Raw genomic sequence first — 230,686 nt, 5'->3', positions numbered from 1 at the left:
GTTTTGCTATCGCCCTCTGGATAAATTTATGAGCAGCCCTATCGAACGCTATCAGCGTGACTTACAGAGAGAAGACTTTCGCCATGATCCGGCTCAGGCGATGGCGGTGGATCACCTCCAGGATTTGTATGAGCGCCTGACCACTGACGGGGCGGGGGCGTCCAGTCCAGGTTTTATCTCGCGCTTGTTGGGTCGAAAAGAGGCCCCTAAAAAGCCGGAGCGAGGTTTGTACTTCTGGGGGGGCGTTGGGCGCGGCAAAACCTACCTGATGGACAATTTTTACGAATCCCTCCCCTTTAGCAATAAAATGCGTGTGCACTTTCACCGGTTTATGCGCCGGGTGCATCAAGAGTTGAAAACTCTGCCGGGTGAGAAGAACCCTCTGGATATCGTGGCTACTCGTCTGGCGAAAGAAGCCAGGGTGATTTGCTTTGATGAATTTTTTGTTTCCGATATCACCGATGCGATGATTCTCGGGAATTTGATGCAGGGTTTGTTTTCCCGAGGTGTGACTCTGGTGGCCACTTCCAACATCGTTCCGGATGGCTTATATAAAGATGGTCTGCAGCGAGCTCGCTTTTTGCCCGCAATAGCAATGCTCAATGAGCATACGCTGGTTGTCAATGTGGATGGTGGCGTGGATTATCGTCTGCGCGCACTTGAGCAGGCGGAGTTGTTCCATCACCCGCTGGATGAGGAGGCTGATATCAGCCTGCAGCGAAGTTTTGAGGGGCTGGCGCCAGATTTGGAGGAGGCGCGCGCCAATGTGCCGCTGGAAATTGAAGGGCGCGAGATCATGGCCCGGTTCGAGTCTGAAGATGTGGTCTGGTTTGATTTTATGGCGCTTTGTGATGGCCCTCGTTCACAGAATGACTACATTGAATTGGCCCGTGAGTATCACGCGGTCTTGTTGTCCGATGTGCCTCAGTTGGGTCGTGATACCGACGATCAGGCCAGGCGCTTCATTAGTCTGGTTGACGAGTTCTATGACCGAAGTGTAAAGCTGATTATCTCCTGTGAGGTGCCCCTGGAGCAGATTTACGCGGGAGGGCGCTTGAGCTTTGAGTTTGACCGCACTGTCAGTCGACTGCTTGAAATGCAAAGTCACGATTACCTGGCCTTAGCCCATAAGCCCTAGGCTCAGCTTGCCTACTGCTGATGGCCTCGAATTCCTTGTAGAAGGCCTTTGGTGTTGCTGGACTCTGCCTAGCTGCCGAGTCCTCTAAAAGGTGCTTGCTTTTTGTGCAGGGCCGCTATAGAATCCGCGCTCCATTTTTGTGGCTAACTGGTTTGCCCTTTGCAAACAGGCGCCGCAAACCCTAATCCTAAAAGGCAGATACAACATGAAGACTTACAATGCCAAGCCCGAAACCGTCCAGCGTGACTGGTACGTGATCGATGCTGAAGGTAAGACCCTGGGCCGTATGGCCGTGGCGATTGCCGACCGCCTGCGCGGTAAAAACAAGCCTGAGTACACTCCACACGTTGACACCGGTGACTACATCGTTGTGATTAACGCTGAGAAAGTACATGTTACCGGCAACAAGGCTAAAAATAAGATCTACCACAGCCACACCGGCTACCCTGGTGGTCTGAAATCAATCAGCTTCGAAAAGCTGATTGAGAAAGCTCCTGAGCGCACTATCCAGAGCGCTGTTAAGGGCATGCTGCCAAAAGGTCCTTTGGGCCGAGCTATGTTCAGCAAGCTGAAAGTGTACGCTGGTACCGAGCATCCCCATGCTGCACAGCAACCAAAAGAACTGGACGTATAAGGAATAAAGACAATGGCAGCTACTCAATACTACGGCACTGGCCGTCGCAAAACTTCCACTGCTCGTGTTTTTATTGCCCAGGGCACTGGTAAAATCTCCATCAATGGTCGCTCTATTGATGACTACTTCGGTCGTGAAGTGGCTCGCATGATCGTGCGTCAGCCTCTAGAAGCAACCGACAACGTTGAAGCTTTTGATGTTACTGTTACCGTTAAAGGTGGTGGTAGCTTCGGTCAGGCGGGTGCTATCCGTCACGGTCTGACTCGCGCGTTGATGTCTTATGACGAAGGCCTGCGCCCAACTCTGCGTGAAGCCGGTTACGTTACTCGCGATTCTCGTGAAGTTGAGCGTAAGAAGGTTGGTCTGCGCAAAGCACGTAAGAAGCCACAGTTCTCCAAGCGTTAATCGCTGGCCGAATTGGCTTTCGAAATACCCAGGCTGTTATGGTCTGGGTATTTTTTTGCCTGAATTTTTTCGAATTGCATCTATGCTTAGGATGCGGTGGCGGCTGCCGAGTGATGATTGCGTTGCTGCTGCGGGATAAATGACATCCCTGTGGGGCGGGGCATGATATAAGTCATCAGATTCTGCAAAACTGGCCTAAAGCCTTGAAAAACAGGCGGTTATCCTTGTCAGTTTCCCGCAATTTCTATACCATGTGTCAATTTTTAGAACCACACCATAATCAAAGAATCAACCGTAAACCTTTGTAATTCAATCAGTTACTGCCTGCAGTACTGGAATGGGAGAAGATCGTCATGAGCAATGGCGGAGTGAACGAAGGGCGTCGCCGCTTCTTAACCGCTGCTACCTGCGTTGTAGGTGGTGCCGGGGCAGTGGGTGTTGCTGTTCCTTTTGTTGGGTCCTGGAATCCGAGTGCTAGAGCGAAAGCTGCTGGTGCGCCGGTTAAATATAATCTGAGCAAGCTTGAACCCGGCCAAATGGTCACCGTAGAGTGGCGTGGTAAGCCGGTTTATGTCGTGCGTCGCACACAGGAAGTCCTCGACGACCTGCCGACTCTCGACGGCCTGTTGCGCGATCCAAATTCGACTGAGTCGGTGCAGCCGCCTTATGCCGATAACGACGTTCGCTCCATCAAGCCCGAGTTTCTGGTATTGCTGGGTTTGTGTACTCATTTGGGTTGCGCTCCAATGTATCGTCCTGAAGTCGGTGCGGCCGACTTGGGTGGTGCTGATTGGAAAGGCGGCTTCTTCTGCCCTTGTCACGGTTCCAAGTTCGACTTGGCTGGCCGTGTCTACAAAGGCGTGCCTGCTCCCATCAACCTGGAAATCCCGCCTTACCGCTTTGACAGCGATGCGGTGATTACTATCGGTTTGGATCAGGAGGCCTAATTGATGAACATGCTCGTAAATTTGTGGAACTGGGTCGACGCTCGCTTACCTGTGCAGCGTGCCTGGGATACCCACATGGGCAAATACTATGCCCCGAAAAACTTTAACTTCTGGTATTTCTTCGGTGTTTTGTCACTGTTGGTTCTGGTTAACCAGTTGTTGACCGGTATCTGGCTGGTGATGTTCTTTGAGCCAAGTGCCGATGGTGCCTTTGCTTCCGTAGAGTACATCATGCGTGATGTCGATTATGGCTGGCTGATTCGCTATATGCATTCCACCGGGGCCTCGGCCTTCTTTGTGGTGGTTTATCTGCATATGTTCCGCGGTTTGCTGTACGGCTCGTACAAGGCTCCCCGCGAATTGGTGTGGATCTTCGGTATGGCGATTTACCTGATCCTGATGGCCGAAGCGTTTATGGGTTACGTACTGCCTTGGGGGCAGATGTCCTACTGGGGTGCTCAGGTGATTGTATCCCTGGCCGGTGCGATTCCGGTTGTTGGTGAAGACCTGGTGCAGTGGGTTCGTGGTGACTATCTGATCTCCGGTGCAACGTTGACGCGTTTCTTCTCTTTGCACGTGATTGCGTTGCCAATCGTTCTGTTACTGCTGGTGGTTCTGCACTTGCTGGCTCTGCATGAAGTGGGCTCTAACAACCCTGATGGTGTTGAAATCAAGAAGAACAAAGATGAGAACGGAGTTCCTAAAGACGGCGTACCTTTCCATCCTTTCTACACAGTTCATGATCTGATCGGTATTTCAGTATTCCTGTTCGTGTTCTGTTTCGTCATCTTCTTCATGCCTGAGATGGGTGGTTTCTTCTTGGAGTATGCAAACTTCGAAGAAGCGAACAATCTGAAGACGCCGCCGCATATTGCTCCGGTCTGGTACTTCACGCCGTTCTACGCCATCTTGCGTGCGGTCACCTTCGATATTGGGCCCTTGAGTTCCAAGTTCCTGGGTTTGGTTGCCATGGGTGCTGCGATTGCGATTTTGTTTGTTCTGCCTTGGCTGGATAAATCACCCGTGAAGTCCATGCGTTACAAAGGCTTCATGCCTCGTGTATCTCTGTTGGTGTTTGCGGCGATGTTTGTGATCCTGGGTTACCTGGGTGTTAAATCTCCGACGGATGCCCGTACCGCCTTGGCGCAGTTGGCAACGATTTACTACTTTGCCTACTTTATCCAGATGCCAATGTTTACCAATCCAACCAAGAAGCAAACGGGTTTAATCAACATTGGAATCAGTGTTGGTCTGGCGCTTGCCCTGCTGAATGTCTCCTGGTCGGGTCTTGAGAAAACGGGTCTGTTTATCGGTCTGTTTGGTACGGCGGTAGCTGCCTTGGTTGGTTTGACGCCTTGGTTGACGGCGAAGGACGGTGTTAAGCCTGAGCCTGAGCGTGTGCAGATGAAAGGTTTGCCTGCGGTCTTGGTTTGGGGTGGTTTCCTGCTATTCGTTGTGCTGACAGTTGTGCCTATTAAAGCGGTGGGTGCAGGTGGCGAGAAATCCTGTGGTGCCATTGACTGTTATGAGATGACTCCGGATTTGAATAACAAGGAATCATTACAGGCGGGCGCCAAGTGGTTTGTGAACTACTGCATGGGTTGTCACGAAGCGCGCTTTTCTCGCTACGGCCGTGTTGCCGAAGATTTGGGTATCGATCCAGAGTTGATGAGCCAGCAGATGATCTTTGATGGTTCTGCGGTGGGTTCTTTGATGACCAACTCTATGGACCCGGCGAAATCCAAAAAGTGGTTTGGTGCGGCGCCTCCAGATTTGACCTTGGTCGCTCGTGCTCGCAACCCACAGTGGTTGTACACCTACATGCTGACTTTCTACAAAGATGACAGTCGCCCTACCGGTGTCAACAACCGCACTTTTGATAAAGTAGCGATGCCACATGTCATGTTGGAAATGCAGGGTTTGCAAGAATGTGCCCCGGGTCCAATTTACGATCACGGCAAAGTGAAGCGCGACCCCATTACTGGTGACCCGGTAATGGAAGATCCTTGTGGCACCCTGAAAGTGGGTGCGGTCAAAGGCAGCATGAGTCCGGAAGAATATGAGCAGGCGGTATACGACCTGGTCAACTTCTTGGAATATGTTGCTGAGCCGGCGGCACTGGATCGTGAGCGCATTGGTGTGTATGTATTGCTGTTTATCTTGGTGTTGTTCGTATTTGTGTACTTGCTGAACCGCGAGTACTGGCGCGATATTCACTAGAATCCAATAAGGATTTTACAGCTACCGGGCGGCTCTTTTAGGAGGGCCGCCCGTTCGTTTTTTTTACAGTTTGAAGATAGAGGTGGAATAATGGCAGTTGGCGTAGGCGCAAAACGCTCCTCCATGACATATTTTTCGGATGCTAGAGATCACTATAGCCACCGAGTCCGTATTGTTTTGGCCGAAAAAGGTGTGTCGGTCGATATCATTGATGTTGATCCGGACAATAAGCCTGAAGAGTTGGCGGACTTGAACCCGTACAACGATTTGCCGACCCTGGTGGATCGTGACCTGTCTCTGTACGAATCCAAAGTGATGATGGAATATCTTGACGAGCGCTTCCCTCATCCTCCTCTGTTGCCGGTTTACCCGGTAGCTCGCGCTCAGAGTCGTTTGTGGATGCATCGCATCGAAAAAGACTGGAGCCCGATGGTTGATACCATTTTGTCGGGTAAGAGCAAAGAAGCGGTAGCGAAAGCGCGCAAGGACCTGAAAGATAGCTTATTGGCCATTGCCCCAATTTTCTCAGAAATGCCTTTCTTTATGAGCGAGGAGTTCACTTTGGTGGATTGCTGCTTGGCTCCGATTTTGTGGCGCCTGGATCTGATGGAAATTAAAATGCCCGTAAGTAAACAGACTCAGCCATTGCACGACTATATGGGGCGTTTGTTTGAGCGTGAAGCTTTCCAGGAAAGCTTGTCTGAACTTGAGCGTGAAATGCGCGCCTAAGGCCCAGTCTATGAGCATGAGCAGCAGTCGCCCGTACATGGTGCGTGCCTTATACGAGTGGATCGTCGACAACGAGTGCACTCCTCATGTGCTGGTCAGTGCTTACACTGAAGGTACGGAAGTGCCTCAGCAGTACGTGAACGAAGATGGCCTGGTGGTGTTGAATATCTCCCCGACGGCGGTCAGTGGGTTGGCCATGGATAACGAGGCCCTGAGTTTTGGGGCGCGGTTTGGTGGCGTGCCTACTGATATCTATGTGCCCTACAGTGCGGTTTTGCGTATTTACGCTCGTGAAAATGGCCAAGGTTTGGTGTTTGAGCCGGAGGTGGACCCGAGTCCTGAGCCACCCAAGCCCAGCAAGCCCGAGAGTGTGCCCAAGCGCCCAAGCCTGAAAGTGGTCAAGTAATAAAAAAGCCGAACGGAATGTTCGGCTTTTTTATGTCTGTCGGAGCGGTCATGCTTCGCTACGGCGGGTTTATTCGCAGTGTTGCTCGACGGCTTGCTGGGCGGTTCGGCGCTGTTTCTCTTTTTCCTCATTGCTGAGTGTTTTCAGTTCGCCGTTCTCGTCTTGCAATCTTACCCGGTTGCTGCGCTCCAAAATATCCAGATTGCGTCGTGCGGATTGGCAGATGCGCGGGTTTTTGGTTGGCGCGGCAGGTTCGCTCTGTTGAGCGGCTGCCTCTTGCTTGTTGGTCTCTTGGCTGTCTTCTTCATCAGCCTTTGGGGCAGCAGAAGTGGCTGGGGTTCCTCGGCCTGCGTAGGTGGTGACAACCTGAGCTTTTTGACCTCGTGGTGGTCTTTCGCTGTAGTGGGTTACGCCGTCTTTATCGACCCATTTGTAAAACTTTTTGGCGGCCAGAGCGTCGTTGCTGATCAGGCCCGTGGCCAGGCAGCACAGCGCGATGCAGCTTGTCGATATGAGTGTGGCTTTAAATGGCATGGTGATGTCCCCTTCCTTCTGTGCGGCTATTATAAAAGCCAAAGCTATCTCTTGGCTAAATATACCGCTGAACATCGTTATTCTATGACAAGCGGCCCGATGCTTCCTATGAAATCACCCGAATTTTTGAGAATTTCTCTGCAAAGTGCGCTTAGACCATGGAAGATCTTGACATTAGCCTAGACTTGTACAGAATTAAGCTTACGCAAGATGGGTGTAGATCCTAGCTGTAACCTCAGCAAATGAAGCTCCAGTACCCCGGAGTAAAGAGTGTCTACCCGAGCAAGCCAACCGTTTGCAAAACCATCCTCACCGCGGGGGTGTATCAACCGATGCATCCTCCCTGGATCCGGCCACTAACCTGTGACGGACATAAAAGGGCGATTGACAAATTTTTAGTCTGGCTACTTTGTGTAGAACCGGGCTTGTTGTGTTTTGATAATTTTTAAGGAGAATTCAAGTGGAAATGCTATCCGGCGGAGATATGCTGGTACGCTCCTTACAAGATCAGGGTGTTGAATACGTATTCGGCTATCCTGGTGGTTCAGCCCTACATATATATGATGCGATTTTCCGCAATAAAGCGGTGAAACATATTCTGGTGCGCCACGAGCAGGCAGCAACGCACGCTGCTGACGGTTATGCTCGTGTGACCGGGCGTGCTGGTGTGGTCTTGGTGACCTCTGGTCCGGGGGCGACCAACGCGATTACTGGAATCGCCACCGCTTACATGGATTCCATTCCCATGGTGGTGATTTCGGGTCAGGTTCCCAGTGATAAAATCGGTGAAGATGCCTTCCAGGAAACCGATATGGTCGGGGTCTCTCGTCCGATTGTGAAGCACAGTTTTCTGGTGAAGAATGCCGCTGATATTCCCGATATCGTAAAAAAAGCATTTTACATTGCCGAAACCGGACGCCCAGGGCCTGTGGTGATTGATATTCCCAAGGACGTTACCAGTCCGGCAGAAACCTTTCCGTATGAGTATCCCAAGAAGGTCAAGATTCGTTCTTACTTCCCGGCGGAGAAGGGCCACAGTGGTCAGATCAAAAAAGCCGTTCAGTTATTGTTGGAAGCTCGCCGCCCGGTTATTTATTCCGGGGGTGGTGTGGTCTTGGGTGAGGCATCCAAGCAGTTAACGGAGTTGGCTCACAAGCTGAATTACCCGGTCACCAATACCTTGATGGGGTTGGGGGGATTTCCGGGAACGGACAAGCAATGCCTGGGGATGTTGGGCATGCATGGTACGTTTGAGGCGAACACGGCGATGCATCATGCGGATGTGATTTTGGCGGTGGGAGCACGGTTTGATGACCGTGTTACGAATACCCCATCCAAGTTCTGTCCTGGTGCCAAGATCATTCATATCGATATTGATCCGGCGTCGATTTCCAAAACCATTCCGGCAGACATTCCCATTGTGGGATCGGTGCAAAGTGTTTTGAATGAAATGCTGGAGTTACTCGCGCAAACTAAAGAGGCGCCGGATGAGAAGGCGTTAGCCGACTGGTGGCAGCAGATCGAGGATTGGCGTAATCGCCATGGCTTGTATACCAAGAATCGTTTTGAGCAGAGCGGTCAGATTAAGCCCCAGGAAGTGATTCAGGCCTTGCATGAAGTGACCGGTGGTGACGCCATCATTACGTCCGATGTAGGTCAACACCAAATGTTTACAGCGCAGTACTACCACTTTAATCGTCCGCGTCAGTGGGTGAATTCCGGTGGTTTGGGCACTATGGGTTTCGGTTTGCCAGCCGCTATGGGTGCGCAGTTTGCAGAACGCGATCAACAAGTCGTCTGCGTGACCGGCGAAGGCTCGATACAGATGTGTATTCAGGAGTTGTCGACCTGCACTCAGTATCATTTGCCGATCAAAATTATCTGCCTGAATAACCAGGCCTTAGGCATGGTTCGCCAATGGCAGGATCTGCACTATGATGGTCGCTATTCCGAAAGCCTGTATGAAGAGTCGTTGCCTGATTTTAAAAAGCTCATGGAAGCTTATGGTCATGTAGGCATCACCGTAACCGAACGCAGTGAGCTGAAAGAAAAACTCGAAGAATGTTTTGCGATGAAAGACCGAGTGGTCTTCATGGACATTTATGTGGATCAATCCGAACACGTATACCCGATGCAAGTTGCTCCAAATGGTGCCATGCGGGATATGTGGTTAAGCAAGACGGAGCGAACGTAAAATGTCAGAGAAGCAATCCAAACGAATCATTTCCCTGTTGATGGAGAATGCTCCGGGTGCCTTGTCTCGTGTTGTGGGTTTGTTTTCCCAGCGTGGCTACAATATTGAAACGCTCAATGTGGCGCCAACTGACGATGCCAGTTTGTCGCGTTTGACCCTGACAACAATTGGCAGTGAGCATAATATTGAGCAGATCACCAAAAACCTGAACAAACTGATAGATGTTGTGAAGCTGGTGGACCTGACTGAGGGTTCTCACATCGAACGCGAGCTTATGTTGGTTAAGGTGAAAGCGACGGGTGCTTTGCGCGAAGAAGTGAAGCGCTGTGTTGATATCTTTCGTGGACAGATCGTTGACGTGACCAGTACGGTCTACACCATCCAGATTGTGGGCGCATCGGATAAGCTGGATGCCTTTGTGCAAGCGGTGAGTGATGCGCAGATTCTCGAGGTGGTGCGCTCCGGTGTGTCTGGAATCGCCCGCGGAGAAAAAGTCCTCAGCCTCTAATCGTTACTGCAAACCCAAGCCCCATTTCCTATGGGGCTTTTTTCATCCCTTTCCACTTATCGCTCTCGATTTTTACGCCACAAATTTTTTCTCTGCGTCCTTGTCTATTATTCATAATAACGCGGGATAAAGTGATACAAAAAATTCGCTCAACTTCCGTTGCTTGTTTTGGTTTTCATCTGTGGGCGGTTTTTTCTGGTTCTTTTAGATGAATCATGATGGTGCGTTCGTGGTTCTTTTGTTGGTTTTTGCGACATAGTTTTACTTTTTTATACGGCCGTTTAAAACGCTTTCTTGTAAAAATGCCTGTTTCTTATTCCGAAAAATGATCTTAAAAAATAATTTATATTTCGCGCTAGTCGAGTTTAAAAACTTTGTCAGCGCTTGCTATTAAAGCGTTTCATGGAAAATTGGAGGCGGAGTCATCGCGCTCTTTTAACTCAAAATTAACCTTCGATTTTCAAGATATTTTTTTGATTCTCGCCAAGAGTTAGTAAATTAGTGCTGCTTGAAGTATTACAACCTCTGCAAGATAATGCTTTCGCTTGAAGTAATTCGGAATGATGGTTTGTCTTGTTTATTTTCGGATAAGCCCTGTTTCTAATGTTGGCATTTATATTAATAAAAATAATTCATCGTCATATTGTTGAATGTTGTGTCTGCAGCGCAAAGCTGTTTCTAAACGTTCAATCTTCTGATGGATGCATCTAGATAATAGGAAATGGAAAAGGATATGAATTTACTGCAACTGAAAAAATTAAAACGTTCAGCAGCATTTATTGCTGCGGTTGCTCTTCTCTTCTCAGTCTCAACTCTCAGTCATGCCGGTCGGACCTATGCAAAAACGGAAAACCCCATTGTTCTTGTGCATGGGTTTGTTGGTTTTGATAGAGTGCTTGGTGTGGATTATTGGTACGGCGTGGCCAACAATCTGTCACGTAACGGCGCAACGGTGTACACCGCCAACTTATCATCGGTGAATGGCAGTGATGTGCGCGGCGAACAGCTGATCAGTTTTCTAGAGGAGCTCAAAGCCAGTTACGGCCACAGCAAGTTCAACTTAATTGGCCATTCACAGGGTGGTTTTGATGTGCGCTACGCCGCCTCGGTTAAACCTGAGTTGGTCGCTTCGGTTACCGCTATCGGTTCTCCTGCAACGGGTTCTGGTACTGCGGAATTTCTGCTGAATACCTTCGGTGATGATCCTCTGGCGTCGACCCTTATCTATAACAGCTTAAACCTGTTTGGTTCGCTGATCGAAACGTTGAGCGGTGATACAGACCCTCAAAATGCTGTTGCGGCTGGCCATGTTCTCTCCTATACGGGTGCGGCCGAATTTGCGGTGTTGCATCCACAGGCTATGCCTACAAGCCCTTGCGGCTCTCGCGACCATGTCGTTAACGGTATTCCTTACTACTCGTGGTCTGGTACCAAACCTTTCACCAACTTCCTTGATGCGACCGACTATGCGTTGTCGATCACTGCAAAATTGGATAATGAGGAAAGTGATGGTCTGGCAGGACGTTGTGCAAGTCACGTAGGTTTGACGCTCAGAGACAACTACAAGTGGAACCATGTGGATCAAGTCAACAATCTATTCGGTTTGCGCGGTTGGGGCTCTGCCAACCCGCTTTCTGTTATTCGCGGCCATGCGAATCGTCTGAAGAATCAAGGTCTATAAATGGACCATCCTGTGCGGCAAGCGCTGCCGCACAGGGCGGATCGTTATTTCCCCTATCTTTTGTTTGTCTGTTTTTGCTCAGGAGTTAAGGCTGAGTACGTTCGAACTCACCTAGTTCTTTTTTTGTGGCGAAACCAGCAAAGCCTAGGCATGGTTTTCGAGCGTTAAACCTTTGGTCTGTTATGCTCGGGTTGGTTTTATTGAGTTGCGTAGTCAAGGAGCCTTGGGCTTGCCTCTAAACCAATAGGCCTGGAATGTCTGTGTGCAAAGTGCGGTGTTTTTAGGATGGTTTTATATGCTCCGTTGGCTTGTTGTTTGGTCATTGTTTTTCATGATTTTGTCCCGGTTGTGGGCCATGTGTTGCCAAAAGATAATGGCTTTGCCTGAGGTTGTTTGAACGGCCTTGTTGATCGAAGGATTGATGCGATTCGGTGAGTTCAAATATTGGCATTAACCATACTGTAGCAATTGTTAGTCTCACTGAGATCGTTTCATTAGATATGAATTTTCTTGTGGCGGCTGATGTTAGATCGATAAAGTGGAGAAAATATGAAATCACCATTGTTTACAATGATAAAAAGAGTAACGAAATTTTTCGCTGTCTTGACGATGGCAGTCTCGTTCTCAATGCCTGGGTATGCTGCGGGTAGTTATGCAAAAACCGATAACCCAATCGTGTTGGTGCATGGTCTGTTGGGCTTTGATGACATCCTGGGTGTGGATTACTGGTTTGGCATCGAGAATGATCTGTCGCGAAACGGCGCGGTAGTTTATGCCCCGAATCTATCTTCGGTGAATAGCAGCACCGTACGTGGAGAACAATTAATTAACTACCTGGACGAACTGAAAGCCAGTTATGGCCATCAAAAGTTCAATTTAATTGGGCATTCACAAGGGGGGTACGATGTTCGATACGCAGCTTCTGTCAGGCCCGATCTTGTTGCATCCGTAACGGCGATTGGTTCTCCCACCACTGGATCCGGATTGGCACAATTTCTTCTTGATTCGTTTGGCGATAACCGGCTTCTTTCCACTCTTATCTATGGCGGTGTAAATATTTTTGGCTCATTGATTGAAGCGGCTAGCGGCGATTCAGATTCTCAGGATTCTGTCGCTGCGGCCTATGGTTTTTCATACGCTGGTGCTGCGGAATTTATAGCTTTGCATCCGCAGGCTGTGCCGACGTCGCCTTGCGGTCAACGTGATCATGTCGTCAATGGTATTCCTTACTATTCATGGACGGGCACCAGTCCTTTCAATAACCCGATTGATCTCAGTGATTGGGCGTTGAGTGTGACAGCACTTTTCGATAATGAAGAAGGCGATGGTTTGTCAGGGCGTTGTGCCAGCCATGTTGGCTTGACCCTAAAGGATAACTACAAATGGAATCATCTGGATCAAATCAATCATCTTTTTGGCGTGAGACGTTGGTTTTCTGCTGACCCTGTTATGGTGATTCGAGTTCATGCGAATCGTTTGAAAAATATCAATTTGTAACAATAAATCTTCACGCAAGCTGGCCGCTTGCGTGAAGCGTATTTGAGGTGTTCAGTATGCGTAAATTGCTTTACTTTCTGGTCCCAATACTTTTCATCGCGGCAGGTCTTTGGTATCAGAATTTTCACCCAGGCTTTGGTCAAGATGAGGTGGTCTTGGGCGCTTCGGTGGAGGAAGCAGCCCTAAGAAAACAACAAGGTGAAGATCGCCTTTATGATTTGGAGAGGCCCAAGGTGAATCCCCAGCAAGATCATTCACCTCTTGTTCAAAGGGAGCTTGAAATCTATCTGGAAGATAATCCATTGCCAAAATCCATGATGGGCACGGAGATTAACGGCCGGCTGCGTTTCGATGAGCAAGCCAACTTGATTAACGAGTACGCCAATCGCAGCTTGTTCGATCAGCTTCTGAGTTTGCAGGGCGAGTGGTCATTGTCGAAAATCAAAACTTGGTTATTTGATTTTGCTTTGATAGCAGCTGAACACACGGGTACCCCTCAAGTTGGGGCTGAGCAGGTTATGCAGGCCTTCGAGCGATATCTGTCTTATTTAAAAGCCGCTGATGCTTTATACAGTGAGTCGGTGTCGTCGGCTCCAGAATTCAGCGGGGACAGTTTTTCCGAACTGTATCAGTTGAGACGTTCCATTTTGGGGGAAGAGGTTGCGGATGTGTATTTTGCTGGCGAAGAAGCCTATACCAAAGGGCAGTTGGAGTTGGCCGAAATTCGCAAAGATGACCGTCTGAGTGACAAAGAGCGCCTTAGAAAGCTGAATGAATGGAGCGCGTCTCAATCCACCTACACCGCTCAGGCTATGAGGGAGAAAGCTCGCCGAGACGATTTACGTAGCAAGGTGGAGCAGATGCGACAAAGTGGCGCCAGTTCAGAAGAGATATTCTCGGTGAGAGCACAGGAGTTTGGTGTGGAGGCGGCCGAGCGCTTGGCATCAATGGATGTTGCGCGAGAAAGCTGGCAGGGGACGGTCGACAGTTTTCGCGATGAGGTGACCCGAATTCGACAATCTGGGTCAACGGATGAGGCGAAAAACCAAATGATTGATGACTTATTGTCTAATTACGAAGCGGCTGAGCAGCGTCGCCTGAGAGCATTGGTGTTGTGATTGTTCGGCGATTGTCATGATTGATAGGTTCCGAAAAAGGCCCCATGGATAGCTGGGGCCTTTTTCGTTAAATCTTGGCTTGGCAATCTTTGGAAAAGTACGGCCCGATAAACAGGTGTTGTTTGAGTAGTTTGCCGTCCTTCAGTTCCAGGCTGAAGATATACCGATATTCGCTATGGTCAATGTCACCGTCGTACTGGCCACCCAGCGCGCGAATGATCTCTGGTAGGTGATTGTGCGCAACAACCAGAGTGTCGCCATCCAGCTTGGCAAGTTGTCGAGCAAAAGCCTGTTGTTGACTCGGGTCGAAGGGCAGAGCGTCCAGACCTTGCTTGTCTTTCACCGGTGCTGCGGTTTCTTGATTGCGCCGATAGTGACTTGCAAACAGCCGATCCAGAGAAATCCTCGAAAAGTATTGGGCATAGAATTGAGCACGGCATTGTCCTTCGCGGGTGAGCGCGGGATTTTTACCTTTTTGCTTCTCCGCGTGACGTACCAGGTAAATCGTATGATGTAGGCTTTCGACGTTGCGGCCATTTGCATAGGAAGGAGGGCCAAAAAAGATCAAGAGCGAAGCCAAAATGGTCAGTCGGTAAGTTCCCATCATAATGTCATTCCCTTTTGTCAGTCGGAGCAGTGTGCCGTTCAGGAGCTGCTCTGTCTATGCTCGTGCATGGCCGCTGGGGTTGTGGCGTGATTCAGGCGTCCACAGCATGAGAAATTGTCCCTCTGAATTCCTCGCTCGTTGCAGATGAAAGCAAGCCAAGCTCGGGGATTTGGCTATTAGGCCAGCTTAAATTACAGGTCGAGCTTGGGAATGCTGGGCAAGGGCTTCCTCCAGCGGCGGATTGGTGTACAATCCGCGCCTTATTTTCTCTTTAACCCTCACCATATAAGGGCTTGCCATGTTTGATAAAGACCAAACCATTGCCTCCTATGATCCCGAGCTGTGGGCTTCGATCCAAGCTGAAGAGACTCGTCAGGAAGAGCATGTTGAGTTAATTGCTTCTGAAAACTACACCAGCCCAATGGTGATGGCGGCCCAGGGTACCAAGCTGACTAATAAATACGCCGAGGGTTATCCTGGTAAGCGTTATTACGGTGGTTGCGAGTATGTCGACACTGCAGAAGCTTTGGCCATTGAGCGTGCGAAAGAGCTGTTTGGTGCCGACTATGCCAACGTTCAGCCACACTCGGGTTCACAGGCCAATGCGGCGGTGTATCAAGCTTTGTGTGCACCGGGTGACACTGTTCTGGGTATGAGCCTTGCGCACGGTGGTCACTTGACCCATGGCGCCAAGGTAAACTTCTCCGGCAAAACCTACAATGCGGTTCAGTATGGCCTGAACCCTGAAACCGGCGAAGTGGATTACGAAGAAGTTGAGCGCCTGGCCGTAGAGCACAAACCGAAGATGATCGTAGCCGGTTTCTCGGCTTACTCTCAGATTATGGATTGGCAGCGTTTCCGCGATATTGCGGATAAAGTGGGTGCTTACTTATTCGTAGACATGGCTCATGTAGCAGGTTTGGTTGCTGCCGGTGTTTACCCGAACCCTGTTCAGATCGCGGATGTAACCACCTCAACCACCCACAAGACTCTGCGTGGTCCTCGTGGTGGCATCATTCTGGCGCGTGCCAATGAAGAGATTGAGAAGAAGTTGAATTCTGCGGTATTCCCTGGTGGCCAGGGTGGCCCATTGATGCACGTGATTGCTGCAAAAGCGGTTAGCTTTAAAGAAGCCATGAGCGATGAGTACAAGGCGTATCAGCAGCAGGTGGTTAAGAATGCCAAGGCGATGGCTGAAACCTTTATTGAGCGCGGCATCAAGATTGTGTCTGGCGGCACTGAAAACCACCTGATGTTGGTTGATTTGATTGGCAAAGAATACACAGGTAAAGACGCCGATGAGGCGTTGGGTAATGCCAATATCACCGTAAATAAAAACTCCGTGCCGAATGACCCTCGCTCTCCGTTTATTACCTCGGGTTTGCGTGTCGGTACACCGGCGATTACCACTCGTGGTTTTGGTGAAAAAGAGACTGTTCAGCTGACTCACTGGATGTGCGATGTGTTGGAATCCCTTGAAAGCGGGAATTCTGAGCAGGTTATTGCTGAAGTTAAAGACAAGGTTCTGACCATTTGTAAGGACTTCCCCGTTTACGGATAAGTCTTGATATCAGAATTGAAACGCCCAGTCGGTGCTGCCGTCTGGGCGTTTTTGTCTGTGGCATAGGGCTTGGCGAAGGCGTGCGCGATACGACCATTGAGGTGGGGATATGAATAGTACACAGCTTATCTGGTTGATAGGCTTTATCACTTATTTGCCACTACACTTGGGCTTGCCGCTATTGGTCGAACTGATCCGTCAGGGCCGTGTGCCAGAGGCCTATAAGCGCTTTCTGTGGCAGGGTGCACTGCTGAGTTTGCTGGTGTTTTCGGTGGCTTATCTATTAAGCCAATTGGGGTTGTGGTGGGCCTTGTTGTGCATCGTTATCAGTATGCCCTTACCCTGGATCCAGCTGAGGAAGATGCGTAAAGGCTAGTGTGCTATTATGCCGCCCGCCGATATTGCCTATGCCAGATAAGGATTGCACATGCATTGCCCATTTTGCAGCGAAGAGGACACCAAAGTCATCGATTCACGCTTGGTCGCCGAGGGTGATCAGGTACGTCGTCGCCGTGAGTGCCAGAGTTGCCGTGAGCGTTTCACCACCTATGAGGTGGCTGAGTTGCTATTGCCAAGGATTATCAAGCAGGATGGCAGTCGTGAGCCCTTCAATGAAGAGAAGATGCGGGCCGGTCTCCTGCGGGCTTTGGAGAAGCGCCCGGTCAGTATGGAGCAAATTGAGTCGGCGGTGACCCAGATCAAGCACTATTTGCAGGCAACTGGAGAGCGCGAAGTGCCCGCCATGAGGGTGGGTGAGAAAGTCATGGAAGAGCTGCAGAAGCTCGATGAGGTGGCCTATATCCGCTTTGCATCGGTTTATCGCCGATTTCAGGATCTTAATGAGTTTCGCAAGGAAATTGAGCGACTGGAAAGCAGCCCCGAACACAAAGAGTAAAGGTGCGCTGTGCAATCGAATGAATCACAAAACTCGCCCGCTATGCTCGATGATGAGCATTGGATGGCGCGTGCCGTAGCGTTGGCCAGAAATGGTCGGTTCAGTACGATGCCAAACCCGCGTGTGGCTTGTGTGTTCGTGAAGGATGGGCAACTCTTGGCTGAGGGTTGGCATCGACGCCCGGGCCAGGGGCATGCCGAGGTTGAAGCAATCTCGGCCGCTGAGCAAGCGGGATTGAGCCTGGCAGGCGCTACGGCTTACGTGACCCTGGAGCCTTGCAGTCATCACGGTAAAACCGGGCCCTGTTGTGAAGCTTTAGCTGCCGTGGGTGTGCACCGTGTCGTATATGGCATGGAGGATCCGAATCCCCAGGTAAGCGCTCGCGGTTTGGAATATTTGAGGGCTCAGGGCATTGCCGTTGATGGTCCTGTGCTGGAAGATGAGTGCCGTGCCCTGAATCCGGGTTTTATCTCCCGCATGCTGCACGGTCGGCCGCTGGTTCGCCTGAAGTTGGCAATGAGCCTGGATGCCCGAACCGCTATGGCCAATGGCGAAAGTAAGTGGATCACCTCGGCTGCCGCTCGCAGTGATGTGCAGCGATTGCGTGCCAGCAGTTGCGCGGTTATCAGTGGCATAGAGTCTATCATTCAGGACAATCCGGCGATGAATGTGCGCCGAGATGATCTGGGTTTGTCCAGTGATCTCCTCGATTTGGCCACTGAAAAACAGCCGATGCGGGTGATTTTGGACTCCTCTTTGCGCATGGACCCGAAAGCTCAGTTGCTGAGCAAGCCCGGAAAAATTTTGATTTGTACCCTGGCCGACCCCGATGGGGATGAGGCGCAGGGATTGAGGGCTATTTGCCCGGATCTGGAGATCGTTCAGGCTAAAGAATGGCAAGGTCGAATTGATCTGCATTGGTTGGTCGGCGAACTGGGCAGGCGGGAATGCAATGAAGTGCTGGTAGAGACCGGGGCTTCTTTGGCTGGCAGCTTTTTACGTCGCGGCCTGTTGGATGAGCTCATTATTTATATGGCCCCCAAATTACTGGGCAGCAATGCAAGACCGATTTTTGAGCTTCCCTTGGATACCATGGCAGCTCATCTGCCGTTGATGATCGATAGCATTGAATCGATCGGTCAGGATTGGAAAATCACCGCGCGCCCCGATATAGAGTCTTGAATGACAACATTGGCGCATTAGGTCGACAATGAGATCGCATCGGCCATAGGCACTAGAGTAGTGGATTGATATGTTTACCGGCATTATTGAAGCAGTTGGCGAGATTGTCGCCGTAGAGCCCCGAGGTGGTGATATTCGCCTGCGGGTCAAGAGCCATGGTCTGGATCTGGGCGATGTGGCGCTGGGTGATTCCATAGCGACGAACGGTGTGTGCTTAACCGTCATCGAATTACCCGGAGATGGTTACTGGGCCGATGTATCGGTGGAGACCATGGATAACACGACTGTCGCCAGCTGGCAGGTGGGGCAGGCCGTTAACTTGGAAAAGGCCCTGACCCCGCAAACCCGATTGGGTGGCCATATCGTTAGTGGCCATGTGGACGGTGTGGGTGAAGTGGTTAGCCGGCATGCAGATGCCCGTTCGGAGCGTTTTCGTTTACGTGCGCCGGACGAACTCGCGAAATATATTGCCCACAAAGGCTCAATCACGATTGATGGCACCAGCCTGACCGTGAATGCTGTGCAAGGCGCAGAATTTGAATTGAACATCGTACCCCATACCTTGGAAAAAACTGTCATGGGGCAGTATCGCAGCGGCAGTAAAATCAATCTGGAAGTGGATGTGATTGCCCGTTACCTGGAACGTTTACTGCAGGGAGAGCAGGCCGCACAAGCCGATAGCAGCTCGGACCTGTCGATGGCATTTTTACAAGAGCATGGCTTCGCCGGTCGCAAATAACACCGGCCTCCCAAAGATAGAGAGCGAATTATGCAACTCAATACCGTAGAAGAACTGATTGACGATATTCGTCAGGGTAAGATGGTTATCCTGATGGATGATGAGGATCGCGAGAACGAAGGCGATTTGATCATTGCCGCTGAGCAGGTTCGTCCCGACGATATCAACTTTATGGCCACCCATGCACGCGGTTTGATTTGTTTGACGCTGACCGAAGAGCGTTGCCGCCAGTTGGATTTGCCCTTGATGGTAAGTGATAACCGCGCTGCGCATTCCACCAACTTCACGGTCTCTATTGAAGCGGCCGAGGGCGTCAGCACGGGTATTTCTGCCGCCGATCGCGCCCGAACAGTTCGCGCTGCGGTTGCCCGTGATGCCCAGCCCAAAGACATTGTCCAGCCGGGTCACATCTTCCCATTAAAAGCCGAAGCCGGTGGTGTATTGAGCCGCGCAGGTCACACAGAGGCGGGTTGTGATCTGGCCCGCTTGGCGGGTTTTGAGCCTGCCGCTGCGATTGTGGAAATCATGAACGACGATGGCACTATGGCTCGCCGGGCGGATTTGGAAAAATTTGCCCAAATCCATAATCTGAAAATCGGCACCATTGCCGATATGATTCAGTACCGCACCCTGAACGAAAAAACCGTTGAGTGTGTAAATGAGCGCAACGTCAGCACCGAGTTTGGTGAGTTCAGCCTGCGCACTTATCTCGATAAGCCCCGCCAGGAAAAGCATTTTGCTCTGGTCAAGGGCGATATTCAGAACGAAGATTCAGTATTGGTTCGTGTGCACAACAGCGACACCGCTCGTGATGTTTTGGGCATTTTGCGCGAGAGCGACAAGACCTATAAACCTTGGAGCTTCCAGCGCGCTCTGCAAAAAGTGAGTGAAGAGGGCAGTGGTGTCGTGATTCTGTTGTGTCACAACGAAACCACCGATGATATTGAAGAAAGTATCGATTGGATGATTTCCGGTAAGCAGCAGCGCCCAAGTCAGGATATGGTCTACAAAAGCGTAGGCACCGGCTCACAGATTCTGCAGGACCTGGGGGTGCATAAAATGCGTCTGATGAGCGCACCCTTTAAATTCAGTGCATTGTCTGGCTTCCAATTGGAAGTTGATGAGTATTTAAACTGCGAATAGCAGACACGAATTCAGTAAAGCGAATGAGGCTCAGCGGAGCCTTGAATTAGCGACGAAGGAATTATTTATGAGTATTAAAACCGTTGAAGGTCAATTTACCAATTGCCAGGGTAAGTACGCGTTGATCGTAAGCCGCTGGAACAGTTTTGTTGTGGAAAGCCTGAAAGAAGGCGCTCTGGACACATTGCGACGCCACGGCATTAGCGAAGATCAGATCACTATTGTGTATGCACCGGGTGCGTTTGAATTTCCGTTGGTTGCCCAACGCCTGGCGGCAAAAGGTGAGTTTGATGCGATCATTGCGCTGGGTGCTGTGATTCGTGGTGGCACACCACACTTTGATTATGTGGCTGGCGAATGCACCAAAGGCTTGGCTCAGGTTGGCCTGGCCAGCGACACGGTAGTGACCTTTGGTGTTCTGACGGTCGATTCCATCGAGCAAGCCATTGAGCGCTCAGGCACCAAGGCGGGTAACAAAGGCGAAGAAGCCGCCAGCACCGCTTTGGAAATGGTTTCTCTACTGAACAATTTGTAATGTGAACAAGCGCGGCTGCCAGCTGGTCGCGCGCTCTTTAGTGTAAATAGGTAATACGATGTCTGTAACTCCAGCAACTCGCCGCAAGGCGAGGCATTATGCAATGCAAGCTCTGTATCAATGGCAAATGGCCGGTGCGAGCTTAAATATCATTGAAGCGGAATTTCATTCTGATAACGACATGACTCATGTTGATGTCGAATATTTTCGTGAAATTTTACACGGTGTCCCCAAGCAATATAGCGAATTGCGTGAAGGTTTTGAGCCATTCCTGCAAGATCGCAGCTTGGAAGAATTGGACCCCATTACCAATGCACTATTGATGATGGCCAGTTTTGAATTAAAACATCGCATTGATGTGCCCTATAAAGTGGTCATCAATGAGGCGGTGTCATTGGCCAAAAAATTCGGCGCTACAGACAGCCATAAGTTTATCAACGCTGTGCTCGATAAAATGGCTGAGCAAGAACGTGCCATCGAAGTTAAGGCGGCGAGCAAACGCAAATAGTTATGAACGAGTTTGATCTGATTAAGCGCTACTTTCAGAGCGGTGGTTTGACACCGCCGGTAGCTGATGGGGTCGAACTTGGTATTGGGGATGACTGTGCTTTATTGTATCCCTCGGTTGATCGTCTACTGGCGGTCTCCATGGATACACTGGTGGCGGATGTGCATTTCCCTGCCCAGGGTGACCCGGCTTTAATTGGCGAACGTGCGCTGCGAGTTAATCTGAGTGACCTTGCAGCATGCGGGGCTCGGCCACGCTGGTTTACTTTGGCGCTGACTTTGCCTGAGATGGACAAAGGTTGGCTGGCGAGTTTTTCACAAGGGCTTTTGCGCGTTGCCCGTCAATACGATATTCATCTGGTCGGCGGTGATACCACCAAGGGTCCGTTGAGCATCAGTGTTCAGGTGCACGGCGAAGTTGAACCCAAGTTGGCGTTGCGCCGAGATCGAGCGTCTGCTGGGGAGCTGATTTATGTCAGCGGCACATTAGGTGATGCGGCCGCTGCGGTTAAGCGCTTTCATGGTGAGGTTCAAACCGACGAAGAATCCGCGAACTATTTTCTGGAGCGTTATTATCGTCCGCAACCCCGAGTTCAGGAAGCACAGGCGCTCGCGCCGTTGTTGACCGCTGCCATTGATATCTCCGATGGTTTAATCGCTGATCTGGGGCATATTTGTGAACGCAGTAGCGTGGGCGCGACGGTCAATTTGGATCGTTTGCCGCTATCAGCTCCGTTGATTCGTAGTTTTGATGAAAAAGACGCCGTGCAGTTGGCTGCTGGCGGCGGTGATGATTATGAGTTGTGCATGTTCGTTCCCCAAACGGCGCAGAAACAATTTGAAGATACGGCGGCAAGCTTAGGCATGCCCGTCAGTTTGGTAGGTAGCAGCAGCGCTCGACATCAGGGGGTGAAGGCACTGTTTCGCGGGGAACCCACTGAACTGGACTCAACAGGTTATCAGCATTTCTAATGACAACGGCACAACTCACATTAACTGATCTGATAAAAGATCCCCGCTTGTTACTCGCGTTTGGTTTCGGCTCAGGGTTGTCGCCAAAAGCGCCTGGAACGTTCGGCACTCTTGCCGCCGTCCCTTTTGTGTTTTTCCTGCAGGCGTGCCCATTGTATGTGTACGCCCTGGTATTGCTGATTGGTTTCGTCGTGGGTGTTTATCTGTGTGAGCACGCGTCCAAAGTAATGGGCGTGCACGATCACGGCGGTATTGTCTGGGATGAATTTATTGGGCTCTGGCTGACCATGTTGGCCGTCCCACAAGGCTGGCCTTGGTTACTGGCTGGCTTTGTGTTGTTTCGTTTATTTGATATTGCCAAACCCTGGCCCATCGGATGGCTGGATAAAAAAGTCAGTGGTGGTTTTGGCATTATGATCGATGATGTATTGGCCGGCGTATACGCCTGGCTAATACTGCAGTTGGCGGCCTTTTACCTGGCCTAGCTGCAGATGGGTGAATGCACCCAAAGAGATGAGGACTTGTTGTGACTATCCGCTATATTGAATCTTCAAAATTGCCTACCCCTTGGGGTATTTTCAGTATGCATGGCTTTGAAGATACGGCAAATGATAAAGAACATGTTGTGCTGAGCATGGGGAATCTGGAAGGCGAAGAACCAGTTCTTGCGCGCATTCATTCAGAGTGTTTAACCGGTGATGCCCTGTTCAGTTTACGTTGTGATTGTGGTGCCCAGTTGCAGGCCGCCATGCATCGTATTGCGCAAGAAGGACGCGGCGTTATTTTCTATCTACGTCAGGAAGGTCGTGGCATCGGTTTGCTCAATAAAATTAAAGCTTACAATTTGCAAGATAAAGGGGCCGATACCGTCGAAGCGAACGAGGCCTTGGGTTTTGGCGCTGACATGCGTGATTACTCCATTCTGCGAGAAATGTTGGAGCACTTGAATATTCACGCGCTCAAATTAATGACCAATAACCCTCGTAAGGTGAAAGCGTTAAACGACTTAGGGGTGAATGTGGTCGAGCGTTTGGCCCACGAAACAGGGCGTAATCCTCACAATGCAAAATACCTGGAAACCAAGAAGGGTAAGCTTGGGCATTTGTTGGAAGGTGAAGGCGATAGCGAAACGTAACGGCAATAACACAGACAGCCGAGATTCAGGCTGGCCTCCCCAGCCGCTGGCTTAAGAAATCCACCAAGGCTCTGATTTTGGGGATGTGATAGCGTTGTCGTTGATATAAGAGATAAATGGCAAAATTTTCATTTGAGCTGTTAGTTAATGGCGGTTCTATATTGAGTTTCGTCAGTTTTCCCGAACGCAATTCTCGCTCAATAGTCCAATAGGGCAGCATCAATATTCCTTTGCCTTCTGTGGCTTTCTTAATTAACCATTCTCCCGAATTACTGATGGTGTCGGCGGGAGCGGAAACTTCCTGCCATTGTCCATCTGATTGCGTCAGCCAAGGGATGGGACCTTCCAAATTTCGATAGTACAAGCCTCGGTGAGTTTTTAGATCTTGCGGGTGTCGGGGGTGTCCATGTTTTTGTAGGTATTGAGGCGAAGCAACGGGAATGAAATGATTGTTCATTAATTTGACCGCGACAACTCGCTCGTTTGGGGCATAACCTCCACGAATGGCAATGTCGACATCATCCTTACCGAGCATGACCAAGTTATCGCTAAGGTGAACATCCAAGGTGACCATGGGATGCTGATCTTTAAACTCGTCCAGCAATGGCAATAATATTGCTTCGCCAAATCCGACTAAACTGCTTATTTTGAGTGTTCCCATTACTTGGTTTTGGTAGTTTTTAACAGTTTCATCACTCAGCGTGAGTTGTTTAACGATTTCACTGACCTGTTGATAGTACTCAGCTCCGATTTCCGTCAACTTTACCGTCCGGGTTGTGCGAATTAGCAGGTCTGCACCGAGATGTTTTTCTAGATCGGCTATACGTCGTGACAAGGAAGATGGCGGAACGGAAAAGTGTGTTGAAGCCAGGGTGAAACTGCCGGTTTCGGCTACTTTGATGAAATATCTCAAGGCTTTAAGTTGGTCCATGATGCTCCTCGGTGTCCTATTGTTGCCAAAAAGACAAAAAACATTCTCATTATAGTATCTATTTCTACACTTTTTAATATGAATAATACCTTCCACTAATTTGGAATTTGGCGTTGTAGATTCAAATATCGAGGTTTTCTATGCAACATGCTCAACAGAGAGAGGGCAATACTCCCCCCTCGCTATCGTCTCCGTTCTCCCTACCTAATGGCCGAGTGCTCAAAAACCGGATGTTCAAATCGGCAATGAGTGAGCAATTGGGTGATCGTCAGCATAATCCCACTGAGGGGGTTGCTACCCTTTATGCCCGCTGGGCGAAAGGAGGTGTCGGGTTGTCGATGACGGGAAATGTCATGATTGACCGAACGGCGTTGGGTGAACCTAATAATATTGTTTTAGATGATCAGTCAGACCTTGCCATGTTTGAACAATGGGCCTTGTCGGGAAAAGCCGAGGGTTCTCAGCTGTGGATGCAGCTGAATCATCCGGGTAAGCAAATCCCCAGTTTTCTGTGCGAGGTGCCCGTTGCCCCATCCGCGATGAGTCTCGGTGAGGGACTAGAAAAAGGTTTCAATAAGCCTCGAGCCTTGAGTGAAAAAGAAATTTTAGACCTTATTCGCAAGTTTGCTCGCAGTGCCGAATTGGCGAAGCGGGCGGGGTTTGATGGTGTTCAAATTCACGCGGCACATGGATACCTTGTCAATCAATTTTTATCCTCACGACATAACCAACGTGGTGATCAATGGGGGGGAACTTTAGAAAACCGCATGCGCTTTGTTCTGTCTGTTTATCAGGCAATCCGTGAGAAAGTGGGCAAAGATTTCCCAATCGGGATAAAGCTTAATTCGGCTGATTTTATGAAAGGTGGTTTCAGTGAAGAGGAATCAATGGAGGTCGTAAAGGCTCTGGCTGGAGCAGGAATCGATTTGATTGAGGTTTCTGGAGGGACTTACGAAAGTCCGTCGATGGTGGGCCACAATGTCAAGGAATCAACCTTGAAGCGAGAGGCTTATTTTCTAGACTATATCGAGAAAGTGAGAGAAATGGTTGAAACCCCGTTAGTGTTGACTGGCGGATTTCGTTCGGCAGCAGCAATGAGCAGCGCTTTAGCATCTAAAGCGACCGATTTTGTCGGTTTGGCTCGGACTATGGCCGTTGATCCTGATTTTCCTAACAAGCTAATGAGTAATGAACATTATAAACAGGAATTACGACCATTGACGACGGGCCATTCAGGCTTGGATAGAATTGCGATGCTGGATATTGTCTGGTATGAATTTCAGCTGGCGAGAATGGCGCGAGGGTTGATGCCGAAGCCGAATCTGAGTGAATGGGGGGTCTTTTTCAGGACGTTGGTTTCTGCCGGGATAAGCAGCTTTAGGAAACGCCGAGCTTGATGATGGAGCTTAAAACACTCGCTTGAGAAGGGGGAGACGAAGAAAAAGAATCCATCGTCTCCCTTACTCGTATATCAACTATTTTTTTGGAATTGGAAAGCCGCGCAGGCGCATCAGCGCTTCGATATTTGCGTCGCGTCCTCGAAATTTCACATAAGCCTCTGAAGGTGGTACGGCATCACGTACACTAAACAGATGGTCAACCAGCTTTTTAGCCATCGCCTTATCGTAAAATCCACCCGGTGCGTTCGCAAATGCCTCGGCAGCATCCGCTGTCAGTACTTCTGCCCACAGATAACCATAGTAGCTGGCGGCATAGCCTTCGCTGCTAAAGATGTGACTGAAGTGCGGCGTGCGATGACGCATAACAATGGCGCTGGGCATTTTCATCTTGGCGAGCGTGTCACGCTCGAACGCATCTGGATCGATGTTTTCGGGATCGGTACTGTGCAATTTCATGTCAATTAATGCGGATGCTAAATACTCAGTCGTGGCGAAACCTTCATTAAATGATGCGGCTTTTTTGATTTTAGCAATCAACTCAGCTGGCATGGGTTTGCCCGTTTTATAGTGGCGCAGATATTTGTCGATTACCTCATCGGTGCTCAACCAATGCTCGAGCAACTGTGATTGAAATTCAGTGTAGTCACGGACGCCGCGATTCTGCGATGGATAGGCAACATTGGAAGACAGCGCGTGCAGGGCGTGCCCAAATTCATGGAAGTAGGTTTCGGCGTCGTCCCAGGAAATCAGGACAGGTTGGCCTGGTTCGCCTTTCACAAAATTGGAATTGTTCGAAGACAGAACATTGGTTTTCCCCTGGAAGTCTGTATGACTGCGATAGCTTACCGCCCAGGCGCCGGAGCGCTTGCCCTTACGAGCGAAAGGATCGAGATACCATAAGCCGATATGCTTGCCCGTCGCTTTATCGGTCACTTCCCAGACCTTCACGTCGGGATGAAAAACTGGAACAGAACCTTCGACAACAGGCGTGAATTTGAAATTAAATAAACGGTCGGCCACATAAAACATGGCTTCACGCAATTTGCCTAGCTGCAGATACTGCTTCACTTCATCGGAATTCAAATCGTATTTGGCTTTACGAACTTTCTCGGCGTAATAGCGATAATCCCAAGGCTCGATTTTACTCACGCCATCGGCTTTAGCGATTTCCAACATGTCGGCAATTTCTTCGTCGACTCGAGCGATAGCCGCAGGCCAAACGGCTTCCATCAACTTCATGGCGTTTTTCGGCTTACCCGCCATACGTGATTCCAGCTGCCAGCTGGCATAATCCTTATAGCCTAACAGGCCAACACGTTCGTGACGCAGTTTTAGAATTTCAGCAATGATCTTATTGTTGTCATGCTCCCCGCCGTTATCGCCTCGGCTGTAGTAGTTTGTCCACACCTGCTTGCGCAGCTCGCGATTATCTGCGTAAGTCAAGAAGGGTGACATGGAAGATCGAGTATTGCTCACGGCATACTGGCCATCTTTTCCTTTGGCGTTTGCTGAAGCGGCCGCTGCGCTCAGGTAGGACTCTGGCAAGCCCGCGCTTTGCGCTTTGCTGAAAAAGGTGACATAGGATTCTTCATCCGCCAGCACGTTGTTGGAAAACTGGTTTTGCAGTTGAGACAGGCGCTGATTGATTTCGGAATAGCGCTTGGCTTTCTCGCCAGTCAGTTCGGCGCCACTGCGCTTAAAGCCAAGATACGTCTTTTCGAGTAGACGTTGCTGATCTGGGCGAAGCGTCTTCATTTCGTCGCTTTCATAAACGGCCTTGATGCGTGCAAAGAGCTTTTTGTTTTGTGTGATCTTGCTGTAGAAGGCTGAGATCTTAGGGCTCATTTCCGAACGAATCTCGCGAAACTCTGGGCTCGACAGGTTGGAGCTCCAAATCGTCCAGTAGGTAAATACTCGATCCAGATCTTTTCCTGCGGCCTCATAAGCTTCTAATGTATTGGCAAAGTTTGGCGGCTCAGGGTTATTGGCGATAGCCTCCACCTCGGCCATATTTTTTGCCATACCTGCTTCCAAGGCGGGTTTAAGTTCTGAAAGCTTTACCTTGTCGAAGGCAGGAACGCCCTGGTAAGGGCCTTTCCAGGGGGCAAATACGTGATTGTTTTCAATGCTGGAAACGGCTTTAGGTTCCTTGGCAAGGCCGCCTGACGCGAAGCCAATCGCCAGGCTGGGAATGATCAAAGGTAGAATTTTTAGAGGTTTCATCATTGCTCTCGTGTTATTGGTTTAAAGATGCAAAGGCTACGCGTCGCACGCATAGTAAATAAACGAAACTGCAGACTGATCGCTCAATGGGTAAATATTGCCCGTCGTTCTGTCAGATCTCCCACATTGCACGACCAGACCGATTGGTCTATATTTGTAGACCAATCGGTCTAGATGCCTAAATGTATAAATGAGGAGAGTGCACAATGGGAACTTATCCCTATTCAGAACCCGAAACTGAAGGTTTGTTGAGAGAGTTTGCGATGGCTAAAGGCTTCAATGCCTGGCTGAATTTTGAATTGCTGGCGGCTGGCCAGGGGCAGATTGAGATTCGTCAGGAGGTGAATGATGACCTGTTGCAACATCATGGCTTTGTGCACGGTGGCGTGGTGGGGGCCTTGGCAGATACGGCGTGTTCCTGGGCGGCAGCTACCTTGGCGGGTGATGTGGTGACATCGTCTTATACTCTGCAACTTCTGGCACCGGCGATACCACCTTATTTACGGGTGAGAGCATGCGTTATCAAGAAAACACGGAGCACCGCTTCTGTGGAAGCTAAGGTATACTGTCTTGGGGAAAACGAGGCTGAGCGTTTGGTTGCTAACGCCCTGGCATCAATTGCTATTTTATCCTCCTGACGTTTGCAAACCGCTTTTTCATTAGATCGTTTATGAGCACACCTTCCAAGACAGTGACCCTCGACAGTCGCCAGACCTTGATCGTTACGGCAACGAACTTGTTTCAGAAACAGGGCTATTATGCGACTGGGCTGAACGAAATCTTGAGTTTGGCGGGCTTGCCCAAAGGCTCGCTTTACCATCATTTTCGTGGTGGCAAAGTCGATCTGGCGATTGCCTGTGTTGAGTCTCTGGCAGGGCAAATTGTGTTGCATTTGCAGAGAGCAACGTTGAGCCAGCAGAGTTATTCAGAGCTGATCTCTCAGCTGGTACGTCAGGCCGATACTTGGCTGCAATCGAATAACTGGAGTTGCGGTTCGCTGTTTGCGACGCTAAGCCATGAGGCGAAGCCTGAGGACCTGGCATTAAAGGCGTCGCTGAAGGACTCTTACCGATGCATTCAGGAAGCGCTGGCGCAGCTGTTGCAAGAACAGGGTTTGAGTGAATCTAAGGCTGCCGATGTGGCTCTCAGCACCGTATTTAGCCTGGAAGGGGCGCTAAGTCTTTCGGCTGCTTTGGGGAGTGCTGGCCCGCTAAAAGAGGCAGAAACCCTCTTGCTCCTGCGTGTGAGTGAATCAATGCAATGAGGGTATTGCTGTGGATGCTTGCCTCCTTGTTGTCATTCTGTCTGCTGGCGATTGGCGTACGGGAACTCAGTGGTGAGGTCGGTATTTTTCAAACGCTGTTTTTCCGGAGTCTTATCGGTGCCAGTGTGTTGTTTGCCATCATTTTTTATCGTGGGCAGCTTGAGCAGTTAAAAACCGAACGTATTACCATGCACGGTGTGCGCAGTGTCTTTCATTTTGGGGCGCAGTATGGGTGGTTTGTTGGCATTGCCTTGTTGCCACTTGCTGAAGTTTTTGCCCTGGAATTTACAGCACCTTTCTGGACAGCGATTCTGGCGGCTGTCTTTCTCAAAGAGCGATTGAGCGTCCAGCGCATTCTCGCCATACTGGCGGGCCTGATGGGCGTCTTCATTATCGTGCAGCCAGGCACCGACATTTTTAATCCCGCTTCCTTGGTTGTTCTTGCTGCCGCGATAGGATTTGCGGTGGCGTTTATCAGTACCAAAGCTTTGACTTCTACTGACACGCCATTGACGATTTTGTTTTATATGTGTCTGCTGCAAATGCCAATGGGACTGTTATTGGCATGGCCGGAGTGGACGGCTATCAATAGTCAGCAGTTGTTGATTATTGTCTTGATCAGTTTGGCGGCGTTGAGTGCCCACTATGGTTTAAACCAAGCGCTGAAGCTGGCAGATGTTACTCTGGTGGTGACTCTGGACTTTCTACGGCTCCCGTTGATTGGTGTGGTGGGGGTGATGTTCTATCAGGAGCCGTTCACGTTTGCTTTGATCGCAGGTGGCCTGTGTATGTTGCTGGGTAATATTGCGAACGTGTATCGCACGGGTAAATAAATGATATTTGCTCGTGAAAAATTATGCCCTTAACTGGAAATCTTGTTTTACAACTTAAGGTCGTTGTCGTTTTTGAAAGTTTGCCGGAGACTCTCCTGTCCAGCGAATAAAGGCGCGCCGAAAATTGGAGATATCGTTAAACCCGACCAGACCCGCAACCGTTTCGATCGAAAAGTTTGAGTTGCGTAAATAATCCTCGGCCAGTTGACGTTTTACTTCATCAGAAATTTTCTGAAATGAGTTGCCCTCATCCTGCAGTCGACGCCTGAAGGTTCGTGGGCTCATGTGGAACTTCTCTGCCATGGCTTCCAGTTTTGGGAATCCGCTGTTTTCAGAGACCAGCACGCGCCGCACGCTGCTGCTTAAGTCTGCCTTGTCGTCAAGTCGAGCGAGTAACTTGTCGCACTGTTGTTGATAAATTTTGAGCATCGACGGGTTGGCAAACTCGGGTTTTTCCTGCAGTAAGCCTTTTTCCAGTTTTATTGCATTGCGATGATGATCAAAATGGATTGGGCAATCGAAGGTGCGGTGATACTCCGCGCTGTGTGCGGGTTCAGGGTAGGCAAAATACAACTCCATCGGCAGTTGATCTCGGTGCAGGAGCTGCCTGACGGCCGTCACGATACCAGCCGTAAATATTTCTTCATCAAAATTGGGGTTCATCAGGTCTTGCCCCAGATTTTTGTGTTCGATCAGTATGTGTCTGTCTTTTTTTTCCAGAGTTAACATGGCTGAATTCATCAGCAGACGATAGTACTTCATCAATAGATCGAGAGCTGAAAACAGATCGTTGCAACTCATCAGCGCGTAACCTAAAACACCGTGAGAGGTCAGGGTCAGGCGTTGGCCGAAGTGCAAGCCCAAAGCGGGGTCATTACTGACCTTGGCAGCGGTTTCCAGCAGCTGGCGCAACTGTTGATCACTGATGCTGGCGTCGGGTTGGTCGAGGTGTTGATTGCTCAGGCCTACCGTCGCCAGTATGGCGTCGGTAGGGTGGCCGTAATCTCTGAGCATTTCGCTCAAGATTGCGACATAACTGGCAGGAAAGCGCGGGTTTGCCATATGGCCTTGATCCTTATTGATTTTTGTTGGCCTCTTATGACCAAAAATATGGCATAAGATCACCTTGAGAAGCAAGCACTTCGGTACGAGACTATAAAAAGAAGATAATAATTGAGTACAAGGAGCCTGTGATGGCGGTCGAATTTGTTGATGAAACCCCGAAAGAAGTGAAATTTTACGAAGCCGCTCAAGAGTTGGCGGGCGCCAGTGATGATATCGATTTAACGCCTGAGGCGGTGGATGATATCGCGGAGATTTTTCAAACGCCGCTTACGGGTGCTTACAACTGGGATTACCGAATCCAGGAAAATCGTATTCGACAGCTTTATGAGTTGGGTAAAAAGCTCAACTGGAATGCTGAAACTGACATCGACTGGAATAAGCCTTTGGGCACGATGGACGATGAGATCCGAGCCATTCAAAACGGCTTTGCGGGCTGGGGGCCTTTTGAGGCGTTGAGCGAAAAGCAGAAGCTGGAATTCTACGACCACAGTGATTCCTGGACGCTGTCTCAATTTCTTCACGGCGAGCAGGGTGCGCTATTGGTTGCTTCGCAATTGGTGTCTTGCGCGCCTACCTATGCGGCCAAACTCTATGCCGGTTCCCAAACCTTTGATGAGGCTCGTCATGTCGAGGTGTTCAATAAGTATATTCAGAAAAAGTTCGGGATGATGTATCCCGTGAATACCTCTCTGAAGAGTATTTTGGATAAAATTCTGACTGACCCTCGTTGGGATCTGAAATTTATCGGTATGCAGATTGTGATTGAAGGTCTGGCTTTGTCGGCTTTCAATACGATGCATGAGTTGGCTGCCGAAGACGGATTATTGAAAGAGATTCTCGGTTATGTGATTCGCGATGAAGCTCGTCACGTGGCGTTTGGTATTCACTATCTCGAAGAGTTTGTGAAGTCGCTCAGTGATGAGGAGCGGGAAGAACGTGCTGAATTTGCGTATCAGGCATGTGTGGTGAGTCGTGAGCGCCTGGTGCCGACGGATGTGTTTGAATACTACGGTTGGGATGTTGAGGAAGCTCGTCAGATCTTCCTGGAATCTTCCGGTACCGCAAAATTCCGTAACCACCTGTTTTCACGTGTGATCCCCAATCTGCGCCGTATCGGTTTGCTGACGGACAAGGTTCGTCCCAAGTTTGAGGCCCTAGGGGTTCTTGAATATGAAAACCTGGTGGACGACGGTGAAATCGATTGGGCTGAAATGAGTAAGCCTCTGAAAGCAGGCTAGGGTTTTACGCCGTTCCATGAGAGGCGCCGGGCGACCCCGGCGCTGACTCCTCGCACTTGCGGATAGCTCTAGTGTGTTATCTCTTAGAGCACAATACCGCGCCTGTATTGATCCATACAATGCGATCCTTTCAGCTGGGGTTGATATTGCCTGTTGAAAGCCTTCCATATCGCAGAAATTCAAGATTTCAACAAATGGCCAGACTATACTGAGCCTTTACTGGCATGAGGAAGAGTGATGGCTTTGAAAATTACGGCGCAGGTTCAAGTGGAAAAATGGGATGAGCATGAATATATGGAATCCTCGAAAATCCATAAGCAGAGCCAGGCGGACATTCATCAGCGTTATACTGGCGATCTCGAAGGCCGCAGCGAGTTGCGGTATTTGATGTGTTATCCCGATGAAACCCGAGCAAAATTTGTGGGTTTTGAACACCTCAGTGGTCAATGGCAAGGAAAGGATGTTGATCTGGTGCTGGAACATCATGGTGAGTTTAATGGCGGTGTGGCGAGCAGCCGCTTTGATGTGCTATCGAGCCGTGGAGCCTTTGAAGGCTATCGTGGCAGTGGTCATTTTGCTGCAGGTAAAGGTGGCAGTTTCAGTTTTGAGTTAGTGCTTGAGACGATCTAGAGAAAGATAGCTGGAGCCTGGACTGATCCGGGCTCCAGCATGCCCTTACTTTTTCAGCATAGGTTTTAAATAACGCCCGGTGTGAGACGCTTTTATTTTGCTGACTTCTTCCGGTGTGCCCGTGGCAATGATTTGCCCGCCACCGCTGCCACCTTCCGGGCCAAGGTCTACAATCCAATCTGCGGTTTTAATGACGTCAAGGTTGTGTTCAATGACCACAACGGTATTGCCGTGATCGCGCAAGCGATGTAAAACGGCGAGCAGTTGCTGGATGTCGTGAAAGTGCAAGCCAGTTGTGGGTTCGTCTAGGATGTACAGCGTTTTGCCAGTGTCGCGTTTGGACAATTCTCGTGAGAGTTTGACGCGTTGGGCTTCACCCCCTGATAAGGTTGTTGCCGCTTGCCCGAGGCAAATGTACGTCAGGCCGACATCCATCAGGGTTTGTAATTTTTTGGCCACAGCTGGGATAGCATCAAAGAATTCACGAGCGTCTTCAACGGTCATCTCCAAGACTTCGTGAATGTTTTTGCCTTTGTATTTCACTTCCAGAGTTTCACGGTTGTAGCGCTTGCCTTTGCAGCTGTCGCAGGGCACATAGACATCGGGCAGAAAATGCATTTCCACTTTGACAACCCCATCACCCTGACAGGCTTCACAGCGTCCGCCCTTAACGTTAAAACTGAAGCGTCCAGGCTTATAACCACGAGAGCGAGCTTCTTGTGTACCGGCAAATAGCTCACGGATCGGGGTGAAAATACCGGTATATGTCGCAGGGTTGGATCTCGGTGTGCGTCCAATCGGACTTTGGTCGATGTCGACGCATTTATCAAACAGGTCGAGACCCTCAACACGATCATGTGACGCGGCCCTTAACGTGGTTGCGCCATTGAGTTCGGTGGCCGCCAGTGGGTACAAGGTGGCATTGATCAGGGTTGATTTCCCTGAGCCTGAAACACCGGTCACACAAGTCATTAAGCCGAATGGAATTTCCAGGTCGACATCGCGCAGGTTATTGCTGTTCGCGCCGTACAGTTTTAACCATTTATCGTCTTGGGTGGGTGTACGTTCTTCTGGAATGGCGATGCATTTTTTGCCTGACAGATATTGTCCGGTTAACGAACTCTTGCTGCGCATGATTTTTTTTACATCGCCTTGCGCAATAACTTCACCGCCGTGTACCCCGGCGCCGGGACCGATATCGATGACGTGATCAGCCTGGCGGATGGCGTCTTCATCGTGTTCGACAACAATCACTGTATTCCCGATATCGCGAAGGTGAGTCAATGTGGCCAGCAGGCGGTCATTGTCTCTTTGGTGCAAGCCGATGGACGGCTCATCAAGAATATACATAACGCCTACCAGACCCGCACCGATCTGGCTGGCCAAGCGAATACGTTGAGCTTCACCGCCCGAGAGAGTTTCAGCGCTGCGGTTCAGGCTGAGGTAGTTCAAGCCCACATCCACCAGAAAGCGGAAGCGATCTTGCAGTTCTTTCAAAATCTTTTCAGCAATTTCGGCCTTGGCGCCTTTAAATTTCAGTTTGCTGAAATAATCAAATGCTTCACCGACGGGCAGGGTGGTCAGCTCGGGCAGGGTTTTGTTATCAACAAAGACATGACGAGCGTCCCGGCGCAGGCGAGTGCCGTCACATTCAGGGCAGTGCTGAGTAGAGAGGTATTTGGCTAATTCTTCACGCACTGAGTTGGACTCGGTATCGCGATAGCGTCGCTCCATATTGGGCAACACGCCTTCAAAACTGTGTCGACGTTGATGCAGATCGCCGCGATCGTTGACGTAGCTGAAGTCGATCTCGGTTCTGCCGGAGCCGTTAAGAATGACTTGGCGATCTTTCTTGCGCAGCTTTTTCCAGGGTGTATCGACATCGAAGCCATAATGTTCGGCCAGGGAATTGAGCATATGGAAGTAATACACATTGCGTTTATCCCAGCCGCGAATGGCTCCGGAAGATAAGGAAGCTTCTTCAAACTGGATGACCTTGTCTTCATCGAAATACTGTTTCACCCCCAGGCCGTCACAGCTTGGGCAGGCGCCGGCAGGATTGTTAAAAGAGAACAGTCTTGGTTCCAACTCCGTCAGAGAGTAGTCGCATACCGGGCAGGCGTGCTTGGCGGAAAACATGCGATCATCTTTCGCGCCGTCCATATAATTCAGCAATAGTAGGCCTTCGCTCAAATTGAGTGCTGTTTCGATGGATTCTGCAATACGTAACTGCAGATCATCACGCACTTTAAAGCGATCGACCACAACTTCGATGGTGTGCTTCTTTTTCTTGTCGAGCTTGGGGGCATCATCCAGGTCCACGACCAGGCCATCAATGCGAGCGCGCACATAGCCTTCTCGTCGTAATTGCTCGAAGGTGTGTAGGTGTTCGCCTTTGCGGTCTCTCACGATCGGTGCCAGCAGCATCAATTTTGTGCCTTCGGCGTGATCGAGCACCTGATCCACCATTTCGCTGATGGTCTGGGCTGCCAGAGGCTCTCCATGGATGGGGCAGCGAGGTTCGCCTACGCGAGCAAACAACAAGCGGAGATAGTCGTAAATCTCAGTGATGGTCCCCACGGTTGAGCGCGGATTGTGGGAGGTGGACTTTTGTTCGATGGAAATGGCGGGACTTAAGCCCTCGACATGATCGACATCGGGTTTTTCCATCATGGACAGGAATTGCCGGGCGTAGGTGGACAGGGATTCCACATAGCGGCGTTGGCCCTCGGCGTAGAGGGTGTCGAAAGCCAGTGAGGATTTTCCTGAGCCCGACAGGCCAGTAATCACAATCAGCTTATCCCGAGGGATGTCCAGGTCGATATTTTTCAAGTTGTGGGTGCGAGCGCCCCTGACGTGTATGGTGTCCAATGCCTGTACCAATCTTAGTCTGAGAAAACAGCCGATTAGTATAATGCGAAAATGCTGGATAAATAAACAGGTATTTTAAAATGTGTAAGAAAGAATGGTTTTGCCGTAGAGGGGGCTCCGTCCGCCCTCAGTAGCAAATGGCTTAGGTCTCGGGTATGTGGACTCGAGCCCAGTTACAGGCCTCCAGGCGATTCTTTACGCCGATTTTTTTGTAGACGTTATAAAGGTGGCTTTTCACCGTATGCTCACTTACAAACAGCATATTGGCAATGTTGGCATTGGTTGCACCTTCGCGAATCAGTGTCAGGATCTGACGCTCACGTTTGGTTAATTTTTCTGCAATCGGATTGAAGACCGGTGGTCGACGGCTTTGCAGAAAGTGATGCAGAAGACGGCGCGGCAGCCAGTATTCGCCACTGAGAAGCTGGTTTAAACCCTGGAGCAACAATTCCTGGCTGCTGGTGGTGTGGAACAAGCCATGCACGCAGGGCCAGGCGAGCAAATCCTCGTGCTCGCTGTGGGGCGTAACGTTGAACAGGGCGATAATGGGAGCATCTTCGGAGTCCTGGCAGTCGTGCAGCCATTTGGCCAGGTCTTCCCGACGGTGGTGCTGGCAATCAACCAGTGCAAATGTGGTTTTGAGTTGAGAAAAAGTGGATAGCTCGACAATGGGGCACTCGATGTTGAGCTCGTGACTGATCAAGTGGGCCAATAGAGATGTTTGCAAGCTGCTTTGGTGCGAAACCAAGGCCACCGAGGGCTGGCTGGTTTCAACTGGGGTGTTAGCCTTTGGCTGCATAATGCATTCCTGTGCGGTATATACTTAAGTCATGGTTACATGTAGTTACGGTTCGCTTTTATAGGTTATGTTTGCCCCTCAAATCCCAGCTAGGGAGTTCTAGGGCTTATTTATGACCGTGCTGAGTCAGCTAAGTCTTTAGAATTGGAAATGAAGAGATAAAAAGAGCTTTATCTAATACCTCGCCTACTACTTCCTAGAGTGGAAAACTCTGATCTAAGTCACATTACTGAGGGCTAGCCTGTCAAGAATAAGTGGCCCTAATGATAGCTGCAATAAAAAGAACCCATGCTTTTTCAAAATTCAGTAATAAGTATGGTTCTGCTTTTGGGAATTCGCCAGAAGCTTAGTTTTCTTGCCTGTGGTTTTGACGTGAGAGCTTATAAATTTGCCCTATAAGCCCTTATTTTTAAGGTTTTTCTTTAATCTTGTATTCAGCAAACTTGTGCTAGCCCAGTTCTGGCGCGGCCTGGCGACATACGGGTTTAGTTGTCGTGTCGGGAATATATTTCGCTGGCACCTGCTGTTAAAATTGCCCATTTGCCCCGGAATTCTCAATTATGACTGCTGTGCCGGAAATGTCAGCGTTCGAACGCCGATCTGTACTCGTTCTCACGCTCCTATACATCTTTCGCATGCTTGGTTTGTTTATGGTGCTCCCGTTGCTGACGTTATACGGCGATCAGTATGAGGGATCCACACCGGTGTTGATGGGATTGGCGCTCGGGGTTTATGGGCTCAGTCAGGCGTTGCTGCAAATACCTTTCGGTTTGTGTTCCGATCGCTGGGGGCGCAAGCCGATGATTGCTTTGGGCTTGTTACTGTTTGCCTTGGGCAGTTTGTTGGCGGCTTTTAGCGAGAGTGTCTGGGGGTTGATTGCCGGACGGGCGTTGCAAGGAGCTGGGGCGATCGCAGGCGTGATTATGGCGCTGGTGGGGGATGTTACCGCTGAGCGTAATCGCAGCAAAGCGATGGCGTCCATTGGTGCGGCGATCGGCGTTGCTTTTGCCATTTCACTTGTGTTGGGGCCATTGCTTGCGTCTCTTGGTGGGCTTCCATTGTTGTTTGTGGTGACGGCGGTTCTCGCGCTGTTGGGGTTGTTGATGCTCCAGTTTGGCTTGCCTGAGCCTCCGAAGATGAAGGTTACGGAGCCGGTCTCTTTTGCTCATGTGTTGGCTAATGTAGCCTTGCTGCGTTTGAGTGCAGCGGTCTTTACTTTGCATTTCGCCTTAATGGCTATCTTTGTTGCAGTACCTGGAGTGCTATTGCAGACGTTGAGCCTTGAGGTCACTTTGCACTGGCAGGTTTATCTGCCGGTAATGCTGCTTGCTTTCGCGTTTATGGTGCCTGCCATTATTTGGGCCGAGCGTGCCAAGCGTCACCAATGGGTGTTGCGCGGAGCCGTGGGTGCGTTATTTCTGGCTGGCGTTTTGTTGTGGTCGGTGGGTACCGGTTGGGCGGGGGCGCTGGTGCTATTGGCGGGTTTACTGCTCTTTTTCATCGGCTTTAATGTGCTTGAAGCCAGCTTGCCCTCAATGCTCACCCGTTTGCTGTCTATGGCGCAGCGTGGTGCCGCGTCGGGCGTGTATTCTACCGGTCAGTTTGTCGGCACGTTTCTGGGTGGGTTGGCTGGTGGAGCCTTGTTGCAGCTTTACGGAGTTTCCGGGGTGTTTATATTGTTGCTGTTGCTGGTGGTGCTTATTGCCTTGGTGCTCTGGCGCTTACCGCCTCTGCCGGAATTCTCTACAGTGTTTGTCGATGTGCACGCGGATAGGCGGCTGGCTGCGGTGGCGCAGTTATCGGCTTTGCCGGGTGTGCTCGAAGTGGCCATTAGCGATGCGGGTGTTGCGAGTGTCCGGGTGGATGAAAAAGACTTCCAGCAAGAGCGACTTGCTGCCTTGCAATTGGATGCCGCTGTCGGGCTGTAAACAGGGCAGCAAACAGGGTAGAAAATAAGATAGAATAGCACTTTGGCCGTGTAAGACTCAGTTGATTGGCCAGTGACGTAAATTTAGGAGAAAAACATGGCCCGAGGCATTAATAAAGTCATCATTGTCGGCAACTGCGGTCAGGACCCGGAAACCAAATATCTGCCTTCTGGCAGTGCGGTGACCAATATCAGTGTTGCGACCAGTGATTCATGGACAGATAAGCAATCTGGGCAGAAGCAAGAGCGTACCGAATGGCACCGCATTGTGTTCTTTAATCGACTGGCGGAGATTGCTGGAGAGTACCTTCGCAAGGGGTCTCAAGTCTATGTTGAGGGTCGCCTGCAAACGCGTAAATGGCAGGATCAGTCTGGCCAGGATCGCTACACGACTGAAATCGTAGCCAATGAAATGCAGATGCTGGGTGGGCGCCAAGGAGGTATGGATCAGGGTTACGCGCCACAGGGTGGTGGTATGCCACAGCAGCAGCCGCAGCAAGCGTATCAGCAGCAGGGGGGCTATCAGCAACAGCAAGCACCGCAAGCTGCAGCTCCGCAACAACAGGCGCCAATGTCGCCTCCGCCGGCCCAGCAGCAACAGCCTGCTGCTCCTCAAGCCGCGCCTCAGCCGCAGGGCTTCGACAACAGTTTTGACGACGATATTCCATTCTGAGAATCGTTGTATATTGTGTTACTAAAGGCTCGCTGTGCGGGCCTTTTCTTTTCCCGTTCATATCAAGATCGAGCCCGGATAGTGTTCCGGCCTTCGGCTTGTTATGATCTGAGCAGAAGTAAAAGTTTGATTAGGTAATCGGATTTCGTGGCCCAGAAAATTATCCTCAGTTGTGATCAGTCCATTTTTGCCCAGCATCTTATTGAAGCCTTGGAGCAAGAACCTTTTTCCTTGAAATGTTTGCCCGCTGGATTGCTGTCGGCTGAGGATGCTGAGGCTGCCACTGAGCGCTTTCTTGCAGAGGAAGAGGTGGATCTACTAATCAATACGTTGGCTTACTCGGTGGGAGATGACCCAGAGCGGCGAGCATTGTTGGTCAGTGCCAGCGAAGTGTTGGCGGCTGCGGCAAAGTCCCTGGATATCCCCATTGTGCAGCTCTCCAGTCATGAAGTTTTCGGCGGGGAGAACCTGACGGTGTATCGCGAGGACGATCACCCATCGCCATTGACGGCCTTGGGGCAGGCGCTTTGGGATGCAGAGCGTAAAGTCCAATTGCAGTGTGAGCGCTATATTATTTATCGTCTCAGCTGGCTGATTTGTCAGCATGGCGACAGTGTATTTACGCGCCTTCTGGACCTGTTGCTCAGTAAAGGAACCGTAGCCGTCAGTTCGGAGCGTCGAGCGTCGCCAACATTTATCGATGACGCCTGTCGGGTGTTGGTGGCCATGATAAAACAAATCTTTTCCGGTGCTGAAAACTGGGGAATTTATCATTACGCCAGTTCAGATCCCTGCGATGAAAAAGAGTTTGCGGAGTACCTGGAGGACATTGTGCGGTCATTGGGGCATCAAACCGGACAGCTACAGGAGGATGATTCCGGAACGTTGTACCCCAGTGCGGTATTGGGATGTCTGGCGAGTCGGGATGATTTCGGTGTGCAGCAACGGTCCTGGCGTTTGCGCCTTGAATCCCGAGTTAAAGCCTATCTCGACAATCGTTAACCTGAAAGATCGGTGCAGCTGATAGCTGCTGTCTACTGATTTGGCGAATTGTGCCCTTGCTAAGGGCTCATGCTGCTGATTATCCTTACCCTTGAATACAACCTCGTTAAGAATAAGTCACAATAAATTCAAGGTGCATTATGCTCACGTTCTCCAACACCCTACAGCGTGTGGTTCAGCAGCGCGCGGAAAAAATCGCCACCATTGACGGTGATCGTCGCCACAATTGGAAAGAGTTTCAGCAGCGAGTCAGTCAGTTTGCCGGCGCACTGCAAACGCTCGGTGTTGGTCAGGGCTCTCGGGTGGCAATCTTGTCCTTAAACAGCGATCGTTATCTCGAAGCCATGTTTGCGATCCCATGGGCGGGGGGGGTGTATGTACCAATTAACACTCGGCTTGCTGCTCCTGAGGTCGAGTACTGGATGAGTAACAGTGACAGTGAAGTGCTGCTGATTGACCGCCAGTTTTTGCCCATGTTGGATCATCTCAATGCCAGTTTGCCTAATCTCAAACACGTTATTTTTATGGATAACGGTGAGGCGCCCGAGGGAATGCCACACTACGAGGGTTTATTGGCTGATGCGGGTGAAATAGATGCTTTTCCGGTGCAGCCCGACGACTTGGTTGCGCTTTATTATACTGGCGGAACTACCGGGCGTTCTAAAGGTGTGATGCTGAGTCATCACAATATGTTGTTCAATGCGATGCAGGGAATGGTCCTGCAATCATACGGCAGTGAAGAGATTTATTTGCACGCAGCCCCAATGTTCCACGCAGCGGATGCCTACAACGCGATTTGTTTTTGTTTGTTGGGTGGCACCCATGTGTTTACTCCTGGTTTTGATCCCAAGCGGGTATTGGAATTGATCGGTCAGGAAAGTGTGACACGTATTCTTCTTGTGCCCACGATGGTGGGAATGGTGATGAGTTATCCGGAGTTGGATGGCTATGACCTCTCTTCGTTGAAATCTATTTTCTATGGTGCCTCTCCAATGCCCGAGGCGGTGTTGAAAGCGGCGATGGGTAAATACCCGGATATTGAATTTATGCAGGCCTACGGCCAAACCGAAGCGGCGCCTGTGCTGACGGTGTTAATGCCGGAAGATCATGTGTTGGAAGGCCCACGCTCGCGCTTGTTGAAGTCGGCAGGTAAAGCGGCGCCTGGTGTAACACTTGCGATTTTGGATGACGATGATCAGGAATTACCTCGCGGTGAAATAGGTCAAGTCTGCGCGAAAGGCGATAATGTCATGATCGGTTATTTGGGTATGGAAGAGACCACGGCAGAAACGCTGAAGAACGGCTGGCTGCACACCGGTGACGGTGCTTACATGGATAAGGAGGGATACATTTTCATCGTTGACCGCGTGAAGGATATGATCATCAGTGGCGGCGAAAATGTTTACTCGGTTGAGGTTGAGCATGCGCTCTATCAACATCCTGCGGTTGAGTCCTGCGCGGTTATTGGTATTCCGAGTGAACAGTGGGGTGAGCAGGTGCACGCGGTTATTCAAAGCAAGGTTGGTATGCATGTCAGTGAGGCTGACATTATTGAGCACTGTAAAACACGGATCGCTGGTTTTAAATGTCCACGCAGCGTCAGTTTGCAAGCCGACCCATTGCCTTTGAGTGGTGCAGGAAAGATTCTAAAAACGGAATTGCGTAAACCGTATTGGGACGGCAAAGCCAAAGCTGTGAATTAATTTTGCGGTGCAAAGCCAAAAACAAAAAAAGGCCCAAAGGGCCTTTTTTTGTTTTTGGGAAATCAGCGAAACCTTAGGCTTCGTATTTTTCCATTACCAAACAGGCGTTGGTGCCGCCGAAGCCAAAGCTGTTCGACAGAGTGCGCTTGATCTCAACGTTTTCACGAACATCGGTGACAACCGGCATGCCGTCGGCTGCATCATCAAGCGTCTCAACGTTGGCTGAGGCCGCGATGAAATTATCTTTCATCATAATCAGGGAGTAGATGGCTTCCTGAACACCTGCGGCGCCCAGGGAGTGGCCTGATAAAGATTTCGTAGAGGCCAGTGGCGGAATGTTATCGCCAAAGACTTCGCGAATCGCTTTCAGTTCGGCGACGTCGCCAACGGGTGTGCTGGTACCGTGTGTGTTGATGTAATTGATATCGCCATCAACAGTGGACATGGCCAATTGCATACAGCGAACTGCCCCTTCTCCTGAGGGGGCGACCATGTCATGGCCATCAGAGGTTGCGCCATAGCCAACCACTTCAGCATAAATTTTTGCGCCGCGTGCTTTTGCGTGCTCAAGCTCTTCCAGAACCAGACAGCCGCCGCCGCCAGCGATCACAAAACCGTCGCGGTTTGCGTCGTAGGTGCGTGAAGCTTGCTCGGGGTTGTCGTTATATTTGGTGGAAAGCGCGCCCATGGCATCAAACAAGGCGGTCAGAGTCCAGTGCTCTTCTTCGCCGCCGCCAGCAAAAACGATGTCTTGCTTGCCCAGCTGAATTTGTTCCATCGCAACGCCAATACAGTGTGCGCTGGTGGAGCAGGCGGACGAAATAGAATAGTTCACGCCTTTGATTTTAAATGGCGTGGCCAAGCATGCCGATGTTGTGCTTCCCATTGTCTGGGTAACACGATAAGGGCCAACCCGCTTCAAGCCGCGTTCGCGTAAAATGTCGGCAGCTTCCACCAGATTTTCAGAGGAGGCGCCGCCGGAACCCATGATCAGACCGGTACGAATATTGGAAACCTGCTCTTCGCTCAAGCCAGCATCGTCAATGGCTTGCTGCATGGAGATGTACGAGTAGCCCGCCGCGTTGCCCATAAAGCGCAAAGTTTTGCGATCGATATGTTCTTTCAGGTCGATATCAACCTGGCCGGCAATGTGGCTGCGAAAGCCCATTTCTTCATAGACAGGTTGACGGCTGATACCAGAGCGCCCGTTGCGCAAGGATTCGCTTACCGCTGCGATATTGTTCCCAAGACAAGAGACAATACCCATGCCGGTGACTACCACACGTTTCATTGTTGTTTCCTCATCGGGCCATTAGCCATTGTGGCCGCTTATTATTGCACAAATAAAACGGGGGTGCCTCAGTCGGCACCCCCGTATAATGTTGATATCGGTCGCTTTAGAAAGAGTCGGTATTCTGGAAAAGGCCGACTTTCAGATCTTTGGCAAAGTAAATTTCTTTGCCGTCTACGGAGACCTTGCCATCCGCCAGCCCCATCACCAGCTTCCGCTCAATGACGCGCTTAAGGTCAATCTCATAAGTCACTTTTTTGGCCGTGGGTAAAATCTGGCCGGTGAACTTAACTTCACCAGAGCCCAAGGCTCGACCTTTACCGGTGTTACCTTTCCAAGCCAGGAAGAAGCCAACCAGCTGCCACATGGCATCCAGACCCAAGCAGCCAGGCATTACCGGGTCGCCAGGGAAGTGGCAGTCAAAAAACCAGAGTTCCGGAGTGATGTCGAGTTCAGCAACGATTTTGCCTTTGCCATACTCACCGCCATCAAGATTAATGTCGGTAATGCGATCCAGCATTAGCATATTGGGCACTGGGAGTTGGGCATTACCCGGGCCAAACAGGTTTCCGTGGCCGCACTCGAGCAGCTCATCGCGGTTGTAAGCGTTTTTAGGCTGGAATTCCATAATGTACTCTGGTTGATTAATCTTTGTGCAGCCTTGAGTGGCGGCAGTCTAGCCTGGAGGGAGTACCAGCCGGGCTAGGGAGCGCACATTCTACCGTCTAGATAAGCGATGTCTAGGGCTCAGGGGGACAGGCTATGTCACACTTAAGACGTATGGCTGTGGTATATTGGCCGCTTTTGCTTTAAGCAAGTATTACTAACCTGGAAAAGAAGGGGTTTCGGGTGAGCACACTAACGTGTTTTAAGGCCTACGATATTCGCGGGCGTGTTCCAGACCAGTTGAATGAGGCTATCGCCTATCGCATAGGATGTGCATTTGTAGAGTTTCTCGGCGCAAAGTCGGTGGTGGTGGGTCATGATGTTCGTTTGAGCAGTGAATCACTGACCAATGCCCTGATTGAGGGCATTACTGATATGGGAGCGGATGTGCTCCATATTGGTCGCTGTGGAACCGAAGAGGTTTATTTCGCCGCTTTTGATCAGCCGGTTGATGGTGGTATTTGTGTAACCGCCAGCCACAATCCCATGGACTACAACGGCATGAAGTTTGTCCGTGAAGGCGCCAAGCCAATCAGTGGTGATACCGGGCTCAAGCTGATTCAGGCTTTGGCCGAAGCTGATGATTTCAGCAAGGCTGAAAGCAAAGGGCAGGTCAGTCATGTGGATTCCCGCCCTCGTTATGTTGAGCATCTGCTGTCCTACGTCAATGTTGAGCATTTGTCGCCACTTAAAATTGTAGTGAACGCTGGCAATGGCGGTGCAGGTGAGGTCATTGATGCCCTTGAGTCCCATCTGCCCTTCGAGTTCATCAAAGTTCATCATGAGGCTGATGGTCATTTTCCTAATGGGATCCCCAATCCATTGTTGGTTGAGAATCGAGCACCAACCGCCGAGGCAGTGATTCGCCACGGCGCCGACTTGGGCATTGCTTGGGATGGGGATTTCGATCGCTGCTTTTTCTTTGATGCGAAAGGACAGTTTATCGAAGGTTATTATGTTGTGGGTTTATTGGCGGATGCGTTCCTGGCGAAACATGCCGGCGCCAAAGTGGTCCATGACCCGCGTTTGATCTGGAACACTCAGGCTATTTGTGACGCGGCGGGTGGTCAGGCCATTCAGAGTAAAACCGGCCATGCTTTCATCAAAGAGAGGATGCGTCTGGAAGATGCGGTCTATGGTGGTGAGATGAGCGCCCACCACTATTTTAAAGATTTCGCCTATTGCGACAGTGGCATGATCCCCTGGTTGTTGGTAAGCGAATTAATGAGCCGTAAGCAAGAAAGCCTGGAATCGATGGTGATTGAGCGCACCAAGGCGTTCCCTTGCAGTGGCGAAATTAACCGTACTGTAGGTGATACCGATGCATTGTTGGCGGCTATTGCTGAGCGTTACTCGGCAGAAGCGTGTGCGCTCGACGAGACCGATGGCTTGTCATTTGATATGGGGGCTTGGCGATTCAACGTGCGCCGATCCAACACCGAGCCGGTCGTGCGCTTGAATGTTGAAACGAAAGCGGATGTGCCGCTGATGGAGCAAAAGCGAGACGAACTGCTGGCATTGATTAATACCTTCTAGCGGTTGCTCGTGCCTCGCTGGCAGACATAAAAAAACCGGCAATGGAGCCGGTTTTTTTATGTCTCAACGGATGTTGCCGTGAGACGATTATTCAGTGGTTGCGGCCGACCGCAAAATCCGCGAGTTGTGCCATCGCGGTCTTGAACGTGGAATCTTCGAGATTGAAAAGCGCCGCCTTGGCTTGCTCGGCGTGATCAATGGCGGCGGCTTTGGTGTCTTCCAGTGCGCCGGTGCGGCGTACGATATCGACGACAGCATTCAATTGATCCACCGCGCCTTCGCGAATGGCATTGGCAATCAGTTCCCGATCGCCGGTTTCACCTTTGGCCATAGCGCGAATCAGGGGCAGGGTTGGTTTGCCTTCAGCGAGATCGTCACCAACATTCTTGCCCAGAGCTTCGGCATCACCTTCGTAATCCAGGGCATCGTCGATGAGTTGGAAGGCCAGTCCCAGGTGGTAGCCGTATTGACGCAAGCTGTCGCGAGTGCCTTCAGGGGCTTGGCATAACACGGCGGCTGTTTCACAAGCGGCTTCAAACAGCGCGCCTGTCTTTTTGTGAATCACCGAATAGTAATTGGCTTCATCGACTTCTGGGTTCTTGGCATTAACAAGCTGCTGCACTTCGCCCTCGGAGATCGTGTTGGTGGTATCAGACATAATGGCCATGATGTCCATACTTCCAATCGCTACCAGCATTTGAAAGGCGCGGGAATAGAGAAAGTCACCGACCAGTACGCTAGGGGCATTGCCCCACTGGGCGTTGGCGGTTGGGCGTCCACGGCGCAATTCGCTGACATCCACGACATCGTCGTGCAACAGTGTGGCGGTATGGATAAATTCGATGATCGTGGCCAGCTCGATATGTTGTTTCTGCTGGTAGCCCAGAGCATTGGCGCACAGCAGAACCAATAGCGGGCGCAGGCGTTTGCCTCCGGCATCGACAATATAGTGCCCAATGTTTTCAACCAGTCCCACATCAGAGTGAAGTTGTTCGATGATTAACTGGTTAACGGCGGTAAAGTCGTCTTTTACCGCTTGGTGGAAGGGCAGCATAGCTCGGGCCTTAGGGTTGATACGTCAAAGGCGCGATCCTAGCAGTCAGTCAGGGCAAGCTCAATAGTTGGGGTGGCGTAAGTCCTTGGCTTGCCTGCTTTTTAATCGCTTTTGGGTGCATTAGGCTTGTTGTGGGTACTCAAATACAGTAGAATGCCCGCCCTTTATACGACGCAAGCCCTGTGGAGCATCGGAGTTAACCGATGTTTTTGAAAGCAAAAGTTGTTAAATATTAATGACTTAGCTGCTTCGTGTCGTCCAAGTGCGACCGGTGATCCCGGGAGCAAACCATGGAGCATACAATGTACGCTGTAATTAAAAGCGGTGGTAAACAGCACCGTGTAGTGGAAGGCGAAACCCTGAAGCTGGAAAAAATTGAAGTAGCCACTGGCGAAACGATCGACTTCGACGAAGTATTGATGGTTGCCAATGGTGACGACATCAAGATTGGTGAGCCTCTGGTAGCAGGCGCCAAGGTAACTGCAGAAGTAGTTAGCCACGGCCGCGGCGAAAAGGTAACAATCATCAAGTTCCGTCGTCGTAAGCATCACATGAAGCGCCAAGGTCACCGTCAGTGGTACACCGAGGTAAAAATCACCGGTATTAAAGGCTAAGCTAATACCATTCGATCAATTCGCTTTACTTTGGGCCTCGTGAGCAACTGGGCATATAAATCTAAAGTAAGGCCTAACAGAGGAAGATTATCATGGCTCACAAAAAAGCTGGTGGTAGTACTCGTAACGGTCGCGATTCGGAAAGTAAACGCCTTGGTGTTAAGCGTTTCGGTGGCCAACAAGTTTTAGCTGGTAACATTCTGGTTCGTCAGCGTGGTACCAAGTTCCACGCTGGTGAGAACGTAGGTATGGGTAAAGACCACACCTTGTTCGCCAAGGCTAGCGGCGAAGTTAAGTTTGAAGTTAAAGGTCCTAAAAACCGCAAATTCATCAGCATCGTTGCTGCTTAATTGCGTGACCTGTCGCTAAGCGACACTTCAGCTTTCGCGAAAGCTTAAAAAGCCTCATTCATTTATGAATGGGGCTTTTTTATGTTTTACCTATGGTTTATACCGAATCCCTTGATTTGATATAAATCTTGCTTTGTGAGGTGGTTGTGCGAAGCCGTCCGCTGTACAGGGTGTGCATTGGTCCTGGGTCAATGTCTTACACGCAAGTACAGCACGTTCTTTCATGTGATGTGCATTTATACCGTATTGGCCTAGCATGAAATTACCTCGATTTATGATTTGAAGATAGAGCTTCGGCTTTTTCTAATTTTCCCTTCTCGGGTTACACTGTTTTTATACCAATCGAAGCCTTTGGGCGTGGAGTGATTGTGAAGTTTGTTGATGAAGCGCCAATCTTTGTTGCAGCCGGTAATGGCGGGAATGGCTGCTTGAGTTTCTGGCGAGAAAAGTTTGTTGCCAAAGGCGGCCCCGATGGTGGCGATGGTGGCGATGGCGGCAGTGTGTATCTGGAAGCGGATGATAATCTTAATACCCTGGTGGATTACCGCTACCAGCCCAAGTACCGTGCGGAACACGGTCAGTCAGGGCGTGGTGGGAATTGTACCGGGGCCAAAGGTGCCGACATGGTCTTGAAGGTGCCTGTGGGCACGACGGCCATCGATATCGATACCGAGGAAGTGTTGGGTGACTTGAGCAAAGCCGGCGACCGCCTGCTGGTGGCCAAGGGCGGCTGGCATGGTTTGGGGAATACCCGTTTTAAGTCCAGTGTAAACCGGGCGCCACGTCAAACCTCTCCCGGCAAGCCCGGTGAGCAGCGCAATTTGAAATTGGAGCTTAAAGTTCTGGCGGATGTTGGCTTATTGGGTTTGCCAAACGCCGGCAAGTCGACGCTGATTCGAGCGGTCTCTTCGGCGAAACCCAAGGTGGCCAACTACCCTTTCACAACGTTGGTGCCCAACCTTGGTGTGGTAAAGGTGCATGAGCATCGCAGCTTTGTCGTTGCCGATATTCCTGGTTTGATTGAGGGGGCCAGTGAGGGGGCGGGTCTTGGTATTCGTTTCCTGAAGCACTTAACCCGTTGTCGAGTACTGCTGCATCTGGTGGATATGTGCCCCTATGATGGCACGACCCCAGCAGAGAATGCCCTGGCGATAGTGAATGAGCTGGAGCAGTTCAGCCCGACCTTGGCCGAGCGTGAGCGCTGGCTGGTATTAAACAAGTTGGATATGTTGTCCGAGGAAGACGCTGAAGCCGCTTGCCAGGAAGTGATAGAGAAGCTCAATTGGCAGGGGCCGGTTTTCAAAGTGGCGGCGATCAACAAAACCGGAACCCATGACATGTGTCATGAGATTCTGGAGTATCTGGAATCCGTCTGGGATGCAGAGAAGGTTAACCCTGAGCTGGTTGAGCGAGAAATTGACATTCAACAGCAAATGCAGGATGAGGCGCGTGAGCGCATTGAGTCTCTGCGTGAGCGACATCGCGCTGAACGTAAAGCAGCGAAAGAACAGAGTGACGACGATTGGGATGATGATGACTATGATGTGGATGTGGAATATGTCCCCTAGATAGTCCTTCTTTCCTGCGACGCACACCATAGCAAATACCAAACATAGCAAAAAAATGAGTCGCAAGAGTTTAAGTACAAGCCGCCGCTGGGTGGTCAAAATTGGCAGTGCCCTGCTAACCAATGATGGTCAGGGTCTGGACGAGCAGGCGATTGATGCCTGGGTGGCGCAGTTAGCTGCCCTGCGTCAGTCGGGTCTCGACATCATTCTGGTTTCATCCGGCGCAGTTGCGGCGGGCATGACCCAGCTGGGCTGGAGTCGGCGCCCGAGTTCGCTTCATGAACTGCAGGCTGCCGCTGCTGTCGGGCAGGCGGGGTTGGTGCAAACCTATCAGCAGAAATTCCAGCGTTTTCAATTGCAAACCGCACAGGTCTTGCTGGATCACGATGACTTTTCAAGTCGTCAGCGCTACCTCAATGCCCGTTCCACATTGAATACCCTGCTCGAGTTGGGTGTCATCCCCATTGTTAATGAAAATGACACGGTGGTAACCGATGAAATCCGTTTTGGGGACAACGACACCCTTGCGGCTCTGGTGGCCAATTTGATGGACGCCGAGCAGTTGGTCATTCTGACCGACCAGGAGGGCATGTTTGATTCTGACCCTCGTGGCAATCCTGATGCGAAACTGATCAGTGAAGCCAGTGCTCGTGATGGCAGTCTGGAAGACAAGGCGGGCGGTGGTGGCAAGCTCGGGCGCGGAGGTATGCGCACCAAGGTTCGTGCTGCACGCGTAGCGGCGCGCTCCGGGGCGCATACAGTGATTGCCGGTGGGCGTATTGATGATGTATTGAGTCGCCTGAGAAAAGGTGAAAACCTCGGTACATTATTGCTGGCGGACCGCCAGCCGGAGGCTGCCCGGAAGCAGTGGCTGGCGGGGCATTTGCAGGCCAAAGGCAAGCTTATGCTCGACGCTGGGGCGAGTCGGGTTCTGCGTGGTGAGGGCAAAAGCTTATTGCCTGTCGGGGTGACTCAGGTGGTAGGTGAATTTACCCGTGGTGAGTTGGTGTTGTGCTGCGATGAGCGAGGCACCGAGATTGCCCGTGGTCTGGTGAATTACAACAGTGATGAGGCGCGTCGCATCATTGGTTTGTCGAGTGAGAAGATTGCGTCGGCACTGGGCTATGGTGGTGATGACGAGTTGATTCATCGCGATAATCTGGTATTGAGTGAATCCTTGTAGCCCGGTTGTCTGGAGAAAGAGATGGGTATTTTTAAAGATCACATTGAGGCAATGGCTGCTTACGCGCCGCCATTAGAGGGGCGGAATCCCGATGATTTTACCCTGTTGGACTTCAATGAACGCACCATTCCCGTAAGTCAGGCCATCAAACAGGCGCTGGTCGATTATGTGCAGGGTAATCGTTTGCAGCAGTACCCTCATTATGGTGATATTTGCGATCGTCTTGGGCGCTATTGTGGTGTCCAGGCTGGGCAGGTGATGGTGACGAATGGTTCTGATCAGGGCATTGATTTGATGATTCGGGCCTGTTGCCGAGAAGGGGATGAAATTATTATCCCGGCGCCCAGCTTTGCCATGTATGAACAAGTCGCCAAGGTAGAGAATTTAAAGATTGTCCAACCACTTTACACGCTTGAAGGCGGCTATCCGTTGGCGGAGGTCAGGGCGGCGATCACATCAAAAACCCGAATGATTGTGATCTCGAACCCTAACAATCCTTGCGGCACGCTGTTGAGTTCGGACGATATCATTGACTTGGCAAGCAGTGTGCCGGACGTCGCCATTTTGATCGACGAATGTTACTACGAGTACAGCCAGTGTACCGTTGCCTCTGCGCTTGATCGCTGCCCTAATATCGTGATTACCCGGACCTTTTCCAAAACCTGGGGTATTCCGTCTTTACGCTTTGGTTATGTTCTGGCGGCACAGGAAAACATTCAGGCCCTGCTCAATGTGCGGGGGCCTTACGATATCAATCAGTTGGCGGTGGTGGCGGCGACAGCTGCACTGGAACACCCTGAGTATACCGAGCGCTATGTTGCCGAGGTGATGGAGGCGGCGAAGCCCCGGCTGGAAGCGTTTCTCAAGGCGCGTGATGTCGTCTTCTGGCCGTCGGCGGCAAATTACCTTTGGGTCTTTCCTGATCATCCCGAAGCGGTCAACGAATGCTTGCAGCGTGCTGCAATTTTGGTACGGCCTAAACCCGATACTGAAGGGCGATTGGGGTTGCGCATCACCATTGGTACGCTTGAACAAACTGAACAGCTGATCGCTATTTTGGAACAGTGTTTATAAGTTGTTGATCCATCGGGGACGCAAACAATCCAGCTGCTCGAGCGGCTGGATTTCCTTGGCCTTCATCCGTCCCTCGCCTTCCTCGGCCGCGATGCCTTATCCTGGCTAACTTGCCGTCGCGTAGGTGCATTCGCCTGTCGCTCAGAATCTTCTATACTCACTGGAGTTTTAACCGGAATTTCACTCGTTTTAACGTGAGCTGCAACCTTTTATTTCCCAGTCTCGTCTAATGCTACAACCGGGCTCCTAAGAAGGACGCCATTACAAAAAATTTAGCCGGTCATGCTAATGATAAAGGAAGGCACAATAATGAAACGCCTGTTTAAGTTCCTCGCTCCTGTTGCTGTTCTCGCTGGTGGCGTCGCCGTCTGGGCTGTGTTGGATGCAACCAAACCTGAACCTGAAAAGAAAGAAGAAGTGAGCCAGGCGCCATCGCTTTTTGTCGAACCTGTACAGCGCCAGGAAGTTACCCTGAAAATTCGTACCCAGGCCGAAGTTAAAGCGAACACCGAGGTTAATGTGATCAGCCAGGTGAGCGGTATGGTCGAGTGGGTTTCTCCGGAATATATTGAAGGTGGTCAATTCAAAGCCGGTGAGACCATTCTGCGAATAGATGACGCGGATTATCGTTTGTCGTTGAAGCGTGCGGAAGCGCGTGTGGCTGAGGCGAAAACGCGTGTAGAGCAGGTAGAAGCCGATGCCGAAGTGGCGCGCCGTCAGTTACGCGGTGTGAAAAACCCCTCCGCTCTGGCACTCAAAAAGCCACAGCTTGCGGAAGCTAAGGCCAACCTGAAGGCCGCCGAGGCAGACCTTGCTCAGGCTCAGTTAAACTTGAAACGTACCAAAATTTCTCTGCCTTTTGATGGGCGCCTGAAATCCATCTCTGCAAACATCGGTCAGTACATTGCTTTGGGCAGTAATGTTGGGCGCGCATTCGCGACGGACAAAGTGAAGCTGCGTTTGCCGTTGACAGATCGCCAGTTGGCCTCGTTGAACTTGCCCATCGGTTTTGTGGCCACTGAAGAGCGTACGCCACTGGTTAAATTGAAGGCCAACTTTGCCGGTCAGCAGCAAGAGTGGGATGCGCAGTTGACACGTGTCGATGCCGCTTTTGATCAGAGTACTCGTTTGGTGTACGCCGTAGCGGAAGTGAAAAATCCTTACGAATTAAGTACGCCTTTGGCGGTTGGTTTGTATGTGAGTGCGGAAGTGTACGGCGATACTATTGATCAGGCTTTGGTGGTTCCGCGTGCTGCATTGCGAGCCAACGATCGCATCTTTGTGGTGAATGACGAAAAACGTTTGGATGTTCGCGAAGTGAATGTGATTGATAAGACGCCAGAACGAGTGTTGATTGAAGGTGCCGTTCAGGAAGGTGAAATGGTGATTGTGTCGCCATTGCGTAATCCAACTCAGGGCATGGCGATCAATATTCTTGAACGTGATGAACAAAGTAAAGTGCAAACCGCTACTGTAGCGGAGGACAGCGCGAATGGATAAGTTAATTGCCTGGTTTGCCAAAAACCCGGTAGCCGCCAATCTGTTAATGGTTGGTTTGTTGGCCGCTGGTTTTTTGGGCTACGCCAATGTTGAGCGGGAAGTATTCCCAATTTTTGAAGCCAACCGAGTTGAAGTGAATGTGCCCTGGCCGGGCGCGGCGCCTCAAGAGGTGGAAGAACAGGTTGTCATTCGTATCGAGGAGGCTTTGAAGGATCTCGATAATGTCGACCGCGTTAATTCGTTCGCCTCCGAAGGTTTTGGGCAGGTGCGCGTTGATGCACTGGGCCAGGTGGATATGGCCGAGTTTGTGAATGACGTCAAGCTGCGTGTTGATAGTATCAATTCCATGCCTCGTGATATTGAACCGCCGCAAGTTCGACAAGCTATTTATCGCGATGAAATGATGCGCTTGGCGGTTCATGGTGATGTAGGTGAAAAACGCTTGACCGATATGGCGGAAGAGATCCGCGATGAAGTTGCGGCCCTGCCCAATATTTCTATTGTGGAATTGTTTGGCGCCCGTTCAGAAGAAGTGTCCATTGAGTTGTCTGAAAACGCGATGCGTCGTTATGGCCTGAACTTTGATGAAGTTGCTCGAGTGATTCGCGCAAACTCCATTAACCTATCTTCCGGTAGCGTGCGCACCAGCACTGGTGACGTGCAACTGCGCGCTCGCAATATGGCGAACAATCAGCAGGACTTTGATGAGATTATTCTGCGTCAGAGTGAAGATGGTGGGCTGGTTCGTCTTGGTGATGTTGCCAAAGTGATTGATGGCTACGAAGAAAATGAAATTCTGGCCACTCTGAACGGAGAGCCTGCGGTATTGGTTCAAGTGATGACTATGGATTCCATGGACATCGTGGCGGCCAGTAAATCCATGCACGAATGGTTGGAAGAGCGTCAGGGCAATATGCCCGAAGGCATCAGTCTGACACTGTGGTGGGACTCTGCGGACATTTATAAGAACCGTATGGACACCATTACCTGGGCGGCTTTTTCCGGTCTGATCCTGGTGTTTTTGGTGCTGATTCTGACGCTGCGCCCCCAGGTCGCTATGTGGGTAACGGTCGGTATTGGTGTGGCCTTCATCGGAACCATGGGCTTTCTGCCGGTTTACGATGTATCGCTGAATGTGTTGTCCACTTTCGCGTTTCTTTTGGTTCTCGGTATCGTGGTTGATGATGCCATCGTGGTGGGGGAGAGCATTCACCATCATGGCAGTGATCATGGTGGAGGGATGGAATCAGCAATTGAAGGCACCAAGGCGGTATCCAAGCCGGTGATCTTTGCGGTGTTAACCACCATTGTGGCTTTTATGCCCTGGATGTTCCTGAGTGGCGATGATGTGCAAATCACTCGTATGTTGTCCATCGTGATTACGGCGGCCTTGGTGATTTCTCTGGTGGAAGCGTTCTTAATTTTGCCGGCGCACTTGCGTAAATTGCACCCACGTCAAAACCTGCACGGTTTGGCGCGCACTCAGCAGAAGATTGCCCACACCTTGGTGACGTTTGCAAATACCACTTACCGTGGTTGGATCGAGAAAGCGATTAAGTATCGTGGCCTGACCATTGCGACATTTGTCTCCCTGTTTATTATCAGTGTAGGCGTGTTTGCCACAGGTTGGGTGAAGTTCTCATTCAATCCTGAAATTGAAAGTGACCAGGTCATTATTAATGTGCAAATGCCTTCCGGGTCTCCGTACAGCCGAGCACTTGAAGTGCTTGATCAGCTGCAAAAAGCGGAAAAACAGCTGGAAGCTGAGGTGAACAGCAGTGCCGAAGGTGGTAAGGCTGAGCTGATTGAAAACTGGTATACGCGTTCGCGCCGTGACAGTGTGATTGCCATTGTGAAGTTGGCACCACCGGAAGTGCGCCAGTTGTCCGCAAAGGATACGGCAAAACGTTTGAGTGAGTTGGTGGGTGAAATTCCAGATGCCGAAAGTGTGTCGGTTGAGTATACCTTTAACAACGGTGGCCAACGTATTAACTACTCACTGCAGCACAAAGATCTGGAAACCTTGCGTGAAGCGGTTGCTGAATTGGAGATGCAGTTGCAGTCCTACGATGCCATCTTCTTTGTTCGCAACAATATGCAAGGCAGTGCCGATGAGTTGCGCTTGAGTCTGTTACCGGGTGCCGAGAAACTGGGAGTGGATTTGGCTGCTGTCTCCCGCCAGGTTCGTCAGGCTTATTATGGCGAAGAAGTTCAGCGTTTACCGCGAGCTAACGGTGATGTGCGTGTGATGTTGCGCTACCCACGTTCTGCTCGCCACAGCTTGGACAGCCTGGATGATTTCCGCATTCGTACGGCCGATGGCCGAGAGTTGCCCTTGTTCTCAATTGCCGAGGTGGAATATGCGCCGGGTATCAAGCGTATCAATCGCCGCGATGGTCGTCGCAGTGCTTACATCGACGCTGAATTGAGTGGTGATGTGCGCAAGGACATCATGGACGATATGGAAGAAAACTTCTTGAAAGACTGGAAGGCTCGTTACCCAGGCTTGCTGGTGAATAAAGCGGGTCAGGCGGAAGGTGAAGCCCAGTTTATGAAGGAAATTACGTCCCTCTACACCATGGCCCTTTTCGGCATGTACGCGCTGCTGGCGATTGCCTTTAAGTCTTACTTCAAGCCAATCATTATTATGACGGCGATTCCGTTTGGCTTTATGGGGGCCGTTTACGGTCACTTGATTTTCGATACGTCAATGGCGCTGTTCTCTTACTTCGGTATCGGTGCGGCGGCGGGCGTAGTGGTGAACGACAATCTGGTATTGATGGATTACATTGGTAAATTGCGTGCGAAAGGCATGTCGGTTCGCGAGGCGGTCATCGAGGGTGGTGTTAATCGTTTCCGTCCGATTCTACTGACATCCATCACAACCTTTATTGGTTTGATGCCTATGTTGGCTGAGCGTTCCACCCAGGCACAGTTCCTTCATCCTGCGGTGATCGCCTTGGCCTTTGGTGTTCTGTTTGCGCTGTTTGTTTCGCTCTTGCTTGTCCCAGCTCTTTATTCGCTGGGTGCCAGCATTAAATCGGGTGTCTTGTCCTGGTTTGGTATTCACTACAGCATCCATGGTGAACAGGATAAGCAGATTGAAAAGAGTGACGACGCTCTTTCAAAAGCCTAATCAACTGAAACCCTGGCATTAGCCAGGTGCGACGATGCCTCGCTGGAGTGTTCTCCCGCGGGGCTTTTTTTATGTTCAGTTTCGGAAAATGATGCTTGGTCTCGAGCAATGCTGCTCGTATGATGTGGGCCTTATTGATGAGGCCGTTTGAGCATTGGCGTTCGGTCAGATGCGCATTGAGGAGTTGGTTATTTTTCACATCGCTTTGCATTTTATCGTGCCCTTCGCGGTTGCTGTGTGCTTCTTTCCCAAGCACTGGCGTAAAGCTTATCTGCTCATGATGTTAACCATGTTGGTGGATATTGATCATCTGTTGGCAACACCCATTTATGACCCGAATCGCTGCAGTATTGGCTTTCATCCATTGCATCGCTTGCCCTTGATCCTGGGCTATGTGGCTCTGTGTTTGTTCAGCAAAACCCGTTGGGTGGGGCTGGGCTTGGTAATTCATATGGCACTGGACAGTATCGACTGCCAGATGAATATCGGGCAGTGGACGAACTGAATAGGCTAGGCTTTATAAGCTGGAAAACTGTTGAGAAAGCAACTCGGGGTTGCGCAGGATGGGATCATTCTGCAGCAGGCGCTCCCAGCTGGGTATCAGGCTCAAGCTGCGCTTCCCCTGACCGAGCTTGGGAATCCAAAGTCCATCGCGGTTGAAGCGATAAATAGCTTGCAGGTCGTTTCTCTGGGCAATGGGCTTTAAGTCGTCACTCAGGCTGTCCAGAAGCACTTCCTGACCGTTATCGAAGCGCACCGAGACTACCATGTGGCTGCTCTTGATGTGGCGAGAAAAGACATAGTGCAGCCGTAGCTGATCTTCTCTGTATCCCAGTGCGAGCAGTGTGGAAAATTTGGCGATGCTAAGGTCTTCACAGTCGCCTCGTTGAGTGCGGATGGTGTCAAAGCTGCTGGACCAATGGTCGTCAGATTGCCATTGTTGGCGATCACTGCGCCAGGAGAAGCGGTTGAAATATTGATTGAGGGCACTGAGTTGCTCAATGGGATCGAGCTGTGGATTGCGCAGTCTTTCAACCATATTGGCCCAGTGGTTTAGGGCGCTAATCCCCTTGATTGTCTGGGGCTCGCTTCCGGTGTTCGGGTTTGCTGTATTCTCGGCTTGGGCGTTGCTCAGTTGGCTGGTGAGCAAGAATAGGCTGCAGATCGTGATGCGTAAGCCGGTCGTTCGCGAAAAAAACTGTCTCATTCGGGTCTCGTCAATGCAGTTGGAGGCGTCAGGTTTCGTGAACTATGTCATGCAAGTGCAGCGTGGTCGCTACCGATTGCGGAAAATGAGCCTACTTAACTACGGATATCGTTATTATTTTCATCCTTAGTATTGAGCGATAGAGACAAGTGGTCGTTGGAACTCCCACGAGAGCGTGAGATGGGTACACCGGGCCGCTTTTTCCTTTCTCCAGACGCAAAAAAGCCGACAAAAGCCGGCTTTTTGACTGTCTTAGCAAAGCTGCAATTAAGCGGCCATCGCCTTAACTTGCGCGTTCAGACGGCTCTTATGACGAGCGGCTTTATTCTTGTGAATAATGCCTTTGTCTGCAATGCGGTCAATGACAGGTACTGCCGCTGCGTAAGCAGCTTTTGCGGCTTCAACATCGCCAGAGTCGACTGCGGCAATAACTTTTTTAATGTAAGTACGCACCATGGAGCGAAGGCTGGCGTTGTGCTGGCGGGCCTTTTCGTTCTGGCGGGCACGTTTTTTAGCTTGAGGTGAATTAGCCACCGTAATGCTCCTATAACGTTTTGGTCTAAATTAAGGACGCGGTATTATGCCGTTTTCGATTTCTAAGTCAAGACTTTTGCGCGATCCAAGCGGTGAATTTCCCCCTGTTTTGGCGATCTTAGCGCAAATCGTCGTTAGGGGGTGTGGCGATATCCCTGCGTAGGCCTTTGGGCAGCACCATGGTAAAGCGAACACCTCCCAGATCGGCACGATTTTTCGCATGAACCTTGGCCTGATGAAACTCGGCAATGAGTTGGACGATACGCAGGCCCAGCCCCAGATGAGGGCGCTCACGATCGGTTTTCTCTCGTACCGAGACCAGCGACTCAAACAGCTGCTCGCTGAGCAGATCGGGCAGCAGCGGGCCATCGTTCTCGACTTCGAGGCGATAGGCCGATGGGCTCTCGCTCAGTGACAAGGTGATGCGCCCACCCTGGGGGCAGAAATCAACGGCATTCTCAATCAATTTATCCAGAGCTTGGGCCAGCAGTTCTGGGGCCCCTTGGTAAGGGATGTTGCGGTTCTCGTCCAGCTCAAGCTCAATGCGGCAGTGTTCAGCAAAGGTGTCACGATAAGCCAGAGCCAGATCACGCAGCAATTGGTCCAGGTGAAAAGGCTCTTTTTCGGCGCTTTGAATAGCCGCTTCGACCTGGCTGGCTGCCCCCATGGCATTGAGTATGGCTGAAAGGCGTTCGCTGCCCTGTAAGGCTCGGCTGTTGTAACTGCTTTGCTCTTCATTGAGGTCGCATTGCTGAAGGTTGTCCAGGGAGGTTTTGACCACCGCCAGAGGGGTACGCAATTCATGGGAGAGCTTGCTGGACAGGCTGCTGAGGTAATCACTGTAAGCCCGCAATCGGCGCAGCAGAGTATGGTGATGCCGGCTCAGGTCGCCAAGTTCGTCTTTGGCCTCACTGGGGGGCTGCAAATAATGTTCGGGTTTGGGGCGGCCGTATTCATCCAGCGCTTGTTCCGCCGCCTGGCTGAGTTTGGTGATTCGCCAGCCCAGCCAACTGGCATAAGCCAATAGGGCGGCCCCGAGGACAAAACTGCCCAGGCTGGAATAGAGTAAGAGGTTGAGCAGAGCCGAGTTCATCAGGCTTGCTTGGGTATCGTTGCTTTGTTCAGCGATTACTGCGCCTTGAATCGCACCGCTGGGGCCTATAACCGGGGCGCTGGCTCGTACTTTGAGTTGTCCGTCCCCCTGATACCAACGATGGTCTGCTTGACCTGTGAGTGCGCTTTGCAGCTCATTGCCGAAATACCAACCACTGCGCTGCCAGTCCTGCAGGCGCTCGAGCTGCTGGCTTTGCAGCAGTCGCTGATAGATCCAGGCCTTGATCGGGTGCAGTCGCTTGGGGGCATCCAGGTAGTGGTTCAACATTGTCGGCGCCTGATCAGCTAACAGCTCGCCCTGGCGGCCGCTGACGCTGAGGCGAATACCATCCTGGCGAAATGGTTTAAGCGCATTGTCGAGGCTTTCCTGTTGATAAACGAGCCTTGGAGCTTGCTGCTCACTGTCCCATAAACCCAGTTGCTCGCCTTGATCCGAGACAACGGTCAGATTAAAGCGATCGTCCAACAGGTCCAGTGGCAGTTGGAGTTCCACTTGATACCCTTTGCTGGTTTCACGCCACCAGCCCTGAAGGCGGTGCTCAACCAGAATGTGTTCACCGCTACGGTAGCGGGCAATGATTTTACCGGGGGAGCTGGTGCTGAGTGCATAGGTTTGGGAGGCGCTCTGAAGCAGCAAGTGGTCGCCATTGGCGAGACCGTGTTTTCCCGGGTGGTAATAGCTTAACTCGCTCTTTGTGACCTCAACAAAAACAAACAGTCGGTCGTGGGGGCTGCGCAGGCGTTTTCGATTGGCAAAGGTTTCCGCCTCGGCGCGTTGAATCATCAGGCGCCAACGAGCATGGTAGTCGTCTTGTCCGGCTTGATAGAAAGGTCCATGGCGCCAGGCGGGCCAATCTCCGTCATAACCATCCAGGACCAGTTGCCCTTGTTGCAGGGGCGCAAAAAAGCCCGACTGACGATTGCTTGCCTTTGGCTCCGGCCAGACCGACAAGTGTTCTTCGTTGCTCAAGGCGGTGGCGACGGCTCTGGCCTGAGCGAGCAGAGCTCGGCTCTGCCCGTCACGCAGCAGTTGGTCCATTTCCTGCAGATGCTGGTAGCCCGCCCAGGGGATCATCAACGTGAGCAAGCTGAGGAGCAACAACTGCCGACTGAGTTTCATTCAGCGGCTTCCTGCCAGCGGTAGCCCATGCCATAGGCGGTTGCAATGCAGCGAAACTCGGGATCAATCTGCTGGAATTTCTTACGGATACGTTTGATGTGGGAGGTGATGGTGTTGTCGTCCAATACGACGTTGGCCGCGTCCATCAACTGCTGGCGATTTTTAACGTGGCCAGGGTGTTTGGCGAGTGCGTGTACGATCCACAACTCGGTGACCGTCAGATCCAGGAGGTGATTTTGCCAGCGGGCATGCATGCGATCGAGATTGATATCCAAAGGGCCGCGCTGCAGACAATTTTCTTCAGCTTCCTGTTCAGGCCCTTGCAGGGCTTCCATGCGGCGAAACAGTGCCACAATGCGTGCGAGCATATGGGCCTGACTGATGTCTTTGGTGAGGTAGTCATCGGCTCCGAGACGCAGGCCGCTGATCATGTCCAGCTCACTGTCACGGGCAGTGAGGAAAATAATAGGCAGTTGGGGCGCCTGGGCGCGCAGTTGCCGGCAAAGATCAAAGCCGCCTTCGATTTCCTCGCCCAGCCCCACGTCAATGATCGCCAGATCGGGTAGAGCTTCATTAAAAGCCTGCAGCGCACTGGGGCGATCGATATAGTGACTGACTTGGAACCCCTGACGTTGTAGAGCTTCCTGATAGTTGGCCGCGATAGCAACTTCATCTTCAACAATGACGATATGCCTTGGCATGTTGTGTCCTTCCCTTGTTTGAGGGGCATAGTGTATCGCTATGTCGTGGAAAATAAATCCCCGCCATAATTGATCATAATTCGACTCCAACTTGCCATGGTTGTGGCATCGAGCTGCCACAGCTGCTTGATTTAATACCCTGAAACAATTTACAGGGTAGAAATATGATGGCTTTAGATTCTTCACCGGCGTTACATTTATGTCGTCAGCGCTTTCGCCGCGGGCGGATTCCAAAACATTTATTGCTTGAGTCGCCGGTAAAGAGTCGACGTTGGCGTCAATATATTCTGGGCGTTCTGTTACTGCCTTTGCTTGTTCTGTTTATCGCCTTTGCGGATTCAGTGCGGGCAGAAGATGATTATCAGTGGCAAACGCGTCACCAGGAAAAGGGCGGGGATTTGTTCTTTCTCGATGATTCAGGTCGTCGTGCGCCGGCTTTGCATATGTCGAGTGATTTCAATGTTGAGATCAATGGCATGGTGGCTGAGATTACCTTGCAGCAACGTTTTAAGAATCAGGGCAAACAATGGCTTGAAGCCGTGTATGTGTTTCCCATGGACGAGCAGGCGGCGATCGGTGCCATGCAAATGCGCGTGGGAGACCGCTTGATCAAGGGAAAAATCAAAGAAAAGAAGGCTGCGCGTAAACAGTATCAATTGGCACGTAAGCGTGGCCAGAAAGCGGCTCTCAGTGAGCAGCAGCGAGCCAACCTCTTTACCCAGCGTGTGGCGAATATTGCTCCGGGGGAAGAAATTGAAGTCGAACTCAAGGTTGTGCAAAGTGTAAACCTCCGTGATTTCCCTGAACAAGGTGGCCTGCAGTTCAGTTTGCGTATTCCCTCAACCCTGACTCCGCGCTATATGCCGGGACAGGTGTTGCGTAATCCAAGTACCCCATCGGAATTGAAGCTCGATCATCATGGTTGGGCACAAGCGACCACTCAGGTTCCGGACGCAAGCGACATCAGTCCGCCGATGGTGGCTTCGAATGAGATTGTGAATCCAATGAGTTTGCACATCAGTCTTGATGCGGGTTTGCCTTTGGCACGGGTTGAAAGTCCGAGCCACAAACTCTCGGTTCGAAAATTGGATAAACGTCATCAAATCGGCCTGGCCAATGGTGTAGCAGCGATGGATCGCGATGTCATTTTGCAGTGGTCCCCGAATCCCTCATCTCAGCCGCGTGCGGCGTTGTTCCGCCAGAGTAAGGAGCAGAATGATTACGCCATGGTCATGTTGTTGCCCCCTCAGACTCTGGCATCAGCAATTCCTAGAGAAGTTATTTTTATTATCGATACTTCCGGTTCAATGGACGGCGAGTCGATCATCCAGGCGAAGGCGGCACTGAGCACCGCGATACAACAGATGGGTGATGGTAACCGTTTTAATATTATTGAGTTCAACTCTAATTACCGCATGTTTTCAAGCAATCCTCTGTTTATGAATCAGCGAAACCGTCAACAGGCTCTGGATTTTGTTGCCAGTTTGCACTCAGGCGGTGGTACGGAAATGTTGCCGGCGTTGCGAGAAGCATTGCAGGGCAAGCCTGTGGAAGGTTTTTTGAAACAGGTTGTTTTTATTACCGATGGCAGTGTAGGTAATGAAGCGGAATTGTTTCGGGAAATTCACAAGCTGTTGGGGGATAGCCGCTTGTTTACAGTGGGCATTGGTTCCGCCCCGAACGGTTTTTTTATGCGCAAAGCCGCGGAGTTTGGTCGCGGCAGCCATCGCTATATTTCTCGCCTGGATCAGGTAGAGGATGAGATGGGCCATTTGTTTTCACAATTGGCTGCGCCAGTGTTACGTGATGTTCGTATTCAGTGGCCGGAACATCTTAAGGTCAATGCATTGCCTGAAAATATTTCCGATTTGTACATGGGTGAAGCCGTGTTGATTCAGGCCAAATTGACCGAGAAAAATGCCAGCCAGGTAATGGATGGCAATGTCATCATCAGAGGCCAGCTAGCCGCTCAAGCGTGGCAGCAAACTATTTCACTGGCAGCACTGGCTGATCGTCAACACCGGGGTTTGTCGAATTTATGGGGGCGAAAAAAGATTGCCCAATTGGAAGATGAAAAAACTTTGGGGCGAGATCCGAGTGCAGTCAAAGCCGAGGTTCTGAAAATTGCTTTGGCCGAACAGTTACTTTCCCCCTATACCAGTTTCATCGCAGTGGAAGAGAAAATTTCCCGCCCAATGACGGCGGTGTCTGATCGTGTGGCGGTGCCCAATCAACTGCCCAAGGGCAGTGCCAAACCAGCCGTGGCCAAGGTGCAGCAAAAAACGGCCATGGCTTACCCGAAAACGGCGCTTGGTTGGGAGCTTAAGTTGTATCAGTCTCTGTTGATGTTGTTGCTGTGCGCGCTTGTTTATGTCGCATTCCATTTCGGGTCTCAAGGTATGTCATTTGCGCGAGCGGAGACTAAATGATGCCAAAGCGTTCGGGTTTGCATCGTTTTGTTCGGCCGCGTTATTTGTTTGGGCTACTGTTGTTCGCAGCTTGCCTGCCAGGCTTACAAGGCCTCTGGATGTTGTCAAAAGCGCAGCTGGCGCAATATCTGTTGCAACAGGCCTGGGTGGAGAGCATCGAAAAGGGGGGGAATGTGCGCCCCTGGCCTTGGGCCGACAGTTGGCCCGTTGCGCGCCTGCGTTGGTCAGATGCCAATATTGATATGCTGGTATTGTTTGGTGCCCAGGGCTCTAGCTTGGCTTTTGCTCCTGGTTTGGCGGAAGCGGCCAACGGCGCAAAAATGATTTCCGCTCACCGCGATACGCATTTTCGCTTCCTGTCGAAACTGCACGTAGGTGATACGATCGAGCTGCAGGAACGTGATGGTGTGTGGCAATCCTGGCAGGTTGAATTTGCCGAAATTCACGATATAAACAAAGACCGCCTATGGTTGGGAGAAGGGGAGTTACTGCTCGTGAGTTGCTATCCTTTTGAACAAATCGAAGCGGGCGGGCCGCTTCGATTCGTGTTGCGTTTGAGACGTGTAGAGGTTCAGACCGCGACCTCGCTTACCGCCAATCGCCCATCGCCAGTAATGGGCTTGGGTCACGTCCTTCGCTTAGCCATATAACAATTGCCTGCTCTTCAGCATGGAAGGCGTTGACATCCGGTAAGCTGATTACCGCTTTACCTTGTGCGTTTAAGTCGGCCTTGGCAACATCGAGTACCACAAAGTCATGTTGCAAGGTTTTTCGGCGGTTTTCGCCCGCTTTGATTTTGTGCTTGAGCCCAAAACCTAAAATAGCCAAGTTCACGGTGTATGTTTTTTTTCCACTTGAGTGTTCAGGCTGGAAGGTGAGCTGAGCATGCTCGTCGGAAATATCGGCCGTCAGTTTACCAATTGCTTTGTCGTCGCTTTGGGGAACCGAGCGGCGATAAAACCAACCGTTCCATTGTTCGCCGTTGGTCATAAAACCCGGAGTGGCAACGGTTTTGCTGTGTCCCAGATGCTTATAAATGCGCTGGCGGTGGCTGAATTGACGTTGTGCAAAAGGATCTTCCCAGCCAAGGTAGTCCCAATAGTCAACATGGAAATTAATCGGGATCAGGCGGCTCCACAAATCCGGTGATTGCTTCAGCTTTGTAAACCAACGTTCGGCTGGCGGACAACTGCTGCAACCTTGTGAAGTGTAGAGTTCCAACAGCATGGGGTTTGTCGCTTGCGATTCCAGCGTTTTAGATTGCGCGCTTGAAGGAAGGATAAGGCTCACTAAAATCAGCAAGCTGTTTAAGATCATCATCGGGCGGTAAGGACTCATGAGAACACCATAAAGTCTCGAGGGTATGGAATTGTCTGACTTGCAGTGTGATTCCAATTGCCGCGCCAAGCCTCACAAATCTATAACAGACCGATATTATTACTGTGCTTGTATCCAGGCATGCAGACAAATGAGAGTTTAAGGGCGTCGTAACCCCAATTTGTCGAGCTCAAAACACACTGAGTCAACTCTGTCGTGGCCAAAAAAGGGCTCGCCATTAATGTTGAAGGTGGGCACTCCCCAGTGGCCGCAAACTTCCAGATTGGTTTGGTTCAGTTCCACTTCTTTTTCATAGCTTTCCGGGTCTGCTGCAATGGCCGCGTCCATACTGGCTAAATCGAGTCCGGCGCGGTCAGCCGCCTGGGTTAAATGATCACCTTGATCCCAATGTTCGGTACCACCAAAGATCAGGCGCGATACTTCCGCAGCGTACTCCAGTCCGTGGCCGCGACGATTGGCTTCCACTCCCAAGTGCACCAGACGGTAGATATAAGGTTGTTCTTCGCTAGCCTGGAAGGTGTCCATATCGGTAACGATTGGATCCGGTTTGGGCCAGGCATGAGGCAGTCCCATCATCTCTGCACGACGCGGCCAATCTTTGAGAATATAGATGCCGCGTTTTAAATTGTCGGGGTCAAAAAAATCCCGCTGCCGCACGGCCAGTGGTAATACCGGACGAAGCTGAATGTCGACATCGTAATGGGCTTTTATTTCTAAAGCACCGGGCGTTACAAGATAAGAATAGGGGCTTCGAAAAGAAAAAAATAAATCGATGACCAAGCTCATGGGCACGCCTCTTTATTGTATGAATAGCCATGAAGTGTTCGATCAACGCTATAGCAGGGAAAGGCGTATTGCAAGTATGGAGGCACCATGACGAGGGTTCACGGAAAAAGCCGCGACCCAAAGGCCGCGGAAAAGTGTACAGCGAGTACAAAGGAAAACCAAAACCTCGGATGGTGCTGAGGTTAATAGAAGCAAAAAGTTACCGGCTGGCGGTTTGTTCTGAGTCGTCTTCGGTTTTGAACAGCTCAATGCTGACGCGACGTTCCTGGGCGTATTGTTTCGGGTTCTGACTTTGGGCGTATTTAGAGCCATGACTGAAGGCTTCGATGCGTGAACCGTCTACCCCCAACTGTTCAAGGGTCAGACGAACATTTTTGGCGCGGTACAATGACAGAACATTGTTGTATTCATCCGTGCCCCTCGGATCGGCATAACCGTCCAGGCGAACACGCAGTTGCGGATTGGATTGCAAAAATTCAGCGAGTCGAGTCAATCGGCGGTGTCCATTGTCACTCAGCTCATCGGATCCGGTCTGAAACAACAGCTGAAATTCAAGGTTGTGCCAGGCCAGTTGTTCAAGCTGTTCCATCTGCACCTGACTGTTGGCCAGTTGTTGGCGCAAGTCATAAAGCTCGGCTTGGGCTTGGCTCAGTGACATAGCCGTCTCCTCCGCTGTATCTGCTTTTTCAATGGTTTCACCGATAAAGGCACCGCTGATGGCGCCAATCATCATCCCGACCGGGCCGCCTGCCGCCGCACCTGCCAGGGTGGCGCCAACAAAGCTCATGCCTTGCTTGGCTTCGGTCGATACTTCCGCCTGGCTGATGGGACTGGCCAGAGCGGCACCGATGGCGATGCCTGTTGTTATTTTTTTCAATGAGTGTGAAGTATTCATCTTGTCTCCTTAACCGCTCCTGTCTGGGCTGTTGTTTTCTGCGTTGGGGTTATTAAAGCGAAGTAATCTGGCTGGCAGAGGGCGAGAAAGAGGCAGTTTGAGATCAAAAATGACCAAATATGGCAGGGTGGGCTGTATCTTCCCGTTCCAGGTGTAACCTATGTGTCACGTGTTCGGGGAAACGAAGGGGTAAGCTGTTGTTTTGACAAGAATAATACAGGGCCAGCCCAATGATAGAAGCCTCCCGTTTTCCAGCGGTAACGTCTGCCTTCAAACGCGTCTCCCCCCTTTGCCTGGCGATTGGGCTATGCAGCAGCCTGCCCGCGCTGGCTGACGATAAGCAGTTGTATTGGGGGGACACCCATTTGCACAGCAGTTACTCATTTGATGCCTATTTGTTTCGCAATCGTACGGCGGACCCAGACACCTCCTATCGCTATGCCAAAGGTTATCCGGTCATTCATCCACTGCATCGCGGTCGAGTCCAGATTGAAACACCTCTGGATTTCCTGGTGGTTTCCGATCACGCGGAAATGATGGGCGTTGTGCGAGGCCTGGATCGAGGCGACAAAATTCTGGCCGATATTCCACTTGCACAAAAATACATGACCTGGATGAAGGAAGGGCGCGCCAGAGAGGTATTTGCGGAATTGGTCGCTGGCGCAAACAGCGGCGAACGGTCAGCCGAAATGCAAGCATTAAGCTCACCAAAGGTGCGTAAAACCATGTGGAGCGAGATTGTCGATGCGACAGAGCGCCACAATGAGCCCGGCAAGTTTACGACGTTGGTGGGCTGGGAATGGTCCTCCATGAACCAAGGTGCCAATCTGCATCGTATTGTGTTGACCTCGGCAGGGGCAGATAAAGCCAAGCAGTTTATTCCATACAGCTCCTTGGAGAGCTGGAAGGCCGAAGATCTTTGGAATTGGATGGCCGAGACATCGAAAGATTTGTCCATCGATATGATTTCCATTCCACACAACCCAAATATCTCGAAAGGTGAGATGTTTAATAATGTGGACTCCGATGGACGTCCCTTGAGTGCCGAGTATGCCCGCACGCGAATGCGCTTTGAGCCAATTATCGAAATGACTCAGATTAAAGGCGATTCAGAAACCCATCCTCTTTTGTCTCCTAATGATGAATTTGCCGATTTTGAAACCTATCGTTTCCTGATTGAAACTCGTCCCGGCGTTGAAACAACCGCCCCGGTGAATACGGGTTCATATATGCGTTCGGCCTTGCAAAGAGGTTTGCAGCTCGAGAACGAACTGGGTGTTAATCCCTATAAGTTTGGTGTCATTGGTTCGACAGATGCCCATTCCGGTTTGGCTTCTGCAGAAGAAAACAATTTTCACGGAAAGATGGCCTTGGATGGCACGCCCAATGGTAAAAATGCCATGCGTGTCGGTAAAAAAGGCGCAACAGGGTGGGATATGAGCGCCCAGGGACTGGCCGCTGTATGGGCGCCGGAAAACACTCGCGACGCTATCATGGCCGCTTTTCAGCGACGCGAGGTGTACGCCACCACCGGACCGCGAATCAGGTTGCAGTTATTTGCCGGTTGGGATTTCCGTTCCAAAGACGCACACAGTAAAACGTTTTCCGACGTCGGTCAGCGCAAAGGCGTTCCCATGGGCGGTGACCTTGCGCAAGCTCCTAAAAATAAAGCACCTGGCTTTATTGTGCGTGCGGTGAAAGACCCCAAGAGTGCGAATTTGGATCGCGTGCAAATGGTGAAGTCCTATCTGGATGCCAAGGGCAATCCACAAGAGAAAATTTACAACATCGCCGTATCGGATGGTCGCTCATTGACGAACACAGAAGCCCTGCCATCGACGGTTGATGCGGAACGTGCGAGCTACACTCATTCCGTGGGGGCGAAGGAGTTCAGCAGCTTTTGGCAAGACCCTGATTTTAATCCTATGCATCGCGCTGTGTATTACGTCAGGGTACTTGAAATAGCGACTCCTCGTCACACCACGTTTGACAAAGTGGCTTTAGGGCAGGCAGCTGAGCCGAACCGGACGAGCATCCAGGAACGCGCATACAGTTCCCCGGTTTGGTATACCCCATAAGAGATAACAGGTAGTGAGCATGTTGAGTAAAAAGTGCTTTATCAATAAACATCATAAAACGAAAGCGTTGGCGGTGGCATTCCTTGCCGGGTTTAGCACACTTGGCGTAGCCGAGGGTGAAACTCAATTACTCTGGGGGGATACACACTTACATACCTCTTTTTCTCCGGATGCTTATTTTCTTGGAAATCGCAGTGTTGATCCCCATGGTGCTTATCGCTATGCGCAGGGACTTCCGATTGTGAATGCCGCAACCGGTGCCCGAGTGAGAATCGACCGCCCGCTGGATTTTTTATTAATTGCTGATCATGCCGAAATGATGGGGGTACCGTATCGTCTGTTTCGAGGTGACCCTGAATTGGCAGGCACCAAAACTGGACAGCGCTTTATCAAAATGGTGAAGGAAGGGCGTGGTGCGGATGTGTTTGCTGAGTTTCTTGGCGACATCAATGCCAAGCGAGCGACACCGGAATTTAATAGTGACCGTATCCGTCATTCTATTTGGCAAGAAACCACCCGCTTGGCTGATCAGTATTATCAACCGGGAAAATTCACCACTCTGGTGGGCTGGGAATGGACCTCTACGCCGGGCGGGCGCAATTTGCACCGAGTGGTGATGAGTCCTTTGTCTGGGAAACTGGCCAGCGGTTTTATTCCGTTCAGTGCGCTCGACGATGAAACGCCAGAGGGCCTGTGGGGGTGGTTGGATAAAACCAGTAAGCAATATCAAACCGATTTCATTTCCATTCCGCATAACTCAAATATCAGTGGCGGTTTAATGTTTGATACCGTTGATAGTGAAGGCCGGCCGCTCACCGCAGACTATGCTCGCAGTCGTATGCGTTGGGAACCTGTTGTCGAAGCGACTCAGATTAAAGGGGATTCAGAGACCCATCCATTGCTGTCGCCTTCCGATGAATTTGCGGATTTCGAGACCTACCGGCATTTGCTCAGTGCAACGGCAGAAGGCTTGGCGCCGGTTACGGCTGGAGATTATATTCGTTCAGCGCTATTGCGAGGTTTGAGCTTTGAACAGTCCCTGGGTGTTAACCCGTACAAATTTGCGTTGATCGGTTCCAGTGATGCCCATACCGGGCAGGGGGCTGCCGAGGAACATAATTTCGCGGGTAAAGTCAGCATTTACGGCAAGCCTGAAAGTTACGATCGTCCAGTAAGCAGCACCAATACCACCACGGTAAACGGTTGGGATTTCTCCGCGTCTGGTTTGGCTGCGGTTTGGGCTAAAGACAATACTCGTGAGGAGATCTTTGCGGCCTTCAAGCGCAAAGAAGTTTACGCCACAACCGGCACTCGCATTGCCTTACGCGTTTATGCCGGTTGGGATTTTGATCGCAGCGACCGCGATGCGAAAGAGATTGCGGCTGTGGGGTATCGCAAAGGGATCCCGATGGGGGGCGATCTAAGCGCAGCCCCAGAAGGGAAATCGCCAAGCTTCTTGATTCAGGCAGTACGTGATCCGGAGGGCGCCAAACTCGATCGAGTCCAGGTCGTCAAGGGGTATCTGGATGAGAGCGGAAAAGCCAGAGAGGATGTGTATAACGTGGCGGTTTCCTCAGAACGTCAACTGGATAAGCAAGGCAAGACAAGCAAAGTTGCCAATACGGTTGATATCGCCCAGGCCAGCTATCAAAACTCGGTGGGAGAGGATGAGTTCGTCTTGCTTTGGTCCGACCCGGACTTTAAAGCCGAGCAGCGAGCGTTTTATTATGTTCGAGTTTTGGAGATCCCGACACCGAGACACACCCTGATGGACGCGGTAGCAATGGGGAAAGATCACCCCCAGCGCCTGGCCAGCACTATCCAGGAAAGAGCGTACAGCTCACCTATTTGGTACACTCCCTGATTCTGTTTTTCCCATTTCCATCCCATGTCCAGTATTCGCTGGCATGGGTGATTGATAAAAGATCTGTTAGCTATGCGTTTATTCAAAGAGCCACTGTTGTATTTTCTATTGGCCGGTTTTGCCCTGTTTGTGCTGTATTACAGCATTAATCCCGAAGAGGACGACCAATCCATTGCGGTGGATGAAAATAGTATTCTTACTTTTATTCAGTATCGCAGTAAGGCTTTTTCCCCTGAGTTGGCGAAAAAGCGTTGGGACGCAATGAGCGCAATGGAACGTCAACAATTACTTCGAGACTATTATGAAGAAGAGCTGTTGTTCCGGGAGGCGGACAGTTTGGGTTTAATGGAAGACGATTACATTATTAAACGTCGTCTGGTGCAGAAGATGGACTTTATTCTCCAGTCCGCCCAGGCTGAGCCGGAAAAACCCGAGGAGGCTGCTTTGCAAGAATTTATGGCGGCCAACGCGGATGATTATGTTGTGCAACCATTTGCCAGTTTTACCCATGTTTTTCTGCCCGCATCGGAGAACAGCAAGGCCATCGCCGAAAAAACCTTGTCTGAATTGAACGAGCAGTCTGTGTCATTTTCTGATGCGGGACGTTATGGTGAACGCTTTCTTTATCATCGCAACTATGTCGAGCGTACTCGTGATTATGTGGCGGCCCATTTTGGTGAAGCGTTTGCGGAGGCATTGTTCCGCTGGCCAGAAGAAGAGTTGGATGGCCAGCGTTGGATTGGCCCGATAGCTTCCGAACATGGCCAACATTTGTTGTTGTTAAAAGAACGCAAGGCGGCTTATCAGCCTGAACTGGAAGAAGTGTTGGGGCGTGTTGAGCAGGATTATTTGCGATACCAGCAAGGGGTGCAAAAACAGGCGGCCGTAAAAGCCCTAAGTGAAAAATACCCGGCTAAGGGCGACGCGGCGCTTATTGATATATTGCAGGGGGAATAAGCCATGTTCCCTTTGTTTAATCGCATCAAACAGCTGCTGCTTCTGGTTCTGCTGGGCGTCAGCGCGGTATCTCAGGCTCATGAAAGCCGGCCGTTCTATATCGAAATTCGTGAAGTCGAGGCCGGTGAGTTCAGTTTGCTTGCTAGGGTGCCTTCCTCTGTGCCCGCCTTTAATCGGCCCCAAATTGAATTGCCTGATTTTTGCCGGTATCAACAGCCAGGGCAGGGCAGTGTTCGACGCTTTCGCTGCAGCCAAGGTATTGAGGGCGCTGAATTAAAGATTGTGTTCCCCCTGGCGAACCCGTCGATATCGACCTTGATTCGTTTGCAACGAGCCAATGGGCAGGTCCATAACGCGCGCTTAGGGCCCAAACAAAGTCAATGGGAAATTCCTGCTCTTGAAGAGCGTTGGGTGCTTGCCAAGGACTACACGATATTGGGCATTGAGCATATTCTGATTGGCCTGGACCATCTTCTGTTTCTTGCTTGCTTAGTGTTTATCGCCGCCAGCTGGCGGCGCATTCTGATCACGGTGACGGGATTTACCCTTGCTCATTCGATTACCCTGGCTGCGGCTGCCCTCGGGGTCATTCGTCTGCCCGTACCCGCTATTGAAGCCGTGATCGCCTTGAGTATTATTTTTCTGGCGCGCGAGCTGATATTGAATCGCCGGGACACCCTGACCTGGCGCCATCCGGTATTTGTGGCCAGTAGCTTTGGTTTATTGCATGGCTTTGGCTTTGCGGCAGTGTTGGCGGATATCGGTTTACCGCAAACCGAGTTGCCAGTTGCCCTGTTGTTTTTTAATATCGGCGTCGAACTCGGCCAGCTCTTCTTTGTCTGTATAGCGGCATTGCTGTTTGCGGTCCTACGACGACTGTTTAACGAGTTGGCCACATTGCACCAGCAAGGGCAGTTTTTTAGCGCTTGTGCGGTAGGTGTCTTAGCCAGTTTCTGGTTTTTTGAACGAATTGCGGGCTTCTAAGAAATTGGATTAGGAGTGGCGCTCCTAATCCAATAATGAAAATAGAGGTATTTGCAATGTTGTTGTGGCCAAAGGCAAAGTGTTTTCTGCTGGCCTGTTTGTCATTGCTGTCTCCCTTCACTTGGGCGCAAAACCTGCCCGCCAGCAGCCTGAAGAATGGTTCTTTACCGATGCAATATGATGCAGATGTGATCGTTGTGGGGGCTGGGTTTGCCGGACTTGCTGCAGCCAAACAGCTGCACGATCAGGGGCACTCGGTATTATTATTGGAAGCTCGAGAGCGCATAGGCGGTCGTGCCCACACCGTGTTTGATGGCGAGCAAGCCATTGAAATGGGGGCGAACTGGCTGCATGGCCAGGACAACAATCCGCTGGTCGCTCTGGCCAAAGAACAAGGCATCAATCTGAGTCCGGCAACTCAATGGCGCGAGACAATCGTTTACGATGAGTTTGGCGAAGAGATTGATGACGCCGGCGCCCTGCTCGGGCGCTGGAATCACGTCGTTGAGAATTACCTAGCGCAATATCTGAGGCGAGAGCCTAACGCCAGCATTCAAATGTTGATGGACGATGCTCAAAAATCTGGAGATTTGGGCTTTGTCAGCGATGAGCTGCACAGCAGTTTTATTAATTTTATGTTCGAACAGGACTGGTCAGCGGATGCCGCTGATTTATCGGTACAAGCTGCTGAGGATGGTGAAGACTATCTGGGCGGCGATCCGATTCCCCTCCAGGGTTTTCTGCCTTTGCAACAACATCTCAGCGAAAATATCCGCATTCGATTGGGGCACCAGGTGTCCGCCATACAGCAATCGAAAGAAGGCGTTGAGGTAATTGCACAGTATCAGGGGCAGCAGACGGCTCTGCGTTCAAAGCGGGCACTGATCACCGTTCCTGTGTCGGTATTGCAGGCAGGCAACATAGGTTTTACTCCACCGTTGTCAGCACGCAAACGTGAAGCCATTAATGTGATAGGCATGGGGCAACTCAATAAAGTATGGCTGAAGTTTCCAGAGGTGTTTTGGGATCAAAACCATGCCATTTTGAGAGTCGGGCCGGAAAAGGGGCGTTTCAGTCTGTGGGTGAATATCCATGCGGTTTCCGGGCAAGCTTATCTGTTGGCCTTGAGCACGGCTGGTAATCTCGAGGCAGGCAGTGATGCTGAAATTGTCGAGGAAGCCATGTTGGGGTTGCGTGCGATCTACGGTGATGAAATTCCAGAGCCCAGCAAACGTTATATCAGCCGCTGGCAGAACGATCCATTTTCTTTGGGGGCCTACAGTTATTTGCGCCAGGGCGGGCGTCCCGAGCACCGCGATATTTTGGCGGAGCCCGAAGGCCTGGTTTATTTTGCCGGTGAAGCCAGTCAACGTGAGTTTCCCGCCACGGTGCATGGTGCATATTTATCAGGTTTACGTGAAGCCAGGAAAATACACGCCAGCTTGCCAGCGGTTGCTGAACGTCAAGAATCAGTTGAATTGAACAGGGATATAAGCTCTGACCGCGAAGGCAGTTTCCGTCAGTAAATACATAGAAATAAAAAGCGTACCCATCAATTGGGGGAAGATGGGTACAAAAAACAGCGTCGCGCTAAAGCATCAGTTTAGGAAACCGGAGAGCCGAAAAGGCCAAAGGGGAGATCGGTTCCCTTACCGCTAACGATCAAGCTTGCGCTGTTAGAGGTGTTACGTTGTCAGTGTTGTCTGAATCCACACTGGGTTCTTCAAGTAAAACAGAGGGCTTACCTTTACAGGCCTTGGCCAGAGCTTCACGGCGTTCAGCTAATAACAGGCCAATCGCTTCACTGGCATCTTCATCCAGGCCATCGATATGAGTCTCCAACAGCGAGGTGATGTTTGCTGCCAGTTCCAGCATCTTGTCGTGTTCTTCCGCATCTTTTTTGTTTTCAAACATTTTTCCGTCTCGGTCGCACTTCCAAACAGCTACCACAGCCATGAGCCAATCTCCTGTATGAATATACTGTTTAAATATACAGTATATTTGGCTGGGTGCAAGTGCTGATCTGAAAAACGTGAAAGGAGGGACTCAGTCGAGCGCTTTGGTGCGAACCAAAGGGTTCCCGTAAAAGCCCAGAGCCAATACGCTAGCGGCCAAGGCAAAATGCAAAATATCGGTACTGTTGATAATGCCTGGCCCTTCCATGCCGTTACTAAGGGCGTCGAGTTGCTGGAAATAGCGATTCAGCAGACCGTACAGCAGCAAAAAGATATTCACACTGGATTCCCCCAAGGCGAAGAGTGCGCGTGCTGTTGGGCGCTTAATAAGAACGCAGGGTAGAAGAAAACAGGCGCCCAGATAAAGGTAGTGCCAGGCTGGGCTGGCCCCCGGAATGCTGATTCGCATATCCAGACCAGCGGAGCTGTACAGAATTAAGAAAACCGGGCTGAGCCAGTAATAGAGGTTGATGAGAGCGGCTGAATTCATCTAAAGATTCTAGCACGGAGTCGCTTGCGTGCCGCCCCTGCTTTTGTCACGATGGATAAAAATAATGATGATAAATGAGCCTTGTATGTCTGACCGCAATTCCGAAACGCCGCAGAGCTCTGTTGCCGCCGCACGCATTTCCTTGCCTCGTTTAATTGAACTGGGCGGTGATAGCCTGAGTCGATTGCCGGATGTGTTAAACAGTTTGAATTGTCGACGTCCGTTTTTGGTGTGTGATGCCTTGATGGCTGAGATTGGTGTGCAGGCCCGCGTGCAAGGCGTTTGTGAAGACGCGGGAATTGCACTCCCGGAGCAGGCTGTGTTCCGCGATGTGATGCCTGAGCCGACGGAGGATTCATTGCAAGCGGCCATCTCGGCGATGGCGGCGAATGAATACGATGGTGTTATTGCTCTTGGAGGCGGCAGTGCCATCGACAGCGCCAAGGCGATGGCTTTCCTTGTTGCGAAAGGCGGTCGTATGAGCGATTACAAAGTCCCCGTCATTTGTGATCAACCGGGTCTGCCTTTGGTTGCTATTCCTACCACTGCCGGAACGGGTTCTGAGGCCACACAGTTTACGATCATTACTGATGCCCAAAGTGATGAAAAAATGCTGTGCAAAGGGTTGGCCTTCTTGCCCCAGGCGGCCATTGTCGATTACACCTTGAGTCTGACGGTTCCTCCGCGCGTCACTGCGGATACCGGTATTGATGCGCTTACTCACGCGATTGAAGCTTATGTATCTCGCCGGGCAAACGACTTTAGTGATCAGCAAGCTTTGGCGGCAATGACATTGATCGCCCCGAACTTACGCCAAGCGTTTCACCATGGCGACGACCAGTCTGCGCGGGAGCAAATGATGTTGGGTTCGCATCTTGCCGGTATCGCCTTTTCCAACGCTTCTGTAGCATTGGTGCATGGAATGAGTCGCCCCATTGGTGCGCACTTTCATGTCCCTCACGGTTTAAGCAATGCTATGTTGCTGCCGGCGGTGACTCGGTATTCGATTCCTGCGGCGATCGAACGTTATGCTGATTGCGCCCGAGCAATGCAGATTGTTTCTGCTGATGTTGATGATCAAAAAGCCTGTGAGGCGTTACTGGTTTATCTCGATGATTTGAATAAAGACTTGTGCGTTCCCAGCCCCGAGGATTTCGGTATCGATCGTGAGACGTTTATGCAAAAGCGTGCAATTATGGCTGAGCAGGCATGGGCTTCAGGTTCTCCAGGGAACAACCCACGTGTGCCAAGTCTTGAGGAAATGCAAAAGATATATACACAATTATGGCGTGAGGACTAAGCGATGCGATACAAAAAACCGGCCGCCATTGATGGCTGACGTTGTTTAGGCTTCGCGGTTAGGGTGCTCGTTTTGATAAACGCGCGGTGGTCTGGCGGGCATCCGCGTCAGCAATTCATAAGCAATGGTGTGAGCGTGTTCAGCGATACGATTAACGCACAGATTTTTCCCCCACATTTCAGCTCGGCTGCCTAATTGAACATTGGCTATGTCCGTCACATCAACGGTGATCATATCCATGGAAACGCGGCCTACCAGCGGGGCCTCCTGACCATCAATTAATACGGGGGTTCCATTCGAGGCATGACGCGGGTAGCCGTCACCGTAACCACAGGCAATGGTGGCGATAATACTGTCTCGTTCGGCTTGCCATTTACCGCCGTAGCCAACACGTTCGCCGGACTGTATCGGACGCAGAGAAATGACTTCGCTGATCAGGCTCATGACAGGTTTGAGTTTGGCGGCATTCTCATTGTCTTCGGTGAAGGGCGAGGCGCCGTAGAGCATAAACCCGGGGCGTAACCACTGTCGATGCGCAGAGGGGTGAGCCAGTATGGTGGCGGAGTTAGCCAGGCTTTGGTCCAGCCCTTGCGCCTGTTCGCACTCTGCAATCAGTTTGTCAAAGCAGCGGAGCTGTTCAGCATTGCTGGGGTTGTCGAGCTCATCTGCGCTGGCGAAATGACTGGCCATAATAATGTCGGGTTGCACATTGGGGCTGGCTTTTAGCACGGCCAGTGCCGCGTCAACCTGTTCAGGCAGCAGGCCCAAACGATGCATGCCGGTGTCTACTTTCAACCAACAATGCAGAGCTTGATCGATGTCGGCCTGGATAATCGCTTCGATTTGCTCCAGATTTTCCACCATCAGGAAAAAGTGTTCCTCGCTGGCTATCGCCACTTCATCGGCACTGAAAATACCTTCCAATAACAGGATCGGTTTTTGAATGCCGGCATGGCGAAGCTCGAGCGCTTCTTCAATACAGGCTACGCCTAAAGCGGGCGCCAAAGGTTCCAGAGCCTTCGCGGCTTCGACAGCACCATGACCGTACGCATTGGCTTTGACAACGGCGACCGCTTGGGCGCTCGGGGCCAGTTCACCAGCCAGACGATAATTGTGGCGCAGTGCTTCCAGATCAACTTGGGCGTAGCAAGGGCGGCTCATACTGAACTCTCCGCAGCGTTTACATCAACATCTTAGTAATCGAATTTATGGGCAGAGTAAAGCGCTTGTGCCGCTTCCCAGACCGGTCCGACGTCACCATTGCCAACCGCTCGGCCATCCACTTCAATAATGGCGGCAACTTCTTTGCTTGAGCTGCTGATCCAGACTTCATCGGCATTGGCCACTTCATCCATGGTCACAATGCGCTCTTCAACGGTGATATCGCTGTGTTTGTGCAAAATGTCCAGCAGCATCAGGCGAGTGATGCCGGGTAGAATTTGATTGTCTAAAGGTGGTGTTGCGATCACGCCATCTTTCACAATGTAAGCATTGCAGGCACTGGCTTCGGTGAGTTCACCGTTGGCGTTGTACAGTAGAGTTTCATTGTGACCACTGCTGAACCCGTGTTGAAAGTGCATCACGTTTCCGAGTAGCGCGGTTGATTTAATGTGGCAGCGCTGCCAGCGTAAATCTTCCGTGGTCGCTACTTTATAACCCGTGGCTTTGCTGCGATCGGCGACCGGTGGCGGTGCAATATCAAAGGCAAAACCAAAAATGGTGGGCTCAACATCTTCGGGGTAGGCGTGAAAGCGTTTCACATCGGCGCCGCGACTGACGTGCAGATAAATGCCCAGGTTGCCGGAGCCATTTTTCTCTATCAAACCTTCGCAGATATCGCGCCACTTTTCGTGCGTCAGATCGTGTTTGATATCAATAAAGCCCATGCCTTGATGCATGCGATCAATGTGTGGGCCAAAGCCAACCAGTTTGCCATCATAGGAAGGAATCACCTCATAGATGCCGTCGCCAAATAGAAAGCCACGATCCATGGGTGAAATACGGGCCTCTTCCAGGGGCAGAAATTCTCCATTCAAATAGGCTATGGTCATAGTGTCCTCGATAGATGTAAGCAAGCAGATGGAACCCGGCTGTCAGCAAAAGCGTACTGGCGTATATGCCGAGCAGGGGCTAGGGCTTATTGTAGTGCAGATTGTGGTCGGCGTCGGGTGGACGCAGGTACAGGCCGGGTGGGCTGGGGGCCGAGCTGAGTCGCTTGTGGCAACGGGCAGGGCATACTGCGAAGCAGTGCTTCCAATGAGCGGCATTTTAACAAAGATGAACAGAGGATTATTCTGAAAAAACCAAAATATCAGAGTTTTATTCTGCTTCGGTGGGGTTGAAGTGAATAATTTCCGTCGCTATTTGATTCAACAGAGGAGCCAAATGGCGTTCATCGTCTTTCCTCCAACAACTGATGAAGGGCAGAGGGGCGGGGCCTGGAGAGACATGAAGGCTGCACAGCCGTCCGTCATTCAACGCCTCTCTGGCCGCCGCCTCAGGCATGAGCGCGATGCCCAGTCCTTGTTCAGCCAGTGGCAGCAAATTGGTGATTGAACTGAAACTGTGAACCCGTGCCTGCTCGATGTGGGCATTTTCCAGGGCGTGTTGCAGTTGAATCCCGGGCAAACTGTTGCGCGGAAAGCTCAGCAAAGGGAATTCGACGAGGGTATGCAGATCAAGCTCCGTTCCCTTATCGCTTAGTTTTGTGCTGAGCTCGGGGCTGGCAACCCAGCACAGCGGGTATTCAATCAGAGGTTCACTGCACAATTCGTCGCTTTGCTTGGGGCCAACAATAAAGGCGAGATCGAGTTGATGGCGCATAAGCTGCTGGTGCAGATGGGTGCTGACATCAACGCTGATTTCAAATTCCATCAGTGGTAAATGGTGTTGCCAGCTTGTCAGTAATTCTGTCAGCCATAGATGCGCGAGCGTGTCGGATACGCCAATGCGGGCAATGCCTCGCTCGGGTAAGACGTCGTGGAGCTGTTTCTTAATGTCTTGCTGTAATGAGCACATGCGCTGTGCAAGTGGCAGTAATTGCTGCCCTCGAGTGGTCAGGCGAGTCCCACTGGCATCCCGTTCAAAGAGCTGTACGCCCAGTTCATTTTCCAGAGAATTAATGCGAGCCGAAATAGCCGGTTGGGAGCTGTGCAGGTGTTTTGCGGCCGCGTGAAAACTGCCCAATTGGGCGACTTTGACAAAGCTAATCAGGTTCTTAATTTGCATAATGAATCAATCGACTTGCGAGATCGCCCAGCTGTCACTTTTTGCTAAGAAAGCTGTCACTTTAACATAAAGATGTTTGAGTTTTTTCCCTCTACACTAAGGTCTGAATTAAAAGTGAGCTTATTGCTAAGTTCGTCATACAAAAACCAAGAGGACTGCAAGGTGGATATCAACTTTAGCGAAGCGGAATTGGCTTTTCGCGATGAAGTACGTGCCTTTCTAAAAGAAGCCTGGAACGGCGAACTGGCTGAGAAAGCCAAACAGCCAGGTAGCTACAAAGACGTGCAAGTGGGCTGGGAGCGCAAGCTTAACGAAAAAGGCTGGGCGGCACCGTTGTGGCCAGTTGAGCATGGTGGTGCGGGCTGGACTCCGACCCAAAGTTATATTTTTGAATCCGAGCGTGCTGCAGTCGGCGCGCCGGACGTGTCCCCTTTTGGCCTGAAAATGGTGGGGCCGGTCATTTACAGTTTTGGTAATGAGGAGCAAAAGCAGAAGTTTTTGCCTCGCATTTTGAATGCAGACGATTGGTGGTGTCAGGGCTATTCCGAACCGGGTGCGGGTTCCGATCTGGCGTCGCTGAAAACCAAAGCGGAACGAGACGGCGATGATTACATTATCAATGGCGCCAAAATCTGGACGACGCTTGCCCAGCACGCGAATTGGATGTTCTGTCTGGTTCGCACCAGCAACGAAGGTAAGCCCCAACAGGGAATCAGCTTCTTGTTGATCGATATGAATAGCCCGGGAATCACGGTTCGTCCCATCGTCACTATTGATGGTGAGCACCACTTGAATGAAGTCATTTTTGAAGATGTGCGTGTTCCTGTTGAAAACCTGATTGGTGAGGAAAACAAAGGCTGGACTTATGCCAAGAGCCTGTTGGCACATGAGCGTACCGCCATTGCTGGCGTGGCCGATTCGAAACGCAATTTGGCTGAGTTGAAGACATTGGCTGCGGCGGAAGTGAACGGTGGTCGAGCGATGATTGATGACCCGCTTTTCCGTCAGCGTATCTGCGATATTGAAATCGAATTAATGGCCTTGGAATTTACTGAGCTGCGAGTGCTGGCGTCGATGTCGAAAGGCAATGGCCCGGGTGTTGAATCCTCTCTATTGAAACTGAAGGGCACGGAAATTCAGCAATCCATTCAAGAGCTGAAACTGGATCTGGCCGGTTACTTCGGTACGGTTGTGCAGGATGCGGCAAGCGCTGAAGCGGTTGGTCACGCCTTTGGTGATGTGGCGCGCCGTGGCTTTATGATGAGTCGTGCCGCAACCATTTACGGTGGCTCTGATGAAGTTCAGAAAAACATTACCGCGAAATTTGTATTGGGCCTGTAAGGCAGCAACAGCATAGGATAAAGACCATGAATTTTGATTTTTCCGAAGAGCAGCAAATGCTCAAAGACAGTGTTGCTCGTTTTGTTCAGGACGAGTACGACTTTGAAGCGCGCAACAAAGTCGTTGCCAATGAGGCCGGTTTCAGCCAGGAAAATTGGCAGAAGTTTGCAGAACTGGGTTGGTTGTCCATCCCGTTCTCTGAAACCCTAGGCGGGTTTGGTGGTGGCGCTACCGATACCATGGTAGTGATGGAAGAACTGGGTAAGGGGTTGGTTGCCGAACCTTTTATTGCGTCAGTTTTAATGTTTGGTGGCCTATTGCAGAGTACTGCCCAAAGCGATGAGCGAGACGCTTTGATTGGCGGCATTATTGAGGGTTCCGTGCAAGGAGCGGTTGCCTACGCTGAGCCCCAGTCGCGTTTTGAAATGCAAGATGTTCGTTGTCGTGCTGAGCAGGATGGCGATGCTTATCGTTTGAGCGGTGAGAAGTCATTGGTGCTCAATGCCATGTCGGCTGACAAAATCATCGTCAGTGCTCGTGTAAGCGGTGAGCAGAGTGATGAGCAGGGTATCGCCCTGTTTTTAGTGGATGCCAACGCTGAGGGTTTGAGTAAGACGTCTTTGCGCACAATGGATGCACAAGTTGTCGCGAATATCGCATTAGAGAATGTGACGGCGATAGCCCTGTGTGGTGCTAATGAAGGCTTGGCTTTGTTAAAGCAAATGCGTCAGCAGGTCATTGTAGCTCTGGCGGCTGAAGCGTTGGGGATTATGGAAAAGCTGAACGCTACGACGTTGGAATACTGTAAAACCCGTAAACAGTTTGGTGTGGCGATCGGTTCTTTTCAGGCATTGCAGCACCGCATGGTAGACACCTTTATGGCGAGCGAACAGTGTAAGTCGCTGCTGTATCGTGCCGTGTGTTCGATTGAGCAGGGCGAAGATGTCGCGAATATTGAAAAGAACGTTCTAGCGCTGAAGGTGATGGTGGGCAAAGCCGGAAAACTGATTGGTGGTGAGGCCATTCAATTGCACGGCGGTATGGGCATGACCGATGAGTTGGATGTTGGTCACTACGTACGTCGTTTGCTAACCATCAATGCGGCGTTTGGTGATGCGGACTATCAGCAACAGCGTTTTGCTGAGCTGAGCTTGGCTTCTTAACACGCTCACAGTTTGCTTGTTGAAATTCCGCTTTCAGCAAACTCCAATAAAAAAGCCGCGATATATTGCGGCTTTTTTATGCCTGTCCTTTTTTGTTTCGAAACATGCGGTTCATTATCTTGGCCCCAAATGTCCGATGACGGGCTCCAGATGCCAATTAACGAACGCGCTAACGCTCTACACTTAGCCTCCATACGTTAAACATCACCAGACAGTCATTGGTGAAAAAATGGAGGCGCTATGAACATCTATCGAAGAAACCTCTTGCTGGGCGGCAGCGCGGGTCTGTTGCTTGCACCGGGGCTCGCCTCTTTTGTGCAGAAAGACAAGGGCATTGAATTACCTGAAGCGCGAAGTGGTGGCGACAGTTTATGGTATGAGCTGTCGGGTCAAAAACGCGTGCTACCGTCTCTTGGCAATAATATCAGCGCAGATGTCGGTATTGTTGGGGGTGGTTACACTGGTTTGGTGGCCGCGATATATCTGAAAAAGCGTCGTCCAGATTGGCGGGTTGTGCTTCTGGAGTCCCACCATCTGGGGGCTGGTGCCAGCTCGCGCAATTCCGGTGCTGTGTATGCGAAATTTACTGGCCTGAACGATCACGCGATCGCTGAGCGAGGCCTTCGCCGCTTCATGGCGTTTTTGGAAGAAGAATCCGTCGACTGCGATCTTCAGCCGGCTAACACCTTATTTCTCTACTCGTCAGAGTCTGCTGCTCGCGAAGCGCAACGGGAACTGAAAGATGACGAACGTTGGCTGGATCGCGAAGAGCTTCAGCAGAGCATTGCCAGTGATTTTTACTCGGGAGCAAAGGCGAGTGCCGGTTTCTATAAAATTCAACCCGTTCGTTTGATGCAGGCGTATTGCCGTATTGCGTTATCGCTGGGAGTGGAGATATATGAAAACTCTCCAGTACTGTCTATTGAGTCGGGCGAGTGGAATACGCTGACAAGTCGCAAAGCAAGTGTACAAGCGAAGCAGGTGTTACTGGCAACCAATGCCTATACGCCCCGTCTGGGGGTCGCGGACGACAAAATGTTTCCCGTGCATCAATACTCCTGTTCCACCGGAATGTTGAGTCGGGAGCAGATTGAAGCGTTAGGGTTGAATAATTGGGATCTGCGCTTTGAGCCCAATACGCTGCCAATCACCTTCGGTTTGAGCGCCAGTGGTCATTTCTTTTTACGGCTTGTTTTGGGGTATGCCAGTCATGATTCCAGTGAGTGGCAGGATCTTGAGTATGCACGTGCCTTGACCCGACGAGTCTTCGCAGAGCGCTATCCCCAGATTGGTGAGCTTGGTATTGCTCATGAATGGCATGGTGTTACGGCCCATACTTTGAATAGTCGGTCAATTGTTTCCAATGTGCTGTCAGATCGCATCTACTTATGTTGCGCTTACAATGGCTTGGGTATTATGCCCAGTCACTACTCTGCATATTTAAGTGCCTTGAAAATGACGGGTGAGGAAGTCGAGGACTGGCGGAACTTGTCCCGATTGAATCAACATGTTTCTTTCCTCGGTGACTACTATCGAAGCTTGATGCTTAAAAGCAGTTTCAATGTGTTGAATGCTTTCTGAATAACTTTTGCCAGGAGGTGGGATGAACTCACTCTATCGATACTCATTTGACTATATCTGTTTATTGCTCGCGGCCGCGCACTTGTGTCTTGTTCCCTGGAGCTTTGTTCAGGGGCACTATGTCATTCCCACTTTCATGATGATCTCTGCTTTGCTGTTTTACCATTTGGGAAGAGCGGGTTTGAACGGTATGCTCTGGGTGAAGAAACTCCTCAGTTGTGGCGTCTTAGTGTTGTGCTCACACCTTTTGTTTGCTTTGTTTCACGCAAAAATGCCCCGTGAACTGTTACAGCACTGGTTTTATCCTGTGTATTTATCTCTGTTGTTGATGTTGTCGTTTCTACTGTTTAAGTATATAAGGGTAAATAGAATCTCTTTGCTGACTTAAGTCTTTGGTGGTTCATGGATAAATATGCGCAGCCGATGAAAAAGCCAAATCTAGATCGTTTTATCGATGCTTTTTTTCAGCTCGGATTGGACCCAGAGCCTTGTCTGAAAAAATTGGGGCTAAACCTTTCTGAACTTTCAGACGCTGGACTTCGATACAGTGATTACCTTGAATTTCTGAATGCGTCTGCTGAATTCTATCAGCGACGTTTTCTTGCTGTCGAGCTTGCTGCATTAATGGATGACAGGGATTTCGGCGTCCTGAACTACATGCTTCGCAGTGCCAGTAATTTGGCAATGCTGCTTGAATTGCTGAAAAAGTATCTCGCCTTGATTTCTCCGGCAGCGGAGATTCATTTGCAGGAAGACAAAGAACAATTTGTTCTCATATATTCTCACCCAGGCATCCCTCCAGAGCTCAGTTATCAGGATTGTGAAGGTACCATTGCTCAGTTGATTACTTTGTTTCAGAGGGTCTTGGATGATGAAAATTGGTTGCCCAATAGAATTTGCTTTCAGCATCCAGCGTTGAACGACAGCGACGCTCGAATGTTTCCTGGGGGTGGAAACGTTCGTTTTGAGCAGAGTGTGAGCGGCATTTATTTTGATCAGTCTCTCATGATGCGGCCATTGGAGTCCGCTGACCCCAGATTACTGGAAATATTAGAGGCCAGTGCCTTGCAGGCATTGGCAGATTATTCCCACCATTCTCTATTGTCTGCACTCAGAACCATCATCACTGCGGCGGTGCCGAGACAAGAGCTGGATGTGAACAGTATCTCCCGTGAGTTGGGGATGAGTCGAAGAACCCTCAGTCGACGCTTGAAAGACCTGGGAACCAGTTTTACGGAGGTCAGGGAGTCCATTTTGATGGGGCTTGCTTGCAAGAGTCTTCGTCACAGCGGCACCCCTATTTCTCTGATTGCTCAGACGCTGGGCTATGCCGATGCCAGCGCTTTTAATCGCGCCTTTCGCAGAGTGCACCGTTGCTCGCCCAGAGTCTTTCGTGCTGAAAAGCGCTAGTGCCTGCGTATTCATATGATGAAACGCCTTGCAATCTCTACACTTGTAGATATTATATCTACAAGTGTAGAGATTGGTAGGTGAGAGGTTAAAGGAATTGCGTATGGAGTTCAGCGACTTTGAATTGGAAGTGATGCACTACTTTTGGGAATGTGAGCGTTTGAGCGCTCCTCAGGTTCATCAGGCGATTGATCAGAAAAGAGATATCAGTTATTCGGCGGTAAAAACCATTATTGATCGTTTGGAGAAAAAAGGCGCTGTGAACAGGGCGGGCCAGGAAGGTCGCACCATTTATTATTCGGCTGCCGTGGAGCGAGGGAGAGTGCGTTTGCCTATGATCAGGCAGTTTATTAACAAAGTGTTCTTGGGCAAGAGTCAAAGCCTGGCAGTACACCTGTTGGAAGAAGAGGAACTCAGTCTGGATGATATTCAATATCTTGAGAAAATTTTGAAGCAACGCAAAAAGGCGCTAAAAGATGACTAGTTATCTGGTGCTGTCCGGGTTGTATAGTGTGTTGTCGCTTCTGCTATTGCGCAGCGACAAGGTCTACCTGGGCTTTCAGCGAGTGTTATGCGCGTCCGCTATTGTGATGTGGTGCTTGCCCTGGCCTCTTTTCTCACGCTGGGTTTCCGCGTCCAGTGTTCAGCTGGTGCCCAGTCAGCCGCTTGAGACCTTGCCGGTATTTCTGGCTGCACAACCTATCCAGGTGCACAGCCCTACGGTTGATGAATATTTGGGGTCATTATTGGCCCTGCTCGTCGGTAGTGGCGTGTTGTTGTATCTGTTTCAACTCTATAAGTATCGACGACATTACCGAGCACTTCTCGTCCATGCCGAACACGATGCGTCACTTGAGAAGCAATATGGTGGTGTGTTTTTGCGTGTGAATAATCTGGCATCAGCGATGCTGTTGGGTTTCTGGAGGCCTGCGATATTATTGCCCGCTCGGGTCGATAACGAGCAAGCGTTTGAGTTTATGGTTCAGCATGAGCTGGCTCACAGAGAAAACAAAGATCACTGGCGTGTTGCTGTGCTGTCTTTTTTACAATGCCTGTTTTTCTGGAATCCCCTGGTAAGACAGTTGATCAGTAAGCAACGTAATTTAATTGAAGCTCAATGCGATGCCCAGGTAGCTGCTGCGAACCCGGTAGCGTATCGCGAAGCTTTGAGTCGGATGGCCTTGCAGGTAAATGGTTTTGATATGTCCTGTTCTATGGCTATGGGTAATCTGATTTGGAGACTGAAAAGGATGGAGAATGGAATGGTGCAGAAAAAGTTAACGATGTTGAACGTGGTTTTTTTGAGTTTGTTCATCACGATGCTGATGGTAACAGTGGTGAGTTTGTTGGGGAGTTCTCAGGCTTTTGCCTTGCAATCCGAACGGGCTGGAGCCGTTATTGAATTGAAGGCAGAAATGCGTTGGAAGTCAAAAGGGATGATGGATTCCAGCCTGTCTAATTCGAGCGTATGGTTGCACTATAATGAGGAATTTACATTCAGTTTCGACAATGGTTTTCAGCTGAATCTGATGCTAAGCAAAAAAGAAGAGGACACAATTTTAATCTCAACAACGTTGCTTAAGTTAGGTGATGGTCTGCAGGTGTTAACCGAGCCTCAATTATTGGTGCTTATGGGGGAGGAGGCCGTCATAGAAACAGGGGATGAGTCAGAAGGGTGGCATTATGCGGCTGTATTTAAAGTCAACGAGGAACCCCAGCCGAAGGGTATCTGATTCACCTCAGGTGATATTCGGGTGTAATAAAAGAGGTCGAGAGGTGCTCATAGAGCCCCTCTCGACCGCTTGACTACTGCTTGAAAGTAAAACCGTTCTTATTTTGCCGCCATCTCATTCAAATAGCACGCCAGTCGAACGCCGCCCTTCATTAGGCGATCTTTCAGGATTGGACGAGTTTTGTAAATATACTGCCACTTCAAGCTTTTACGGCCCGGGTACAGGTCGTCAATCAGAGCACGACTTTCCTTGGCCCAGACCATTGGGTCGGTTACGCACCAATCCTTTGCGTTCTGCTCGGTGATTTTGGGTTGCAGCCATGCTGTCCATTCAGTGAATGACAGCTTCTCGTGGTCGATCAGTTTGCTGTCCCAAACGCTGTGCAAGTTAGTGTCTTCACCAAAGAATTTCAGTTTGACATCGTTGCCACCACGATCTGTACCATTGCCAGCGTGGAACGGTTGGTGTAAATCAGTGATGATGTGGACTAGAAAGCGTAGCGCTTTTTGGCGTTCAGCCAAAGGCAAGCTTTTGTCTTTGACTTTGGCAGTGAAATCTTTAATGCCGGAAATGGCATCGCCGTGTTTACTGTGTTGGCGTTCATTCTCCGGAATGGTCACAAAATGCAACCACATGGATTGGCGTTGCCAGAATGTATCCGGGTTCGAGCGCATAAAGTCAGGCCAGGTTGATGCCTCAGCCAGGGTTTCAACACCCAGAACGGATTCCACCATCGCTTTGGCATCCTCGTTCAGATAATGTTCGGCGATTTGGCTGCTGATTCGGTGGCCTTGTTTACCCCAGGCGGCGGCATACTGCGCACTGAGACTTAACGCCAGGGCGCTGATTAAAACACTGATGCGACGCATATTGGTCTCCTTAAAAATGACTGACGGGATTATAGGCAAGCTATATGACAAAAGCACGTCGCCGGTTCTCAACAGAACCGGCGGGTGAGCTGGAGTGTGCCTGGGGCAGGTTTAAGCGAGTGAACTGCCGACTCAGGGTTTTTGATACGCGATGTTGCCGTCCACAACGGTAAACAGGACGTTGGCTTGGAGAATCTGCTCCTCGGGAACCATCATGATGTCGCGATCAAAAATGGTGAGGTCAGCGAGTTTGCCTACCTCGATGCTGCCTCGGAGATTTTCTTCAAAGGCGGCGTAGGCTGGCCACAGTGTAAACATCTTCAGGGCATTATCTCGACTCACCGCGAGTTCTGGGTGCCAGCCTTTGGTTTGGAAGCCACGGGTGTCTTTGCGGATGCTGGCGGCGTAAAACTCGATGCGTGGGTCGCCAATTTCAACCGGCGCATCTGAACCACCCGCGATGATCAAACCTTTGTCGAGAAGGCTTTGCCAGGGGTAGGCGTGTTGCAAACGCGTTTTCCCCAATCGATCAGGGGCGAAGTGCAAGTCGCCAATCGCGTGGGATGGCTGCATGGAGGGAATCACGCCCAGCTGCTTAAATCGGTCCTGGTCTTCTGGCGTGATATTTTGAGAGTGTTCGATACGCCAACGTGGATTGGCAAGGGCCCATTCTTCGCGGGGCACTTTACGGAACGCTTTCTCATACCAGTCGAGCACCAGGCGATTGGCGAGATCACCGATGGCATGAGTTTGAATTTGAATGCCACGGCGTAATGCTTTTTCGAGAATGGGCATGATGGTTTGCTCGTCGATCAGCAACAAGCCCTTGCCCTTGGCATCGTGGTAGGGTTCGATCAAAGCGGCACCTCGAGAGCCCAGGGCGCCATCGGAATACAATTTAATGCCACGAGCACTGATCCAATGTCTGTCATCCAGTTGAGCGCCTTTGTTCAAGAGTGTGTCAGCATTGTCGCCTTGACTCAGTGCGTAGTACACGCGATGTGCCAGTCGTCCTTCTTTTTGTAATTCCTGTAGGAGCTGTAGGTCGTTCCAGCTGCCCCCGGCGTTTTGGGTTTGTGTCCAGCCGAGTTGTACATTCCGAGCAAGTCCCCGGGCCAGGGCGTCTTTGTCATCGGCGCGGGTGTTTTCCGGAATCAGTTTCTCAACCAGTGCCATAGCGTTATCGACCAGCAAACCTGTCAACTCGCCATCGCTGTTTTTTTCGATGGCGCCACCATTAGGAGCCCGGCTGTTTTTATCAATACCCGCGAGCTTCAGGGCGACGCTGTTGGCCAGAGCTGAGTGGCCATCGGCACGCTTGAGATAAGCCGGTCGATCACTGACGATGGCATCAATATCTGCCAACGTGGGAAAACGCTTTTCCGGCCAGACTTTTTCTATCCAGCCACGGCCAACTACCCAAGGTGCATCTGGATTGGCTTTGGCGTGGTCCGCGACGGCCTGCATGGTTTCTGCCAGGCTATTGATGCCCTGTAGGTTCAGATTTTTCTCACGATAGCCAATGCCTTTGAGATGCACGTGAGCATCGTTAAAGCCTGGAAAGATAGCGCCTTGCTTTAGGCGAAAGTGGCGAGCGCCGTCGCATAATTTAATCGGTTCGAGACTGACAGCAGCGATTTTATTGTCTTTAATGGCCAGGTGGTTGGCCTTTGGAAAATGATCGTTTGCGGTGTAGATGTTCCCACTGAAGGCCAGGTCGGCCTCGACGCAATGTTTGGCCGCCAAGCCATGCGCGCTGAATAGGGAGAGGAATAAACTGCTGCCAATGATGAGTTCTGTGCGCACGTGCTTGATCCTTTGCTGGCCTTGAAAGCTCCAATGTAGCCAAGGCGCATAACAGGATCAAGTATTAGGCAGCCTGTTGCAGCTGCCTCGGGGCATCAGGGTAATTGTTTCAGGGTGTGGCCGCTGTTTTTCAGTTGTGCCAACAAGCCTTCTTTGCCAACCAGATGTAAGGCGCCAACCAGAACAAATTCTACATCAGCATCGTTATTGTATTGCGCGAGTTCTCGCATCCAATCATTGTTGCGATCGGTGAGCAGGCGTTTAAACACATTGGGGAATTCTGCTTTCCATTCGCGAATGGCAATGTCGGCGAGCTGCTTATTGTTGCCTGCACGCCAGGCGGCCTTCATGTTGCGAATCATGGTGGGTATCTGTTCCAAGTCGTCCAGAGTTTGGCGAATCATTTCGTCTTCCTGGCCTGTCCCCATATTGGCGATAAAGTCCATATGAGCATTCAGCTCTTCAAGGGAATCCAGGGTTTTCTGGTCCTTTTTGGCTTTCTTCATGAAGAACATATCGACCCCTTCTTCAGCCAAACCGTTCCGGCGCAGCTCGATTAAGGTCAGAGTCATCACGGTCATGCCGATTCGAAAGCGGGTGATTTCCGATGTCGGCACTCCGCGCGCTGCAAAAAAATTATCCAGTCGCTGATAAGTTTCCGGGCTTAGTTTTTGTCGCAGGTTCTCACCGCTGGGGTAAAGCAATTTGCGCAGCAATTGGGTCTGATTGGAGGCTGCCTTCATTTTTTCAATGTCGGTTTCAAATACTAATGTGCTGGCTTCCGCATAGGCCTTATCGAAGGCCTCGGGTAAGGGGTAATCAGAATTGGCCAGCAAGTGGATGGTGCCCCCCAAATAGAAGTGGTGGCCATTTTTGCTTATTTTCCAGACGGGACTGGTGGCTTGTGCGCTGATGCTGAGGCACAGGCAGCACAGGCCGATAACGAACTTGTTCATAAATTCCTGCAACTTACGGGTGAGGGCACAATCTTACACAGCTGTGGCGGGACTGTGAACTCATCCGCTTGGCGTTGCAATTGTGTGCCGTCAGTCAACAAAACCGCAATGCTGTCTCAAGGCGTAGAGCAGTTTGCTGCCTTCTGCAGCATCGAGACTGTCTTCCGTTAAGGTGTTTTCCCGTGTGACGCCATCAACACTGCCTCGCTCGCTCAGGTAGCGCAGGACATCGAGGTTGTCGAAATTGGCCAATAGGTCCTGGTTACGCAAATAACCGAGCAGGGCAACCAGGGCATGGCCGCCCCAGTTGGAAACATCCGCAACCACGAGCTCATCGCAGCTGGTGGCGGCAGGAACAATGTTGAGTTCGCTCAGGGCATTGTGCACTTTGCCCATCCCGATTTCATTGCCGCCATCACCAATCGCCAGAGTGGTGCATTGGCAAAGCTGCATGATTTCATCGAAGCAGGCACTGCGGGGGCTGATCGATTCACCGCGCATATTGTAGTAACCGCCGTCGGCGGCTTTGCCCGGGCGTTCAATGGAAATCACCAGGCCCGGTGAATACTGCTTGAGAATCGCTTCGGCTTCCTGGTGCTGCTGCTGTTCGCAATCTTCACCCACAGCCAGTTCGATGACCCGATAATCCGCCACGATGGCGCCGGAAAGTGGCGCGCCGCAGCAAATGTAAGGTGTGCCGCCACAGGCCTCAATGGCCCGGTAAAGGGAAATGGCACCCGGTGGTCCATCGGTTTCAAAGGTATCGACAACGGGAAAGCCCGTACCGATCAGTACGACGGCGCCCTTGAGTACGGCGGTGTGCATGGCTTTGGCTGCGCGCATGCAATAGCCGGCTTCCAGGTGAGGTTGCACTTGAGCCATGCCACGTAGATTGCGCGCCACCAGAAGGTTCTCGATGGTTCGGCTGAGGCCCAGTTCGCTATCGCTAAGGGTAATATTTTTGAGTGTCATGATGTTATAGCTTTTCCAGAGTCAGCTGGCTCATTTGGCGTTGAGTCAGCAGTAATTCCTGATGGGCTTCATTGATGTCCATTTCTTTGAAGTGAATACGGCCGCCGGCGGTCAGCTGCGTCAGCTTGGCCAGATCCGGCGCGAACACCGAACCCATTTTGGGGTAGCCACCGATGGTTTGGCGGTCATTCATCAGTACGATGGGTTGGCCATCGGCGGGCACCTGAATGGCGCCGAGGCAAATACCTTCGGAGAGGATGCCATCGATATCAGCATTGACCTTGGGGCCTTCCAGGCGATAACCCATTCGGTCACAGAGATCGCTGACGATGTATTCGCTACTGAAGAAAATAGCCTGCTTCACCTTGCTGAAATGGCTCTGCTGGTAACCCAAAATGACCCTCAAACTGATCTGGGAGGGGTATTCCGGCCGTTGTTCTTCGGGCAGTGCAAGGACTTCAAAATCGTCCTGGGCTGAGCAGGAAAGTTCGTCGGCTTTCTGCAGTGGGCCGCCACGGATACCACCAATACCTTCACGGCATACGGTGGAGCGGCTTCCGAATTGCGCGGGAATGTCGAAACCACCGGCAACCGCCAGATAAGCGCGGCTGCCGCTGTGGGAATCACTGGCGAAGCCAACGTTGATTTTGTCGCCGGCTTTGATGGCAATGGTTTGCCATTGAGGTTGGCTTTGGCCGTTCACTTTCAAGCCCAGCTTAGCGCCGCTCAAGGCGATGCAGGTATCGATAGATGATTCCAGAGTGAGCCCGCCAATGCTGATTTCAATGGCACAACTGTCGTCGGGGTTGTGGCATAAGCGGTTGGCCAATGTAAACGCAAACGGGTCCAGCGGACCGCCATTGGTGAGGCCAATTTGTTGCTGGCCAAAACGACCGGCATCTTGCAGCAAGCTGAGAATGCCGGGGGCAACTACGGTAAATCCTGGCATGACGGTTACACCTCAAACTCTGGGAGTTCGCCACCGAGGTCCAGGAACTCTTCCCGGCTGATTGGACGAAAACGAATGCGGTCTCCCACTGCAACGGGCATGTGGGGTTTCTGTTCTGGATCAAACATCGGACTTGGGCAAAGGCCAATCAGGTTCCAGCCACCTGGAGACACGGCCGGGTAGACCGCGGTTTGTCTGTCTGCGATGGCGACAGCGCCCTTGGGGACTTTTTTCCGAGGTGTGGCGAGACGTGGGGCGGCAATGCGCTTATCGACTTGTCCGAGGTAGGCGAAACCGGGGGCAAAACCGATGGCATAGACCCGGTACTCTTCTGCGCTGTGCATGGCAATGACCTCGTCTTCGCTGAGTCCTGCGTTTTGCGCCAACAGGCTGAGATCCGGTCCGGATTCACGACTGTAATAACTGGGCAGTTCGACCAGGCGGCTGTCGTCTTGTTGGCGGTTGTGTTCACCGCTCAGGCATTGGCGAACTCGCTGTCGCAGCCACAGGTGGTCACATTGTTGAGGATTGAAAATGATCAGCAGCGACGCGTAGGAGGGCACCAGGTCAATTAATTCCTGTCCGATATGATGTTGCAGGCCCTGGGCGAGTCTTTGTACCTCTGCGGAAATTTCGGCGCGGGTTTCTTCGCCCAGATACACGATCAGCGCGTCTGCACCGGCGATGTCAATGCGCGGCGTAAAGGTGTTGCTCATCAGCAGATTGCCTCACGAATTGAGGCAATGGCGGCAACGCCTTCGGCGTTGTCACCGTGCACGCAGAGTGTGTCAGCCTGGAGTTCCAAGGTGTGTCCGCTTACGGTGGTGATGGTGCCTTTTTTGGCCAGCTGAATCACCTGGGCAAGCATTTTCTCTTTGTCGTGAACGGCACCTGGCTTGCTGCGGGCCAACAGTTTGCCATCGTCGTCGTAGCAGCGATCGGCGAACGCTTCAAACAAGCAGTCGATACCGATGTGTTGAGCCTCGTCCTGATGGCTTTGCCATTGCGGGGTGGCCTGCAGCATCAGCTTCACTGGCCGGTGATGTTCGGCAATGGCTTCCATAATCGCAAGGCGGTTCTCAGTCTTGGCCATCATGTCGTTGTACATGGCGCCGTGGGGTTTGAGGTAGTCGACACTCAGGCCCTGGTTGGCTGCCATGCCTTCGAGGGCGCTGAGTTGATAGCTGATCATGGCTTTGAGCTCGGCTTTGCTGACGTTCATGCTGCGACGCCCAAAGCCGACCAGGTCCGGGTAGGCTGGATGGGCGCCGACGCTGACCCCATGGGTTTTTGCCAGCGCTAGGGTGTGTTGCATGATCAAGGGGTCACCGGCGTGAAATCCACAGGCAATATTGGCTTGATCGATGTGGGGCATGACGGCAGCATCCATGCCCATGGTCCAGTTGCCAAAGCTTTCGCCGAGGTCGCAATTCAATAACAGGCTCATGGTTCTTCTCTCAGGTTGAATTAGGTCTTACAGGATGGCCAGGCGGCTGTTGGGCAGATCGCTTACGACCATGCAGCCAGGGCTGTGGGTAATGCAAAAGGGCGGTTTGGCTTGCTCAAGGGCGACCTGGGGTGTTACGCCACACGCCCAGAAAACCGGCACTTCGTCTTCGGCAATATCGACCGCATCGCCGTAGTCCGGCTGCAGAATGTCGTGAATGCCGATCAGACTCGGGTCGCCAAAATGCACGGGGGCTCCATGCACGCTGGGAAAGCGACTGCAGATCTGAATGGCCCGGATGGCATCAGCGGCCTTGAAGGGGCGCATGCTGACGACCATATCACCGCGGAAACGTCCCGCGGGCTTGCAGGCGATGTTGCTGCGGTACATGGGCACGTTTTTGCCCTGGCTAATGTTACGCACATCCAGGCCGTCTGCCAGTAGGGCTTCTTCAAACGAAAATGAACACCCCAAGAGAAAGGTGACCAGATCATCGCGCCAGTATGCTTGGATATCGTGAACTTCTTCCTCGAATTGACCATCGCGGAAAATACGGTAGCTGGGTACGTCCTGACGGATATCGAAATCTTGAGCGACCTCCGGCATGTCAATCTGTCCGGGCTGGCTGCTCATGGCGACGATGGGGCAGGGCTTGGGGTTGAGCTGGCAGAACTGAAGGAACTCATTGGCCCAGTCGGCGGGCAGGATGGCGACATTGCACTGCACGAAACCGGGGCAAAAACCTGAGGTGTTGCCGGTATGTTCCCCGCTCCGAATGGCCTGCCGCAACTGCTGGGGGCTAAGGTGCTGGGAATTCTGTTTAAGGGTGCTCATCGCCGACTTCCTTCATTCTAAGGTCAAGACGGGAAATGGTACGAGTTGCCCGGTGAATGTCCAATGGATGCTCTTTGCCAAGGGTGATAAAAATAATTTATCACCCTTGGCTTGCCTGTCTTCCCCGGTGAGATCTGTGCGACAATGGCGGCTTTTGGCAGGGCTTATATCGCCGCAATGGCGAGCTGAGGTTTCTGCATTGGGGGAGTGCATCAATTGAGTGGGGCGGAGCAACAGCCTAAGGCAAGCGCGGGTTTATTAAAATCCAGCATGGTGGTGAGTACCTTCACCTTTTTGTCTCGTATATTAGGCTTGATTCGGGACGTAGTTCTGGCCCGCTTTCTCGGCGCGGACGCGAACGCTGATGCGTTTATTGTTGCCTTTAAAATTCCCAATTTCATGCGGCGACTATTTGCGGAAGGTGCCTTCGCGCAAGCCTTTGTTCCGGTCTTGTCAGAATATCGCGAGCAGGGTTCCCACGCTGCAGTGCGCCAACTACTGAACGCCGTGGCGGGCTGTTTGGGCTCCACGCTCATACTCTTGACGGTCTTGGTGGTGGCCGGAGCCCCCTTGGTGACCATGCTGTTCGCGCCAGGCTTTTATATGGAAGGTGGTGAGCGCTACGCGCTGGCCAGCGATATGATTCGCATCACCTTTCCGTATCTCTTGTTGATTTCCTTGACGGGTTTTGCCGGAGCAATTCTCAACAGTTATGACCGTTTTGCGGTGCCAGCTTTTACGCCGGTTTTATTGAATATCTGTTTGATTGCCGCCGCCATCTACTTAAGCCCTTATTTTGAGAGGCCGGTAATGGCACTGGCTTGGGGAGTATTGGCGGCGGGTGTTGTTCAATTGCTGTTCCAGTTGCCGTTCCTGTACCAATTGCGCCTGTTACCCTACCCGGCTCCCAATTGGAAGGACTCAGGTGTTCGCCGGATTCTGGCTTTAATGGCCCCGGCAATTTTCGGTGTGTCGGTGAGCCAGATTAATCTCTTGCTGGACACTGTGCTGGCCTCTCTGCTGCCCTTAGGCAGTGTCACCTGGCTGTATTTTTCTGATCGTTTGGCTGAGCTGCCTCTGGGGGTGTTTGGGATTGCAGTGGCGACGGTTATTCTGCCTAGTTTGTCGCGCCAGCATTCGGCGGATAAGCCAGAACAGTTCAGTGCCACCATGGATTGGGCCTTGCGCCTGGTGTTGTTGATTGCGGTGCCCGCTGCCTTGGCTTTGATTCTGCTGGCGGAACCCATTTTGACCACGCTGTTCCAGTATGGAAAATACTCAGCGGAAGACATCCTCATGGCCTCCTGGAGCTTGCGGGCCTATGCTTTTGGCCTGGTAGCGTTCATGTTGATTAAAATTCTGGCCCCCGGGTATTTCTCTCGGCAAGACACAAAAACCCCCGTTAAATACGGCATTATTGCCATGGTCTCGAATATGGCACTCAATATTGCCTTTGTTTGGCCGCTCTATACGTATATGAATTTGGGCCATGTGGGATTAGCTCTGGCCACCTCGTGTTCGGCGTTTATTAATGCCGGTCTGCTGCTCTCAGGTTTACGGCGTGACCGCGTGTATCGGGCTGAGCCGGGCTGGTGGGCATTTGCTCTGCGTATGCTGGTAGCGAATGTCGCGATGGCGGCCGTTTTGCTGTACCTCAATGCCCAGTGGCAAGACTGGTATCAGTGGGGTTGGTGGCAGCGGACCTACACGATGTTGGCCTTGGTGCTGGCAGGTTTGTGCAGCTATGCCTTGGTATTGGTACTGGCGGGAGTGCGTCCCAAGCATTTGAAACAAAAGAAATATTAGCGTGCTAAACCGATAGATGTACTATCTTACATATTATGGATAAAGAAACTTCCAGCAGCGATTATCAGTTTTCGAGTTATGAGAATGTCGAATGCCCAGCGGGGGAGGCTTGCCCCTGGCCTGCGGAAGTGCGCAAGCTGGAAGAGCAGTTGCTGACCGATCCACTTACTGGCATTGCCAATTACCGTCATTTCATCCGAGCGTTGGAACAGGAGATGGAGCGTACTCGTCGAAGCGGTGCGTCGACTTCTCTGATCATGTTGGATATCGATTTCTTTAAAAGCATCAATGACAATTACGGCCATGAGGCGGGCAATATGGCTCTTCAAGCCCTGGCGAACTGCATGCTGTCCAGCTTTCGAAAGCTCGATGTGGTCTGCCGCTATGGCGGTGAAGAGTTTGCCATTATTCTGCCGGCAACCGAGGCCTTGGTGGCGGTGCAGGTCGCTGAGCGTCTGCGTAAGAATATCGAATCCATGGCCGTTACCGTGTGCAATCAGCAGGGAGACACTTTGCAGATCAATATGACGGCAAGCTTGGGGATTGGTATTTATACGCGTCATAGCCAGGTTTCCCCCAAAGAGCTGATACAGGAAGCTGATGACTTTTTGTACAAAGCTAAAAACGAAGGCCGGAATCAGGTCTGTTACGGTATCCATAAAGTGGAGGCGGAAGCTGAAGTCTCCAGTGATGAAAAGGATGCCCTGAACAGCCTTTTCGGGGGCGACGACTAGTCGCTCCGGCCTCTCTTGATCACAAGTTTCCCTTTCCAAACGCTCTTCGGGGCTCTATCCTAGCGCGGTTTTTTAATAGCAAATAGCAAAGCGTTTGGAGTGACGATGACACAGATTAAAGTTGTGGGAGTGTTGGGCTCCGGTCAAATGGGCGGTGGAATTGCCCAAGTAGCGGCTGCCACGGGTTTGGATGTAAAACTCGCGGATGTCGATCTGGCAACAGCTGAAACAGGCAAGGCCGTCATTGAGAAGCGCCTGATGGGCCAGGTGGCTAAAGGTAAGCTGGTTGAAGCCGAGGCTCAAGCCATGCTGACAGGCATTGCCCCAGTGAATGGTTTGGCTGATCTGGCCGACTGTGATCTGGTCATCGAAGCGGCCAGTGAAAATCTGGATCTCAAATTAAAACTCTTCGCCGAGCTGGATAAGGTGTGTAAGCCCTCCACTATTCTGGCGTCCAACACCAGTTCTATCAGCATTACTTTGATGGCGGGTGCGATCTCACGTCCTGAAAAATTCATTGGTCTGCACTTTTTTAATCCTGTGCCAGTGATGAAGTTGGTAGAGGTCATCAAAGGTTTGGCTACCAGTGAAGAAACCTATCTTGCGGTTAAGTCTTTGGCCGAACAAATGGGCAAAGAAGTCGTGAGCTGCGAAGACAAAGCGGGTTTCGCTGTTAACCGTTTGTTGGTGCCTTTCCTGAACGAAGCTATTTTTGCTCTCGAAGAAGGGGTTGCGAGCCGTGATGACATTGATCGTGGTGCCCGCTTGGGCTTGAATCACCCGATGGGCCCGCTAACCCTGGCCGATTTTGTCGGCCTGGATACCTGTCTGGCCATCATGGAAGTGCTCCACAAAGAGTTGGGTGAAGACAAGTATCGCCCCGCGCCGCTGCTGCGTAAGTATGTTGCAGCCGGTTGGTTGGGCAAAAAGTCCGGCCGCGGTTTTTACGAGTATAACTAGAGGCGTTCGGTCTTGAATGCGTCAGTGAACTCGCAGGATATCATTGCCCAGGTGCAGGCCTGGGTGAAAGATGTCGTGGTGGCGGAGAATTTCTGTCCTTTTGCGGCACCGGCGCTCGACCGGGTGCATTATCAGATTCTGGCCGCTGATCTTGAGAAGCAGTTGCAGGATTTTGTGGAAAGTTGCTATCAGCTGCAGGCTGAACCGGGTATTGAGACCGCGCTATTGATTGCCCCTCAGGGCTTGAGTGATTTCGATGATTATCTCGAGCGGCTGGATTTGCTGCAGGCCTTGTTGGAAGCCCAGGGGTTTCTGGGGGAGTTTCAATTGGCCAGTTTTCACCCTGATTACTGTTTTGAAGGTGTTGCTGATGAAGCGGCTGAAAACTATACCAATCGCAGTCCCTGGCCTGTTTTTCATCTGTTGCGCGAGCGCAGTTTGAGTGAGGCGCTGGATCAGGTGAGTTCCCCTGAAAAGATCCCGGAGCGTAATCGCCGTCACGCCGAACGTTTGGGCCTGGAGGCTTTGCGCATGAGCTTGAAACGTTGTCAGGAGGCGAAGGCCTGATGTTGTATACCCTGTCCCAGTGGTGGCCTTTGTTGCCTGTTGCTGTTTTTGCCTGGTATTGGCTGTCGGCGGTGAAGGTGAAAGAATTGGCGTTTCAGGCGGCTGCGCGACGCTGCAATATGGAGGGCGTACAGCTCTTGGATGATAGCATCGCGCTGAAAGGCATTAAGTTCCAGCGCGGAAGCAATGGCAATATGGGGTTGCGTCGGGAATTTGCTTTTGAATTCACATCGACAGGTAATCACCGCTATCAGGGGTGGGTAATCATGCAAGGCTCTCGCAACCTGTCCGTAGAACTGCCTCCTCATCGCTTGCAGTAAGACGGTTTTTTCCAGCAATTCATGCTTCGCCGGTAGGCCCGTCCGGGGCTTTTCGGTATACTCGCCCTTTTGTGTTTTTAACGAGCTAATCTGGTAGAGCATGCAGCAGGGCGCGCAAGAGTTTATTCGTGGCATCGCCAATTTGCAGCCTCGTCACCGCGGTAGTGTGGTGACGATTGGCTCATTTGATGGGGTGCACCTCGGGCATAAGGCGATTGTTCGCCAAGTGCGCGATCAGGCCCAGCGTTTGCGACTGGCCTCCGTGGTTATGACCTTTGAGCCTCAGCCCCATGAATACTTTTCTGGAGAGAAGGCGCCTGCCCGTCTGATGCGAGTGCGCGACAAGGCTAAAGCCTTGTTTGAAGCCGGTATCGATCGGGTTTTCTGTGTGACTTTTAACCGGCGATTCAGCTCATTGTCGGCCGAAGATTTTGTCAAACAGGTTCTGGTGGACGGTTTGGGGGTGAAATACCTGGTCGTGGGGGATGACTTCCGATTCGGTTGCGATCGCAGTGGGGACTATCAGTTCTTGCTGGAGGCGGGTAAGCGTTACGGTTTTGAAGTCACCGACACCCAAACCTTGATGCTGGACGGTGAGCGTATCAGTAGCACCCGTATTCGGGCCGCTCTGGAAGTCAGTGACTTCCGTTTGGCGGAGCGTCTGCTCGGGCGACCATATAAAATTGAAGGTAAGGTGATTCGCGGGCAGCAGCTGGCTCGCCAATGGGATGTGCCAACAGCCAATGTCCAGTTGCATCGCTACCGTTCACCCCTCAATGGCGTGTTTGCAACAGAGGTGACGCTGGTGGATGGCCGACAGTTTAATGGTGTGGCCAATGTCGGTGTTCGCCCAACGATTGGTGGCGAAGCCACTCCGATCCTCGAAGTGCATTTGTTCGATTTCGAGGGGGATATCTACGAGCAGGAAATTGCCGTGGAGTTTAAACATAAACTGCGCGACGAGCAGAAGTTCGCTTCGCTCGACGAGCTTAAGCAACAGATCTATCGGGACAGAGATCAGGCCAAGGCCTGGTTTGATGCTCGGTGAAAATGCGCAAACCCTGCGCCCGTATTATTAAGTGACGACAAATGAGTGATTACAAAGCCACATTGAATTTGCCAAAAACTGGCTTTGCCATGAAGGCAAACCTGGCTCAACGTGAGCCGGGCATGTTGAAGAAATGGCAGGACGATAATCTGTATCAACAGATTCGCGAAGCTCGTAAAGGTGCTGAGCAATTTATCCTGCACGACGGTCCTCCGTATGCCAATGGTGATATTCACCTGGGGCATTCACTTAATAAAATTCTGAAAGATATCATTATCAAGTCAAAAACCTTGAGCGGCTTTGATGCGCCTTATGTTCCCGGTTGGGACTGCCATGGCTTGCCTATTGAAAATCAGGTTGAAAAGAAAAACGGCAAAGCTGGTGTGAAACTTGATTTCAAAACCTTCCGCCAGAAATGCCGCGATTATGCTGCGCGCCAAGTTGAAGGGCAGAAAAAAGAGTTTATTCGTCTGGGTGTGTTTGGTGAGTGGGAGAATCCCTACCTGACCATGAATTACCAGTTTGAAGCCGATATCATTCGGGCCCTGGGTAAGATCGCCGAGAACGGCCATTTGCATCGTGGCTTTAAGCCCGTGTACTGGAGTGTCGTGGGCGGTTCTGCTCTGGCAGAAGCTGAGGTGGAATATCAAAATAAAACCTCGTTTTCTATCGACGTTAAATACCCGGTAAAAGAGTCTGCGAAATTGGCTGACGCGATGCCGGAGTTGGCCGGCAGCGATAATGTCTTCGTGGTGATCTGGACAACCACACCATGGACCCTGCCTTCAAGTCAGGCGGTTTCCATGAATGCGGATCTGGACTACGTTGCAGTCAAAGCGGGCGAGCAAATTTTGATTCTGGCTGACGCGCTACACGAATCCGTCCTGGCTCGGGCCGGTCTGGAAAATTTTGAGATCCTGTCTCGCTGCAAGGGCCAGGCTCTGGAAAACCTGTCTTTGTTGCATCCATTTTATGATCGCGATATTCCCGTGATTCTGGGTGATCATGTGACTACCGACGCCGGTACGGGTTGCGTGCATACGGCTCCTGATCACGGTGTGGATGATTTCAATGTTGGAAAGCGCTACGGTTTGGGCACCTTGAATTACCTTGATGATGGTGGCCTTTATCGCGACAGCGTTGAGATTTTTGCGGGTCAACATGTGTATAAAGTTGATCCTGTGGTAGTAGAGCTCTTAAAAGAAAAAGATGCGCTGCTGTGCGAGGAAAAAATCGAGCACAGTTACCCCCACTGCTGGCGCACCAAGACGCCACTGATTTTCCGTGCGACCCCCCAATGGTTTATCAGCATGAGCCAGAAAGGCTTGCGCGATGATGTGAAAAAGGCCGTTGAGGATGTGGAGTGGATCCCGGGTTGGGGGCGCGCTCGCATTGATAGCATGTTGGACTCCAGTCCAGACTGGTGTATTTCTCGTCAGCGCACCTGGGGTGTGCCGATTGCGTTGTTTGTCGACAAAGAGAGTCAAGAGTTGCATCCGGATACGCCCCGCTTGATCGAAGAAGTGGCCAAGCGTGTCGAGCAGGACGGTATGGAAGCCTGGTTTGAATTAGACATCGCTGAGCTGCTGGGCGAGGACGCCGAACGCTACAAAAAAGTCACCGATACATTAGATGTCTGGTTTGATTCCGGTGTAACACATTACGCGGTGTTGAAGCGTCGTGACTATCTGAAGTATCCCGCAGATTTGTATTTGGAAGGTTCTGATCAACATCGTGGTTGGTTCCAGTCGTCACTGAAAACGGCTATGGCGATCAATGGTGAGGCGCCTTATAAGCAGGTGTTGACCCATGGTTTTACCGTTGATACCAATGGCCACAAAATGTCCAAATCTCTGGGCAATGTGATTCCGCCAAAAGAAATTATCGGTGAGCTGGGGGCGGATGTTTTGCGTCTGTGGGTCGCGGCGACTGATTTCAGTGGTGATATGACGGTTTCCAAGGAAATCTTCAAGCGCACGGCGGATTCCTATCGCCGCATCCGTAATACCGCTCGTTTCTTGCTCTCAAACCTGAATGGTTTTGATCCTGCTCAGGATCAGGTGGCAATAGACGATATGTTGGCTCTGGACCGCTGGGCTTTGGAGCGGACAGCTGAACTGCAAGAAGAACTTGTAGCCGCCTACGACGCATACAGCCTGCATTTGATTTATCAAAAGCTGCACAATTTCTGTGTAGTAGACTTGGGTGGTTTTTATCTGGATATCATCAAAGATCGCCAATACACCTGTAAAGAAGACAGCCGGGCCCGCCGTTCGGCTCAGACTGCCTTGTACCATATTATTGAAGCGATGGTGCGTTGGCTGGCTCCGATCACCAGCTTCACCGCTGATGAGTTATGGCAGCATATTCCGGGTGAGCGTCAGGGATCTGTGTTTGTTCAGCACTGGTATGAAATACCAACGGCGAAGGCCAGTGCCGATTTGGATAATGCCTTCTGGCAGCAAGTGGCTGCGGTGAAAACCGAAGTGAATAAAACACTGGAAGCCAAGCGTAGTGACGGTGTTGTGGGTGGTTCATTGCAGGCTGAAGTGACTTTGTATTGTGATGAAGCGTTGGAGGCCTCACTGAAACGTTTGGCCAATGAGTTGCGTTTTGTTTTGATTACCTCGGCGGCTGAGGTGAAGCCTTTGTCCGAGGCGCCCGCAGACGCTGTGGGCACTGAGCTGGCCGGGTTGAGCATTCTGGTGAACAAATCCGAGCATGAAAAGTGCGAGCGTTGTTGGCATTTCCGTGACGATGTTGGGCAGTTTACCGAGCACGAAACCATTTGTGGTCGCTGCGTCGAAAATGTTGCGGGCGAAGGTGAAGTGCGTGAGTTCGCCTGATTCTAAAGGTTTGTTGGCAGGGCCATGGTATTGGCGTAAGGCCTTGCTGTGGTATGCCCTGGCCGCAGTGATTATTGCTTCTGATCTGGTAAGCAAAGCTTGGGCTTTAGCCAGCTTTGAGTACGCTCAACCCGTTGAAGTGACGCCGTTTTTTGATTGGTTGCTGCTATATAACTACGGTGCAGCGTTCAGCTTTTTGAGCGATGAAAGTGGTTGGCAGCGCTGGTTTTTTTCCGGTATTGCATTCGTGGTGAGCGGAATGCTGGTCGTTTGGCTTGCCCGTATTTCTCCCAAGCAACGTTGGGAGCCTTTTGCGCTGGCTCTGATTTTGGGAGGAGCTTTGGGCAATCTCTACGATCGGCTCACTTTAGGGTATGTGGTGGACTTTATTTCCCTGCATTACCAACAGCATCGCTGGCCTTCCTTTAATATTGCCGACAGTGCCATTTGTGTTGGGGCTGTCATGCTGCTGATTGATCTGTGGCGCCACAAGGAAGAAAGCGACAAGGACTCGGCATCATAGTGCTAAGACTGGCACGCAACTTTTGTTACCAAATGTGATTAAGCTTCTATGACTGATATGACAGAGCTGGCCATTGGCCCAGGTACCCAAGTTACTTTGCACTTCGCCATTAAGATGGCAGATGGCTCGTTGGTGGATTCCACCTTTGATGGGGCCCCGGCGACCTTCAGTGTGGGCGATGGTAATTTGTTGCCGGGGTTCGAGCAGGTTTTGATGGGACTGTGTGCGGGTGATGAACAGGAATTTCCCATTTCTCCCGAGCAGGGTTTTGGTCAACGTAATCCCAATAATATTCAAGACATCCCACGTGACGCTTTTACTGACGATATGGAACTGGAAGAGGGGTTGATGGTGTCTTTTGCTGATGCTCAGCAGGCTGAGCTTCCCGGAGTGATTGCCGAAGTGGGTGAGCAAAGCGTCAAGGTAGATTTCAATCATCCATTGGCTGGACGAGAACTGGTCTTTGAGGTCAAAATCATTGCAGTAGCGGTTTGTGATGGGGTGCAAAAGCACTGATGATCCATATTAATCTTGCCAATCCCAGAGGGTTTTGTGCCGGTGTTGATCGCGCGATCGATATTGTGAATCGCGCCTTGGATATTCACGGTGCACCCATCTATGTGCGCCACGAGGTTGTCCACAACAAGTTTGTGGTCGATAGCCTGCGTGATCGGGGCGCGGTATTCGTTGATGAACTCCACGAAGTGCCAGATGACGTCATTGTGATCTTCAGTGCTCACGGGGTTTCCAAGGCGGTGCAGGAAGAAGCCAGGCACCGAGGCCTAAAGGTGTTTGATGCAACCTGTCCATTGGTCACCAAAGTCCATATCGAAGTGCTCAAGTACAGCCGGGAAGGCAGTGAGTGCATTCTGATTGGCCACAATGGTCACCCTGAAGTTGAAGGAACCATGGGGCAGTTCGATGACAGTTTTGGTGGCAAGATCTACTTGGTGGAAGACGAGGAAGATGTTGCTCAGCTGGAGGTCCGAGATCCGTCTCAACTGGCCTATGTGACCCAGACAACCCTGTCAATGGATGATACGGCAAAGGTGATTGATGCTCTGCGTCAGCGCTTTCCGGAGATTCGCGGGCCCAGAAAGAACGATATTTGTTACGCCACTCAGAATCGCCAGGATGCAATCAAGCAGTTGGCCTTGGAAAACGAGTTGGTGTTGGTGGTCGGCTCACCCAATAGTTCGAATTCCAATCGTTTGCGCGAGTTGGCCGAGCGCTGTGGCGCCAAAGCGTTTTTGATCGATACTGCAGAAGATATTGATGCGGGATGGTTGGCATCCATTTCATCTATTGGCATCAGTGCCGGCGCCTCTGCGCCAGAGGTGCTCGTACAGGATGTGATCAAGCGATTGCAAGGTTTGGGTGCCAGTGCACCAGCGGAGATGAACGGTCAGGAGGAGAATGTTAGCTTTTCCTTACCTAAAGAGCTGCGCTAGAACCCGCTCTTTCTAAGTTACTGAATTTCAGTGATTTCTTTCTTGGATGGCTGCTTTGCATTGACAGCCAACATCCGCTTATCATCGACCGCTGATCGGTGACGTAGCACTTTATCGCCACATTTCACCGCCGATCCTCCATAAGAATATTTGAACGGTCCATTCTGGTATACCTAAGATATGAAAAAGTTCCCTAAAAATGGCTTTACCTTAATCGAGTTGCTGATTGTGGTTTCTATTATCGCAATCATCATGGCTTACGCAGTGCCTGGTCTCACATCCATGAGTGAACGAGGTCAAATGAGAGCCAATCTCGATAAGTTTAAAACCTCTCTTCAAATGGCTCGCTCTGAGGCCGTGACTCGTCGCGCACCCGTGGTTATTTGTGGGAGCACTAACGGCACTTCATGTCGCGGAAGTGGCAAGCAGCAATTTGGTGATGGTTGGATCATGTTTCTCGACCGTGACAACAATACTGCGGCTGATTTGGGGTCTGGTAACTGTGCGGATAACGAAGATTGCCTGTTGAATTCGGAGCGATTCTCTTCAGGTCGTATGACCATTTCCTCGGTGAATAACGAAATTGGCTTTAACGCGGATGGGACGCCAATCAGAGCTGAAGGCTATGCTCTTCAGGTGTGTGCAGGTAATGCTAAAGACAACAATGATGAGTTCCGATCGGCAACGATTACGATTATGCCAACGGGCTCCTTTTCAGTACGCAAAGGAACAAACTCATGTTAAGGAAATCAGCCGTGATAGATCGTCAGTCTGGCGCAACTATGATTGAAGTCATGGTTGCTTTGTTTTTGTTGGCGGTTGGTTTGCTGGGTACATTGGCACTGCAGAATTCCGGCCAAAGAAGCAATCAAAGCGCAATGTTTTCCTCGGTTGCTATTGTGCTGGCCAGAGATATGGCCAACCGTATAGGTGCGAACAACAATCAGTTTACTACGGCAGATGATGGTCTTTATGACAATATCGATACTGAAAGTGTGAGCGGTTCCGCGACGGTATGTAACGTGGATTGTAATCAGGCCACCATAAAGACCATGGACGAAGGTCAGTGGGCCGAAGAGATTAAAAGTCGTTTGCCAGCGGGACGCGGCACTGTTGCAATAAATGCTGATGGCGTACATGAAGTCACGGTAATGTGGGATGACCAGTTGACAGGTGCTTCTGGAACAGCCTGTGGTGGTAACCCTGATGTGGATCTGACCTGCGTAAAGTTGGAGTTTAGACTGTGAATACACTTATGACATTTAAACACCAACAACGCGGTGTTGGCTTAATCGAATTGATGGTTTCGATTACCATCGGTTTGTTGATTATGGCGGGAGTTGTTCAACTGTATCTCACCTCGATAGAGACTCAGCGTAGCCAAGAAGGGCTATCCCGAATTCAGGAAAATATTCGTTTTGTTAGTAATCGCATTACAGACGAGGGCGCGTCTTCCGGCTTTCTTGGTTGTGTGCCACGTTTAGACGATGACAGCAGGGTCATTAATCTGCTGGCGAATAATACTGGCGTTGATGCCAATGGCGTTCCTGAGGTGAATAATTTTGGTTCGTCTATTAGTGGTCTGGATAATTCCGGGATCAATAATACCGACGAAGTATTTTTCCGTTTTGCAACCGCAAGATCCGTCCCGTTGATGAGTGAGTTTGCTGTGGGTACGGATACGTCCATGACCCTCGATAACAGCATTAACTTTCAGTTGGCGTACAATTCCATTAAGCAGTGGGATATTGCGGTACTCACAGATTGTAATTATGCCGCTGTTTTTCTGGTCACAAATGATCCCGGTTCAAACGGCGTGGTTCAGCTTGCACGCGGAACTCCCATCCCTACAGGTCGCCCTAACGCGGGTCAAACCAATCAGAATGTCGATACCACAATTAGCTTCCGCGGACTGAATGACGATATTTCAGACGGCCGTCCTCGTGCTCGTTTATACCTGGCAGGGCAGGGGGGGTACAGCTATGAGGTTGGTTTAAGTGAAGCCGCCACGCAGATTAATGACAATGGTGGGAGTGCTCAATGCGACATGAACAGCCCACAGTATTGCGGTTTATTCCGTAACGGCCAGGAAATTATGGATGGAGTTCTGGATTTTCAGGTTGAATATGGGTGGCGTGATAACAATCTGGTGAGTTTTGGTGATGCTTCTACCGTTGCCGCTGCTGATACTTGGAATCGGATTGATAGAATCAAGATGGACGTGACCTTGAGCGCTATTGAAGTTACTGGCACAAACGATAATTCTGCTTCAAAACGCATTAGTCGCGAGTTGTCCCAGGTCATTATGTTGAAGAATCCGGTGGTGGAGTTGTGATGAGCGTTTATACTCAACGACCGATGCTCTCTCCTCTCTCTCGACAGCGTGGGGTCACTTTGATTGTGGCTCTGGTTATTCTGTTGGTTATGTCTGTTGTGGCGATTGCCTCCATGTCGAGCAGCACTTTGCAGGCTCGTATGGCCTCGAATGAGAAGCAAATCCAAATGTCTCTGCACGCTGCTGAAGCTGGCTCAAGGGCGGCAGTTTTATATCTGAATCAAAACGCACACAGCCCATACACTAAATTTAAAAGCGTAACTGATGGTTTGTATTCGAATACAAAAAACAATCAGGAAGGCTTGTTGGAAGCTGTATCTGTTGATGCCAATTTTGCAGATTATCATGACCCAGGGGCTTGGACTGATGATAACAGTGTGGCAGTGGCCGCGACGGCGGATACCCTGCCGAGCACAGCGAAGGATCCACGATACATTATTGAATTTCTCGGTACTCAAGTGCTTGGGACTCAGCCGGTTTCCTTGAATGGTAATCAGGCAAAACCAACGCCGGTTTTTCACTACCGAATTGTTGCAATTGGATGGGCTCAAGATCCCCAGATTTATTCAATTGTTCAAACCACCTACAAAACAGCTGAATCTTTTTGAGCGTGAATCACTATGAACAGTAATACGAAAATGGAAAAGTTTTTACAAAAAGCTATGGTGATTTCATCGGGGATGTTTCTGGGCGCGAGTGTCGCCAGTGCCGCCCCCGGCCAGATCGCCTCTCAGCCTTTGTTTGTTGGTAAAACACCGCAATCGAACATTATGTTTCTGGTGGATGATTCCGGTAGTATGGGTTGGGAGTATCTGATTACCAATAATGCTGCCTATAATGCCAATACGAGCTTATATCGATGCACCGCTATTAATGCGATGTGGTACAACGCAAATTTGTATAGAGAAAAAGCGGCTGACCCTGCGAATGATACCCGTGAAAAACGCTTGGCATATACGCCCTGGCGTGGCGTCGATGTGAATGGAAATGAATATACGGATCGCACATTGACAACCGCCACGAGAGACCCTCATGGCGATCCTTATAACTACCGAAATGTTCGTGATTGGTACTTTTATGAGTGGGTAGATGAGCCTGAGGCTGATGGCAAAGGCAATGGTCGTTACGATCCAGGTGAGTGTAAAACAAATAAGCGGATATATGCCCGAGATTTGCCTGCTGAGCAGCAAATAGATTTTGCCAACTGGTATACCTATTATCGTAAACGTGACTTTGTAGCCAAGCGCGCGCTTTCACAGATTATTATTGAAAGTAATGCCCGGATGGGTTTGGCCACTTTGCACAATAATGATTACGTTGGCATTCCAGTTAAAAATATTGATGACTTGAGTACGCCGATAGATACCGATAATCGCACTAATAAAAATGATTTGATGCAAAGCTTGTTTGAGATTCGCCCTAGTGGCGGTACGCCATTACGTCGAAGTTTAGAGCGTGTTGGTAAGTACTTTCATCAAAACCAGTCAACACCTAGCAGTTTATTTGGTGGTGCGACGCCGTCTTCACCCATTTTACCTGCATCAGAAAACGGTGCTTGTCAGCAGAACTTTGCGGTAGTAATGAGTGATGGTTTCTGGAATGGTAGTCGCCCTAACGTAGGTAATGCGGATAGAGATAACAATACCAATTTTGATGGTGGTAACTACGCCGATGATTATTCAAATACGCTTGCTGACGTGGCCATGCACTATTACGAAGGCGATTTGGCTCCAGGTTTGCCCGATTTGGTTGGCCCCAAGCCAAGTACAGATCCATTGGCTCCGCAGCCAGATCCGTTGTTGAATCGCGCTCAACATTTGGTCAGTTACACCGTCGCATTTGGTGTTAACGGTACCCTTGAAGAGCCCCCGGTCAATGGTAATTGGCCACAGCCGGTGAGCAACCAGTCGACCACTATCGATGATATGCTGCACGCTGCTTACAACTCTCGCGGTGAGTTCCTGAGCGCCAAGAACCCACAGGAGCTGATTCAGCGTTTGTCAGATGCGATTAACTCCATTAAGAGTAAGGTGGGTTCATCGGCGGGTATCGCTTTAAACAGTTCCTCGATCAGTTCCGATTCGGCCGTATTTAAAGCAGTATTTGCACCTGAAAAATCCTGGTCAGGTGATTTGATTCGACAAAAGCTTGAAAGAAACAGCAATGGTGATTTTATTCTGACCGATGAATGGTCAGCGGCTGAGAAATTGAAGTCAGTATCACCTGATGCGAGACAAATTTTGACTTTTAACGGTACTAAAGGCGTACCTTTCCGCTTTCCTAGTGACTACGTGTCACCAAGTGCGGACACAGAATTGTCAGCGGGACAGATTGAAGATCTACTGTACGATGCACCTCATGCCTCGGCAGCAACTGCCACTCAAATCAATGAGAATAAAATCTACGGCGAGCGTCTGCTGAGTTATCTTCGAGGTGAACATACCTATGAACGAGGGGTTGCTAATAGCGCTACTATTCTTAGTAACTTTAATAAAGTCTTTCGTGATCGTGTAGGTGAGCGTTTAGGGGATATTGCGCACTCGACACCAGAATTTGTTGCTGGACCGAAAGAAAACTACCCCGACAAAATCGAAGGTGAAGAGAGCTCAAAATCCTACGTTGCTTTTGCTAAGTCTAAACAGAACCGTCGCAAAATGGTTTATGTGGGCGCGAACGATGGCATGTTGCACGGCTTTGATGCTGAAAACGGTGATGAGCGTTTCGCTTATGTGCCTTCTTTAATGTTTAATGAAAATGCGGCCTTTGGTTTGCATTACTTGTCTTCCGTGAATTATTCACACATTCCCTATGTTGATGGCGCGATAACGGTACGTGATGTTTATGTCAACGGTGGATGGAAATCCTATCTGGTTGGTGCACTTCGGGGTGGGGGTCGCGGTATTTACGTATTGGATGTGACCAATCCTGATAGCGTCAATGAGGGTAGTGCTGCTAGCAAAGTGGTGAAAGAGTTTACTCATGACGACTTGGGTTTTACATTCAGTGAGCCAGCAGTTGTACGGTTGAACGACGGTCGTTGGGCCGCTGTGATGGGCAATGGTTATAACAGCGGCCCAAACAGCGACGGACATGCAAAACTCTTTGTTGTCTACCTGGATGACCAAACTCCTTCCTACCGTATTCTTGAGACCAAGAATAGTGGTGATGCCGATCTGATCGCAGCAGGTAACTGCGAGGATGTTGATAGTGATTGTAATGGTATGTCGAGTCCTCTGGTTTTGGATCTGGACAGCGATTACATTGCTGACCGTGCTTATGCAGGAGATTTGCATGGCAATATGTGGGCGTTTGACCTGAGTAATTCCAATCCTAATGAGTGGAAGGTCGCTCATAAGAATGGCGGAAATAAACAACCGCTTTTCACTGCCTGTTATCAATCTCCTTGTAATTCGAATGGTAAGGTGGCGAATCGTCAGCCGATTACCAGCATGCCTGTCGTAAAATCACATCGTTTCAGATTGTCTCAGAGCCATGTGCCAAGCTTGTTGGTGTATTTCGGAACCGGCCAGTTTATTGCTAATGGTGATCAGGCTATCGATGCCCCTCAGTCTGCCTATGGCGTATGGGATTCTGGTGAGGGTGGTTTGACGCGCAGTAACTTGCAAGCTCAGTCCATCTCTTCTGGTGCTGACAGTCGTACTTTGAGCAATAATGCAGTGGATTATGACGATGCCTTGTCTGAAGCGGGATGGCTAATTGATTTGCCAGCTGACCGCGAGCGCATTATTAACTCCTTTGTGGTGGGTAGCTCGGTTGTTGTTTTCGGTAGTATTATCCCGGATGCCGCCACCTGTGAGGGCGACCCTAGCGGCTTCTTAATGGCAGTAGATGCATTCACTGGCGGAGAGCCTCCGTTTGAGGTCTTCACTAAGGCCAATATCGGTTCTGTGCCCTTAGCCGGTATCAGATTGGATAATATGCCTGGAGCGCTATCCCCGATTAGCGATACTAATGGTGATACTAAAGTGGCTTATGCTGATCAGGAGGGTAATGTGCAGTTTATTACCTTGAAAGGTTCCGGTAGCCCTGCCAGGGTTACCTCTTGGACTACATTGAAGTAAGGAGAGCGAGATGAAAGCAATTGCCATTTTGTGTACGCTTACCGTATTAGGTTTTGTGACACCTGCTTTTGCTCAGGACGAGGGGCCTCAACCCGTTCAGTTGGTTGGCCTATTGCGTGGTACAGTTGATTACGTCCATCATGATGATCAGCAGCTCGTTATCGATGATCGACGCTTTTCCATGCCATTGAATTTTAAGGTTAGTGATGCCAAAGGCAAAACCGTTAACCGCTTTGCTCTGAAAATCGGTCAGAGTGTAGAATACTTTGTGCGATATGATGAAAAGTCGAATATCTTCTATATTGAACGGCTGAAGCTGCTAAACTGAGATGGTATTTAACTGACAGCGCCTAATGGGAGGGGTTTATGGCAGCACCAAGTTACGCGACGCGCGGGTTTTCCTTGATAGAGTTGATGATAGTGGTTGCCGTTATTGGCATTATCGCAGCGGTCGCTGTTCCTTATTTTGGTGAAGCTGGGATGCGTGGTAAACGCGTAGAAGGTAGAGAAATACTGTTGAAGGCAGCATCAAAGCAAGAACAATTCTTTGCCCAGTACGTTTCTTATACCACGGTTGTTAAGGGTAATAGCAGCTGTTCGGGTGTTGCTTGTGGTTTGGGGATGGCCAGCGACTTAAGCGAAAATGAAAACTATAAACTCACTATTGCGGTCGGGCCTGCAGGTTGTGCGCCTGATACCGATACAATTTGCCGGACCTATACATTGACGGCGACCCCAAACGGTAAGTTTAAAGATGGGGATTGCAATGCGCTAACGTACTCTAATTCAGGGGTAAAAGGCGTAAAGGATGTGAGTGACCAAACCAAAATCAAGAAATGCTGGCGATAATTCCGCGTTAACTGTTGTCAAAGAAAAGGCCAAGTGATGCTCACTTGGCCTTTTTCTTTTTGCAGAACTTCTTTTTGTGTTCGTGCTTAAAGGCGATTCGGGGTCTTCCGGCCCGATTGATTTTGATTTGCCTGTGGTTAATCTTCGGGTCGATTGGCGGGCAGTACGCGAAGGTGCCGTTGTGGTAGTTTGTGCTGCCATCAGGGCGATATTGAATGTAATACTTGGGATTACGAAAAGCGCTCCATTGGATATATGCGCCACTTTGTAAACCGCTTCGCACATGGATAATTTCTTCGTCTTCTGAACGTTTCCCATTTTTGTTGGAATCAATAAATACCATCAATTGGTCATCCCAACGACGACTGCAGCTGATGCCGTCATAAGTCGGGCATAGGGTGGCGATATTTCTTGATTGCACGGCTGCGGCCCGTGTTGCCTGGAGCGCACCGAGCAATTGACGGGCGCTGGTTTCAGCGTTGCTCTTGTGGAAGAAGCTGCGCATATTGGGCAGAGCCAGTGCGCCAACGATTGCTATCAATATTATGATGATGAGGGTTTCAATAATGCTGAAACCCTCAACATTTATCATCTTTGTTGATCGAATTGCCATGGTGTGCCTCGGGATGTAATACGAGGCACACGCTAACCATTGGGTATGGTTTTGACTCTAGGGCATGCGGGGCTTTTTATCCTGTTATGTATAGGCCAAATGGCGCTTTGATTAGGCGTCTTCTAATCCCAGTTTCTTAAGCCTATAGCGAAAAGAGCGGAAGGTAATGCCCAGACTCTCGGCGGCAGCGGTTTTATTCCAGCGGCATTCTTCCAATGCGCTCAGGAGAAATTCCTTCTCAATTTCAATCAGGTAATCGTCAAGGCTTCGTCCTTCGAGCGCATGCTTTTGTTTGCTTGGCGTGGTTGGACTGCTAGGGGCCTCGCTGATAAACAGATCAGATTCATGAATCACATCGTCTTCGCAAAGTGTGAAGGCGCGTTCCAGGATGTTTTCCAGTTCCCGGACATTACCTGGGAAGTGATAGTTGTGCAGCCGCTGTTTGGCTTTTTCGCTTAAGGTGGCCGGGTCCAGTCCAATGTCATTGGCAATTCGGCTGAGAAAGTAATCACACAGAGCGGCAATGTCTTCTTTGCGTTCACGCAATGCCGGTACGGAAACCTCAATCACATTGATGCGGTAGAACAAGTCACTGCGAAAACGTTGTGAGGCGACTTCAGCTTGGAGATCTTTGTGGGTTGCACTGAGAACTCGCACATTAATGGATATTTCTGCTTGTGCGCCGACCGGGCGAATGGCTTTTTCCTGGATGGCACGCAACAGTTTGACTTGCATATCCAAAGGGAGGTCGGCAACTTCGTCCAAAAACAGAGTGCCTCCATCGGCCGCTTGAAACAAGCCAATTTTGTCCTGATGAGCGCCGGTAAACGCGCCTTTTTTATGCCCAAAAAACTCACTTTCCATCAGTTCTGCCGGGATAGCACCGCAGTTCACCGGAATAAAGGGCCCTTCAGCTCTCGGGCCTTGATAATGAATGGAGCGAGCGACTACTTCTTTACCACTCCCGGACTCTCCGGAGATGTATATGGGGGCTTGGGATTGAGCCAGTTTACGAATTTGTTTTTTCAGTTGTTTGGTGACACTCGATTCACCGACGAAACCCGGACCTTTATCTTTGGTTGACTTGGCGGCTTTGCTTTTTACTTCCAGTGCGCTGTGTACCAGTGCGCGTAATTGCTCCAAATTGACGGGTTTTGAAACGAAATCATAAGCACCCGCCTTCATCGCCGTAATAGCTGTGTCGGTGTTACCGTGAGCGGTAAAAACAGCAACAGGAAGAGCATAGTCGAGCTCCTGTACGGCTTTAACCAGTTCAATACCATCCCCATCGGGCAGTTTTAAATCGGTGAGGCAGAGATCGAATTCTTCTTCTTTCAGCAGGCGGCGGGCACTTTTACAATCGCCGGCTGCAATGGTGTCCAGCCCCATGCGCCCGAGTGTGATTTCTAATAGCTCACGGATATCGGGTTCATCATCAATTACTAAAACTCTACGAGCTTTGCTCATTGCAATAGTGCCTCTGGGTCAGGAAAGCGAAGTCGAAAACAATTATGTCCGGGGCGACTTTCTTTGATAAAAATAGAAACTTGATTGGCTTCGCACAGTTCTTTCACCAGGTACAGGCCCAGCCCAGAGCCTGCATGGTGTGTCGTGTAGAAAGGTTCAAAAATTTTCCCGAGCTCTTTTTCGGATATTCCCGGGCCACTGTCCACAATATCAATTATTGGACGCTGGGTGTCCTTCTCTCGATCGAGAATCAACTCGACTTTTGCGTCGCTACTGAATTCTTCACTGTATCGAACGCCATTATCCACCAGATTACTTAGGACCTGATCCATCTGGTGAGGGTCGCAGGCGCTGTTCAAATTGTTTGCCAGGGAGTGAGTGCGAATATACGCTCCGTTTTCACTGCTGTACCGTTTGCAGAATTCACTGCACCATTGGTTGAGCTCTACGGCTTCAGTTTTAGCGGCCCTACGGCGAGACATATGGAGGACACTTTCAATGATGCCATTCACTCTCATGCAGTGGTTGTCGATAATTTCGGTAAGGCGTTTGTCGTCCTCGTGGATTTCTGGTGATTCCTGTAGCAGCTGATTGGCGTGGCTAAGAGCCCCCAGAGGGTTTCTGATTTCATGGGCAATCGAGGCGGTCAATCGGCCCAAAGAGGCCAGCTTAAGTTGCTGGGCTTGATTGTGAATCTGCCGGTTATCATCGATAAAGATCAGAGTGTCTTCGCCCTGTTGAACAAAGCCGATACGAAGTTCTTGAGGGTTGTTATGAAACTGAATGATCTGTGCCGTATTTTGAGGTTTCTCTTGCCACTGTTTCAGATGTTCTTGCAGATCTGGTAATTGATCGAGAGAGAAGGGTAATTCCGTCAAATCGCTTTCACAGTTCAGCAACAGTTTGGCGGATTGATTGATGATTTCCACCTCATTATGTTTATTGACGACGACGATGCCGGTATACAGCCGCGCGACAATCCGGTGAGTCAGTTGTTCAAGGTAGCGTGCGTGAGCCGCTTGCTCCAAGGCGGCTCGTTCGCTCAATTGGAGGCGTAGGCTGACGTTCTGGAAAATTCCGGATACCAGAAACAGCAGCGCACCAATGGCGCCAGCGGAAAACACATTACGTTGATCAATCGGGGAGATAAGAAGCTCACTGGTGAGCAGGAAGATGCTTGCCAATGCCGCAAGGGCATAATGTATTTGCCCCTGGATAAACAGGCTTGCGGTAATTACCGTAATAAAAAATAGATACCCCAGGCCGCTGCTGGTGCCGCCGCTGCTGTAGGTCAACAAACTGATAAACAGCAAGTCGATCACAATGGTTGCAAACACCTGCTCGGTTCGTGCGGTTTGCGACCCCCACCAAACACGTATCAAGCTGAAGGCGCTTAGCAGGCAATAGGCAATTGCCGTATGAAAAAACAACCGTGGATCACTGGAGCCAAAAATGTCTCGGCTGATACCACCGGCAAACATGGCCAATAGCAAGGCGCTCAGGACAAAGCGATAGTAGCTGTACACCCTCAGTATTCGCAGGCTGGATTCCGGTAAGCGATTGGGGGCTTCGGCTGTGCTCATGGGTTCAGTTGTCCAGATCGTATACGGTCGGTATAGGCTGGCGTTTATGTTGAGTGCGCAGATAGATGTGGATCAACTTGGTTTCCACTTCAGGATCCTGATTTTTCCCTTCCAGAAAATCATCAATTTGTTCATAGGACAAGCCGAGTGCTTGCTCATCGGCTTTTTGAGGAACCAGGCATTCCAGGTCGGCCGTAGGTGTTTTGTGAACCAGCTGTTCGGGTGCGCCCAAGTAGGCAGCAACTTGTCGAACTTGTCGCTTGCTCAGGCCAAACAGCGGTGCCATATCGCAGGCGCCATCACCCCATTTTGTGTAAAAGCCAGTGATGTTTTCGGCAGAGTGGTCCGTTCCCAGAACCAAACCATTGTAGAGGCCGGCAATCTCGTATTGCACAAGCATTCGGCAGCGCGCTTTTACATTGCCTTTGACAAAGTCCTGTTGGGCATCGCTGCCTTGATCCAAGCCGGCTTCGGCAATCGCACCCAATGTTGAGGTGTGAGCGCCATCGGCTGCGGCTTTGATGTTCACGCTGAGCGAATGGCTGGCCTGAATAAAGCGTAGGGACAATTGGGCTTCATCTTCATCTTTTTGTGTGCCGTAAGGGAGGCGAACGGCAATAAATTGATAGCCTTCCTCTCCGTCCTGATTCAACTCCTCAATGGCTAACTGAGCCAGTCGGCCACAGGTGGTAGAATCAACACCACCGCTGATACCCAATACCAGCGTTTTGCTGTTGGCTTGCTGCAATATAGCTTTGATAAAAGCAACTCGGCGTGCCACTTCCCGTGCAGGATCGATCTCCGGGAGTACTTTCATTTCAGCAATAATGTCTGCAGCTTGCATAGTGTTATCTCGCTTAGTTGGGCGTTAGAATTAACAGGTGGACATTTTATGTCATTCATCGCGTCAGCGAAATATATCAACGGCTTTGGGTTTGTAGGGGACAGCATTTGAACGAGAAAGACAGCGGTTGGCTGCACCATATTCGGGCATGTCCGTCCCCGAACTTTAATCAGCGGCCAGAGCCTGAGGACGTGTCCCTGTTGGTTATTCATAACATCAGTTTGCCCCCTGGGCAGTTTGGTGCGAATCACATTGAAGATTTCTTTTGCAACCAACTCGACTGCAAGGCTCATGAATATTTCGAAACCATTGCCGATCTTGAAGTGTCTGCCCATTTTTTAATCGATCGCAACGGAGATGTCATTCAGTTTGTGGATATCTTTGAGCGTGCCTGGCATGCCGGGCAGTCGAGTTTTTCTGGGCGAGAGAATTGCAACGATTACAGTATTGGCATCGAACTCGAGGGGTGTGATGAGCAAGCCTTCACCGATGCGCAATACCAGGCTCTGGCGGATTTGAGCCGACAACTGGTCCGGCAGTGCCCCAGGATCGTCTGTACAGAAGATAAGAGCGCCTCCAAAGTACAGGGTTTTAATATATGTGGCCACAGTGACATTGCGCCAGGGCGAAAAACCGATCCCGGCCCATGCTTCGACTGGACACGTTACGAAAGTGAATTACAGCAGTTTTTTACGTCCCCTGATGACAAATCTGGTAACTAGCCTCGTCTAACCAGGGAGACTTTCAAAAGTGGGTGAGACTATGCAACTGACTGTTTTATTGATTGCCTTGATCTGTGTGCGATGGTTTGGGATACCTTCCTGGCTCCATATTGATCAATGGGCAAAGCCTTGGCTCGATGCTATTTCCGGTAATAGCCTCAAAAACCGTCCCTGGCTGTACTGGCTAATTGCGGCTCTGGTTCCGATGGCAGTGGCGGCGTATGCCTTGCAGTGGAGTGCGGGGCACAATCGATTGATCGAATTTGCGATTACGGCGTTTATCTTGCTCTACAGTGTTGGTCGAGACGATTTCAAAACACAGGTTCAGGCGTTTATTGCGGCGGTCAGAGGCTCAGATGAAGAAGCCTTGAAAGCAGCCGCGGTTGATTTACAGGCCAGCCCGGCCAATGAGCAACTGCCAGAGGAGCGGGCCGAGTTGTACCACCAGAGTTTGTTGAATGCGGCCTATCGAGCCATGGAACGGGTGTTTGTGGTGTTTTTCTGGTTTGCCATGCTAGGGCCTTTAGCGGCTCTGGCTTACCGGATTCTGCGTATTTTCTACAATGAGAACCAAGCCCAGCTATTAGCCCACGATGCTCAGATTCAAGCGGCTGAAGTAGAGGCTACGAAAGAAGGTGAGGCCGTGGGTACAGAATTGGCCGAGTCGAGTGCGGAAGAACCGAGTGTCGCCTCTGAAGACGGGCCTATCTCTGCGGGCCCTCTCGCTAAGTTGATATGGTTGCTGGAGTGGCCGGTGGTTCGGGTTCTGGGGTTGAGCTTCGCCATTACCGGAAACTTCATCAGCTGTATGCAACGCTGGCGTGACAGCTTGCTTTGTTTCAAAACGCCGTCGAAGAAGGTGTTAGGCAATGCCGTAGGTGGTGCTCTGGACATTGAGGTGGATTGTAAACTTGATTGCGATGCGATCTGTTGCGAGATGGAAGCTTTGCAATCCCTGTTTTTCCGCACGGGGCTATTCTGGCTCTGTGCACTGGCTGTGTACCTGATGTTGGCACTCTGAATGGAGTCGCCTTTGGGCCAAGTTGTCTCTACAGCTTGGCCCCAGCCTGTTATCATGGCGCTTTTTGAGTAGGATCTTTTCATGGCCCAGCAGTCGGCGAAAACCAGCAGTCGAGGTGAGCAAACTCGCCAGCAAATCCTGGATGCCGCCCTTAGGGTTCTTGCCCAGCAGGGTTATCGCGCCTTGACTCACAGAGCAATCGCCAAGGAAGCGGGTGTCAGTCTCTCCTTAACCACATACCACTTCAAAGACCTGGAAGCCCTTCTTCACGACGCTTTTGCTTACTATAAGCATTCGGTATTGAGTGAGTTTGAAGGGCGTTGGGAGGCCCTGTATGACGAATATTTACAACCGGGTTTGGACATGGCCCGTCGTGAGGATGACCGCACTGGCCTGGTAGACATGCTTGCCAAGTATATGGCCGAGCTGATTGAATCCGACATTAGCGAGCGCAGTGAAGGCGTAGCCGTGGAGATGACCTTCCATTTTGACCTTCATCTTCAAGAAGAGCAGCGCAACTTCGCCTATGAGTTGTGTAATCGTTTGTACCCAAGAATCCACGAGTTTTACCGTCAGATGGAAACAACGGATCCTGAAACCGATGCTCACTTGCTGTTGGATGTTGCTCATTTTTTGCGCTTTCGTCGCTTGGCTGTGCCGGAAATGCTGAGTCGTGAGGATGTCTATCTGCGCTTGCATCGTCTTTTATTCTCACAACTGGTTAGTGGGTAGTCGCTAACCCCTTAGCCTATGCTGTTTGTGGTCTCTATGGGCATTTGTCAGTCTTTTTAAAATAACTTACAGCAGGCCTTGACGGGGCAGGTGGCCAAGACCTATTATGGTTAGCCTTGCCGGTTTGACTGTACAAATATACAGCTCCTCGATTCGCATGGACGCCTAGCACTGAAACACTAGCTGCATTAGAGTCGAACCGGTAAGGGCCTTTTTCCTTCTATCGAATTTTCGTCTTTCCTTTTTTATTTTCCAGATGTGATTGCTGAATCGCAGTTGAACTCGTCTTGTTGCCAAAAATGAAGCCATTTGAGCAATCCGATAGTTTTTCATTGGGCTGCTAGGTATGATGCTGAGCAGTTAATTCAATTGCCCAGCAGAGGACTTTCATGCCGTCTTTTGACATCGTATCCGAAGTGGATAAGCACACTTTAACCAATGCCGTCGATCAATCGAATCGCGTGGTGAAAACCCGCTTCGACTTTAAAGGTGTTGATGCCGAATTCACTCGCAATGACTTTGTGATCACGATTCGCGCGGATGAAGAGTTTCAAGTGCAGCAGATGCTGGATATCCTGCAAAGTGATTTGCACAAAAACAAAATTGATATTCAGTGCCTGGAATGCAAAGACATCGTTTCTTCGGGGAAACAGAAAAAACAGGATGTCGTTGTTCGCACTGGGATTGATAGCGATCTCGCACGAAAGATCGTCAAAATGATTAAAGAGAAGAAACTCAAAGTCCAGGCTCAAGTACAAGGCGAGCAGGTCCGAGTGACCGGTAAGAAGCGCGATGACTTACAAGCCGTAATGGCGATGTTGCGTTCCGCTGAACTGGAAATGCCTTTGCAGTTTAATAACTTCCGCGATTAAGGCTTGTTGTAATTTCAATGTCGAAAATTGAGCAGTTCAGCTGGCGTGAGACGTTCGGCCTTATCTTGTCAAAAAAAGTAGCGGTAATCTTGTTGTTGGGGTTTTCAGCGGGCATACCTTACTTTTTGATCTTCAGCACATTGTCCCTGTGGCTTAAAGAAGCGGGAATCGAACGTTCCACTATCGCTTTCCTCAGCTGGGCAGCTTTGGGCTACTCGTTTAAGTTTATCTGGGCTCCTTTAGTTGATCAGATGCGATTACCTTATCTTGCCAACTGGTTAGGGCGCAGGAGGTCGTGGCTATTATTTAGCCAGATCTGGGTGATTATTTCCATTAGCTTTATGGCATTAAGTAACCCGGAATATAGCTTGTGGCTTACGGCAGGAGCGGCTATTTCATTAGGCTTTGCTGCAGCGACACAAGATATTGTCATTGATGCCTATCGTATTGAGTCTGCTGATAGCTACTTGCAATCCATACTTTCCAGTGCATATATTGCGGGATATCGAGGCGGTATGTTGTTAGGCGGTGCTGGCGCACTGTTGATCTCAGATTTTTTTGGTGGCGATGGTTATTCTTCTTTATCTTGGTCCATTGCTTATTTGGCTATGGCTTTCGCTATGTTGGCGGGGGTGATAACAACATTGTCTATAAGCGAACCCAACGCGGATGTCAGGCAGGAAGTTAATTCCAGTTCTGACAACTTGCGTTTGTTGCTTGGTTTTATCGTATGCGCGGTTTCTTTTGCCGCATCCTTTGTTTGGTTAGGCCCACAACTGAGCAGTTTTAAACCAGGATTATTTGAGTTTTTGAACAATAAGGCTTTGGCCGGGTTTCTTGTAGAGGCATCGAGGATGCTCCTCTCAGTAGCGTGTGTTTACTTCGTTGTTAGGTTGGTCGTGAAAGTGAACGTAGTCCCAGCGTACATTGTTCAACGGAGCTATGTGGACCCTATTACCGACTTTTTTGATCGATATGGAAAGGGCGCCATGATGATCTTGGGGCTTATCGCTCTTTATCGTCTGTCGGATATCGTCATGGGGGTTATCGCGAATGTCTTTTATGCAGATGTTGGGTATTCCAAACAGCAGATTGCTTCCCTTTCTAAGTTTTATGGTTTGTTCGCGACGTTAGCTGGTGGTTTTATTGGGGGAGCCTTATCTATCCGGTATGGTGTTTACAGGACGTTGTTGTTGGGGGCTGTTTTGTCCGCTTTAACGAACATTTTGTTTTCATATGTCGCTGCATCGGAGGTCAACTCAGCCTTACTGGCGGCAGCTATCACAGCGGACAACTTGTCTGGAGGGTTGGCCACTGCCGCTTTCATTGCCTATCTATCAAGTCTGACAAGCGTCTCGTTTACGGCAATGCAATATGCAATTTTTAGCTCTCTAATGACATTATTCCCCAAGCTGTTGGCAGGATACTCTGGAATGATGTCTCTTGCTCTAGGGTATGAGGTCTTCTTTTACGTGACAGCAGTGCTTGGGATACCGGCTGTTGTATTGGTGTTGATTCTACAAAGGTTAATTCCTATAACAGAGTGCAATAAAGAATAGCCTGGCCTTGACGTGCAAGCCCACCAAAAACGAGCGATTTTAAAATCAATAAGCTTTGTGGTTGAATATTTTCTAGAATATTCAACATAGTTTTGGCTTTACGGCTCCCAGCGGCAACCTTTAGCAACGCGTTCACCGATAAACTCGACGCCTTCGGCGAGTAAGAGTGAGTGTTGCTTGTCGTAGGCTGGGCCCGGTGCCAGAGAAATTTTCCCCTGACTATTAATAACCCGAAACCAGGGGATTTTGCTGCCCTTGGGTAAGCGACCCATCAGTTTACCCACATGGCGGCTATGATTGGGGTAGCCGGCCAACTTGGCGACTTGACCATAAGAGGCGACTTTCCCTTTGGGAATGGCGGCGATAATTTGATACACCGCTTGACTGAATTCTTCCATCGACATTGTTTAACCACCATTCAATAGATTGTTTCATGACTCGATTGATCAGTATTTTTTTGTTGTTCTTATTTTCCGCTCATCTGTCTGCGGCGCGACTGACGCTGATGAATGGCGATAGCTTACAGGGGGATTTGCTCGGAATCGAGGGGAATACCTTGCGCTGGCATTCTCCAATGCTGGGAGAGCTGTCGGTACCGCTGAGTAAGGTGGAAAGTTTTAACAGCGACACGCTAGTAAAAATTCAGGGGCGCGAAGATGCTTGCAGCATCACTTTGGTCAGTGAGGGCGAAATGCACTACAGCTGTTCACAAAGCCAGGGCAATACAATGGATTTGCTCGCTGTCGACCAAGTGGAGCCCTTTGAGCAATTTTATACTCAGGACCTGAGCATTAACGGCAGTTTGTCGGTGGCGGGTGTCTTATCTCGAGGCAACAAAGAAGAAGACGACTGGGATGTGTCGGCTAAGATCGGAGCGGAACATGGTGATTACCGCCATGAAGCTGATTTTAAGTACGACAACACCGATAAGCTCTTGCAGTCTCAGCAGACCGAAGACTACAAACTGGGTTATCAGCTGGACTGGTTTTTTAAAGAGCGCTGGTTCCTCTATACAGACATTAGCACTGAAATGTTGGAATCCAAGAACATCGACCAACGTCATGGCATGGGTCTTGGGGTTGGTTATCAGTGGTTTAAACGGCAGGACTTAAGCCTGGCGTTGGAAAGCGGCTTAAATTTGCAAAACGAAGAGCAGACCGGCTCTGCCAGTACCGAAGAGCGTCTGAACTGGCAATGGGCTCTGCAGCTCGATTATCGCCTGCCATTCTCGGCAACGCTGTTTCATAAGCATCAACTCAGTTATTCCATGCAGTTGGCCGAGGATTGGGAACTGGATACCGAGACCGGGCTCAAAGTGCCGCTGGGCTATGGGCTTTCTTCCGATGTTAAATTTCAGTATGACTTTGATAATCTGCCGGCCGAAGGCGCAAAGCGTAAAGATACTCGTCTAACGGTAGGAGTGGCCTATCAGTGGTAACTTGCTCGGAGGTTTTCCCGAGCTGCAGATGGGTTAAGATTGGCTAAGGGGCCTTGTTTTGAGAGGGAATGAGGCCATATCTACCCTAAGGCAACAGCCAGATTTAAACGAGTGAGGTTATCAACGTGCGCGGTCTTTTTTTATTGTTCATTGTCATGCCGGTTCTGGAGCTGTGGCTGCTGATTCAGGTAGGTGGGCAGATTGGCGCTCTGAATACCATTGCTCTGGTGTTCCTCACCGCGATAGTGGGCACCTGGCTACTGCGTCAGCAAGGCCTGCGTACTTTGTTCCAGGCCCGCTCGAAGATGGCCAGTGGGCAAATGCCAGCAAAAGAAATGGCTGAGGGTTTGTGTCTGGCGGTTGGTGGTGCTCTGTTACTTACCCCAGGTTTTATCACGGATGCCATTGGCTTTGCCTGCCTGATTCCGGGGCTGCGTAGCGCCATTATTGCCGGGGTGATCAAAAATATGCAGGTGCACACGGTGCACAGTCAGTCGTTCCATAGTCACTCTTTTCATCAGGGACCGGGCGCCCGGCCTGACCAATCCGGTGATGTCATTGATGGTGAATGGGAATCTGCCGAGTCTCGTTCCTCCCTTCATGGCGATGAGGTGAAGCCCAAATAAGGTTTCACGCGCCGAAGTTCACCCCTGAGCCATCCCCATTTCTTTTCAGCTCGCACTTGGGGCGGTTTTCAGTTCCTGTCCTGGGGGCTTTGATAGCAGCTCCCAGGACAATCTGCCCAGACTGGGCGCATCGGTAAAAAAATTCCCCTCCAATGCTTGAAAAGCCAATTTCGACCCCCATCATTGCCTAGAGTCGGGATAAACCCGAGAGAATTTCGCCCCACAGGCTTGAAACCCCTGTGTGCGGCACAATATAGGCATCTAGGCCGGCGCATCGCTGGTACGGATCAAGTTCAATAGGCCTTCCAAAGAAGGCAAACGTTTGGAGAAAGTTGATGAAAATTCGTCCCTTGCACGATCGTGTTGTGGTTCGTCGTCAGGAAGAAGAAGCTACTTCCGCTGGCGGTATTGTTCTGCCTGGCTCTGCTCAGGAAAAGCCAGCTCAGGGCGTTGTTGTTGCTGTAGGCAATGGTCGCGTAACTGACAGTGGTGAAGTTCGCCCATTGGCGGTTAAAGAAGGCGATATCGTCGTGTTCGGCAAGTACTCTGGCAGCAACACCGTACAGGTTGGTGGCGAAGAGTTGTTGATCCTGAGCGAAAGCGAAATTTACGGCGTATTGGAAGGCTAAGACCAGCTCTCGTATACCCCCTTAAGACACAAATTTGAAGGAAATTTGAATCATGGCTAAAGACGTATTGTTTGGTGATGACGCTCGCCAGAGAATGTTGGCTGGTGTAAACATCCTGGCTGACGCAGTAAAAACCACTTTGGGCCCTAAGGGTCGCAACGTTGTTCTGGATAAGTCCTTTGGTGCGCCAACCGTAACCAAAGACGGTGTATCCGTTGCAAAAGATATCGAACTGGCTGACAAGTTCGAAAACATGGGCGCTCAGATGGTGAAAGAAGTGGCTTCCAAAGCTTCTGACGCCGCTGGTGATGGTACGACCACTGCTACCGTTCTGGCTCAAGCCATTGTTAACGAAGGCCTGAAGAGCGTTGCGGCTGGCATGAACCCAATGGATCTGAAACGCGGTATCGATAAAGCCGTTTCTGCAGCGGTTGAGCACATTCAGTCTATCGCGCAGCCATGTGCAGACAGCAAGTCCATTGCCCAGGTCGGTACCATTTCTGCCAACTCCGATGAGTCCATCGGTGGCATCATCGCTGAAGCGATGGAAAAAGTCGGTAAAGAAGGCGTTATCACCGTTGAAGAGGGCAACTCCCTGGAAAACGAGCTGGACGTTGTGGAAGGTATGCAGTTTGACCGCGGTTACCTGTCTCCTTACTTCATCACCAATCAGGACAACATGGCGGTAGAACACGAAGCGCCATTCCTGTTGTTGGTTGACAAGAAAATTTCCAACATCCGCGAATTGCTGCCAACTCTAGAAGCCGTAGCTAAAGCGGGTAAGCCTCTGGTTATCATCGCTGAAGACGTAGAAGGCGAAGCACTGGCGACTTTGGTTGTAAACAACATGCGTGGCATCGTTAAAGTTGCAGCGTGTAAAGCACCTGGTTTCGGTGACCGTCGTAAAGCCATGTTGCAAGACATTGCTACTCTGACTGGCGCCACTGTGATCTCTGAAGAAGTCGGCCTGGATCTGGAAAGCACCACTCTGGAGCACCTGGGTACCGCCAAGCGCGTTACCATGAGCAAAGAAAACACCACCATTGTTGACGGTGCTGGTGAAGCAACTGAGATCGAAGCACGTGTTGCTCAGATCCGTGCTCAAATCGAAGAAACCTCTTCTGATTACGACCGTGAGAAGCTGCAAGAGCGCGTTGCCAAATTGGCAGGCGGTGTTGCTGTGATCAAGGTGGGTGCCGCGACTGAAGTTGAAATGAAAGAGAAGAAAGCTCGCGTAGAAGATGCTCTGCATGCGACTCGTGCTGCGGTTGAAGAAGGCGTTGTGCCTGGCGGTGGTACTGCACTGTTGCGTGCCGTAGCTGCGATTGCTGATCTGGAAGGCGCTAACGACGACCAGACGGCTGGTGTTGGTATCGCCCGTCGCGCAATGGAAGCACCATTGCGTCAAATCGTAGCCAATGCAGGTGACGAAGCTTCTGTGGTTGCCGACAAGGTGAAACAAGCCGACGGTAACCAGGGCTATAACGCCGGTACTGGTGAATACGGCGACATGCTGGAAATGGGTATCCTGGACCCAGCTAAAGTAACTCGTACTGCATTGCAGGCCGCAGGTTCTATCGCTGGTCTGATGATCACTACCGAAGCAATGGTTGCGGATCAGCCTGCCGAAGCTGGCGCCGGTGGCGGCATGCCAGATATGGGTGGCATGGGCGGAATGGGTGGCATGGGCGGCATGATGTAAGCCTCCACCATTCAAAGGCTCTGATTGATGGAGCCTGCCTGAAAAGGGTGCTTGTTCTGCAAGCGCCCTTTTTTGTGCCTGTATATAGCTGCGAGCAAGGCATGGATCGACTTTGCCAAGCTAATTGCAAATGGTAATCATTGCCATTGGTGTCGCTGAGGACTAAAATGCTTGGTTTTTACTTGGGGTCTTTATGTCTACGGTTTCTACCAAGCTACGCCGTTTCGGGTATGTGTTATTACCATTGTCCGTTCTGTTAAGTGGTTGTGCGGGTACTACTGTGACCCAGGGGCGCGTTGATTCAGCGGAGGAGAACATTCTTATGGAGGTCGTTGCCAGTCTGTATGACTACCAGCTGCAAAATGCGGCCGGTCAGCCGCTTGCGATGGAGCAATTGCTAAAAGACGTAAGTGATGCGGATGTGGTAATGGTGGGCGAGTGGCATGCTCACCCGGCGGTACATCTTTTCCAGGCCAAGTTAATGGCGGCCCTTGCCTCTGAAGAACGGCCACTGAGTTTGTCCATGGAGCATTTCTCCCGTGCGGACCAGGCTGAATTAAATCGCTATCTGGCTGGTGAAATTGGCGAGAGTACGCTCCTGAAAAATACCAAGGCCTGGGATAACTACAAAAGTGATTATCGCCCACTGGTCGAAATTGCTCGCCATCAAAAATTGCCGGTGATCGCGGCAAACGCGCCACGCAAATACGTGAAATGTGTCGGGCGTATTGGGCCAGACTATTTGAATTCCATCGAAGGTGAAGAGCGTGCTTTGGTTGCGGCCAAGGTGGATATCAGCGACTCACCTTATCGTCAAAAATTCCTGGGTAATATGAAAGGAATGAGTCTCCCGGAAGAGCGCATTGGCAAAATGTTTGGCGCTCAAATGACCTGGGATGCCACCATGGCGGAATCCATTGCTTTGCATGTTGAGCAACACCCTGAACGTCGAGTCTTTCATGTGGCTGGCCGATTTCATACCGAGGGTGGCCTCGGGACCGGTGCTGAATTGTTGAAGCTGAATCCCGATCTTAATATTGTTTATGTGACGGCGGTGACCGAAGGGGAAAAGCTGTCCGGTGATGATTATCGATTACTGGTTCAGGAACTGCCACCTATGTGGGTCAACAAGGAAGAACGTAATGCGGTCATGGCCGGCCATAAGCGCAGCAAGGTGGATTGTGGAGAAGACGAATCGTAGGGCTCTATCGGGAATGCATACAGCGCTCCGGTCCTCATTGAAAAAATTTTATTATTCTTATGACGGTCGAGCAAAGTGCCAGAGCATTTTGCCGACAATTCGATCTCTGTTGCAAAGGCCAATTTTTTCCTGGCTGATGCCTGCTGGATTGTAACTTCGTAATTGAAAGCCGGTGTTTTCAATGCCGGAGACTTGTTTGAAAATAGCGCCGAATGCCGGGTGTTGATAAACCAGAAGGTCTTCGTTCTGGAGGCGAAAAAAAACCGTAGATAATAGAAGGTAGTCCCCGCTTTGAAAGCGGGGAGCCATACTGTCGCCTGTGACTTTATATAAACGCAGCATAGGGTTTTAAGTCAGTTTCGGATAAATCACCTGCTCTGCCGGGGCGTAAGGGCAAGTGGCCGTGAACGTGTCGATGCCTTTTGTTGCCCAGAAGTTTTCGGCGAACTGATTAATCAGGTTGAGAAACTCAACTGCCATGGCGCGGTCAATGTGCTGACGTACCTTGGAACCTTGCAACATGATGTTGTGGGCGAGTTCATGAGTGTTCGGGAATTGTTCGAACTGTGGTGCCTTGAAATAATCCCCCCAAATAATACGGATCTCTTCCTTAGCCTTGTTGCAGTGGTTTTCCTTTTCAGCGACCAAGCGCCCAAATTTGGCTTGATCCGCCAGGCTCGGTTCGCCTTTATCGGCCAGCTCATTGATTTGGTCGATCATGCGGATAGCCGTTAATGCTGCAATTTGTGCGGTTGCTGGGTCGTAAATACCACAGGGAATATCACAGTGAGCGCTCGCACTCGGAATGTATTTGTCGAAAAAAGACAGTAGCTTGTGCATGGTTTTTCCTCCGATTGGTCCTTGAGCCTAGTCTTGTTTTTCAACTTTTTGTTTGCGCCATACGTAGATGCCTGTTGCGATGACCGCGGCGATCGCCAGGGCCGTCAGCAGGTGGATGGGGTCTGCAGCCCAGTGGCCGTGATCGTGACCGGGGTGCGCCATGGTGATTCCGCTTAGACTGCTGGTTGTCAGGCCAAGTGACCATTTTTTCATGTTGTGCTCCTTCTGGGTTTGCTGAATTGGATGTTTCGCTCAACTTTGGTGATGCTAATGCGAATGCAAATGATTTGCAATGTTGATTGTGAGCTTGTGCGCAAAAGAGCCATAGAAAAAATTTATTAGCTTTAAGCAAATAGAAAAGCAAAAGGTGCTAAAATCTCGTCCATAAAATTCGATGTCCGTGAGATCGAAAAAGACAACCGTGATACAAACAACCGATAGCCGCTAGATAAGGAAACGACTATGTCAATTGAATTACCTGCATTGCCTTATGCTCAGGATGCCCTGGCCCCCCACATCTCTGCTGAGACTCTTGAGTATCACTACGGCAAGCATCACCAAACCTATGTGGATAAGCTGAACGGCTTGATTCCTGGTTCTGAGTTTGAAGGCAAGTCTCTGGAAGACATCGTTAAGACTTCCGACGGTGGCGTGTTCAATAACGCTGCTCAAATCTGGAACCACAGCTTTTACTGGAACTGCCTGAGCCCGAACGGCGGTGGCGAAGCGACTGGCGCTGTTGCTGACAAAATCAACGAGGCCTTCGGTTCTTTTGATGCGTTTAAAGAAGCCTTCACAACTTCTGCGATCAACAACTTCGGTTCTTCCTGGACCTGGTTGGTACAAAATGCTGATGGCAGTGTTGCTATTGTTAACACCAGCAACGCCGCTACTCCTTTGACTGATGACGGTGTAACGCCATTGTTGACTGTTGATCTGTGGGAGCATGCCTACTACATCGATTACCGCAATGCGCGTCCTAAGTACATGGAAGCTTTCTGGGCTTTGGTGAACTGGGAGTTCGTAAACGCGAACATGGCCTAATGCCATTGACCGCCAACCGTTTCGGTTGGCGGTTTCTCTTCTGTTCTTTCTTTTGCCTTTTCCTTGTTGTTTTTCTTTCTCTGTTCCGCTTTGTTTTCCGTTGTTTCTAGTCCTTCACTTTGACCGGTAAAAACAGAGACACTTCCATTTCTCTGGATTCGTAATCCCGCAAATTGCTCATGTGCTCTATGACTTCAGCGCCATAATCGGGCTCAAGGTCTCTTTCGAACAGGTGGGTGTACAATGCGTCCCAGGCGGCGGAATAGGCTGTGCCCGAATCCAAAATGACCGTTGTGCTCAGATAGTGTGATGCGGGTAGGGTTTTGTTGGCGAGATGGGCCGCACATTCATAACCGACCAGAAAAGGTTGTGAGGCCGGAGAAACAGCTGCGTCCCAATGGTAAATGGAAACGCCCGTCGAAATATCTTTCGGGGTAATCTGAAACCAGACATCGAAGATGTTTTCCAGGTTGTGGCCCTGTTGCTTGCTGGTAAAGAAATGGCGTTCGGGGAAGCTCAGCAATTCAAAGGTCAGCTGTTTGCATAAATCTTTTTCAAGGCTGGTTTCGCTCTCGGTTGGCTGTCCTAGTTTGATCATGATTTGATCCCAGAGGTCAGCGTCTTCCAGTTTATTGCTGCGCCGAATTTGCGAAGCCGATAAGCCTAATTCCCGCTTTAACGCCTTGGCCAATGCCTGTGAAGAGGAAAAGCCTGTCTCCAGCGCGATATCCGTCACGGCCTTTTTTTCAAGGGACAAGCTGTATACGGCCTGCTTTAAACGCATCCTGCGTAGATAGTGCACCGGTGATTCGCCGAAGACGAGTTTAAACATGTAGTGAAAATGGCTGGGCGAAATGGCGCATTCATCTGCAATGTCATTCCAGTTCAGGTTTTCGCTGAACCGGTCCTGCATAATTTGTGTCGCTTTAATGAAGCGTTTTTTCCAGTGTGGGGCGAGGTCTCCGATAAGCTGAGCTTCCGGAATGAGCACAGTGGCGTCTTTTTTTGACATAGTCGAAATCTCTATGGCAGTGATATTCGCGGCGCGGTGAGCACATTCAATTGCTGCAGGTTCGCGGCCGTCAACGCAAAAGGCCGTGGACAGGTGCCCACAGCCAATAAGAGAGACCGTTGTTTAACGGTGATGAGGGCTAGAAGTGGAATCGCAAACCGACAGTGGCGGCATTGGATTCATAGCGGCGCTTGTCGCTGTCATCCTTGTTGTGAATCAGGGCCAGATCCAGCGACAGGTCCTTGCCTATGGCAATTGGACTGTTGAGCTTCCAGCTACTCACATCTCCAGCCTTAGTATAACGGACATTGAATTCCCAGCCATCGCTAATTGCCGTTTTCCAGGCCAGAGACCACAGTGCGTCGGTTTGCTTTCCTGAGCTTTTGAACGGAATCGAATTGTTGTTCAGGCGCAGCACTCCGTGATCTTCATAGTCATTGTGATTGATGCCGAGCTCAGCAACCAGGTGGTTGCTTTCATTGAGCTTGGCGATAAACCCAATTGAAGCATTGGCGTTGATTTCCTTATCGTTCAAACGCAATCGTGTATTGGTGGGACCGTCACTGTCATGAGTGCGGGCATGTGCCAACTCGGTACGAATATAACTGAAATCATTGAGGCGCTTGCTCAATTCTGTGCGTAAAACCTGGGTGTCGAGTTTGAAATCCCGGTTTGCGGTTTTGACTTTGGACCGGGCAACACCGGCGCCGATCTCCAGATAATCGTAGTTGGGTTCAGCAGCGTAAGTGAGCGGGGAATTCAGGCCCAATGCCAATGCGGCAAGACCCATAGTAAATGACATTTTCATTGCGTACTCCATGTCGGTTGAAACAATGGACACAGTGTAGGTTTGAGCCCATCCGCAAACGTATCCGCGATTACGGCCTCCCGACAGTAAAAGCTAACAAAGGTAAACTTTCATTAAGCACCGTATGAAGTTTGATCAGATTGCTCTGGCCATGGTCTAGAGAGAGTATCGCCAGTAATGTCCGCCGCTGGCGGGTATCGTGCAGGGGCGTACGATCGTGTAGAATGCTGGGGCTGTGAGCCGCCCAGCTGGCCGGGCCATCAGGGTCCTGATGACGCCGTTGTTGTGTGTTGTTAGCTGTGTGTTGTCGTTAAAAGAGGATAGGTCTATCTATGAGTGTTGAGCGTCGCGAACCGACCTTTGGAGATGTTGGCTCTACTGAGCCTGAAGCAAACACCGGACAGGCAGCGGCCCCGGAACCCAGAGCTTATGCTCATTCTCAATCCAGCCCACAGGCTGCCCCCCAAGCTCGCCAGGGCTCCTCTGTATCTTGGCTTGCAGTCTTTGCCTTTCTTTTGGCATTGGCGGCCGGCGGCGCGGCAGGCTATCTTTATTGGCAGGGCCAGCTGGAGAAACAGGCGTCTCAAGCGGCCATGTCGGCAGCAGAAGATCGTATCGCGGCTCTGGAGCAGAAACTGGATTTTTCTAACGAAGAATCGAATCAATCCGTAGAAGCAATTCGCGCCAAGATGAAGTGGGCGGATTCAGAAATTCGTAAGTTGTGGGGTGTGGCCTATGACCGCAACCGCAAAACCATTGACCAGCATAAGAAGCAGCTGGCCAGCATAGATAAAAAGTTGAAGAGGACCGCCAGCGATGCTGCCAAAGCGGCGAGCACCTCGGCGGCTCAGGCTGATAGTCTCAGTAAGCTGCAAACCTTGAGCAATACCCAGGAAACACGATTAGCTCAGGCGGAATCCACTTTGCAACAGCGTGCCAAGGATTTACAGAATGCCCTCAATGACCTGGAAGCTCAGGCATTGCAATTGGATCAATTGCGTAACGGTATTCTTGAGCGAGTCAAACAAAATGAAGACGCCATTGAGTCGATTACTGTGTACCGTAAAACGACCAATCGAGAGTTACTGAATATTAAAAAGCGCCTCGATAGCGTACAGGGTGGTACTAAGCCGGCGGCTTAGTCACAGCCTTTGCCGCATTGCTGACGCAATCTCAAAACGCAACGAATACCATAGCCGTAATTAGCCTTAATTGATTAGAGAGAACACCATGACTACCGTGATTCGTCCCCAGGACCTGATCGACAGTGTTGCCGATGCCCTACAGTTTATTTCTTATTACCACCCGGTAGATTTCATTCAGGCCGTTCACCGCGCCTATGAAAAAGAAGCCAATCCGGCCGCGAAAGACGCTATGGCCCAGATCCTGATCAACTCGCGTATGTGTGCCGAAGGGCATCGCCCGATTTGCCAGGACACCGGCATTGTCAGTGTTTTCCTGAAAGTGGGCATGAATGTGCAATGGGAAGGCGATATGAGCCTCGAAGACATGGTGAACGAAGGGGTTCGCCGTGCTTACAACCACCCAGACAATAAACTGCGCGCTTCTGTCTTGGCCGACCCTGATGGTGCCCGTAAAAATACAGGTGACAACACGCCGGCGATGATCACCTACAAAATTGTTCCGGGTGATAAAGTTGACGTACACGTTGTGGCCAAAGGTGGTGGCAGTGAAGCCAAGACCAAATTCGCCATGCTGAATCCTTCGGATTCCATTGTGGATTGGGTATTGAAGATGGTTCCGACCATGGGAGCGGGTTGGTGTCCACCGGGTATTTTGGGCATTGGTATTGGCGGTACCGCAGATAAAGCATTGGCTATGGCGAAAGAGTCTCTGTTGGACCCGATTGATATTCAGGACCTGCAAGAGAAAGGCGCAAGTAATCGTGCCGAAGAACTGCGCCTGGAGTTGTTTGAGAAGGTCAATAACCTGGGTATTGGTGCCCAGGGCCTGGGTGGTTTGACCACGGTTCTGGACATCAAAATCAAAGATTGTCCAACCCACGCGGCAAACAAACCCGTGGCGATTATTCCAAATTGTGCGGCCACCCGTTTGGCGAAATTTACGCTGGATGGCTCCGGTCCATCTTTGCAGACGCCGCCAAGCCTGGATGACTGGCCTGAAATTACTTGGGAAGTCGGTGATGCTCGTCGCGTGAATCTGGATGAGCTGACCAAAGACGACATTCAGGAGTGGAAAACAGGCGAGACCATTTTGCTGTCGGGCAAAATGTATACTGGTCGTGATGCTGCCCACAAGCGCATGGTTGATATGATTGCAAAAGGTGAACAACTGCCCGTCGATTTCACCAACAAATTTATTTACTACGTGGGCCCGGTTGATCCGGTTCGCGAAGAAGCTGTTGGCCCTGCTGGCCCGACGACGGCGACTCGTATGGACAAGTTCACTCGCACCATGTTGGAAGAAACCGGTTTGATCGGTATGGTCGGTAAAGCTGAGCGTGGCAGCACCGCGATTGAGGCCATTAAAGATAATAAAGCCGTTTATTTGATGGCGGTGGGTGGTTCTGCGTACTTGGTCTCCAAAGCGATTAAAGCCTCGAAAGTTGCGGGCTTTGAAGATCTGGGTATGGAAGCGATCTACGAGTTTGATATTAAAGATATGCCGGTTACGGTAGCCGTGGACAGCACCGGTGAATCCGCGCACCAGACAGGCCCGCAAATATGGCAGGCTAAAATCGAAGAAGGCATCATTGAAGTTAAATAAGTGATGTTGATTAAGCTGTACTAAATAAGACCTGAGGGTGGCCAAGTGCCACCCCTTCTTGTTTTTTCTCAATCGTAAGGCAGTCTCGTGACCCTGGATCCCGTTCTATTATACAAAGCCATGGCGGACGATACCCGCTTGCGTGCCTTGCATTTGATTGTGCAAGAGGATGAGCTTTGTGTGTGCGAACTGACCGAAGCACTGGATCTCAGTCAGCCCAAAGTTTCCCGCCACCTGGCCCAGTTACGCAAACTGGGGGTGCTGAGTGATCGTCGCTCAGGGCAATGGGTGTTTTATTCCATTAATCCCGATTTGCCGGAATGGGCTCGGCAACTATTGCAGTTATCCAGTGATGAAAACCGTAGCTGGACCCAAACTAATCTCAAGCGCTTGGAGGCCATGGACGACCGTCCAGCCCGCTGTTGCTAGGTCTTTTGACGTCTCTTCTTGGTCTGTTGCTTGGGCCGTTTGATACATTTTGCTAAGCGCATTGTCCATCTTAAGCATTCCTATCGTTGTTTCTGGGCCACATACTTTGGCTTTTTAATCCCAATGGAGACAAAGCCCATGGCAGATACCTTGAAATTTGAAGATCGTGTTGTTGTTGTCACCGGTGCAGGTGCCGGCCTTGGCCGCTCCCACGCATTGGAATTTGCCCGTCGTGGCGCCAAAGTTGTGGTGAATGATCTGGGTGGCAGCACTCATGGGGAAGGCAAAGGAAGTGAAGCTGCTGATAAAGTCGTTGCCGAAATTACCGCCATGGGTGGGCAGGCCGTTGCCAATTACGATTCTGTAGAAGATGGCGAAGCGATTATTCAGACCGCCATTGATAATTTTGATCGTGTGGATGTCGTGATCAACAACGCTGGTATTTTGCGTGACACGAGCTTCGCAAAGATGACGGATCAAGATTGGGATTTGATTTATCGTGTACACGTATTGGGCGCGTACAAAGTATCCAAAGCTGCCTGGCCTTACATGCAAGAGCAGGAGTACGGTCGTATTATCAATACATCGTCCGCCGCAGGTATCTATGGAAACTTTGGGCAGGCAAACTATTCAACGGCCAAACTGGGCCTGTTTGGTTTGACGCAAACCCTGGCAATAGAAGGCGCAAAAAAGAATATTAACGTTAATGCTATTGCACCGGTAGCCGGTTCCCGCATGACCGAAACCATTTTGCCTCCGGAAGTGGTTACAGCCTTGAAACCCGAGTTTATTACGCCATTAGTAGTGAAACTCTGCGCCGAGCAAAACAACGCGAGCGGAGGCTTGTATGAAGTGGGCGCTGGGTGGATTTCAAAGTTGCAGTGGGAGCGTACGCAAGGTGCAAAATTCAACCCCAGCGAAGGTTTCAGTGCGGAAGATGTTGAGGACCATTGGGATCAAATTTGCGATTTTACCGACGCAGAAAAACCCAAGACGGCAAACGATTCCTTTGTCCCTGTTTTCACGAATCTGGGCATCAACATTCCAGGCATGTAAGTGGGCAAATTAAAAGAGGAAACGAATATGAGCAATGCAATCGTTGCTGGCGTGGACATGGTGAAGTTTGCCAAACCCGGCCAACAGGAACCTTATCGAGTCATGGCATCGAAAGCGATTCAAGGTGCTTTGAAAGACGCTGGAATTGATGCTTCAGCAGTGCAACAGGCCTACGGCAGTTATATCTACGGTGACTCCACTTGTGCCCAGCACGCTTTATACGATGCGTTTATGACGGGCATTCCTGTCATTAACGTGAACAATAACTGTTCGTCGGGTTCGACAGCCTTGTTTCTGGCAAGGCAAGCCGTGGAAAGCGGTGCCGCTGAATGCGTGCTGGCTTTTGGTTTTGAAGAAATGCAACCTGGCGCTTTGAGCTCTCATTGGGATGATCGAGAGTCTCCGTTTGATAACTTTCTGGATGTCTTGGACAGGGCCGAATACCCGGCGGCGCCTTTGGCGTTGCGTTGCTTTGGTGCGGCAGGTCATTACTACATGGAAAAATACAATGCCAGCCGAGACATTTTTGCCAAGGTGTCCGTGAAGACTCGTAATCATGCATTGAATAACCCTTTGTCCCTGTTCAATACACCACTTACCGAAGAGCAAGTGTTAAACGACAAAGTGGTTTTTATGGACTACCTGACTCGCACCATGTGTTGCCCGCCTACGTGTGGTGCCGGAGCGGCCATCGTTTGTAGTGAAGCATTTGCTAAAAAGCATGGCATTGAAGCTGGCGTACGTATTGTTGCCCAAGCTATGGCTACCGATACGCCGCAATCCTGGGACAACCCTATCGACTTGATCGGTGCAGATATGACACGCCGCGCAGCAAAACAAGTATTTGAATCGGCCGCTGTTGATGTCAATGATGTGGATGTTGTTGAGCTGCACGATTGTTTCACCACCAACGAAGTCGTGACCTATGAAGGGTTGGGCTTGTGTGCTGAAGGTGAAGCCAGCAAGTTTATTGCCGATGGTGATAATACCTACGGCGGACAGTTTGTGGTAAATCCGTCAGGGGGCTTAATGTCGAAGGGGCATCCCATTGGTGCGACGGGCCTGGCTCAATGTTATGAATTAGTGAATCAGTTGCGAGGTCAGGCTGATCAGCGCCAGGTGGCGGGTGCTAGGTTGGGCCTGCAGCATAATCTGGGTTTAGGCGGTGCGGTGGTGGTTACCCTGTATCAGGCGGCCTGAGGTCTTGAGTGAATAGGATGACAGCATGATAGATAAACATTTTATTGGCTATGAATTCACGCCATTTACCACGACCATTGAACAGGGGCGGCTGAAGTTTTTTGCTAAGGCCATTGGTGAAACCAATCCGATTTATACCTGTGAAGAGGCGGCGAAAGCCGCGGGTCATAAATCGATCCTTGCACCTCCGACCTTTCCGTTTACGTTGTCTTTGGAAAGTGATGATCCGTTCCCCGTTGTCACAGCGCTCAAACTGGAGATCGGTCGAATTCTGCATGGCTCTCAACATTTCGAGTATTTCGCGCCCATTTATGCTGGCGATGAGATCACGGTTAGTTCGAAGATTGTTGATATCTTTGATAAAAAAGAAGGCGCCCTCGAATTTGTAACGTTGCAGTATTCATTCACTAATCAAGATGGTGATTTGGTGGCGACGTCGACGAATATCCTGGTATACCGTAACGGATAAGGAGAACAGCATGTCTGATGTTCAAGTTGGTACTGAAATTCCGGCGTTAGAGCTGGCGCCAATTTCTCGTTATACCCTGGCGCTGTTTGCAGGCGCCTCGGGTGATCACAATCCCATCCACATTGACAGTGATTTTGCCAAGGCGGCAGGTATGCCTGATGTTTTTGCTCATGGTATGTTGTCGATGGCCTACCTGGGACGAATGCTGACAAACTGGCAACCACAGGCTCGATTGAAGAGCTTTAATAATAAGTTTGCCGCCATCACTCATTTGCAGGATGTCATCACTTGCCGTGGTAAAGTTGTGGAATTACTCGAAAAAGACGGAAAGACCTTAGCGCGCTGTGAAATTCAAGCGGCCAAAGCCAATGGTGAACCAACCTTACTGGGCGAGGCGGTGGTTGAAGTCTAAGCATTTACCTGCTTTGTCAAAAAGCCCTTGACCACAGCGAAGGCTTGGTCAGGGGCTTTTTCTTTGTTATGTTTTACCGCTCTCGCCACCACGTAAAAGTAGCTATTCATTATGCTGACTATCGATATTCATTTCATTCGTGCGCCTCTGCGACAGGCAGCTGAACTGGGCATCGATACCGCAGAATTATTGAATGAACTGGATATTTCCGCCGATATTTTTGCTCAAGACTCGGCGGTTGTGCATGCCGAGCAGTATGTTCGTTTGGTACAGAAGCTGCGTGAGTTATCCGGGGATGAGTATTGGGGGTTAACTGGCCAACGTTGCAAATTAGGTTATTTTGCTTTGATGGCGCGTTACTTGCTGCAGTTTGACAGTTTAAAAGGCATGCTGAACGAGTGTTGTCGTTTTCAAAACACGACTCGAGTGGAGTGGCAATTCAGCCTGGTGCAGGAAGAAGGGCGTGTTGGCTTTTTGCTGAAACGAGCTCAGGGCTATGAAAAAGTCAGTGTCTTTCTGATGGAGTTCATTACGGTGTGTATTCACCGAATGATGTGTTGGCTCACGGATACTCGAATTCCCATTCTTGAAAACCACTTTGCGTACCCGGCACCGGAAAATCAGCGGGCTTATGAGTTGCTGTTTCCTGAGCGCCGAGTGTTCAATAGCGACGTCAATGGTTTTTACATCGATGCCCAGTACCTGTCGTTGCCTAGAGTAAGAGATTGGACGGAAACCCGGAGTTTCCTTCAAAACGCGCCCGCAGGCTTGATGGTCATTCCCGGAAGTGACAACAGTTACACCGCGCAAATCAAAGCAATTTTATTGCAAACCATTGGAAAGGAAGGGCCGGTTCCGGATTTTGAACGTGTGGCTGAGAAGCTTAATGTGTCTACGGCCACGCTACGACGCAAGCTGCGCAGTGAAAATACCAGCTATCAGCAATTAAAAGATACCATGCGACGGGACATCGCCATCGACAAGCTCGTTCGAGAAAGTACTGCGATCTCTGAAATCGGTTTGCAGTTAGGGTTTGTCGAATCTTCGTCTTTCACTCGTGCGTTTAAGCAATGGACCGGAGTCAGCCCTCAGGAATACCGTCGAGACAGTGAAGTCTAAATCGTCTTATTTTTCTTCACAGTGGGGTCTTTTAAGATCGATACAATGTCCGCAGCGTGATATGCCTCTCTCAACACAATTCCACGATCTATAACTGATATAAGGTGTTGTACCTCCCGCACAACGGGTACAGCACGGTTCACTCTTTCGGAAAGCCATTCCATTGCGGGCCTCAGTTCATTTTTGCGTATTGGCTGGCCGATATGACGGGCTATGTTGGTGGCCGATGTTTTAAGCGTCAATGTCCTCCCGAGTCTTAAGCCGCGGCCCATGAGTATGGCCCTGGAAAATCTTATCAAATAAAAATCTTTTATTCTCAATGCCTTAGGGGGTTTTGATGGGAGAAATCGAATTTCTCAATTTTGTACGGTTGACATAAATAGTACGAGTGACCTAGACTCGTCTAAAATAACAACATAAGTGAAGGTATCCCAATGGCTCGCGTAGACTTTATCCGTTCGTTGATCAGTTGGCCGCTGATGCTGGCCGCGCTTGTGGTGCAAGCGGAAATTCAACCAGAACCCCTGCCGGTGTATGAATCCCTGCCGAAGAAACTGCCGGACTCGGTATTGTTTGCTCACGATGCGAATTTTGACGCGTTAGTGGCAGGGCGAGTTGTCGTGTTGGATTTGGAAAAACCCACGCGTCGCTATCTGGGCGCGATGGATGCTGCTCAATTTGCCAGCTTTATTCAGTCTCGCAGCAAATCTGAGTTGTATGTTGCCGAAACACATTATTCCCGTACGACCCGTGGCGAACGAACCGATGTCATCAGTATTTACGATAGCGAAAGTCTGAAGCAAAGCGGCGAAATTGTTTTGCCGGGCGGCAAGCGTGGGCAGGTGGTGAGTCATCGCTACACCTTACGCTTGGTCGATAACGATCGCTTTATGTTGGTCTTCAATTTCACACCTGCGGCTTCTGTGACGGTGATCGACATGGACAGCCGGAAAATTGTCGAAGAGGTTCAGATTCCAGGTTGTGGATTGATTTATCCAACGGGCAAGCGAGGGTTTTCTTCCTTGTGCAGTAATGGCGCCATGTTCACCGCGCAATTGGGTGCTGATGGAAAGCTGGCCAGTCAGGATAAGTTACCGCCCTTGTTTAATGTGGATGAAGATCCTTTATTCGATAAGCCCGCTTTTCATAAGGAACGAGCGTATTTCCCGAGCTATAAAGGTCTTGTGCGAGTGGTAGACATGGGCTCCAAAGTGCCAAAGGATTTGGGCAGCTGGTCGCTGCTCACAAAAACTGAGCAGGAACAGAATTGGCGCCCAGGCGGATGGCAGATTGCCACAATGGATGATGCGGGAAGGCTCTATGTGTTGATGCACAAAGACGGGAAGGACGGCACACACAAATCCGGTGGGCCTGAGGTATGGGTTTATGATGTGAAAAACAAACAACGTGTACAGAAAATAGTCCTCAAAAATTGGGGCGTATCCATTGAAGTCACGCGTGGCGAGAAGCCTTTATTGGCGGTCACAAATGGTGACATGCAGATCGATGTCTATGAGGCCAATCAAGGTGCTTGGAAAACCATGGTGGGCGGTGCAGCGGCCATGCCTTTAAGCTTACACGCTCTGCGCAAATAGGGGGTTCCCATGAACCTGATGCTCAGCATTTGCATTTTACTGTTCAGCTATTTGTTTCTGACTGCGGGACTGGCGAAGTGGCGCCATGCCGCTTACACCGCTGAATCAATTACCGCGTATCAATTGACGCCTGAAAACTGGAGCGCGAGTCTCGCGAAGTGCCTGGCTGCGGTTGAAATTGTGCTGGCCCTTGCCCTGCTTATTCCAATGACAAGAAGTGCTGCCGTTTTGGTGGCGGCCGTATTGCTGTTGATGTATGCCTTTGCCATGGGAATCAATTTATTACGCGGTCGCAAACGCTTGGATTGTGGTTGCAACGGGCCTGATGCCAGACAAGACATTTCCTGGTGGTTGATTGCTCGTAATCTAGTGTTCGTGACGCTGCTGGTAGCAAGTCTGAAGTTGCCTTACATGGTCGAAGCGATGACAGGATTGCTGGCCTTACTGTGCAGTGCGGTCTTGATTTTATTCCAGCAGGGTGGCCGCCTGTTGTATCAAAACCAGATGCTTATGTCCCGTAAGCGCTGAAAGAAAAAGATAAGAAGAGATAATGTTATGACTGAATTACTCCTGATATCCAATGCCATTCTCTGGTTATGTGTGATTGCGCTGTTGATCGCTGTAGTAGCACTTGCTCGTCAAATTGGCGTGTTGTACGAGCGCGTTGCACCGGCGGGGGCCTTAATGATGAATCAAACCTTAAAGGTCGGCGACAAAGCGCCAGCCCTGGAAGTAGAAGAATTGACAAGTGGACGTGCTATCACCATAGGCGCTCAGCAGGATAAAGCCCGGTTGCTCTTTTTCCTGTCGCCGAGTTGTCCGGTATGTAAGACATTGCTGCCGGTTCTGAAATCCAGCGCCCAAGCGGAAGCTTCCTGGTTAAATGTCACTTTGGCCAGTGACGGTGAGGCGCAGGAACATATCGATTTTATTTCCGAGTACAAGCTGAACAAGTTTGATTATGTGCTTTCCGAGCGCTTGGGGAAAATGTATGGCGTCGCCAAGTTGCCCTATGCCGTATTGATCGATGATCAAGGTGATGTGAGTTCAATGGGGTTGATTAATTCGCGCGAACATTTGGAAAGCTTATTTGAATCCAAAGAGTTGGGCGTCGATTCCATTCAAAGTTACTTGCAGCAGGGCAGTAGCGACGATTTGGCAAAAGAAATTCGCGTATAACGCAGTGTGAAGGAGACGAATGATGAAGTGGTTAGATAAATTAACAGTAAACACCTCACGCCGCCTGGCTCAGAATTCTTCGCGTCGCAGTTTTCTGACTCGTTTTGGTACCGCCCTCGTTGGTGGTGCGGCTATCCCTCTGTTGCCTGTGGCGCGCGCAAGTGCGGCGTCTTCTGCGGAAGGTATGTATCCGGGAGTCGCGCGGCAAGCGTCGGGTGTGAAGGGCGACCCGGGTGATCCGAGTCAATGTGATTATTGGCGTTACTGTGCCATCGATGGCTTTTTGTGCAGTTGTTGCGGAGGCACACAAAATTCCTGTCCACCTGGTACTGAGATGTCACCTATCACTTGGATTGGTACCTGTTTAAATCCTGAAGATGGCAAGAATTACATTATTTCGTATAACGATTGTTGTGGCACCAGCAGTTGCGGCCGTTGCCTTTGTAATCGCAATGAGCGCGACACGCCGATTTACCGAGCGCAGACCAATAACGATACCAACTGGTGCTTGGGGGCGTCGAGCACAGTGTACACCTGTTCAACCGCAATTGTATTAGGCATTGCGACGGATTCCGCGGAGTAAGGTAGATGAGAAAGCATTTGATAACTGCCGGACTTCTGTTAGCCGGATTCTCATTATCGGCCCCTTTACTGGCCAATACTGATCAAGCTGAAAAACACTTTTCGCGTTGCGTCGCCTGTCATTTGGCTGATGGGCAGGGCATACCAGGTGCCTTCCCTCCATTGAAAAACCGCCTGGCAAAATTAAGCAACAGCGAGCTGGGCAGGCAATACGTTGTACAGGTCGTATACGGAGGGTTAATGGGCTTGATTTCCGTGGGCGGACAAAACTACTCGGGTGTAATGCCTGCTCAAGCGGGCGATTTAACCGCGAAGGATGTCAGCGACCTTCTTAATTATGCAGTTGACACCGTGGACAAAGAAGGAAAGCCCGAGGGTTGGGTGCCTTTCAGCGAGAAAGAGGTTGCTGACCTGAGCAAACATAAAGGCAATCCCATGAGCAATGGAAGCTTGCGTAAACGCTTACTGGAGAAACAACCAGAATTGAAGTGATACATTGATTGGCGACAGGTATTCAAAATGCTCGATACATTTAAAAAGATAAGTTTGCTCTTTGCTGTGCTTCCCGCATTGGCGTCGGCAGCAATGGAGCCTCGAATCAATTACATGATTAATTGTCAGGGGTGTCATCTTGCTGATGGTACGGGAAAAGCGGGCAGCGTGCCCAGTATGAAAGGCGAGTTACACAAATTTCTGGCGGTACCCGGTGGACGAGAATTTTTGGTTCAGGTTCCTGGCTCGGCAAATGCACCGTTGAATGACGCCGAGTTGGCTGAGTTACTGAACTGGATGTTAGAGAGTCTGTCGACGGACAAGCGTGAAGGTTCAACGAGCAAGAGTTTTTTGCCTTATACCGAGCTGGAAGTGAAAAAACTACGATCGAAGGTGCTGGTTGATGTTATGAAAACCCGCGAGGCTCTGGTTCGCCAGTTTGCCAAAACGCCTTGAGTGGGCGTTGCCTGCCTATGTCGCGGGAGATCAAAAGCAACACTCAGCGCTTGGGAATGTCGCCGTGCTCAACCAGCCAGCTGAAACTCTGGGTGGCCATTTTAATAATGTTATCGACTTCTTTTGTCCAGGGTTTGTTGTGACCAATAAACACAGTATGACCTTCGACGGAAGCGCTGATAAATAAAGCCAGTTTCTCGACTTGTTTGGGGCTTAGCGCCGGATTCATTTCGGTAATGATATCGCCCAGAGTGCTACGGTATTTGGCGTACATCTGATCCATATGCACGGTCATCTCTTCTTCGTGATTGGACAGTGACCAGAGCTCGGGGAAAAACTGCGTGGTTTCACGTTTGGTCAAGTCGGTGATGACGTGCTTGAGAAGATTCTGAAATTGCTCTTCAGGGCTGCCGTGGGTACGAATTTCATCGAACTCGTCGAGGTAAACCTGAATGGTTTTGTCCAGCATTGCTGAAACTAAAACGCTTTTGCTGGGAAAGTAATACTGCAAATTGCCGAGTTTAATGCCGGCAGCGTCTGCAACCTTGCGCATGGAAAAATTGTGATAGCCGGCATCAATGAGCAGTTCATGAGCGGCGTCGAGAATATCGTTAATTCGATTTTTGCCTTTGTTGTAAACGCCATTCTTGGCCTTGTTCGCGCTAGTCAAGATAACCTCTTTAATCGCTGTTGAGCATCGTCGGTGATTATATCAGAAGCCAGAATTAGTACACGTAACATATAAATAATTATAAGCGGATCGCTTTTTATTAAAAATTGTACGGTTGACCTATTTGTAAAAAATATAGTACGGTTGACCTACAAAAAAATAACGATGATAGAAGGTAAGTAAGATGAAGCACTCAGCATTGGCCGCGGCTATCGCCTTGAGCCTACCTATAGCCATGAACAGCTATTCTTCGGTCATAGAAGAAGTCGTGGTTACCGCCCAGAAACGTCAGCAAAGTTTGCAGGATGTTGGTATTGCGGTGACCGCATTCAGTGGTGACCAATTGCAGGAACTGGGTTATGACACCGCCCAGCAGATTACAGCGATGACACCCGGTGTAACCACCATTCAACCCAATGGTCCTTCCTCCTTCTTCACCAGTATCCGAGGTGTCGGTCAAAACGACTTCTCTGGTGATCACCAGGAATCACCCGTCGCAGTGTATGTGGATGAAGCTTATGTGAGCGCTGCTTCGGGGGCGGGATTCCAGCTTTTCGATATGGAGCGTGCGGAGGTGCTGCGTGGCCCACAGGGAACGTTGTTTGGTCGCAACGCAACCGGGGGTTTGGTGCACTACATTACGGCCAAGCCCAGCCAGGAAAATGAAGGGTATATTGATCTAACACTGGCCGATCATAACCAAGTAAAAGTGGAGGGTGCTGTCGGCGGAGGTTTGAGCGAGTCGGTATCCGGGCGTCTGTCCTTCCTGAGAAATAAGCATGATCCCTATATTGAGAATCGCATTGGTACCGATTTGAATGACGGTAACGATTGGGCCCTGCGCGCTCAATTGCTGTGGGAGTTTGAATCCGGCCAGTGGCTGTTGAGTGCGCGTGCGGGGGAACAGGATATTGATTCAGGTTTCTTTAAACACAGCTCTGCAAGAGTTGACCCTAACACCGGTCTGGGCTTGCCGTTCAATGGCCCTGACTTGCAGGGATTGGGTGATTCTTTGGTCCCGGCCTACCAAGAAAATAACAGCGATGTGCATTCCGGGGCTTACAATGTCATCGGGCACAACAAGGTAGAGACGCGCGGATTTACCAGCAATATTCAATGGGAATTTGAAAGTTTCGATTTTGTCAGCATCACCGATTTCCAAACTTTGGAGAAGGATTATCTGGAAGACTCGGATGCTTCTCCGAACGATTTCTTTTCCTTCTTTTTACAAAGTGATCTAGACCAATGGTCTCAGGAGTTTCGGTTCAGTGGCGACAGCGACAATATGCGTTGGGTTACTGGTGCTTATTATCTGGAAATCGAAGGTGATTTCGCCAACGGTGGTATTGCCGCAAACTTTTTCCGCGCCGCGTTTCCCGGCGCAGGTTTAGACGATGCGAGTCTCGACACCCTCGGCCTTTACAGCCCGTTTAAAACCGAAACCAAATCAACTGCTTTCTTCGGGCAAGTGGAATACGATTTGAGTGAAGCGTTCACTGTGCACGCAGGTCTGCGTTGGTCCAATGAAGACAAAACTACGGATTTCAAGCAATACGCGTCTTTGTTTGCGGCAACGGATTCCAGTCAAGTATCGGCCATCGATGGTCTGGGCTTGGGTGGTCCCTTGTTTACCTTTAGCCCTGAAGCGGTGACCAACGATCCCGGTGGGACTGGCTTTGGGGAGGCGCTGGTGCTTGGTGACACCAATGATGCCAGCATCGACGAAGACTTGATTACGGCGAAGTTGCAACTCGATTGGAAACCGGATGAAAACACGCTGGTTTACGCCAGTTATAACCGAGGCATCAAAGCCGGTGGCTTTAATGCTCCGCTCGACGCGACACTGTTTTATAACGGCAGTCGCCCTACCAGCCAGATGAAGTTCGATGAGGAAGTTTTAAATGCGTATGAGCTTGGTTTCAAATGGTCTTCCGACGATGGTAAATGGCGAGTTAATGGCGCGAGCTATTACTACGACTATCAAGACTATCAAGCCTTTGCGTTGGAAAGCTTAACCACCTATGTCTTTAACACTGATGCGGAAGTTAAGGGCGCAGAAATTGAAGTGTTTGCAGCACCTGCCGACGGTCTGGAAATCATCTTCGGTGCGGGCTATATCGACAACAATGTTGAAGATGCTTACACCTTACCAGATGGCACGCCGGTCGATCGTACGGCAGTACTGACGCCACAGTGGAATTTGAATGGTTTGTTGCGTTATCAGTGGGATCTCGGTGATGCCCGAGTGGTAGCACAGGTGGATGCGACTTATATGGACGATCATTACTTCCAGCTGAAGAACTCCCCTGTTGGCAAGGAAAGCGCCTACACCTTGAGCAATGCCCGCTTGAGTTATGCAAGTGCCGATGAGAGCTGGAGAGTCGAGTTATTCGTGAACAATCTGACGGATGAAGAGTACCGCACCATGGCATTTGATTTGGCGGGTGAGCCATCAGTGGGTGGTTTTGGCCTGGTGGAAAATTATTATGGTCTACCACGTTGGTGGGGTGTGTCCTTCAATTACAGTTGGTCTGAGTAGTGTGTGTTTCCCCGTCGTAAGGCGGGGTTTTTAAATGAGTATAAGAACGATGCAGAAAGATCAAAATGCCACAGCCACCCACTACAATTTTGCGCGTGAAGTGGTCGATAAGTTTGCGGCAGAGCAAGCGGATAAAACCGCCATTGTTTGGGTAGACGATAAGGGGCAGGAAGAAACGGTCAGCTTTTCAAAGCTCAGTGAGGAATCTCAACGCCTGGCGTCAGCGCTGCAAGCTCAGGGGGTAAAACGCGGTGATACCGTCATCATCCTTATGGGGCGTCAGTTGGAGTGGTGGTACACCATGACGGCTTGTTTACGCATGGGGCTGGTGGCATCGCCGGGGACCACTCAGTTGTCGGAAAAAGATATTGCTTATCGATTGGAGGCCACCGGTGCCAGTTGTCTGATCGCAGAATCCGGGCAGGCTGAAAAATTACAGGCCTTGAAAAGCGTCAGTCCTCAATTGAAGCACATCATCACTGTGGGTGAACATCAGAGCGAAGGTTTGCTTGATTACCATGACTTGATTCGTGATGCGCAGGCAGATTTCCCCGCCGAAAATACGGAGTCAGGTGAAGACGCCTTGTGTTATTTCACTTCGGGCACAACCGGCTACCCCAAAATGTGTATTCACAATCACATTTATGCCAAGGCGCATACAACAACCGGAAAATACTGGTTGGACCTCGGAGACAATGATCTTCATTGGAATCTGAGCGATACCGGTTGGGCCAAAGCCGCCTGGAGCAGTTACTTTGCACCTTGGTTGCGAGGCGCGGCAATTTTTGTACATCACGCTCAGGGGTTTAATCCAGAACAGAGCCTGGCGATGTTTTCGCGTTACAACATCACGACCTTTTGTGCGGCACCGACGGTGTATCGCATGTTTGTGCAATGTGATCTGAGCAATGTTGATTTTGGTAGCTTGCGTCATTGTGTGGGGGCTGGTGAACCGCTGAACGCGGAAGTGATCGATGTTTGGAAGCGCGCGACAGGCATTACTATTCGCGATGGCTATGGCCAAACAGAATCGGTGATTCTCTGTGGCAATACACCACAAATGTCTCCCAAACCTGGTTCCATGGGCAAACCCATTCCGGGTATTGATCTGGCTGTCATTGATGAAGAGGGGAATCGTTTGCCGTCTCATCAGGAAGGCTATATCGCCGTGAATGTCAGCCCAATGCCACCTTTGGGGTTGTTTAAAGAATACAAAGGACTGCCTGAAAAAACCGCCGCCTGTTTTCGTAATGGTTGGTACATCACGGGAGATCGGGCCACGGTAGACGACGACGGTTATTTCTGGTTCGTGTCTCGCGCCGATGATGTCATTTTATCATCAGGGTATCGCATTGGTCCGTTTGAAGTCGAAAGTGCGCTGTTGGAACACGCGGCGGTTATTGAATCGGCTGTGACTTCCAGTCCAGATCCAGAACGTGGTGAAGTGGTCAAGGCTTTTATTGTTCTGGCCGATGGTGTCGAGGCTGGGGATGACTTGAAGCAACAGCTGCAACAACATGTGAAGTCAGTAACGGCCCCTTACAAATATCCCCGCAAGATTGAGTTCGTCGAACAGCTTCCGAAAACGGTCAGTGGAAAGATACGCCGGGTTGAACTGCGAGAGAAGGAGTGGGCCAATGCCGGTTAATCCTCTAACGCAATCACAACTGAACGGCCCGGATACGGTGTCATTATTGGATGTGACGATTCCTGATGCCTTTGACCAGGCGGCAGAGCAATTTCCCGATTCTCTGGCTTTAGTCGTCAGGCACCAAAACATACGCTGGACTTATCGAGAGTATCAGCAGCAGGTCGAACGTTTGGCTGCTGGTTTATTGGCGCTGGGTATTCAGCCCGGAGATCGCGTCGGTATCTGGTCGCCGAATCGGGTGGAGTGGTGCCTTACTCAGTTTGCCACCGCCAAAATCGGCGCAATTATGGTATGCATCAATCCGGCGTATCGTTTGTTTGAACTGGAGTACGCCCTAAACAAAGTGGCTTGTAAGGTCATCATCTCTGCAGAATCGTTTAAAACGAGTCACTACCTGGACATGCTCAATGAGTTGATGCCAGAGTTGAAAGATCATTCTCCTTGTTGTGATGGAAGTCCCTTGCCCACTCAGGCTTTGACGTCCAGGAAACTGCCTGACTTAAAATGGGTGGTTCGGATGGGCGATGCTTCTTCGGCAGGGATGCTGAACTTTTCTGAGTTAATGAATCTGGCTGGCGATAATCATCAGGAGCACGTTCGTTCCGTACAATCCACACTGGATTGCCATGATGCGATCAATATTCAGTTCACCAGTGGGACCACCGGTAATCCTAAAGGGGCCACGCTGAGTCATCACAATATTTTAAATAATGGCAAAGTCGTGGGTGATGGTATGCAGCTGGACGAGCGTGATCGCCTTTGTATTCCCGTGCCTCTGTATCATTGTTTTGGCATGGTGATGGGAAACCTCGCCTGCATTAGTCACGGCAGTGCTGCGGTCTTTCCTGATGAAGCCTTTGATCCCTTGACGACATTGCAGGCTGTTGCAGAGGAATCCTGCACCGCTTTGCATGGTGTGCCGACCATGTTTATCGCCCAGTTGGATCACCCGGAATTCAATCGCTTTGACCTGAGCAGTTTGCGCACGGGCATTATGGCAGGAGCGCCTTGCCCGGCTGAAATCATGAAGCAGGTTATTGCCCGAATGCATATGGACAAAGTGTTGATCGCTTATGGTCAAACAGAGCTCAGTCCGGTGAATCATATGACGGCCGTTGATGATCCGTTGATAAAGCGGGTGGAAACCGTAGGGCGCCCTGGGCCGCGTCTGGAAGTGAAAATTTGTGATGAGCAAGGCGGCGTTGTTCCCATTGGTGAACGCGGGGAAATCTGTACTCGAGGCTATTCCGTCATGAAGGGATATTGGGGCGAGCCCGAACGTACAGCGGAAACCATCGATGCCGAAGGTTGGTTGCATTCTGGAGATCTCGGCGTAATGGATACCGAGGGCTTTGTGCAAGTGGTCGGGCGTTTGAAAGATATGATCATTCGTGGCGGTGAAAATGTTTACCCCCGAGAAGTTGAAGAGTTTCTGTTTACGCATCCGGCTATTCAGGATGTTCAGGTGTTTGGTATTCCTGATGAAAAATATGGCGAGCAGGTTTGTGCCTGGGTTCAGCTCAAAGCTGATCAAGACCTCAGTGCTGATGCATTACGCGGGTACTGCAAAGACAAAATTACTCATTTCAAAGTGCCCAAGTTTATCGAGTTTGTGGACGAATTTCCGATGACCGTCACCGGAAAGATTCAGAAATTTAAGATGCGGGAAATGATGGTAGAGCGAATCGCCTCATAGACAACAAGCGAGGAAAAATAATGACCCAGTATAAAATGCTGATCGATGGTGAATTACGCGAAGGGGTGGCTTCAATTGATGTCGTCAATCCCGCTGACGAAAGCGTGGTGGCGCAATGTCCGGTGGCGGATGAAGTCATGTTGAATCAGGCGGTTGAATCGGCCCATAAAGCTTATCTTTCCTGGCGCAAGTTGAGTTTTTCAGAACGTGGCAGTTATCTCAAAAAGTTGACCGCAGCGGTAGAAGAAAACGCTGAGAAATTTGCACGTATTCTGACTCTGGAACAAGGTAAGCCTCTCGCGCAGGCTCGCGACGAAGTGATGTTTTCGCAGATTTTCGCCAATCACTTTGCGGATTGCGAAATAGAAAGCAGGGTGCTCAGTGACGATGACAACGGTCGCATTGAAGTGTTGCGTGAACCCCTGGGGGTCGTTGCTGGCATCTGTCCCTGGAACTTTCCCCTGTTAATCAGTCTGTATAAAATCGCCCCAGCGGTGATGGCGGGCAACAGTATTATTATCAAGCCAGCGCCAACAACACCACTCAGCAGCTTGACGTTGGCGGAACTGATTGCGGACATTTTCCCGCCGGGTGTGGTGAATATTCTGTGTGATAATAATGACCTTGGCCCGGCAATCAGCAGCCATCCAGGCATCGCGAAAGTCTCCTTCACGGGGTCAACGCCAACCGGTAAGAAAATCATGGCCAGTGCGGCCGGCACGCTCAAACGTTTAACTCTGGAATTGGGCGGGAACGACGCGGCTATTGTTCTGGACGATGTTGACCCCAAACAAGTGGCGGAAGGTATTTTCGGTGCCGCTTTTTTGAATTCCGGTCAGGTGTGTATTGCATTGAAACGCCTCTATGTACACGACTCGATTTACGATGAATTGTGCGAAGAGATCGGAAAGCTTGCCAGTGCAGCGGTAGTCGGCAACGGTTTGGATGAAGGTGTTCAGTTCGGTCCAGTACAGAATCGCATGCAGTTCGATAAGGTCTGCTCGTACATCGACAATGCAAAAGCCAACGGTCGAATCATTGCCGGTGGCGACGTGCCTGATGCTCCAGGTTTTATTGTTCCTTTAACCGTTGTGCGAGACATCGAAGATGGCACCGCGGTGGTGGATGAAGAGCCGTTCGGTCCCATACTGCCCATTGTGCGGTATCAGGACTTGGATGACGTCATCGAGCGAGCCAACCATTCCGATTATGGTTTGGGCGGCTCGGTGTGGTCCAGTAATTTGGATCGGGCGCGTGACGTGGCGAGCCGAATCGACTCGGGTACCGTGTGGATTAATCAGCACTGCGCTTTCGGTCCGCATATTCCGTTTGCACCGGCTAAGGAATCCGGCTTGGGTGTGGAATGGGGTGAGGAAGGTTTCCATGAGTTCACCGCGATGAAGGTGGTGAACATCAGTAAAGCCTATTCCAATCCAGTTCACTAAACGGTCCGTAAAGATTGGGGAGCCGAGTGCATACTCGGTTTCCTATTTGGCAGCTCATTGCCTGATTTTTACAATATCCGCGGTGGTGTTTTTGGCCTGTTGGATAAAGCCTTTTAGGTAGTCAATTTCTTCGTCTTCTTTTCGATGCGCCAAATAAATATGTTTGTGAATGCCTTGCTTGCCGAGTTTGCAAGATTGCAAAGGCAGGGTGTTTTGATATTGCTCCAACAACCAGGCCGGTAAGGCCGTAACGCCCCGTCCTGCGGCAACCATCTGCAGCATGATGTCTGTGGTTTCGATGCTCTGGTGCTTCTTTACCGCCTGTTGGGCGGGCGCCAGAAACTGGCTGAAAATATCCAAACGATCTTTGTCTACTGGGTAGGTAATTAAGGTTTCATTACTCAATTGTTCTGCGCGAATCCAGTTTTGTTCAGCCAGTGGGTGTTCGTCGTTGACCACTAAGACCAGCTCATAATCAAAGACCGCCATATAGTCTAAAGCACGGTGTTGAATGGGGTCCGGCGTAATGAGCAGGTCGATGTCATGGTGCAGAATGGCGCCCAGGCCACCAAACTGAAAACGCTGCTTTACGTCGACATCGACATCGGGCCATTGTTGTAAAAAGGGCGATACGGTGCGCAGCAGCCATTGATAACAGGGGTGGCATTCCATTCCGATGCGCAGCTGTCCGCGTCGTCCCTCGGCAAATTCCATCAGCTCGTCTTCACAATGGCTGAGCTGGGGCAGTATGCGTTGGCTCAGTTTCAGCAATCGTTCTCCCGCCGGGCTCAGCCGTAAACCTCGACCTTCTTTCACCCAAAGGGCTGTGCCCAGCCGATTCTCCAGCTTCTTGATGGAATGGCTGAGAGCCGATTGGGTGAGGCATAAATGCTCGGCGGCACGGGTCAGGGTTTTGTGTTCCGAGATGGCATGGACGATCTCAAGATGCAGTCGTTCTATCATTTTTATGAGTAATATTCATTGGTTTGGTTAAATATATCAATATTATTCACGCTTTTCGACTCCTACAATACCCGCCTCTATTCATTACCCCGCTTAGGGGAAGACTATAGCCAGGAGTAAAACATGGCACGCATCCACAGTTTGGGTTTTCCACGTATCGGCGCTAAGCGCGAATTGAAATTTGCCCTCGAGGCCTATTGGGCCGGCCATTCGAGTGCTTCAGAATTAATGGAAAAAGCCCAACAGATGCGAAGCTGGATGTGGCAGCAGCAGCGAGATTTGGATCTGGTCACCATTGGTGATTTTTCTCTCTACGATCAAGTGCTGGATATGAGTTTTGCCTTGGGCAATATTCCCCCTCGGGTGGACGCTGACCCGTCGACTCTGGCGGTGGAAGGTGAGGCGTTTCTCAATGCTTATTTTAAAACGGCGCGCGGACGTTCGGTGTCGGATTGCGGGTGTACCCAAGCTGCTGAGATGACCAAGTGGTTCGACAGCAACTATCACTACATTGTCCCGGAAGTTGGTCAGGACACCCAGTTTGCAGCCAACCCGCAACATTGGCTATCGGCGCTGGAAGAATTTGAATCGCAAGGGTATGCCGCGAACAGGGCTAAGCCTGTGTTGATTGGTCCGGTCAGTTATTTGTATTTAGCCAAGAGCAAGCAGGATTTTTCGCCGCTGGATTTGCTGCCGGATGTTATCGAGGCCTATAAATCGTTACTGCATGCATTTGCTGAAAAAGGTATCGAGTGGGTTCAGATTGATGAGCCGGTATTGTCACTGGAACTCAATGCCGATTGGCGACACGCCTTAAACCTGAGTTATCACAAGCTGAATAACATGGGTGTGAAACTGCTCTTGGCGAATTACTTTTCATCCTTGGGTGATAATGTGCGCCTGGCTTGTGATTTGCCTGTACAGGGTTTGCATATTGATGCCGTCGCGGCGGAAAAAGAAGCAAAGATTGTGGCGGATTGGCTGCCTTCACATAAAGTTCTTTCGCTGGGCATTATCAATGGGCGCAATATCTGGCGTGCTGATCTCGACCGCTGTCTGGAAATCATCCAACCTCTGCATCAGCGTTTGGGTGATCGCTTGTGGTTGGCACCAAGTTGTTCACTGTTGCACGTCCCAGTAGACCTCGAGGTGGAAGAAGAGGCGATCGGTAAGGGCTGTGACATTCGTTCGGTGCTCGCTTTTGCCCGACAAAAGCTCGCGGAGTTGTCTGTGTTGTCGCGAGCGGTCAATGAGGGCGAAGAGTCTGTAGCACAAGAATTGCAAGCTTCTCGTGTCGCTCTTCAGGAATGGCAAGCGTTTAAAGATCGTCAGCATTCTGAAGTTCGACAGCGCTTGAACAATTTGCATTCGGATATGTATCGGCGCCAGTCGGTGTTTGCCGAGCGCCAGAAGCAGCAGCGCGCGCAACTTGATCTGCCCTTGCTTCCCACCACAACCATTGGTTCTTTTCCGCAAACCGCTGACATCCGTAAAGCGCGCAGAGAATTCAAACTTGGTAGTTTGAATGAACAACAGTATAAACAACTGATGCGTGATGAAATCGCCCAGTGTATTGAGCAGCAGGAAGCGCTCGGCCTCGATGTTTTGGTGCACGGTGAGGCCGAGCGTAATGACATGGTGGAATACTTCGGGGAGCAGCTGGATGGCTTTGCTTTTACGCGTTTTGCCTGGGTCCAGTCGTATGGATCACGCTGTGTAAAACCCCCGATCATTTACGGCGATGTGCAACGACCTGAAGCGATGACCGTAGAGTGGGCCGCATTTGCTCAATCGTGTAGCCAGAAACCGGTAAAAGGGATGTTAACCGGACCGGTAACGATTCTGAATTGGTCGTTTGTTCGTGATGATCAGCCGTTGAAAGAGACCTGCGCACAAATCGCGTTGGCCATACGTGATGAGGTGCTGGACTTGGAAGCGGCAGGCATCAAGGTGATTCAGATTGATGAAGCAGCCCTGCGCGAAGGTTTGCCATTGAAGCGCAGCGCCTGGTCAGGATATCTTAATTGGGCCGTGAATAACTTCAAGTTGGCGGCGAATGGTGTTGAAGATACTACGCAGATCCACACTCATATGTGTTATTCCGAGTTTAACGATATCATCGAACATATTGCGGCGATGGACGCTGATGTCATTACGATTGAAAATTCGCGCTCGGACAATGAACTGTTAGCGGCTTTTGAGCAGTTTGATTATCCAAATGATATTGGTCCGGGTGTTTACGATATCCACAGCCCGAATATTCCGAGCCCGCACAGTATTGAGACGTTATTGAAAGCGGCAAATAAAACGATCGATATACAACAATTGTGGGTCAATCCAGATTGCGGACTTAAAACCCGCAAGCAAGAAGAAGTGTGGCCAGCACTGAAAAATATGGTGGAAGCGACCAAGAAATTGAGAGAACAATTCGCCTGAAAATTTAACAGGCTGTGGCAATAGCCGGGGTCAGAGTGTCTACTCTGACCCCGTTTTCGTATTACAGAACGCTGGCAACCGATTTTGCGAAATAATCCAAATTGCTTTCGTTTAATCCGGACACACTAATACGTGAAGAGCTCACCATGTAAATGCCGTATTCGTTTTTCAGTCTGGCAACCTGCTCTGGGTTGATTCCAAGGAAGGAGAACATACCAAACTCTTTCTCGATGAAGCTGAAATCAACACCATTGCAAGCGGCGTTCAGTTTACTCACGGCCTGGCTACGTAAGCCATTGATACGATCGCGCATTTCCTTAACTTCTGCTTCCCACTGGGTAGTCAACTCATCGGACCCCAGGATGGTGGCAACCAAGGCAGCACCGTGGGCGGGAGGCATGGACCAAATGCCACGAGCCAGGTTGATGAGCTGGCTGCTGACCGCATCGGCGGCGTGGCGGTCTTTGGTAATCGCCATCAATAAACCAATGCGCTCGCGATAGAGGCCAAAGTTTTTCGAGCAGGAAATGGCTAGGAACATTTCGTCAACGGTGTCGGCCATTGTGCGCACGCCGATGGTGTCTTCAATCAATCCGGAGCCGAAACCTTGATAGGCCATATCCAAAAATGGCACCAGACCTTTGTTTTTGCACAGTTCGGCCATGGTCTGCCATTGCTCAGGACTCAGATCCGCTCCGCAGGGGTTATGGCAACAGGCGTGCAGCAAAACAACATCGCCCGCTTGCGCTTCCTGTTCCAGGGTCTGGCACATGTCGGCAAAACGCACTGCGCAATTTTCGCGATCGTAGTAAGGGTATTCGGCGATCGTCAAACCGGCCTCGCCAAACAGAGGAACGTGGTTGGCCCAAGTAGGATTACTCATCCAGATCTTGTTGCCGGGTTTCACTCGATTGATCAGCTCAGCGCCCAAGCGCAGAGACCCACAACCTCCGGGAGCCTGGATGGACGCAACGCGTTGCTCGGCCAGAACTTTGTGATCTTTGCCAAGAGCCAGTTCGCGCATCAAGCGATTAAAGTCGACGTTGCCTGGCCCACCAATATAGGATTTGGTGGCTTCATTGCGCCAGCGATATTCCTCAGCGGTTTTGACGCTGGCCAGTACCGGGGTCTCGCCGGTTGGTGTTTTGTATACGCCAACACCGAGATCGACTTTGTTGGGGTTATTGTCATTTTGGAACTCCATCATCAGGCTGAGGATGGGGTCCTGGGGGATAATGTTGAGCTGCTCAAACATGATAGTTTCCAAGTTAAATGAGGGGCCGTCGCCCCAAGTGTGCTATGGCTTTTTCCTTCGTTCCGCTGAGCGATTGAAAAGGCATTCATTGTAGTCAACCCTTACGGCAGGGCAAGGGATGACCGTAAACTATTTCGGACTAATCCAAGGCGACAGGCAATTCACTGGTCAATTTGTTCTGACGCATTGAAATCAGGGTATTGACCGAACGGATTCCGGGTGCGGTCAGTAATTGAGTCGAGACAAAGGTCTCATAACTTTCCATGTCTTTCGACACAATCTTCAACAGATAGTCGCATTGCCCGGTTACGGAATGACACTCGAGAATACCAGGCTCATTGGCAATCATGGTCAGGAAGTTCTGAATGGTTTCCGGATGATGGATGTTCAGGCTGACTTCGACGAACGCAATAATCTGCAGGCCGATTTTCTTGTGATTGACCTGGGCGCTATAGCCTCGGATATAGCCTTCGTCTTCCAGGCGTTTTACCCGCCGCCAGCAGGGGGCGGGGGACAGGGCAATGCGTTCGGCCAAATCCCGGTTGGAAAGGCGCCCCTCGGTCTGCAGCTCGTGCAGTATTTGCGCGTCGTATTTATCCATCATTGGCCTCGTGTTTTATTGTCGTTGTCATGGGCGGCCGCAGGGCATGATTTGCGCCACAGCTGAATCGTTTACATATCATATAGTTAATAATTCACGATAACAAAGCAATATGGTTTCCTAATTGTAGGCTCTTTTGGCAATTGGTTTCCATTGTGGGCTGGCTCCAGGCAATAAACGCAATCACATTTCGGGCGTCAAAAGCTACAGTATTCGCTACTGAAAAAGCGATTTGAGCACTGCTCTTCGCCACTGCCAACCGGCGGTGCAACCATAATGACTACGTGAAGTGACGATGACTGATACAGCCGATTCCACCCAGGCCATTCAAGCGTTTGATTGGCCCCATATTGCCCATATTGTTCTGGCGTCCCGAGCCATAGATACCATTGAAGAACAGGAGCTGGTGCCCCAGAAGCTGGTTTTTAATCAGTTTTCTGCGCGTGGCCACGACCTAGCACAGGTTTTATTGGGCAGCTTGCTCAATCACCAACACGATGGAGCAACGGGTTACTACCGCTCGCGTCCCTTTGTCTTGTCATTGGGGTTGGATTTTGTGGAAGCCGTGGCGGGACCCTTGGCCCGTTCCGGTGGTTACAGCGATGGTCGCGACATCGGTGTGGTGTGCAATTACCCCAATATGCGCAATGGTGAATCTACCGGGACAACCTTGTTCCCGATGTGTGGCGGTGTGGGCTCTCAGTTTTCACCCATCAGTGGTTGGGCGCAGTCCATTGTCTATCACCGAGACGAATTGAACGATACCCGCTACCGCGGCGCGATGGGGGTTTCCATGGGCGGCGATTCGTCTATGTCGACCAGTGGCTTCTGGGCCGCTCTGAATATTTCCACCACCAATAATCTGCCCCATTTGTTTTACATTGAAGACAACGGCTATGGCATCTCCGTGCCTCAGGAGGTTCAGACCCCCGGTGGTGATCAGGTGGCTAACCTGGCGGCGTATAAACAATTGCATATTGTTGATGGTGATGGCACTGACCCTCTGGAAGCGGCGTGCAAAATCAAAGAAGCGGTCGACTATGTGCGTTCAGGCAAGGGCTGTTGTTTGCTGAGATTGAAGGTGCCTCGTCTTTGTGGCCACACTTTTCAGGATACCCAAACCTATAAGCCGGCGGAAATGATCGAAGCAGAGCAGGCACAAGATCCTTTGCCCAAATTAAAACAGTTTATGCTCGACAATGGTTTGGTGAGCGAAACCCATTGGTCACAAATTGAAGAGCGTGCCGAAGCCAAAGTGCGTCATGCCATCGACGAAGCCATGCATCGACCTCAGCCTGACCCTTCAGCCATTACCCGTTTTGTGTACAGTGAAGAAGATGAGGCGGGTCAGCCGATTGTGCAAACTCGCGGTGGGCTGGCGACGCAAAATCATGCCTTTCCACAGGGCAACACAGAGCCTAAACCAGAAGGTCGTCGCTTGAATATGTTGGCGGCCATTCGCCAAACATTGGATGTTGAAATGCAGAGCAACCCCAAAGTGTTGGTTTTCGGTGAGGATGTGGGGCCGAAAGGTGGGGTGCACGGTGCCACTTTAGGTTTGCATCAAAAATACGGACAGCAACGCGTGTTTGACACCAGTCTTTCTGAAGAAGGCATTATCGGCCGCTCTGTGGGTATGGCATTAAGTGGATTGATGCCGGTTCCTGAAATTCAGTTTCGCAAATACGCAGAGCCGGCAGCTGAGCAGTTGACTGACACAGGCATTATGCGTTGGCGCACGGCCAACAAATTTGCAGCGCCTATGGTCGTTCGAGTGCCGGGCGGTTTTGCTCGCCGTGGCGACCCTTGGCACTCCATGTCGGATGAAGTGGAATGGGCGCATAAAGTGGGTTGGCAATTGGTGATGCCTTCCAATGCCGAAGATGCCGTAGGCCTATTGCGCTCGGCATTGCGCAGCAACAACCCTACCATTTTCTTTGAACACCGTGCCTTGATTGATAATAGCTGGGCGCGTCGCCCCTACCCGGGCGATGATTTTGTGGTGCCTTTTGGGAAGGCCAAAACTCTGCGCACAGGTTCGCGCCTGACCGTCGTCAGTTGGGGCGCCATGGTTGAGCGCTGTGAGTTGGCAGCTGAACAAATCAATCCCGAAAAAGACGCGATTGATGTGATTGATTTACGCAGTATTCAACCGTGGGATAAAGAAGCCGTCCTGGCCTCGGTCCGAAAAACCGCCCGCTGTTTGATTGTACATGAAGACAATAAGACCGCTGGCTTTGGTGCTGAAATTGCAGCGACATTAAGTGATGAATGTTTCTTTGACCTGGATGCGCCATTGCGCCGCTTGACGATGCCCGATATTCCGAGCCCTCACAATATTCATTTGTTGGAAGCGGCTGTACCCGGTGTGGACGATATTGTTCGTGAAATGACGGATTTATTGGAGCTGTGATCATGAGTGTACAAGAATTGAAATTGACCGCAGAGCAGCTTGAGGGAACCGAGGCTACCTTGAGCCAGTGGTTGTTTAATGTCGGTGATGCGGTTCAGGAAGGTGAGCCAGTGGTTGAATTGGAAACCGATAAAGTGGCCATTGAAGTTGTTGCTCCTTGTTCCGGGACTTTGCAAGCACAGAAATTTCAGTCAGGCGATAAAGTCGAGCCAGATTCCGTCATGGCTCTGATCAGCACTGAGGCCGGTGCCGCAGTGGCCGAGATTCCCCCGGCCAATGAATCAAAATCAGTTGAGCTGCCCCAGACGAGCACGTCTGAGGTGAGAGAGGCGAGTGACCAGTCCTGCCGCCACCTTATGGGACCTGCGGTTCGCAAGCTGGTGGCCGAGCACAATCTCGATATTGAACGGATGCAGGGCAGTGGCCGCGGTGGCCGTATTACCCGTGAAGATGTGCTGTCTTATATCGCTTCTGGGCAGGCGGAAAAAAGCGTCAGTTCTAGCACCGTTAGTACAGCCGTTGCCATGGGCGATATGAACAGTCGTATGGTGCCCCACAGCAACATGCGTAAAGCGATTGCTAAGCATATGGTGGAAAGCCTGCTGGAAAAAGCACCTCACGTCACCTCTGTGTTTGAAATGGATATGAGTAATATCATTGAACATCGAAAGTGGCACAAACAGGAATTTGCAGACAAGGGCGTCAAGCTGACGTTTACCGCTTACTTCCTGGCGGCCAGTGCCAAAGCGATGGCGGCTGTGCCAGATATGAATGCTCAGTTCCATGAAGATGCCTTGGAGATCTTCCAATCCATTAATATTGGTGTTGGAACCGCTCTGGGTGATAAAGGTTTAGTCGTACCCGTTGTAAAAAATGTGCAGGCACTGGACTTGTTTGGTATTGCTCAGGCCCTGGACGATCAAACGCAAAGAGCTCGCGATAACAAGCTGACGCCCTTCGACATGAAAGGTGGAACTTTTACCATTTCTAATCACGGTGTCAGTGGAAGCTTGATGGCCGCCCCGATCATCATTAATCAGCCGCAGGTGGCAATTTTGGGGATTGGCAAAATGGAGAAGCGTGTCGAAGTGGTGGATGTCGATGGTCGCGATGAAATGCGCATTCGCCCGAAATGCTATGTGTCTCTAAGCATTGATCATCGCGCGGTCGATGCCCATCAAACTAACGCTTGGTTGTCAGCGTTTGTCAGCGAGATTGAACATTGGGGTGGCGTAACCTTGTAAGGCTTAATAGGCATGGTTTCTTCAAAATGCTGAGTGAGAAACCATGCTTTTATGTCACGACAATTCATCCTGGTTGCTGTCAAAAAGCGCAAGCTTGCAGGCTGTTTTTGATTTGTCGCCAGATTCTCTTATCGCGAAGAGCAAATTCTTCACACTGGGCACGTTCGCGCTGCGCAATAAAACCCTCCTTGCAATTCGCGTGAATAAACCCCTGATAGTCCATGCCCAAATGAGAGAAGGTGTCCCGAAACATATTGATGAAGGTCTTTGAGGCCTCATTGTTGCAAGAGGTCGTGAGCACATAGGCTTTTTTATCTCTGAGTCTGCGGCCATCGTCCTTCAAATTCTCCAAAGACATATAATCACTGATGCGATCCAGGAACGCTTTCATTGCCGGTGGTACGGAGTACCAGTAAATCGGGGACGCAAAAATAATGTGTTCATAAGCCAATACTCGCTGCATAACGGGATGAAAGTCATCGTCTTGCTGGCGGTAGTGGTAATCGTATGGTTGGATGTCATGGTCTTCCAGGTAAACAAAATCCATGGGCCAGTAATCTTGCAGCAATTCCAAAAACTTGGCGGTGTTACCGTTGCGACGTGAGCTGGACAAAATAGCAATGGTTTTTTTAGAGCGGTCTATCAACTTACTTACGTGCATGATTATGCCTCCTGTGTGCGTGCTTCCCATGCGAATGTTTTCTGTATTTCGTTACGTCGGCGGAGACTATAAAACCTCAAGTTAGCTTGAGGTCAATACTTTTTTTTGCTATAAATCACAAAATCAGGGATGGATAGGATTTGAGCCTTTTCCAAGGCTTGTATTGATAATTTGTCCGATACGATAAGGTGATGAACATGGCAAAAGAACAGGAGGGGCTCTCTGTGGGCAATGTTGCCAAGCGAAGCGGGGTGGCGGTGTCCACCTTGCATTTCTATGAGAGTAAGAGTCTGATCAGCAGTTGGCGCAACGCTGGCAACCAGCGTCGCTATAATAAAGACGTGTTGAGAAGAGTCGCGGTGATCAAGTCTGCACAGCGTATCGGCATCAGTTTGCAGGGCATTCAGGAGGCGATGTCGACATTGCCTGACCAGCGAACCCCCAACAAACAGGATTGGGCGCGTTTGTCGCGGCATTGGCGCCAAGAGCTGGACGAGCGTATTCGACAATTAAATCAATTGCGAGATGAACTGGGTGAGTGCATTGGCTGTGGTTGTCTGAGTCTGAAAGCCTGTCCACTTAGGAATCCAGAAGATATCGTGGGACAGGATCACAGTGGCGCTGTTTTCCTGGAAGGTGAATAGGGTGGGGCATGGCCGATCTGTTTGATCAACTCAATGATGACAATCGACAACGGCAGATAATTGCTGAGGGAGCCGTTTGCTTGCCGGGTTTTGCGCTGAACGAGGCCCATGAGCTACTCGATGCATTGACCCCCATTGTAGAGCAAGCCCCCTATCGGTATTTGCAAACCCCGGGCGGGCACACGATGTCGGTGGCGATGACCAATTGCGGGCATTTGGGATGGGTGAGTGACCGCAAAGGTTATCGTTATCAGGCGCTTGATCCGCGCAGCGGCCAAGCTTGGCCCGCGATGCCGGAAGTGTTTTTAAATTTGGCGCAACGGGCGGCGAGTGAAGCAGGGTATCGCCGTTTTCAGCCCCAGGCCTGTTTGATCAATCAGTATCGGCCGGGAAGCAAAATGTCTTTGCATCAGGATAAAGATGAAAATAATCGTGCCGCACCGATTGTCTCCGTCTCACTGGGAATGAGTGCCACTTTCTTGTTCGGTGGTTTACGGCGAGAGGATTCTTGTCAGAAGCTCATTCTGCAGCATGGGGATGTCGTGGTTTGGGGCGGCGCCTCCCGTTTCTGTTTTCACGGTGTTCAAACCGTGAAAGATCGGGAGCATTCATTGCTTGGACGCCAGCGAATCAATATTACGTTTCGGCAGATTTATTGAATCAAGTGGTTTTACCGCGTGAATTCTTTCGCCAATAAAAAAGGGCAGCAAGCTGCCCTTTTTTGATGAAGTGGGTGCAGTGGATCAATGCACCGGACGGCGGTGATTAATACACCACATCCATTTCTTCAATCAGATTGTCGGCACCATCGACTTTTTCCATGACCCACAGCATGTAGCGAGAGTCTACAGAGATTGAACGGTTGAGATTGTCGTCGTAATCCCAGTCACCGATGATGCTTTCATAAACCCCGTCAAACAGCAGGCCAACCAGTTCTGCGCGGCCATTCAGCGTTGGAGAGCCGGAGTTACCACCGGTGATGTCCAGGGTGCCCAGGAAGTTTACTGGAACGGAGCCCAGCCATTTTTGCTTGTAGCGACCGTAATCTTTCTTGGCGATGGCATCGAGTTGCTTCTGTGGCGAATCAAACTCGTCGTCGCCTTTTACGTACTTAGCAGCCAGACCTTCCAGTGTGGTAAATGGCTTGGCGACCAAACCGTCCTGAGGACTGTAGCCCTTGACCTTACCAAAGGTTACGCGCAAAGAACTGTTGGCGTCGGCATAAATCGGCTTGTTCAAGCTTTCATTGTAGGCAATGATCGCAGCCATGTAGGCTGGACGAGCTTGTTGCAGTTCACCGATGCGGGCCTTCTCTTTCTTTTCTTCGGCCATTTCATGATCGTACAAGGCCACGGCTAACTTGATGAAAGGATCGTCACTGGACTCGAAGTCCGCAACGGATTTCTTCATCCAATCCAAGCGAGACTGTTTGTCACCCAAAGCCGTTTTTTCGTGCATGCCTTTCAAAATCAAGGCGACACTGTTTTCATTAAAACCGTCGCTCAGGCCAAAAGCTTTATCCATCGCGGGAATCCGTTGCTCTTGAGGGAGCGCTGCGTACTTTTCCAAGAAGTGCAGCAATACCGCGGCATCTACTTTGGCGTCGTAACGACGATCAATGCGCTCCATGCGCTGGGTAAAGCGGGTCATATCACGATCCTGGTAGCCAGGTTCGCGTTTGGCATCGGCTTTTTGCTTTTCATGGGCCAAGCGCAGTAAGCGCTGAGCCGCCGGGATCATGTTGGTACGTTTGATATAGGCGTACAGTAGATCGTGCTCCTGACCTTCCTGGCCTTCCTTAATCAGGCGTTGCAGTTCGGCAATGGCTGCGCCGTATTGATCCTTACGCGAGGCATCGGCGTCAATCCAGGCCTGGAGTTTACTTTCCAGCGATTGTTTGCGCTCCAGCATATCGCCTTTGTTGTAGCTCTTGATCATCGAACCATAGTTCTTGGCGTAGTTCGCCAGACCAGCGATGGTGCTTTCATATTTGATGCGGGCATCGCTGCCATCCGGAGCAACCGACTTGATCACGTCGATGTATTGCTCGCGGTAACCTTTTGCGGTCGGATAAGCCCAAGTGAAATTGTTCAGTACTTCCTCTGAGGTGCGATAGCGATTAGTACGACCTGGATAACCGGCGGCCATAATAAAGTCGCCATCTTTTACACCTTTTCCAGACACCTTCAGATGACTTTTAGGCTGGTACGGAACGTTGTCTTCACTGTAGTCGGCTGGCTTGCCATCTTTGCCAACGTAGGCGCGATAAAAGGCCCAGTCGCCAGTATGGCGCGGCCACATCCAGTTATCGGTGTCGCCGCCGAATTTACCAATACTGGCGGGTGGCGCGTAGACCAATCGTACGTCGCGCACCGCCAGCTGTTTGATCAGGTAATATTCGAGGCCACCGTGAAAGCTGTATATTTCGCAGCGATAACCTTCGTCTTTTTCACACTCGGCGACCATCGCTTTTTCTTTATCTTCGATTGCTTGGTAGCGTTCGCTGCCATCAAGCTCGGCGTCTAAATTGCCCAGAATCTTATCGCTTACATTATCCAGGGATTCGGTGATGTAGATGCGTGAGCCTGGTGCCGCTTTCAGCTCGGCGTCCTTGGTTTTGGCCAGGAAACCATTGGCGAGCAAATTGTTATCGGCGCTGGAGTTGTACTGGATACTGCCGTAGGCACAGTGGTGGTTGGTCACTGCCAAGCCTTCCGGAGACACAAAGGAGGCCGTACAACCACCCAGGCTGATAATGGCATTCATTGGGAAGCCGGTAAGAGTGGAAATTTGTTTAACTGGGATCTTCAACCCCATGCGTTTAAGTTCTTTTTTCAACTGAGGTAGCTGATGGGGCTGCCACATGCCTTCATTGGCGTAGCTTTGTGCACCAAAGCCCAGGCTGGCGACCGCCAGGGCAGAAGCCAAAGTCATTTTTTTCATTCTAATAGTCCTCAAATTAGTCGACGCAGAAAGTACCATAGCTGGCTACATTTCAAAACCGAATCGGTCAAGCATAGGTTTAGACGAGTAATATGAAAGGTAGAACCCTCCATTTTCATATTGACCTTTAGCTCGTCTTGTAGGCGGCCAATCTGCGCCAGCGCACTTGGGCAATGATGACAAGTGCAGGAAGGTTCATGCCGATGCCATAGAAGACAGCGATCATGGCAAGAGAGGGGCGATCCATCAGGGTAGCGGCGACCATCATGGCAATGCCAGCATTCTGGATTCCGGTTTCGATACCTAATGTACGTTGCTGCTGGTCGTTCAATCCGCATACGCGACCGAGGAGCATGCCGCAGTTATAGGCTAAAACACAGAGGCAGAGCAATAGAAAACTGGCGGTTTCGGCGACGTCTATCAGGGCTGTTCGATTGGTCCAGGCCATTAATGCAATCAGTACCACCATAATGACAGCGGTGATACGCTGAAGTTGTTTTTGCAGAGGCAGAAACAACGAAGTGAAGCGGTACTGCAATAACATACCCAAAGCGATAGGAAACAGAGAGACCAAGCAGAGCTGGGTGATCGTGGGCAACACCGGAATATGGAATGGCTCAGCAGCCATACCCAAAAAGCTGTAGTGCCAGAGCAGCACAATAGGCAGGAGAAAAGGCACCACCAGAGAGCTGACCAGCGTTAGGGCGATTGACAGTGCAACGTCGCCGTCGGCCAAAAAACTGATCGCGTTCGAGGATGCTCCACCGGGTGCCAGGCTGATCAGCAATAAACCTGCGGCCAGCTCAGTGGGCAGTTGAAAGACAAGAATGATCAACCAGGCTAATAGCGGTAAAATGATGAGCTGCAGTGTAATGCCCAGAGCGAGTGCTTTTGGCTGTCGCAGCAAATTGAGGAAATTGACCCTTTGCAGGGACAAGCCCATGGTGAGCATCATGCTTGCCAGCATAATAGGCAAGACGATTTTATTTACGGTAAGCGCGTCCAAGTACAGGCTCCTGCCACGATTATTCGAATGACTTTATCCGACTTCTATGCAACTACAATGTTGGCTGGCTGCCATACGAGCCAAAACCTTGTTGATATCCATTGCTCCAATACTGCTTGGCCAAGTGCTGGTCTTGCAGGAGATCTGCCAAAGCGGTCAGCGTGGACAAGGCCTCTTTAGCCCCGGCCTGGCGGCTCTGATTCTTGCCTGTGCTGTGTGCCTGCAAATCGCCGTTAACCTGGCGAACGATTACTATGATTTTCTCTCCGGGGTCGATGGCGCCAATCGATTAGGCCCCAAGCGCTTCTCTAAACAAAGCCCATTATCCCCCGAAATAATCCACCGGGCATACCTGATATTCCTCAGTTTGGGCATTTTAACCGGTTTGCTTTTGCTGTGGCATAGTCATGTGTACCTATCTTGGCTGGGCTTGTTGTGTGTTGTGGCTGTCATGGCCTACAGCGCAGGGCCTGCGCCCTTGTCCCACAATGCCCTGGGTGAGGTAACCGTGTTGCTGGTTTTTGGTCCAGTTGCGGTTCTGGGAGGCTTTTATGCGCAATTGGCCTATTTGAACGTTGTGCTGATCTGGCCGGCATTGGCGATGGGGTTATTGGCTGCGGCCGTGATGTTGGTGAACAATACTCGAGATATCGCCAGTGACCAGATTGCTGGCAAACACACATTGGCTGGGGTGCTTGGCGAGCGCGGCAGTAAATTTCTGTACAGTGCCCTATTGTTGCTGGCACTTCAGGCGGCGGTGTTGAGCCTGCATCAGCCGGCGCGTTTCAGTTATATTTTGTTCCCGCTAACGGCCTTGCTCGCCTGGCTCATCCATCGGCGCGAGGGCTCCGGTTTGAACCGACAGCTTGGACAGACAGCTCTGCTGATGATGCTCTACAGCGTGACACTCAGCCTGGATTTGCTGCTGGATTGACGTCCGGGTCAAACGTTAATTGCACGAGGAATGTCTCCCAGAACAGAGCAGAAGCTTGTCAAACGGCCTCTGCCCTTGAATCAACCGCTGCAAAAAACCATAATGTGGCCTGTTTTGCGCCAGGTACCCCGCTGGAAGTCCCAGCACAGCGGCCCTTTTCATTTCTGATATGGCCCCCAGCTGCGGTGGAGCTTTGCCGCTGGTGAACCCTGCCTGCACGATAGCAACCATTAACGATAGTAATAGCACTATGGATTTATTCGATTTCGAACCCGGCCGTGAAGGCTACTATGGGGAGTACGGCGGTTGTTTTCTGCCCGAAATTTTGACCACTACGATTGAAGAGCTGAAAGCGGCTTTTCAGGATATCAAGCACGACCCGAGCTTCTGGCAAGAATTCGAGCAGTTGATGCAAAGCTATTCCGGCCGTCCGACGCCGGTCAGCCACCTGGCCAATCTGTCGGCCAAGCTCGGTGGTGCCCAGATTTATGTGAAACGAGAAGATCTCAACCATACGGGTTCCCATAAAATCAACAATGTCATGGGGCAGGGCCTGTTGTGTAAGCGCCTTGGGAAACGTCGAGTCATCGCCGAAACCGGTGCAGGTCAACACGGCTTTGCGACAGCCACTATGGCAGCGCGTTTTGGTTTTGACTGCAAGATTTATATGGGGGCCGTTGATGTTGCCCGCCAGCGTCCAAATGTGTTCTGGATGGAAAATCTCGGTGCTGATGTGGTGGCGGTGCAGGATGGCCAGCAAACCCTGAAAGACGCCATTAACGAATGCCTGCGAGATTGGGTAACCAATATGCACGATACCCACTACGTGTTGGGTACGGCGGCTGGGCCACACCCTTTCCCTGAAATGGTGAGCTATTTCCAGTCGATTATTGGTCGCGAAGCGCGCGGACAGATTCAAACAATCGCCGGCAAACTGCCTGACCGGGTTTTTGCTTGTGTCGGCGGAGGGTCCAATGCAATGGGCTTGTTCCAGGGTTTTCTGGATGATTCATCGGTTGAGTTGGTTGCCTGTGAAGCGGGAGGTCTGGGGCCGGGTGAAGGCAATCACGCCTCACGATTGGCATACAAAGATGCCAGTGTGGGTGTTGCACAGGGCTTTAAAACATACTTCCTGCAAAACAAAGACGGCAATATGCTGCATACCAAATCGGTCGCTGCTGGTCTGGATTACATCGGTGTCAATCCAGCGCTGGTGCATTTGTGGGAACAGGCGCGCGTACGCTTCGAGGCTGTGACCGATGCTGAAGTCACCGAAGCTCTGAAGTTGTGTATGAGAACCGAAGGTTTGATTCCCGCTTTGGAGAGCTCCCATGCCTTTGCTCGCGCGATCGAAGAAGCGCCCAAAATGAGTAAGGATGAAGTGATCCTGATTAACCAGTCTGGTCGTGGTGATAAAGATATTTTCACCGTCGCGGATGCACTGGATGACGATCACTGGAAATCATTTATTAAAACAAAGGCCGAGCACTATGGCGCTTAATGAATACATTGCTAGCCGCAAGCAACACAAAGACTTGCTGCTGATGACTCATGTGGTATGTGGCTACCCGTCGTTTGAAGCCAATCTGAAAGAACTCGAGATCATGGCGGAAGCAGGGGTGGATTTTGTAGAGCTGCAATTCCCATTCTCAGAACCGTCGGCCGATGGTCCTTTGTTTGTGAAAGCGAATCAAATTGCTGTAGAAAGCGGTGTGACCGTAGATCAGTGCTTTGAGTTTATGGCCAAAGTCAGTCAGCGTTTTGATTTTAAAGTGCTGATGATGGGTTACTACAATACCGTATTTAAAATGGGCCACGAAGCGTTTGTCGATGCCTTGAAAGCGGCTGGAGGTTGCGGTTTTATTGTTCCAGATTTGCCATTGGAAGAGGCCCGGACCCTGCATGACTATGCTAAGAGTCAAGACATTGCCCCGATTGTTTTGATGACCCCCACCAACACTGAGCAGCGCTTGCAAACCATTGCTCAAGCGGCGGATGGCTTTGTCTATGTTGTGGCTCGTCGTGGTGTCACCGGCAGCAAAACGGATATGGATACCGAGGTCGGTGAGTTTCTGGATAAGTGCCGAGAAATGTCTCCGGTCCCGATTGGCGTGGGCTTTGGTGTGGCAGCGAAAGAAGATTTGGAATTTCTGGCCAAACACGCCGACATGGGAATCATTGGCACTGCGGCGCTGAAAGCCTGGGAACAGGGTGAAGAAAAGGCCCTGCGAGCCTTCTTTGCCAGTTTAGGGTTGTTGTAATTTCTTGATCTAACTCGCCTGTAATGGCTTGCCATTGCGGGCGCTTTTCCTGCAACAGTGTTTAAATTGCTGTTGCGAATGAAGTTGTAATCTGCCTATTCGCCTTTGGCATTTTGTCTATGCACCCGAGTATTTTCCGATCCCTTGGTTTTGATGTTTTCCCTAAGTTGGTGATGTTCGATTTGGACGGAACCTTAGTGGACAGTGCCTATGATATTGCGGCGGCTATCGATGATATGCTGGCTGAAAATGATCTGCCGTTGGCTGGTGAGGTACGCGTTCGCCAATGGGTGGGTAATGGCGCTGAACGACTGGTGCGTCGGGCGTTAGTTTGGGTAAATGATTCTCGGGCCAGTGACTGGCCAGTTGATCAGTACGAGCAGGCCGCTGATGAATTGTCGGACGAGGAGGTTGAGCGATACCTGCAACAATTCCTGCGAGCTTACCAAGAAACGCCCGTGAATAAGACGGTTCTGTATCCCGGAGTGGAAGCGTGTTTGGCATCTCTGCTTGAGAATAATGTTCAGATGGCGGTCATTACCAATAAACCCATCGCATTAACGTTGCCGATTTTGGAAGGCTTGGGTATTGCTGAATTTTTCAGCTTAGTACTTGGGGGTGACAGTTTGCCTGAGAAAAAACCGAGCCCTCTGCCCTTGCAGCACGCCCTGGAATACTACGCTGTGTCTTCTCAGGATGCGGTCATGGTGGGGGACTCTAAAGCGGATGTTTTTTCGGCTCAATCGGCAGCTGTAAAAATGGTTGCAGTCAATTATGGCTACAGCAATGGTGTCCCGATCGAAAATTGGCAACCCGATTGTGTTGTTTCCAATCTTTCGCATCCCATTCTCGATTGAAGTTTTCTGTGCTTAAATTTTCTTCCTTTTAGTTCGTGTTTTTGTCCGTTACCCGAAATTTCATTTAAAACTTCCCTACGACACATAAAACCTACGCAGTGGTTACAAGTAAGGTTTTTTGTGCGTTTTTCTGCCGTTCGGTCATTTTGCACGACGCAAGTTGAATTTTTTTGATATACCTAAAATAGTCGTGGAGATGAAACCAGGGACGCCGAACTGATTCTCATGACAATGACATTTTCCGGAGTAAAGTGCAGTAAGTCCGGCATATTATCCATTTAAGAACGAACACAGTACGAGCAAGGACGGATGCTATGTCTTACGTAGTTTATATTCTCGAATGCGCTGATGGCAGTTTTTATACCAGCCATACCGATGATTTAGAGACAAGATTGAATGAAATCAATGAGGCGGTTGATACGCGTTGTTATACGTACAAACGACTGCCTGTGAAGCTGGTATTTCAAGATCAGTTCGACACCCAGGAGGAGGCCAAGCGCTCCGAGCGGCGCATTAAAGCCTGGGATCGAAATAAAAAACGTGCATTGATCGAGGGGGAGTGGGACAAAATTACAAAGTTGGCAAGACCCAACTCCTCCATGCACTGAGCCGAGTGCCTTTGTATCGCCTTTGTTTGATCTCCTCCTCATGGTCTCTCAATCCATTCAGGGCGAGCGCAAAGGCGGGCTTGTTGGCAGCGACTCAGATCAAGGCGTTGCCAAGTCTAGCCAATATGCTCAAAAGCCAGTAAACTGCCCGCCAGCATAACGTAATGCAACTCCCAGCATTCAAGGAGCCCGGGCTGTGAATAAGCCTTCGCAATTCAACTACCACGCCCTCAGCTGGCGATGGCGCCCCTAAGCGAATCTTCAGCAAAGTTCGCAAGCATCTTTGCACTTCTCGAAAACCATTTACACATTAATTATTTAGCCGCAATGCAATTGGCGGTGGATCGCCGTAAAAACGGACTTGGCTCCAGGCCTGTGTCCGTTGGCGTTGGGATATATAGCAAGGCAATATCATGAGTTCTATCGATTTAGATGCGTTGGCCCAATCGGGCTATAACCGTGTACCTGTACAGCGTGAAGTGTTGGCTGACCTGGACACGCCGCTGTCCAGCTACTTGAAATTGGCCCAAGGCCCTTACAGTTATCTGTTCGAGTCTGTCCAGGGCGGAGAGAAGTGGGGACGTTATTCGATTCTGGGATTACCAGCCCAAACGGTGTTGACGGTGCGAGGCGACAACATCGAGATTCGCCAGCAAGGAGAACTCATCGAGAGTCATACCATGGCCGATCCATTGAGTTTTGTTGAAGATTTTAAGGCCCGTTACCGCAGCCCAGAAATCCCAGGCTTACCTATGTTTACTGGCGGCTTGGTAGGTTATTTTGCGTATGATTGCGTGCGTTATGTTGAGCCTAAATTAAAACCACTGGTTAACGATGACACCATTGGTACGCCGGATATCTTATTGATGGTTTCAGAAGATATTTTGGTTTTCGATAATCTTTCCGGCAAGATTATTTTAATCAATCATGCAGAAATTTCTGGTGATCAGGCGCGGGACGAGACCGCTGTCCGAGACGCTGAAGAACGTCTGGATGCTCTGGAAAAAAGACTGCGAGGAGCGACACCTGAAACCGCGCCCATGTCTTTGGAAGCGAAAGGTGACACGGAAACGCAGTTTCGCTCAAGCTTTGGTGAAGCCAATTTTCAGCAGGCCGTGGATAAGATCAAGGATTATGTATTAAGCGGAGACACCATGCAGGTCGTGGTATCCCAACGTCTGTCTCTACCCTTTGAGTCTGAACCCCTGAATCTGTATCGGGCGTTGCGAAGCTTGAATCCATCTCCGTACATGTATTTCCTGGATCTTGGCGATCATCATGTTGTGGGCTCCAGTCCGGAAATTCTCGCTCGTTTGGAAAATAATGAAGTGACGGTTCGTCCCATTGCCGGTACTCGACGCCGAGGTAAAACGCCGGAAGAAGATATCGAGCTGGAACAGGATTTGGTGAACGACCCCAAAGAAATCGCCGAGCACTTGATGTTGATTGATCTGGGTCGGAATGATGCGGGCAGAGTGTCAGAGATTGGCAGTGTGAAGCTGACCGATAAAATGGTGGTGGAACGCTATTCCCATGTGATGCACATTACGTCGAACGTCACCGGGCAACTGCGTGAAGGTTTGAACGCAATGGACGTGCTGCGTGCGGCACTACCGGCGGGTACCTTGTCTGGAGCACCCAAGATTCGTGCGATGGAAATTATCGATGAACTGGAGTCTGAAAAGCGTGGGATTTACGGTGGGGCTGTGGGGTATTTGTCTTGGAATGGCAACATGGATACGGCCATCGCTATTCGCACCGCAGTGATTAAAGATCACACCTTGTATGTTCAAGCCGGTGCCGGTGTCGTGGCGGATTCCAAGCCAGAACTGGAGTGGAAAGAAACCATGAACAAAGCGAGAGCTATTTTCCGTGCCGCTGAAATGGTGGTCTGAACTGATTGTAAGTTACTGGGCTCGTGCGCAGTGCGGGCCTCAAAATGACCAGTCCTTTCGGCGGATTCGCCATTGGGCTTTCCCGCCTTAAATGTTAGATTTAGACCATTCAAGCTGGCGTTCAGGCCAGCACCCCCGGACAACAACATTGCAATAATGCGCGAAGTCCGCTCCGTCGATTTTTATAAAAGGCTTGTTTCATGTCTGAAGCATTGAATATCGTCATCATGGCCGGTGGCTCGGGAACTCGTATGTGGCCTATGTCGCGTACGGCCTACCCCAAGCAATTCCTGAATCTGAACAGTGAATGCAGCATGCTGCAGGAAACCATTCAGCGCTTGGTAGGCCTGCCGGAAAGCCAGACCACGATCATCAGCAACGAAGAGCATCGTTTTCTGGTGGCCGAGCATTTACGCCAGTTGGGTAAAAAAGCCGACATTCTACTGGAACCGGTTGGACGTAACACCGCGCCTGCTATTGCATTGGCTGCCTTTAGGGCACAGCAACGAGGTGAGGGCAGGCAGCTGTTATTGGTGTTGGCGGCGGATCATGCTATTGAAAACGATGTGGAGTTTCGGCGCGTAGTTGAACAGGCATTGCCGATCGCCCGCGATGGGAAGTTGGTGACGTTCGGCATTGTGCCAGACAGTCCAGCGACGGGTTATGGTTATATTCGACAGGGGGAAAGCGAAGCCGCTGCCTTTAAGGTTGATGCGTTTGTCGAGAAACCGGATTTAGCCACTGCGGAGCAATATCTGGCGAGTGGTGAGTATCTTTGGAACAGCGGTATGTTCCTATTTCGAGCCGATCGATATCTGGAAGAATTAAAAGAATACCGGCCCGATATTTATCATGCCTGTGAATCGGCGTCTCGGGATCTGAGTGCGGATTTGGATTTTTTGCGCATCAATAAAACCGCTTTTGAGGCCTGTCCGGATGACTCGATTGATTATGCGGTTATGGAGAAAACGGATCAAGCTGTGGTTTTTCCGCTAGATGCTGGTTGGAGTGATGTAGGAAGCTGGTCTGCGCTTTGGGACATCAAGGACAAAAATGCTCAAGGCAATGTTCATCAGGGTGATGTGATTGATAAAGACAGTCACAATAACTTTGTCATTGCCCAGGAAAAATTGGTGGCCACGATTGGCGTGGATAATCTGGTGATAGTGGATACCAAGGACGCCGTGTTGGTGGCAGATCGCAACCGCGTGCAAGAAGTTAAAGATATTGTTGGAGATCTTAAACGTCTTGGCCGTCGCGAGCATGTCCAGCACCGGGAAGTGTATCGCCCCTGGGGGAAATACGATTCGGTAGATGCTGGCGAACGTTATCAGGTCAAGCGTATCACGGTGAATCCCGGTGCCAAGCTGAGTTTACAGAAACATCACCACCGAGCGGAGCATTGGATTGTTGTCAGCGGCACAGCAAAAGTGACCAATGGTGAAAAAACGCTGCTGGTCAGTGAAAATGAATCAACCTACATTCCTATCGGTGTGGTTCATTGTTTGGAGAATCCTGGCAAGATCCCTCTGGAACTGATTGAAGTGCAATCCGGTTCTTATTTGGGGGAAGATGACATTGTACGCTTGCAGGATGACTACGGACGGGGGTAATGTAGGACTCAGGGCTCTGAGCTGAATAGATGCAACAGCGCATTTACGGTGAACCATGGAGCCCGTTCCGTACTGACACTACGCGCCGGTATGGCAAGGAAACAGTATGCCAATCGCAAAACGAGTACATTGGAAGGGTTATGTCCTTCGTCTGCTGAGCGATGGCGTTTTTTATGTGAGTTTAGTCGGATGCTTAGGCGCTGTTCTGGTGAGCACCGTGCAAGCCGCTGAATATGGAATCGTAACTCGCGATAGGGTGACGGTGTATCAGGGGCCGGGTGAACACTTCGCCGTCGTGACACGCTTAAAACAAGGAAAAATGGTCAGTCGGCGGCAGGTTCGAGATAACTGGACTGAGATTCGTTTCACCTCGACTGAACCTAACCGCAGCTCTGAACAGCAACGCGCCTGGATTCGTTCTGAATTCATTGCTGTCGACCCGGTTTCCCGACGACTTGGGGGCCGAGCTGAAAAAACAAGCCAAACCCAATCTTCGTCGGTTTCCACCGCACATACCGCTCGGCACTTCCCGTCCAATCAGCCTGTCAGTATAAACTTGGAAGATGAGCAGCTAAATTGTCAAAAAGCGGAAGGCGCGCGTATTCGTCTTTGTAATTTCAGTTTGCGATTTGGTTTGCGAAGCCAGGCAGATATCACTCGTGCCAAGGTTCGTTGTGAATCTGAATTTCGAGTCGAGGTCTTTAATGGTGAAGCGATTGAGTATCATTGGCATCAAGAGCAAGTCTATCGGATCGAGCAGGGCAGTGGTGTATTCAGCATGGCCACTGCACTGAAAGCCAAAAAAGAATTTGAGATCGAAAATGTCAGCGTACAGTCTCGTCATTGCTCAATAACGGCATTTGGTCGATCGACAAATAATTAACGCGCTCATAGGTTTCATTTCCCAATCAAAAGTTGCAAGTTCTGAATGTTGATTCATCGATGGGTTTTTTCAAAACATCGCATCACTTCAAAGCTGAATTACCCGGTTAGAGCCAGATAAATCGGTTATTAAAAAATTGGACAGAAATAGCTAGTTATTATAAAAATTTTATTGTCCAGCGCTCCTGTCGTGTTTTGTCGTTTATTTCCTTGATAAGAGTGAAAGCGTGATTTGATTCACACTAATTGTGTTGCCTGTATCAAGTTAATTACTTAGACTTCACCCATCTCTCGCTTATAAAAAAGCCGTAAGAGGTAATTTAAAGCCCACAAAATATATAGTGGCTGGCAAAAGCCAATTCAGGGCAATTGAATTATTTTTCAAAAGGTTCATAGCCGAACCAGGGAGATGTCTAAAAAGGAATTTGGAAAAAGCCAAGGGAAATAGGGTGTTCTCTGAGCTTGAATAATAATTCGGACACGATACGTGGACATCATTTTCAGGTGAGAGGGTTGGCGTTCAAGCAGCTGCCAGCTTGTAGTTTCGCTTCGGCGAATGGCTGGTTTAGCGCTGCTTTTTCAAGTTACGTTTCGGTTGTTCTTTTGGCGGATATTCCTGTCTGAATTGATTTATCGCGATAATCAGTCGTTGATTCAAGATGTTGATTTCCTGTTGTGGTTGCAACCGTTTATTGCGGTGATGAAGATACGCTTGGCTGCTCAATATCTTCTCGAAGCTATGCTCGGTTTTATCGCAATAGCGTTGCCACTCATCACGGTAGAGCCGTATTCCTAGTAGAAACCCTTGAGCCCAATAGCTTCCGTCAGGCCGCTTTAAAAATGCGAGTGGCAGAAATAAGTTATCCTTTCTGAGCCGCGTGTCGACATTTTTCCAGTGTTGAATCATGGTGCTAAAACACTGCAGAATATCACTGCTGTGGAAGAAAATTCCGCCAACCGGTAAATCGCCTCCACCCCATAGGCATTCCAGCCAATCCGAGATGTCGTAGTCGACTGGGCTTAAGTTCAAGGCGGTAAAGTATCCGTCTGCCTGCTCAATGTTCAATGCGCCGGGAATATCTTGAAAGCGTGCAAGCTCTTGTCGAATCAACTCTTGTTCGGCTTGGCTGGGTAGATGGATTTTTTTGATGGGCATAGCAAGTATTTGCTGTGGTGCTCTACATTAAGTGTAGTGCTCCGTACGTAACTTGCCACGCTGGTTGTGATCTTGGGGTTGATGGATTTGCTTGTTCAGCGACCAACACCGTAGTAAGTAAAGCCGAGTTCTTTGATTAATTTTTTGTCAAAGACATTGCGGCCATCAATGAGGAGTGCGGTGTTCATGGTGTCGAGCATGACTTGGTAATCGGGAGAGAAATATTGTGCCCATTCTGTCAGCAATAGCAAACCATCGCTGTGCTCAAGTGCTTGCATTTCACTGTCGCAAAATGCCAATTGTTCGCGGTGGTGGTGTGTGCTAAAAAAGGCTTCGATATTTGCCATGGCCATGGGGTCGTGCACTTTCACTTTGCAACCTTGATTCAATAGGGCATCAATCACTTTTAAGCTAGGCGCATTACTGATACTGGCGGTGCCGGGTTTGAATGCCAGTCCCCAAATGCTGATTGTTTTGGCTTGCAAGTCGCAATCGTAATGGCGCCAAAGTTTGCGGAAGGGAAGTTCTTTTTGTTTTTCGTTCTCTTCCAGCACTGTACTCAGTAAACTGGAATTTCGAGCTTCACTTAGGGTGCCAGCCAAGCCTTCAATATATTGTGGGAAATGTTCACCACCAAAGCCGCAACCTGGGTTTAAATAGTGTTGCCCAATACGTTCATCACTGCCCATTGCCTGGCGAATGATATCAATGTCGACATCAATTTCATCAGCGAGGTTGGCCAAATCATTGATGTACGCGAGGCGCAGGGCCAGCATACCGGTGATGGCAAATTTGGTGTATTCCGCCTCTCGTGCACTCATCAATAACCATTGATTGATGTTTCGACTAAAAGGACGATATAAGGCCCGAATGTGCATCAGTGCCCATTCCTGCTGACAGCCAATGATCAAATGATCAGGGTTTTTAAAATGCGCCAGCGCGCTACCGGCAGGCAGCTGATCCGGGATATAGGCTATGATCTGTTGTTCGCCACGGAAGCAAGCTTGCAGCTTATCGCTGGCGCCAATGCCGAAATTACTGGCGTTCATCACAATCAATTGTCGTTTGCTGTCCGCAGCGACCAACTGACAAAGTGATGTGGCGTATTCTAATTGCTTGGGGAGGAAAGCCAGGAAATGCAGCATGGCCGACTGAGCTGTTTCTGTATCGGTAAATCGCAAGCGGCCGGCGTCCAACTGTTGCTGCAGTTGTTCGACTAAACTGGGTTCTTCTTTAACATTGGCTGGTGCGTCGTGGAGTTTTGCCTGTTTATTGGGGCTGTTGTTCGAACGGTTTTCACCGCTGTTGTGGTCACCGGAAAACAGTGGCACAAATAAGACCTCATTGCCCATTTCGGCAAAGCAAGCGGCCGCGGTCCAGGCGATTAATTCATTACCCCAAATTGCGATTTTCATAAGTGCGAATACTGTTCTTGTCTGTTGTTATTGATTGATGGCCTGAATTAATCCGGCGGTAGAGGCATCCAGATTGTTGGTTTCTTGCCCATCCAATTGGCCGAGTAGTTTGGTTGCCACCTGCTTGCCCAACTCAACGCCCCATTGATCGAAAGGGTTGATTCCCCAAATCACGGATTGCACAAAGACTTTGTGTTCGTACATGGCAATCAACTGTCCAAATGTAAATGGCGTCAGTTCGTTGAGCATAATAGTGGTGCAAGGTTGGTTGCCTTGATAACGTTTGTGTGCCGGTGCGCTGTGAGCATCGTCCAGGACGCTGTCGCCCAAGGCCAGAATACGGCTCTGGGCAAAGCAGTTGGCCAGATTGAGTTGGTGTTGATGACGTAATTCCTGGCTGGCATCCGGGCCGTATCGCTTGGCGGCGACAATGAAATCGCACATAACGGCTTCGGTGCCCTGGTGCAACAACTGGTAAAATGCGTGCTGGGCATTGGTGCCGATTTCACCCCATAAAATTGGGCAGGTGTTGTAGTCAACGGTTTCACCCTGGCGGTTCACACTTTTGCCATTGCTCTCCATTTCCAACTGTTCAAGATAAGCAGGTAAATTTTTCAAGCGACCGTCATAGGGCAGTATGGCGTGAGCGCCAATGTTCAGAAAATTTATGTTCCAGATACCGGTTAATGCCAGCAGTGCCGGGATGTTTTCTTTTAAAGGCGCCAGTCGAAAGTGTTCGTCCATACTGTGCGCTCCGGCCAGCATGGTTTTAAAAGCGCTCATGCCGAGCTTCAGAGCAATCAACAAGCCAATGGCCGACCACATCGAGTAGCGCCCGCCGGTCCATTCCCAGAACTCCAATTGATTTTGTTTTGGAATTCCCCAGGCCTGCATTTTTTCCGGCTTTGAGGAAACCGCAATAAAATGCCTGGCAATCAGAGCAGTTTCGCTGCAGTTGGCGTTCTGGTTCAGCCACTCTTTGGCGGTAGCGGCGTTGGCCATAGTGTCGATGGTGGTGAACGATTTCGAGGCAATGACAAACAACGTGCGCATGGGATTGAGCACTTTCAATAAATCAGCGAGCTGACTGCCATCCATTGAACTGACAAAGTGCACATCAATAGCAGCTTGTTGTGCGAGCTTGCCATTGTCGTCGCGAGCGGGAGTTTCAGCCAGCGCATTGCAGGCCATTAAGGGACCGAGATCTGAACCTCCGACGCCGATATTCACCACTGTATCGATGGCTTCGCCGCTGCACCCACGCCATTGTCCGGTATGGATTAAATGAACAAGTTCGTCCATGCGCTGCAAATTTTGCTGAACATCGATACTGATGTTTTCACCATTCAGCCAGCACTCTTTTCCTTCGGGCAGGCGCAGGGCTGTATGCAAGGCCGGGCGCTGTTCTGTGTGGTTAACTTCCGCACCTGCAAAAAGCTGATGGATCCAGTTTGGCAGTTCACATTGTTCGGCAAGTGCAATTAAATTTTCCAGCGTGTTGGCTTGATAATGCTGTTTGGAAAAATCCACCAGCAATTCACCATGACGAAAGCTGAGTTGCTCAAAGCGTTTAGGGTTCTCACTAAACAGCTGGTGAATAGGTTGCTGGCGCTGTTGATCGGCCAAGTCTTGCAGGGCCTGCCACTGGGAACTCTCGCTGATGTTATTCATATTGTTCTTGTATTCATTTCAATAAACTTTGCGTTGGCAGGCACAGTGGCAAAAGAGCGACGGTGCGCCTCAGCGGATATCGACAATCGGTTTTAGGCCAAGCTTTTTAATAGAGCACGCAAACTGTCTTTAGTTTCCGGATGCGCCAGGCCATACACCAAATTGGCTTCCAGATAACCGGCTTTATTGCCGCAGTCGTAGCTTTTGCTTCGCATTGTGTAGGCCATCAATTGCCCACCTTCTTCGATCAGGCTGGCCATGGCGTCGGTCAATTGAATTTCACCGCCGGCACCCGCCTCGGTTTTGACCAGTAATTCCATGACCCGAGCCGGCAGAATATAGCGGCCGTTAATGCTTAAGTTCGAGGGGGCGTCGGCAGGTTTGGGTTTTTCCACCATATTGACAATATTGGCGCAGTTGCCGGGTTCCGGACTTTGGCCTGCGCAATCGACAATGCCGTATCGTTCGACTTTATCTTCAGCTACGGCTTCCACCATGATTTGGCCACAACCATGCTGACGATAGGCTGCGACCATTTGCGTCAGATCCGCGCCTTGTCCGGGCAGGTCGGGAATCAACATATCGGGCAAGATAACGGCGAAATCTTCATCGCCTACGAGCGGCGCGGCGCACAGTACCGCATGACCGAGGCCGAGTGCTTTGGCTTGACGCACGCTGCTGATATTGACGCCTTCCGGTAAGGTGCTTTGAACGCTCTCAAGCAGATCCTGTTTGTGCTTACGCGACAGCTCGTTCTCCAACTCGTAATGCACATCAAAATGATCTTCGATGGCGCTCTTTGCACTGCGAGTCACCAAGATAATTTCCGTAAACCCAGCGGCGGCGGCCTCTTCAACCACATGCTGGATGACGGGCTTGTCGACCACGGGCAACATTTCTTTGGGGATAGCCTTACTGGCTGGCAATACCCGGGTGCCGAGGCCTGCAACCGGAATGATCGCTTTACGCAAACGGTGTGGATGTTGGGAAGAGGATGAAGAATTACTGCTGGTCATGAATTAAAACCCCTGAATATCCATATTGTTATCTCAATTGAGAGTGACGCGAATAACAGCAGCCTTGCCTTTTCGCCTATGAACGATATTTGGCTTCTTCCCTGTACCTGTTGGTTTTGCATACAGGTTCAGGCGCGTAGGGTGCGCTTATAAGTATGCGAGTGTTTGCTAATTCTGCAAGCACCTTATATTAGGGTAGTAGTCTATCATGTCCGTTTTATGTCGCCCACGAATGACGTTTGGCTTCTCCGCCGATAATGGGTTATCCAGGCTTTTGATTCGGCCGTTGGTCCAATCGCCGGGCATTCGGGTTGGGGATGGAACAGACAAGTGACGAGGCCAGTCGCGGAGTATAAATGGAAACGCTTTAAGAGAGAGTGGCCTTTGGCGCTTTATTCTTTATTAGGGGCCATCTCGTAATCATGGCCCCGAGAAGGGTTCTCGTACGGGTTCAGCGATGAGCAACGACCTTGATGGGTTTGGGGCGTGGTGTTTTGACCAGCACATAGTCATGACGCTTTTTGTTGTACCGATAATAATGGCCATTGACCACGTGATAGCGTTGGTGATTGATCACCACGATGTTGGCTTTACCCGGCAGGACCTTCAAATGAGCGCCATGAGGCGTCGCCACAACCGTGTAATGGTGGTTGGTGTATCGGTAAAACAGGCCTCCAGCCACGACATAGTGCCCGCCCTTCCAAACGAACTTGGTGTGAACCTTGGGCAGTTGATGGTGGCCATTGTGTTTATGCACTGTGGTGGTTTTTACTTTGTGGGCGATGGACTGCTGGCTTTGGGCCAGGCCGCCCAAGAGGATGAGTACCGCGAGGGTGATTTTAATCCGGGGTGACGGCATCATGATGGCGATCTCCTGTGTGGGTTCTCATTGCCCACCTTAGGTGACAACTGTGCAGTGAATATGCAGAAATTGTGGAATAGAACGGTGCACCAGAGCACCTTGCCGAGAGGGCCCCTTCCTCAATGTTTCGAGCGCTACCCCTTTATTCCTAAGGCGTTTCAGGGGAAAATACCGCCCCTGATAAAAACCTTTATAAATCGCTATACCATAGGATATCGCAGCCACCATGATTCTAATGATCGATAACTACGATTCGTTTACCTATAACATTGTCCAGTATCTGGGCGAGTTGCAGGCCGACGTGAAAGTGCTGCGCAATGATGAGATCGATGTTGCTGGCATTGAGGCCTTGGCGCCAGAGAAAATTGTTATCTCTCCCGGCCCCTGTACGCCTAATGAGGCCGGGGTTTCTATGGCGGTCATCGAGCATTTTCAGGGCAAGTTGCCGATTCTGGGTATCTGCCTGGGCCATCAGAGCATCGGACAAGTCTTTGGTGGTGATGTGGTGCGTGCAAAGCAGGTGATGCACGGTAAAACTTCTCCGATCTACCATAACAACAGCGGTGTCTTTTCTGGGCTGGCCAATCCTTTTGAAGCAACCCGTTATCACTCCCTGGTGGTGGATAAAGACAGCCTTCCCGATTGTCTGGAAATTACAGCCTGGACCCAACATGATGACGGCAGCATCGATGAGATCATGGGCTTACGGCATAAAACCTTGGATATCGAAGGGGTGCAGTTCCACCCTGAGTCGATTCTCAGTGACCACGGCCATGATCTCCTGAATAATTTTTTACAATAAGCCTGATCTCGGCAAACGATGTGAACCAGCAAGAGCAATAAACCCATGAATATTCAAGAAGCGTTAGGCATTGTTATCCAGCGCCAGGATTTGACGACTGAGCAAATGGCATCGGTGATGCGTCAAATCATGACCGGCCAAGCGACCGAAGCCCAGATTGGAGGCTTCCTTGTGGCATTGCGCATGAAGAGTGAAAGCCTCGATGAAATAACCGGTGCAGTGCAGGTGATGCGTGAGCTGGCCAGTGAAGTGACGGTGAATGCAGACAATCTGGTCGATATCGTGGGTACGGGGGGGGATGGCGCTAACCTGTTTAATATTTCTTCGGCGGCGAGTTTCGTGGTCGCCGCCTCCGGTGCTCATGTCGCGAAGCATGGCAACCGCAGCATCTCCAGTTCCTCCGGCAGTGCGGATGTGATTGAGACGGCGGGGATTCGTTTGGATATTACACCTGAACAAGTGGCTCGCTGTACCGAAGAAGTGGGTGTTGGCTTTATGTTTGCGCCAGCGCATCACAGTGCCATGAAGTATTCGATCATTCCTCGCAAACAGCTGGCTCAACGCACGATTTTTAATATTCTCGGCCCCATGACCAACCCGGCGGGTGTTAAGCGTTTGGTTGTCGGTGTGTTCAATGGTGATCTATGTCGCCCCATGGCTGAAGTGTTACGACGCCTCGGCGCTGAGCATGTCATGGTGGTGAATGCCAAAGATGGTTTGGATGAAATTTCTTTAGCGACAGCCACCCATGTGGCAGAACTGAAAAACGGCGACATCAGCGAATATGAAATCAAGCCGGAAGATTTTGATATTGATAGCCAGAGCTTGATCGGCTTGAGCGTCGACAGTGCCGATGAGTCCTTGGCCCTGATTCGCGATGCCTTAGGCAAGCGCCAGGGGCAATACGCACAAAAAGCAGCGGATATTATCGCACTGAATGCCGGTGCCGCGATTTACGTCAGTGGCATCGCGGATACCTTAGCTGAAGGTGTTGCGCGAGCACAGGACACGATTGCCAGTGGTTTGGGCAAAGAGAAAATTGCCGAACTGGCAGAATTTACCCGTTGCCTTGACTGAAGCGGCAACTGAAAGAGTATGTAATTGTGAGCAGTTTTAAAAAGACAAATACCGTATTGGATAAGATCCTGGCCCGAAAGCTGGAAGAAATCGCTGAGCGTAGCCCTAAAGTGAGTTTGGCTGATTTGCGTGGCCTGTCGGAAGAGCAGGGGCCTGCGCGGGGTTTTGTTCAATCTATTGAGAATAAAATCGAATCGGGCCAAGCGGCTGTGATTGCCGAGATTAAAAAAGCATCGCCCAGCAAGGGTGTCATTCGTGAAGACTTTTTTCCGGCGGATATCGCCCGCAGCTATGAAAAAGGGGCTGCTGCTTGCCTGTCTGTGTTGACAGATGCTGATTTCTTTCAGGGCCATGAGGATTACCTGAAAGAAGCGCGAAGCGCTTCCAAGTTGCCGGTCATTCGTAAAGACTTTCTTATTCACGAATATCAAATTCAGGAAGCTCGTGCGATTGGTGCCGATTGTGTTCTGCTTATCGTTGCCGCATTGGATGCGCACCAATTGCAAGATCTCAATGCCCAGGCTTTGGAGTTGGGTATGGATGTGCTGGTTGAAGTGCACAATCGTGAAGAACTGGAATTGGCGATGGATCTGCCCAATAAGCTGATCGGAATTAACAATCGTAATTTGCATACGTTTGATGTGTCTTTGGAAAATACTTTCGCTTTGCTGGATGTGATTCCTGAGGATCGCATTGTGATTACTGAGAGTGGGATTGCCACGATTGATGATGTGGCGGCATTGCGCGGTCATAACGTTAATGGTTTCCTGGTGGGTGAGACGTTCATGCGAGCTGAGGACCCAGGTCTAAAATTAATGGAAATGTTTCACTGAGTTGATGATGTTGAGCGTCATCAGGGATTAAAGACATTTGATCCCATTTGTGAATCTTATGGTTCTGGTAAGGGCTGTGTCGTGAGGCATGGCCCTTTTTCGTTTTGAAACAGATGAACTATTTGTCATCTTTCTGGAAGAAGCCCTTCATGCCCCTTTGGCAGAATAAGCGATGTCAGAGTAAGACTCTGGCTTCGATTATTACTATGGAGGTGAGTATGAGATTTCAATCAGGGTTTGTTTCCAGCCGTCTTTCAATGTTGTCTCTGGTGGTCATTGCTACTGTGTTTGTAAGCCAGTGGGCGTATGCTGATGAGGATAAAATCGGCGTGGCAGAGGCCATAAAAAGCGCCGAAAATTTGAGTGGAGGTACCGTCATATCGGCGTTCTATAAAGACAAAAAAGATGGCCCAGGTATCTATCGCTTGATGGTTTTGCAAGATGGCCTTCCTCATTTTATTGAACTGGCTGCTGACACGGGAAAGCGGTTGGGTTCTGGCTCGGAATCCAAAGGACCGCGCAAGCCCGATATGAACAAGGCTCTGAGTGCCGCAGCGAAGCAGGTTGAGGGTGAAGTGGAAGGCATCGAATTTGATCCGGAAAGCGGTGACTATTGGGTGGAGATGAAACTGGAAAGGGGGTTCGGCGCAATCGTACTCGATGGTGATAGCTTCAAAATCAAGTCCATGGAGCGTGGTATGTTTCATGACAGCAAACTTCACAGCGTCTTTGCTGATGAGGATATTAATATCGAATTTTTCGATGACAAGGCGGCTTGGATGATGCTGGGTGATATGGATGTTAAAGGCTTTATGGACATGCCCGAGATTCCCGAAGATGTTCGACAGCACATCCATAAGGAATTTGAAGTCATTTGTGAGAAGAAAGTCCTGGACTAGTTTTTTGGTCTGCAGGCAGGTATAAAATACGAAAGTGGTTCACCGCAAACACGCAGCACAAAAGGTTGAGGTCATTGAAAATTCTATTGGTTGAAGACAATCAGGAGCAGGCTCTGTTTATTTGCAAGGGAATGCAGGAATCGGGGCATTGCGTTGATTGGGCGAAAGATGGCCGTGAAGGTTTTCAACTTGCGACGCAGGCACAGAGTGACTACCAATTGATTATTTGTGATCGATTGATGCCGGAAATGGATGGCCTCGATATGCTCAAAGCCTTGAGGGCGATCAATCTGACAACGCCGGTGTTGATTCTCAGTGCACTCGACAGTGTGGATGAGCGTGTTAAGGGCTTGCGCTCTGGAGGCGACGATTATCTGGTTAAGCCCTTTGCGTTCAGTGAATTACTGGCTCGAGCGGAAATATTGGCCACCCGCTTTGCGCCGGCCAGTACGCAAGTCGACAATACCTTAACTCTGGCGGATCTCGAACTGGATCGTATGAGCCGAAAGGCTAACCGTGGTGGAAACTACATTGAGCTCAATACCCGTGAGTTCCACATTCTGGAGTATTTCCTGCAAAACTCTGGGCGGGTAATTACCCGCACCATGTTGCTTGAGCAGGTGTGGGGGCATAACTTTGATCCCCAGACCAATGTGATTGATGTGCACATCAGCCGTTTGAGGAAGAAAATCGATCTCCCAGGTTGCGTGCCTCTCTTGCACACCGTTCGGGGTGCGGGATACAAGATGGAGGTGCTTGAATGAAGCGCCTCCGCTGGTTTCGAACCGTGTGGCGAGATCCGTTCAGTGGTTTGCTGTGGATATACGGCGCTGTTGCGATGGTGTTTCTGGTGTTGGCCTTTCTACTGGCTGATTGGTTAGGGGCCTGGTACATAGAAGACTCCGCTCAGCTGGCCCTTGAAACCAAAATGGAACGTTTGGAAATACAGATCCAGAAACAGCTTGAGGCCTTGCCGGATATGAAGGAGACTCATAAAGAATTGGAAAAGTTGCTGCGGAAGGAATTTGAGTCCGATAAAGCCTATGAATTCTTTTTGTCAAAAGAAGGTGAGTTGATCAGCAGCATGGGAATTGGGGTCGGGATCGTTCCTCCCGACGTTCCCTTATTGATTGGTGAGGCAGAAGGGCTTGAGGCGTTTACGTTTTTGCATGATGGCAAAGAAGTCACCTTATCCACATTAACAGCTCCGCTGGATGACTTTGGGGCCGAGCTGACGGTTGCGCTGGACCCGAGTATTTTGAGCCCAAATCATAATTGGCCGGCCATTTTTTTTACCATTATGGCCATTGTACTGACCGCGGGACTGGCTCTCAGTTGGTGGTTGCAGCAGCGTATTAAGGCGCGCCTGCTTGATATTAATCGTACAACCGCAGCCATTGTGGCGAGTGGGGATCTGAGCCAACGGGTGATTGATAGTGAACTGAGCGGTCCATTGGCGGTAACCGTTGATAATATCAATCACATGCTTGGCGATGTTGAAACGGCCATGCTGTCGACGCGTCAGCAGGCGAATAACATTGCCCATGATTTACGTACGCCTCTTACTGCGGCTTACAATCAATTGCAAGCAGCGGCACAGCAGCACCCTGAATTGGAGCACAGCGAGAAGCTGCTGGCCAATCTGCAGAATACTTTTGGTTTGCTATTACAAATCAATCGCCTGGAAAACCGCAGCGAGCTTTCCAATCTGTCGGAAATGGATCCGTTCCCTTGTTGTGTCGATGCTATTGAACTCTATGAACCGGTTTTTCAAGCCAATCGGCAATCTTTGAAATGGCGTGTGAATGAGCCAATGGAAGCCCGCCCGGAAGGTTTGGCTTGGGTGAAGGCGGATCGGGCCTTGCTGATGCAGTCGCTGTGTAATCTGTTGGACAATGCCAGCAAGTACAGCCCTGAGGGGGCCACAATCCATTTGGGCATAACAAAATCTAATGGTCATTTGTGTATTGAGTGCAGTAATCCATGGGAGCAGGGTTCGTCATCTGCCGATCCAGATTATTTGCAAGAGCATGTCTTTGAACGTTTCTTTCGAGCTGATCAGAGTCGGAAAGAGGATGGGAATGGTTTGGGCTTGAGTTTTGTTAAGGCGGCGGTGAACGCCATGGATGGTGAGGTGAAACTTACCGTGAAAGACGGTTTCTTTATGGTTTCGGTTTGCTTATCAATCGTTCCCAGTCCGAGCTCGAGAGATGCTTGATGTTACATTTTGGGGGCAATAAAAAAGGGTTAGCGCAGCACAGCGTTAACCCTTTTGGAATGACTGCTGTATCGATCAGCGGGTGTTAAACACCACCATGGTTTTACCTTTAACGGAAACCAGGCCTTGATCTTCCAGTGTTTTCAGAACTCGACCGACCATCTCTCGGGAGCAGCCGACAATGCGGCCAATTTCCTGGCGAGTAATTTTAATTTGCATACCGTCGGGGTGAGTCATTGCATCGGGCTCCTGGCTTAAATCCAGCAGGGTGCGAGCAACACGACCGGTCACATCCAGGAAGGCCAGATCGCCAACCTTGCGTGTGGTATTGCGTAAACGCTTGGCCATTTGGCGGCCCAGGGCGTAAATAAATTCAGGATGACTTTCAGAAATTTCGCGGAATTTTGAGTAGCTGATTTCCGCAACTTCACATTCGGTTTTGGCGCGTACCCATGCACTGCGAGCGTCATTGTCCTCGAACAGACCCATCTCACCGATGAAGTCGCCTTCGTTCAAGTAGGCCACGATCATTTCACGGCCTTCATCGTCCTCGATGACAACTGTGGCTGAGCCCCGAATAATGTAATACAAGGAGTCACTGTTATCACCAGCGTAGATCAGGGTGCTTTTGGCGGGATACCTGCGTCTATGGCAATAACTTAAAAACTCTTCCACATGTTCGATATGTGGTGTTAATGGAACGTTGTTCAATGTTGACTCCTGGTGTCGCCTCTGCGTCTGACCCGTTATCGCATCCTTTGCCGTTTTTGCTGAACCTTCAGCGCTTGTCCCATCAAGCGATAATACTACAGGCTTCGCAGGCGCGTTTTGACCGGGTCTTTATAGTTCTAAAATAAAGGGTTTTTGTTTTTTTTATTCCACAGCTCTAATGCGAGTCTGTGGCGAAATTAGACAGCGATTATGGCGCTAATACTCCCCTTAATCTACACTTTAAATCGTTTACTTGGCAATTATCCGATGAATTGTGACTTGCTCCTAAAAGGAATTGTGATAGCCACCACGGCGATTGTGTTTACCGGTTGTAGATTAATCTGTGATAGACATCGCCAAACGCCTAAAAGTTTCCTGGGAATACAGGATTTGCGGAATATTTGGCCGACAGGCTTTGATATTTCAGCATAAGGATATAGAGACATAGCCTAAGGGAATGCCTCATTCAGATTTGGCGCATGTGTTAATCTATCGCTTTTGGTTGGCTGAGGAAAAACATGAAAGCGCAAGTGAAGTGGGGCGGAAACGTTCATTTTGTGGCAACCACCGGAACCGGGCACACCATCGCGATGGATGGCCCTGAAGAAAAAGGTGGGGAAAATCTGGGCGCACGCCCAATGGAGCTCATGCTGGTCGCGGTCGGCGGTTGCTCTAGTTATGACGTCATTGGCATTCTGCAAAAATCCCGACAAGACGTTGAATCTTGTGAAGTCTTTGTTGAAGGCGAGCGTGCGGATGCGGTGCCGGCGGTCTATACCAAGATGCACCTAAAATTTGTCGTGAGTGGACGTAAATTGAAAGAGAGCCAGGTTAAAAAGGCCGTGTCACTGTCGGCAGAGAAATACTGCTCGGCGTCTATTATGCTGCAAGAGGCTGGTGTCGAAATGACACACTCCTATGAAATCGTCGAACTGGATTGATCGGCGAACCCTTTCCCCCTACAGAAAACCCGCTATGGTGTCCTCAGATACGGTAGCTGGTTTTTGTCATTGCTTTGGACATTAAGCTCATTGCCTGTTTGATGGGGCCGGGAAAGCGAATGCCTCCTGCTTCCAGTGCCGCGTGAGAGTGCTTGGCCTCGTCTTCCAGCATTTGCTCAACAATTGCCCGACTTTTTTGGTCTTGCGCCGGCAGTGTTTGAAGATGTTCTTCCAGGTGCTCGCATACCTGATCTTCGATGGCAGAGACAAACCCCAGGCTGACCCGATCGCTGACTAAGCCTGCGGTGGCCCCCATGCCAAAGGACAGACCATACCACATAGGGTTCAAGAGGCTGGTGTGACTACCGAGTTGGCGAGTGCGATCTTCGCACCAAGCCAAGTGGTCAATCTCTTCGTCAGCCGCATGTTCCATTTCTTTGCGCACTTCAGGCAATTTGGCGGTCAGGGCCTGGCCTTGGTACAGAGCTTGTGCCATGACTTCGCCGGTGTGATTGACCCGCATCAGGCCCGCGGCATGTTGGCGCTCTGTTTCACTCATTTCTGCCTCATCCAATTGCTGGGCGGGCGAGGGACGGCTGTGGGCCTGTGTATCCGGGCTCAGCGTTCGCAGGGCTCGGTCTGCTTGTCCGATCAGCTGATCCAGAAGGCTGTGACGACGTAAACTTGCCATGGGGCTTTCTCATTTTCGGGTTTTCAAAACATTATTCTACTGTATCCTGATGCCAAGGGAAAAACCATCCATGGGGATTGTTTCGCTCGTCTAAGCTTTGAATCTATCCGGGAAGCAGTGCAATGAATGAAGATCTGAAAGCGGTATTTGATAGTCGCCCACCTTTGGTGGTGTTGGAAAGTTACGACGAGAAAACGGCTTTGGATCAAATCTTGGAGCAGGGCAGGCCAAAGCGTCAGTCCGTGTATCGCTGGTCCGTCACCGATGGCTTGACTCGCCTGACCTTTGGTTCACAGATCAATCTGAATTCCAGTACGACGGAGCCTGAGAAAGTACTGGAACATATTAAAACAGCCAGCAAGCCAGGCTTGTTCGTACTCTGTGATTTTCATCCGTACTTCAAAGAAAGCCCTAAAATCATCCGTCTGCTCAAAGACATCGTGTTGAATCATGCCGCCATGGCGCATTGCCTAGTATTTTTGAGCCATAAAATCGAATTGCCTCCTGAGTTGGTGCGCTACAGTGCGCGTGTCGAACTGATTCCTCCCACGGATGATGAGGTCATGAATATTGTGCGTGAGGAAGCGACGAAGTGGGCTTCAGAGCAAAGCGCCGATCGAGTGAAAGCGGATCAAAAAGCGCTGGATATGTTGGTGGCGAATGTCCGAGGCCTTGGGCATCAGGAAATTCGTCGCTTGGTTCGGGGTGCCATTGCAGATGATGGCGCAATCACCGAGGACGATATCCCGGTGTTAAATCGCGCTAAATTTGCTCTGATGGACATGGAGGGCGTGCTCAGTTTTGAGTATCGAACCGCAAAATTTGCCCAGGTCGGTGGCTTGGACAATTTGAAGCTTTGGTTGAAACAACGACAGCAAGCCTTTTTAAAAACGGGCAGCAGCGACGCCAAAGATACGCCAAAGGGGATGTTGATGCTCGGTGTGCAGGGCGGCGGAAAAAGTCTGGCGGCCAAAGCGGTGGCTGGCATGTGGGACCTGCCATTGCTGCGTTTGGATATGGGCGCACTGTACAACAAATACTTTGGCGAAACCGAACGTAATCTGCGTGAATCATTGTCATTGGCCGACAATATGAGTCCCTGCGTCTTGTGGCTGGATGAAATTGAAAAAGGTTTGGCCCAGGGCGGTGAAGATCACGGTACCTCTAAGCGGGTTCTGGGCACATTACTGACTTGGATGTCAGAGCGCGATAAGCCGGTATTCATTGTTGCTACCAGTAATGACATTAGCGCGTTGCCTGCTGAGTTGGTCCGCAAGGGCCGTTTCGATGAAATCTTTTTTGTGGATTTACCTGGGCCGCAAGCACGGCAGAAAATTTTTGAAATCCATCTGGCCAAGCGCGGTTATCGACTCGAGTTGGATTGGCCGGTTTTGCTGCGCGCCAGTGAGGGTTTTACCGGTGCTGAAATCGAACAGGCGGTCATTGCGGCGGGTTACAGCGCGGGTGCTGACAAGCATGATGTTACATGTCTGTCGACAGATCAGCTGCTGGCGGAACTGTCTGTCAGTGTGCCGCTGTCACAGACCATGTCTGAGCAGGTGAGTGCCTTGAGGAGCTGGGCCCAGGATCGAGCCGTACCGGCCTAATGCCTTCAGGGCTGCATAGGTTCTGTGCCCGTAAACCCAAAAGGCCAGCGTTAAGCTGGCCTTTTGGGTTTTCAGGAGAGGCGTGTTGAATTACGCTTCTTCGCGAGCAATAGCCCGGTAGCCAATATCGTTACGATAAAAGCTGCCGTCCCAGTGAATGGACTTCACCAGTTTGTATGCTTCGGCCTGTGCTTCGCTGACTGAATCTCCCAGTGCGGTTGCACAGAGAACGCGTCCACCGGCAGTTACAACATGGCCGTCTTTCATCGCTGTGCCAGCGTGAAAGACTTTTGCGACATCACTACCGCTGTTTTCCAGTCCGTGAATGACGTCGCCTTTGTTGTAGCTGGCTGGGTAGCCACCTGCGGCGAGCACCACACCCATCGCGGCGCGGTTGTCCCAGTTGGCCGTTGCTGAATCGAGGGTTTTGTCCAGAGCAGCATTGCACAGTGCGACCAGATCCGATTGCAAACGAATCATGATAGGTTGCGTTTCCGGGTCTCCAAAACGACAGTTGTATTCAATGACTTTGGGTTGGCCGTCGGCGTTGATCATCAAGCCGGCATACAGGAAGCCGGTGTAGTCATTCCCTTCCTTCGCCATACCTTCCACGGTAGGTACAATGACTTGCGCCATAATACGATCGTGAATTTCCGTTGTGACGACAGGTGCGGGAGAGTACGCGCCCATGCCGCCGGTATTCGGGCCGGTATCACCATCACCAACACGTTTGTGATCCTGGCTGGTGGCCATCGGTAAGATATTCTTGCCGTCAACCATAACGATAAAGCTGGCTTCTTCCCCATCCAGAAACTCTTCAATCACGACGCGACAGCCCGCATCACCGAAAGCGTTTCCAGACAGCATGTCTTTTACGGCGTCTTCGGCTTGCTCCAGGGTTTCGGCAACGATGACCCCTTTACCGGCGGCCAGGCCATCGGCTTTCACAACAATGGGCGCCCCTTTTTCTCGCAGATAAGCCAGTGCAGGTTCCACTTCCGTAAAATTTTGGTATTCGGCAGTGGGAATGTTATGGCGAGCTAAAAAGTCTTTGGTGAACGCTTTTGAGCCTTCCAGCTGGGCTGCACCTTTACTTGGGCCAAAACAGCGTAGCTGACGTTCAGCAAAGTAATCGACAACACCATCAACCAAAGGCGCTTCAGGGCCCACAATGGTTAAGCCTACGTTGTTCTGCTCGGCGAAATCAGCAAGCGCTTCAAAATCACCAACGCCAATGGCAATGTTCTCAAGCTTGTCTTCCAGTTCTGTACCGGCATTACCTGGGGCCACAAATACTTTTTCAACACCAGCGCTTTGCGCCGCTTTCCAGGCCAGGGCATGTTCGCGCCCACCGGAACCAATAACCAATATATTCATAATAAACGTCAGGTATGAGAGGGAAAGAGTTTGAGCAAGCAAGCTGACTCTTTTTCCTTCCAGTTAATTAAAGTCACCACTCATTAATTCAGGCATTAATAAGAAGCTAAGTGGTGGATTGGTCTTTCTGACAAGGTGCTCCGGCGCTCAGGGCGGGAATGTATCCAAACATGACCGACTGAGTTCCGAAGCCTGGGCTGTCATCGCGCCCTTAAAACCTTAATGACGGAAGTGTCTCATTGAGGTAAACACCATTGCCATGCCGGCCTCATCGGCCGCCGCAATTACTTCCTCGTCGCGGATGGAACCGCCGGGCTGAATAACGCAGCTGATACCAACCTTAGCCGCGTTATCAATGCCGTCGCGGAACGGGAAGAAGGCATCGGAAGCCATGCAACTGCCATTCACCTCCAAACCAGCGTGCTCGGCTTTAATGGCTGCAATGCGGGCTGAATTAACTCGACTCATCTGTCCGGCACCCACGCCAATCGTCTGGCCGTTTTTACCGTAGACAATGGCATTGGACTTAACCATTTTGGCCACTTTCCAGGTGAACAGCAGGTCGCGAATTTCTTCTTCCGTAGGTTGACGTTTGGTCACGACTTGCAGATCACTGGCGCCAACCATACCGAGGTCGCGGTCTTGAACCAGCAGTCCGCCAGCAACACGCTTCAGGTCGAAGCTTGGTGCCGTTTGACCCCATTCGCCACATTCGAGCAGGCGAACATTTTTCTTTTCAGCAACGGCTGTCTTGGCTTCCGCACTGATGCTCGGAGCAATGATCACTTCGACAAACTGCTTGGCGCAGATGTTGGCCGCGGTCTCTGCGTCCAGCTCGCGGTTGAAGGCAATGATGCCGCCAAAGGCTGATTCAGGGTCGGTAGCGAAAGCCAGTTCATAGGCACTGTTAATGTCAGATGCGACGGCGACACCGCAAGGGTTGGCGTGTTTTACGATCACGCAGGCGGCTTCGTCGAAGAGTTTGACCGTTTCAAGTGCCGCATCGGTATCGGCGATATTATTGTAAGACAGTGCTTTACCTTGAATTTGTTGTGCGCTGGCGATGGTGCCAGGGGCAGCATTTTTTTCAACGTAAAACGCGCTGTCTTGGTGAGAGTTCTCACCGTAACGCATGTCCTGAGCTTTGACGAATTGACTGTTGAATGTGCGGGCGAACTTCTCATTACCACCGGGTACCATGCGACCAAAATAATTTGCGATAGCGCCATCGTAAGCGGCGGTATGCTCATAAGCTTTGATGGCCAGATCGAAGCGCGTGGCTTGACGTGTCGCACCGTCATTCGCTTTCATTTCAGCAATAATGGCTTCGTAGTCGCTGGCGTTAACCACAATGTTCACGAAGGTATTATTTTTTGCGGCTGCGCGAACCATAGTAGGGCCGCCGATATCGATGTTCTCGATGGCGTCTTCCAGACTGCAGTTTTCTTTAGCAACGGTTTGCTCGAAGGGGTATAGGTTGACGACAACCATATCAATGGCGTTGATGCCGTGTTCGGCCATCACACTGTCGTCCTGGCCGCGACGTGCCAAAATGCCACCGTGCACTTTAGGGTGCAAGGTCTTCACTCGGCCGTCCATCATTTCCGGAAAACCGGTGTAATCGGACACTTCGGTGACGGCAATGTTGTTTTCCTGCAACAAGCGAAAAGTTCCGCCAGTGGAAAGCAATTCAACGCCCATGGCGCTGAGTTGCTGGGCAAATTCAACAATACCTGATTTATCGGACACGCTGATTAGCGCGCGCTTTACGGCAACCAGGCCTTGGTCATTGCTAGAGCTCATGGGTAGATCCTGTCAGTGATCAAATAGGAAATCGGATAAATGACCCAATAACGATTTACAGTAAGCCGTACTGCTTTAATTTTTTACGCAGGGTGCCACGATTCAAACCCAACACCTGTGCGGCTTTGGTTTGATTGTGACGAGTGTGTTTCATGATCACTTCCAACATTGGAGCTTCGACTTCAGCCATAACCAGCTCGTATACATCGGTTACGCTTTGGCCTTCCAAGTTGCGGAAGTAGTTTTCCATCGCAATTTCAACGCTGTCACGCAGAGACTGGTTGCGGCTGGTATCGGTCAGCTGGTTAGTCTCAACAGGCGTGTTCGCTACTGGAGCTTCAGTTGCGAAGGTTTCTACGCTATTCATGCGGCTTGTTCCTCTTTAGTCTTGATTAAGTCGTCGAACAGCTGTTCGACATAATGCTGTTGTTGTTGGCTGTCTTCCAAGCGATTAAAAGTCTGGCGCAAGCCTGACCAATCGAAAGCAGCCCTTTGGGTATCTTCAGACAGTGTCTGCAAATACCAGCCCATATGTTTACGGGCGATGCGCAAACCGAGGTAGTCACCGTAGTATTGGTGCAGGGCCTCGAGATGCAGGGTAATCGTTTGTTGAATGTCGGAGAGCTCGGCCGCTGGCGCTTCGCCATGCCCGGCCAAGTAGTGATTAATATCGCGAAAAATCCAGGGGCGCCCCTGGGCTCCACGGCCAACCATAATGGCCGCAGCCTGGGTGTAGTCCAACACTTGTTTTGCTTTGCGGGCGTCGTTGATGTCGCCATTAGCAATGACGGGAATCGATATGGCCTGCGCAATGGTGGCTATCGTGTCGTATTCAACATTGCCTTTAAAGCGACAGGCACGACTGCGGCCATGCACAGTGAGAGCCTGGATGCCGGCATCTTCTGCAATGCGGGCAATACGCAAACCATTCCGTTCCTCTGGTGACCAGCCGGTGCGAATTTTCAGTGTCACGGGTACATCCACTGCGGCGACAACCTGGTGCAGGATGTCGGCAACCAGCATTTCGTCACGCAGTAGGGCTGAGCCAGCGGCTTTGTTGCAGACTTTTTTAGCAGGGCAGCCCATGTTGATGTCGACGATTTGGGCTCCGTGCTCAACGCAGGCTTGCGCCGCCTGGGCCAGCATGGTGGGTTCGGCGCCGGCAATTTGTACGGCTCGGGGTTCGGCTTCGTCTTTGTCAATCAAGCGTTGCTGGGATTTACGGCTGTTCCAGAGCTTGATGTCGGAGGTCAACATTTCGGCCGTTACCATACCAGCACCGTACTGCTTGCACAGTCGGCGGAAGGGTTGGTCTGTAATACCAGCCATAGGCGCCAGTACTGCTGGGCTTTGGATCTGATATGGGCCGATATGAAACAAGTTTCTTTCCTGCAAGCTGGTTCAAGACCTTATCTAAGCCTTTGTTTTCAATGCGCTTTAGATTATGGTCGGTTTTTGGGGATCTGGTGATTGGCGAGCAAAATGAGCTGCTTATTTTTCCACCAGGCTCCCGAAAAAGGGCGCATATAATACCTGTAGAGCACCCGCTTAGGGAAGTGGGAATTTGTTCGATTTGCCGTTTTTTTGATCGGCCTTCAGTAGGTCGGAATGACTGTCGCCTGAATTTGCATGTTGATCGTCAGTGAAGCGGGCTTGCTGGAGGGGAATTGGCCATGCCCCCAGCTTCGGCTTAGCGAACGTCGACTTTGTAGTTCACGGCTTCATTGCCAGGATCGACAATATCCAAAGAGAGATGGATGGGACGTTGGATGGGCATGCGACTCGCCCCTGCCAGTTCGCCGGCAAGATATTCTGAAGGACGGAACACGCGGCTGGCGAGTGCTTTGCCTTGAATATCACTGAAGGTGAGTTGAATGTCGGGGAACTCCTGCTCAAACTGTGCGAGGTTCAGTAGCACCATGTCGACGACCAGAGCGTGTTCGGTTTCCGGGTGACTGCGAACGACCAAGTTTGAGGCTTTGAGCTTGCTCAAATCGATTTGCGGTGGCAGTGAACAAGACAGGATGTTGCAGGCGATTTGGTAATAGCCACGATAAGGAGGTTGGCGATTGAGATCGTCAAACTTAATCCAGGCCAATTGACCCACCGCCAAAAGCAGTGCGAGCGCAGCGCCGGTTCCCCATAGCCAGTTCCAATTGGGTTTTTCCTGGCGGAACTCCATTTCCAGCGGTTCGGGCTCGATGCTGTCGATCATTTCGGCTTTGCTGGGCTCTTCCTGTTGGGGAATAATGTGAGCGTCCAGTTCAGGCTCTGTGTCCTCTGTGTCGGCCGATGTTTCCTGCGTGTCGTCTTCCTCTGTGGCACCACTGAAGCTGCCCTCGGCACTCGCCATCGCCGAATCGGTGTCAGTGTTGTTCTGCTCCAAATTAAATTCGCTGTCCGCCGCGAGGCTCAGGTGACCACTTTCAATGGACTCCATGCTAAGCGCATCTTCCAGTTCTGAGCTCAGATCCAGCCCACTGAGTTCAACTTCCTGTGGGTGGGGATCGTTATCGAGATCAGGCGCGGGGCGGTCATTCAAAATTTCTTCTAGAGGACTGCTGTCCTCCATGGTGCGGCCATCGAGCACCTGCTCGATCTTGGATGGCTGGTTGAGGTCGCTGGCATTGTCCAGCTCCTTCATCATCATATCGAGCGCCCAGCTCTCATCCTGTTCGCTGTCGTTTTCCTCGGGTAATTCAGGGCTGAACGCCTGGGGGAGGCTGCGATTGGTTTCCGGCTTTTGATTGAAGGGCTCGGTATCGTCGTCGATAAAACGGGGTTCTTCAGACGAGTTCGGTGCGCGGGTTTGAGCGGGCTCGTTGTATGCGGGCGGCTCGGCCGGGATGTCTTCTGCGGCTGCTTGTTCCGCGTCAGATTCGGCCTGCTCGTCTGTGTCAGATGATGCTTCGGCCGGTGTCCCAGTGGCTTCTTCCAGGCTTTGTTCGGCCAGCTCACTCAATTCATCAAAAAAATCACTGTGGTTGTCGAGTTCTGCGGAAGAGGGCGGTGCTGTTGGTGCTTCGTCGTTGATTGGAGCAAGCGGGGGTTCCGGTTCCAATTCGGATAGCGTTGCGCCCGTGTCAGCAATGTCAAAGGAGCTGATGTAGTCATCCGATGGTGCTTCACTGGGGGGTTCGATATCCAGATTGCTGGCAAAAGCGGCCTCAAGTTCCTGATCCAGCTGTTCTGCGAGTTGTTGATCGACCTGTTGGAATGGGTCTTCATCCAAATCGCTGGCCAGCTCCTGAAAATCCTGGATTGAATCTGGATCTTTCCGATCGGTATGGTCATTGGGGTACTGGTCCCAGCTGGGTAGGCCATCCAATGCATCTCTGTTGTATGTCGGTACTTCCCTTGGCTCTTCCCTTGGCTCTTCTCTTGGTTTTTCGGGAAGCGAATGGGTGTCGATCTCAAAAACGTCGGCGCTGTCCTGTTCGCTCTGACCGAGTGTGTCGGTCGTGGAATCTGGCTGCGGGCTGCTGGTTTGCAGACCGTCTAACACAATATGATCGGTTGCCTTAAACACTTGCAGGCAGGAACCACAGCGCACAGCGCCACGGGCGCTGGCAAGCTGCTGGCTGTTCACATTAAATGCGGTGCTGCAGGCTGGGCAGCGAGTGATCATGGTATCCACTGTGGTCTTGTTTGTTCCTGATCTTGTCCATCTCGGGCTGACACTGTTCGGCGTCAGCAATTCGATCAAATGGTTTACTTAGTGGCCGACAGTGTAGCGACTCTATGGAAAATGGGCCACTCCCCCATCCTGTATTCCAGGATCAGTTCTTGATTTTGGTTGCGGTAAGGCACACCCACTCTTCGTGCTGCTTGGGTTCGTCGAATTTGAACCAAGGGCGATAGGCCGCCATAACCACTTCGGCCTGATTGAACAGAATGCCGGAAAGACAAAGTTTTCCACCCAGTTTGGTCAGCGTGCTTAAGTTGGGAGCAAGCTCAGCCAATGGGCCTGCGAGAATGTTGGCAAGCATGACATCGGTAGCTTCCTGGGGACATTTTTCCGGCAGGAAAACGGTGATGGCATCTTCTGGTAGCTGGTTGCGCTGGCTGTTTTCGCGTGTCGCGATCAGGGCTTGTGGATCGATATCAACGCCGATGGCTTTGTTGGCGCCTTTCAGAAGCGCACCTATGGCTAAAATGCCGGAGCCGCAGCCGTAATCGATAATGTCCAGGCCCCTGAGTTCCTGAGCGGCCAGCCACTGCAGGCACAAATACGTCGTCGGGTGTGTGCCGGTACCGAAAGCGAGGCCTGGATCAAGCATTAAGTTAATCGCCGCTGGTTTAGGGGGGGCTATCCAGCTCGGACAGATCCAGAAGTCGTCGGCGCATTGAATGGGGTGGTAGTTTTTCATCCACTCCCGCTCCCAGTCTTTATCTTCCAATTGCTCCCAACGACCTGATATATCTTGTTGGGTGAACACCTCAGAAACCGCCTGAGTGTCGATATCCGCTTCATACAGACCGGTGACCCGAGTTTCCAGCCACAGGGGAGTTTCGCCAAGTGCCGGTTCCAAAATGGGTTGATCTGCATTATCTTGCAGAGTGACGGATACCGCTCCGGTCGCCAGCATCAGATCTTCGATGGCTTCGGCTTGATTGCGGTTGGAGTCAATTTTAAGTTGTAACCAGGGCATAGTGGGTCTCAGTACGGGTTGCTCTGTTGAAGGCTATAATGAATAAGCGGCGCTATTATACTTAGCGTAAATATAATGCCTAGCAGCTGGCGGGGAAACGGGTGAGGAATATGGAGCAAGAAAAACGCTCATCGCGTCGGGTTAAGGTTCTTTGCCGAATGAAAATCTATCATTCGAGTTTTGGTGAGAAGGAAGTGAATACCCGAGATGTTTCTGATGAAGGTCTCTTCTTATTGTTGGATGCGGAAATTCTCCCGCCTATGGGGACCATTATCCAGGGGCAGGTGCTGGGGACCGCAAGACCGCAATCGTTACTCGATATGGAAATCGTGCGTTTCGAAGAAGCCGGCGCTGGTTTTCGAGTATGCAAAGCGGACGGTCATCCCGGATTGTCTTCCAGTCTAAGAGATTTGGGTGTGTAAGCCAGACCGCTGCCGAATGATGTCGGTGAAATATATTGCCGTTGCCATTTGGCCTTGCGTATCAAAATAATGACAAAACGCCAGACTTAAGTGCCGTGGACAAGTATATCGACCATGGTTAAGCTGCGTTTCTATTTCAAGACCTGTTGCTGAAGGTAAGCTTGTGCCCTTTAAAAAATCCCATGTCCCTCCCGATTTACTGGAAAAAAACCGTCCCCAGCAACAGCGTGCTGTGCAGACCTATGAGGGGATTCTAAAAGCGGCCAGCGAATTGCTGGTCGAGCTCGGTGTGGAGCGCATTTCAACGAATCTCATAGCGGAGCGTGCCGGGATCACAGTGCCTGCCCTGTATCGCTATTTTAAAAATAAATACGCCGTGCTTTATGCTTTGGGTGCCCGCTTGATGGATCGCCAAAACCAGATTTTGGTGGAGTGGCATGAAACCTATTTTGATCCCAGTGATCCTGAAAAGCTCTTTACGGAAGTGGAAGGTCTGGTACGGCAAACCTATGATGTCACTTGCGAGCAGCCGGCAAGCTTGGCGGTGTTGTCGGCTATGCGTGCGATCCCCATTTTGCAGGAGGTGCGCCTGCAGTCTCATAAGCGCATGACCCAATGGCTACTGTCTCAGTGGCAGGCCTACTACAAGGTTGATGAGGATGAAGGGCGCATTGCGCTGCAAAGTCGTTTGTCCATGGAGGTGGCGATGGCTGCGGTGGAGATGGCCATTGAAGACGATGATACCTCGGCAGATGTTGCGGTCGAGGAGGCGGCCAGAATTATCGTGCTGTATTGGCGCGATATGATAAAAGGCCTCGAATACATTGGCCCTTAAGGGCTTGGTGGGCGGATAGCTCGCCGTTCGTTTCTCGTTCTGACGTTCAATGCTTGACCTGAGCAGCGTGTCGTCGTATCTTAAAAGTTAGTTATAACTAGTATATTCAATATGTCGTATAAACGGGCCTGAATATGAACAGCAAAAAAACCAATATTTTCTCCTTTGGGGGCGTTCTCGTCCTGATGCTGAGCTCCGCTTTGTTGCTCAGTGCCTGTGGTGGTTCAGAAGAGGCCTCCGAAACTGGCTCGGCCAAAACCTCGCTTCGTGCACTTGAACCGAGTGATCCTCAACTGGCTGCGATTTATCAACGCAGTTGCAAAGCCTGCCATGGTACGGGTGCACCCGCTATTCCTCAAAGTGGCGATGTGGTCGCCTGGGCGCCACGCGCGGAGAAGGGCATGGAGGTGTTGTTGGATAACGTCATTAATGGTGTTGGTGGGATGCCTCCTCTAGGGATGTGCATGGATTGCGAGCCGGAGCAATTTGAAGCATTGATTCAATTTATGGCAGGCGATGCGCTTTCCCAATAGGTCGACTGAGAGGCCGAAGGGCTTTCAAGACACGATGTTGAGAACACGGTATTCAAGGTAAATCATGAGTAATCGAAGACAGTTTTTAAGTGCCCTGGTGGCGGGCGCTACCGTTGCAGCGGTAAACCCAAGTATCAGTTTGGCGGCTTCCGCAAGCCGTTCTGGAGATGCCGCCGGCGATGCGGCGACGAAAAAAAAGCGTCGTATCCCCTGGCGTAATTGGTCCGGTTCGCAGCAGTGTTATCCGGCCGCGCGAAAGGCGCCTTCATCGCTTAATGAGCTCCAGGAGCTAGTGGCAGGCGCCGAAGGCATTGTGCGGCCAGTCGGTGCAGGGCATTCCTTTATGCCTTTGGTGCCCACGGATGACACGATTATTTCCCTGAGCCGACTGACGGGAGTCATCGACCACAATGCGATGGATAACACAGCTCGCATCTGGGCAGGAACACGATTGGGCGACATTGGCGGCCCACTTGCTGAGCGTGGCCAGGCTTTGATTAATATGCCTGATATCGACGAGCAAAGTCTGGCAGGTGCATTGGCGACGGCCACGCACGGCACGGGGGCTTCCCTGGGGTGCATGTCGAGTTATGTGGAAGGTCTTCAGCTTTTGACAGCCAGCGGTGAGGTTTTGGAATGCAGCGTGCATGAAAATGCCGAAATATTTAAAGCTGCTCAAGTGAGTTTGGGGGCTTTGGGAATCGTGACACAGATTCGCATGCGTAATGAACCGCTTTATCGTTTGCGCCGCGAAACCGAATGGATGCCGGTAGAAGATATTCTGAGTCAGGTGGATAAGCTGGCGGACAATAATCGGAACTTTGAATTCTATTATATTCCTTTTTCGGGCATGGGTTTTACGGATGTGCATAACATTACGGACGAGCCACCTTCACGCACGGAAGAAATGGACCAGAATGACGGCGCCAATACTTTGAAGAGCGTACGTGACTGGTTGAGCTGGTCGCCGAAAATTCGCGAACTTATTTTGTCTTCATATATGAGCAGCATCGATAAAGAGGTGGTGGTCGCCAACTCCTGGGAGAACTACGCTAAAGAGCGCAATGTGCGCTTTAACGAAATGGAGTATCACCTGCCGCGGGAAAGTCTGGTGCCGGCCTTTAAAGAAATTCGTGCCGAAGTGGAAAACAACTTTCCAGAGGTGTTTTTCCCCTTTGAAGTACGAGTCGTCAAGAGCGATGATATTTGGTTGAGCCCTTTCAGTGGTCGGGAGAGCTGTTCAATTGCTGTGCATCGTTTTTTCCAGGAAGATTTTAAGCCTCTGTATGCCGCGGTAGAGCCTATCTTTAAAAAATACGGCGGCCGCCCACACTGGGGTAAATTAAACACCCTGAGTGGGAATGAATTGGCGAAGCTGTATCCCCATTGGCAAGATTTTAAGGCTGTGCGTCAACAGTTGGACCCTAATGGAAAGTTCTTGAATCCTTATCTAAAGGGGCTGTTTTCATAAGTCGTCATCGAAAGATTGCGGGCTCAAATGTGGAAGTTCAACATGCAGAAAACCAAAAGAAATATGTTACTTGGCCTTGGTGCTGGAACCCTTGCCGCAGTGGCCTTGCGTCCAAAGGATAAGGGTGGAGCTCACAGTGATTATTTTAAATCCTTGAGTGTGGGGCTGGAGGACGCCTCGCTGGCACAACCCAGTTTGTTGATCGATAAATCCCGTCTCCATAAAAATATTGATACGCTCACGAAGCATATTAATGGCCGTTTTCATTTCCGCGTGGTAGCTAAGTCACTGCCGTCTGTAGACCTGTTACGTGAGGTTATGGAGCGTGCCAATACCAAGCGTTTGATGCTGTTTCATCAGCCTTTTGCAAACCAGGTGGCGAAAGCGTTTCCAGATTCGGATGTTCTGTTTGGCAAGCCAATGCCGGTTGCCGCTGCACGAAACTTTTATCAGCAGTTAGAGGGTGAGTTCCAACCTCAGCAGCAAATGCAATGGTTGGTTGACAGTCCCAGCCGATTGGCCCAGTACCAAGCGCTCGCAGAGGCGCTCAAGCAGCCCATGCGAATCAATATTGAAATCGATGTCGGCTTGCATCGTGGTGGTGTTAATAATGAAGCCGACCTCCTGAGTATGCTGACGACGATCAAAGACAGTACTTTGTTGAATTTTTCCGGTTTGATGGGGTATGAACCTCATGTAGTGAAACTGCCAGGGGATGCGCTATCCCATCGCGATAAGGCGATGGCGGAGTACCAAAAATACCTGGATGTTGCCGTGAATGTTTTTGGTGGGAAAGACCCTGAGTGGACACTCAATGCGGCGGGCAGCCCAACCTATCAGTTGTATGATGAAGGTGAATTTCCCCATAATGAGCTTGCAGCGGGCTCCTGTTTGGTTAAGCCGACAGATTTCGACCTTCCTAGTCTGGCTGATCATCAAGCGGCCTCTTTTATTGCTACGCCGGTGATTAAAGCCCTCCCTAGTACTGAGTTGCCCGGTGTGGCGGCACTAGGCAAGGTAATGGCCTGGTGGAACCCGAATCGCGAACGCAGTTTTTTTACCTACGGAGGGTACTGGAAGGCGCTGGCTGAGTCGCCAAAAGGTTTGAGTCCGAATCCGGTATTTGGGCGTTCAACAAATCAGGAAATGCTCAATGGTTCCCGCTCGGTGGAATTGCAGGCGGATGACTGGGTGTTTCTGAGACCGACCCAGAGCGAGTTTGTGTTTTTGCAATTTGGGGACATCGCTGTTTTGGAAAACGGTCGTGTCAGTGAGCGGTGGCCGGTGTTTCAGCAGCAGCTGTCATGAACTGACGGTGTGATGAGTTGAGCCGCCAAGGTTCAACGTTTCCCAAGAGTCTTTGGGCAGCTTATAAATCCAGTTGGGATCTCAGCTCGGCCATACGCTTGAGGTTTTCCTCTTTCGACAGGGGCTCGCCCACTTCTTCTGGCAAGGCTTTTTGTTCGGGCATGCTCAGGGTGTTGCCCGCTAAAACCTGCTCGCAATATTTTTCATAGCATTGTTTAAAAATAGGAAAGGCGGTTTTCTCTGCATTACTGGCGAGCATAAACCAGCCAGCCTCTTTCCCGGCCAAATATACAGCAGGATGGCTCCATTGCACTTCTGCTTTGGGGCTGGGAGCGCCACAGGCTTCCTGATAAGCGCTGTATGGTGCGGGTAAACCATGCTGGGAGGGTTCACCTTCGCAGGCTCGTATCATTTTATTCAGCGTGGGAAGGTAGTCGGAGGTTTCCATGACCCGTTTGGCGCCGCGCAAAATACTGTCGTTATCAAAACGCTGCAAACCGTCCAGCCACAGCCGTTTGGCTTGCCCGAGCAGCTCGTCACTGCCAAAGGCGCTGTGGTACTGGTTGTGGTAATTGATGCGAAACAGGCTGAAGACCTGATTGATGGTCTCTTTACGGCCCTGGATGTCTTCGCTGTTTTGATTACCAGGATGTGTCAGTGAGGTCTTCGACAAGGCTGCGTTCTCTTGTGCTGCGTGGTTGTTGGCCGTTGGTGGCAGAGTTGGGCTGCAACGTTTTTTGCTGCAGCTTATGCTGTTGTGCCCAATGGTATTTTACATGCTGTAAAAATTTTGTGTTCCAGGAGCTGTGAGCCTGCTTGGTTTCCTTCCAGTACAGCACAAACTCGGGCAGCTGTCGTCGGGCAAAATCCATGTCGATATTGGCCATGCCTAAGATATCAAATACATCTGCGCTGGGTTGCCAATTGTCGGCAATGATCTGCGGGTTGGCATCGTTGACGACCGAGGACTGGAATCGCGCCCATTGTCGACGAACATGTTGAATGAATTTGGTGTTCCAGGTGTCTGCGCTGGTGCCTTTTTCGTGCCAATACAGAATAAACTCCGGTATGGCGTCTTCAACAAATTGCGGCGTGATGCCGGCGTGTTTGATCATCATCTCCATCGCTTCGTGGCTTGGGCGCCAGTTGAAATCGATGGGGCGCATTTGATCGCGTTGATGCGTGAATGTTTCACGCTCACGCCATTTATGAATGACGCGATTGATGAATTTAGCACTCCAGGATTTATGGGATTCACCGCTGTCACGCCAGAAGGTGACGAATTCGGGGATCTGTGCCCGGGCAAAATGTTCGTCAACATTCATCTGTCGTAAGCGCTGCAGGGTGTCCGAGTCCGGCTGCCAGTTGGGGGCAATCAGAGTCGCGCCGGCTTGAGCGGCCTGTCGAGGGCCGGTGGAGACAATCGGCAAGCCCGGCTTAGCGTTCTGGAAATGGCTTGGCGAATTCGATTGCCCTTGCTGGTTTACAAAGCAGAACAACAAAACACCGCTTTGTTGAAAGGGAGCTGAAGCGATATGGATTAATCCTTTAGCGGCCAGGCTTTTACTGACGCGTTCAAGATCCAGATCACTGAAAAACGGCAGGCGTTTCTGTTGATCCTGCTGGTTCAGTGACCAGAACTGCTGCTGGTCGGGTTCGCGAATATCGGCGAGCTCGGATAGAGCGGCAAACAGGCAGGCCTCCTCAAGACCGATGGTCGAAGCCAGGCCGGGGGAGACAGGTAAAATTCGTTCGTGGTCAAATGGGGAAATCATGGGCCAATATTACCATCGATTGGCTGGCTAGGCTTGGAAAAATCGTGCACCTCGAAGCAAAAGGCATTGGCGTTTAATCGTGCTTCTGATCGGCGCAGAATACGATGGGAATGGCGTACTCGTCTCTCCGGGCTGAGGTATACTGCGCTGCTGGAAAAGACAGTAAGGAACTCCTACGTGGCCAAAGCTAAAACCGCTTATGTTTGCAATGATTGCGGCTCCGACTATCGCAAGTGGCAGGGGCAGTGCAGTGATTGTGGTGCCTGGAACAGTTTGTCCGAGGTGAAAATTGGGCCAAGCCCAAGTAATCGAGCGGCGAAGTTCGAGGGCTATGCCGGTGCCGTGGATGGCGGCGTGAAAACCCTGGCGGATATCGATCTGCAGGATGTTCCGCGATTCAGTTCGGGGGCTGGAGAGTTCGATCGAGTTTTGGGTGGCGGCTTGGTCCCTGGCTCTGTTGTGTTGATAGGCGGTCACCCAGGGGCTGGTAAATCCACCTTGCTGTTGCAAACCATGTGTTTTTTAGCTGAGCAGCGAGAAGCGCTTTACGTCACAGGGGAAGAGTCATTGCAACAGGTGGCCATGCGAGCCAAGCGACTCGGCCTGCCCACTGACAAGTTAAAAATGCTGTCGGAAACCAGCGTTGAGGCGATTAGCACTGTGGCGCAAACCCATAAGCCCAGCGTCATGGTAGTGGATTCCATTCAGGTGATGCACTTGGCGGATATTTCTTCGGCCCCGGGCAGCGTCTCCCAGGTTCGTGAGAGTGCGGCTTATCTCACGCGTTTCGCCAAGCAGAGCGGTACGGTGCTGATTCTGGTCGGGCATGTCACCAAAGATGGCAGTCTGGCTGGACCCAAGGTGCTTGAGCATATGATCGACTGCTCCGTTCTGCTGGAGGGGGGGCATGACAGCCGTTTTCGCACCATGAGGGGGAATAAGAACCGATTTGGCGCGGTGAACGAATTGGGTGTTTTTGCCATGACCGAGCAGGGACTGAAAGAGGTCAGTAATCCCTCTGCTATTTTCCTCCAGCGGGGGGAAGAAGCGTCGGCTGGTTCTCTGGTGATTGTGGTTTGGGAAGGCACACGCCCATTGTTGGTGGAAATTCAAGCATTGGTGGACGACAGTCATCAGGCAAACCCTCGCCGAGTTGCGGTGGGTTTGGATCACAATCGTTTGAATATGCTGCTGGCAGTACTGCACCGCCATGGCGGCATGATGGTCGGAGATCAGGATGTCTTTATTAATGTCGTGGGTGGTGTGCGAGTGATGGAGACCAGTGCTGATCTGGCTTTGTTGCTTGCGGTGATCTCCAGTTTTCGAAATCGCGCTCTCGATCGTGGGTTGGTTGTCTTTGGTGAAGTGGGCTTGTCGGGTGAGATTCGCCCTGTGCCCAGCGGCCAGGAGCGCCTTCGCGAAGCAGCAAAGCATGGTTTTAAGCGCGCTATCGTTCCGATTTCCAACTGTCCGGCCGAGCCAATTGAAGGCTTGAAAGTCCTGGGGGTGAAAACCTTGCAAGAAGCGATCAGTGCTTTGGGAGATTTCTAGCGATCCTGTTGTCATAAGCAGCCCGCTGATGCCGATAAACGGTGGCTTGGTCAGCGGCTTTGTTGGATGAGTTGGAGTTTCGAAAAGGCTGAGTATCAATACACTATGCGGTGTTTTATACTGCGCGCTTTTGTTTCGCCCATTGGGGCTACAGCAAGCCTTTGAGTGACTTCTAATTAGCACTTTAGATGTAAAAACACTCGATATTTGAGGCGGGTGGTGGTACCGATTTCAAATGGCGATCGACCCTTGAATCTTAGGAGTAATGGATGCACATAAGCTCATATGACCATATGAAGCGCGTTGCCGAAAAATACCTGGACGCTGACGAGAAACTGACCATTTATGATCTGGGCAGTTACGATGTGAACGGCAGCTATAAGCCTATTTTCGATAATCCAAATTGGCAATATACCGGCATTGACCTGGAAAAAGGCCCCAATGTGGATATCGTCCTGACAAACCCTTATCGCTGGCCTTTGCCCTCGAACAGTGCTGATGTGATTATTTCCGGCCAGGCTTTTGAGCATATCGAGTTCTTCTGGGAAACCTGGATGGAAATGGAGCGAGCCCTGAAACCGGGTGGCCGTATCCTCTTGATTGCCCCTTCACGTGGCCCTGAGCACCGCTATCCTCAGGATTGCTGGCGCTTCTACCCGGACGGCTATCATGCCTTGGCCAAGTTTGGTGGTTTAGGGTTGGATGAGGTGACGACAGATTGGGAACCCCATGAAGCTGAATGCAGCCATGCCTGGGGCGACACTGTAGGCGTATTCCATAAACCGCAACGCCGTTTGCGTGGACGGATAAAACGCAAGGTTTTGATGTCTTTAAGAAGACTGCTGTTTCGTTTGAGTGTGTAAGCAGCCCAAGCGTACGCGAATCGGGCAAGATGCCCTGACTAATGAACTGAGAAGACTCTGTGGAAGATAAGCTGCAACAAAAGATTGGCCAGCAGTTAGTGGCCGCCGGCAAGGTATCCAGCCGTGATATTGACCGTGCTCTGGCCGCCCAGGAAGAAATGGGGGGGTACTTGGGGCAGGTGCTGGTCAGCCTGGGCTTAATTTCAGAGCTGGATCTCCTAAAAGCACTCGGCCAACAGCTGGGTAAACGCCTGATTGGCAGCGATGATTATCCTGAAGAGGCGATCAAGCTGGACGGTCTGGCCGAAGAGTTTTTGCTCAATAATTCCGTGGTTCCGGTTGAGAGCCGCGAAGGTGCAGTGGTGTTTGCTGCCTCTGTGCCTCAGGACCCCTTTATTAATAAAGCGCTCAAACTGGCATTGGGGCGCCCGGTAACCATCGAATTTGGCCTCGACAGCGACATTACTGCGGCGTTGTTGAAGTATCGCGAAAGTGATGATGACGAGGAGCTTGAAGAAGGCGGTGAAAGCTTTGTCGGCGACGATGAATTTATCGAGCATCTGCGTGACTTGGCCAGTGAAGCGCCGGTTATCCGAGTGGTGAATCAGATTATTCACCAGGCGCTGGATCTTGGCGCATCAGATATTCATATTGAGCCTTTTGATGACGGTCTGCAGCTGCGCTATCGAATTGATGGTGTCTTGCAGGATATGCCCGATCCTCCATCCCCTGATTTGTCTGCGGCCATTGCCTCTCGGATCAAACTGCTTGCGGGTTTGAATATCGCCGAGCGTCGTCTGCCTCAGGATGGTCGTATCATGACCCGTGTAAAAGGGCATGAACTGGATTTACGTGTATCGACAACGCCGACGGTTCACGGCGAAAGTATTGTTATGCGTGTGCTGGATCGCCAGAGTATCCAGCTCAGCTTGCAGAGTATGGGCTTCAGTGAAGATACCTTGAAGGTCTATCTCGATTTATTGGCCAGGCCTCATGGTGTCTTGCTGGTCACAGGCCCTACCGGTTCTGGTAAAACCACGACCCTGTACGCGTCATTGGCGTCCATGGATGCAGCGGCCTCTAAAATCATCACCGTAGAAGATCCGGTGGAATATCAGTTGCGAGGCATTAATCAGATTCAGGTGCAAAGCCAGATTGATCTGACCTTTGCGGCCGCACTGCGCTCGATTCTGCGTCAGGATCCAGACATTATTATGATTGGTGAGATGCGTGACACCGAGACCGCCCAGATCGGCGTTCAGTCTGCTCTCACTGGCCACTTGGTTTTGTCCACTCTGCATACTAATACCGCGGCAGGTGCTATCACGCGATTAGAGGATATGGGTGTTGAACGCTACCTGATTACGTCATCGGTGAACGGTGTGCTGGCTCAGCGACTGGTCAGAACCTTGTGTAAAGAGTGTCGTGAGCCTGTCACGTTATCCGCTCAGGCCAAGCGCGAAGCGGGCTTGAATCGCTTTATGCCAGATGGGCAGGATACGATTTATCACAGCAAGGGTTGCCCTTCCTGTAAGCAAACGGGGTATCGTGGCCGAACAGCGATTCATGAATTGTTTGTTATGGACGGTCAGATGCACCGCGCCATTTTAGATGGCGCTGATGCGACTCGCCTTCATCAAGAGGCCCGCCAACAAGGCATGATCACCCTGTATGAGGATGGTCTGCGCAAAGTGGCCGAAGGTGCAACATCCCTTGAAGAAGTGTTGCGAGTCACACAAGATCAAAGTGATGACGATCAGGGGGCCGAATTGCGTGCCGTTGATGCTGGCGGTGTGAGCAACTGATCATGGCAGAGTTTTCCTATAAAGCGGCGGATCGCCAGGGCGCGATGGTGCATGGGAATATCAGCGCCACCAGCAAGGAGCTGGCCGTTCGCAGCCTCCGGCAGCAGGGATTGACCCCGGTAACCGTCAATGAGGGTGCTCAGAAACTCAAAGCTGACCCCTCAAGTGTTCGGCTGTCCCGTGAGCAGGTGCTGAATCTCACTTCGGAATTGTCCGTACTGCTGCGTGCCGGTCTGCCCATTGATCGTGCATTGAAGGTGCTGATCGATATGAGTCAGGAAGATGAGCCCAAAGCGGTGTTGGAAGCGCTGTTGAAAACAGTTAAAGGCGGAAAGGGACTGAGTACCGGGCTGGAACAGTACGAACGCGATTTCGGTGGTTTTTATGTCAATATGGTCCGATCAGGTGAGGCCAGTGGCAATCTTTCCCATGTGCTGCAACATTTAACCGAATATCTGGAGAATGCTAAGGAGGTGCGCTCCAGTGTGGTTTCGGCACTGATTTACCCGGGTATTTTGATGGGCGTGGCCGTGTTGTCCATCGCTTTTATGTTGGGCTTTGTTGTACCGCAGTTCGAATCCCTCTTTGCCGATATGGGGGACGCATTGCCGGCGATGACCGCAGGAGTTCTTGCTGCGGGTGATTTTATCAAAGGCTGGTGGTGGCTGTTATTGTTACTGATCGCCGCCGCCGTTTGGTACGTTCGCCATTGGGTTAACACTGAAGAAGGTGAATACCGTTGGCACGGAATTTTGCTCAGATTGCCGATCTTGGGTGGTGTGTTGTTTAAGTATGAGATGGCCAATTTTTCTCGCACGGTGGGTACTCTGTTGGGGAGTGGTGTCTCCCTGCTACAGGCGTTGACGATTGGCATCAATACGGTGGGTAATCGCCACGTAAAAGAATCCTTGGAGAATTTACCGCCAGCGGTCAAGCAGGGCGGCCGTATATCGGCAACGATGGAATCAAGTGGCAGCTTCACGCCCAAAGTGGTGCAAATCATTCGAGTGGGCGAGGAGGCAGGCAGCCTTGACGAAATGATGTTGGAATTGGCCAGAGTGTATGACGACGATGTTCAAGTGGGGGTAAAGCGAGCCCTAACTTTTATCGAGCCTGTGTTAATTCTATTTATGGGCGGCGCTATTGCTCTTATTATTATCGCTATTTTGATGGGGATTATCTCCGTTAACAATCTGGTTTAAGGCTTGTCGCGCCGAGATAAGTCGTGGCAAATCAAGCTGTAGAGTAAAAGGATGGAAACCGTGAAAAAAACTATGAAATCAAACAAAGCTCAAGGTATGACTTTGATTGAGCTGTTGGTGGTGTTGGCAATTTTGGCAATGATTGCTGGCTTGGTTGGCCCGGCCATTCTTGATCAGTTGGATGGCGCTAAACACAAAACTGCCGGCATTCAAATCAAAGATCTGGAATCCGGCCTGGAAATTTATAAATTGGAAGTGGGTCGTTTCCCCAGTTCTGAAGAAGGGCTTCAGGCTCTGGTTAGTAAGCCCAGTAACGCAAAGGGTTGGAATGGACCTTATTTGAAAGGAAAAGAAGTACCTCAGGATCCGTGGGGGCGTGACTTTGTATATAAATACCCAGGGGCTAATGGTGGTATGGAAATTATTTCCTACGGCGAAGATGGCCAGCCTGGTGGTGAGGGCGACAGCTCTGATATCAGTAACTGATCCTTTGGCTCAACGATAATGACTCGCCGGCATGTTATAGAAGGCTTTTCGCTTATTGAGCTTATGGTGGTTCTGGCGATTATGGCTGCTGCTGCCGGTGCGGCTTTGCCGGCGATGGGGCGTATGTATGATGCCATGCAGTATCGTGATACCGTGCGCTCTATTCTCAGCAGTACGAAAGCGGCTCGATTTAAAGCCTTGAGTACAGGGCGTTCCGTGGACTGGGTATACAACGCTAATGCCCGAGAAATTTCTGTAAACGATAAGCTCCAACAGACACTGGATGAAAGTTTTTCGGTGCAAATTACTTCGGCTCGAGACTTGAGTGGCGATGATCGCCGGGCGGTTATTCGCTTCTACCCTGATGGCAGCTCCAGTGGGGGGGATGTGCGCATCGAACATGAAACCGGCAAGGGCATGCAAATAAAAGTCGACTGGCTATTTGGGCGAATAAGTCAGCACTCTTTGGATGAAGAATTTATATGATTCGCAAAGCGTGCCGAGGCTTCTCTCTGCTTGAAATGCTGGTGGCGATGGCTGTGCTTGGATTCAGTTTGGGGGCGCTTTATCAAGCTGTCGCGGGGGCAAGCCGCAACGTTCATCTGGATGAGCAATATACCTATGCCTCGGTGTTGGCTGAATCATTGTTGGCCAACTATCAGGTCGTCCCGATAGAGGGGATGCAGGAGAATGGTGAAACAGACGGGGGCTATGCCTGGCAGGTAGTGGCCCAGCCGAACTCGGGTGATTACCCTGAAAACATGGCTTTGGGTTCCCTGCAAAATATTGAAGTGAGAGTCTCTTGGCACGATGGTGAGAAAGAACGCCAATTTCAACTCGAATCTATAGTGCTGGGTGCGGAGTCAGAGCAATGATTTCTCCAAACAATACGAATCGAGAATATGGCTTCACTTTGGTTGAGATGTTGATTGCCTTAGCGGTTCTCTCATTGATCAGCTTGGCGGCTGTGAGTGCCATGCGCAGTTTTGCTCAAAGCCAAGAAGCGGTAGAGCGCAAGATTATCAAAACTGAGTCGATGCGCTTAACTTTGGCGTTTCTGAAAAGAAGTTTGACCCAGGCGACATCAGTACCGCGCTCTGGAGGTTTGCAAAGTTATTTTGGTGGTCAGAAAGATGAGTTGATTTGGGTGGCCCCATTGAATCATGTGGCGGCGACGGGTTTGCAGATCATGCGCTTGTCAGTTGATGACGATAGCGAGAAAAAGCCACTGGTATTACAGATGTCGCCCTATGTAAATGCGAACAGCCGACCTGACTGGGATCAGGTTGAGAAGTTCGTGTTGGTCGATGAGGGAGCTGAGCTGGAGATCGGGTATAGAGGGGGGCATCAGTCCGATTGGTCGGAGCAATGGGCCTATTCAATGACTTTGCCCAAATTGTTAAGGCTTAATATTGCACGTGAAAAGATCTATTGGCCTGAAATGGTATTGGTATTGAATAGCAGTTCCAGGGCCAGTTTCTGATGTCGCGCTTGGGTATCGATAAGCCTGGAACGCCAGATAGAAAAGCAAACCAAGGTTTGGCTTTGGTTATGGTGCTCTGGCTGGTTGCCGCCATGTCGCTCTTGGTTGCTGGCGTTTTGTATAGCGCCAGAATGGATGTCAAACAGGTACAGCTGCAGAGTAAGTTTGCCAAGTATGAGGCACTTGCTGATGGTGCCGCAAAACTGCTATTGAGGGACTACAAATTTGCTGAAGAAGAGCAGCAAGAGTTAAGGGGCCCTTATCATTGGCAGAGTGAGTTGTTTGGCGTGGCTGCGAATGGCCGCATGGTATCGGTGAAGGGCCTGATTGATCTGAACTCCGTTGGTTTGGAGGCAATGGCGCAGCTGTTGTCAGTGAGATTGGAGATGGAGCCAGAGCGAGCTTTGGAATTGTCTCAAAATTTGATTGACTGGCGTCGCCCGGTCAGCGGTGAATTCACTGGCCTGCATGCGGAGTATGAGGCCTTGGGTTTGCCGGTTCCTCGCCATGACCGCTTATTGTCAGTTGCGGATTTACTGGCGGTGAATGGTTTTAACTTTGAGATGTTGCAGAAATTGCAGGATGTTATTTATGTTGAGCGCTCTATTAGTGGCGGTGTTGATCCATCCAGCTCGCCTATAGAAGTATTGAGCGTATTGGCGAACGGGAACCAGGAAGTGGCGCTGAACTACGAAACTATGCGCGCAGAGGCCGAGGACAGTTCGGAGTTACTCAATCATGCTGAGTTCAATGCGGATTTTTTCGGTCAGAATGCGTCAACTTTGGTGCGTCTGGATATTGAATTGCGCGTTGAGCAAGAGATAATGACGCGCCGATTGTGGGTGGATACGGCAGGTTTTACGAATTCAGTGCCATGGGAGATCATTCGAGCTGAGCCTATGAGGGTTTCCCAGTCAATTAAACAATCTGGTTCGAATTAGAGGTCCAGAAATAAGCGTGACATGAAAATAGAAACGAATGATCTATCTCTCTTTGGTTTGGATTTAAGCCAGGCTTTTGGGTATATAAAGTTGGCCTGGCGTGATTTGCTGTGGAATCAGGTGTCGCCGCTGCGTCGAGCTTTTGCTGAAACCGTGAGAGTCCGTTCTTTGGATGTCGAGCAGGAGGGGTATTACCGCCTGGGGCAAAAACAGAATCTTGCTGCTCCCAAAGTGCAAGCGAATGCTTTTATCCTTCCCGATGAGATCGTGCTGTTCAAAAGTTTACAGCTGCCGGTAGCTGTAGAGGTTGAGCTTGCGGAAGTTGTACGCCTTGAGGTGTTGGCAAGTTGCCCATTTGCGATAGAGGAGGCGACCTATGCTTGGCTTGCTGAGCAAGGTGATGCTGAAACCATAACGGTACAGGTCGCGATGGCAAGACAGGCAGATATTGATGCTTGTCTATTGGAAAACGCCATTGATGCTGGTAAGACCGAAATTTGGGCAATGACGCCTTCTGGGGTTGCTTGTTTTGATGGCCAAGCTGTTGATAAGCGAGAGGGGCGCTATAAAAGGCGCCTGCTAAGCACGGCGGTGCTTGTAGTGGCGAGTTACCTGTTGCTTTTATTTGCTCCGGCCGTTATTTCTTCGGCTCGGGCTATCCAGGCTGAAAAGGTAGAGCAGCAATATGTGAATTTGAAACAGAGCTCAGCTAAAGCGGTAGCTTTGAAAGAAAGCCTAGCCCAAAAAAATGTCGTGCTTGCCGAAGTGGAGGCACTGCTTATAGAAAGCCCCAGTTTACTCCCATTGCTGTCTGAGTTGACTCGTCTTGCTGAGGATGATGTCTGGTTTCGTAATGTCAGGCTCGATAAAAACAAACTTCAACTGACTGGATACGCCACCAATGCAGCCGAATTTATGCAGCAGCTTTCTTCCCATGACAGTTTCCAACAAGTAAAACAACGAGGTGGTATCCGTAAAGACAGGGCCAGTGGGCAGGAAGTCTTTACCGTTGAAATGCAGTTGTCGGCGACGCGTGTTGAAGGTGAGAGTCAATGAGTAAGCGGTTGAATGCCCAAAGAAGAGCGCAATTGCTGATCGGGCTGATTGCGGGCACGGCTGTATTGGTTTTGTGTTACTTGTGGTTGGGTTTCTTTAATAGTTATATGCAGTCCAGTAAGGACATTTATCGCTTCCAGCCCTTAATGGCCCGTTTGGTTGGAATTGAACGTGCAGAAGAGCAATTACAAGAAGCTAATGCGCGCGCTGAAGCCGATATTCAGCGTTTCGTCTTCCCTGATCAGGGGGGGGCCGATGTTGCTGCCGCCGCTTTACAGCAAAAAGTCCGAAACCTTGCTGTTGAGCAAGGCTTCACTGTCTCAGGAAGCCAGATTTTACCGTCGTCGGAAGGCGATGGTTTCCAGCGTTTGTCGATTAACATGACCTTGAATGGTCCGATGTCGTCCCTGGTAGCTATGCTGGACAGCTTTGCTCTACTGGAGCCCGTTGTTGTCATCAGCAATGCGCAGCTGAGCCCTGGTCGATCCCGCAGTAATGAGCAGCGCGTTAATATGAGAATTACCTTGGAAGCATTAAGGTGGCGTACGCCATGATCGAAAAGCTATTTGTCGATGGTCCGGAAAGTGGCGCTAAAAAAATCTTGCTGTTGTGCGTGCTGGGGTTCACATTATTACTTGCTTGGTGCACTTATAAGGTGCTGGCAACGCCTGTGCCTGGGCCAGTTTTGCCGGCCGCGGATACAATGCAGCCGCTGGTCGTACCAGAAAAAGCAACGGCTGAAGATAGCAGTATAATTACTACCAGGCCGTTATTTTGGCGAGGAAGGCAGCTGTTAGCTGTAGAGCCTGAAAAAGACATGGCTCCAACTCCAGTTGCTTCTGCTGATTTGAGTAAGATTAAACTCTTGGGTATTTATGGCGGTGGGGTGCTCGTTTCCGGTCTAAAGGATCAAACTCGTTTGGTGCTCGGTGAAAAACTGGGGGATTGGAAGCTTCATCGCTTAGGGCAAGGGTATGCTGAGTTTTCCCGTCTGGGGGAATATCAGAGCATTTATATAGAGCAGCCCGATGTTTCGGCTATTACTGAAGCTGGGCGGTTGCCTAAGGCTGGTAACTAGGCAGGATCTCGAAAATAGTTTGATTCTGAAGTTTGAGGTTTGGTTTTTAAGTATATAAAAATCAATGACTTACAATTTATACTTGAACTTGTTTGTAAAACTGGCTAGGCTTGCCAGCTAGATTGACAAGATTAGCGCTAAACCGAATGGACTTCCGGTTTCAAAGGTTGTTTGTTGAACCTTAGATAGGCCAAGGGTTGAGTTTGAAGAGTATAAAGGCCTGTACGGCTCAATAAAGATAAAGACTTGAACTCAATCAATTTACGGCTTTAAACAAAACTGTAATATATAAGAAAGATACTTGAGTTCCGTTTATTGCGGTCTATATTAAGAGCGCTATGTCTCCAAGCTTTAGCTTGAGTGTAGAATTCGGAAAGAATTGAAAACGAATGTTAGTTGCGGGTAGGTGGATGCCTTCCGTAATGCTCAAAAGCAAACTGATCTCTGTGTTACAGATTTGTTGAGGTCATGCATAAAACGTTCGTTTATGGATTGAGTTGAGGCCGGTTTGTTGGTTTCAGTTCATAGTAAACTTCCCAAAAATTTGGGAGTTTATGTGCCAATTGGGAGTCTAAAATTTAACCAGTTGGCTATTGCGTAAACCTGTTTTGTGTGAAATTGCATATTGCGGCAAAAAAAGCGGTTAAATCAGCGAATTGATAAAAAATTCAGTTGTTTAGCCCTAGTCGCTATGTTATTTTACACCCCCGTGTTTACATGGCTCATGCTGTGTAGATTATGCGGTAACGCCCAGTACGCTGTTTTTATCAGTAGGGAGTACTGCATAAATGTGCTTTATGCAGTTGTGTTAAAGAGAAAACTAAAATTGTTGTAAACCTAGGAGCAACATAAATGAAGAAAAAACTTTTACCTTTAGCGCTGGCGGCAGCGGCTGGTTTCACTGGCGTTACTGCTCAGGCTCAAATGTCTCAGAACCATGACGGTACTGGTCAGCTGTTGATGTACCCTATCTATACTGCTAATGGCGGTAACGATACTTACATTTCCGTAGCTAACACTACCGATACTTACAAAGCTGTTAAGGTTCGCTTTGTAGATGCGATGAACTCTCAGGATTCTTTGGACTTCCACCTGTACCTGTCTCCGCAGGATCACTGGTCTGGTGTTGTAACTAAAGAAGGCGACGGTGCGGTTCTGAAAACTGGTGATACTTCTTGTACCGTTCCTAATTCACTGGCTGCGAAAGCTGTAGGTCAGTTGGGTACTACTGCTCCAATGCGTACTGCTAAGTATGCAACTGGTGGTGCAGAAGCCGATACAATCAATAATGGTATTGATCGTACTTTGGAAGGTCACGTAGAAATTATCGAAATGGGTAGTATCTTGGCAACAGGTTCTGCTGTTCCTACTACTGCTCTTACTGGTGCCGGCACCTATACTGGTGCTGCTTTGCGTGCTGCCATTAAGCACGTTAATGGTGTGCCAGGTAAGTGTTCTGACTTGGAAACTATGTGGCGCACTGGCGGTGCTTTCTTCTACACCGACAATGATTCAACTCCAGGTGATGCTAAAGCAGCTACTCACACCCAATTAGACGCACCTACTGGTGGTTTATATGGTTACGGTGTAATCATCAATGTACCTGATGGTACTGCAGCTATGTTTGACGCTGTTGCTGTAGACGGCTTTATGAATGATGCATACCACCCAACCCCAGGTGATGATGAGCCTGGTGTGGATGATGGTGTTTCGTCTTCAACTATCAACCGTGGTGGTGCTCCAGTATCATTTGATGGTGTTGCGGCTGCTCGCCAGACTGCTACAACTGGCACCCAAACCGGTAGTGGCTTGTTACACGTTGATGTGGTTCGTGGTAAAACTGGCTCTCGTGTTTCCGGTGGTGGTAACTCCCTGGTAACTAACATCGCGACAGCTGCTACAGCTCAGGCTGCTGTAACTGTACCTGCTGCTGGTGCTGCTGCTCCTGCTGCAATCCTGGGTCAGGGTTCTCTAGAGGCATTGTCTGCTCTATTGACTCGTCAAACCATCGCTAATGATTATGTTCTTGAGCCTGGTTTGAATGCTGCTACTGATTGGGTTATCACTTTCCCAACTAAGCGTGACTTCGTTAACCTGAGTACTGCTGGTGCTGCTAAGTTGGTTGCCGCGAACCGTACTGAAGGTGTTGCCCCTTTCTCTAAAGCTTGGGATCACACTAAGACAGAATCTTGTGAAGAAATCACTATTGACTACTGGGATCGCGAAGAAGGTGTTAACCAGATTACTACTGGTTTTGACTTCTCTCCGGCCCCTGTAACTACTCCAGATGTTCTGGCTCTGTGTACCGAGTCCAACATCTTGAACTTCAATAACAAGGGTGTGTTAGGCGGTTCTGCTCGCATTACTAAGAGTATTACTTTAGCTAGCGGCTTCAATAATGGTTGGGCCCGAGTAAGCTTCTCTGGTCAGACTCAAACTGATGGAGCTACTAACGTAAATGGCTTGCCAGTAATTGGTTTTGCTGTTCAGAAGTATGTTAACAACTCTGCGACTTCTGCTGGTGCTTTGGCTAACTACGCTGGCTCTATTGGTCACCACTACACCAACACTAACGCTACTCCTTAATAGTAGAGTTATTTGTTGATTAAAAACGCGGCTTCGGCCGCGTTTTTTTTATCTATAGTTTGTTTTTTAAAGGTTTTGAGTGATCTCTATGCTTAAATGTTTTGCGGCTTTTCTGGCTTTATTTTCCATTTCTGTTAATGCACAGGTGATAATGGAAAAAGATGGTATTTCCGTAACAGCGGATGACATTGACAACTATATCGAAACGCGGTTGCCCGAGGCTGACAAATTCCGAATTATGGCTCGTCCTGGATTTCTAAAAGAAACGATTGAGAATATTTATTCAATCCGCGCGTTATCCAAAGAAGCAAAAACAAATCAAAGGCTGAATCATGATTTGTTGAACTGGGTTGCCCTAATGGAAAAAGATCGAGCTAATATGAAGGCCCAGATGCTTGACTTATCCCAGCGAGATTTGGATCGCACCCCTGATTGGGAGGCAAGAGCAAAAGAAACCTATTTGGCAGAAAATGAACGTTTTGCAACTCCTGAGCTAATCCAAGCCGCACATATCCTTATTAAGCCGGTTGAGCGTAGCCATGAAGAGGCTCTGGTTTTTGCTAAAGAGTTGCGTTCAAGGGCTATCGCTGGTGAAAATTTCACTGAGCTAGCAGTTGAGAATTCAGAAGATAAATCCGTCGGCCGCAATCAAGGAAATCTCGGCGAATTTGGCCGCGGCCGAATGGTTAAAGAATTTGAGCAAGCTGCTTTTGCACTTGAGAAAGTCGGAGATATTTCCGATGTTGTGAAATCGCAGTTTGGCTATCACGTTATCAAGCTATTAGATAAAAAGCCTGCAAGCAAACAGCCTTTTGATGAAGTGAAGGGTGGCATTATCGCTGAATTACAAGCTGTTCAAGAGAAGGCGTTTATTGAAAGATTGGTAACCAATATGCGTACTGAGGCGGCATCTTCCATCGATAAAGAACAGATGGATAAGCTTATCGTAAAGTACGGCAAGCAACTGGAAGAAGCTGGATTGTTTGATAAGCCTGTAGTGAAACCAGAGAAATAACTTGGCTTAATATGATTTCAGCCCAGCTTACCGAATCGCTTTTATTGACGATAAAATTAGCTGGGCTTGTTACTATTTCTTTAGTATTTCTATGCACCTTACTCAGTTTGATAGTTGAAAAACTGCCGTCAGTTATTGGCTCTATCGTTAAATCGATTTTATTTTTACCCCTTGTTTTACCACCCACTGTGCTTGGGTTTTATCTCCTTGTTTTTTTTAGTGTAGCTTTGAATGCAAACACTGATTGGACTGAATTTGCCTTCACCTTCGAAGGCCTGGTCATCGGCTCTGTCATCTACTCCCTGCCATTCGTATACCAACCCATCCAAAATGCCATCAACGCCGTAGGTCAGGCACCAAATGATCTGGCGGCTACGATGGGGGCGGGACCTATTGACCGTTTTTTCACGGTTACGCTGCCACTCGCTAAAGATGGTTTTATTGCGGCCTCTATTCTTGGGTTTGCTCACACTATTGGTGAATTTGGTGTCGTTCTAATGATCGGCGGAAATATCCCAGGTGAAACGCAAGTGTTGTCGGTTTTGCTCTATGAATACGTCGAGATGGGTGATTATGAGTCTGCTCATAAATTGTCGGCAATACTTCTAACGGTATCTTTTCTCTTACTTTTTGCCATGTATCGCTTTACGGGCTCGGGGTCGTCCATGTTTGCGCTTGGGCCGAAGTTGAGTAGAGCTGGCCAAAAGCAATAGGGGTGCGTTTTGGCCAGTTCTGATCAAGATCCCATCTTGCAACTCAATATTGATCACCGTGTAAGCGAACAGTTTGCTTTGTCTCTGTCTGCCGACATTCCTATGTCAGGGTTGTGTGCTATCTATGGTGAATCTGGTGCAGGGAAAACAACGCTTTTGCGCTGTGTTGCGGGTTTGCTCCAAGCGCCAAATGTCCATGTTAATGTGGCGGGTGAGGTGTGGCAGTCCGAGCGGGTATTTATCCCAGTGCATAAACGTTCACTTGCCTATGTGATGCAGGAAGACAATCTGCTGCCCCATTTGACCGCTCAAGAAAATATTAATTATGCTCTAAGGCGACGTTTGAAGCATTTTTCCAAAAGTTTTTGGTTACAGGATTCAACAAAAAAAGTCATTGCAATGATGGGCATAGAACATTGCCTGAAGCGTTTTCCTGAACAGTTGTCCGGTGGAGAAAAACAACGAGTCGCGTTAACTCGAGCTCTGTTATTAAAGCCTCGGGTTATGTTGCTGGACGAGCCTCTTTCTGCCCTCGATGATGCTCGCAAAGAAGAAATTCTGCCCTATATAGAACGGCTCAAATCTTTGGATGATTGTTGTATTCTCTATGTGACTCACTCCAAACGCGAGCTAGTGCGCTTGGCGGATCGAGTATTGATGGTCACACAGGAACGTTTCGCTCTTCGGGAAAACGTCAGCGAGGCGTTGTTTCCTTCAGAAAACGCACAGGCTAAGGAAGTTGTGTTGGAAGCTTCTGTGAGGGCAAAGCTTGATGAGTGGGGGCTTCAAGAGCTTGCTTTAGGGGGCTTGTCTCTCAGAGTGAAAAACAATGATGTACCTGTAGGCAGTACGGTTCGACTGTGTATTGCTGCGAAAGATGTCAGTTTGACACTTACCAAGCCGGAACACAGCAGTATTCTGAACCTGTTGCCAGCGAAAATAATAAGTCTCCAGGCTATGAATGATAACTTTTCAGTAGACGTTCTCTTGGATATTTCTGGTCGTCGCCTTTGGGCAAGCATAAGCCGTTTCTCAGCGGAAGAAATGAATTTAAGTGTAGGTGTAGACTTGTGGGCTCAAATAAAAGCTGCTGCAATTGTGGCATAAGAGTTTTTCGTCAAGCTGAGCACTTCCTGTCCTTTGATTTAATGTCCTTTCAGTTTTTCTCCAAACGAATTCAAGATTAGAAGTCTGTAAAGCCTTTTGGGTCCAGGGAAGGATGGGCGAGCGGAGCGTCACATTTGTTGAGAAGTGAGTGTCTTGTTGTCATCGTCTTTCTCGTATAGAAATCTCGATGTTCAAATATACCATTTCCCCGTTCTGGGCAACGTTAAATCCAATGGAAAAATAGTAAGTGCCGGGCGTAGAACAATCGGTATTCCATGGGCGAGGAAAGATGGAAAAACGATAAAGGAATGCGGCCAGTAGGCTATTTACTGGCTGTCAACGTTTGCCGGTGTTGAGGCTATGTTGCTATTTTAAAAGGCTTTTTCGCCTTCCTTTCTAAGCTACCCACTTAGGGTAGTACCGTCGGCTTCAGCTTGGGGGAATACTGTCAATCAGTCATCATAATAACGAAACTGAGGAGATTCCATGTCCCAATCCAGTGCCGTGCCCTCGCTGAAAACACTGTTAAGCTTGGGGGTAACCCTTGCCTGTAGTACCAGTTATGCCGCAGTTATCGAAGAAGTGGTCGTTACCGCTCAGAAACGAAGTCAATCGGTTAACGATATTGGGGTTTCCGCCAATGCGTTCGCAGGAGATTCTCTGCAGGATTATGGTGTCGACAGCCCCGTCGACTTGGGTAATCACACACCAGGTTTGATTACGGTAAATGCAACGTCGGGCGGCACCCCAATATTTGCGATTCGTGGCATTGGCCTCGATGACTTTAGTGCAAATAATAGCAGTGGGGTTGGTGTCTATACCGATGAGGTCTTTGCCAGTAGCCCTGCCTATTTGGGTGGGCGGTTGTTTGACGTCGAACGAGTGGAGGTGCTCAAGGGGCCGCAGGGCACGCTTTATGGTAAAAACACTACCGGCGGAGCGATTAATTTTATTTCTAATAAGCCTACCGATGAATTTGAAGCTTATGCCGAATTATCTCTTGCGCGTCACGATACTCGTGAACTGACCGCAGTTGTCTCCGGCCCATTAAGTGATGGCCTGCGAGGGCGCCTGGCATTCAACGGCGTGAGAGGAGACGGCTGGCAAACCGACATTAACACTGGGCGAGAGTTTGGTGATCAGGATCGCGCCGTGTTGCGTGGCTTGTTGGATTTCGATTTGGGGAGTGACGGTGATGTTCTGATTAAGGCCTATTACAGTCAGGATCAATCGACACCTGCATCTCCTCATGCTGAAGGTGTCGATGATGTTTTGGGTGATTCTTCCTTTTCTGTATTGAACTCTCCGCGTGACCCAAGTCGAGTTACGGTGGGGGATTTGCCAGTATTCCGTGATGAAAATGGTCAGGGTTTCTCGATAAAAGTGAATTACGCTTTCGACGCGTTTGATCTGGTATCCATTACGGCGTGGGACAGCTACGAACGCCAAGTGTTGGATAATTATGACGGCGGAGCGCATTCCGCGACGGATTTGAGTCAGGACAATGAGTTGGAACAATGGTCCCAGGAATTACGTCTGGTGGGTGATATTGGGGAAAGTTTTAGTTGGATAGCGGGTGTCAACGTTTCTCGTGAAGAGGTCGACGTGAAAGACTCATTTGATGATTCGATATTATTGAGTGACTCCGTTGCATTCGATGGCGTGCTGAACCCATTTGACATCAACAATCGAGGTGATGACCTCTTTATTGCTGATTATGTCCAAGAAACGGATTCCTACGGTGTGTATGTCCATACAGAAACGGATTTGAGTGATGAGGTGAAGTTGATTGCTGGTGTACGCTACTCGTACGACGATCGCCAGTTTAATGGTTCTGCCGATAACCTGAGTTTCGGCGAGCTCTTTCCGGTAACCACTCTGCGTGAATCCCATGATGAAGAAGCAGTAACGGGAAAAATTGGATTGGATTGGTTTGTTCACGAAGACCTTCTGCTCTTCGCCAATGTCGCAAGCAGTTATAAAAGCGGAATATTTTATGGTGGTGCCGTAGTTGATAGCAGTGCTTGGAGTTACATCGGGCCTGAATCTGTATTGTCTTATGAACTGGGTTTTAAGTGGACAGGCTTTGACGGCAGTATGCAGTTAAATGGCGCGATATTCCGAATGGATTACAGCGATCGTCAGTCATTACTCACCTTTGTATCTGATGATTTCTCAAATCTGTTGGGCGTGGCTGTTGTGGATACGACTCTAGCGAATGTGCCAGAATCCCGAACCCAAGGCTTTGAAATGGATCTGAATTGGTTGCCGATGGATGGTTTGACCATTCAGGCAGGCCTGTCTTATCTGGATGCGGAAGTCACGGAAGCCCCGACCCTGAATAACTTAAGAGGTATCAATCCTGATCCCAGTGTTAATGATGCAGCGATATTGGCCGGCAGTGGATTTGTAGATGCCTTGGGCGCGCCTTTAAATGCCGGTTCTGATCTGTCCCAGGCACCACAATGGAGCTATAACGGATTGCTGGCCTACGAGTTTGATCTAAGTGAAACGCTGATGATGCGCCTGCAGAGCAGTTACAGCTGGGTTGATGAGCAATTCGCTCAGCTCGCTGACAGCAATGCTCAATATGGTCCCGTGCGTGCATTGAATGCACGAGTCAGTGTTGAGCAGAGTGATGGCAAATGGCAACTGAGTTTCTGGGGGCGCAATCTGGAGGACAAAGCGTCTGAGACTTATGCATTTACCGGCTTTGCCGGGCGTACAGTCTATCGTCAGCAAGGAGCAACTTACGGTTTGACGCTGCGCTATAATTTTTGATTTTCAGCGCTCTCTGGCCTACTCTTGGCCAGAGAGTGGATGTTTGCCGAAAACATATGATTTCAAGAAAATACAGCGAACCGTTTTCAGCTTGGAGCGAGGCTCTTGGGCAATCTGTGCAGTCCGTGGGGTCTGAGTCGTTCTATTCTTCTCTGTGCCAGGGCCTGGCAGCTTTGCCTGAAATGAGTCACCCGTTGGTGCTTTATTTTCCCAAAGGTGAACCCCCGGTCGCGGTATACAGTGACTACACCGAAGCAGAAGACTACCGTTTGCAAATCGAGCAATATGTCTGTGGCCCTTATATTCTCGACCCGTATTATCGTTTGAGTGAAAATCAAGCTCCCAACGGCGTGTATCGCCTGCGAGAAATTGCCCCCGATAATTACAAGCACAGTGAATTTTATCATCTTTACTACAAAGCCATTAAGGCTGAAGATGAGTTGTCGTTTGTGCAGACATTGCAGAATGGTGATGCATTGCATATCTCGCTTACCCCTGAAGCTGATGGCAGCACTTTTTCAAAAGCGATGGTGCAATTTATCAAAACAGTTGCACCGGTGGTTATTGCACTCAATGAACAGCATTGGCGTAGTATTGAAACCAAGCCCAGTTCATCACGCGGACATTTGCATCAAGAGTTGATTCGAGGCTTATCCTTGTTTGGCAGTTCGGTTCTGACTGAGCGGGAAATGGCAACACTGGGGTTTATTCTTCAAGGGCATTCCAATCAGTCTGCAGCTGATCGATTAGGCATTTCCATTTCAACGGTGAAGCTGCATAGAAAGCATATTTATAAAAAGTTGGATATTGGGTCACAGTCAGAGTTGTTTCATCTGTTTATTGATTCGCTTAGCTGCCTTGATCTTGAAGAAGATATCGATCCACTGGATGCCTACATGAAAATACCCTAATTGGGTATATCGTTCGCTACAGCCTCTCGCTACACTCAAATTCGTCAATAGATAATAAAAATTAACAACGGGGCATTACATGCAAATTGGCCAACTGCGCTCAGATTCCATTGTCGGTATATGCCTGCTTAGTGTACTCGGTGTTATCGGTCTCTCTGGATTGATGTTATTGCCAGTCTTATTGGGCGCTTATGTCGATTTTCTAGGTTTGAGTGAAAGCCAGGCGGGTTGGGTAACCAGCGCGAACCTTGCGGGCATTGCTCTGATGTCTCTGTTTGTTTCTTTTCAAGTTCGACATCGCTCGCTTCATCAGATTGCGTTTTGGGGCTTGCTCCTGATGTTGGTTTTTGATGCGTTGTCGATGCTGAGTGATGGGTTAAATCAATTATTGTTTTTCCGGTTTATGTCGGGTCTGGGGGGCGGCGCGGTACAAGCTGTTGTGGCAGCCGCGATTGCTCGCTCTTCAATTGCGGGCCGGGGTTATGGTATCTACATTGGCTTTCAATTTGTATTGCCTGCAATGGCGTTTTATTTATTACCGGCATTTTTGCAGAGTTTTGGCCTGAACGGCTTGATGTTGTTGCTGTTGTTTTTGGAGCTTCTGTTTGTATTTTTCGCAAAAGTACTCAATAGTTACCCATTGCCTCAAGCCATTTCTCCTCAAATGAAGGGGGAATGGGGCTCAAGTGATTTGGCTCTGTTACTCAGTAAACCTTCTCTGCTTTCGTTATTTGCTCTGTGTTTTTACGGGATCGCCAATGCGGGCTTCTATGCCTACGTCGAGCGCTTCGGCTTGCACAATGGTTTGGGCAATCAACAAGTGGGAGATGTGCTGGCACTGGCCAATTTTTTGGCCGTCGCCGGGGCGGCGCTTGTGTACTATCTGGGTGATAAGCATGGGTTTTTACGCCCGCTGAGTGTCGGTATTTTGGTTCAGGTGTTATCTATGCTCTGCTTGTTGCAGGGGGCTGGCTGGGCTTATTTTGTTGGGGTTGTTGTGTGGTCCCTGGCTTGGGCTTTTAGTTGGCCGTTTTTTCTCAGTATGCAGGCGAGTTTTGATAAAAGTGGCTCTGTCGTTGCGGCCGGGCAATGCAGTAATCTGATTGGGAATGCGATGGGGCCGTTGATTTTCAGTTTTACTCTGGGCGAAGGCAGTTATGTGCCATTGATTTCTATCGCCATTGTATTTTTTGTGTTGAGTTTGTTGCCCATGTTAGGGGTCGCAAAATACCTGCCCAATGGCAGTGCGAAGTAAGGAAAGAGTGAGGGAAAGTATTATGTCTCAAGCCAGTGATCTAGCGTTTACTCGAGAAGGGCTTTACGGCACGACCGTAGAAGCAACCTTTGCCGGAGCGACCAGTTTTATGCGTCGGCGTTACAGTCGAGATTTAAACGGGGTCGATGTTGCGATCACCGGAGTGCCTTATGATTTGGCGACGTCTAACCGCTCTGGTGCTCGCATGGGTCCACGCGCCGTCAGAGCGATTTCCTCAACACTTTCTTGGGGTACGGTCATGGGGTGGGGTTTTGATCCGTTCGATAACTTAGCGGCCGTGGACTATGGTGATTGCACGTTTGATTCTGGTAGGCCAGAACAAATTCCCGACGAAATCTATCATCACGCTAAGAGTATCCTCGATCAGGGTACCGCAATGCTGATGTTGGGCGGGGATCATTTTTCTACTTATCCTGTGATTAAGGCGCATGCTGAAAAGCATGGCCCTATTTCCTTGATTCATTTTGATGCTCACAGCGACACCTGGGAAGATGAAGATGGACGAATCGATCATGGCACGATGTTCTATCATGCGGCAAAGCAGGGCATCGTTGACCCGGAGCACTCTGCTCAAGTTGGTATGCGCCTTTTTAACCCCAACAATCATGGTTTTAATGTGTATACGGCAGAATGGGTGCATGAAGAAGGTATCGAAAAAACCGTAGCGGCTATTCGTCAAGCGGTCGGTGATCGTCCGTGCTATGTCAGTTTTGATATTGATTGCCTGGATCCCTCCTATGCGCCCGGTACCGGTACCCCTGTGGTTGGCGGCTTGTCCAGCCATCAAGCTCTGAAAATCATTCGGGGCTTAGCGGGAATCAATGTTGTGGGCATGGATGTGGTAGAAGTCGCACCGGCCTATGATGTGAGCGAGATAACGGCGCTGGCGGCGGCGACTATTGGCTTGGATCTTTTGTGTTTATACGCCTATAAACATTGCTCTCCTCAAAAAGGGTAGAGGGTTTCTAAGCTCCAACCATGGAAAGGGTGGGGCTTTTTATTACTATCGGTTGAAATTCCCACTTTTAATCTGACTCTGAAGTGTAGAAAGTTCGAGTAGATAAATAATTCAAAAGAATATGGTGCCCGGAATGACCGGGCTTAGCAATGGGCAATCGTCGTGTTATTGTCCCCATCCATCCCACTGTTTACTTCCCTGCCTGTAATCTGAGCGATCTAAATTTATAATTCTTGGCCCTCTTGATTTACAATAATCCCAAGCAAGATGATGGGAGAGACAAAATTTTATGGAAAATAAGCTGCCAACGCACTTTTATCACCCCAAGTACTGGCCGGTTTGGTTATTAGTGGGTTCAATGTATTTATTGGTGCGCTTGCCCTGGTCTGTGCAAAAAGGGCTGGCTAAAGGCTTGGGGTTCCTGCTTTACACTCTAGCGGGTAAGCGACGCCGAATTGTAAAGAAAAATCTGGAGTTGTGTTTTCCTGAGTGGCATCAAGAAGAACAGCGCAAGCGAGTTAAGGAAGTCTTTTATCACAATGCACTGGGTATGATAGAAGCTTTTAATGCCTACCATTATCCTCCTGAAAAATTTCATTCGAAAGTTGAAATTCGCGGCGCTGAATTATTGGAGAAAGCGAAGGCTAAGGGCAAGGGCGTAATATTAGTCGGTGCGCACTACAGTCATCTGGATTTTGGCGCAGCATTGATTTCGCTCGTCTCTGACGTCATTGTGATATACCGCCCCAACAACAACCTATTGATGGACCATTTTATTCTCAAAGGCCGCAAAAATATCCTGAAGGATGTTATCCCCAGAGACAATATGCGGGCGGTTATTCGTGCCTTGAAAAATGAGAATGTTGTTTGGTACCCACCCGATCAGGACTACGGCGAAAAGCATTCCGTGTATGTACCGTTTTTTGGTGTTAATGCAGCCACAATCACGGCCACCAGTAGGCTGGTGAAATTCAATGATTCCCCGGTACTGATGCTGTCCTATCGACGCGACGACGACAATGATTGCTATACCATGGAGTTCGAGGCCCCGCCTGAGGGATTCCCCAGCGGTGATGAGCGTAAAGATGCCGAGCTGATTAATCAGGCTCTTGAGCACAATATACGCAAAGCCCCCACACAATATATGTGGACACATCGACGCTTCAAAACCCAGCCTGACGGAAAAGGGAAGTTGTATAAAGCGTGAGCTGGATTGGCTGGGTCGCCGGGAGTTTATGGCTCAGCGAGATGACTGAAAAACAGACATAAAAAAGCCGATCTCAGGGATCGGCTTTCTTTGAAGATGGTGCCCAGGAGAGGATTTGAACCACATTTGAGTTTTAAATTTTTTAATAAAATCAAATGCTTGGGAGGCTTTTTAGTTTTGGCGCTCTATTGCGGCTCTACAGGCTTATTCGTGAATTCAAGCTAGCGTCGACAAGTCTCCAGCGACTGCAAGCCACGCCTCACATTCCCTCCGGGTAATCCCCATTCCCGCAATTCGAGCTACATCCAGGTGCCTTATTTCTTCCAGCACATCCTGTAAAAATTTCTCCCGGTGTTCAGCTGCAATTCCTTTAGGGAATTGTGCTTGTAAAAAATGAGGAATCACTCCAGCCGATAATTGTTGACGAACAACCTCGACAACCAGCGCTCGCCGTTGGCTGCGGTAGAGAGCTGCAATCTCATCAAAACCAACTGCTTGTAACTGATTGTCAAAATGCAGGCAGGATCGCATATAAGACCAACAGTAAAGCTCCGCAAGTGGAGCAACGTTGTTTAACTCATAGAAACAGATGATTGCTTTTAAATAAGCATCCTTGTCCACATCTATAAATGATTGCGGCACATAGTCTTCTGCAATCAAAGGGATAATACAGGCCAGGCGGGCGGTGCGTTTGTTAACATCAACAAAAGCTTGTAGGTACGATATATGCCCCAGTAAGAAAAAGCTTTGTTCAAACGGATCTTTGATCTGACGTGCCGCATCAAGCATATTGATCAGCAACCTTGTCAGGCGCTCTTTGCCTTCCAGGGGGGCATAGGTGGTGCCAGAAACTCCAATACCTTCATCGCGTACATGGCCCGCCGCACCTGGAGCTACCAAACTGTCTGCCAGTAAATAGTGGAGCGTGCGAATGCACTCCTCATCAGGTATTAGCGTTTGTATATTGCGAACTAAATATTCGATGGCCTCTTTGTGGTTAAGAATCATCAACCGCTCTTCGTCCATTTTTCCTTCGGCGCTAATGCCCTGGAACAGCAATTGCTCCGTATCAGCAATGCTGTAAGTGTTGCCCTCCAAGCGAGAAGAGTTGTAACTCAAATCGATCAACAGGCGTTGGAATATTTTCTTGATATATGTTCCTGCTCGTCCCTGGATACCCATGCGCTTACCCTGCTGGTGTAGGGTCTCCCGTTGTTCTGCTGTTAGATAATAGGTCTCATTGGGGCGGTAACTCTCTACCCAGGCTTCTGTATAGGTGACGGGAGGACGGGTATAAATAGGCGCAGTGACTTGTTCCAATGCTTGTAGACTGGAGCGAGAAAAAATCTCATCGAATGAGCCTACATGGCTATCCTCCCTACTGGCAGGTGGTGTAGGGAGGGGAGGCGTCAAACGACGATACTGTGTACCCTTATTCTGGCCTCGGCGTTCCAACAGATCATTTTCCACCAGCTCAACCAGCCATCGCCTCAAACTGCGATCGGCCACGTCACCCATTGCCGATTTGATCTCTGATGCACTCTGCCATACAGGATCTTGGCGGTTCAGGTAGTCTAAAAGCGCTTGTTTATCGGCCATTGCTCTATCTTCTCAATGTTTATCAGCCAAATCCTGGCCGATAAGCAAGCGTGATTGCTATTTATCGGCCATTTTTGGTGCGGCTTTCAATATATCGGCCATTTATCGGCCAGTCAAGACAAGTGTGATGGGTAGGCCCGCTTAGGGGTTGCAGTGGATATTTACCCATAATTCAGGTCAGCGAAAGTAGCCAGCCTAAAAGATCGTTTAAACAGACTGTCCCTAGTCCTAGGACTAGGGACAGTCGATATTGAGTGTGGGTCTATTTCATAGACATCATCAAACAGAGTAACCTTCCAGCCTTGAGCCTTCAGTTCTATTTCGGCTTGGAAGTGGTCACTATAATTACCATTATTAAGAAAATTGGTAGCTATAGTGATCAGTTTGGTTAATCTAAAGTGGTGCGCACGGTGTGAAGCTGTTTGATTTGAGCACACGAATGTTTGTTTTTGCCAAGGAAGAAGCAAAAACCGAAATAAGGACATGTCTAGAAGAGACTTATGCTCCCCCTAAAGGTATTGGGTTGATCAATAGGAGTATGGGAAAGCAAAACTGGATGGGTTTCTGCATGTTGCTCCACTACTACTCAATGATATATTTGTTGTGCTGTCAGGTGGAACTCAAACGTATTTATGCGTTCATGAATTGCGCGAAGGTGGGGTGAGAAGGATCATTGATTTCACCTTGCAGACAACAGAGCCAGAATAGAATCACTACACATAAGCAGACATTGAATCATCTTTGGTAAACTTTCATTTATCAGGTAGCAAGAAAGTCTGAGAAGCCATATTAAAGAATTGTCGGGGTATCTGTTGCTATTAAATGAGAAAACTCTTCATATGATTTTAATATAAATTGCTCTTCAAGTACTTGCGATTGCTGAATTCGGTCAATTCGAAAAGTTCTATAGTCATCTCTTAGGTGGTCCCAGGAAAATATATACCACACGGGGTAGTTGAAATATAAATAATGAGGCTCAATTATTCGCTTCGATTCGTTTCTTTTTTCATCGGAGTAGCTAATCGACAATAGATTTTGATAAACAAAAGCCGCATTAACCTCCCCACAGTCTGGAAACTCCGATTTCTCATATGAAGAATGCACTTGTGGCGATGCCGAACTTCCAATCAATACCCTATTACGCAAACTTCTGATTTTTTCTTTTTGTTCAGGAGATAACAATGCCAGTAGTTTGTACCGTATTGAATTTAGGCTTTTCATAAAAAGCGGAGAGTTCATTTTTTCACAAATGGCGATACTGATTAATAGATCAATTGTTTCGCTATCCGTAAGGTTGATTTTTCCTAACCCCCAACTCCTGTGTAGTCTGACGCCTCCACCTCTACCTTTGTCAGCATCTATAGGTAGCCCCCTTTCCCTAAGTATATTTAGATCACGAAATAAAGTTCGCTGAGAAACTTCCAAGGCTTTGGACAAGTCTTTGGCAGTCAAAAAATCATCCGACTTAAGCATGCTAGCAAGTAAATCTAATCTCGCTAAATGACTGTTAGTATTCGCTCTTTTCATCAACCTAATATGCCATAAAATGGCACTATTGTTAATAGTCTTACATTCCCCATATAACTTTAAGCGAAACAGAATGAAAACAACTTACTTACTTTTATTGATTTCTTTTATTTTTGGAATGCAAGCCATGGCAGAAAAAACAAATGATATAAATCATCAATATTCCAAGGAAGAATCTATTGCCCCTAAAGACTTTGACTTTGAATTAGGTACATGGAAGGTTAAACACCGAAGGCTCAAAAATATGTTTAGTGATAAGAAAGAATGGCTGGAATTTGAAGGAAGCTCTTCGACGACCAAGATTTTAGGAGGTTATGGAAATCTAGAAGACAATGTCCTGCACTTTCCTGATGATTCATTTCGGGCTGTCGCTATACGCTCTTACGATTCAGCTACAAAAAAGTGGTCAATTTGGTGGTTAGACGGACGATCGCCAAACAAGCTGGATGCCCCAGTTGTCGGCTCCTTCAAGAACAAAGTCGGCTTATTTTATGCTGAAGAAGTTTTGAACGGGATTCAAACAAAAATAAGATTTAAATGGGACTCTTCCATACAGAAAAACCCTAAGTGGGAACAAGCATTCTCTTTTGATAATGGTGCCACTTGGGAAACCAACTGGACCATGAGCTTTTTACCTGCAAACTAGTAACTTAACACTCAAAAGCGGACCTAAAATATTAGGGTGAAATTTAGATGTAGTAATTCAGATCTAAACTGACAAACACCGGGATTAAAAAATGGGTAACTGTCAGATCGAGTCTGAATTACTACATGTTATTGCCCAAATTTCGATGCAAAAACATGCCGCTTCTCATCAGGACTTTGTTCTACCCAGCGCCCGTAGTGCCGCATAATTATTTCGGTTGTTTTATGCCCCATCTGCTCAGCAATAAATAGCAGGTTCTCTCCACCAGAGAGTAACTGGCTCGCATAGGTGTGTCATGTTTGATACGGATTTCGATAACGGACGTCAGAACGTTCAAGAACGTTTTTCCATAGTCGTTCTAGATGCTCGTAATCAATAAACCTTCCTTTGTCTTGTGGGCGGACAAAGACGAATCCGTCATCTTATGATTGAAATCGTTTTTGATCGTTTACGGCCTCTAAGGCACTGGGCAGTAGTATGACAAAACGATTTCCACCTTGGGTCGTTTTCTTTAGCCACTTATAAAACTCTGTCAAAGAAAGCCGATTCCTTGCATATAGGGACGGATAATTATTAATCACCCCTTCTTTAGGTAAATGTGTCTTGAAAGGACTATATAAGTATATTGATTTGAGGCAAAAAAACTGCCTACAGGTGGGTTTTTGAGAGTGTGGAGATTTAGCAAAACCAATGGCATAACAGAAGGCTTTCACAACGAAATGGAAATGATGTCGAGACGAACGTATGGCTTTAAAGATTTTGAAAATTATCGAT

214 protein-coding genes and 2 pseudogenes are annotated in these 230,686 nt (G+C 50.2%); 151 read left to right on the top strand and 65 right to left on the bottom strand.

Translation table 11 applies throughout. The features are described 5' to 3' along the window. Positions 1–28 precede the first annotated feature (28 nt). From zapE to ABWW03_RS01050, 7 genes are all read left to right on the top strand, one after another. Positions 29–1,138: a cell division protein ZapE gene (gene zapE / locus ABWW03_RS01080; protein WP_353405832.1), complete on the top strand. Its 1,110-nt coding sequence runs from the start codon at positions 29–31 to the stop codon at positions 1,136–1,138. Positions 1,139–1,343: 205 nt separating this feature from the next. Further along, on the top strand, positions 1,344–1,772 hold the full coding sequence (gene rplM / locus ABWW03_RS01075) for a 50S ribosomal protein L13 (protein WP_353405831.1): 429 nt from the start codon (positions 1,344–1,346) through the stop codon (positions 1,770–1,772). Between the two features lie 12 nt (positions 1,773–1,784). Then, positions 1,785–2,177, top strand: a complete 393-nt coding sequence (gene rpsI / locus ABWW03_RS01070; RefSeq protein WP_353405830.1) for a 30S ribosomal protein S9 — start codon at positions 1,785–1,787, stop codon at positions 2,175–2,177. 353 nt (positions 2,178–2,530) lie between these two features. After that, the gene (gene petA / locus ABWW03_RS01065) at positions 2,531–3,124 is read left to right on the top strand and encodes a ubiquinol-cytochrome c reductase iron-sulfur subunit (protein ID WP_353405829.1); all 594 of its coding nucleotides are present in this window, start codon (positions 2,531–2,533) and stop codon (positions 3,122–3,124) included. Positions 3,125–3,127: 3 nt separating this feature from the next. Next, positions 3,128–5,344 (top strand): ubiquinol-cytochrome c reductase, encoded by a 2,217-nt coding sequence (locus ABWW03_RS01060; RefSeq protein ID WP_353405828.1) that lies wholly within the window; start codon positions 3,128–3,130, stop codon positions 5,342–5,344. 90 nt (positions 5,345–5,434) lie between these two features. Beyond that, positions 5,435–6,073, top strand: a complete 639-nt coding sequence (locus tag ABWW03_RS01055; protein ID WP_353405827.1) for a glutathione S-transferase N-terminal domain-containing protein — start codon at positions 5,435–5,437, stop codon at positions 6,071–6,073. A 10-nt stretch (positions 6,074–6,083) separates the two neighbouring features. Continuing rightward, positions 6,084–6,479, top strand: a complete 396-nt coding sequence (locus ABWW03_RS01050; RefSeq protein ID WP_353405826.1) for a ClpXP protease specificity-enhancing factor — start codon at positions 6,084–6,086, stop codon at positions 6,477–6,479. Between the two features lie 69 nt (positions 6,480–6,548). Here ABWW03_RS01050 and ABWW03_RS01045 read toward each other — a convergent pair whose 3' ends face one another. Further along, positions 6,549–7,055, bottom strand: coding sequence for a DUF4124 domain-containing protein (locus tag ABWW03_RS01045; RefSeq protein WP_353405825.1), 507 nt, complete (start codon positions 7,053–7,055; stop codon positions 6,549–6,551). A gap of 418 nt (positions 7,056–7,473) precedes the next feature. On the opposite strand from ABWW03_RS01045, the gene ABWW03_RS01040 reads away from it, so the two are divergent. From ABWW03_RS01040 to ABWW03_RS01020, 5 genes are all read left to right on the top strand, one after another. Beyond that, positions 7,474–9,207, top strand: a complete 1,734-nt coding sequence (locus ABWW03_RS01040) for an acetolactate synthase 3 large subunit (RefSeq protein ID WP_353405824.1) — start codon at positions 7,474–7,476, stop codon at positions 9,205–9,207. 1 nt (position 9,208) lies between these two features. Further along, positions 9,209–9,715: an acetolactate synthase small subunit gene (gene ilvN / locus ABWW03_RS01035; RefSeq protein WP_299771288.1), complete on the top strand. Its 507-nt coding sequence runs from the start codon at positions 9,209–9,211 to the stop codon at positions 9,713–9,715. Between the two features lie 733 nt (positions 9,716–10,448). Next, positions 10,449–11,396 carry an esterase/lipase family protein gene (locus ABWW03_RS01030; RefSeq protein ID WP_353405823.1) on the top strand — a complete coding sequence of 316 codons (948 nt, stop codon included), beginning with the start codon at positions 10,449–10,451 and terminating at the stop codon, positions 11,394–11,396. A gap of 549 nt (positions 11,397–11,945) precedes the next feature. Continuing rightward, positions 11,946–12,893, top strand: coding sequence for an esterase/lipase family protein (locus tag ABWW03_RS01025; RefSeq protein ID WP_353405822.1), 948 nt, complete (start codon positions 11,946–11,948; stop codon positions 12,891–12,893). 56 nt (positions 12,894–12,949) lie between these two features. After that, positions 12,950–14,011 carry a lipase secretion chaperone gene (locus ABWW03_RS01020; protein WP_353405821.1) on the top strand — a complete coding sequence of 354 codons (1,062 nt, stop codon included), beginning with the start codon at positions 12,950–12,952 and terminating at the stop codon, positions 14,009–14,011. A gap of 67 nt (positions 14,012–14,078) precedes the next feature. On the opposite strand, the gene ABWW03_RS01015 is transcribed toward ABWW03_RS01020, so the two are convergent. Further along, positions 14,079–14,618 (bottom strand): phosphoglycerate mutase family protein, encoded by a 540-nt coding sequence (locus tag ABWW03_RS01015; protein ID WP_353405820.1) that lies wholly within the window; start codon positions 14,616–14,618, stop codon positions 14,079–14,081. A gap of 298 nt (positions 14,619–14,916) precedes the next feature. On the opposite strand from ABWW03_RS01015, the gene glyA reads away from it, so the two are divergent. The 11 genes from glyA to ribA all read left to right on the top strand — a co-directional run bounded on the left by glyA (position 14,917) and on the right by ribA (position 23,287). After that, positions 14,917–16,179, top strand: a complete 1,263-nt coding sequence (glyA, locus tag ABWW03_RS01010) for a serine hydroxymethyltransferase (protein WP_353405819.1) — start codon at positions 14,917–14,919, stop codon at positions 16,177–16,179. Between the two features lie 109 nt (positions 16,180–16,288). Beyond that, positions 16,289–16,555 carry a hypothetical protein gene (locus tag ABWW03_RS01005; RefSeq protein ID WP_353405818.1) on the top strand — a complete coding sequence of 89 codons (267 nt, stop codon included), beginning with the start codon at positions 16,289–16,291 and terminating at the stop codon, positions 16,553–16,555. Between the two features lie 51 nt (positions 16,556–16,606). Beyond that, on the top strand, positions 16,607–17,074 hold the full coding sequence (nrdR, locus tag ABWW03_RS01000; RefSeq protein ID WP_353405817.1) for a transcriptional regulator NrdR: 468 nt from the start codon (positions 16,607–16,609) through the stop codon (positions 17,072–17,074). Between the two features lie 42 nt (positions 17,075–17,116). Further along, a complete protein-coding gene (gene ribD / locus ABWW03_RS00995; protein WP_353407105.1) occupies positions 17,117–18,256 on the top strand; it encodes a bifunctional diaminohydroxyphosphoribosylaminopyrimidine deaminase/5-amino-6-(5-phosphoribosylamino)uracil reductase RibD in 1,140 nt (379 codons plus the stop codon). A 70-nt stretch (positions 18,257–18,326) separates the two neighbouring features. Beyond that, positions 18,327–18,995 carry a riboflavin synthase gene (locus ABWW03_RS00990; RefSeq protein WP_353405816.1) on the top strand — a complete coding sequence of 223 codons (669 nt, stop codon included), beginning with the start codon at positions 18,327–18,329 and terminating at the stop codon, positions 18,993–18,995. A 30-nt stretch (positions 18,996–19,025) separates the two neighbouring features. After that, positions 19,026–20,138 carry a bifunctional 3,4-dihydroxy-2-butanone-4-phosphate synthase/GTP cyclohydrolase II gene (gene ribBA, locus ABWW03_RS00985; protein WP_353405815.1) on the top strand — a complete coding sequence of 371 codons (1,113 nt, stop codon included), beginning with the start codon at positions 19,026–19,028 and terminating at the stop codon, positions 20,136–20,138. Positions 20,139–20,205: 67 nt separating this feature from the next. Next, positions 20,206–20,673: a 6,7-dimethyl-8-ribityllumazine synthase gene (ribH, locus tag ABWW03_RS00980; protein WP_353405814.1), complete on the top strand. Its 468-nt coding sequence runs from the start codon at positions 20,206–20,208 to the stop codon at positions 20,671–20,673. A 58-nt stretch (positions 20,674–20,731) separates the two neighbouring features. After that, positions 20,732–21,181 carry a transcription antitermination factor NusB gene (gene nusB / locus ABWW03_RS00975; RefSeq protein ID WP_353405813.1) on the top strand — a complete coding sequence of 150 codons (450 nt, stop codon included), beginning with the start codon at positions 20,732–20,734 and terminating at the stop codon, positions 21,179–21,181. Positions 21,182–21,183: 2 nt separating this feature from the next. After that, positions 21,184–22,152: a thiamine-phosphate kinase gene (gene thiL, locus ABWW03_RS00970; RefSeq protein ID WP_353405812.1), complete on the top strand. Its 969-nt coding sequence runs from the start codon at positions 21,184–21,186 to the stop codon at positions 22,150–22,152. Next, positions 22,152–22,637 carry a phosphatidylglycerophosphatase A family protein gene (locus ABWW03_RS00965; protein WP_353405811.1) on the top strand — a complete coding sequence of 162 codons (486 nt, stop codon included), beginning with the start codon at positions 22,152–22,154 and terminating at the stop codon, positions 22,635–22,637. The genes thiL and ABWW03_RS00965 overlap by 1 nt, the downstream gene beginning before the upstream one ends. Positions 22,638–22,678: 41 nt before the next feature. Continuing rightward, complete coding sequence (gene ribA / locus ABWW03_RS00960) at positions 22,679–23,287, top strand: GTP cyclohydrolase II (RefSeq protein WP_353405810.1); 609 nt, start codon at positions 22,679–22,681, stop codon at positions 23,285–23,287. 25 nt (positions 23,288–23,312) lie between these two features. On the opposite strand, the gene ABWW03_RS00955 is transcribed toward ribA, so the two are convergent. Beyond that, positions 23,313–24,218: a LysR family transcriptional regulator gene (locus ABWW03_RS00955; RefSeq protein ID WP_353405809.1), complete on the bottom strand. Its 906-nt coding sequence runs from the start codon at positions 24,216–24,218 to the stop codon at positions 23,313–23,315. A 140-nt stretch (positions 24,219–24,358) separates the two neighbouring features. On the opposite strand from ABWW03_RS00955, the gene ABWW03_RS00950 reads away from it, so the two are divergent. Further along, positions 24,359–25,615, top strand: coding sequence for an NADH:flavin oxidoreductase/NADH oxidase family protein (locus ABWW03_RS00950; RefSeq protein WP_353405808.1), 1,257 nt, complete (start codon positions 24,359–24,361; stop codon positions 25,613–25,615). A 78-nt stretch (positions 25,616–25,693) separates the two neighbouring features. Here the strand turns inward: ABWW03_RS00950 and ABWW03_RS00945 are convergent, their stop codons facing one another. Further along, the gene (locus ABWW03_RS00945; RefSeq protein ID WP_353405807.1) at positions 25,694–27,844 is read right to left on the bottom strand and encodes a M3 family metallopeptidase; all 2,151 of its coding nucleotides are present in this window, start codon (positions 27,842–27,844) and stop codon (positions 25,694–25,696) included. A 203-nt stretch (positions 27,845–28,047) separates the two neighbouring features. On the opposite strand from ABWW03_RS00945, the gene ABWW03_RS00940 reads away from it, so the two are divergent. From ABWW03_RS00940 to ABWW03_RS00930, 3 genes are read left to right on the top strand one after another with little or no spacing between them, the layout of a single operon-like run. After that, positions 28,048–28,479, top strand: a complete 432-nt coding sequence (locus ABWW03_RS00940) for a PaaI family thioesterase (protein WP_353405806.1) — start codon at positions 28,048–28,050, stop codon at positions 28,477–28,479. 32 nt (positions 28,480–28,511) lie between these two features. After that, entirely contained in the window at positions 28,512–29,105 is a 594-nt protein-coding gene (locus tag ABWW03_RS00935; RefSeq protein ID WP_353405805.1) for a TetR/AcrR family transcriptional regulator, read from the top strand. Then, entirely contained in the window at positions 29,102–29,938 is an 837-nt protein-coding gene (locus tag ABWW03_RS00930; protein ID WP_353405804.1) for a DMT family transporter, read from the top strand. The genes ABWW03_RS00935 and ABWW03_RS00930 overlap by 4 nt, the downstream gene beginning before the upstream one ends. A gap of 54 nt (positions 29,939–29,992) precedes the next feature. Here the strand turns inward: ABWW03_RS00930 and ABWW03_RS00925 are convergent, their stop codons facing one another. After that, positions 29,993–31,000: an AraC family transcriptional regulator gene (locus ABWW03_RS00925; protein WP_353405803.1), complete on the bottom strand. Its 1,008-nt coding sequence runs from the start codon at positions 30,998–31,000 to the stop codon at positions 29,993–29,995. Positions 31,001–31,131: 131 nt separating this feature from the next. Here ABWW03_RS00925 and ABWW03_RS00920 point away from each other — a divergent pair, with 131 nt between their 5' ends. After that, positions 31,132–32,241: a ferritin-like domain-containing protein gene (locus ABWW03_RS00920; RefSeq protein ID WP_353405802.1), complete on the top strand. Its 1,110-nt coding sequence runs from the start codon at positions 31,132–31,134 to the stop codon at positions 32,239–32,241. A 237-nt stretch (positions 32,242–32,478) separates the two neighbouring features. Beyond that, positions 32,479–32,871 carry a DUF3224 domain-containing protein gene (locus tag ABWW03_RS00915; protein WP_353405801.1) on the top strand — a complete coding sequence of 131 codons (393 nt, stop codon included), beginning with the start codon at positions 32,479–32,481 and terminating at the stop codon, positions 32,869–32,871. A 45-nt stretch (positions 32,872–32,916) separates the two neighbouring features. Here the strand turns inward: ABWW03_RS00915 and uvrA are convergent, their stop codons facing one another. Both uvrA and ABWW03_RS00905 read right to left on the bottom strand, forming a co-directional pair. After that, the gene (gene uvrA / locus ABWW03_RS00910; RefSeq protein WP_353405800.1) at positions 32,917–35,742 is read right to left on the bottom strand and encodes an excinuclease ABC subunit UvrA; all 2,826 of its coding nucleotides are present in this window, start codon (positions 35,740–35,742) and stop codon (positions 32,917–32,919) included. Positions 35,743–35,884: 142 nt separating this feature from the next. Further along, entirely contained in the window at positions 35,885–36,541 is a 657-nt protein-coding gene (locus ABWW03_RS00905; RefSeq protein WP_353405799.1) for a LuxR C-terminal-related transcriptional regulator, read from the bottom strand. Positions 36,542–37,101: 560 nt separating this feature from the next. On the opposite strand from ABWW03_RS00905, the gene ABWW03_RS00900 reads away from it, so the two are divergent. The 4 genes from ABWW03_RS00900 to ABWW03_RS00885 all read left to right on the top strand — a co-directional run bounded on the left by ABWW03_RS00900 (position 37,102) and on the right by ABWW03_RS00885 (position 41,846). After that, positions 37,102–38,469 carry an MFS transporter gene (locus tag ABWW03_RS00900; RefSeq protein ID WP_353405798.1) on the top strand — a complete coding sequence of 456 codons (1,368 nt, stop codon included), beginning with the start codon at positions 37,102–37,104 and terminating at the stop codon, positions 38,467–38,469. 96 nt (positions 38,470–38,565) lie between these two features. Next, positions 38,566–39,141, top strand: coding sequence for a single-stranded DNA-binding protein (ssb, locus tag ABWW03_RS00895; RefSeq protein ID WP_353405797.1), 576 nt, complete (start codon positions 38,566–38,568; stop codon positions 39,139–39,141). Between the two features lie 147 nt (positions 39,142–39,288). Further along, positions 39,289–40,143 carry an SDR family oxidoreductase gene (locus ABWW03_RS00890; protein WP_353405796.1) on the top strand — a complete coding sequence of 285 codons (855 nt, stop codon included), beginning with the start codon at positions 39,289–39,291 and terminating at the stop codon, positions 40,141–40,143. 140 nt (positions 40,144–40,283) lie between these two features. Further along, the gene (locus tag ABWW03_RS00885) at positions 40,284–41,846 is read left to right on the top strand and encodes a long-chain-fatty-acid--CoA ligase (RefSeq protein ID WP_353405795.1); all 1,563 of its coding nucleotides are present in this window, start codon (positions 40,284–40,286) and stop codon (positions 41,844–41,846) included. A 73-nt stretch (positions 41,847–41,919) separates the two neighbouring features. Here the strand turns inward: ABWW03_RS00885 and fabB are convergent, their stop codons facing one another. After that, positions 41,920–43,137, bottom strand: coding sequence for a beta-ketoacyl-ACP synthase I (fabB, locus tag ABWW03_RS00880; RefSeq protein ID WP_353405794.1), 1,218 nt, complete (start codon positions 43,135–43,137; stop codon positions 41,920–41,922). 106 nt (positions 43,138–43,243) lie between these two features. Further along, positions 43,244–43,765 (bottom strand): bifunctional 3-hydroxydecanoyl-ACP dehydratase/trans-2-decenoyl-ACP isomerase, encoded by a 522-nt coding sequence (fabA, locus tag ABWW03_RS00875; protein WP_208020075.1) that lies wholly within the window; start codon positions 43,763–43,765, stop codon positions 43,244–43,246. A gap of 221 nt (positions 43,766–43,986) precedes the next feature. On the opposite strand from fabA, the gene ABWW03_RS00870 reads away from it, so the two are divergent. Further along, on the top strand, positions 43,987–45,339 hold the full coding sequence (locus tag ABWW03_RS00870) for a phosphomannomutase (RefSeq protein ID WP_353405793.1): 1,353 nt from the start codon (positions 43,987–43,989) through the stop codon (positions 45,337–45,339). Positions 45,340–45,430: 91 nt separating this feature from the next. On the opposite strand, the gene ABWW03_RS00865 is transcribed toward ABWW03_RS00870, so the two are convergent. Further along, positions 45,431–46,393: a polyprenyl synthetase family protein gene (locus ABWW03_RS00865; protein ID WP_353405792.1), complete on the bottom strand. Its 963-nt coding sequence runs from the start codon at positions 46,391–46,393 to the stop codon at positions 45,431–45,433. Between the two features lie 302 nt (positions 46,394–46,695). Between ABWW03_RS00865 and rplU the strand changes: the two genes are divergently transcribed. From rplU to ABWW03_RS00825, 8 genes are all read left to right on the top strand, one after another. Next, on the top strand, positions 46,696–47,007 hold the full coding sequence (gene rplU, locus ABWW03_RS00860; protein WP_166850089.1) for a 50S ribosomal protein L21: 312 nt from the start codon (positions 46,696–46,698) through the stop codon (positions 47,005–47,007). 92 nt (positions 47,008–47,099) lie between these two features. Then, entirely contained in the window at positions 47,100–47,357 is a 258-nt protein-coding gene (gene rpmA, locus ABWW03_RS00855) for a 50S ribosomal protein L27 (protein ID WP_353405791.1), read from the top strand. Positions 47,358–47,725: 368 nt separating this feature from the next. After that, positions 47,726–48,925 (top strand): Obg family GTPase CgtA, encoded by a 1,200-nt coding sequence (gene cgtA, locus ABWW03_RS00850; RefSeq protein ID WP_353405790.1) that lies wholly within the window; start codon positions 47,726–47,728, stop codon positions 48,923–48,925. A 55-nt stretch (positions 48,926–48,980) separates the two neighbouring features. After that, positions 48,981–50,108 carry a glutamate 5-kinase gene (proB, locus tag ABWW03_RS00845; protein ID WP_353405789.1) on the top strand — a complete coding sequence of 376 codons (1,128 nt, stop codon included), beginning with the start codon at positions 48,981–48,983 and terminating at the stop codon, positions 50,106–50,108. A 21-nt stretch (positions 50,109–50,129) separates the two neighbouring features. Further along, positions 50,130–51,182: a pyridoxal phosphate-dependent aminotransferase gene (locus ABWW03_RS00840; RefSeq protein WP_353405788.1), complete on the top strand. Its 1,053-nt coding sequence runs from the start codon at positions 50,130–50,132 to the stop codon at positions 51,180–51,182. A gap of 309 nt (positions 51,183–51,491) precedes the next feature. Beyond that, positions 51,492–52,682, top strand: a complete 1,191-nt coding sequence (locus ABWW03_RS00835; protein ID WP_353405787.1) for an efflux RND transporter periplasmic adaptor subunit — start codon at positions 51,492–51,494, stop codon at positions 52,680–52,682. Continuing rightward, positions 52,675–55,818 (top strand): efflux RND transporter permease subunit, encoded by a 3,144-nt coding sequence (locus ABWW03_RS00830; RefSeq protein WP_353405786.1) that lies wholly within the window; start codon positions 52,675–52,677, stop codon positions 55,816–55,818. The genes ABWW03_RS00835 and ABWW03_RS00830 overlap by 8 nt, the downstream gene beginning before the upstream one ends. A gap of 169 nt (positions 55,819–55,987) precedes the next feature. Next, positions 55,988–56,323, top strand: coding sequence for a DUF6122 family protein (locus ABWW03_RS00825; RefSeq protein WP_353405785.1), 336 nt, complete (start codon positions 55,988–55,990; stop codon positions 56,321–56,323). Between the two features lie 12 nt (positions 56,324–56,335). Here the strand turns inward: ABWW03_RS00825 and ABWW03_RS00820 are convergent, their stop codons facing one another. The 4 genes from ABWW03_RS00820 to pdsR form a co-directional block, all read right to left on the bottom strand. Further along, complete coding sequence (locus ABWW03_RS00820; RefSeq protein ID WP_353405784.1) at positions 56,336–57,025, bottom strand: transglutaminase-like cysteine peptidase; 690 nt, start codon at positions 57,023–57,025, stop codon at positions 56,336–56,338. Positions 57,026–57,292: 267 nt separating this feature from the next. Next, positions 57,293–57,559, bottom strand: coding sequence for a 30S ribosomal protein S20 (gene rpsT / locus ABWW03_RS00815; protein WP_353405783.1), 267 nt, complete (start codon positions 57,557–57,559; stop codon positions 57,293–57,295). Positions 57,560–57,677: 118 nt separating this feature from the next. Then, positions 57,678–59,792 (bottom strand): ATP-binding protein, encoded by a 2,115-nt coding sequence (locus ABWW03_RS00810; protein WP_353405782.1) that lies wholly within the window; start codon positions 59,790–59,792, stop codon positions 57,678–57,680. Next, the gene (pdsR, locus tag ABWW03_RS00805; RefSeq protein WP_353405781.1) at positions 59,789–60,493 is read right to left on the bottom strand and encodes a proteobacterial dedicated sortase system response regulator; all 705 of its coding nucleotides are present in this window, start codon (positions 60,491–60,493) and stop codon (positions 59,789–59,791) included. The genes ABWW03_RS00810 and pdsR overlap by 4 nt, the downstream gene beginning before the upstream one ends. Positions 60,494–60,657: 164 nt before the next feature. Between pdsR and ABWW03_RS00800 the strand changes: the two genes are divergently transcribed. After that, complete coding sequence (locus tag ABWW03_RS00800) at positions 60,658–62,922, top strand: marine proteobacterial sortase target protein (RefSeq protein WP_353405780.1); 2,265 nt, start codon at positions 60,658–60,660, stop codon at positions 62,920–62,922. Next, positions 62,919–63,572: a class GN sortase gene (locus ABWW03_RS00795; protein ID WP_353405779.1), complete on the top strand. Its 654-nt coding sequence runs from the start codon at positions 62,919–62,921 to the stop codon at positions 63,570–63,572. The genes ABWW03_RS00800 and ABWW03_RS00795 overlap by 4 nt, the downstream gene beginning before the upstream one ends. On the opposite strand, the gene ABWW03_RS00790 is transcribed toward ABWW03_RS00795, so the two are convergent. The 3 genes from ABWW03_RS00790 to ABWW03_RS00780 all read right to left on the bottom strand — a co-directional run bounded on the left by ABWW03_RS00790 (position 63,511) and on the right by ABWW03_RS00780 (position 65,941). Next, entirely contained in the window at positions 63,511–64,260 is a 750-nt protein-coding gene (locus tag ABWW03_RS00790) for a DUF1223 domain-containing protein (RefSeq protein WP_353405778.1), read from the bottom strand. The two genes, ABWW03_RS00795 and ABWW03_RS00790, sit on opposite strands and share 62 nt — an antisense overlap. 138 nt (positions 64,261–64,398) lie before the next feature. Beyond that, on the bottom strand, positions 64,399–65,046 hold the full coding sequence (locus tag ABWW03_RS00785) for a 2-hydroxychromene-2-carboxylate isomerase (protein ID WP_353405777.1): 648 nt from the start codon (positions 65,044–65,046) through the stop codon (positions 64,399–64,401). A gap of 199 nt (positions 65,047–65,245) precedes the next feature. Beyond that, positions 65,246–65,941, bottom strand: a complete 696-nt coding sequence (locus ABWW03_RS00780) for an OmpA family protein (protein WP_353405776.1) — start codon at positions 65,939–65,941, stop codon at positions 65,246–65,248. A 230-nt stretch (positions 65,942–66,171) separates the two neighbouring features. Between ABWW03_RS00780 and ABWW03_RS00775 the strand changes: the two genes are divergently transcribed. The 5 genes from ABWW03_RS00775 (at position 66,172) to ABWW03_RS00755 (ending at position 73,350) form a co-directional block, all read left to right on the top strand. Continuing rightward, the gene (locus ABWW03_RS00775; RefSeq protein WP_353405775.1) at positions 66,172–68,019 is read left to right on the top strand and encodes a DUF3604 domain-containing protein; all 1,848 of its coding nucleotides are present in this window, start codon (positions 66,172–66,174) and stop codon (positions 68,017–68,019) included. A gap of 19 nt (positions 68,020–68,038) precedes the next feature. After that, positions 68,039–69,883, top strand: coding sequence for a DUF3604 domain-containing protein (locus ABWW03_RS00770; RefSeq protein ID WP_353405774.1), 1,845 nt, complete (start codon positions 68,039–68,041; stop codon positions 69,881–69,883). 72 nt (positions 69,884–69,955) lie between these two features. After that, positions 69,956–70,840, top strand: coding sequence for a hypothetical protein (locus ABWW03_RS00765; RefSeq protein ID WP_353405773.1), 885 nt, complete (start codon positions 69,956–69,958; stop codon positions 70,838–70,840). 3 nt (positions 70,841–70,843) lie between these two features. Then, positions 70,844–71,824: a HupE/UreJ family protein gene (locus ABWW03_RS00760; protein ID WP_353405772.1), complete on the top strand. Its 981-nt coding sequence runs from the start codon at positions 70,844–70,846 to the stop codon at positions 71,822–71,824. A 56-nt stretch (positions 71,825–71,880) separates the two neighbouring features. Continuing rightward, on the top strand, positions 71,881–73,350 hold the full coding sequence (locus tag ABWW03_RS00755; RefSeq protein WP_353405771.1) for a flavin monoamine oxidase family protein: 1,470 nt from the start codon (positions 71,881–71,883) through the stop codon (positions 73,348–73,350). Positions 73,351–73,486: 136 nt separating this feature from the next. On the opposite strand, the gene ABWW03_RS00750 is transcribed toward ABWW03_RS00755, so the two are convergent. Both ABWW03_RS00750 and ABWW03_RS00745 read right to left on the bottom strand, forming a co-directional pair. Then, complete coding sequence (locus tag ABWW03_RS00750) at positions 73,487–73,780, bottom strand: YebG family protein (protein WP_353405770.1); 294 nt, start codon at positions 73,778–73,780, stop codon at positions 73,487–73,489. A 90-nt stretch (positions 73,781–73,870) separates the two neighbouring features. After that, positions 73,871–74,269, bottom strand: coding sequence for a hypothetical protein (locus ABWW03_RS00745; RefSeq protein ID WP_353405769.1), 399 nt, complete (start codon positions 74,267–74,269; stop codon positions 73,871–73,873). Between the two features lie 85 nt (positions 74,270–74,354). Between ABWW03_RS00745 and ABWW03_RS00740 the strand changes: the two genes are divergently transcribed. Continuing rightward, positions 74,355–75,569 carry an iron-containing alcohol dehydrogenase gene (locus tag ABWW03_RS00740; protein WP_353405768.1) on the top strand — a complete coding sequence of 405 codons (1,215 nt, stop codon included), beginning with the start codon at positions 74,355–74,357 and terminating at the stop codon, positions 75,567–75,569. 45 nt (positions 75,570–75,614) lie between these two features. On the opposite strand, the gene alr is transcribed toward ABWW03_RS00740, so the two are convergent. The 3 genes from alr to ABWW03_RS00725 form a co-directional block, all read right to left on the bottom strand. Further along, on the bottom strand, positions 75,615–76,730 hold the full coding sequence (gene alr / locus ABWW03_RS00735; RefSeq protein WP_353405767.1) for an alanine racemase: 1,116 nt from the start codon (positions 76,728–76,730) through the stop codon (positions 75,615–75,617). 32 nt (positions 76,731–76,762) lie between these two features. Beyond that, positions 76,763–77,620: an aminotransferase class IV gene (locus tag ABWW03_RS00730; RefSeq protein WP_353405766.1), complete on the bottom strand. Its 858-nt coding sequence runs from the start codon at positions 77,618–77,620 to the stop codon at positions 76,763–76,765. 268 nt (positions 77,621–77,888) lie between these two features. After that, positions 77,889–78,797, bottom strand: a complete 909-nt coding sequence (locus ABWW03_RS00725; RefSeq protein ID WP_353405765.1) for a LysR family transcriptional regulator — start codon at positions 78,795–78,797, stop codon at positions 77,889–77,891. Between the two features lie 162 nt (positions 78,798–78,959). On the opposite strand from ABWW03_RS00725, the gene ABWW03_RS00720 reads away from it, so the two are divergent. From ABWW03_RS00720 to ABWW03_RS00695, 6 genes are all read left to right on the top strand, one after another. After that, positions 78,960–80,138, top strand: a complete 1,179-nt coding sequence (locus tag ABWW03_RS00720; RefSeq protein WP_353405764.1) for an acyl-CoA dehydrogenase family protein — start codon at positions 78,960–78,962, stop codon at positions 80,136–80,138. A gap of 26 nt (positions 80,139–80,164) precedes the next feature. Next, on the top strand, positions 80,165–81,301 hold the full coding sequence (locus ABWW03_RS00715; RefSeq protein ID WP_353405763.1) for an acyl-CoA dehydrogenase family protein: 1,137 nt from the start codon (positions 80,165–80,167) through the stop codon (positions 81,299–81,301). Between the two features lie 240 nt (positions 81,302–81,541). Then, positions 81,542–82,882 (top strand): NAD(P)/FAD-dependent oxidoreductase, encoded by a 1,341-nt coding sequence (locus tag ABWW03_RS00710; protein ID WP_353405762.1) that lies wholly within the window; start codon positions 81,542–81,544, stop codon positions 82,880–82,882. A gap of 423 nt (positions 82,883–83,305) precedes the next feature. After that, positions 83,306–84,292 carry an AraC family transcriptional regulator gene (locus ABWW03_RS00705; protein WP_353405761.1) on the top strand — a complete coding sequence of 329 codons (987 nt, stop codon included), beginning with the start codon at positions 83,306–83,308 and terminating at the stop codon, positions 84,290–84,292. A 103-nt stretch (positions 84,293–84,395) separates the two neighbouring features. Continuing rightward, positions 84,396–84,776 (top strand): BlaI/MecI/CopY family transcriptional regulator, encoded by a 381-nt coding sequence (locus ABWW03_RS00700; protein ID WP_353405760.1) that lies wholly within the window; start codon positions 84,396–84,398, stop codon positions 84,774–84,776. Further along, positions 84,769–86,025, top strand: a complete 1,257-nt coding sequence (locus ABWW03_RS00695) for a M56 family metallopeptidase (protein ID WP_353405759.1) — start codon at positions 84,769–84,771, stop codon at positions 86,023–86,025. Before ABWW03_RS00700 ends, ABWW03_RS00695 begins: the two co-directional genes overlap by 8 nt. Positions 86,026–86,123: 98 nt before the next feature. On the opposite strand, the gene ABWW03_RS00690 is transcribed toward ABWW03_RS00695, so the two are convergent. From ABWW03_RS00690 to ABWW03_RS00655, 8 genes are all read right to left on the bottom strand, one after another. Next, positions 86,124–86,894 carry a S1/P1 nuclease gene (locus tag ABWW03_RS00690; RefSeq protein ID WP_353405758.1) on the bottom strand — a complete coding sequence of 257 codons (771 nt, stop codon included), beginning with the start codon at positions 86,892–86,894 and terminating at the stop codon, positions 86,124–86,126. Positions 86,895–87,026: 132 nt separating this feature from the next. Continuing rightward, the gene (locus ABWW03_RS00685) at positions 87,027–88,700 is read right to left on the bottom strand and encodes an amidohydrolase (RefSeq protein ID WP_353405757.1); all 1,674 of its coding nucleotides are present in this window, start codon (positions 88,698–88,700) and stop codon (positions 87,027–87,029) included. Positions 88,701–88,795: 95 nt separating this feature from the next. Then, positions 88,796–89,656, bottom strand: a complete 861-nt coding sequence (locus tag ABWW03_RS00680) for a TraB/GumN family protein (RefSeq protein WP_353405756.1) — start codon at positions 89,654–89,656, stop codon at positions 88,796–88,798. 90 nt (positions 89,657–89,746) lie between these two features. After that, positions 89,747–90,628 carry a glutamate cyclase domain-containing protein gene (locus tag ABWW03_RS00675; protein WP_353405755.1) on the bottom strand — a complete coding sequence of 294 codons (882 nt, stop codon included), beginning with the start codon at positions 90,626–90,628 and terminating at the stop codon, positions 89,747–89,749. 4 nt (positions 90,629–90,632) lie between these two features. After that, positions 90,633–91,577, bottom strand: coding sequence for a biotin-dependent carboxyltransferase family protein (locus ABWW03_RS00670; protein ID WP_353405754.1), 945 nt, complete (start codon positions 91,575–91,577; stop codon positions 90,633–90,635). Positions 91,578–91,582: 5 nt separating this feature from the next. Beyond that, positions 91,583–92,293 carry a 5-oxoprolinase subunit PxpB gene (gene pxpB / locus ABWW03_RS00665; protein WP_353405753.1) on the bottom strand — a complete coding sequence of 237 codons (711 nt, stop codon included), beginning with the start codon at positions 92,291–92,293 and terminating at the stop codon, positions 91,583–91,585. After that, entirely contained in the window at positions 92,293–93,024 is a 732-nt protein-coding gene (locus tag ABWW03_RS00660) for a 5-oxoprolinase subunit PxpA (RefSeq protein ID WP_353405752.1), read from the bottom strand. Before ABWW03_RS00660 ends, pxpB begins: the two co-directional genes overlap by 1 nt. 27 nt (positions 93,025–93,051) lie before the next feature. Beyond that, positions 93,052–93,858, bottom strand: a complete 807-nt coding sequence (locus ABWW03_RS00655; protein ID WP_353405751.1) for a putative hydro-lyase — start codon at positions 93,856–93,858, stop codon at positions 93,052–93,054. Positions 93,859–94,074: 216 nt separating this feature from the next. Here ABWW03_RS00655 and murJ point away from each other — a divergent pair, with 216 nt between their 5' ends. From murJ to ABWW03_RS00570, 17 genes are all read left to right on the top strand, one after another. Next, a complete protein-coding gene (gene murJ, locus ABWW03_RS00650; RefSeq protein WP_353405750.1) occupies positions 94,075–95,664 on the top strand; it encodes a murein biosynthesis integral membrane protein MurJ in 1,590 nt (529 codons plus the stop codon). A 35-nt stretch (positions 95,665–95,699) separates the two neighbouring features. Beyond that, positions 95,700–96,398 carry a GGDEF domain-containing protein gene (locus ABWW03_RS00645; protein WP_353405749.1) on the top strand — a complete coding sequence of 233 codons (699 nt, stop codon included), beginning with the start codon at positions 95,700–95,702 and terminating at the stop codon, positions 96,396–96,398. Between the two features lie 105 nt (positions 96,399–96,503). Beyond that, on the top strand, positions 96,504–97,358 hold the full coding sequence (locus ABWW03_RS00640; RefSeq protein ID WP_353405748.1) for a 3-hydroxyacyl-CoA dehydrogenase family protein: 855 nt from the start codon (positions 96,504–96,506) through the stop codon (positions 97,356–97,358). 24 nt (positions 97,359–97,382) lie between these two features. Beyond that, positions 97,383–97,925 carry a DUF1415 domain-containing protein gene (locus tag ABWW03_RS00635; RefSeq protein ID WP_353405747.1) on the top strand — a complete coding sequence of 181 codons (543 nt, stop codon included), beginning with the start codon at positions 97,383–97,385 and terminating at the stop codon, positions 97,923–97,925. Continuing rightward, entirely contained in the window at positions 97,925–98,245 is a 321-nt protein-coding gene (locus tag ABWW03_RS00630) for a DUF3301 domain-containing protein (protein WP_353405746.1), read from the top strand. The genes ABWW03_RS00635 and ABWW03_RS00630 overlap by 1 nt, the downstream gene beginning before the upstream one ends. Before the next feature lie 100 nt (positions 98,246–98,345). Continuing rightward, positions 98,346–99,293, top strand: coding sequence for a bifunctional riboflavin kinase/FAD synthetase (ribF, locus tag ABWW03_RS00625; RefSeq protein ID WP_353405745.1), 948 nt, complete (start codon positions 98,346–98,348; stop codon positions 99,291–99,293). Between the two features lie 41 nt (positions 99,294–99,334). Further along, complete coding sequence (gene ileS, locus ABWW03_RS00620) at positions 99,335–102,139, top strand: isoleucine--tRNA ligase (protein WP_353405744.1); 2,805 nt, start codon at positions 99,335–99,337, stop codon at positions 102,137–102,139. After that, a complete protein-coding gene (lspA, locus tag ABWW03_RS00615) occupies positions 102,126–102,662 on the top strand; it encodes a signal peptidase II (protein ID WP_353405743.1) in 537 nt (178 codons plus the stop codon). Before ileS ends, lspA begins: the two co-directional genes overlap by 14 nt. A gap of 57 nt (positions 102,663–102,719) precedes the next feature. Continuing rightward, positions 102,720–103,178 carry an FKBP-type peptidyl-prolyl cis-trans isomerase gene (locus tag ABWW03_RS00610; protein ID WP_353407102.1) on the top strand — a complete coding sequence of 153 codons (459 nt, stop codon included), beginning with the start codon at positions 102,720–102,722 and terminating at the stop codon, positions 103,176–103,178. A 2-nt stretch (positions 103,179–103,180) separates the two neighbouring features. After that, a complete protein-coding gene (gene ispH / locus ABWW03_RS00605) occupies positions 103,181–104,113 on the top strand; it encodes a 4-hydroxy-3-methylbut-2-enyl diphosphate reductase (RefSeq protein ID WP_353407100.1) in 933 nt (310 codons plus the stop codon). A gap of 180 nt (positions 104,114–104,293) precedes the next feature. Further along, positions 104,294–104,857: a GspH/FimT family pseudopilin gene (locus ABWW03_RS00600; RefSeq protein WP_353405742.1), complete on the top strand. Its 564-nt coding sequence runs from the start codon at positions 104,294–104,296 to the stop codon at positions 104,855–104,857. Beyond that, on the top strand, positions 104,851–105,360 hold the full coding sequence (gene pilV / locus ABWW03_RS00595; protein ID WP_353405741.1) for a type IV pilus modification protein PilV: 510 nt from the start codon (positions 104,851–104,853) through the stop codon (positions 105,358–105,360). The genes ABWW03_RS00600 and pilV overlap by 7 nt, the downstream gene beginning before the upstream one ends. Next, positions 105,357–106,448: a PilW family protein gene (locus ABWW03_RS00590; protein WP_353405740.1), complete on the top strand. Its 1,092-nt coding sequence runs from the start codon at positions 105,357–105,359 to the stop codon at positions 106,446–106,448. Before pilV ends, ABWW03_RS00590 begins: the two co-directional genes overlap by 4 nt. Continuing rightward, positions 106,448–107,056, top strand: coding sequence for a pilus assembly PilX family protein (locus tag ABWW03_RS00585; protein WP_353405739.1), 609 nt, complete (start codon positions 106,448–106,450; stop codon positions 107,054–107,056). Before ABWW03_RS00590 ends, ABWW03_RS00585 begins: the two co-directional genes overlap by 1 nt. A gap of 12 nt (positions 107,057–107,068) precedes the next feature. Next, positions 107,069–110,530 carry a pilus assembly protein gene (locus ABWW03_RS00580; RefSeq protein ID WP_353405738.1) on the top strand — a complete coding sequence of 1,154 codons (3,462 nt, stop codon included), beginning with the start codon at positions 107,069–107,071 and terminating at the stop codon, positions 110,528–110,530. A gap of 10 nt (positions 110,531–110,540) precedes the next feature. Continuing rightward, positions 110,541–110,858, top strand: coding sequence for a hypothetical protein (locus tag ABWW03_RS00575; RefSeq protein WP_353405737.1), 318 nt, complete (start codon positions 110,541–110,543; stop codon positions 110,856–110,858). Positions 110,859–110,896: 38 nt separating this feature from the next. Next, positions 110,897–111,379: a type IV pilin protein gene (locus ABWW03_RS00570; protein ID WP_353405736.1), complete on the top strand. Its 483-nt coding sequence runs from the start codon at positions 110,897–110,899 to the stop codon at positions 111,377–111,379. A gap of 40 nt (positions 111,380–111,419) precedes the next feature. Here ABWW03_RS00570 and ABWW03_RS00565 read toward each other — a convergent pair whose 3' ends face one another. From ABWW03_RS00565 to nadE, 4 genes are all read right to left on the bottom strand, one after another. Next, positions 111,420–111,971, bottom strand: coding sequence for a GspH/FimT family protein (locus ABWW03_RS00565; protein ID WP_353405735.1), 552 nt, complete (start codon positions 111,969–111,971; stop codon positions 111,420–111,422). Between the two features lie 132 nt (positions 111,972–112,103). Then, complete coding sequence (locus ABWW03_RS00560) at positions 112,104–113,459, bottom strand: sigma-54-dependent transcriptional regulator (RefSeq protein ID WP_353405734.1); 1,356 nt, start codon at positions 113,457–113,459, stop codon at positions 112,104–112,106. Next, the gene (locus tag ABWW03_RS00555; RefSeq protein ID WP_353405733.1) at positions 113,456–115,042 is read right to left on the bottom strand and encodes a sensor histidine kinase; all 1,587 of its coding nucleotides are present in this window, start codon (positions 115,040–115,042) and stop codon (positions 113,456–113,458) included. Before ABWW03_RS00555 ends, ABWW03_RS00560 begins: the two co-directional genes overlap by 4 nt. Before the next feature lie 4 nt (positions 115,043–115,046). Further along, a complete protein-coding gene (nadE, locus tag ABWW03_RS00550) occupies positions 115,047–115,886 on the bottom strand; it encodes an ammonia-dependent NAD(+) synthetase (protein ID WP_353405732.1) in 840 nt (279 codons plus the stop codon). 107 nt (positions 115,887–115,993) lie between these two features. Here nadE and ampD point away from each other — a divergent pair, with 107 nt between their 5' ends. The 5 genes from ampD to ABWW03_RS00525 all read left to right on the top strand — a co-directional run bounded on the left by ampD (position 115,994) and on the right by ABWW03_RS00525 (position 120,792). Continuing rightward, positions 115,994–116,608 (top strand): 1,6-anhydro-N-acetylmuramyl-L-alanine amidase AmpD, encoded by a 615-nt coding sequence (ampD, locus tag ABWW03_RS00545; protein ID WP_353405731.1) that lies wholly within the window; start codon positions 115,994–115,996, stop codon positions 116,606–116,608. A 40-nt stretch (positions 116,609–116,648) separates the two neighbouring features. Next, a complete protein-coding gene (locus tag ABWW03_RS00540) occupies positions 116,649–117,629 on the top strand; it encodes a hypothetical protein (protein WP_353405730.1) in 981 nt (326 codons plus the stop codon). An 81-nt stretch (positions 117,630–117,710) separates the two neighbouring features. Beyond that, positions 117,711–118,361: a TetR/AcrR family transcriptional regulator gene (locus ABWW03_RS00535; RefSeq protein ID WP_353405729.1), complete on the top strand. Its 651-nt coding sequence runs from the start codon at positions 117,711–117,713 to the stop codon at positions 118,359–118,361. Between the two features lie 389 nt (positions 118,362–118,750). After that, positions 118,751–119,233, top strand: a complete 483-nt coding sequence (locus tag ABWW03_RS00530; protein ID WP_353405728.1) for a YajQ family cyclic di-GMP-binding protein — start codon at positions 118,751–118,753, stop codon at positions 119,231–119,233. 17 nt (positions 119,234–119,250) lie between these two features. Then, positions 119,251–120,792, top strand: coding sequence for an AmpG family muropeptide MFS transporter (locus tag ABWW03_RS00525; protein ID WP_353405727.1), 1,542 nt, complete (start codon positions 119,251–119,253; stop codon positions 120,790–120,792). A 98-nt stretch (positions 120,793–120,890) separates the two neighbouring features. On the opposite strand, the gene ABWW03_RS00520 is transcribed toward ABWW03_RS00525, so the two are convergent. Then, the gene (locus ABWW03_RS00520) at positions 120,891–121,196 is read right to left on the bottom strand and encodes an MGMT family protein (protein WP_353405726.1); all 306 of its coding nucleotides are present in this window, start codon (positions 121,194–121,196) and stop codon (positions 120,891–120,893) included. A gap of 29 nt (positions 121,197–121,225) precedes the next feature. On the opposite strand from ABWW03_RS00520, the gene ABWW03_RS00515 reads away from it, so the two are divergent. The 5 genes from ABWW03_RS00515 (at position 121,226) to ABWW03_RS00495 (ending at position 126,388) form a co-directional block, all read left to right on the top strand. Then, positions 121,226–122,230 carry a DUF481 domain-containing protein gene (locus ABWW03_RS00515; RefSeq protein ID WP_353405725.1) on the top strand — a complete coding sequence of 335 codons (1,005 nt, stop codon included), beginning with the start codon at positions 121,226–121,228 and terminating at the stop codon, positions 122,228–122,230. Between the two features lie 125 nt (positions 122,231–122,355). Next, entirely contained in the window at positions 122,356–122,856 is a 501-nt protein-coding gene (locus ABWW03_RS00510; RefSeq protein WP_353405724.1) for an FxsA family protein, read from the top strand. A gap of 335 nt (positions 122,857–123,191) precedes the next feature. After that, positions 123,192–123,485: a co-chaperone GroES gene (locus ABWW03_RS00505; protein WP_353405723.1), complete on the top strand. Its 294-nt coding sequence runs from the start codon at positions 123,192–123,194 to the stop codon at positions 123,483–123,485. Between the two features lie 49 nt (positions 123,486–123,534). Continuing rightward, positions 123,535–125,187 (top strand): chaperonin GroEL, encoded by a 1,653-nt coding sequence (groL, locus tag ABWW03_RS00500; RefSeq protein WP_353407099.1) that lies wholly within the window; start codon positions 123,535–123,537, stop codon positions 125,185–125,187. A gap of 193 nt (positions 125,188–125,380) precedes the next feature. Continuing rightward, positions 125,381–126,388: a ChaN family lipoprotein gene (locus ABWW03_RS00495; protein WP_353405722.1), complete on the top strand. Its 1,008-nt coding sequence runs from the start codon at positions 125,381–125,383 to the stop codon at positions 126,386–126,388. A 57-nt stretch (positions 126,389–126,445) separates the two neighbouring features. Here the strand turns inward: ABWW03_RS00495 and ABWW03_RS00490 are convergent, their stop codons facing one another. From ABWW03_RS00490 to ABWW03_RS00480, 3 genes are read right to left on the bottom strand one after another with little or no spacing between them, the layout of a single operon-like run. Beyond that, entirely contained in the window at positions 126,446–126,730 is a 285-nt protein-coding gene (locus ABWW03_RS00490; protein ID WP_353405721.1) for a S24/S26 family peptidase, read from the bottom strand. Positions 126,731–126,736: 6 nt separating this feature from the next. Next, on the bottom strand, positions 126,737–127,228 hold the full coding sequence (sodN, locus tag ABWW03_RS00485) for a superoxide dismutase, Ni (RefSeq protein ID WP_353405720.1): 492 nt from the start codon (positions 127,226–127,228) through the stop codon (positions 126,737–126,739). 27 nt (positions 127,229–127,255) lie between these two features. Beyond that, positions 127,256–127,441: a hypothetical protein gene (locus ABWW03_RS00480; protein ID WP_353405719.1), complete on the bottom strand. Its 186-nt coding sequence runs from the start codon at positions 127,439–127,441 to the stop codon at positions 127,256–127,258. 249 nt (positions 127,442–127,690) lie between these two features. Between ABWW03_RS00480 and sodB the strand changes: the two genes are divergently transcribed. After that, on the top strand, positions 127,691–128,272 hold the full coding sequence (gene sodB, locus ABWW03_RS00475; RefSeq protein ID WP_353405718.1) for a superoxide dismutase [Fe]: 582 nt from the start codon (positions 127,691–127,693) through the stop codon (positions 128,270–128,272). A gap of 106 nt (positions 128,273–128,378) precedes the next feature. Here sodB and ABWW03_RS00470 read toward each other — a convergent pair whose 3' ends face one another. Then, entirely contained in the window at positions 128,379–129,284 is a 906-nt protein-coding gene (locus ABWW03_RS00470) for an AraC family transcriptional regulator (RefSeq protein WP_353405717.1), read from the bottom strand. A gap of 139 nt (positions 129,285–129,423) precedes the next feature. Continuing rightward, positions 129,424–130,092 carry an outer membrane beta-barrel protein gene (locus tag ABWW03_RS00465; protein ID WP_353405716.1) on the bottom strand — a complete coding sequence of 223 codons (669 nt, stop codon included), beginning with the start codon at positions 130,090–130,092 and terminating at the stop codon, positions 129,424–129,426. Positions 130,093–130,424: 332 nt separating this feature from the next. On the opposite strand from ABWW03_RS00465, the gene ABWW03_RS00460 reads away from it, so the two are divergent. The 14 genes from ABWW03_RS00460 (at position 130,425) to ABWW03_RS00395 (ending at position 141,829) form a co-directional block, all read left to right on the top strand. After that, positions 130,425–131,234, top strand: coding sequence for a hypothetical protein (locus tag ABWW03_RS00460; RefSeq protein WP_353405715.1), 810 nt, complete (start codon positions 130,425–130,427; stop codon positions 131,232–131,234). 88 nt (positions 131,235–131,322) lie between these two features. Then, the gene (locus ABWW03_RS00455) at positions 131,323–132,840 is read left to right on the top strand and encodes a fumarate hydratase (protein WP_353405714.1); all 1,518 of its coding nucleotides are present in this window, start codon (positions 131,323–131,325) and stop codon (positions 132,838–132,840) included. Between the two features lie 87 nt (positions 132,841–132,927). Then, positions 132,928–133,269 (top strand): ArsR/SmtB family transcription factor, encoded by a 342-nt coding sequence (locus tag ABWW03_RS00450; RefSeq protein WP_353405713.1) that lies wholly within the window; start codon positions 132,928–132,930, stop codon positions 133,267–133,269. Between the two features lie 138 nt (positions 133,270–133,407). After that, positions 133,408–134,325, top strand: a complete 918-nt coding sequence (locus tag ABWW03_RS00445; protein WP_353405712.1) for an SDR family oxidoreductase — start codon at positions 133,408–133,410, stop codon at positions 134,323–134,325. A 27-nt stretch (positions 134,326–134,352) separates the two neighbouring features. Continuing rightward, positions 134,353–135,525, top strand: coding sequence for a lipid-transfer protein (locus ABWW03_RS00440; RefSeq protein ID WP_353405711.1), 1,173 nt, complete (start codon positions 134,353–134,355; stop codon positions 135,523–135,525). A 25-nt stretch (positions 135,526–135,550) separates the two neighbouring features. Further along, positions 135,551–135,994: a MaoC family dehydratase N-terminal domain-containing protein gene (locus tag ABWW03_RS00435; RefSeq protein ID WP_353405710.1), complete on the top strand. Its 444-nt coding sequence runs from the start codon at positions 135,551–135,553 to the stop codon at positions 135,992–135,994. A 10-nt stretch (positions 135,995–136,004) separates the two neighbouring features. Beyond that, positions 136,005–136,406 carry a MaoC family dehydratase gene (locus ABWW03_RS00430; protein ID WP_353405709.1) on the top strand — a complete coding sequence of 134 codons (402 nt, stop codon included), beginning with the start codon at positions 136,005–136,007 and terminating at the stop codon, positions 136,404–136,406. 111 nt (positions 136,407–136,517) lie between these two features. Further along, positions 136,518–137,525 (top strand): AraC family transcriptional regulator, encoded by a 1,008-nt coding sequence (locus ABWW03_RS00425; RefSeq protein ID WP_353405708.1) that lies wholly within the window; start codon positions 136,518–136,520, stop codon positions 137,523–137,525. 434 nt (positions 137,526–137,959) lie between these two features. Further along, positions 137,960–139,120 carry an amine dehydrogenase large subunit gene (locus ABWW03_RS00420; RefSeq protein WP_353405707.1) on the top strand — a complete coding sequence of 387 codons (1,161 nt, stop codon included), beginning with the start codon at positions 137,960–137,962 and terminating at the stop codon, positions 139,118–139,120. Between the two features lie 9 nt (positions 139,121–139,129). Beyond that, positions 139,130–139,648, top strand: a complete 519-nt coding sequence (locus ABWW03_RS00415) for a MauE/DoxX family redox-associated membrane protein (RefSeq protein WP_353405706.1) — start codon at positions 139,130–139,132, stop codon at positions 139,646–139,648. 27 nt (positions 139,649–139,675) lie between these two features. Further along, complete coding sequence (locus ABWW03_RS00410) at positions 139,676–140,299, top strand: redoxin domain-containing protein (protein ID WP_353405705.1); 624 nt, start codon at positions 139,676–139,678, stop codon at positions 140,297–140,299. A 19-nt stretch (positions 140,300–140,318) separates the two neighbouring features. After that, complete coding sequence (locus tag ABWW03_RS00405; protein ID WP_353405704.1) at positions 140,319–140,882, top strand: methylamine dehydrogenase light chain; 564 nt, start codon at positions 140,319–140,321, stop codon at positions 140,880–140,882. A gap of 5 nt (positions 140,883–140,887) precedes the next feature. After that, entirely contained in the window at positions 140,888–141,373 is a 486-nt protein-coding gene (locus ABWW03_RS00400) for a c-type cytochrome (protein WP_353405703.1), read from the top strand. Between the two features lie 27 nt (positions 141,374–141,400). Continuing rightward, complete coding sequence (locus tag ABWW03_RS00395) at positions 141,401–141,829, top strand: c-type cytochrome (RefSeq protein WP_353405702.1); 429 nt, start codon at positions 141,401–141,403, stop codon at positions 141,827–141,829. 43 nt (positions 141,830–141,872) lie between these two features. Here ABWW03_RS00395 and ABWW03_RS00390 read toward each other — a convergent pair whose 3' ends face one another. After that, a complete protein-coding gene (locus ABWW03_RS00390) occupies positions 141,873–142,499 on the bottom strand; it encodes a TetR/AcrR family transcriptional regulator (RefSeq protein ID WP_353405701.1) in 627 nt (208 codons plus the stop codon). Between the two features lie 184 nt (positions 142,500–142,683). Here ABWW03_RS00390 and ABWW03_RS00385 point away from each other — a divergent pair, with 184 nt between their 5' ends. The 4 genes from ABWW03_RS00385 to ABWW03_RS00370 are packed head-to-tail and all read left to right on the top strand — an operon-like array spanning position 142,684 to position 149,830. Next, positions 142,684–145,038: a TonB-dependent receptor gene (locus tag ABWW03_RS00385; RefSeq protein WP_353405700.1), complete on the top strand. Its 2,355-nt coding sequence runs from the start codon at positions 142,684–142,686 to the stop codon at positions 145,036–145,038. 34 nt (positions 145,039–145,072) lie between these two features. Next, on the top strand, positions 145,073–146,686 hold the full coding sequence (locus tag ABWW03_RS00380; protein WP_353405699.1) for an AMP-binding protein: 1,614 nt from the start codon (positions 145,073–145,075) through the stop codon (positions 146,684–146,686). Beyond that, positions 146,676–148,385: an AMP-binding protein gene (locus ABWW03_RS00375; protein WP_353405698.1), complete on the top strand. Its 1,710-nt coding sequence runs from the start codon at positions 146,676–146,678 to the stop codon at positions 148,383–148,385. The genes ABWW03_RS00380 and ABWW03_RS00375 overlap by 11 nt, the downstream gene beginning before the upstream one ends. Positions 148,386–148,405: 20 nt before the next feature. Continuing rightward, complete coding sequence (locus ABWW03_RS00370) at positions 148,406–149,830, top strand: aldehyde dehydrogenase family protein (RefSeq protein WP_353405697.1); 1,425 nt, start codon at positions 148,406–148,408, stop codon at positions 149,828–149,830. A gap of 54 nt (positions 149,831–149,884) precedes the next feature. Here ABWW03_RS00370 and ABWW03_RS00365 read toward each other — a convergent pair whose 3' ends face one another. Continuing rightward, entirely contained in the window at positions 149,885–150,793 is a 909-nt protein-coding gene (locus ABWW03_RS00365; protein ID WP_353405696.1) for a LysR family transcriptional regulator, read from the bottom strand. 123 nt (positions 150,794–150,916) lie between these two features. Here ABWW03_RS00365 and metE point away from each other — a divergent pair, with 123 nt between their 5' ends. Then, positions 150,917–153,229: a 5-methyltetrahydropteroyltriglutamate--homocysteine S-methyltransferase gene (gene metE / locus ABWW03_RS00360; RefSeq protein WP_353405695.1), complete on the top strand. Its 2,313-nt coding sequence runs from the start codon at positions 150,917–150,919 to the stop codon at positions 153,227–153,229. Between the two features lie 61 nt (positions 153,230–153,290). Here the strand turns inward: metE and ABWW03_RS00355 are convergent, their stop codons facing one another. Further along, the gene (locus ABWW03_RS00355) at positions 153,291–154,484 is read right to left on the bottom strand and encodes an amino acid aminotransferase (RefSeq protein ID WP_353405694.1); all 1,194 of its coding nucleotides are present in this window, start codon (positions 154,482–154,484) and stop codon (positions 153,291–153,293) included. A gap of 139 nt (positions 154,485–154,623) precedes the next feature. Beyond that, the gene (locus tag ABWW03_RS00350) at positions 154,624–155,085 is read right to left on the bottom strand and encodes an Lrp/AsnC family transcriptional regulator (protein ID WP_208020080.1); all 462 of its coding nucleotides are present in this window, start codon (positions 155,083–155,085) and stop codon (positions 154,624–154,626) included. A gap of 295 nt (positions 155,086–155,380) precedes the next feature. Between ABWW03_RS00350 and ABWW03_RS00345 the strand changes: the two genes are divergently transcribed. Beyond that, entirely contained in the window at positions 155,381–157,498 is a 2,118-nt protein-coding gene (locus ABWW03_RS00345; RefSeq protein ID WP_353405693.1) for an alpha-ketoacid dehydrogenase subunit alpha/beta, read from the top strand. Positions 157,499–157,500: 2 nt separating this feature from the next. Beyond that, positions 157,501–158,742 carry a dihydrolipoamide acetyltransferase family protein gene (locus ABWW03_RS00340; protein WP_353405692.1) on the top strand — a complete coding sequence of 414 codons (1,242 nt, stop codon included), beginning with the start codon at positions 157,501–157,503 and terminating at the stop codon, positions 158,740–158,742. A 79-nt stretch (positions 158,743–158,821) separates the two neighbouring features. Here the strand turns inward: ABWW03_RS00340 and ABWW03_RS00335 are convergent, their stop codons facing one another. Beyond that, positions 158,822–159,403 (bottom strand): flavodoxin family protein, encoded by a 582-nt coding sequence (locus tag ABWW03_RS00335; RefSeq protein WP_353405691.1) that lies wholly within the window; start codon positions 159,401–159,403, stop codon positions 158,822–158,824. Between the two features lie 197 nt (positions 159,404–159,600). Here ABWW03_RS00335 and soxR point away from each other — a divergent pair, with 197 nt between their 5' ends. Together soxR and alkB are read left to right on the top strand one after the other, a co-directional pair. Next, the gene (gene soxR, locus ABWW03_RS00330) at positions 159,601–160,047 is read left to right on the top strand and encodes a redox-sensitive transcriptional activator SoxR (RefSeq protein ID WP_353405690.1); all 447 of its coding nucleotides are present in this window, start codon (positions 159,601–159,603) and stop codon (positions 160,045–160,047) included. 8 nt (positions 160,048–160,055) lie between these two features. Beyond that, positions 160,056–160,706, top strand: coding sequence for a DNA oxidative demethylase AlkB (alkB, locus tag ABWW03_RS00325; RefSeq protein WP_353405689.1), 651 nt, complete (start codon positions 160,056–160,058; stop codon positions 160,704–160,706). A 106-nt stretch (positions 160,707–160,812) separates the two neighbouring features. Here the strand turns inward: alkB and ABWW03_RS00320 are convergent, their stop codons facing one another. Both ABWW03_RS00320 and ABWW03_RS00315 read right to left on the bottom strand, forming a co-directional pair. After that, on the bottom strand, positions 160,813–162,990 hold the full coding sequence (locus ABWW03_RS00320) for a S46 family peptidase (RefSeq protein WP_353405688.1): 2,178 nt from the start codon (positions 162,988–162,990) through the stop codon (positions 160,813–160,815). 127 nt (positions 162,991–163,117) lie between these two features. Further along, the gene (locus ABWW03_RS00315; protein WP_353405687.1) at positions 163,118–163,996 is read right to left on the bottom strand and encodes a bile acid:sodium symporter family protein; all 879 of its coding nucleotides are present in this window, start codon (positions 163,994–163,996) and stop codon (positions 163,118–163,120) included. A gap of 46 nt (positions 163,997–164,042) precedes the next feature. Here ABWW03_RS00315 and menA point away from each other — a divergent pair, with 46 nt between their 5' ends. From menA to ABWW03_RS00275, 8 genes are all read left to right on the top strand, one after another. Then, positions 164,043–164,930 carry a 1,4-dihydroxy-2-naphthoate octaprenyltransferase gene (gene menA / locus ABWW03_RS00310; protein WP_353405686.1) on the top strand — a complete coding sequence of 296 codons (888 nt, stop codon included), beginning with the start codon at positions 164,043–164,045 and terminating at the stop codon, positions 164,928–164,930. Positions 164,931–165,180: 250 nt separating this feature from the next. Next, a complete protein-coding gene (gene trpB / locus ABWW03_RS00305) occupies positions 165,181–166,431 on the top strand; it encodes a tryptophan synthase subunit beta (RefSeq protein ID WP_353405685.1) in 1,251 nt (416 codons plus the stop codon). Beyond that, the gene (gene trpA, locus ABWW03_RS00300) at positions 166,421–167,191 is read left to right on the top strand and encodes a tryptophan synthase subunit alpha (protein ID WP_353405684.1); all 771 of its coding nucleotides are present in this window, start codon (positions 166,421–166,423) and stop codon (positions 167,189–167,191) included. The genes trpB and trpA overlap by 11 nt, the downstream gene beginning before the upstream one ends. Before the next feature lie 119 nt (positions 167,192–167,310). After that, entirely contained in the window at positions 167,311–168,048 is a 738-nt protein-coding gene (locus ABWW03_RS00295; protein ID WP_353405683.1) for a phosphoglycolate phosphatase, read from the top strand. A gap of 314 nt (positions 168,049–168,362) precedes the next feature. Then, positions 168,363–168,656, top strand: a complete 294-nt coding sequence (locus ABWW03_RS00290; protein WP_353405682.1) for a GIY-YIG nuclease family protein — start codon at positions 168,363–168,365, stop codon at positions 168,654–168,656. 413 nt (positions 168,657–169,069) lie between these two features. Next, positions 169,070–170,551: an anthranilate synthase component I gene (gene trpE, locus ABWW03_RS00285; protein ID WP_353405681.1), complete on the top strand. Its 1,482-nt coding sequence runs from the start codon at positions 169,070–169,072 to the stop codon at positions 170,549–170,551. 200 nt (positions 170,552–170,751) lie between these two features. Then, positions 170,752–172,164 (top strand): mannose-1-phosphate guanylyltransferase/mannose-6-phosphate isomerase, encoded by a 1,413-nt coding sequence (locus tag ABWW03_RS00280; protein ID WP_353405680.1) that lies wholly within the window; start codon positions 170,752–170,754, stop codon positions 172,162–172,164. Between the two features lie 106 nt (positions 172,165–172,270). Then, positions 172,271–173,047, top strand: coding sequence for a hypothetical protein (locus ABWW03_RS00275; RefSeq protein ID WP_353405679.1), 777 nt, complete (start codon positions 172,271–172,273; stop codon positions 173,045–173,047). Between the two features lie 564 nt (positions 173,048–173,611). Here ABWW03_RS00275 and ABWW03_RS00270 read toward each other — a convergent pair. The 5 genes from ABWW03_RS00270 to ABWW03_RS00250 all read right to left on the bottom strand — a co-directional run bounded on the left by ABWW03_RS00270 (position 173,612) and on the right by ABWW03_RS00250 (position 179,166). Beyond that, positions 173,612–174,202 (bottom strand): UPF0149 family protein, encoded by a 591-nt coding sequence (locus tag ABWW03_RS00270; RefSeq protein WP_353405678.1) that lies wholly within the window; start codon positions 174,200–174,202, stop codon positions 173,612–173,614. A gap of 95 nt (positions 174,203–174,297) precedes the next feature. Continuing rightward, positions 174,298–175,617, bottom strand: coding sequence for a nucleotide sugar dehydrogenase (locus tag ABWW03_RS00265; RefSeq protein ID WP_353405677.1), 1,320 nt, complete (start codon positions 175,615–175,617; stop codon positions 174,298–174,300). A 27-nt stretch (positions 175,618–175,644) separates the two neighbouring features. Next, the gene (gene pgi, locus ABWW03_RS00260) at positions 175,645–177,288 is read right to left on the bottom strand and encodes a glucose-6-phosphate isomerase (protein WP_353405676.1); all 1,644 of its coding nucleotides are present in this window, start codon (positions 177,286–177,288) and stop codon (positions 175,645–175,647) included. Positions 177,289–177,380: 92 nt separating this feature from the next. Then, positions 177,381–178,304, bottom strand: coding sequence for a UTP--glucose-1-phosphate uridylyltransferase GalU (galU, locus tag ABWW03_RS00255; protein ID WP_353405675.1), 924 nt, complete (start codon positions 178,302–178,304; stop codon positions 177,381–177,383). A 451-nt stretch (positions 178,305–178,755) separates the two neighbouring features. Continuing rightward, entirely contained in the window at positions 178,756–179,166 is a 411-nt protein-coding gene (locus ABWW03_RS00250) for a DUF6515 family protein (protein WP_353405674.1), read from the bottom strand. Between the two features lie 226 nt (positions 179,167–179,392). On the opposite strand from ABWW03_RS00250, the gene ABWW03_RS00245 reads away from it, so the two are divergent. From ABWW03_RS00245 to ABWW03_RS00220, 6 genes are all read left to right on the top strand, one after another. Next, a complete protein-coding gene (locus tag ABWW03_RS00245) occupies positions 179,393–179,968 on the top strand; it encodes an anthranilate synthase component II (RefSeq protein ID WP_353405673.1) in 576 nt (191 codons plus the stop codon). Between the two features lie 45 nt (positions 179,969–180,013). Beyond that, complete coding sequence (trpD, locus tag ABWW03_RS00240) at positions 180,014–181,045, top strand: anthranilate phosphoribosyltransferase (RefSeq protein WP_353405672.1); 1,032 nt, start codon at positions 180,014–180,016, stop codon at positions 181,043–181,045. 23 nt (positions 181,046–181,068) lie between these two features. Further along, positions 181,069–181,878, top strand: coding sequence for an indole-3-glycerol phosphate synthase TrpC (gene trpC / locus ABWW03_RS00235; protein WP_435372742.1), 810 nt, complete (start codon positions 181,069–181,071; stop codon positions 181,876–181,878). Positions 181,879–182,096: 218 nt separating this feature from the next. Continuing rightward, positions 182,097–182,777, top strand: a complete 681-nt coding sequence (locus ABWW03_RS00230; protein WP_353405670.1) for a hypothetical protein — start codon at positions 182,097–182,099, stop codon at positions 182,775–182,777. A gap of 74 nt (positions 182,778–182,851) precedes the next feature. Next, positions 182,852–183,541: a response regulator transcription factor gene (locus ABWW03_RS00225; RefSeq protein WP_353405669.1), complete on the top strand. Its 690-nt coding sequence runs from the start codon at positions 182,852–182,854 to the stop codon at positions 183,539–183,541. Then, positions 183,538–184,995 carry a sensor histidine kinase gene (locus ABWW03_RS00220; protein ID WP_353405668.1) on the top strand — a complete coding sequence of 486 codons (1,458 nt, stop codon included), beginning with the start codon at positions 183,538–183,540 and terminating at the stop codon, positions 184,993–184,995. The genes ABWW03_RS00225 and ABWW03_RS00220 overlap by 4 nt, the downstream gene beginning before the upstream one ends. 75 nt (positions 184,996–185,070) lie before the next feature. Here ABWW03_RS00220 and crp read toward each other — a convergent pair whose 3' ends face one another. Beyond that, positions 185,071–185,706 carry a cAMP-activated global transcriptional regulator CRP gene (crp, locus tag ABWW03_RS00215; RefSeq protein ID WP_353405667.1) on the bottom strand — a complete coding sequence of 212 codons (636 nt, stop codon included), beginning with the start codon at positions 185,704–185,706 and terminating at the stop codon, positions 185,071–185,073. A gap of 518 nt (positions 185,707–186,224) precedes the next feature. On the opposite strand from crp, the gene ABWW03_RS00210 reads away from it, so the two are divergent. Then, positions 186,225–186,647, top strand: coding sequence for an OsmC family protein (locus ABWW03_RS00210; RefSeq protein ID WP_353405666.1), 423 nt, complete (start codon positions 186,225–186,227; stop codon positions 186,645–186,647). Between the two features lie 43 nt (positions 186,648–186,690). On the opposite strand, the gene coq7 is transcribed toward ABWW03_RS00210, so the two are convergent. Then, complete coding sequence (gene coq7 / locus ABWW03_RS00205; RefSeq protein ID WP_353405665.1) at positions 186,691–187,338, bottom strand: 2-polyprenyl-3-methyl-6-methoxy-1,4-benzoquinone monooxygenase; 648 nt, start codon at positions 187,336–187,338, stop codon at positions 186,691–186,693. A 122-nt stretch (positions 187,339–187,460) separates the two neighbouring features. On the opposite strand from coq7, the gene ABWW03_RS00200 reads away from it, so the two are divergent. Next, entirely contained in the window at positions 187,461–188,945 is a 1,485-nt protein-coding gene (locus ABWW03_RS00200) for an AAA family ATPase (protein ID WP_353405664.1), read from the top strand. Between the two features lie 90 nt (positions 188,946–189,035). On the opposite strand, the gene purD is transcribed toward ABWW03_RS00200, so the two are convergent. The 7 genes and pseudogenes from purD to prmA all read right to left on the bottom strand — a co-directional run bounded on the left by purD (position 189,036) and on the right by prmA (position 196,777). Further along, the gene (gene purD / locus ABWW03_RS00195; protein WP_353405663.1) at positions 189,036–190,322 is read right to left on the bottom strand and encodes a phosphoribosylamine--glycine ligase; all 1,287 of its coding nucleotides are present in this window, start codon (positions 190,320–190,322) and stop codon (positions 189,036–189,038) included. 219 nt (positions 190,323–190,541) lie between these two features. Next, positions 190,542–192,125 carry a bifunctional phosphoribosylaminoimidazolecarboxamide formyltransferase/IMP cyclohydrolase gene (gene purH, locus ABWW03_RS00190; RefSeq protein ID WP_353405662.1) on the bottom strand — a complete coding sequence of 528 codons (1,584 nt, stop codon included), beginning with the start codon at positions 192,123–192,125 and terminating at the stop codon, positions 190,542–190,544. A gap of 55 nt (positions 192,126–192,180) precedes the next feature. Beyond that, positions 192,181–192,492, bottom strand: coding sequence for a DNA-binding transcriptional regulator Fis (fis, locus tag ABWW03_RS00185; RefSeq protein ID WP_166849727.1), 312 nt, complete (start codon positions 192,490–192,492; stop codon positions 192,181–192,183). Beyond that, positions 192,489–193,496 carry a tRNA dihydrouridine synthase DusB gene (gene dusB / locus ABWW03_RS00180; protein ID WP_353407098.1) on the bottom strand — a complete coding sequence of 336 codons (1,008 nt, stop codon included), beginning with the start codon at positions 193,494–193,496 and terminating at the stop codon, positions 192,489–192,491. The genes fis and dusB overlap by 4 nt, the downstream gene beginning before the upstream one ends. Next, positions 193,465–193,530 (bottom strand): annotated as a pseudogene (locus ABWW03_RS00175) (hypothetical protein); the annotation flags it as partial. The gene dusB and the pseudogene ABWW03_RS00175, both read right to left, overlap by 32 nt. 285 nt (positions 193,531–193,815) lie before the next feature. Further along, positions 193,816–195,753: a DUF3426 domain-containing protein gene (locus ABWW03_RS00170; protein WP_353407096.1), complete on the bottom strand. Its 1,938-nt coding sequence runs from the start codon at positions 195,751–195,753 to the stop codon at positions 193,816–193,818. A gap of 151 nt (positions 195,754–195,904) precedes the next feature. After that, positions 195,905–196,777, bottom strand: coding sequence for a 50S ribosomal protein L11 methyltransferase (gene prmA, locus ABWW03_RS00165; protein WP_353405661.1), 873 nt, complete (start codon positions 196,775–196,777; stop codon positions 195,905–195,907). A 110-nt stretch (positions 196,778–196,887) separates the two neighbouring features. Between prmA and ABWW03_RS00160 the strand changes: the two genes are divergently transcribed. The 5 genes from ABWW03_RS00160 to ABWW03_RS00140 all read left to right on the top strand — a co-directional run bounded on the left by ABWW03_RS00160 (position 196,888) and on the right by ABWW03_RS00140 (position 201,346). After that, on the top strand, positions 196,888–197,199 hold the full coding sequence (locus ABWW03_RS00160) for a PilZ domain-containing protein (RefSeq protein WP_353405660.1): 312 nt from the start codon (positions 196,888–196,890) through the stop codon (positions 197,197–197,199). A 163-nt stretch (positions 197,200–197,362) separates the two neighbouring features. Next, positions 197,363–198,034, top strand: coding sequence for a TetR/AcrR family transcriptional regulator (locus ABWW03_RS00155; RefSeq protein ID WP_353405659.1), 672 nt, complete (start codon positions 197,363–197,365; stop codon positions 198,032–198,034). Positions 198,035–198,168: 134 nt separating this feature from the next. After that, complete coding sequence (locus ABWW03_RS00150) at positions 198,169–198,567, top strand: c-type cytochrome (RefSeq protein WP_353405658.1); 399 nt, start codon at positions 198,169–198,171, stop codon at positions 198,565–198,567. A gap of 64 nt (positions 198,568–198,631) precedes the next feature. Continuing rightward, a complete protein-coding gene (locus ABWW03_RS00145; protein ID WP_353405657.1) occupies positions 198,632–200,038 on the top strand; it encodes a D-arabinono-1,4-lactone oxidase in 1,407 nt (468 codons plus the stop codon). A gap of 42 nt (positions 200,039–200,080) precedes the next feature. After that, complete coding sequence (locus ABWW03_RS00140) at positions 200,081–201,346, top strand: DSD1 family PLP-dependent enzyme (protein ID WP_353405656.1); 1,266 nt, start codon at positions 200,081–200,083, stop codon at positions 201,344–201,346. Between the two features lie 61 nt (positions 201,347–201,407). On the opposite strand, the gene ABWW03_RS00135 is transcribed toward ABWW03_RS00140, so the two are convergent. Together ABWW03_RS00135 and ABWW03_RS00130 are read right to left on the bottom strand one after the other, a co-directional pair. Next, on the bottom strand, positions 201,408–202,019 hold the full coding sequence (locus ABWW03_RS00135) for a replication protein P (protein WP_353405655.1): 612 nt from the start codon (positions 202,017–202,019) through the stop codon (positions 201,408–201,410). Then, on the bottom strand, positions 201,988–203,121 hold the full coding sequence (locus ABWW03_RS00130; protein WP_353405654.1) for a DnaT-like ssDNA-binding domain-containing protein: 1,134 nt from the start codon (positions 203,119–203,121) through the stop codon (positions 201,988–201,990). The genes ABWW03_RS00135 and ABWW03_RS00130 overlap by 32 nt, the downstream gene beginning before the upstream one ends. Before the next feature lie 177 nt (positions 203,122–203,298). Here ABWW03_RS00130 and radA point away from each other — a divergent pair, with 177 nt between their 5' ends. The 21 genes from radA to lpxL all read left to right on the top strand — a co-directional run bounded on the left by radA (position 203,299) and on the right by lpxL (position 226,140). Next, a complete protein-coding gene (radA, locus tag ABWW03_RS00125) occupies positions 203,299–204,672 on the top strand; it encodes a DNA repair protein RadA (protein ID WP_353405653.1) in 1,374 nt (457 codons plus the stop codon). 269 nt (positions 204,673–204,941) lie between these two features. Then, positions 204,942–205,535, top strand: coding sequence for a class I SAM-dependent methyltransferase (locus ABWW03_RS00120; RefSeq protein WP_353405652.1), 594 nt, complete (start codon positions 204,942–204,944; stop codon positions 205,533–205,535). Positions 205,536–205,594: 59 nt separating this feature from the next. Continuing rightward, positions 205,595–207,340 carry a GspE/PulE family protein gene (locus ABWW03_RS00115; protein ID WP_353405651.1) on the top strand — a complete coding sequence of 582 codons (1,746 nt, stop codon included), beginning with the start codon at positions 205,595–205,597 and terminating at the stop codon, positions 207,338–207,340. A 2-nt stretch (positions 207,341–207,342) separates the two neighbouring features. Further along, positions 207,343–208,542, top strand: a complete 1,200-nt coding sequence (locus ABWW03_RS00110) for a type II secretion system F family protein (RefSeq protein WP_353405650.1) — start codon at positions 207,343–207,345, stop codon at positions 208,540–208,542. A gap of 72 nt (positions 208,543–208,614) precedes the next feature. Next, positions 208,615–209,028, top strand: coding sequence for a type II secretion system major pseudopilin GspG (gene gspG, locus ABWW03_RS00105; RefSeq protein WP_353405649.1), 414 nt, complete (start codon positions 208,615–208,617; stop codon positions 209,026–209,028). Positions 209,029–209,046: 18 nt separating this feature from the next. After that, the gene (locus ABWW03_RS00100) at positions 209,047–209,514 is read left to right on the top strand and encodes a GspH/FimT family pseudopilin (protein WP_353405648.1); all 468 of its coding nucleotides are present in this window, start codon (positions 209,047–209,049) and stop codon (positions 209,512–209,514) included. Continuing rightward, positions 209,511–209,903 (top strand): type IV pilus modification PilV family protein, encoded by a 393-nt coding sequence (locus tag ABWW03_RS00095; protein WP_353405647.1) that lies wholly within the window; start codon positions 209,511–209,513, stop codon positions 209,901–209,903. Before ABWW03_RS00100 ends, ABWW03_RS00095 begins: the two co-directional genes overlap by 4 nt. Continuing rightward, positions 209,900–210,511 (top strand): prepilin-type N-terminal cleavage/methylation domain-containing protein, encoded by a 612-nt coding sequence (locus ABWW03_RS00090; protein ID WP_353405646.1) that lies wholly within the window; start codon positions 209,900–209,902, stop codon positions 210,509–210,511. Before ABWW03_RS00095 ends, ABWW03_RS00090 begins: the two co-directional genes overlap by 4 nt. Next, on the top strand, positions 210,511–211,452 hold the full coding sequence (locus tag ABWW03_RS00085; protein WP_353405645.1) for a hypothetical protein: 942 nt from the start codon (positions 210,511–210,513) through the stop codon (positions 211,450–211,452). Before ABWW03_RS00090 ends, ABWW03_RS00085 begins: the two co-directional genes overlap by 1 nt. Positions 211,453–211,473: 21 nt before the next feature. Then, positions 211,474–212,508: a PilN domain-containing protein gene (locus ABWW03_RS00080; protein ID WP_353405644.1), complete on the top strand. Its 1,035-nt coding sequence runs from the start codon at positions 211,474–211,476 to the stop codon at positions 212,506–212,508. Next, positions 212,505–213,062 carry a type II secretion system protein GspM gene (gspM, locus tag ABWW03_RS00075; RefSeq protein WP_353405643.1) on the top strand — a complete coding sequence of 186 codons (558 nt, stop codon included), beginning with the start codon at positions 212,505–212,507 and terminating at the stop codon, positions 213,060–213,062. Before ABWW03_RS00080 ends, gspM begins: the two co-directional genes overlap by 4 nt. Continuing rightward, positions 213,059–213,586 carry a hypothetical protein gene (locus tag ABWW03_RS00070; RefSeq protein ID WP_353405642.1) on the top strand — a complete coding sequence of 176 codons (528 nt, stop codon included), beginning with the start codon at positions 213,059–213,061 and terminating at the stop codon, positions 213,584–213,586. The genes gspM and ABWW03_RS00070 overlap by 4 nt, the downstream gene beginning before the upstream one ends. Positions 213,587–214,438: 852 nt before the next feature. Beyond that, positions 214,439–216,172 (top strand): hypothetical protein, encoded by a 1,734-nt coding sequence (locus tag ABWW03_RS00065; RefSeq protein ID WP_353405641.1) that lies wholly within the window; start codon positions 214,439–214,441, stop codon positions 216,170–216,172. Between the two features lie 88 nt (positions 216,173–216,260). Next, entirely contained in the window at positions 216,261–217,187 is a 927-nt protein-coding gene (locus ABWW03_RS00060) for a peptidylprolyl isomerase (RefSeq protein WP_353405640.1), read from the top strand. 11 nt (positions 217,188–217,198) lie between these two features. Next, a complete protein-coding gene (modB, locus tag ABWW03_RS00055) occupies positions 217,199–217,900 on the top strand; it encodes a molybdate ABC transporter permease subunit (RefSeq protein WP_353405639.1) in 702 nt (233 codons plus the stop codon). 9 nt (positions 217,901–217,909) lie between these two features. Continuing rightward, on the top strand, positions 217,910–219,007 hold the full coding sequence (gene modC / locus ABWW03_RS00050) for a molybdenum ABC transporter ATP-binding protein (protein WP_353405638.1): 1,098 nt from the start codon (positions 217,910–217,912) through the stop codon (positions 219,005–219,007). Between the two features lie 486 nt (positions 219,008–219,493). Beyond that, positions 219,494–221,788 (top strand): TonB-dependent receptor, encoded by a 2,295-nt coding sequence (locus ABWW03_RS00045; RefSeq protein WP_353405637.1) that lies wholly within the window; start codon positions 219,494–219,496, stop codon positions 221,786–221,788. Between the two features lie 56 nt (positions 221,789–221,844). After that, complete coding sequence (locus ABWW03_RS00040) at positions 221,845–222,699, top strand: response regulator transcription factor (RefSeq protein ID WP_353405636.1); 855 nt, start codon at positions 221,845–221,847, stop codon at positions 222,697–222,699. Positions 222,700–222,778: 79 nt separating this feature from the next. Further along, positions 222,779–223,954: an MFS transporter gene (locus ABWW03_RS00035; RefSeq protein ID WP_353405635.1), complete on the top strand. Its 1,176-nt coding sequence runs from the start codon at positions 222,779–222,781 to the stop codon at positions 223,952–223,954. Between the two features lie 22 nt (positions 223,955–223,976). Beyond that, positions 223,977–224,933 (top strand): agmatinase, encoded by a 957-nt coding sequence (gene speB / locus ABWW03_RS00030; protein ID WP_353405634.1) that lies wholly within the window; start codon positions 223,977–223,979, stop codon positions 224,931–224,933. Between the two features lie 289 nt (positions 224,934–225,222). Further along, positions 225,223–226,140 (top strand): LpxL/LpxP family Kdo(2)-lipid IV(A) lauroyl/palmitoleoyl acyltransferase, encoded by a 918-nt coding sequence (gene lpxL / locus ABWW03_RS00025; protein WP_353405633.1) that lies wholly within the window; start codon positions 225,223–225,225, stop codon positions 226,138–226,140. Between the two features lie 216 nt (positions 226,141–226,356). Here the strand turns inward: lpxL and ABWW03_RS00020 are convergent, their stop codons facing one another. Together ABWW03_RS00020 and ABWW03_RS00015 are read right to left on the bottom strand one after the other, a co-directional pair. Further along, a complete protein-coding gene (locus ABWW03_RS00020) occupies positions 226,357–227,739 on the bottom strand; it encodes a Fic family protein (protein WP_353405632.1) in 1,383 nt (460 codons plus the stop codon). Positions 227,740–228,528: 789 nt separating this feature from the next. Next, positions 228,529–229,266, bottom strand: a complete 738-nt coding sequence (locus tag ABWW03_RS00015) for a helix-turn-helix transcriptional regulator (RefSeq protein WP_353405631.1) — start codon at positions 229,264–229,266, stop codon at positions 228,529–228,531. A gap of 73 nt (positions 229,267–229,339) precedes the next feature. Here ABWW03_RS00015 and ABWW03_RS00010 point away from each other — a divergent pair, with 73 nt between their 5' ends. Next, positions 229,340–229,912 (top strand): hypothetical protein, encoded by a 573-nt coding sequence (locus ABWW03_RS00010; protein WP_353405630.1) that lies wholly within the window; start codon positions 229,340–229,342, stop codon positions 229,910–229,912. 662 nt (positions 229,913–230,574) lie between these two features. After that, a pseudogene (locus ABWW03_RS00005) lies at positions 230,575–230,686 on the top strand (transposase); the annotation flags it as partial.

It is taken from the genome of Pseudoteredinibacter isoporae, assembly GCF_040372805.1.
GTDB lineage: Bacteria > Pseudomonadota > Gammaproteobacteria > Pseudomonadales > Cellvibrionaceae > Pseudoteredinibacter > Pseudoteredinibacter isoporae_A.
Note: the sequence above shows the minus strand (reverse complement) of the source record. Positions and strands in the feature narration are given on the sequence as shown.

Excerpts from the sequence above, each read along its gene's own strand:
- zapE (WP_353405832.1), top strand. The coding sequence starts at position 29 with ATGAGCAGCCCTATCGAACGCTATCAGCGTGACTTACAGAGAGAAGAC.
- rplM (WP_353405831.1), top strand. The coding sequence starts at position 1,344 with ATGAAGACTTACAATGCCAAGCCCGAAACCGTCCAGCGTGACTGGTAC.
- rpsI (WP_353405830.1), top strand. The coding sequence starts at position 1,785 with ATGGCAGCTACTCAATACTACGGCACTGGCCGTCGCAAAACTTCCACT.
- petA (WP_353405829.1), top strand. The coding sequence starts at position 2,531 with ATGAGCAATGGCGGAGTGAACGAAGGGCGTCGCCGCTTCTTAACCGCT.
- ABWW03_RS01060 (WP_353405828.1), top strand. The coding sequence starts at position 3,128 with ATGAACATGCTCGTAAATTTGTGGAACTGGGTCGACGCTCGCTTACCT.
- ABWW03_RS01055 (WP_353405827.1), top strand. The coding sequence starts at position 5,435 with ATGGCAGTTGGCGTAGGCGCAAAACGCTCCTCCATGACATATTTTTCG.
- ABWW03_RS01050 (WP_353405826.1), top strand. The coding sequence starts at position 6,084 with ATGAGCATGAGCAGCAGTCGCCCGTACATGGTGCGTGCCTTATACGAG.
- ilvN (WP_299771288.1), top strand. The coding sequence starts at position 9,209 with ATGTCAGAGAAGCAATCCAAACGAATCATTTCCCTGTTGATGGAGAAT.
- ABWW03_RS01030 (WP_353405823.1), top strand. The coding sequence starts at position 10,449 with ATGAATTTACTGCAACTGAAAAAATTAAAACGTTCAGCAGCATTTATT.
- ABWW03_RS01025 (WP_353405822.1), top strand. The coding sequence starts at position 11,946 with ATGAAATCACCATTGTTTACAATGATAAAAAGAGTAACGAAATTTTTC.
- ABWW03_RS01020 (WP_353405821.1), top strand. The coding sequence starts at position 12,950 with ATGCGTAAATTGCTTTACTTTCTGGTCCCAATACTTTTCATCGCGGCA.
- ABWW03_RS01015 (WP_353405820.1), bottom strand. The coding sequence starts at position 14,618 with ATGATGGGAACTTACCGACTGACCATTTTGGCTTCGCTCTTGATCTTT.
- glyA (WP_353405819.1), top strand. The coding sequence starts at position 14,917 with ATGTTTGATAAAGACCAAACCATTGCCTCCTATGATCCCGAGCTGTGG.
- ABWW03_RS01005 (WP_353405818.1), top strand. The coding sequence starts at position 16,289 with ATGAATAGTACACAGCTTATCTGGTTGATAGGCTTTATCACTTATTTG.
- nrdR (WP_353405817.1), top strand. The coding sequence starts at position 16,607 with ATGCATTGCCCATTTTGCAGCGAAGAGGACACCAAAGTCATCGATTCA.
- ribD (WP_353407105.1), top strand. The coding sequence starts at position 17,117 with ATGCTCGATGATGAGCATTGGATGGCGCGTGCCGTAGCGTTGGCCAGA.
- ABWW03_RS00990 (WP_353405816.1), top strand. The coding sequence starts at position 18,327 with ATGTTTACCGGCATTATTGAAGCAGTTGGCGAGATTGTCGCCGTAGAG.
- ribBA (WP_353405815.1), top strand. The coding sequence starts at position 19,026 with ATGCAACTCAATACCGTAGAAGAACTGATTGACGATATTCGTCAGGGT.
- ribH (WP_353405814.1), top strand. The coding sequence starts at position 20,206 with ATGAGTATTAAAACCGTTGAAGGTCAATTTACCAATTGCCAGGGTAAG.
- nusB (WP_353405813.1), top strand. The coding sequence starts at position 20,732 with ATGTCTGTAACTCCAGCAACTCGCCGCAAGGCGAGGCATTATGCAATG.
- thiL (WP_353405812.1), top strand. The coding sequence starts at position 21,184 with ATGAACGAGTTTGATCTGATTAAGCGCTACTTTCAGAGCGGTGGTTTG.
- ABWW03_RS00965 (WP_353405811.1), top strand. The coding sequence starts at position 22,152 with ATGACAACGGCACAACTCACATTAACTGATCTGATAAAAGATCCCCGC.
- ABWW03_RS00955 (WP_353405809.1), bottom strand. The coding sequence starts at position 24,218 with ATGGACCAACTTAAAGCCTTGAGATATTTCATCAAAGTAGCCGAAACC.
- ABWW03_RS00950 (WP_353405808.1), top strand. The coding sequence starts at position 24,359 with ATGCAACATGCTCAACAGAGAGAGGGCAATACTCCCCCCTCGCTATCG.
- ABWW03_RS00945 (WP_353405807.1), bottom strand. The coding sequence starts at position 27,844 with ATGATGAAACCTCTAAAAATTCTACCTTTGATCATTCCCAGCCTGGCG.
- ABWW03_RS00940 (WP_353405806.1), top strand. The coding sequence starts at position 28,048 with ATGGGAACTTATCCCTATTCAGAACCCGAAACTGAAGGTTTGTTGAGA.
- ABWW03_RS00935 (WP_353405805.1), top strand. The coding sequence starts at position 28,512 with ATGAGCACACCTTCCAAGACAGTGACCCTCGACAGTCGCCAGACCTTG.
- ABWW03_RS00930 (WP_353405804.1), top strand. The coding sequence starts at position 29,102 with ATGAGGGTATTGCTGTGGATGCTTGCCTCCTTGTTGTCATTCTGTCTG.
- ABWW03_RS00925 (WP_353405803.1), bottom strand. The coding sequence starts at position 31,000 with ATGGCAAACCCGCGCTTTCCTGCCAGTTATGTCGCAATCTTGAGCGAA.
- ABWW03_RS00920 (WP_353405802.1), top strand. The coding sequence starts at position 31,132 with ATGGCGGTCGAATTTGTTGATGAAACCCCGAAAGAAGTGAAATTTTAC.
- ABWW03_RS00915 (WP_353405801.1), top strand. The coding sequence starts at position 32,479 with ATGGCTTTGAAAATTACGGCGCAGGTTCAAGTGGAAAAATGGGATGAG.
- ABWW03_RS00905 (WP_353405799.1), bottom strand. The coding sequence starts at position 36,541 with ATGCAGCCAAAGGCTAACACCCCAGTTGAAACCAGCCAGCCCTCGGTG.
- ABWW03_RS00900 (WP_353405798.1), top strand. The coding sequence starts at position 37,102 with ATGACTGCTGTGCCGGAAATGTCAGCGTTCGAACGCCGATCTGTACTC.
- ssb (WP_353405797.1), top strand. The coding sequence starts at position 38,566 with ATGGCCCGAGGCATTAATAAAGTCATCATTGTCGGCAACTGCGGTCAG.
- ABWW03_RS00885 (WP_353405795.1), top strand. The coding sequence starts at position 40,284 with ATGCTCACGTTCTCCAACACCCTACAGCGTGTGGTTCAGCAGCGCGCG.
- fabB (WP_353405794.1), bottom strand. The coding sequence starts at position 43,137 with ATGAAACGTGTGGTAGTCACCGGCATGGGTATTGTCTCTTGTCTTGGG.
- fabA (WP_208020075.1), bottom strand. The coding sequence starts at position 43,765 with ATGGAATTCCAGCCTAAAAACGCTTACAACCGCGATGAGCTGCTCGAG.
- ABWW03_RS00865 (WP_353405792.1), bottom strand. The coding sequence starts at position 46,393 with ATGCTGCCCTTCCACCAAGCGGTAAAAGACGACTTTACCGCCGTTAAC.
- rplU (WP_166850089.1), top strand. The coding sequence starts at position 46,696 with ATGTACGCTGTAATTAAAAGCGGTGGTAAACAGCACCGTGTAGTGGAA.
- rpmA (WP_353405791.1), top strand. The coding sequence starts at position 47,100 with ATGGCTCACAAAAAAGCTGGTGGTAGTACTCGTAACGGTCGCGATTCG.
- proB (WP_353405789.1), top strand. The coding sequence starts at position 48,981 with ATGAGTCGCAAGAGTTTAAGTACAAGCCGCCGCTGGGTGGTCAAAATT.
- ABWW03_RS00840 (WP_353405788.1), top strand. The coding sequence starts at position 50,130 with ATGGGTATTTTTAAAGATCACATTGAGGCAATGGCTGCTTACGCGCCG.
- ABWW03_RS00835 (WP_353405787.1), top strand. The coding sequence starts at position 51,492 with ATGAAACGCCTGTTTAAGTTCCTCGCTCCTGTTGCTGTTCTCGCTGGT.
- ABWW03_RS00830 (WP_353405786.1), top strand. The coding sequence starts at position 52,675 with ATGGATAAGTTAATTGCCTGGTTTGCCAAAAACCCGGTAGCCGCCAAT.
- ABWW03_RS00825 (WP_353405785.1), top strand. The coding sequence starts at position 55,988 with ATGCGCATTGAGGAGTTGGTTATTTTTCACATCGCTTTGCATTTTATC.
- ABWW03_RS00820 (WP_353405784.1), bottom strand. The coding sequence starts at position 57,025 with ATGAGACAGTTTTTTTCGCGAACGACCGGCTTACGCATCACGATCTGC.
- ABWW03_RS00810 (WP_353405782.1), bottom strand. The coding sequence starts at position 59,792 with ATGAAACTCAGTCGGCAGTTGTTGCTCCTCAGCTTGCTCACGTTGATG.
- pdsR (WP_353405781.1), bottom strand. The coding sequence starts at position 60,493 with ATGCCAAGGCATATCGTCATTGTTGAAGATGAAGTTGCTATCGCGGCC.
- ABWW03_RS00800 (WP_353405780.1), top strand. The coding sequence starts at position 60,658 with ATGATGGCTTTAGATTCTTCACCGGCGTTACATTTATGTCGTCAGCGC.
- ABWW03_RS00795 (WP_353405779.1), top strand. The coding sequence starts at position 62,919 with ATGATGCCAAAGCGTTCGGGTTTGCATCGTTTTGTTCGGCCGCGTTAT.
- ABWW03_RS00790 (WP_353405778.1), bottom strand. The coding sequence starts at position 64,260 with ATGAGTCCTTACCGCCCGATGATGATCTTAAACAGCTTGCTGATTTTA.
- ABWW03_RS00785 (WP_353405777.1), bottom strand. The coding sequence starts at position 65,046 with ATGAGCTTGGTCATCGATTTATTTTTTTCTTTTCGAAGCCCCTATTCT.
- ABWW03_RS00780 (WP_353405776.1), bottom strand. The coding sequence starts at position 65,941 with ATGAATACTTCACACTCATTGAAAAAAATAACAACAGGCATCGCCATC.
- ABWW03_RS00775 (WP_353405775.1), top strand. The coding sequence starts at position 66,172 with ATGATAGAAGCCTCCCGTTTTCCAGCGGTAACGTCTGCCTTCAAACGC.
- ABWW03_RS00770 (WP_353405774.1), top strand. The coding sequence starts at position 68,039 with ATGTTGAGTAAAAAGTGCTTTATCAATAAACATCATAAAACGAAAGCG.
- ABWW03_RS00765 (WP_353405773.1), top strand. The coding sequence starts at position 69,956 with ATGCGTTTATTCAAAGAGCCACTGTTGTATTTTCTATTGGCCGGTTTT.
- ABWW03_RS00760 (WP_353405772.1), top strand. The coding sequence starts at position 70,844 with ATGTTCCCTTTGTTTAATCGCATCAAACAGCTGCTGCTTCTGGTTCTG.
- ABWW03_RS00755 (WP_353405771.1), top strand. The coding sequence starts at position 71,881 with ATGTTGTTGTGGCCAAAGGCAAAGTGTTTTCTGCTGGCCTGTTTGTCA.
- ABWW03_RS00750 (WP_353405770.1), bottom strand. The coding sequence starts at position 73,780 with ATGGCTGTGGTAGCTGTTTGGAAGTGCGACCGAGACGGAAAAATGTTT.
- ABWW03_RS00745 (WP_353405769.1), bottom strand. The coding sequence starts at position 74,269 with ATGAATTCAGCCGCTCTCATCAACCTCTATTACTGGCTCAGCCCGGTT.
- ABWW03_RS00740 (WP_353405768.1), top strand. The coding sequence starts at position 74,355 with ATGTCTGACCGCAATTCCGAAACGCCGCAGAGCTCTGTTGCCGCCGCA.
- alr (WP_353405767.1), bottom strand. The coding sequence starts at position 76,730 with ATGAGCCGCCCTTGCTACGCCCAAGTTGATCTGGAAGCACTGCGCCAC.
- ABWW03_RS00730 (WP_353405766.1), bottom strand. The coding sequence starts at position 77,620 with ATGACCATAGCCTATTTGAATGGAGAATTTCTGCCCCTGGAAGAGGCC.
- ABWW03_RS00725 (WP_353405765.1), bottom strand. The coding sequence starts at position 78,797 with ATGCAAATTAAGAACCTGATTAGCTTTGTCAAAGTCGCCCAATTGGGC.
- ABWW03_RS00715 (WP_353405763.1), top strand. The coding sequence starts at position 80,165 with ATGAATTTTGATTTTTCCGAAGAGCAGCAAATGCTCAAAGACAGTGTT.
- ABWW03_RS00710 (WP_353405762.1), top strand. The coding sequence starts at position 81,542 with ATGAACATCTATCGAAGAAACCTCTTGCTGGGCGGCAGCGCGGGTCTG.
- ABWW03_RS00705 (WP_353405761.1), top strand. The coding sequence starts at position 83,306 with ATGAAAAAGCCAAATCTAGATCGTTTTATCGATGCTTTTTTTCAGCTC.
- ABWW03_RS00700 (WP_353405760.1), top strand. The coding sequence starts at position 84,396 with ATGGAGTTCAGCGACTTTGAATTGGAAGTGATGCACTACTTTTGGGAA.
- ABWW03_RS00695 (WP_353405759.1), top strand. The coding sequence starts at position 84,769 with ATGACTAGTTATCTGGTGCTGTCCGGGTTGTATAGTGTGTTGTCGCTT.
- ABWW03_RS00690 (WP_353405758.1), bottom strand. The coding sequence starts at position 86,894 with ATGCGTCGCATCAGTGTTTTAATCAGCGCCCTGGCGTTAAGTCTCAGT.
- ABWW03_RS00680 (WP_353405756.1), bottom strand. The coding sequence starts at position 89,656 with ATGAACAAGTTCGTTATCGGCCTGTGCTGCCTGTGCCTCAGCATCAGC.
- ABWW03_RS00675 (WP_353405755.1), bottom strand. The coding sequence starts at position 90,628 with ATGACACTCAAAAATATTACCCTTAGCGATAGCGAACTGGGCCTCAGC.
- ABWW03_RS00670 (WP_353405754.1), bottom strand. The coding sequence starts at position 91,577 with ATGCCAGGATTTACCGTAGTTGCCCCCGGCATTCTCAGCTTGCTGCAA.
- pxpB (WP_353405753.1), bottom strand. The coding sequence starts at position 92,293 with ATGAGCAACACCTTTACGCCGCGCATTGACATCGCCGGTGCAGACGCG.
- ABWW03_RS00660 (WP_353405752.1), bottom strand. The coding sequence starts at position 93,024 with ATGAGCCTGTTATTGAATTGCGACCTCGGCGAAAGCTTTGGCAACTGG.
- ABWW03_RS00655 (WP_353405751.1), bottom strand. The coding sequence starts at position 93,858 with ATGAGCACCCTTAAACAGAATTCCCAGCACCTTAGCCCCCAGCAGTTG.
- ABWW03_RS00645 (WP_353405749.1), top strand. The coding sequence starts at position 95,700 with ATGGATAAAGAAACTTCCAGCAGCGATTATCAGTTTTCGAGTTATGAG.
- ABWW03_RS00640 (WP_353405748.1), top strand. The coding sequence starts at position 96,504 with ATGACACAGATTAAAGTTGTGGGAGTGTTGGGCTCCGGTCAAATGGGC.
- ABWW03_RS00630 (WP_353405746.1), top strand. The coding sequence starts at position 97,925 with ATGTTGTATACCCTGTCCCAGTGGTGGCCTTTGTTGCCTGTTGCTGTT.
- ribF (WP_353405745.1), top strand. The coding sequence starts at position 98,346 with ATGCAGCAGGGCGCGCAAGAGTTTATTCGTGGCATCGCCAATTTGCAG.
- ileS (WP_353405744.1), top strand. The coding sequence starts at position 99,335 with ATGAGTGATTACAAAGCCACATTGAATTTGCCAAAAACTGGCTTTGCC.
- ABWW03_RS00610 (WP_353407102.1), top strand. The coding sequence starts at position 102,720 with ATGACAGAGCTGGCCATTGGCCCAGGTACCCAAGTTACTTTGCACTTC.
- ABWW03_RS00600 (WP_353405742.1), top strand. The coding sequence starts at position 104,294 with ATGAAAAAGTTCCCTAAAAATGGCTTTACCTTAATCGAGTTGCTGATT.
- pilV (WP_353405741.1), top strand. The coding sequence starts at position 104,851 with ATGTTAAGGAAATCAGCCGTGATAGATCGTCAGTCTGGCGCAACTATG.
- ABWW03_RS00585 (WP_353405739.1), top strand. The coding sequence starts at position 106,448 with ATGAGCGTTTATACTCAACGACCGATGCTCTCTCCTCTCTCTCGACAG.
- ABWW03_RS00580 (WP_353405738.1), top strand. The coding sequence starts at position 107,069 with ATGAACAGTAATACGAAAATGGAAAAGTTTTTACAAAAAGCTATGGTG.
- ABWW03_RS00575 (WP_353405737.1), top strand. The coding sequence starts at position 110,541 with ATGAAAGCAATTGCCATTTTGTGTACGCTTACCGTATTAGGTTTTGTG.
- ABWW03_RS00570 (WP_353405736.1), top strand. The coding sequence starts at position 110,897 with ATGGCAGCACCAAGTTACGCGACGCGCGGGTTTTCCTTGATAGAGTTG.
- ABWW03_RS00565 (WP_353405735.1), bottom strand. The coding sequence starts at position 111,971 with ATGATAAATGTTGAGGGTTTCAGCATTATTGAAACCCTCATCATCATA.
- ABWW03_RS00560 (WP_353405734.1), bottom strand. The coding sequence starts at position 113,459 with ATGAGCAAAGCTCGTAGAGTTTTAGTAATTGATGATGAACCCGATATC.
- ABWW03_RS00555 (WP_353405733.1), bottom strand. The coding sequence starts at position 115,042 with ATGAGCACAGCCGAAGCCCCCAATCGCTTACCGGAATCCAGCCTGCGA.
- nadE (WP_353405732.1), bottom strand. The coding sequence starts at position 115,886 with ATGCAAGCTGCAGACATTATTGCTGAAATGAAAGTACTCCCGGAGATC.
- ABWW03_RS00540 (WP_353405730.1), top strand. The coding sequence starts at position 116,649 with ATGCAACTGACTGTTTTATTGATTGCCTTGATCTGTGTGCGATGGTTT.
- ABWW03_RS00535 (WP_353405729.1), top strand. The coding sequence starts at position 117,711 with ATGGCCCAGCAGTCGGCGAAAACCAGCAGTCGAGGTGAGCAAACTCGC.
- ABWW03_RS00530 (WP_353405728.1), top strand. The coding sequence starts at position 118,751 with ATGCCGTCTTTTGACATCGTATCCGAAGTGGATAAGCACACTTTAACC.
- ABWW03_RS00525 (WP_353405727.1), top strand. The coding sequence starts at position 119,251 with ATGTCGAAAATTGAGCAGTTCAGCTGGCGTGAGACGTTCGGCCTTATC.
- ABWW03_RS00520 (WP_353405726.1), bottom strand. The coding sequence starts at position 121,196 with ATGTCGATGGAAGAATTCAGTCAAGCGGTGTATCAAATTATCGCCGCC.
- ABWW03_RS00515 (WP_353405725.1), top strand. The coding sequence starts at position 121,226 with ATGACTCGATTGATCAGTATTTTTTTGTTGTTCTTATTTTCCGCTCAT.
- ABWW03_RS00505 (WP_353405723.1), top strand. The coding sequence starts at position 123,192 with ATGAAAATTCGTCCCTTGCACGATCGTGTTGTGGTTCGTCGTCAGGAA.
- ABWW03_RS00495 (WP_353405722.1), top strand. The coding sequence starts at position 125,381 with ATGTCTACGGTTTCTACCAAGCTACGCCGTTTCGGGTATGTGTTATTA.
- ABWW03_RS00490 (WP_353405721.1), bottom strand. The coding sequence starts at position 126,730 with ATGCTGCGTTTATATAAAGTCACAGGCGACAGTATGGCTCCCCGCTTT.
- sodN (WP_353405720.1), bottom strand. The coding sequence starts at position 127,228 with ATGCACAAGCTACTGTCTTTTTTCGACAAATACATTCCGAGTGCGAGC.
- ABWW03_RS00480 (WP_353405719.1), bottom strand. The coding sequence starts at position 127,441 with ATGAAAAAATGGTCACTTGGCCTGACAACCAGCAGTCTAAGCGGAATC.
- sodB (WP_353405718.1), top strand. The coding sequence starts at position 127,691 with ATGTCAATTGAATTACCTGCATTGCCTTATGCTCAGGATGCCCTGGCC.
- ABWW03_RS00470 (WP_353405717.1), bottom strand. The coding sequence starts at position 129,284 with ATGTCAAAAAAAGACGCCACTGTGCTCATTCCGGAAGCTCAGCTTATC.
- ABWW03_RS00465 (WP_353405716.1), bottom strand. The coding sequence starts at position 130,092 with ATGAAAATGTCATTTACTATGGGTCTTGCCGCATTGGCATTGGGCCTG.
- ABWW03_RS00460 (WP_353405715.1), top strand. The coding sequence starts at position 130,425 with ATGAGTGTTGAGCGTCGCGAACCGACCTTTGGAGATGTTGGCTCTACT.
- ABWW03_RS00455 (WP_353405714.1), top strand. The coding sequence starts at position 131,323 with ATGACTACCGTGATTCGTCCCCAGGACCTGATCGACAGTGTTGCCGAT.
- ABWW03_RS00445 (WP_353405712.1), top strand. The coding sequence starts at position 133,408 with ATGGCAGATACCTTGAAATTTGAAGATCGTGTTGTTGTTGTCACCGGT.
- ABWW03_RS00440 (WP_353405711.1), top strand. The coding sequence starts at position 134,353 with ATGAGCAATGCAATCGTTGCTGGCGTGGACATGGTGAAGTTTGCCAAA.
- ABWW03_RS00435 (WP_353405710.1), top strand. The coding sequence starts at position 135,551 with ATGATAGATAAACATTTTATTGGCTATGAATTCACGCCATTTACCACG.
- ABWW03_RS00430 (WP_353405709.1), top strand. The coding sequence starts at position 136,005 with ATGTCTGATGTTCAAGTTGGTACTGAAATTCCGGCGTTAGAGCTGGCG.
- ABWW03_RS00425 (WP_353405708.1), top strand. The coding sequence starts at position 136,518 with ATGCTGACTATCGATATTCATTTCATTCGTGCGCCTCTGCGACAGGCA.
- ABWW03_RS00420 (WP_353405707.1), top strand. The coding sequence starts at position 137,960 with ATGGCTCGCGTAGACTTTATCCGTTCGTTGATCAGTTGGCCGCTGATG.
- ABWW03_RS00415 (WP_353405706.1), top strand. The coding sequence starts at position 139,130 with ATGAACCTGATGCTCAGCATTTGCATTTTACTGTTCAGCTATTTGTTT.
- ABWW03_RS00410 (WP_353405705.1), top strand. The coding sequence starts at position 139,676 with ATGACTGAATTACTCCTGATATCCAATGCCATTCTCTGGTTATGTGTG.
- ABWW03_RS00405 (WP_353405704.1), top strand. The coding sequence starts at position 140,319 with ATGATGAAGTGGTTAGATAAATTAACAGTAAACACCTCACGCCGCCTG.
- ABWW03_RS00400 (WP_353405703.1), top strand. The coding sequence starts at position 140,888 with ATGAGAAAGCATTTGATAACTGCCGGACTTCTGTTAGCCGGATTCTCA.
- ABWW03_RS00395 (WP_353405702.1), top strand. The coding sequence starts at position 141,401 with ATGCTCGATACATTTAAAAAGATAAGTTTGCTCTTTGCTGTGCTTCCC.
- ABWW03_RS00385 (WP_353405700.1), top strand. The coding sequence starts at position 142,684 with ATGAAGCACTCAGCATTGGCCGCGGCTATCGCCTTGAGCCTACCTATA.
- ABWW03_RS00380 (WP_353405699.1), top strand. The coding sequence starts at position 145,073 with ATGAGTATAAGAACGATGCAGAAAGATCAAAATGCCACAGCCACCCAC.
- ABWW03_RS00375 (WP_353405698.1), top strand. The coding sequence starts at position 146,676 with ATGCCGGTTAATCCTCTAACGCAATCACAACTGAACGGCCCGGATACG.
- ABWW03_RS00370 (WP_353405697.1), top strand. The coding sequence starts at position 148,406 with ATGACCCAGTATAAAATGCTGATCGATGGTGAATTACGCGAAGGGGTG.
- ABWW03_RS00365 (WP_353405696.1), bottom strand. The coding sequence starts at position 150,793 with ATGATAGAACGACTGCATCTTGAGATCGTCCATGCCATCTCGGAACAC.
- metE (WP_353405695.1), top strand. The coding sequence starts at position 150,917 with ATGGCACGCATCCACAGTTTGGGTTTTCCACGTATCGGCGCTAAGCGC.
- ABWW03_RS00355 (WP_353405694.1), bottom strand. The coding sequence starts at position 154,484 with ATGTTTGAGCAGCTCAACATTATCCCCCAGGACCCCATCCTCAGCCTG.
- ABWW03_RS00350 (WP_208020080.1), bottom strand. The coding sequence starts at position 155,085 with ATGGATAAATACGACGCGCAAATACTGCACGAGCTGCAGACCGAGGGG.
- ABWW03_RS00345 (WP_353405693.1), top strand. The coding sequence starts at position 155,381 with ATGACTGATACAGCCGATTCCACCCAGGCCATTCAAGCGTTTGATTGG.
- ABWW03_RS00340 (WP_353405692.1), top strand. The coding sequence starts at position 157,501 with ATGAGTGTACAAGAATTGAAATTGACCGCAGAGCAGCTTGAGGGAACC.
- ABWW03_RS00335 (WP_353405691.1), bottom strand. The coding sequence starts at position 159,403 with ATGCACGTAAGTAAGTTGATAGACCGCTCTAAAAAAACCATTGCTATT.
- soxR (WP_353405690.1), top strand. The coding sequence starts at position 159,601 with ATGGCAAAAGAACAGGAGGGGCTCTCTGTGGGCAATGTTGCCAAGCGA.
- alkB (WP_353405689.1), top strand. The coding sequence starts at position 160,056 with ATGGCCGATCTGTTTGATCAACTCAATGATGACAATCGACAACGGCAG.
- ABWW03_RS00320 (WP_353405688.1), bottom strand. The coding sequence starts at position 162,990 with ATGAAAAAAATGACTTTGGCTTCTGCCCTGGCGGTCGCCAGCCTGGGC.
- menA (WP_353405686.1), top strand. The coding sequence starts at position 164,043 with ATGCAACTACAATGTTGGCTGGCTGCCATACGAGCCAAAACCTTGTTG.
- trpB (WP_353405685.1), top strand. The coding sequence starts at position 165,181 with ATGGATTTATTCGATTTCGAACCCGGCCGTGAAGGCTACTATGGGGAG.
- trpA (WP_353405684.1), top strand. The coding sequence starts at position 166,421 with ATGGCGCTTAATGAATACATTGCTAGCCGCAAGCAACACAAAGACTTG.
- ABWW03_RS00295 (WP_353405683.1), top strand. The coding sequence starts at position 167,311 with ATGCACCCGAGTATTTTCCGATCCCTTGGTTTTGATGTTTTCCCTAAG.
- ABWW03_RS00290 (WP_353405682.1), top strand. The coding sequence starts at position 168,363 with ATGTCTTACGTAGTTTATATTCTCGAATGCGCTGATGGCAGTTTTTAT.
- trpE (WP_353405681.1), top strand. The coding sequence starts at position 169,070 with ATGAGTTCTATCGATTTAGATGCGTTGGCCCAATCGGGCTATAACCGT.
- ABWW03_RS00280 (WP_353405680.1), top strand. The coding sequence starts at position 170,752 with ATGTCTGAAGCATTGAATATCGTCATCATGGCCGGTGGCTCGGGAACT.
- ABWW03_RS00275 (WP_353405679.1), top strand. The coding sequence starts at position 172,271 with ATGCCAATCGCAAAACGAGTACATTGGAAGGGTTATGTCCTTCGTCTG.
- ABWW03_RS00270 (WP_353405678.1), bottom strand. The coding sequence starts at position 174,202 with ATGCCCATCAAAAAAATCCATCTACCCAGCCAAGCCGAACAAGAGTTG.
- ABWW03_RS00265 (WP_353405677.1), bottom strand. The coding sequence starts at position 175,617 with ATGAAAATCGCAATTTGGGGTAATGAATTAATCGCCTGGACCGCGGCC.
- pgi (WP_353405676.1), bottom strand. The coding sequence starts at position 177,288 with ATGAATAACATCAGCGAGAGTTCCCAGTGGCAGGCCCTGCAAGACTTG.
- galU (WP_353405675.1), bottom strand. The coding sequence starts at position 178,304 with ATGACCAGCAGTAATTCTTCATCCTCTTCCCAACATCCACACCGTTTG.
- ABWW03_RS00250 (WP_353405674.1), bottom strand. The coding sequence starts at position 179,166 with ATGATGCCGTCACCCCGGATTAAAATCACCCTCGCGGTACTCATCCTC.
- ABWW03_RS00245 (WP_353405673.1), top strand. The coding sequence starts at position 179,393 with ATGATTCTAATGATCGATAACTACGATTCGTTTACCTATAACATTGTC.
- trpD (WP_353405672.1), top strand. The coding sequence starts at position 180,014 with ATGAATATTCAAGAAGCGTTAGGCATTGTTATCCAGCGCCAGGATTTG.
- ABWW03_RS00230 (WP_353405670.1), top strand. The coding sequence starts at position 182,097 with ATGAGATTTCAATCAGGGTTTGTTTCCAGCCGTCTTTCAATGTTGTCT.
- ABWW03_RS00220 (WP_353405668.1), top strand. The coding sequence starts at position 183,538 with ATGAAGCGCCTCCGCTGGTTTCGAACCGTGTGGCGAGATCCGTTCAGT.
- ABWW03_RS00210 (WP_353405666.1), top strand. The coding sequence starts at position 186,225 with ATGAAAGCGCAAGTGAAGTGGGGCGGAAACGTTCATTTTGTGGCAACC.
- coq7 (WP_353405665.1), bottom strand. The coding sequence starts at position 187,338 with ATGGCAAGTTTACGTCGTCACAGCCTTCTGGATCAGCTGATCGGACAA.
- ABWW03_RS00200 (WP_353405664.1), top strand. The coding sequence starts at position 187,461 with ATGAATGAAGATCTGAAAGCGGTATTTGATAGTCGCCCACCTTTGGTG.
- purD (WP_353405663.1), bottom strand. The coding sequence starts at position 190,322 with ATGAATATATTGGTTATTGGTTCCGGTGGGCGCGAACATGCCCTGGCC.
- purH (WP_353405662.1), bottom strand. The coding sequence starts at position 192,125 with ATGAGCTCTAGCAATGACCAAGGCCTGGTTGCCGTAAAGCGCGCGCTA.
- fis (WP_166849727.1), bottom strand. The coding sequence starts at position 192,492 with ATGAATAGCGTAGAAACCTTCGCAACTGAAGCTCCAGTAGCGAACACG.
- ABWW03_RS00170 (WP_353407096.1), bottom strand. The coding sequence starts at position 195,753 with ATGATCACTCGCTGCCCAGCCTGCAGCACCGCATTTAATGTGAACAGC.
- prmA (WP_353405661.1), bottom strand. The coding sequence starts at position 196,777 with ATGCCCTGGTTACAACTTAAAATTGACTCCAACCGCAATCAAGCCGAA.
- ABWW03_RS00160 (WP_353405660.1), top strand. The coding sequence starts at position 196,888 with ATGGAGCAAGAAAAACGCTCATCGCGTCGGGTTAAGGTTCTTTGCCGA.
- ABWW03_RS00150 (WP_353405658.1), top strand. The coding sequence starts at position 198,169 with ATGAACAGCAAAAAAACCAATATTTTCTCCTTTGGGGGCGTTCTCGTC.
- ABWW03_RS00145 (WP_353405657.1), top strand. The coding sequence starts at position 198,632 with ATGAGTAATCGAAGACAGTTTTTAAGTGCCCTGGTGGCGGGCGCTACC.
- ABWW03_RS00140 (WP_353405656.1), top strand. The coding sequence starts at position 200,081 with ATGCAGAAAACCAAAAGAAATATGTTACTTGGCCTTGGTGCTGGAACC.
- ABWW03_RS00130 (WP_353405654.1), bottom strand. The coding sequence starts at position 203,121 with ATGATTTCCCCATTTGACCACGAACGAATTTTACCTGTCTCCCCCGGC.
- ABWW03_RS00120 (WP_353405652.1), top strand. The coding sequence starts at position 204,942 with ATGCACATAAGCTCATATGACCATATGAAGCGCGTTGCCGAAAAATAC.
- ABWW03_RS00110 (WP_353405650.1), top strand. The coding sequence starts at position 207,343 with ATGGCAGAGTTTTCCTATAAAGCGGCGGATCGCCAGGGCGCGATGGTG.
- gspG (WP_353405649.1), top strand. The coding sequence starts at position 208,615 with ATGAAATCAAACAAAGCTCAAGGTATGACTTTGATTGAGCTGTTGGTG.
- ABWW03_RS00100 (WP_353405648.1), top strand. The coding sequence starts at position 209,047 with ATGACTCGCCGGCATGTTATAGAAGGCTTTTCGCTTATTGAGCTTATG.
- ABWW03_RS00095 (WP_353405647.1), top strand. The coding sequence starts at position 209,511 with ATGATTCGCAAAGCGTGCCGAGGCTTCTCTCTGCTTGAAATGCTGGTG.
- ABWW03_RS00090 (WP_353405646.1), top strand. The coding sequence starts at position 209,900 with ATGATTTCTCCAAACAATACGAATCGAGAATATGGCTTCACTTTGGTT.
- ABWW03_RS00085 (WP_353405645.1), top strand. The coding sequence starts at position 210,511 with ATGTCGCGCTTGGGTATCGATAAGCCTGGAACGCCAGATAGAAAAGCA.
- ABWW03_RS00080 (WP_353405644.1), top strand. The coding sequence starts at position 211,474 with ATGAAAATAGAAACGAATGATCTATCTCTCTTTGGTTTGGATTTAAGC.
- gspM (WP_353405643.1), top strand. The coding sequence starts at position 212,505 with ATGAGTAAGCGGTTGAATGCCCAAAGAAGAGCGCAATTGCTGATCGGG.
- ABWW03_RS00070 (WP_353405642.1), top strand. The coding sequence starts at position 213,059 with ATGATCGAAAAGCTATTTGTCGATGGTCCGGAAAGTGGCGCTAAAAAA.
- ABWW03_RS00065 (WP_353405641.1), top strand. The coding sequence starts at position 214,439 with ATGAAGAAAAAACTTTTACCTTTAGCGCTGGCGGCAGCGGCTGGTTTC.
- ABWW03_RS00060 (WP_353405640.1), top strand. The coding sequence starts at position 216,261 with ATGCTTAAATGTTTTGCGGCTTTTCTGGCTTTATTTTCCATTTCTGTT.
- modB (WP_353405639.1), top strand. The coding sequence starts at position 217,199 with ATGATTTCAGCCCAGCTTACCGAATCGCTTTTATTGACGATAAAATTA.
- ABWW03_RS00045 (WP_353405637.1), top strand. The coding sequence starts at position 219,494 with ATGTCCCAATCCAGTGCCGTGCCCTCGCTGAAAACACTGTTAAGCTTG.
- ABWW03_RS00040 (WP_353405636.1), top strand. The coding sequence starts at position 221,845 with ATGATTTCAAGAAAATACAGCGAACCGTTTTCAGCTTGGAGCGAGGCT.
- ABWW03_RS00035 (WP_353405635.1), top strand. The coding sequence starts at position 222,779 with ATGCAAATTGGCCAACTGCGCTCAGATTCCATTGTCGGTATATGCCTG.
- speB (WP_353405634.1), top strand. The coding sequence starts at position 223,977 with ATGTCTCAAGCCAGTGATCTAGCGTTTACTCGAGAAGGGCTTTACGGC.
- lpxL (WP_353405633.1), top strand. The coding sequence starts at position 225,223 with ATGGAAAATAAGCTGCCAACGCACTTTTATCACCCCAAGTACTGGCCG.
- ABWW03_RS00020 (WP_353405632.1), bottom strand. The coding sequence starts at position 227,739 with ATGGCCGATAAACAAGCGCTTTTAGACTACCTGAACCGCCAAGATCCT.
- ABWW03_RS00015 (WP_353405631.1), bottom strand. The coding sequence starts at position 229,266 with ATGAAAAGAGCGAATACTAACAGTCATTTAGCGAGATTAGATTTACTT.
- ABWW03_RS00010 (WP_353405630.1), top strand. The coding sequence starts at position 229,340 with ATGAAAACAACTTACTTACTTTTATTGATTTCTTTTATTTTTGGAATG.